Source organism: Priestia sp. D3YE.R1 (assembly GCF_049199565.1).
Lineage (GTDB): Bacteria > Bacillota > Bacilli > Bacillales > Bacillaceae_H > Priestia > Priestia aryabhattai.
Map to the genome: position 1 here is coordinate 400,992 of NZ_JBLTHW010000003.1, position 230,686 is coordinate 631,677.

Sequence of the window (230,686 nt, forward strand, 5' to 3'; positions counted from 1 at the left end):
CTCGTCTTCCGCTTATTTTCAAAAGCAGTTTGCATGTGCAAACTGCTTTTTTTGTTGTAGAAATAAAGATTTTTACGATGCTGTTTTTAATCAGAAATAGTTTATTAAAGCAGTGCTGTTTATACGCATTGTTTTCATGAATATACACATATTATTGGGGTTACATTAAAAGCTAATGAACGATACGTGAAGACATCTAATATGGTTTTTAAGATAGGGGAGAGTCCTATGGAATCTAGTTGGTTTTCAATTATACCGTTTTTAATTGTTATTCCAATAGCTATTTTCACCAAACAAGTGTTGCCAGGGTTGTTTTTAGGCTTATTAGTAGGTGCTTATTTGATTGATCATTCGATTGTCGGAGGTGTTGAAAAGCTACTTCACTACGTTGTACAAGCTCTTAGAAATAAAAGTAATATAGAAATCGTCGTCTTTTTATACGCGTTTTCAGGGCTTATCGGAATGATTAAGATTGCTGGAGGAGTTAAAGGTTTTGTGGAAACAGCTGCAGAAAGAATTGATACAAGAAAAAAAGCACTTATTTTAACCTATGTTTCAACTATTGGAACATTTAGTGCTCCCACATTTCGTTTTGTGACGATTGCGCCCATCATGAGAGCGCTGCTGAAAAAAGTGAAAATGACGACAGCAGAGCTAGGGTTTGTTATTGAAACAACTGCTACCCCTGTTATCGTCTTAATTCCCGTGGCAACGGCATTTGTAGGATATATGGTATCAATCATTCAAATGGCAATTGATCATCAAGGCATAAAACAAGACGCTTATTCTTTATTCATTCAAAGCATTCCTTATAATTTCTTTTCGATTGTGATTATTTTAGTAGGGATTTATTTCAGCTTTTTTCATCATTCAACATCTACCGCTCCTATGAAGCTCGAGGAAGAAGACGAAAAAGATTGGCATGATTGTCATCCTTGCGTGTCGAAGGATTTGCCTTCTAAGCCTTGGAATTTGTTAGTACCTTTACTTGTTGTGATTTCACTTACCTTACTTTTAACATGGTGGAGTGGACATCATAAGAGCCACAGCTTTTTTGAAGCATTTATTAAAGCAGACGTGTTAGAAGCGATGGTAGTAGCTTTAATTATCACTACGTTAATTACCCTCATTTTTTTCTTGTTTCAGCGCTTTACATTACAGAATTTGCTTAATGGTTTTATCACAGGAGGTAATGACTTAATGTCCGTTATTCTGCTGTTATCGGTAGTATGGGGATTATCCGCTGTTACAGAAGACTTAGGTTTTTCAAATTTTGTGACGGCACATTCTAAGTGGATTCCTCAAATGTTTGTCACTCCTTTTATGTTTATCTTTGGAGCTGCTATTTCTTACTTTATCGGATCTGCTTGGGGAACGTGGGGAATTTTAATGCCGCTTGGCGTATCGCTTGCAAGTTCTGCAGATCTTTCTTTGCCATTAATTATCGGTGCGGTGTTTGCAAGCGGTTCCTTTGGAGCATTTTCTTCACCTTTGAGCGACGATACGAATACCATCGCCAAAATATTAGATTTATCTGTTATTGAATATGCCAAATATAAATTAAAGCCAGCTTTAATTGCAGCGGGAATAACAGTTGCTTTCTATCTTGTTGTATCTTTCTTGTTTTAAATGAGGGAGTAGCTATCTATTCTTCACTTTTCATTTTTTTTAGCTTAACGTATGCATACAGCCCTAGTGATAGGCACACTAGCATGATACAAGTAAGCGGAAATAAGATGGTATTAACAAAATGATCATAAAACCATATATACACGAACATCACCTCGATAATTTTAACGCTATTTTTTCTATTTATTAGAGATATACTATCTGTGCTGCTTCTTCCTATTTTTTCAAAAAGGCGATAATCAGAAGCAGTATAGGTACGATAGAAAATAGCGGCATATGTAAAAGAAATCTCGCTACGTGCAGCCCTTCATAAAGGTGTTCTTGAAAATTACTAGCGATTGTAATCGACAAAAATAACACAATGATACCTAAAGGATACGCTAGACGTGAAGGCGATTTAATTTTAAATAAAGTAGCTGTACCTATTAATAAAGGTAAGGTTCTCAGAAAGCAAATTCTTAAAAGAAGACTCTGCTTGTTCACTGCTTGTTTGATTTGCCTGAGAGCGAAGATTATTTGTAGATTTTTGATTTTTAAAGAACGAAGGCATAAATGAAAGCACCCTTACTGTATTTTTTATTAATTTGACCAAAAACCGTATAATTATGTAATTTTTAACAAATCATCTTTTGCATGACGGTAAATGAAAATGACGAACCTATGAGGTAAGTAACGATTAGGTGAGGAGTGAAAGGAATGAAAATTATTGGAGTTAGCCTGCTGCTATTTGGATCTGTGATCGCTCTTTCTGTAGGAATTGATCTTTTTCAAGGAACGAACGTACTGCAGGCACTATACAATGCATTAAGCCCGTTTCGTGTAATGGAAGTGGCCGAATTATTTGTCCTTTTTTCTCTTTTATTTTTCTTTTTCGCAGAGTCCCTTTATCTTCTTTTAAAGAAGCGGCAACAAAAACAACAGTAACTTGGTGCAAAGAGGTGTTTATCTCTTTACTATCGAAACAAACGTATAGAAAGATAGCTTTGAGATAGGGGAGATCGACATGAATATTGAGACTAACAGATTACTAATACGCAAATTTAACTATGAAGATTGGCAAGATGTCTACGCATATACATCTGATGTTCATGTCATGAAGTACATACCAGAAGGTGTTTTTAGTAAGGATGATGCGAAGAAATTTGTAAATGAAAATATGGAAGAAAATATTAAAAATTTTCCAGTTGTATTAAAAAACGAAAAAATCCTAATTGGTCATATCGTCTTTTTCAACTATTTTGGGGACCATACTTATGAAATTGGCTGGGTATTTAATTCTCTCTATCATCAGAAAGGATATGCGTCAGAAGCGGCAAAAGCAATCGTGGACTACGCCTTTAATACAATGAACCTCCATCGGATTATTGCTACTTGTCAACCTGAGAATACGTCTTCTTATCGTGTTATGGAAAAGATCGGGATGAGAAGAGAAGGGTATTTTAAAAAATGTATTCCAACTGAAAAAGGATGGTGGGATGAATATTATTACGCGGTTTTAAAGGAAGAGTGGAAATGAGCTTTACTTTTACGAAATTGCATTTTCCGAGTTGTAAAGACGAAAACAAGCCCAATTTTTAAAAAATGAGCAAAAAAGCAAACCAAAACGTCTAGGCAGACATACAATAAGCTATCCATGAGAAACACCCCATGTTTGAACCTTCTTTGTTTTAGCAACAGAAAATCACGTTGAAAGGGAGTGCTTATATGTCTAATGCTGGATGTGGATTTGGTTCTGGTTTCGCTTTATTAGTTGTATTATTTATTCTATTAGTAATTATCGGATGTAGTTGTTATAGCGGTGGTTACGGTGGCTACTACGGCTGCTAATTATATCACTGAATAGCCTAAAGGATACCCTTTAGGCTTTTTTGTGTTCGTTATAAAAAGCTGGAAGAGATGATTAATCAGCAGGCTCAGTATCAACATGCGATTCAATTTTTTTCTCTTTCGGCAATTGATCAATAGAAGCCCAAGGCACGCGGCGAGGCTTATATTCAATCGCATCAGTAGAGTAAACGGCCACGCTTACGACTCCCCCGTGTACCTGCGCTCGAATCAACAAAGGATCACTGTACGTATTTTTAAAATGAAAGTCAGGTCCATACCAGCTGACGGTAGCGTCTCGCCCAGGAGGTACGTAGGAAACACTGCGGCTGTGTGAGTAGCGCTGCGTAATTGTGACACCAGCGTTATCGACGGCGTTAAATAAGGTAGAAGAAACTTGGCAAATTCCTCCTCCAACTCCTTCAGAATACTCTCCTTTTACAATGATTGGCGCACGCATATACCCTTTTGATGCCGTTCTTTTTCCAACGGTTTGATTAAAAGAGAAAACTTCCCCAGGAAATATGACGCTGCTGTCTAGTGATTCAGCCGCGAGAGAAATATTGTGAGAACGATTTTTATTATGAGGATTAAATACCGTATGATAATGACCGATTTGCTTAATGCGAATTGTTGCAAGCAGCTCCTTATCCACGCGAGGCGGAACAGGAAGCGTCGGGATTTCTAGTGTTGACGTACCGCCGTTAAAAAAATAAGTATAAAATTTCTCCGCAAAATCTTTATGATATAGTTTGACACCCGCTTGCTCAGGAACAATTTGTCCGCTTTTATCAATGCGGGCATTTAGGGGCTCTCTATATGTTTTTTTATCCAATTCTTTTAGAAGAAGATTGTATCGATCATGATCAACCATAGGTACAGGAAGAAGAGGTACTGCCACTTTGTCCCGTTCAATCCGTTCAATTGGTTTACCGTCATGAGTAATAGATAGGTGGTCTTGTGTAGAAAGAGGTTGAATGAGCATTAAAAGTCCAACCATCCAAGTGAAATTCATATCATATACCTCGCTTTCACCTGTTAGTATGAATAAAATGAACCGTTTAATGTATAGGATTCACAAGCTCTTTTTTTGTATTATTTTCCATGAGCCGAGCGTGTAAAAATTTCTATTTATAATTGTATGTGTACTTTCGCATATTACATAGAGAAACTACAAGGTAACGAGGGTAGACAATGACAAAATTAATGATTTTAGTCTTTATGCTTATTAGTTTTTTTGTGCATCCCCAAAAGATGAAAGCAGAAGAAAACCTTACGTACTTTCCAGTAAGTGACACAGGAAAAGTATTAAAGTGGAAACGTGTAGAAAGCTTACTGCCGAAGGGGAAAAAATTTAAAGTGATCGATGTAGAAACCGGTTTTTACTTTTATGTGCAGCGAAGAGCAGGCTCGCACCACGCAGATGTTCAGCCGCTTACACGTCAAGATACGAAAGTAATGAAGCACTTATATAATGGAAAATGGAGCTGGAACCGAAGAGCTGTTCTTATTCCGTTTAAAGGCCAAATGCTTGCAGCTTCCATGAATGGAATGCCTCACGGAGCCGGCGCGCTCGACAATGGGTTCCCCGGTCATTTTTGCATTCATTTTGCGGGGAGTACGACTCACAAGTCTCAAAATGTGGATCCAGGTCATCAGTTAATGGTATTAAAAGCAGGAGGAAAGCTTGATGAATATGCATTAAAAGCTGAGCCGGCAGAAGTCGTCAATATGTTTTTAACCGGATTAAAGCAAGATGACGATGCCTTAATGCAGCCGGTTTTGCGCGTAAAGCAAGAGCATAAGCTATGGGCAAAACTGCATAGTATCTCCACTATTTATTATAAAACGGACTTATTTCATGCAAAAAAGTATAAAACAAAAGAGAAAATCGCCGTAGATTGTCTTATTTATTACGAAGATAAAGGGGCACAAAAGACAACGATGGTTTTTACTTTAAAAAGAAATCCATTAACAAACGGATGGGAAATTTCTTCTCTTACATTGTAATGACCGATTATTTCTTAAAAACACATCTGACAGAAAACAGATGTGTTTTTAAGCATTTGTTTAGCTCTCTAGCCGTTCGCAATGTTATAGTGGAAAAACGTGCTTACATACGATAGAAAAGAATAAAAAAGGGTATAAGTAATAATATTACTCTTTCTGCAAAGAACTCTACAGCACGAAAGGAGAGGGTGTTTATTTTCTCATATTGGTTTAGCCGCTTAGTCGCTGCAGATCCTGGACGAAAAAGGCTCAAAACGGCTTCTAAAGCTACGATCAGCGTAATTACAGCGGTCGTTATTATGCTGATCGTATTAAAAGCAGCGGGAAGCTCACAAATTACCGCTGCTATTTTATCGGGCGTAATCGGCCTGATGGGTATATTGGTTGTGAATGATGAAACAACAAAAGCAAAAAAAGTGACCACAGGCTTAGTAGCACTTTCTAGCGCCGTTTCTCTCGGCATTGGCTCGTTTCTATCACAATATGGACAAGCAGAAAATGTTTTTCTCGTTCTGCTAGTGTTTTTGTCTTTTTATTTACAGAAATTTGGTATTCGCTATTTCTCTCTGTCGATGGTAGCATTTATGTCGTTTTATTTTGCTTCTATTTTACACGTTACATTTTCTCAGCTGCCGTGGCTGTTAGCTGGCGTTATAGTAGGAGCCTGCTGTGCATTTATCTATAATTTTGTCATCTTTAAAGACCGACCTGCCAACGTGCTGAGATCTTCAATGAAATCGTTTCATATTCAAGTGAATTTGGTGCTTGATTTAATTATTGAGTTAATTCAAAAGAAACAAATTGAACCTGCTCAAATTAAACAATACAACCGCAATATTAAAAAACTAGCGGAGTATGCCCGTGTGGCATCAGAAGAGCTTGGCAATACAGATCCTCACGACATATGGCCTGGCGTCACAGCTGAACAAATGCGCCTTTATGTATTTGATATAGTTATGCTGCTTCAGACATATTCCCCGGCAATTCGAAAACTCAGTGAATTAAAGGCATTTAATCATTTTGATATTCAGCAGCTGCTGTTAAAGCTAGTGGAATCGATTCGCGAAGCAGAGGTGTTAAATGGAAATTCTACTCATTCACTAGCAGATGCAGCTCAGCATCTGCAAGAGCTGCGCCAAAAATTAAGTGAACTCGAACCTCAAGACAAAAGGTATAAAGACTGGCTTTACTTAATCCGCCGTATCGAAACGATATCAAATCACGTGATTGATGAAGCCTATGAGCTGCAGCAAGCAATTGTGAAGCAAGAAAAACAGCCTCAAAAAGAAGCGGAAGAAAAAGAAGACGATGAGAGTAAAGAAGAAGAAACAGGATTAAAACCGTCTACGAAAAAGTCTATTCAAGCGGTCATCACTGCTGTTGCGACCTTAATATTTGGCTCTTTTCTGTCTCCATCGCACCAATATTGGGCGCTCTTAGCAGGCTATTTAGTGCTTCTTGGTACAGAAACGATAGGAAGTACGTTTGTAAAAGCTGTACAGCGAAGTGTAGGCACGCTTTTAGGAGCAGCTGTGGGCTTTGTTGTCGCAAGCTTTGTCTCACCGGGAATACTTGAAATAACGCTGCTTTTTATCTGCGTGTTTATGGCTTTTTATTTCTTTCCCATTACGTACTCGTTTATGAGCTTTTGGATTACAATGATGCTGGCCTTTATGTATGACATGCTTCTTGGGGGAATTTCAGAGAGTTTATTGCTGGCTCGCGTATTAGACACAGTCGTAGGAGTTGGAATTGGCTTAGCCGTATCTGCTCTTGTGTTTCCTAAAAGAACAAGAGATAAAATAACCGACACGTCAGTAGAATACGTAGCGGCTTTAAAAGAATTTGTTCACACTTATTTGCATCGTTTTACGAATCAGTATGCGTTTGCCAATTTAGCTGATAAAGGAATGGAATTAGAAAAAAAGCTAAAACAGCTTCATGTTGACTCAGATCCTATTATCAAAGGTTTCGTTGGCCGTTCACGCCTTCAGCAATTTTTGACCGTCTTTACCGCTATTAATTATTACGCCAAGCATTTGGTGGCATCTTCTACTAGAAACGAAGCTTTTTATAAGGAAGCAGAATTTCATGGTGTAGTCAAGGAAGTGGAAGAGAAAGTGGCAAGCAATTTTTCTCAGCTTGAAAAAGCGCTGCGAGGAGAAAGAGGAACGTATGTATATACGCTTGAAGATGTCAGACAAAAAATTGAACAATCTTTAGATTATTTTGATACGTCCGTTCAATCAAGAAACTTACAGCATCTGCAGCTGCTGCATAACATTTATTACGTATGGAAAATCAATCAATCGGTTGTTCACTTAGCCAAAGAGCTAGGAGCAGAAGAAATAAGTAATGAAAACTAAAAACCAGCGAATATGTCGCTGGTTTTTAATCTGATGAATAAGGGGACGTATCTTTTCTAATTGTTCTCCACGTTGTTTTAAGACCGGCATAGCTGCCAATTGCGGCGTATCCATAAAAATATCCCATAAACAATCCGGCAATAATATGATGAGGGTGACTGATAAATACTGAAAACAGCACGCCGACAGCTAAAGCAATAGTCGGAACATACTGCTTTTTAGGATGAAAAAGCCATTTGATCAGCTGCGTCACGATTAATACGACAGGAACACCAATGACTGCGTCCCAAAAATTTGTATGAATTGTAGGGAAATCCATGTTCAAGCACCTCGTTAAATGTGTTGGATGTAAGATTATTTATGCTGCTTACCTAAGAACACTTCAATTAGAGTTATGAGGGGCTCCAGGTGGATAATAATAAGGAGGAATTTTGAGCCATCCTTTTTGCTGCATTAGAATTTTCACTTTTGATCCTAATATGACTTTTTCAGTGTGGAATTTCAACCACATTAATCCAATATCGGTTCTAATAGATTGTCCCATATTCGTGCTGCACATGACGATATTAGAGGCAATTTTTACAGATATTAAGTTAGCGATTTCAGAATCCGTGGCTTTTGCTCCTAATGGAATACTGTTAGGATCAGATTTCGGTTTGGTAGCCGGTATTTCAGGAAGGGGAATTCCTTCTTTAATCATTAATTTTTTGAGTGTATCAATCTGAGATTCAGCCAGGTTTTTTGAGTCTTGAACAAGCTTAAGCAGTTCACTGTTAGTTGTTGTATTAAGGCAAGTTTCTAAAGCAGGTATTTCTTCCGCTAAAGCAGTGAAATACAGCCAACACCCCATAGTCTCACCGATATGTGGGCGAGGAGGCGTATCATCTGTAGAAGAGTTCTTTATGTAATCAAGTAGTGTCTCAATGACGTTAATCATAACTTTTCACCCTTTATATAGTTTATGCATTTTCATTATTGCCTTCAGCAGAAAAGGATAAACACAGCTAGGAAATGTTACATATGAAATTGGTTATCATGAGTGGAAGGAAAAGCATCCTACTCAGCAATTTATAATGGTGATGGTACATTTACTGTAACCGCATCTAAAGGTATAAAAATTGTTGAAATGCTTGATAAATAGGTTGGTGCTAGAAGATAAAGTTAATAGAAAAAATCTCCTTGCTCATTAAGGAGATTTTTTTACCAGATGTATTATATCGTTTTTCTTCGATGCTCTCTCCATAACGAAGTTAGTTCTTCTGACCAATATTTATAATCAAATACCGTTATATTTTTGCTAGGCATAAAAACATTTAACAGCCAATTAACCCTTAATTTGTCTCTGGCGCCTATCGTTTTATCATTTCTACAGCAGCCTTCATCACAAGGTTTATCGTGTATCTTGTAAGGAATATTTTTAACGACTAATCCATTTTTCACACGTTTTGTGTACTCAATTCCTATAATCAAATATATCACTCCTCGCAGTAACTCTTATCTTCATAATCATATGTAGGGATGACTTCTTTAATTATATCCATTTCATTTTTTAATCGCTCATCAACGAATTAAAACAGCATATAAAAAAGGCAGCCAATAAAAATTGACTAGCCATCTCTTTAATATAAATGAGAACAGGCAAAGTGTTCTTTAAGGAAAGAGGAAGAAGGGTAGAAAACAAAAATAAAAAAGCCCTGCTGTAGGGCTTTTAAATCAAGCAACTTTTGATGCCACGACGATTACTTTACCGTGATCTAATTCTTCTTCATAGCGTTCAGCTTCCGGCTGTGATAATCCTAATGAACGCATTTTGGCACGAAGCTCGTCTCCTCGAGAACGAAACACATTCGCAATCGCATCAAAAACACCTTGTTCAGAAAGACCGATATTGTTTGTATTTGTTGCAGCTGTTAAATCCTCGGAGCGATCTTGATGGTGTGCAAGTAAATAAACTTCGTCCTTTGTAAATCCTTCACGCAAAAATTGTTCGATTGTATCTTTTGCCTGTACGCCATTTTCAACTACTTTTACATTTACCATTTCAAACAACCTCCTTGTATGATAGACAACTTTCTAGAATATATTTAGTAATGAAGAGAAGTTTAAGTAACTTATCTCCTTGCTTTGTGTATACACGTTATTAGAAGTGATAAAACCTATTTCCAGAAATTGAGTTAAAAAATCTAACATAGAAAAAGAGGGAAAAGCGCTGTTATTTTTAAGGAGAATCTGGGAAAGGATCAGCAGGAAGAGGCTTTAGCAAGCCTAGCATTTCGCTTGCATAATTATTTTTACTTGTACGCCAAATACTACTTTTTCGGTATGAAGTTTAAGCCACAGACGTACGCACATTTTAAAAAAAATCCTTCAACCTAGGACAGGCACCCGTGCACATTCCTTTCTTTTTCATATACTGATAGGGACAAAGAAAGAAGGAGATGATAGTAGAATGGGATGTTGCAAAAAGAGATTCCACAACTGTGAGGACCATCATCACAGCAGATGCTCTCGTAAGAAAAGATGTCACAAGCATGACGACTATGGTCACAGCAGATGCTCTTGCAAGAAAAGATGCCACAAGCATGACGACTACGACTATGGCCACAGCAAATGCTCTTGCGAGAAAAAATGCCATAAGCATGACGGGTATGAGAAAAAACATCATTGTGAAGACCACTGCGACAATGATTACCGCTTAATTGTTTTTTAATATAAAAGTGAAAATGTAGGACAAATTCCAAAAAGCCTGTATCTTAAGTAAGGAATTAAGATACAGGCTTTTTTCATACATAAAAAATAAAAGCTTAAGATGAAAGACGTTCTTTTTGTTTTTCATACACGGAAGTGGATTCATTCCACGTATAACGACCGTCTTGCAACTGAATGGTCGCGCTGAATGGACAGTCTATTGACGTTTCTGCGTCATCTAAACTGCTTTCAAGCAATCTTTTTTTGAATCGCATCAAATCTTCTTTTGACGCAATTCGAAAAACCATTTCTAACGTAAGATCATCGTCCATTGCATTGTGTAATTGACTGATGCTTTTGCGGAATTCTTTATTATATTGAAGCATAATTTTAATGTCTGCTACGCAAGCAACACCAAACACATCTTTTACAACAGACTCAACCGTTAACTGTGTTGTCGAAGCGTACGTTGAAATATCACGCTGAGGATTTTCTAAATAATAAATCGTTTCTACAGGATGTCTCGTCATAAGCACCTCTTTCTTACTACTTATTATACAGGAAAAAAGGGGGAAATGGGGAAAAGAATTTTAGGAAGGGGTTACATAAGAAATAAAAAAAGCCCTCTTATTAAATAAGAGGGAAATAAATGTGATAGGAATTAATAAAAATCTTTTTCAGAAAAACGCGACGAGATTTTTGCGACTGTGAGAGCGGCATTGATGGTAGTAGTTGTACCAGCTGTTGTTGCTGTAACCGTTACCGTATCGCCTCTTCTTAAATGACGCAGGAGTGATATTGTGGCTGTACCAGAAGAAGAAGTAACAGTTTGGGTAAAGCCTCCGGCATTAATTGTATACGTAACAGTCGAAGTAGCTGGAGTAGAAGTGGAGAATGCTGTAAATGAAATAAAATACTCTCCGCTTTCTAAAACTTCTATTCCATTAGAAACAACTCGTACATTCTTACTTGGAGACAGAAGGTTAGTAAATGTTAATGGAGTATTTACAGCCGCACCTGTTATTGTTGTTGTACCTGTTACTGTGCCAAACGCAGGTCTATCATCAAAATCTGGTCTCTCACAATCATCGTCGCAGTGTCTTTTGCAGTGATGTTTATGCCAATCATTATCACAGTGGTGTCTATATTCGTCGTCAGAACTACCTTTTAAATATTTTTTGTAATAATATGACATGCTTTCACCTCACCTTGGGTTTGAAGGTTTTCACCTTCTAGTATAGTAAATGCAGGAAGTGAGAGGTTTGCAATGGACAAGGGTTTAATAATATAAAATGTGTTTTCCAATATAGAGTCAATGACAATTTAAATAGGTTAAATATACTTTATCTCAAAATATTTAAACTTTAAATTGATAATCTAGGTATTCTATTTAAAGGTTTTTCTATTTGTACAATCTTATTTGTTTGTAAAAAAATACCCCTGCTAAAAAGCGGGGGTAAAATAGTTAGATATTATTTTATAGCTGGGATTAACAAGAACTTTTAAAATAAATCCCGATCTCTTTTTTATTCACAGTCTAGTTCTAAAGCTGTGAATGTGTGGCTTATTACATTGTCAGGAGTCAGAGTCACATCAGATGTGCCAACTGGAATACCTACAGGAGTTGCAGGAGTAGAAAGATCAAGGAATATAGTACCCTCTGGGAAAGGACCTAAATTAATGGTTAAAAAGTACTCGTTTTCTCCACAATCCGGATCAGTATCTACTGCATGAATAGAAGTAGTAATAGGGCTAAACGCAATGCCAAGGAAACCGCTACCTAAAATTTGTAAACCAAAAATTCCACTTGTATCGAATTTTTCAGAAATTAATACAGGTCTCGATGATTTGTCGCTTTTTCTCCAAATTCTAAAAGTTGCTGGTATAGCTAAAGCAAGGAAGATTCCAGTTCCTGTTAAAAGTCCTAGGATAGCTATGATTAAGGTAGCGATAGCAGCTACTATGGCTGTTACAGTAGCACCTAAATCAAAGGGATCAGGCTGCCAATTCACTGTTGCGTCTAATACCACTTGATCACAATCATCATCGACACAAACTTTTGTCGTTGCGATTGTGCTAGCTAATAAATTAGGGCGAGCAGTTGTAGTAACTGGTACCGACGGAGCTTGATCTACATCAAGTTCGCATTCTTTTTCATGATGTTCGTCCTTATACTCATCAAACTTGCAGTGCTCTTTGTGTTCCTCTTTACAATCCTCTTTACAATCATATTTTTTAGGATCGCCTTTAATATACTTTTTGTCATAATATGACATAAACTTTCACCTCCGAGTTATTTAAGAGGTTTTTTAAGCCTCTTGATATATATAATGCTAAAGCTTACTAAGGTGGACTAGGTTACCGTCTAAAATTATAAAAAAGGGCGTTTGGCTAGTCCTTAGAACTAATAGCGTAGCGGTCTCATAGTGATTGGGGGTGTTTTTTATCTGATTTTCCTAATAAAACGAGCTTGAATCAAAAAAGCTTAGAGGATTGAATACATACGTGATGTGGGAGAAATAAGTTTAATTTACAACTGCACTTTAATAAAATTCACAGAAGAAAGTGCAATAAATACACTTCGATTTTCTCTCTCATACCCTATTACGGTTTCTTCTAATTCAATCAAACCATTTTCAAAATTTATTAAAACTCCTTCAAAAAGCGCACTGTCAGTAGCAATTTCTAAAGTTAGTCCAATAGATTGTTGAAGCTGAGCTTCTAACGTGAATAAAAAATTCATTGTAAATCACCATCTTCGTTTAGAAGAATTACTGCATTAATACTAGCTAATGGAACATACACAAAATTGCCTTCTGACTGTTTTAATACAACGTAATTAAGAGGAATTTTAAAAAATGCCCCGGTTTGTACCACTTTTCCTGTCACAGAACCAAAAGCTGTAATGATTTCTACGCTTGAATTTACGGCTTCGGTAAGCAATGCCCTAAATTCAGAACCTTCTTGTGCTGATAAAATTTGTGCCATTCTAAATCATTCCTTTCATTTTTAATCATACATTTCAATATATTCAAAAATTTTTCTAATGACAGGGACAAACTTCCTATACTTAAAAAAAGGGCAGGGTTTTAAGCACATCATAAAAGATTCATAATTACTTGTCTCACCTTTCATTTCCCGTTGCATATAGTAAGATGAGGTGAATGTAAAATGTTATATGAACGGACTTTAGGACTAATTAGCGTAGTAATAACCTGTCATAATATCTCATCTTTCATTAAAGAATGTTTAGATGGTTTATTAAAGCAAACGTATAAGAATATAGAAGTTATTTTAGTGAATGATGCATCTTCAGATGACACAAGTAATGTTATAAAAGAATGGATAGCAGAGAATGATCCGCCTTTTCCTGTAGAAGTCATTGATTTGTCCCGCAACGTTGGATTTTCAGGTGCATCAACAATCGGCTATTTTTTAAGCAAAGGAGAATATATTGCAGTTCATGACGGTGATGATATTTCTCATCCTGAACGATTAGAAAAGCAGCTCTTATATCTGCAAGCACACCCTGAAATTGATGTACTGGGATCGAGCTATGCATATTTTTCAGATGGAGACTTTCAAGGGGCAAAAAAAGAGAATTGGCTCCGATACGGAAAAAGCATTCGCGAATTATATGCAAAAGGCGGACACTGCGTGTGCCATGGGACACTTTTGTTTCGAGGTGAAGTGTTTGACAAAATAGGAGGTCCGACGCGCAGAATTAAAGGCGCTGAAGACTATGAGTTTATTGCAAAATGCTTAAATGCAAAGCTGAATGTGGAAAACTTACCCGACGTTTTATACTATTATCGTTTTCACTCAAAACAGCGTTCTCAACAATTTTATAGAAAGGAAGCCACAAAAGATGAGTAATGAATCTCTGCGTATACTAATGGTTTTAGACAGTATTGAAGTAGGCGGAACGGAAACGCACGTATTTAGTTTAGCTAAAGAGATGCTTAGAAAAGGCATCCATATAGTCATTGCTGGGAATAAAGGCAGAATGATAGATAAATTTTATGACTTAGGCTGCCCCATTTATGAAGTTGATTTTCCTTATACATTAAATATAGAAGAAGAAAAAAGAAATGAGCTAATCAGCCAAGTTGAGCAAATTATTGAAAAAGAAGATATTTCTCTTGTTCATGCTCACCAAACTCCTTCAGCATACCTAACTTTTTCGGTTGCAAAACAAAGAAGAATTCCCACTATTTTCACGGTCCACGGCACATATTACCCTAAAAGTGAATTACTCAAAGTAGTAGCACTTGCTTCAGCCACCATATGCGTTAGTCCCCCGGTATACGAATATGTTCAAGAAGAAACATCAGTCGAGCCGATTTTAATTGCCAATGGAGTTGATACAAAAGAATACAGTGAAAGGGATGTAACGGAGTTAAAAGCTCAATTGAACATTCCTGAAGAAGCATTTGTTTTGTTATACAGCAGCCGCATTAATTGGACAAAGGCAAATATTTGTATGATGCTGCTTCGGGCGTGCAAAGATGTAAAGCTGTCGAAAGCTCCTCACCTTCATGTTGTGGTAGTAGGAGACGGCCCTCGCTTTAAAGATCTTGAAAATTTAACTGACTTAATTCATCGCACGTGTAAAGATTCATTTATTCATCTTGTAGGTGAAAAACAAGATATGCAACACTATTATCCCATAGCAGATTGTGTTGTAGGAACAGGGCGAGTAGCGCTTGAAGCAATGGCTTGTACAAAGCCTGTGCTAGCCGTTGGCAATCACGGTTATTTTGGATTGGTAGATAAAAATGAGTATGACAATGCGTGGAACTATTATTTCGGAGATCATAACTCTCGCCACGCCTGCAGTCGATTTACGTTAGCTCGTGATTTAGGTACTATTATTGCTTCTTCCCAACAGCTTAAAAATATTGGACTTCAGTCAAGAGAGTGGATTTTAAACAAATTCGAGGTCACAAAAGTAACGGAAGAATTGATAGAGTTATATCTTGATAAACTAAAGGATGAGACAACATGAAAAAAGTGCTGTATATAGGCTGGATTGGGTTTGGGAATTTAGGAGACGAACTGCTTTGGCATGTGTTTAAAGAGCTGAGCGAACAGTATTACAGTGAAGATGAAATTGAAGTCACTCCGTCTTTTCCAGGAGTTGATTTTAAAAACGTAGAGCCTTACGATACGGTAGTTTTAGGAGGAGGGTCGCTATTACTGCCTGGTTATCTTCAAGTCTTGCAAAAAGCAGCTGATTTAGGAAAAGATATTTTAATTTGGGGAAGCGGAATGGACTGGGTTGAAAAAGAACAGCTGGATAAAATGCTGGCAGGAGAAAGTATTTCTTTACGTAAGCTTTTTACTGAAAAAGATGGAGAACTAATGAAAGATGTTTTTAACCGCGCGTCTTTTGCAGGAATAAGAGGACCGCTTGCTAAAAAAGCATTAGAAGCAATAGGAGTCGATTCTGAAAAAATACGTATTATCGGAGATCCTGGCTTGTTGTTAAGTGCTAATAGGGTAGGAGATAAAAAAGAAAAAATTATTGGTGTGAACTGGGGAACTACGTATAACCGTTTATATGGAGGAAATGAGCTGGCAGTCGAAGATGCCCTAGCAAGAGCTTGTAAAAAACTGATTCAACAAGGCTACAAAATAGCTATCTACCTCGTGTGGGGAAGTGATAAAGCTTCGTGCCAAAGACTGTTTGATAAAATTAACGATCCAGAACATGTAGTGTTTGATGAAAAGCTGTATAAAGAACAAGAGCTGATGACTATTTTATCCCGTTACACTATGACCATTAATTTTAAGCTTCATGCGAATATTTTATCTTTAGCAGCAGGTGTTCCGTGTGTGGCGCTAGGGTATCGCTTTAAAGTGTTTGACTTAGCGTATTCTCTTGGTTTAGAAAAATGTGTGGTGTCGCCCGATTCTCTAACTTTAGAAAAAGATGTTCTTAGTCGAATAGCATATATTGAAACCAATTACGATGATATATTGAGTCAGTATAAAGAAAGTGAAAATTTATATAAGCCGTATTTAATAGAACCTTTTCGAAAAAAAATATTCTAAACCGTAAAAAGCAAGTGTCTTTGTAAGGTACTTGCTTTTTGCATTACATATATTTCTTCATGAAGTTATGCTAGAAATAACACAGCAGCTAATTTTTTGTTAGAATAGGAAGAGCAGTTGTAATGTTTATCCTCGATTAATAATCCCTCAACTACTATTTCTACTTATTTTAAAGGAGGACGCAATTTTGCAGTTTGAACAAGCTTTAACACATTTACAGTCCTATTTTGGCTATGATTCATTTCGAAAAGGACAGGAAGAGTCGATTCGTTATGTTTTAGAAGGGCACAATACCGCTTGTATTATGCCAACAGGAGGAGGGAAATCGCTTTGTTATCAGATTCCTTCATTGCTATTAGAAGGTACGACACTGGTTATTTCTCCGTTGATTTCTTTGATGAAAGACCAAGTGGATACGCTGAACGCAGCTGGTATTCCGGCCACGTATATTAACAGCTCGCTGACGCACACAGAGGTACAGCAGCGCTTGGAAGAAGTAGCGCTTGGTGAATATAAGTTACTTTATGTAGCGCCGGAACGACTGGAGTCTCCGCAGTTTTTAGAGCAGCTTCAAATGCTTCCCATTCCGCTTGTAGCGGTAGATGAAGCGCACTGTATTTCACAGTGGGGCCATGATTTCAGACCGAGTTATTTGCGTATCAGCGACCTAATCAGCAAGCTGTCTAACGCGCCGATTGTAATGGGGCTGACGGCTACTGCGACGCCTCAAGTGCGTGAAGATATTTGCCGAGCTCTTCATATTAATGAAGAATACACAGTGATGACTGGCTTTGAACGTGAAAATTTATCGTTCGCTGTTGTGAAAGGTCAGGATCGAATCAGCTATATTGATCAGTATATCCGTAAAAATGACCAAGAAGCAGGCATCATTTATGCCGCTACGCGTAAAGATGTTGAAGAGCTTCACGCTAGATTGCAAAAGTCAGGAGTTAACGTATCAAAATACCATGCTGGTATGAACGCAAGCAGCCGTGATGAAGAGCAAAATCGCTTTCTTCAAGATGATGTTCAGGTAATGATAGCCACGTCTGCCTTCGGAATGGGGATTGATAAATCAAATATTCGCTTTGTTCTTCACTATCAGCTTCCGAAAAATATGGAAAGTTATTATCAAGAAGCAGGACGTGCTGGTCGTGACGGACTTCCAAGTGAGTGTATCGTGCTTTATTCACCTCAAGATATTCGCGTGCAGCGCTTTTTGATTGAACAGTCAACGTCGAATCCTAAAAAGCAGATTCAAGATCTTGAAAAGCTGCAAAGTATGGTGAACTACTGTCATACAGAAGGCTGTTTACAGGCGTATATTCTTCATTATTTTGGAGAAAGTGAAGCGCATGAGTGCGGACGCTGCAGCAACTGTACGGATGATCGCGTGGAAATAGACGTAACGGTTGATACGCAAAAAGTGTTATCTTGTATGATTCGTATGGGTGAACGTTTCGGTAAAATGATGATTGCTCAAGTGTTAACGGGTTCTCGAAATAAAAAAGTAATTGATTTTGGTTTTGATAAACTGAAAACGTACGGCGTCATGAGCGACCGGTCCGCTAAAGAAGTGAGCGATTTTATCGAGTATTTGATTTCAGAGCAGTTTATTTTAGTAGGACAAGGGTCATTTCCTACTTTATCCGTAGCGGCCAAAGGAAAAGGTGTGCTTCTCGGGACGGAAAAAGTGATGAGAAAAGAACAAATGGAAGTGAAGCAAATTGTCCAAGACGACGAGCTGTTTGCTCATTTGCGTTCCGTTCGAAAGCAGCTCGCAGACGAAGCCGGCGTACCTCCTTTTGTCATTTTCTCAGACGATACTCTTCATGATATGTGTACAAAACTTCCGGTGACGCTCCAGCAGTTCGCCACTGTAAAAGGAGTCGGAGAACAAAAACAAGAGCGATACGGAGAACGATTTACGACTGAAATCAAACATTTTTGTGAGAAACATCCGGACCGAAAGCGAGAAGTGTCAGCGCCTGCTCCGAAAAAAGCAAGAGCTTCATCAAAAGAAGGGTCTCATTTAGTAACATATGAGCTATTTCAGCAAGGAAAATCGTTAGATGAAATTGCTGAAGAACGTGAATTGAGCCGCATTACCATTGAAAATCATTTGTTTAAATGCGCAGAAGAAGAAAAAGAAATTGACTGGTCACCTTTTCTTTCAGAGGAGGACGAACAGCTTATTTTAGAAGCTGCTTCCTCAGTAGGCGATGAAAAGTTAAAGCCAATCAAAGAAGAATTACCTGAAAATCTCACTTATTTCATGATAAAAGTAGCGCTGTTTAAACAAAAAATGAAGCAGATATCTTGAACAAAAAGCTCCTATTAAAGGAGCTTTTTGTGTTGAGTAAGCGAATTTACTGATAAAATAAAAGATAGAAATATTAGAAAAATCAGATTACATAAAAAGGAGGACTGAATGGGAATGATTGAACGAGAGCTTGAAGCAATTTTGCATGCTTCTCACGACAATATCGTGATCACCGATGAAAAAGGACTTGTTTTACGAGCAAGTCAAAACTGCCGTGATATATACGGGTATGACGTGTCAGAGTTAGTGGGACAAACCGTATACGAACTGCAAAAACGCGGGATATTTTCACCTTCCGTTACGATTGAAGTGCTAAAGAAAAAGAAAGAAGTACAGCTGATGCAAAAAACAGAAACGGGAAAAGTTGTAATGGCAACCGGTATTCCCGTGTATGATGAACATCAGTGTATGAAAAGAGTCATTAGCTTTTCGCATGATTTAACAGAGCTTCAGCGCTTAAAAGAAGATTATCAGCAGCTCGAAGTGAAAATGAAAACATATCAGCTCGAAGTGGAAGAGCTTCGGGAACAGCAGTCAAATGAGATGGTCATACGAAGTGAATCGATGAAAAAGGTATGGTCGGTTATTAATCGCGTGGCAGACAGCGATGCAACGGTTGTGTTACTAGGTGAATCGGGTGTTGGTAAAACGGCTTTTGCCCGTGCTTTACACTATGGAAGTGAACGAAAAGAAGAGCCGTTTATTGAAATTAACTGCGGAGCCATTCCAGCTAGTTTGTTCGAATCTGAAATGTTTGGATACGAAGCAGGATCTTTTACAGGTGCAAGTACAAAAGGGAAAATAGGGAAATTTGAATTAGCTCATAACGGCACGCTTTTTTTAGATGAAATAGGGGAACTTCCTCTTGATATGCAAGTAAAGCTGTTAAAAGTGCTACAAGAAAAAACAGTCACCAAAATCGGCAGTGAACGAGCCAAACACGTAAACTTCAGGCTGATTGTAGCAACCAATCAGCCGCTTAAAGAAATGGTCAGAAAAGGAACGTTTCGCGAAGATTTATTTTATCGTTTACACGTTATTCCAATTACTATTCCTCCGCTTCGTGAGAGAAAAGAAGACATCGCGGCACTGCTTTATCATGTTTTACATAAACAAAATGAAAAATATAACATGAAGAAATTTTTTTATGCAGAAGCATTAAATATATTAGTTGAATATCCGTGGCCTGGAAATGTGCGCGAGCTTGAAAATACAATTGAACGCCTTGTGTTAACAACGGATGAAAACAGCATCTTGCCTCAAGACCTCCCGTTTTACTCAGAAAATAGCAGCAGTGAAAAAGAAGAATGGGAGTCTCTGGACACGTTAACCTCTGAGGGAATGACGCTTCAGCAAGCACTTGCAGAAGTGGAGAAAAACTGGCTAATTCGTGCTTATCGTCAGTGTCAAACAACGTATGAAATGGCAAATGCATTAGGAATCAGCCAGCCTACGGTCGTAAGACGTTTACGAAAGTACAATATTAAATAATGAAGTTTTAATTCAAAATGAATTAACTGATTCAATACTGAATCAGTTTTTTTGTTTTGATTCTATTATGAATTAAAAATCGTCCATAATTGCGCGGAATAAGATGATAAAAATTGGCATGCATTTTGCATTAATAAAAAGTATCTAAATAAAAAGCGTCAGTATCTAAAATAATGATGCCGCGCTAATGAATGAAACCTATTAGGAGGAATAAATCATGCCAAAATATCAGCCGAAAAATTCATTTGAATCTCCGCGTTTTTGCGGACCTCGAACGTTTATGAGACTTCCGTATGTAGAACAAGTAAATGCAGATATGGATTTTATTGTGACGGGTATTCCATTTGATTCAGGTCAATCTTTTCGAACAGGAGCACGTTTTGGGCCGGAAGCTATTCGAGATTTCTCCATTTTGCTTCGCCCGTATAATCCAGAACAAAAGATTAATATTTTTGATTACATCTCGGGCGTGGACTACGGCGATTTATCAGTAGTTCCCGGATATATTTTAGAAACATATAAGAAAATTGAAGAAGGGCTAGCGCCGGTTGTGAATGAAGGAATTATTCCTATTTCACTAGGAGGCGATCATTCAATGACGCTTGGTGAACTTCGTGCGATTGCGAAAAAGCACGGACCGGTAGCGCTTATCCAGTTTGATGCTCATTCTGATACGTGGGATAGTTATTTCGAACAAAAATACAATCACGGTACGGTATTCAGACGAGCAATTGAAGAAGGGTTAATAGACGTATCGCGTTCGATTCAAATCGGCATGCGAGGCGGTCTGTACGGCATTGAAGATTTAGAAGATGCAAAGAACTTAGGTTTGGCTCTGTATACGACAAATGAATATAAAAAAATCGGCGTTGAAAGAATGCTAGATATTATTCATGAGCGTGTAGGAGAAGGACCTGTGTTTTTATCGTTTGACATTGACTTTTTAGATCCAGTTTACGCGCCGGGAACAGGAACACCTGAAGTCTCAGGTGCCAGTATTGACGATGCGCTTCAATTTGTTCGAGGCTTAACAAATATTGATTTTGTCGGTTTTGATTTAGTGGAAGTACTGCCAGCTTATGATCATGGTCAAATTACAGCAGCGGCGGCCGCTAACATTGTCTATGAATTTATCACGCTTATTGCGCTAAGAAAAAAAGCAAAAGAAGAAGAAGCGCTGTTAGTGAAAGCACGCGACTAAATATAAAAAAGACGGTAAAAGTGGGAAGGTACTAGTATCTTTCCACTTTTATATACGAGTTCTCTATAGGGAGTGTTTGGGTATGAACGGGCAAGCAAATGTAAAAATAGATAAGAAACAGGAAAAAACATTAAAAAGAGAAATTATCAATCCAGCGACTAATAAGATCATAGCGGAAGTGTTTGATTCGTCGCTTCAACAAGTAGAGGAAGCGGTAGGTAAAGCAAAGCAGGCTTTTGAGCAGAGTGAATGGAAGAAAAATAAGTCACTGCGTGTAGAGGTGCTTAAAAAACTAGCAAATTTATTAGAAAATGAAGCGAGTGTATTTGCCGAAACAGAAACGTTAAATACAGGAAAACCAATAAAAGAATCACAGTTAGATATTGAAGATACGATTAATTGTTTAAGATATTACGCAAATTTAATAGAAGAAAATCAGCCGTGGACAAAGAACATGTTCGACGGCACAAACAGTAAAATCATTCAAGAACCTATTGGGGTATGCGCGCTAATCGTTCCTTGGAATTTTCCTTTGCTGCTTGGCATGTGGAAGCTGGCTCCTGCATTAGCAGCTGGGAATACGGTGGTGTTTAAGCCGTCAGAATTAACGCCGCTTTCTTTTTTAAAGTTAGCTTCACTATGTAAAAAAGCTGGTATACCAGAAGGCGTGTTTAATTTACTTACGGGAGACGGTAAAGTGGGAAGTGCGCTTGTTGAACACACTGACGTAGCCAAAGTCTCTTTTACAGGAGGATCAGAAACAGGCAAACGTATTTATCAGCAGTGCGCAAAAGAGATGAAAAGAGTTTCGCTTGAACTGGGAGGGAAATCTCCGCTTCTTATTTTTGAAGACAGTGAAATTGATATTGCAGTAGATTGGACAATGTTTGGCTCATTTTTTAACCAAGGTCAAGTGTGTGTAGCTTCATCGCGTATACTCGTACATGAATCTATCTATAAGCCGTTTCTTTCTGCTCTTACGGAGGCTGTTGCTGCTATAAAAATTGGTAATCCGTTAAGAGAAGAAACGGAGATGGGTCCGGTTATTAGCAAGGAGCATCTGAACAAAATACGGAATTTTATCAAGCTAGGTCAAGAAGAAGGCGCGAATTTATTAACAGGAGGAACGTTAATTGACTGCGAAGGTGGCAACTATATAAAGCCGGCTGTGCTTGTTGATGTGGAGCAGCATATGAAAGTCGTCCAAGAAGAAATATTTGGTCCGGTTATTACCGTTCAATCTTTTTCAAGTGAAGAAGAAGCCATAGCCCTTGCTAACGGCACAAAATTTGGTTTAGCTGCAGGAATTTTAACGAATGATTTAATGAAAGCAGAGCGAGTTGCTGAACAGCTTCAAGCGGGAACGATTTGGATCAACGGCTACCATACGCCTCATATTGAAACGGCGTGGGGCGGTTTTAAAGAAAGTGGCATTGGCCGGGAGCTAGGTCCATATGGCTTAGCTGCTTTTACTGAAATAAAACATGTGAATACAAATTCCAAGCTAGCTCGATCCAATTGGTATCAATAAAAGTGAAAGGTGGAAAGAAAATGACAACAAAAAGTGGTCTTGCCCATGATGATGTGCAGCCGATTGCAGTCAATAAAAGAAGTATGGGCTTCTTCTCTACATTTTCCATGTGGATAGGAGCCAATGTGGTAGTAACGACCGTTTTTACGGGAATGCTGTTTGTACCCGATATGACATTTTTAAAGGCATTATTTATTATCGTGCTTGGCTCTTTAGTAGGTGCTATACCGCTCGTGCTGATGGGAAATATCGGAACTCGAACCGGTCTTCCAACCATGGTTTTAATGAGACCTGCTTTTGGACAAAGAGGAGCTATGCTTCCTGCTGCTGTTAATCTTATTACATTAATCGGCTGGGCCTGGATTCAAGCCTACATGGCAGGGCTAAGTTTAAATCATGCCATTACTTTTTTGACCGGTTACAGCAATATCAATCTATTTACAATTCTTACTCAAGTGTTGGTAGTAGCGATTTCTATATACGGACACAAAGGAATTGAAGCAACGGAAAAATTAGTAGCTACGCTTATGGTCATTTTAGCAACCGTTGTGTTTAGCTATTTGTTTATCGAATTCGATGCAGCCAAATTAATTCAAATGAAAGCGAACGAAAATCCTGGCATTACAGGGATGTTAGCTTTTGATATTGTAGTAGCTACAGCTTTTACGTGGATTCCCATTGTTTGCGATTATAACCGAAACTGTAAATCTGAAAAAACGGGAATTGCGGGAACGTATTTAGGGTATAACGTGGCGACTTTAATTGCGATGGGTTTAGGGGCAACGGTTTCCGGTTTTTCGATTCTCGGAAATATGACGCAAACGTATGACCCAGTAAATTTAATTGGCGCATATAGTCCGCTATTAGGATTAGTAGCAGCGATCGTGATTTTTTTATCGGTGCTGTCTACGAATGTAATGGTACTGTATAGCGCGACAATGTCTTATTTATCTATTTTTCCAAAGCAACGCTTTTGGGTACCGGCACTAACGATGGGAGTTGTCACAGTCCTAGGTTCTTTACTAAAAGAGTGGTTAATGACAAATTTTCAAAGCTTTTTGCTTATGATCGGTGTCTTATTTATTCCCATTATTGCGATTGTTCTTGTGGATTATTATATCATTCGCCAAAAACACTATGATATTTCAGCTATTTTAGAAAAACAAAATAAACTGTACTGGTATACAAAAGGATTTAACCTTCATGTGTATGTATCTTACATAGTGGGTGCTGTATTTGCCTACTATTTCACGTACGTTCACCCGATAGCCACAGGTGCAACGATCTTGGCCTTTTTATTTACAGGTGTTTTACATGTATCGTTAACCAAGCTTTCACAGCTCTCAATCCCTTATTCAAAGGGAATTGACAGAAATACTTGATAGATATTTAAAGTAGACTGAATTATCTGAAAAAATGTCAAAAAGCTTCTATTCAAAGGAGCTTTTTGTGTTGAAGAGAAGATAAAAAGGCAAGTAGATAAAATAGCTGAGAAATAAGTAAAAGCAGAAAGAAGAGAGTTTATTAATCCAGCCTCAAATAAAGTAATAACAATGTATTTGATTCTATAAGGGGTCTTTTCTATAATAAATGTAGGAAAACTTTCCAAAGGAGAATTTTATGCTCGAATTAGAGGCTATTCAAGGCAGGGCCATTGAAAAAACTAAACATACATTATTACAGGATATAAAAAGCGTACTAGGTGAACAAGACGAATGTCTGGATTTAGAGGCGTATTTAACAGACAGGCATTCTTTTATTAAGAAAGCCTGGGGGACTGCGTGGAGAAAAATAGCTGTTTCTTCTGTATCTAAGAAAAACAGAAAAGCGTATTTAACAGAAAGAGGCTTTGAGATAAGAGGGTATAAACCTCAAGCTATAGATAAGTTATTTGCTAAAGAAACGAGAAAAGGTCTGGAGTTTGATGCTTTTTCTTGGTTAAAAGAGCAATACGGAAATGGCAATAAAGCAGAGTGGCTATGTCTATACGGAGAAGCAAGAGCTGAATTTGCCAAAAAAGAAGAAGAAAGAAAAGAGAAAGAAAGACAGCAAAGTATTAATGATCGAAAAGCCAGGTATCAATTACAGTTAAATTTAGAAGCGGCTCCTATTTTGGAAGTAAATAAAGAGCTGTATTACCTACATATAAGAGAAAAGCTTTCACAACAGCTATCAAAAGACATTGAAACAAACTCAAAGTATATTGAAAACTATGCGCCGCATACTGAGCTTGAAGATGAATTAATAGAAAACGGTGATTTAACACGTCATGATTATGAAACGGTTCATGACTTTTTTCAAGAGCTCACGGGCAGCGTAAGCTCAGAATTAGACAGATATTCAACGATTATCTTGTTTGAAACGTATGAGGATGTATACGAGGTATTTATCACCGATAAGATTTATGAAATCATTCCAACTATGATTATGGATGACCTTCCTGCTTTATTTAAAGAAGAGTATAAATCTTATACAAATGCTTCGGTAACACGAATGGATATTATAAAAGCACTCAGAAGTAATTTATCGGATTTGGTCTATGAATATAAAAAAATGCTCGTAGAAGAAAAGCTTTCCGATGTACTAGAAGTTTCAGAGGACAACTTAACGATTGAAGAGCATAAAGAGCGATATGCACAACAGCTGGAAGAAAGACGATTACAACAAGAACGTGAACGTGAAGAAAAGAAAAAGCTGATTGAAGAAGAACAGCGACAGTTAAATTATATTTTTGGTGCAGAATACGAAATGGATCCAAGAAAAGAAACGGAATACATTCTTCATCTCGGTGATACAAACACAGGAAAAACATATACAGCATTAAAGTCATTAAAAAAAGCTGCTTCGGGTAGTTACTTAGCGCCGCTTCGCCTGTTAGCTTTAGAAGTTTTTGAAAAGCTGAACAAAGATGGAGTTGCTTGTTCGTTAAAAACAGGTGAAGAAGAAAAGATTGTTGAAGACGCTCAGCATATGGCCGGTACCGTAGAGATGTTTAGCGAATTAGAACATGGCGATGTAACCGTAATTGATGAAGCACAGATGATTCAAGACAGAGACCGAGGGTTTTCATGGTATAAAGCCATCACCCGAGCCAATGCCAAACAAGTTCATGTGATCGGAAGTTTAAGCATTCGAAGTATGTTAGAAGAGATGTTAGACGGTGTGATCTCAGAAATTTATGAGTATGAAAGAGATATACCTTTAAAAGTAGATCTTCGAAAGTTCAAAATTGAACAAGTGAAACCCGCAGATGCTTTAATTGTTTTCTCGCGTAAAAAAGTGCTCCAGACAGCGGCTAAGCTAGAAAAAGATGGTCACAAAGTGAGCGTGATTTATGGAAGTATGCCGCCTGAAACGAGAAGAAAACAAATTGAGCAGTTCATTAATAGAGAAACAACTGTCATTGTGTCTACGGATGCGATTGGAATGGGATTAAATCTTCCAATTAGACGAATTGTGCTTTTAGAAAACATGAAATTTGATGGGCAAAAACGGAGATTACTGACTTCCCAGGAGTTAAAGCAGATTGCAGGTCGTGCTGGAAGGAAGGGGCTCTACAATGTTGGAGAAGTTGCATTCGCTAAAGATGCAAAGCAAATGAGAGAACTGTTATTTTCAACAGACGAGCAAATCAGTAAATTTTCAATTGCGCCTACTTCAGATATGCTCAGAAGATTTAAAGAATATCATCATGACCTCGGAACGTTTTTTGACATGTGGGCTAAATTTAAAAATCCAAAAGGGACACAAAAATCAAATCTGGCACAAGAACGTGAGCTTTATGAGGAAGTGAAAGACACGCTGATTGAAGCGAAAATGCCCATTGTTGATTTATACGGTTACTTGCAGCTGCCGTTTTCAGCCAAAGAAAGCTCTTTGAAAAAACAGTGGGTGGCTAGCATGAATGCGATTGTTAACAGAGAAGAGTTACCTGAACCAAGGATAATAGAAGGTTCACTGGAAAAATTAGAGCTGTCTTATAAGGCGATTGGCCTGCATCTTTTGTTTTTATATCGAATGGACAGAAGGCCAGAAGCTATTTACTGGGAGCGTGTTCGAGAAGAGCTTACAGATAAAATCCATAACGTATTAAGAAAAGATATGAAAAAATTTAAAAGAACGTGCAGTGCGTGTTCTAAAGACCTTCCTTGGAATCATGATCATGCGATATGCGATTCGTGTTTTCATAAAAGATTTCGCAGAAGACATGAGGACGACTACGATTTTAATTAATAAGATATAGAGATAAAAAAGGGGCTTGTACAAAATTATGTTAGTTGAAGAAAGATCCGAACGATAAATCGCTCGGATCTTTTCATTGTGATAGTGAACGTAGGTTTCATGTATGTAGGGGCTTCTAGCTGTTGATTGGAGAGCAAGGCGAAGACTCCTGCTGGAAAAGAGGAACAGGTGAGACCCCGCAGGAGCGTATGCGACGAGGAGGCTCAGCGGCCGTCCGCGGAAAGCGAAGTCTTGCACGGAAATCAGCTGCGGGGTCACAAGCTGTTCAGCTCGCGTATCCCATTTGTGCTTCTTTAGATTGATGTAGTTATGTCTCAATCTGATTTTTCATACAGGCTTTTAATCTTTTTCCTATGAATTTCTGCGTCAAAGCAGATTTTTGTAGAAAAAAGCCGGAAATGTATAAGCGGTCATCTTGTAAAAAGAGCGATAAATTATTATGATATAGAGTGGAACTTATATTTTAAAGAGTTCCGTGATTTTTTTGTTGGGCGGACGTGTATTGTCTTAGAGTAAGTTTGCTATCATTCGTTATGTTAAAAGCAGCACTTTTAAATAGAGATACGGTTCGTAATAGAAGGGAAGAGGATGATGACAAGTCATAACAGAGAAAACAAAGCTGCAGTCGAGCAGTATAGCAAAGGGAAGATTTTGTGGCAATTAACCCGTCCTCATACGCTAACAGCATCGTTTGTGCCCGTTTTGATTGGAACAGTTCTAGCCATGTTTTATGGCCATGTGAACGTTTGGATGTTTCTTGCGATGCTTTTTTCATGTTTGTGGATTCAAATTGCGACAAACTTATTTAACGAGTACTATGATTTTAAACGCGGGTTAGACACAGAAGACTCCGTAGGTATCGGAGGAGCTATCGTCAGACACGGAATGAAACCGAAAACGGTATTAAATTTAGCACTGATTTCTTATGGAATTGCTCTTATTTTAGGCGTATATATATGTGCAAACAGCAGCTGGTGGCTTGCTTTAGTTGGGTTAGTAGGTATGGCGATTGGTTATTTGTATACGGGCGGACCGCTTCCGATTGCGTATACGCCGTTTGGAGAATTATTTTCAGGTCTTTGCATGGGTGCCATGTTCGTTTTAATTTCATTTTTTATTCAAACAAATACCGTAACGTCTGAAAGCATCTTTGTATCACTTCCGATTGCGATTTTAGTAGGGGCGATTAATTTGTCTAACAACATTCGCGATATAGAAGAAGACACAAAAGGCGGACGACGTACGCTAGCTATTTTATTAGGTTCTAAAAATGCGATTAGATTTTTAGCTGCTTTGTTCGGCATTGCGTATATTTGGACCGTTGCATTAGTGGTATTCTTCGATATTAGCCCTTGGATTTTCTTAGTGTTTCTTAGTGCACCTAAGCCAATTCAAGCCGTACAAGCATTTGTACGCGGAGAGCTTATTGCGATGAAAGCAACTGCTCAAACAAATACGTTTTTTGGATTTACTTTATCAATTGGGTTATTAATTGGCTATTTAGTAAGCTGATTATGTGGAAAAAGCCTGTCTTTAAAAAGACAGGCTTTTTGTTATGCATGAGTTATTTTTTCTTTTACTGCGCTAATAAAGGCGTTCATATTTTCAGAAGATGAAAAGCTGGCTTGGGCTTGTTTTGGTCCGCCCCCGCCTTTTCCATCGTAAAGAGGAAGAAGCTCTTTATAAAGCTCTCCGCATTTTACCTCACTGCCGCTGTGGGCAAGTAAGACCTTTTGATCACTTGAAAAAGCAAAAAGAAGCGTTGTATCAGGCGTTTGAAGCAGCTGCTTTGTCAAAGCTTGCACATCTTTTAATGTACGGTTTTCAAAGTGATGGTACAGAAATGATCCTTCTTTTTTGGCTTCTAATTCACTTGCTAAATAAGCTGCATTTTCATTTTTTAATTCTTCTAGTTGTTTTTGCAGTTCTTTTTGTTCAGTCTCCAATTTTTTAATTCGTTCTACAACTAACTCACGGCTTGTACTGAATTTATTGCTAAGTTCCGCTACGATTTCTTGAGACTGCTGATAATCAGCTAATGCACGCATACCGCATTTAAAAAAGAGGCGTGTATTGCCGCGCTGCTTTTCTGTTTTTGTAAGTTTAATAAGGCCCAGTTCTCCAATTTGGTTCACATGAGTGCCGCAGCAGGCAGAAACATCAATACCTTCAATTTCTACGATGCGTACAATTTCGTCTTCTAGCTCGGGCACTTTGCGAAGCGCAAGAGTATGCAAATCTTCTTTTTTCACTTCGTACGTTTTAATGTGGCGGTTGCTGTAAATAGCGTCGTTTACAACTTTTCAATGTGTAATAGCTGCTCATGAAATAACTGAGGCACATTTAAATCAATAGAGACAGCTTCGCTTCCTAAATGAAAGCTAACGGTATGAATATCATATGTATCAATTAATAGAGCTGAAAGTAAGTGCTGTCCGCTATGCTGCTGCATATGATCAAAGCGGCGATTCCAGTCAATTTCACACGTGACGTTCGTTTGTGCAGGGAGCGTATCAACGAGATGATAGACTTCTCCATTTTCTTCATAAACATCTTTTACCTCAATTCCGGCAATAGTACCGTAATCAGAAGGCTGTCCGCCGCCTTCTGGATAAAAAGCAGTTTGTTTTAACGTTAAGGCGTAGCCATTTGAAAGAGCGCGCGTCTCTGTCACTTCTGTTTCCCACGTTTTTGTGTAGGGATTGCTATAATAAAGTCTTTCTGTCATGTTCATCATCCTTTCTACTAAAACCATATCTAACTTTTTCTATAGTATCAGAAATATGTTTCTTCGAACATGGATAAGCTAACTTGTAACAATAAAACTGGGTGGGACATATGAAAAATACTGTTTATATTTATACGCGCGATTTAAAAAGAATTTTCACCAATTGGGCGATGATTATCATTGTGCTGACGCTGATGATTCTGCCGTCTTTTTATGCATGGTTTAATATAAAAGCATCATGGGACCCTTACGGACGGACTGAAGGTATTGCCATTGCAGTAACAAGCGAAGACGAAGGTTCTACGATAAGAGGGCAGCACGTGAACGTGGGAAAAGATATTATTGCAACATTAAAGAAAAATAAAACGCTTGGATGGACGTTTGTTTCAAAAGAAAAAGCTAATCACGGAGTAAAGCACGGAGACTATTATGCAAGTATTGTTATTCCAAAAGATTTTTCACAAAAGCTTGGTACCGTTCTTCAAGATCGTTTGGAAAAGCCGGTCATTATTTACAAAGTAAACGAAAAAATAAACGCCGTGGCGCCTAAAATTACAAGCAAAGGAGCCAGCAGCTTAACACAACAGATTAGTGAAAAATTCGTCAAAACAGCGAATGGAGCCATTTTTTCTGTGTTTAACGAACTAGGTATTACCCTGCAGCGGGATTTGCCGACCATTCAACAAGTTGAACAACGAATTTTTGAGCTTGAAAATCGTCTTCCTGAAATCAAAAAAGTAATTAATGAAGCGAATGATACCACTCAAAAAGCTGGAGCTATTGTCTCAAAAGCTCAGGCCGCTCTTCCTGAAGTAGAGAGACTAACAGCTGACGGCGCACAGATGACTCAGCAGCTAAATACTTTTTTAACTAAAAGCGATCAAGTGTTAAAAACAGCAGAACCGACGATCAACGAAACGCTGCATCGTGTTCAACAGCGAGCTCTCGGAGTTCAAGAATTGAAGAATCAGCTGATGGAAAAAGACATCGCACCGGCTGAAGTCAGCGCAGCAGCGGAACAGCTAAAAGTGCAGTTAACAAAACAAATTGCTGACACAGGAGAGGTTCTTACGCTTCTTACAGATTTAAATGCGTTATCTCAACAAGAAGTTCTTTCACCTGTTATTAATGACGTAAAAGATGTAAACACGCTTTTACAGCAGCAGCTGTCGGATGTAAACAGTCTGCAGCAACAAACACAAAATGGAGATGCTCCAAATCAAAGCGTGCTTGATAGATTCAGCTCACGCACCGACCAAGCGGTTTCAAGATTAAATACGTTAACGAATTCGTATTCTTCTACGATTGTGCCCGCTGTTGAACAAGCAATCAAAGAGGCAAAAGATAAAACGGCAAGCGCAAACTCACTGCTTGAGGAAGCCAATAAAAGCATGCCGGATGTTTCGAATGTGCTGTCTAAAACAGCGAGTGGCATCTTGCTCGGGCAGCAGGAGCTTGCGAAAATAACAAAAGACTTTCCGCGAATCGAGCAAAATGTACATAATATAGCGGATAAGATACGAGAATTTCAGCGAAAAGAAAACATTGAAGATATTATTAATTTGCTAAAAAACGATGTGCAAAAAGAAAGTGATTTTTTTGCTAAACCGGTTCTTTTAAAAGAAGAAAGGCTTTATCCCATTCCGAACTACGGCTCGGCTATGTCGCCGTTTTACACAACGCTTTGCTTGTGGGTCGGGGCTTTGCTGTTAGTTTCGATTTTAAGTGTAGAAGTAGCGGATGAAGAGGGGTTTAAAAGCTATGAAGTCTATCTTGGAAGACTTTTAACGTTTTTGTCCATTGCTCTTGTGCAAGCTTTTATTGTGACGCTAGGCGATTTATTTTTAATCAAAACGTACGTCGTAGATAAAGTGCCTTTTATCTTTTTAGGCTTGCTGTGCAGCTTCGTGTTTATGACGATTGTCTATACGCTTGTTGCGATATTTGGCAATGCAGGAAAAGCGATGGCGATTGTTTTGCTTGTACTTCAGCTTTCCGCTGCAGGCGGTACATTTCCGATTCAAGTTGTGCCTGCTTTTTTTCAAGCAATCAACCCGTTTTTACCATTTACCTATGCAATAAGCATGATGAGAGAAGTTGTAGGAGGCATGTTAGCGGATATTGTAAGAAAAGACGTTACGGTTCTTCTTTGCATTTGGCTTGGCGTGCTGCTCGTTGGCATTTTTCTTCATAAGCCTCTTAGTAAAACGAGTGCGAAATTAACCAAAAAAGCGCGTGAAAGTAAATTAATTCATTAAAAAAACGTTTTAGGTTTCCAGACAGAACAAAATGCGGTAGTGTAGATAGAAAGGAGTGATAAGCATGGGTATATTAGATGGACTATTAGGAAATGCATCAGAAGCAGATATAAGAGGAACTGAAAAAGATTTACAAAACATTTTAATTGCCAACGAGCGAGTGGAACAAGCGTATAAAGTCATTCGCGATTTAATGGTGTTTACGACGAAACGCTTAATTATCGTTGATAAGCAAGGAGTGACGGGAAAGAAAACAGATTATCATTCCATTCCTTATAAGACGATTACCCATTTTAGCGTAGAAACGGCTGGAACGTTCGATTTAGATGCGGAATTAAATATTTGGGTATCAGGTTCTAGCGCGCCAATCTCAAAAGAATTTCGTAAAGATAAAAGCGTTTACGACGTGCAAAAAGTATTAGCATCTTATGTATTAGATTAAAAAAGTTGAGCCATGAAAAATTGGCTCGACTTTTTTTATGCTTTTGTGAAACGGGAGAGGATAACATCTTCATTCTCGCATGCAGCTGTTTGAAAATAATTAGGCTGTTGTCAGTTCCTATTGTCATTTTACTCATTACTGAAATGCATGAAAACGATTTACATAATGAATTATACAGAATAAAAAAACCGTGATATGCTTTTTTTAGAGAAAAAAGGAAGTGACCAACTGTGAGTTATACCGTAATTGGAACATCAGCTTTTCGCAAAACAAATGTTGCGCTTTTTGCAGCAGGATTCAACACATTTTCGATTTTATATTGTACACAGGCCATTTTACCCGAATTTTCTAGAGAATTTGGGATAACCCCGGCGTTTGCGAGTTTATCTCTTTCGTTAACAACCATCACGCTTGCTGTTAGTATGCTTTTTTTAGGTTCTTTATCGGAAGTGTGGGGACGAAAGAAACTGATGGGCCTATCGTTGATTTTTGCGTCATTGCTATGCATCATGACAGCATTTAGCTCTACCTTTGAAACGCTGTTAGTTTTTCGCGTTATTCAAGGAATCGTGTTAGCAGGGCTGCCTTCTGTGGCCATGGCTTACTTAGGAGAAGAAATTGAACCCGGGAGTTTAGGAAAAGCGATGGGGATTTATATAAGCGGAAACGCCTTTGGAGGCGTAGCGGGAAGGCTTATGACAGGAGTGCTCACGGAGTATTTTAACTGGTCGGTAGCTCTTGACGTTGTAAGCGCAATCAGCTTGTTGGCCACATTTGTTTTTTTTATGAATTTGCCTGATTCACAGAACTTTACTTCCCGGTCATTTGAACTTAGGCAGCTTACCGGCTCTCTTCGCAGTCATCTTCAAGATAAAGGGATGCTGTGTCTTTTTGCTATTGGTTTTGCGCTGCTTGGAAGTAACGTAGCTTTATACAATTATATTGGATACGCTTTATCCGCTCCTCCGTATTCTTGGAATCATACGCTTGTAAGTTTTATTTTTGTTATTTTCTTTGTTGGAGTATTCAGCTCGGTCTGGATGGGGACGCTGGCGGATCGATATGGTCGGAAGAAAGTGCTGTTATGTACGATTGCTGTTACGCTTATAGGTTCAATCGTTACGCTGCATCCGGTTTTATGGATAAAAATTACCGGGCTTTTGCTGCTGACCTTTGGCTTTTTTGGAAGTCATTCCATTGCAAGCAGCTGGGTAGGAAGAAGAGCCACTCATGACAAAGCTCAGGCTTCGTCTTTGTATTTGTTTTTTTACTATGCAGGATCAAGTGTTGGCGGGACGGTGGCTGGATTATGCTGGAGTGCGTACGGCTGGAAAGGTGTGATTGCTCTAATTGGTGTATTTCTTACAACAGCCTTTTTCCTAGCTGTTCGTTTGTCAAAAATGCCGGCTCAGCAGACTCATGTCCACTAAGAAAGAATGAAAAGACATGTATGGCTATTATCTTAAAAAGAGGCTAGAGCAAGAGCATCTTAGGTAAAGGAAGATCCGAACGCGTTTGATTCTTGATTAAGAATCAAACGCGTTCGGATTTTTTTGATTTTGATAGTGAGCGCTAGTTTTATGTACGTAGTTGCTTCTAGTTGTTGATTGGAGGGCAAGACGGAGACTCCTGCGGGAAAGCGAAGTCTTGCACGGAAATCAACTGCGGTGTCGCAAGTGATTTATACTAGCTACTTTAGTCTTTAGATTGAAGTAATTTACTTATGTCGGAATTTCTTTTCTTAGTTTAAAAGCTGAATAAAAAGCTCCGCTACTTTTTTATGAGCGCTGTTAGCAGGATAGATATAAGAAAAACGGCGCTTAAAAGGAGCGGTGTTAACGTTGAGAATCGATAGGTGCCTTTGTTCTACATCTTCTTTAATAGCACAAAGCGAAAGCACAGACATTCCTAAATTATGAACGATGGCTTCTTTAATGCCTTGATTGCTGCTGATCGTTAGCATGCTTTTCATTTTTAAACCGTTGGACATTAGAACGTGATCTAAATATTCTCTTGTTCCCGAGCCTTTTTCACGCGCTACCCACCGCTGATTTTGTAAATCATCGATTTCTACTTTTTTAAGCTGAGCTAAAGGGTGATCCACTGACGCAACGATGGCAAGTTCATCGCCCATAAAGGACTGAATATGTAAGTCGGACTCTTCCGTGTGACCTTCAATAAGTCCTACATCTACTTTGAAATGACGAACAAGCTGAGCAATTTCCTTTGTATTACCGATAGTCACTTCTACATCAATATCAGGATATTGTTCACGAAGCTTTGCTAAAAAGGAAGGAAGAATATATTCGCCAATCGTAAAACTGGCGCCAATCGTTAGCATTCCTTTGACACGATGATGGTGTTCATAAATATCTCGTTTCGTATGCTCGTATATCTGGATCATTTGTTTGGCACGGTCGTATAAAATTTCGCCGCTGGGTGTGATTTTTAACATCTTAGGTGAACGCAAAAATAGAGACGTTTGAAATTCTTTCTCGAGATTTTTGATGTGTACGCTTACGCTTGGCTGTGAAATCATTAATTTTTCCGCAGCTTTTGTAAAGCTTTGCTCTTCTACCACAGAAACAAACGTCTTTAACGCATCATAGTACATAAAATATGGCTCCTTTTGTATTAAAAAAATTAATTATAAACATTATAAAACATTGCTATTGTAATAACTAGAGGCACTTGGTTAAAAAAGTAAAATAAGATGTCGACTTAGAGGTTTATAACAAAAGCAGTACACGCTATTTTTAGAAGTAAAACTAATTATTTACATTTATTCTATAATGCTATTAAACACTTTTTTGTCATCTGTTTGTAACAAAAGTAAAAAAAGTACTTGTTTTTTCCAAAAAACATATTATAATATTAACTGTAATACGATAAGTAATACAGTTAATACACCTAGTACACACATCATGATTTTGGGTAAATGAAGGGAGGCAGACTATGTTCGATTTAGATATTCGTAGTCGCAAGCCGATATACGAGCAATTAGTAGATAAATTGAAAGAGCTTATTATTCATGAAGTCTTTAAGGCTGATCAAAAGCTTCCATCTGTTCGGCTGTTAGCAAAAGAATTAACGATTAATCCAAATACAATTCAAAAAGCGTATCGTGAACTAGAACATCAGAATTATATTTATTCAGTTCCAGGCAAAGGAAGTTTTGTAACGCCTCAAGTTGATACACTAAATAACGAGAAGGTGAAAAAGATGAAAGAAGAATTAGTAAAACTGTTGGCAGAAGCTATGTATTTAGGGATGGATAAAGATGAAATTCTATCACTTATTTCACAGGCTGAAAAAGCAGTAAAAGGGGGAAGCGATAGTGATTGAACTGAAGGCGATAAAAAAAGAGTTTGAAGAAATGGAAGCTCTAAGAGACGTCACGCTTTCTATAAAAAAAGGATCTATTTACGGACTGCTTGGCTCCAACGGGGCAGGAAAAACAACGCTATTAAAAATCATAGCAGGTATTTACAAGCAGGATCAAGGAAAGATTGCCATAGACGGCGAGGAAGTATTCGAAAACGTTGGGTTAAAAGAACGTCTTATTTTTATGCCAGATTCTCTTTATTTTTTCCCTCAAACAACGATTAAGCAATTAGCGTCTTTTTATAGAAGCGTCTATCCGACTTGGAACGAAGAGAGGTTCCAAAAATTAAAAGAAGCTTTCCCAATTCAATTACATAAAAAGGTACATAGAATGTCCAAGGGAATGCAGCGTCAAGTAGGTTTTTGGTTAGCGCTGTCTGCTATGCCTGATGTACTTATCTTAGATGAGCCGCTCGACGGTTTAGATGCGGTAATGCGTCAAAAAATTAAAAACCTTCTTGTTCAAGACGTGGCAGAACGGGAAATGACGATTTTAATTTCGTCACATAACCTGCGAGAAGTGGAAGATCTGTGTGATCATGTAGGCATCTTGCATCACGGTCAATTATTAATTGAAAAAGAGCTGGATGATTTAAAGTCTGATGTGCACAAAGTTCAAGTTGCATTTGAAGGAGATGTGCCGCTAGCGCTTTATGAAACGCTAGACATTTTATATCAAGAAAAACGAGGAAGCGTCTTACTTTGTATTGTTCGTGGAAAAGAAAATCACTTAGTCAACAAAGTTCGATCGTATAAGCCTTTAATTTTTGACATCTTGCCACTTACGCTGGAAGAAATCTTTATTTATGAAATGGGGGATGTGGGTTATGCAATCGAAAACATCATCGTTTAACCGCGGCATGTGGATTCAATCCATGAGAAACGTGGGATGGATTGGGCTTGTATACTTGCTAGTACTGCTATTCGCTTTACCTTTACAACTGATTTTTACTTTCACAGGCAAGGTAGAGCCTTATATAGAGAAACCAGATACGTTATTTAACGTATTGGATGGGCTGGAATTTGTGTTTATGTTTGTTGTACCAGTATTACTTGGTATTTTCCTATTTAGATATATACAAACGAAGATTGCGGCTGACTATATTCATAGTTTACCAATTAAGCGTTCTACGCTGTTTCATCAAAATATGCTTCTGGGCGCGTTGGTTTTAGTTGTTCCTATTTTAATTACGGGAGTCGTTACTTTTGCTGTTAAAGGAGTGTTAACCGTTGAGGATGTTTATACCACAGGAGATGTTCTAAGCTGGGTCGGTTACAGTATTTTAATTAACTTATTTGTGCTGACTGGAACTGTTTTAGCGGGAATGTTCACCGGCATGTCTGTCCTCCAGGGAATTTTTTTATACGTTCTATTTCTTCTACCCGGCGGAATCTCTTATTTAGCTATATCCAATGTAAAGTTTTACTGGTACGGCTATGCGTATGACTATTATGTGAACAAAAATGTTGACAGCCTTGTTCCGTTTTCACACGTAGCGCAAATGGTAGCTCATAAAAGCTTTTCTACTAGTGCACTTGTTTATATTGGACTCATTGTCTTATTTTACATCATTGCTTTAATTACCTACCAAAAAAGAAAAGTAGAAGCTGCTACGCAAACCATTTCAGTTAGCTGGTTAAAACCGGTATTCGTATACGGAGTAACTGCTTGTTCACTCATGTTAGGCGGATTTTACTTTATTAGCATGAAAGGTGAATTTTCATGGATGGTCGTGGGCTATATTATTGGTTCATTAATAGGCTATACAGTTGCTCAAATCATTTTAAATAAAACGTGGCGTATCTTTACGAAATGGAAAGGATATCTAGGGTTTGTTATAGCTGCAGCTATTGTGGGCTTTATCATTCATCTAGATGTGTTCGGCTATTCTACTAAAGTACCAGCAGCTTCAGAGATTGAAAGTGTATATTTCGATGAAGATATATATCCATTGACTGATAAACCTGAAAACTATGCAAATGGAATGAATGGCTATTATGAAGCTCCATATTACTATACAAGTAAAGAAACGATTCAGAGTGTTCGTCAGCTGCAAAAACAAATGACAGCATCTAAAAATAAGAAGCTGGATCCTGATAAACAAAGTGAAATAGAAAGCAGAAACGGGAAAATGGCTGTATTTGCTTATAAATTAAAAAATGGAAAACAAATGGTCCGAGAATACTTTATTCCATTTTCAGACTATAAAGCTTTTTATAAAGAAATTGCAGAAACAAAAGAATACAAAGAAAATTTCCATCCGCTTTTACGAACAAAAAACACGGATAAAATTAAAAGCGTGAGTTTTTCTGTTCAAGGAAAGTCAAATTCAATCAACATTACAAATCCAGATAAAGTACAAGAACTTATACACGTAGTCAAACAGTCGATGATGAACGAAACGTTTGATGAAATGTACAGCACAAAAGAAAGCTGGGCTTCAATTGAGTTTATGGATGGAAAAGGACAGTACGTACAAACTGCATCTTGGGATAAGTCTTATAGCGAAGTAGAAGCATGGCTGAAAAAAGAGGGTTTATATGAACGTGCCCGTCTCATGCCAAAGGACGTAGAAAAAATCGAAGTGTTTAAAAATTCTTCTCATCTTAAAAACGATTATCGTCTTCAAGAAGAGTTTACATCTCTAACGAAGGATGAGAAAGCAATTAAAGTAAAAAACAATCAGCAGGTAGAAACACTTCTTCAACATGCGAACTTACGAGACACGGGAGATTATCTTGTTGCTTTTTATTACAAAGATCAAGTAGATACTCCTCAGGTTTATATGTTGAATGAAAATGAACTGCCAATCGAACTAAAAGAAAAACTAAAATAACAAGGGAGAACTTATTATGTGCGGCGAGGAATTACAAGATTATTTAAATCAGGTGCTGGCTTATTTATTAAAAAATGGTGTGAATAGACAAGACGCCGAAGATATTACGCAAGAAGTAGCATTAAAATATTTAGAAAAACAAGAAATGGTCGATCCTGAAAAAATAAAAGCTTGGATGTTTCGCGTCGCATTAAATAAACGCTGTGATTTAGGAAGGCGTAAAATAGTGAAAGACCGCTATACGTCTTCTTACAAAGAAGAACCCGTTATGTATACGCCTATTCAGCAGGTCCTCAGAAATGAAGAAGCGGCTGAATGTCAGGCGATTTTAAATCAATTGAATCCTAAGTATCGCAATTTGCTTCTATTAAAATATGGATTAGGATTTAAATATGAAGAAATTGCCGAGTTATTAAATATGCAGATGACTACGTTAAAATCAGCTCTTTACCGCGCGCGCAAATACTTTGTGAAGGGATATAATGAAGTCATTTAATATAAATGAAACAGCAGCAGTTTGTGAAAAAGAACTTTTTTACACAAACTACTGCTGTTTTTTTCGTATTTTTCTTCTTTGAACGGCATAGATAATCAAACTGATCGCACAAAAAGCTAAAGTGATCTCAATCACATCAGTATAAGAAGATGTCGTATTAAAAAAGGAACCGAAAATAAATAAAGCGAGCGTCCAAATGAAACCAAAAGAAAATGAGACTTTAATGTAATGACGATGCTTCATTCCGCTTGCCCCGAGAAAAAAAGGCATCACATGTCGCATTCCTGGTAAAAAGTAGCTTGCGATGATGGCGTGAGATCCATATTCTTGAATCGTTCGCTCAACTTTCATGACATTCTTTTCCCATCGCGGGCGTTTTAATAGCGCAAGCGCCTGAGCTGAAAACAGGCTGGCTATCAAAAACTTGAGGTATAAGCTAAGCATCATGCCGCTGTAGGTAAGTATAAAAGCTGGAATATACTGAACGGATGGAGACGTAGCCTGGCTGCCTGCAAGCATAATATATACTGGGTCAGGAATAGGGGTAAGGTTGGCTCCGACTAAAATGATAAAAAAGAAATATCCGTAGCCTAATTGGTTAATGGCTCCGATAAGCTGATCAATCACGTTTTCTTCCTCCTTTCTTCATTAGAATACGAGAGAGTGACACACAGTGTTCGCTCAAAATAAAAATAAAGTATAGGTACGCACAACTTAGGAAAAAAGAGTTATAATAAATAAGAATGTACGTTCTTCTTTCGGGGATTAATTATACAGAAAGAGGTGATAGTATGAAAATGATGTACCCTAAAAACGGCAAAGTTATTCTTCATATTGATGCTAATGCTTTTTATGCATCTGTTGAAACCGCACATGATCATACGCTCAAAGATAAGCCTCTTGCTATTGCTGGCAATCCAAAAGAACGAAGAGGAATTGTTGTAACCTGTAACTATATTGCTCGTAAACGCGGAGTGTATGCGCCTATGCCTCTTTGGGAAGCGAAAAGAAAATGCCCCGAGCTGGTTGTTATAAAGCCTAATTTTCCATTATATCGCCAAGTGTCCAAAAACATGTTTGATTATTTAGTAACCATTTCACCTCTTTTAGAGCCCGCTTCAATTGATGAAGGCTATTTGGATATTACAAACTGTGCTGAATTAGGCTCTCCTCTTGACATAGCAAAGTCCATTCAGCAGCATTTAATACAGACGCTGCAAATTCCTGTTTCAATTGGAATCGCACCGAATAAATTTTTAGCCAAAACGGCAAGCGATATGCAAAAACCTTTAGGAATTACCGTCCTTCGAAAAAGAGATGTCCAAACAGTTCTTTGGCCAAAAGCCGTAGAGGAAATGCACGGAATCGGTAAGAAGACAGCTGAAAAGCTAAATGCGATTAAGATCGTGACGATCGGTGATCTAGCAAACGCCGCTCCCGGTCTTCTTAAACAAACTCTCGGAGTAAAAGGAGAAGTGATGAGAGACCGAGCGTGGGGCCAAGATGATCGACAGGTGAACCCAGATCGCCAATCACAGTTTAAATCAATTGGAAACTCTACGACGCTATCTCAAAATGCAGTAGATGAACATGAAGTTCTGCCTATTTTAAATAAACTATCGCATTCAGTAAGTTCTCGTATGAAAGCGAAAAAAGTTGTAAGCAAAACGATTCAGTTAACGATACGATATAGTGATTTTAAAACCATTACTCGAAGCCAAACTATTTCTAAAACAATTAGCGAGCCAAACGATCTTTTTCATTACAGTGCGGTATTATTTCAAAAGCATTGGAACGGAGAACCGATTCGTTTATTGGGCGTAGCTGCTCTTCAAGTGAGTCACCAGCTCCAAGAAGAAGAACAGTTGGATTTGTTTACATACGGAGAACAAGCAAAAAAAGAGCCTTTATACAAAGCGGTCGAAAGTTTGCGTGAAAAATATGGAGATAACATTATTCAAAGCGGTTTAAAAAAACAAAGAGGAAAAGAAGAGAGGTAACTCTCTTTTTTTGTATAAAATAATAGGTTTACACTCATTATAGAAGGGGAAGTACATTACTATCACGGTAATCAAAGTGATTACAAAATGAATTTGATTGCGACTTTTTTAATTGTCTGCAATGAAATTACATAAAATAATCTATGAGGTGATCTTATGTCAGACGCACTATTTACATCTAAAGCAACAGCGGTTGGAGGCCGAGATGGTCGAGTTAAATCAGATGATGGTATTATTGATTTAACCCTTGTAAATCCTTCTCCAAATAACAAAAAAGAAGGAACAAATCCCGAGCAGCTGTTTGCAGCAGGATATTCTGCTTGTTTTGACGGCGCTTTAAATTTAATCGCTAAAAAACAAAAAAAAGACATTGATTCGTCTATTACTGCAGAAGTAAGTCTACTAAAAGACCACACTGATGATGGCTTCAAAATTGGCGTGGTGTTAAACGCTCATATTAAAGGCGTTTCACAAGAAGTAGCTGAGAAGCTAGTAGAAGATGCACATCAATTCTGCCCGTATTCTAAAGCAACGCGCGGAAATGTTAACGTAACGTTAAATACAACGGTTGAGTAAATAAAAAAACGCTTGGATTTTTCTTACATCCAGGCGTTTTTTTTATGTGCAATTTTATATGGTCTATTTTTGATTGTACGTATGCAGTGATTGCAGTAACTCCTGCAGCGTTTCTTTCAGCTTTTCTAATTCTCCCTGTGACTTATTTGTCATGCTAAAAACTTCTTCTGGAATATGACAAGCTTTATCACGTAATTTTTTTCCTTTTTCGGTTAAACTAATAAAAACAACGCGTTCATCTTCATGAGAACGCTCACGAATCACTAATTCTTGATCCTGCATTCTTTTTAGCATAGGAGTAAGGGTGCCTGAATCCAAATACAGAAGTTCGCCCATTTTTTTCACGCTGAGTGTTTCATGTTCCCATAAAACAAGAAGGGCTAAATACTGCGGATAGGTTACTCCTAATTTATCGAGCAGCGGCTTGTACACCTTTGTAATTTCTCGAGACGTGGCGTAAATTGAGAAACAAAGCTGATTTTCTAGCTGCAGCTGCTTATAAAGTTGTTCCATTCATGTTGCCTCCAGTCTATTGCTTTTTATTTAATTATACACAATTAAATAGGGGTGTCCAATAACGCTGGATGAAAAAGTGATCAAGCTGTAAATAAAAAATGGGAATTTTACATATACTAAGAAAAAAAGGGAGCTGTGCACATGTATTTTGCAAAAAAAGCCGTAGAAGAAGAAGTAGATCAAATGATGGATACGACTGTATATGCGTGTCAATCTGAATCATGTAATGGGTGGATGAGAGAAGATTTTGTTACGGTTGATTATAACTGTCCGATGTGCGGAACAGGAATGTCGCAGGAAGTACGCGAGCTGCCGAAAATTAAGTACGACCACCAATTTTATAATAAATAAAAAAGAAGCAGCTGCTTCTTTTTTATTTTTCACTAAAATTTCATTAAGCTGAGCTAGACTAAGAACCAACATATGATGAAGGTGAGGAATATCAGAATGAATCAAGGGAACTTTTTGAAAGGTTTATTTTGGGGAACCTTATTTAGTATTCCTATTTGGATTTCATTGTTTGGCTGGTTCCGCATTTTATCACATCTTGCATAGTTTCGTTTTATAAATCGTCATACGCGCCCTGATCTTTCTATTTCCGCTATAATAAAGGTGATAGAAAAAATAAGGAGCTGTTCTCTATGATTCAATACAAAACGGAGCAAATGACGGTTTTTGAAAGCGCGCTATTTCAAACAACATCTGCAGTGATTGAAACAAAAGACTGTGTGATTGTTGTTGATCCAACATGGCTTCCTCACGAAATTAATGAAATTAAACAGCATGTTCAAGAGATCTTAAATCATCGCAAGCTGTATGTATTTTTTACTCACGGAGATTTTGATCATGTCATTGGGTATGGCGCTTTCTTAGAATTAAATGCCACCTTTATCGGCAGCAAATTTTTAAAAAATCATCCGGACAAAGAAGAAAAAGTTCAAATGATTAAGCAGTTTGATCATGACTATTATATAAAAAGATCTCATGATATTATATTCCCGGAGCTGGATATTGTGGTAACCGAAAATGAACAGCACATTACCTTAGGTGAAACATCTATTACCTGTTATTTTGCAAAAGGTCATACAAACGATGGACTATTTATGATTGTCGATAATTCAATATGGATCGCAGGGGATTATTTATCGGACTTTGAATATCCGTACATATATGAAAGTGTAAACGATTACCGCGACACTCTTGCTACTGCGCGACACATTTTAGCTAAGCACCAAAATCTGACGCTAGTTCCCGGACACGGAAAAACGACACATCACCGAGCTGAAATTCAAAGACGAGTGGAGATGGCCAGCTCTTATTTAGATGAACTGCAAGCTGCAGTGAAAGAAGACAGTAAAGAAGCGCTCGATAAGCTAAACGATAAATTGGCATTTCCATCTGATTTCACGGCACAATGTCATCAGAAAAACGTTGAAATTATGAAAAGAGAATTGCTGTTATAGAAATCGAGTGTACAGTCATCCTGTCGATATTAAAAGTAAGAAACCGCATCTTCTGTTGGAGATGCGGTTTCTTACTTCCCTTTATTTATCAATTTAATGAAACTTTTTCCTTTTATATCCGTTTATATAAATAAGAAGTTATTTTATTTATAAAGGAGTATGACAATGGGGAAAAACGGTTGTGTAAAATGCGGACATACAGAAGCAAAAACAAAAGAAATTGCTACAACGGGAACGGGGCTGTCTAGATACTTAGATGTTCAGCACAATCACTTTACGGTGGTATATTGCACGAGCTGCGGGTATTCAGAGCTATATAATAAATCATCTTCAAGAGGCAGCAATATTATTGACTTATTTTTTGGAGGATGAAAATGTGTATCGACCTTATTGAAATTGATAAAGACCGGCGCACTTCCTATTTGAACCTGCTATTAATAGGGGATGAAGACGAAAAAGTAGTGAAGTCGTATATAAATGAAGGTTCCTTATTTACCATTGTGTATGAAAAGAAGGAGATAGGAGTTGTGCAGTGCCTCCCCGATGAAGAGGAACGGGCAGTAGAAGTAAAGAATATCGGTTTAAAAGAAGCATATAGAGGAAAAGGAATCGGCAGCAAAGTCATTAAAAAGTTAGAAGTACTGTATGAACGTAACCAATATTCTAAAATGATTGTAGGAACAGCGGACTCCAGCCTTGAAAACATAGCATTTTATAAAAAGGCAGGCTTTTATCAAAGGGGTGTCAAAAAGAATTTCTTTTTGCAGTACGTTCCACCGATTTACGAGAATGGCCTGCAAGCTATCGATATGATTATGTTTGAAAAAAAATTAAAAAGCAGAAGCGACTAACATGCTTCTGCTTTTAGTGATTAATCTAAAATTTGAAGTTTTACCGTTTTGCGTCCCCAATTTAAAGCTGAGCTTTGAGATGCCATAAATAAATCAACGCGAGTGCCTTTAATCGCACCGCCAGTATCTCCAGCAATTGCTTCTCCGTAACCTTCTACGTATACGCGAGAACCTAATGGAATCACGCGAGGATCAACTGCAATTACTTTTCGATTAGGATTTGACCTTAGGTCGATGCCTGTAGCAGTGATTCCGCTGCAGCCCGCACAGTAAGCAGTATAAGCTGTTGCTTCAACTGTAATCTCTTTCGAAACCGACTTACTTTCTTGCGCTGGAGCAGGTGCCGGCGTTGAAGTCGACGGTGTCGAAGGAGCAGTAGTCGCTGGCGTTGATGGTTTTGCTTGAACTGCAGCTTGTCCGCCTACTTGTAGCACTTGATTAATGTAAATCGTATTAGACGATAAGTTATTCCACTGTTTTAATTGAGAAATTGAAATGCCGTGTCGCTGTGCTACGCTCCACATTGTATCTCCAGGCTGAACTTTGTAACTTTTACTGTTGCTAGGAGCCGGGGATGCCTGCGTTTCGTTTGTTTTTTCTTGTACAGGTGCTGAAGGTGATGATGAAACTGTTCCTGTTCCGCTTATTTTTAATACTTGATTCACATAAATTAAATGACTAGATAAGTTATTCCAATCTTTTAGCTGCTGTACAGAAGTACCGTTGTTTTTAGCGATACGGTAAAGCGTGTCACCTGATTTTACTGTATATGTATGATTTGAAGATGTTGTAGTTGGAGTTGAACTAGATGAAGAGTCAGTAGATGTAGATCCAATTTGTAATGTTTGGTTTGCATAAATTAATGTGGAAGAAAGATCATTCCACTTTTTTAAGTCTTCAACTGTTACATTATGCTGCTGTGAGATGCTAAATAACGTTTCTCCAGCTTTTACTTTATGCGTGTCTGTGTCAGCCGATGCTACGTCTGCAATTCCAATTGATACTAAAGCTGTGGCCCCTAATGTAAAAATGTGTTTTTTCATCTAATAATTCTCCTTTATTTCCAATAGTTGTCTCTTATTCTATCAGCAATATGTAACAAACTCATGACAAAATGGTAGGTTTTATATTACAAGTTTGTAACAATACGTCTAAAGTTATAGAAAAAACGCGGTTTTTTTACAATTATGATGAAAAAAGTCTTAATTTGTCTGGAGAGATAGAATAGTAAAAAAGGTGTTCTGCTTTTATAAAAATGAAGAAGAAAGAAGCTATGCTATATTCAAATGACATGATAGAATAGACAAGTTAGAAATGAACGGATGAAAAGGGAGTTAGACATCTATGGAAAAACGCTCTATCTCTTCATATTTAAAAGCATGGGTGCACGCACTTTCAATTGAGATTAATTATATGAAGAAACACGGCGGAGAAAAGTATACGGTAGGAAAAGGAGAGTACTTAGGGCAGCAGGGAGATGCGTATCTTTACCGGTTTGAACGCACAGCCGATTTATACCTTTTTGATGGAGCTCAGGTACGCCTTGTTCACCAGCATAAAGAAAGTAAAGGAGAAGTTATCGGAACAGAAGGGTTTGATTTGTACCTTAAAATAGATGCGTTTATTGGACAAGAAGTAGACGAACTTGATATATATAACGAACCATGGGAATTATTGCAGGCTCTTATTGATAGACTCACGGAAGCGAAAGATTACAAGCAAAAAATAGTGAGAATCAAACGTCTTATGAGAGGCGATAGTCCTGTTCGTCATAAGGAGTATACGTCTAAGAACGCTCTTCATGAAGTGTTGCTGCGAGCGCGTTATAATCGTACTACTTATATTTGGGGGCCTCCTGGAACGGGAAAAACATATACGCTGTCCAAAATCGCGGCAAGCTATTACCGGAAATCAAAGCGGATCCTTTTATTATCTCATAGTAATGCAGCGGTGGACGGTTTGCTGCAAGAAACTGCACGTCAGTTAAAAAAGAAAGAAGCTTGGAAAAAAGGAAAACTCATTCGATACGGAGCAACAAAAAGCAGCGGCTTAGAAAATATAAAAGTAGAAGAAGTCATTGAAGAAGATGATCCGGATTTAGCTCATGAGATGCGGGAGCTACAAGAAGAACGAGTTTACTTAAGCAGGTATCCTAATAGAGCTCACCAGCTTCAGCAAGTGAACAAAAAGCTAAACGCCCTTCGTAACAAGTGGATTGAAGCGGAGAAAAATGTTTTTGATCAAGCGTATATTGTAGGCACTACTTTATCAAAAGCGGCTATTGACCGATTACTTTATCAAAGTGAATTTGATATGGTTGTGGTAGACGAAATTAGCATGGCATATGCACCGCAAATTGCTTTTGCAGCTGCGTTAGGAAAACGAATTGTCGTATGCGGCGATTTTAAACAGCTTCCCCCGGTATCTCAATCTTCTCATGCTGAAGTGAAGAAGTGGCTGCAGCGAGATTTATTTGAGCAGACGGGTCTTGTCGAGCAAGTAGAAAGCGGTGAAATACACCCGCATCTTTTTATGTTGACGAAGCAAAGAAGAATGCATAAAGATATCTCAGCTTTTACAAATCGCTATATTTACAGCAATCGAGTAGGGGATCATCCATCTGTCACAACAAGTCGAGAAGCAGTAGCAAGCAGCCGGCCGTTTGCTCATGAAGCAGCGCTTATGCTTAACATTGGTCATTTGCATTCTTCCGCTATGCGAGATGTTGTTTCCGGCTCACGCTATAATGTGATAACGGCTGTTTTGGCGGTAAGTTTGATGCTGCGGGCACGCAAAGCTTCTTCGGCTACTATTGGGTATGTGACTCCTTATAAGTCTCAAGCTAAATTGGTCAATGCATTTCTTCAAGATATTGAACCAGCTAGCGGTATAATTGCAGCAACCGTACACAAATTTCAAGGCGCGGAACGAGATATCATGATTTTTGATACGGTCGATACAAAGCCGCAGTCAAAACCAGGTTTACTTTTAATAAATGAAAATAGCGACCGATTAGTAAATGTAGCGGTGACCCGTTCAAAAGGAAAATTCCTTATGCTTTCAGACGAGTCGTTTGTCCAGCAGCGTGTACCAAAAGAGCGAGCGTTATGGAAGTTGGTCAACCACTTTAACGAAAATCAAAAAGTATCCCAACCTCAGCAATTTTTAAAAGAAGTCATTCAGCATCCTAAATTGATTTGGTACCATCCATCGAACAGCAGTCAGTTAAAAAAAGACTTATATCAAGCTCAGCAGCAGATTTTATTGTGTATTCCTTATGCTTCCCTTGTCTCTCAAGAAATACGGGATATGTTACACTCGTTTAAAGGAGAAGTGACCGTTCTTACTCGTGAACCAAAAGAAGTTCGAATTGACGGTGCTCATATCATTTCATCTCCTGTTCCGATGTCACTGCTTATCATCGATGAATCCACTATATGGATCAATATGCCTTATGGCGGAAAGAATGAAGCGTTTATGGCAGCTAGAATTGAGTCAAAGCTAGGTGCTAAACAGCTTCTTCGGTCAATTGACTTTACGGAAGATAAAATAAGAAATCAAGAAACAAAAATGTATATAGAAACAAATAAACCACAATATTCTTTGAGCGATTACCTTCGCAGCTGGGATCGCTGTGAGTCCTGTCAGCATATGCGAGAAGTGGAGATAACAAAAAAAGGAAAAGTGAGGTTTATTTGTTATTATTGCGGGAAAACAAGTGGGGCAACACGTTTATTAGTGAAAAAATATTTAAACTATGTACATGCTGTATGTAGAGCATGCAAGCAGCCGCTAAACGTAGATTACGATGAAAATAAAGGCGTCTACGCATGTTGTCCATCTTGCAAAAAGCAAGTTTTGCCTAGAGACTTATTGTAACTTTAAGAAAAGGGCGTGATCTTATCGTTTACTCTCGTAATGCAGCGGCTTTAGCTGATTGTTTGCTAGAAGGAGACGTTCAAAAAAGCTGGCTGCTCATTGCTATATATATAGAAGAAGGCCATTCTTCAACCGACGTATATACGTTTCTGACAGAAGCGATGTATGAGATAGGGAAAAGGTGGCAAGAAAATAAAATTTCAGTCGCGGACGAGCATTTGGCTACTGCAGCCTGTGACTATGTGTTAACTCGCTTTCAGCTTTCACAGCAGCAATTGCTTCAGCGTAATCGGGCCCTTCTTTTTTGCATTGAAGGAGAAGAGCATTACTTAGGCATTAAAATGATTGCAGGACTTATGAGAGAATATGGATGGGAAGTTAAAAACTTAGGAGCCAATTTGCCGCTGCCGTTCGCTTTAAAAAGTATCGAGAAGTGGGACCCTGATGTAGTATGTTTGTCCGTCTCACAAGTGCATTTGTTGCCGGATTTACAGAAATACATTGCTGAGATTGAAAATATGCCGCAAAGTCCTCTTGTATTAGTGGGCAGCAGGCTTCTCAATAAGCACGATTTGTCGGCTTCAGGATCTTCAAAAACCATATTCATTACTCATATTCAAGCTTTTAAAGACTGGCTTCTAATCAATAATAAAGAAAGTTCGCTGCAAGATAAAATGTTAGCAATGGGGGAAGAAATATGATCAGTTTGCCGATTCAACACATTCCGGTTCCAATGTTTTTACTTAATAAAGACAACGAAATAATTGAATTTACACCAAGCGTCACAAAAAATTTCCCGCCTGTTCAGAACTTTTTAGACCTAATTGATGAAGACAGTCAAGAAAAAGTAAAAAGAGCACTCCAGGGAAAGGAAGAAGTGCAAATCGAAGTAAATATGCGCACGTTTTCTAACCCGGTTGCTCTTTTTGATTTTCATTTTAAGCCTGAAGCCTATCATTCACTGCACGCAGTTTTCTGCTATCCTATTCACGAGCATATGACGAGTGTTCAATCAACTCTTCAACAGTTTCGCTCTATGCTTATGCAAGACTCATCACAAGTAAACCAAGATTTTTCAGTCAGGGAAACAGATGTAGAAACGGCGAAACAAATGCAGCTAGTTGATCTTCAGCGTCATTTTCGAGAAATGAAAACAAATGTGCTAACCATTCAAGACCTTCTGAGTATTATCCGCTCCGACGTAATTGAAGCAGGAAAAGGAGAATATATTGAATTGGTTTCTACACATTTGTTTGACATTCAAGATTTAATTAATCAGGAGCTTGACTGTTTAAGACAGAAGAACAAAGTACATTAAGAAAGCGGCAATCGAATTTCTACCGTTGTTCCTTTTCCTTCTTCACTATCATACGAAATGCTTCCTTTGTGATTACTAATGATTTTGTGACTCACCATCAATCCTAATCCAGTTCCTTTTTCTTTTGTTGTATAGAAAGGCTCGCTAATTCGCGTTAATCGATCTTTCGGCATGCCTTTTCCTTCATCTATCACTTGGATGACTATTTGATTTGTATCTGGATCAAATTTAGATACCACTAGAATAGACCCGGGGTCATCCATCGCTTCAATAGAATTTTTCACCATGTTGATAAATACTTGTTTCATATCTTTTTCAATACAATGAACAACAGGTAATTTTTCTTCAAAATCTGTTGAAATAGTAATATTTTTAAGAATGGCCTGTGTATGCAGTAGTGTACATACGTCTTGAAGAATTAAATTTATCTGCTTATTTTCATATTTTACGACTTCGGGTTTGGCTAGAATGAGCAGTTCGCTAATAATCAGTTCTAAGCGGTTAAACTCGGACATCATGACATCCATATATTCTTTTTTATACGTTTCTTCTTGCATCATAAGCTGCAAAAAGCCCTTTAATGATGTAAGAGGATTTCGTATTTCATGGGCAATGCCGGCAGCCAGCTGTCCAAGTGCTGACAGCATCTCTGAATTTTTGAGCATCATTTCCGACTGTTTGCGCTGTGAAATGTCTTCGCTTAACCCAATGTAATGGATAATTTCGTCCTGATCATTTTTAACAGGCATTAAGGCTAACTGTTCCCAAACGGTTTCTCCGTCTTCTTGAACGTAGGAAATTTCTCCGTTCCATTTTTCTCCTCTATATACTTCATTCCAAATCTTAGGGAATCTTTTAACGCCTAGCTTTTTTGTATATAAGTCATAGAGGTGCAGTCCAAATACTTCCTGCGGCGCATGCTTTTGCTCCATGAATTTTTGATTAATGTACTTAATTTTACCTTGATGATCGGTAATAAAGATGCCTGTAGGACTGTGAGCTACTGCAAATGATGTAATAGCCAATTCTTCATTTGATCGTTTAATTTCTGTAATGTTAATAAACGTAATAACTACACCATTAATTAAATTCTCGTTCGTACGATAAGGCATCATTTTCATGCTATACCATTGGTTATCGTAGCTTTGAATTTCTTTTTGAAGGGTATTATTTGTTCTTAAAACGTGCATTGCGTCCTCGATTAGATGGTCATATCTAAAATTATGCGAAATATGAAAGAAAGGTCTTCCGATATCTTGATGAAGAACGTTGATCACTGTTTTCGTTTCCGGCGTAAATAATTTAATATTCAGCTGCTCGTCTAAAAAGATGGTAGCAATGGTTGTACTGATTAATAAATTATCAATATCGTTGTTTAAGTCCGTTAATTCTTCAATCTTTCGCTCGTACTGGTTATTAACACTAATTAACTCTTCATTAACAGACTGCAATTCTTCATTTGTGGACTGCAGCTCTTCGTTGGAAGCAATCAGTTCTTCGTTCGTGGACTTTAGCTCCTCATTTGCTGTTTCTAGCTCTTCAATCGTCGTTTGCAAATGCTGCTGCGTGTAATGAAGCTCTTGCTCTAAATCTACTACAAGCTCACTAATAGAGCTTGTTTGATTAAGAAACATGGGCTCTTCCTTATCAATAATGGCACTATCTGTCTGTTCATCAAACATAAGTAAGTAAAGAGAGTGATTTGTTGGAAGAGCAGATATCGTAATATTAAAACGGCGCTGCACGTTGTTTATGACAAACTCAATGTGCTGACAGCACACGCTCATACCTTGCTCTTTTACGCGTTTAATAGCTGCTCCAATAGCTAAAGAGACGTGAACGGGAACCATTTTGAAAATTGTATAATTAATTTTCCCCACAGGAACGTTAATAAGCTGAGTCGCTTCTTTTGAACAAAAGATCACTTCGTTGTATTCATTTAATACAAGACAAGGGCTCATAAAGTGATCAATCATTGACTGATACATCTCATCTAGTTTGAGTGAAGGAAGCGGCTTATAAAGTTGACTTGGCAGCGGTACGCTAGAAAAATCACCTTCATGCAAGTTGGATTTTGAAAGATTAAAAGCTCCCGTAATTTGTCGGCTGGGCTGTCCGGAACGCTTAAATATTTTCCACTTGCTGTTAATAGGGCGGAACAAATCAGACAAATTTCCTGTTGTTTCACTAGGACCTAGAAAAAGTACGCCTTCTTCTGTCAAAGAAAAATGAAAAAGAGACAAAATGCGCTGCTGCAGTTCAGCTTGGAAGTAAATCATCATATTTCGGCAGCTAATTAAATCAACGTTTACAAAAGGCGAGTCTTTTCCTATATTATGCGGGGCAAAAACAATCATTTTGCGGATTGTTTTTTTAACTTGATAACCACCGTGTTTTGTTTGCTCAAAATATTCATTAATCTGAGCTGCTGAGAAGGAATGAACTTCCGCTTCTTCATAAATGCCTTGACTCGCTCTTTTGATTGCATGACGATCGATGTCCGTAGCAAAGATTCGGACATCGAAATAACGGTTGATTGTTGATAAATAGTCATGAAGCAAAATAGCTAACGTGTATGCTTCTTGACCAGTAGAACAACCTGCTACCCAGATGCGGATTTCATCTTCTTGGCTATGAATCTTTCTTTCAACTAATTGAGGGATGACCTGTTCTTCAATAATAGAGAATGCTTCTTTATCTCTAAGAAATTGCGTCACTCCAATCAGCAAGTCCCGCTGCAGTTCGACGATTTCTTCGGCTTCTTTACATAAATAGTCCCGGTACTCTTCCATCGTTTGAGAGGGAGGATCGAGTAAAGCCATTCTCTTTTCAAGTCGTCGCAGCACCGTATTTTTTTTGTACATAGAGAAGTCGATGCCTGTTTTCTTCTTTATTAATGAATAAATGTATTGCAGCGTTTCTTCATTATATGTAAATTCAGTTTGGCTGACATGCGTTTGCACAAGGTCAGGCATATCAGCAGGAGAAAGAATATAATCAGCAAGGTGTGCATCAATAGCGCTTAGAGGCATATCTCTGTACTTTGCTGTGCTTTCATCTTGTACAAGTACAGTTCCGCCATATTCTCGTATCGTTTTTGCTCCTCCTGTTCCATCATTTCCTTTTCCTGATAAAATAATGGCTGTGCACCGGTGTTTTTTTGCAGCAGCCAGAGAATGAAAAAAGGCGTCAATCGGATACTTCACCTGATCATTTTCTTCATAAGGACGAAGGCGAAGAGTATGATCCACAACGGTCACATAATGATGGGGAGGATTTAAATAAATTGTGTCTTCTTGTAAAGTCATCCCGTCTTGTGTCAGTTTGATATTCATTCCTGTTTTTTTTGCTAAAAGTTCTGGCATAAAACTTTTATATTTAGAGGAAAGGTGCTGCACAATAATAAACGCCATTCCATTTGGTGAAGGCATATTAGCGAAAAACTGCTCAATAGCTTCTAACCCTCCGGCAGAAGCGCCAATTCCCACAACGTGTAAATCCTGTTTCTCTATTCCTTCTGAAGACGATGGAACGGTAGAAAACGAGTTGTTCTTCATAATAGAACCTCCAATAATGTTTCGATACTTCCTAGATTGTATGTCGTTTTGTTTATTTTAATGTCGACAGCACGGTGTGGTTTACATCAAAAAGTAAATTTTTTTTAAAAAACCAAGATGCTGGTACATAGGTTCATTTTAGCAAACCTATTATATTGTTCAAATAACGTTTTCAAAATTCCTCTATTTTTCGCAAAAAAATTTTAAAGTCCAAACTACATAGTATGCCCCGATTTTCTTTATATAAACGTATTTTTATAAAAAAAATCGTTTTTTTTTGCAGAAAAAAATATTTAAAAAAGTTTTGTTTGCGCTTACATGCGCATAAGGTTATACGCTCAAGGAGGAAAAAAACGGTTAAATTCAACTTGACACTCTTTTTCAGCATGTTACTATAGGAACCGTTGAAAGAAACGAGAACAAAAATACGAACAAATGACAGGGGAGATTTGATGGATCAAAAACAAAAAGTTGCTTTTTTAGGTGCTGGATCAATGGCAGAAGCGATGATTTCTGGTATGGTCAATGCAAAGAAATTATCCGCTGAAAATATTATCGTAACGAATCGAAGCAATGATGCGCGACTGCAGGAACTTGAAAATAGATATGGTATCAAAGCAGTAAAGCGCAGCGAGCTGAAAACAGATGACATTGACGTTTTTATTCTAGCGATGAAGCCAAAAGGCGCTGAAGAGGCATTAAACGAATTAAAGCCTCAAATCAACAAAGACCAGCTTGTCCTATCTGTTCTTGCAGGGATTTCGTCTTCTTACATGGAAGAGTTGTTGCATGATGAACAGCAGGTCATTCGAGTTATGCCGAATACATCAAGTATGATTCAGCAATCAGCAACGGCTATATCACCAGGTCAATATGCTGCAATGGATGCTGTGTTAACAGCAAAAGAGCTGCTCTCTGCAATCGGAAAAGTGTACGTGATTGATGAGCCTCAAATGGACATTTTCACAGGAATTGCCGGAAGTGGCCCCGCTTATTTTTATTTCCTTATGGAGCATATCGAAAAAGCAGCTAAAGAAGAAGGTCTCGATCCTGAGCTAGCACGTGAAATTGGCGCCCAAACCATTTACGGTGCAGCAAGAATGATGATGGAAAGAGATGAAACGCCGACGGAGCTTCGTGAAAATGTGACGTCTCCAAACGGTACAACAGCAGCTGGTTTAGACGCCTTAGCTAAACACGGCGGCGGAGAAGCAATGATGCAAGCAGTCAAAGGAGCATCAAAGCGTTCAAAAGAAATGAGTGCTCAACTACAAAAAGTGGCAAGTACTAATTAATTCGTCACTTATCTTCTTCGTGAATTCCTCACCACAAAAAAATAATCATAAACAAGAAAACATACAGAACACACTAGGAGTGATTTGATGAGTCCCGACAATAAGAAGCGGGTTGTAATTAAAATTGGAAGTAGTTCATTAACAAGTTCACACGGTGAAATCAGCAGACGGAAGCTTGAGCGTCTTGTGGATCAAGTCGTAGACTTAAAAGATAGCGGCCATGAAGTACTATTGGTTTCATCAGGAGCTGTAGCTGCAGGATACCGCAAGCTTGGCTGCTTAGAGCGACCTAGCTCTTTACCTGAAAAACAAGCAGCTGCCTCAATCGGTCAAGGACTGTTAATGGAGGCTTATTCAGAACTGTTTCTATCACATGGATACGTTGCTTCTCAAATCTTAATTACGAGAGACGATTTTTCAGACGAAAATCGTTACAACAATGCACGAAATACAATTAACGTGCTGTTAGAACGCGGCATTGTGCCAATTGTCAATGAAAACGACACGGTAACCATCAATCGATTAAAATTTGGCGATAATGATACACTTTCAGCTAAAGTTGCTGGACTAGTGGATTCCGACCTGCTTATTATTTTATCGGATATCGATGGCTTATACAGCGCGGACCCTCGCCAGGATCCAAATGCAAAATTAGTTCCTCACGTAGGGGAAATCACGCAAGACATCGAAGAATCTGCAGGAGATTCAGGAAGTTCAGTTGGAACAGGCGGTATGCGCTCGAAAATTGACGCGTTCAAAATCGCTATGGCGTCAGGAATTCCAGCATTTTTAGGAAGAGCTGGCGTGCCAAACATTTTAACACAAGCGGTTGACGGCGATGCAACAGGAACGTATTTTGAATCTGAAGATGATTCTGCGAACCTTAATCAGAAAAAGCAGTGGATTGCGTTTAACTCTGGTCCTGAAGGGGAAATAGTAGTCGAAGATGCCGCGAAGCGTGCAATTATTGAAGATAAAGAGCCTTTACTTCGCGAGCACGTTAAATATATTAAAGGCCACTTTAGTGAACGAGCAGTTGTACGTATTCTAGACAAAGACGAAAATGAGCTGGCTCTTGGCGTGACAAATTATTCATCTGATGAACTTGCCTTAAACGAGCCAATTGATCAACCGATTGTAGACAGCGAAGGTCTAGTGTGTCACTTAGAAATTCCAGTACCGGTTGGTTTGTAAGCAAGCATGCTGTAAAGAAAAGGAGCCCTTCCTTTTCTTTGCATGATTGCATTTACCTCTTATGCCTCACACTTTAAAATCAAACAAAACTAAAACGAATCCAGGAGTGATTTGGTGTTACAAACAAATGAAAAGTATTCAGTAGAAGAACAAGCTATTTCAGCAAAAAAAGCAGCTAAGCAATTAAGTTTACTAACAACAGAGCAAAAAAACGATGCGCTGTTAACCATTGCTTCTACACTTGAAAACAACACGGAGTATATTTTAAAAGCAAATGAAGTAGACTTAAAAAACGGGAAAGAAAAAGGTTTTGACGAAGCGCTTATGGACCGCCTTGCTCTTTCAGCGGAACGTGTAAAAGAGTTTGCAAACGGCCTTCGTGAAGTTGCTGAGCTAGATGATCCAACAGGCGATATTTTATCAAGCTGGACATTGGATAACGGTCTAGATGTAAAACAAGTACGTGTGCCCCTTGGCGTTATCGGAATGATTTATGAAGCACGTCCAAACGTAACGGTAGATGCAACAGGGCTAGCGTTGAAATCTGGAAACGCCATTGTGTTAAAAGGCGGCTCTTCAGCTATTTCATCTAACCAAGCTATCGTGGACATTATTCATAAAGCTCTTGATGAAACGCCAATTCCTAAAGAAGCGGTACAGTTTATTTCAAGTACAGATCGTGCGGCTACCCAAGAATTATTTACAATGAAAGAGCATATTGACGTGCTGATTCCGCGCGGAGGGGCTTCATTGATCCAAGCAGTCGTCAATAACGCAACGGTTCCCGTGTTAGAAACGGGAGTCGGAAACTGCCATATCTATATCGATGAAAAAGCTGATGTTAAAAAGGCCATTCCAATTTTGATTAACGCTAAAACAGATCGACCAGCCGTGTGTAACGCAGCAGAAACGGTTCTTGTGCACAAAAACTGGCTTGCTTCTCATAAAGATGAATTAATTCAAGCATTCAACGATCATAATATTGAAGTATATGGTGACAAAGCGACAGTAGCTGAAATTCCTGGAGCAAAACCAGCGGCTGAAAAAGACTGGGCTGAAGAGTATTTGCGCTTAGCGATCGCGATGAAAGTAGTAGAGAGTGTAGATGAAGCGATTGACCACATCGAAACATATGGCACAAAACACTCTGAAGCCATCATTTCAGAAGATGAACAAGCCGTTTCACGCTTTATGTCTTTAGTGGATGCAGCTGCACTGTATCATAATGCATCTACGCGTTTTACTGACGGAGGGGCTTTAGGATTTGGAGCTGAAATTGGGATTTCGACTCAAAAGCTTCATGCACGCGGTCCAATGGGACTTCCTGCACTTACGACAATTAAATATATTATGAGTGGAAACGGACAAACTCGATAAGAAATCAAAAGCGAGCAGAATTATGTGCTCGCTTTTTTCTTTTTATGAAAAGAAAAACAAGTAAATGGGAGCTGATTTGTAAAAAATTATAAACTCTGTTATAATAGTAAAATATATAATTTTTGTGATCTTCATTTTTGTTCTTTTCAGACTATCCCGTTGTTTTAAGAAAAGCAACTGCTATCTGCTTTGTTATAACTTCATTTTTATTTTAGTCTTTCAAGACGCCGTATGTATTCCTCAAAGATTGATTTACGGATGTATAGTATCACTTTATCTTGCACCATTTACCGCATTTACACGCTAAGTTAATCTTCATTTATTATCCACTTAAAAAGTACTGTTTAAAGGAGACGATGTGTATGTATAATCGTAAAAATTTAGAGCCGGCTGTTATTGAAGAAACAAAAGTTTGGGAATGTACATCAGATACGTGTAATTGTTGGGTTCGAGATAACTTTAAAAGCGGAGATCAGCCAACTTGTCCAATTTGCAAAAGCGAAATGAAGCAAGCTGTAAAAGAACTCCAGGTTATTCATAATCCTAGAGTCATTGATTAATAACTTTTAGGAAGACGTTTTTTGAAAGGAGTTTGTGGATGTTTCTGGGAATTGATCATGTTCAGCTTCTTGGTCCAGAAGGATGCGAGCAAGAAGCAAGAAATTTTTATGAAAATCTTTTAGGGATGAAAACTGTTCTTAAGCCGGAAAATTTAAGGCACAGAGGCGGCATATGGTTTCAATGTGGGACTCAAGAAGTTCATATCAGTATTCAAGATGACTACATACCTGCTAAAAAAGCGCATCCTGCTTTTGTCGTGGAAGATATCAAGACGCTTAGACATAAGTTGGCACATTGGGGATGCGTTCTTTCTGAAGAAGAGCCTATTGCAGGGAGAGAGCGTTTTTTTGTCCACGACCCGTTCGGAAATCGATTAGAAATTTTACAATATGACAAATAAAAGACCTCCAAGCGGAGGTCTTTTATTTTAGGGCGTTATCTAAATACGTATATACCGTTTCTTTGCTAATTAATACTTCATTTTCTCTGTCTTTATCTTTTTGCCATTTTTCTCGTGCTTTTGCTAAAACTTCTTCGGCTTCATCCTTAGGAATGACAATGACTCCACCGTCGTCACCTGCAATAAAATCGCCAGGGTGAATCTTCACGCCCCCGCATGAAATGGTTTCATTTACTGTTCCTTTTTCTTTTTTGCTGCTTGCTGCGATCGTAGAGCCCTTACAAAATACGGGGAAATCGAGTTTTTCAATGTCTTCTTGATCTCGTATAACACCATCTAGTACAATACCGTTTATTCCAACAAGCTTCGCCATGGCTACTACGAAATCTCCTGCTAAGGCACGGTTACAGTAGCTTTTTCCATCGATAACGAGCACACTTCCGGGCTCCGCTAGTCGAATCGCTTCAAGCACCGAGTAATTATTGCCAGCAGGCGTATCTACGGTAAGAGCCGGCCCAAATAGTTTGTAATGACGCTGCAATGGCTTAATGGAAAAGTCCAAGTGGTTGGCACCTTCCATTGCATCTGATAAATTTGCTGTTGATAATGGGAGCTGTTCATTCAACATCGTATCTCTCCTTTTTAACTTTAGTCTATCTATACATATTCATATAAGAGAAAGCTCTTATTTATGAGAAGGCAAGTAGATAACGTGAAGCATTGACCACCAATTAATTAACTGCAAACGTACAGCACTAGAATCTTTCAGAGCCAATTTTTAATGCATTGTATTATATCTTTGAGGCGCTGTTTCTCGTATGGTATTCGTCATATAAGCACATATATCCTTTAATTAGTAACAAAGGAGAAGATAGCCTATAAAAACATTATGAAAGAAGGGGAGAAACCAAAGAACTCTGCAAAAGTGGCTTTAGATAATATTTTCCACAAAGTGTAAAATAAGCTGTATTTAATGAGGATGAAGGAAGAACCTTTGTTAGTTTTGTGAATGTCTTTGATTTACACTTAAATAGTCTTATATACACACGAAATACGTGCAAATGTTTAATCCTGTGAACATTTGATGGAGCTTGATGCATTTTTATATAAAAAAGTGAAACCTTTTGGTATGATGAAACGTAGGAACATATATGGAAATCATATATGAAAAAACATATGTGACGTTAGTCATTTAGTGGAGGGAAAGCAATGGTAAAAAAATTATTGGCCGCATTTATCGCATTAGCGGTTGTGTTTTCACCAGTAGGTGGATCACTTATTCATGACGGTTCAAACGTAGCAAGTGCAAAAGGGTATAAATCAGGAAAGCGCTCTTTTGACAGTGGAAGCAATAACCAATCAAGCTTATTTAAAAACAATAACAGTAATTCAGTTAAGCAAAACAATACGTCTAAAAACTCATCATCTAAAAGTACAGCGGCTGGCTCAAAGCGCGGCGGCTTGATGAAAGGTCTTTTAATGGGAGGAATTGCTGGCTTATTATTTGGAAGCTTACTATCTAGCTTAGGACCATTAGGCCCAATTTTAGGCTTTATGGTAAACATGCTTGTAATTGTAGCTTTAATTCTTCTTGTAGTAAAGTTATTCCAAAGCGTACGTAGCAACAAGCGTAAAAATGAGGAAGTGAAATCTTGGAGACAATAAAAATTTCTGAACAAGATATTATCAATGCGATGTGTTTGTATATCGCAGAAAAAAAACAAGTTCAGCCTCAAGAAGTAGAGATTGAGCTAATGTATGATGATGACTACGGCTTTTCAGCAGAGTCATATGTGCATGATCGTAAACAGGTTCATATTACTTTGAACATTATTGAAGCGCTGCGCTTTTGGCTGGATACGGAAATGAACGTAGACCCATACGCAGCAGGACTAGAACTGGAATTAGACGATGAAGAAGGTATTATCGCTTTTGCTAAATTAAGTCGATAAAGAAATCTTCAATGCAAAACCCGCTCAAGTGAGCGGGTTTTTTTATTATGATTTTACCTGTTCGTTGGAACTAGACTTATCGCGTTTTTTAGTAAAAAACCACCAGTTGGCATCTCCAAGCAATTTCATAAGAGAAGGGACAAGAAGCATTCTGACAATCGTTGCATCGATAAATATAGCTAAAGCAATTCCTACCCCCATTTGTTTAACAGGCGTTACGTCTGTAAAAGCAAAGGCTCCTGTAATCACAATCATAATTAAAGCAGCGCTCGTAATGATTTTACTAGTGGAAGCTAAGCCTTCTACCGTTGCCACATTGTTATCACGGGTTTGATGATACACTTCGTGAATGCGCGAAATCAAAAAGACTTCGTAGTCCATGCTAAGCCCAAATACGAGGCCGAAAACAAAGACTGGCAGCACTAAAGCAATATTGGATTGGGTAAGACCTAAATGTCCATTTTGAAACAGCCATACAAGTAAACCAAACGTAGCCGTTAAGCTTAAAATATTCATAATGATAGCCTTTAAAGGAATGAGTACAGAACGAAAAGCAATCATTAAAATGACATACGTTGAAAATAAAACAAGAGCCAAGCCATACGGAGCTTTTTCATAAATTTCATCGAATATTTCTTGTTCAAATTTTGGATAGCCGCCAATATGAACGGTGAAAGGTGAACGTTTCTCTTTCCATTTTCGAACAAAATCTTTCGCTTGATCTGAGTTTTGGTCTGTATCTAGCGTAGCTTTTATGAGCATATAATGTCCGTTAATGAACGAATCTACAGCTGGCTTTGTTTGCGCACTTATCTGCGGGTTTTCCAGCATAGCTTGAAGCTGATCACTTGATTTTACGCTTAAAGCGGTAGAAATAGAATCGACTTGCTTAACTAACGAATCTTCTTTTAATTGTTTTATAAAAGTAAAGGCATTTTTTAAAGACTTCTCATTCAGCATATCTTGCTTAGCTTCTAACACAAAATAAACGTCGGCCGTGTTTTTATTTGTAAACGTATCGTTATACGTGTCAAAAGCTTGACGGGACTCGTATTTTGTTGGCAGCGCTTCAGAAGAAGGTATTTCTAGATGCATGTCTCGAACGGGAATAAGTGCTACTAATAGAATGATAAGAGAAACAATCGTCATAGTTACAGGCTTTTTCATGACAAATGTAGCGAATGAACGCCACCTAGACTGACCGCCTTGTTCACTGACTTTTAAGATGCGTAAACGGTTAATGCGTGTACCTAATATAGCAAGTATGGAAGGAAGCAGTGTAAGAGCTGAAAATACAGCAATAAAAACAACAGCCATTCCTCCAAGAGCGACGTTTTGAAAAATATCAACTTGAATAAACAGCATTCCCGCTAATCCAATAAATACGCATAATCCTGAGAAGATGACTGAGCGTCCCGCTGTTTGAATGGTGATTTTGATTGCTTGTTCTACCGACTTTGCTTGAATTTCTTCTTTAAAGCGATTAATAAATAAAAGGGCAAAGTCAATACTAAGAGCTAATCCAATCATTGGAATCACGTTTAAAATGAAGATGGACAGCTCTGTGTACGGATGAAAGAAATAGACAACGCCCATGGTGGTAACGACGGTTACAATTCCTATCATAAGAGGAATTGCAGCGGCTATCACGCCGCCAAAAGCTAGAAGAAGCACAACTAAAGCAACAGGAAGGCCGATTGCTTCCGCTTTTGCTAAATCAGCTTGGCTTGCTGTATTCATATCTTTTTCAATAATAGGACGACCGGTTAATTTTACACTAACTTCTTTTTCTTCAGATGAAAGAGTTCTGATCTTTTCTACTCGTTTATCCATTGTTCCATCATCGTGATTAAAATGGATAATTCCGTACGCTGTGTTTCCTTTTATCATCTTGTTAGAAGCCGTTGGGATGTCGACTTTCGACGCGTTTGATTTGTCCTTTGCTTTTTGCATATACTGAGCGATCGTTTGCTGGAATTTGGAGTCAGAAACTCCGTCTTTTTTTTCAAACAAAACGATGATCTGAGCTTCGCTAACATCAAATTTATTAACTAAAAGCTGCTCTGTATCTTTGTACATTCCTTTCATTTCAAATCCGTTTCCTCCCAGCACGGAAGGAAGCTTAGCCGCATAAAAGCCAAATCCGACAATTAGGATGATCCACAGTAGTAATAAAATTTTTCTGCCCGCATATAATGCGTTCGATACTTTATTCATATTAACCTCCAATTTTCTGTACAGTTACTAGACTATTTTATACTAACAGTTATTGTAATTAGAAGAAGTATTGTGTTTTTTTGTTTTTCTTGCTTGAAAAAGCTTTTTTATATAGGGGCGCAGGGTTGTTTCCTTAGCAAAATCGTGTTTATGTTTCAGGCGATTTAGGGAACACTGTACATAAATGCACGAAGGGGGATATAAAAAGATGCAAATGAAACAGCCAGCTAAAATGACGAATCGTTATGGGTGTAAAAATGAGTATGATACATTAAAACGTGTGATTGTTTGCCCGCCTACATATATGAAAATTGAAGAAATTATTAATGAAACACAAAAGCATTATGCGGACGAAAATATTGATGAGAGCTTGGCTTCAAAGCAGCACCGTCAATTTGTCGAATGCCTTCAAAAAGAAGGAGTGGAAGTCATCGGGCTATCTGCACAAGAGCCATTCCCAGAACAAGTATTTACGCGGGATATTGGCTATACGCTCGGAGATACCATTATTGTCACGAAAATGGGCAGCGAAATTCGAAGCGGAGAAGAGCAAGTGCTAGCAGACTGGCTGCAGCACCAAGGTATTCCCTTTCATCAGGTACCGGACCATCCTATTGAAGGGGGAGACGTGCTGATTGATGGACAAGCTATTTTTATTGCACTCAGCGACCGTACAAGTAAAGAAGGCGTGGAGCATATCCAAGAGCTGCTTCCAGCGTATGAGGTTGTTCCGATTCCTATTGATCGGTCTTATCTTCACCTTGATTGTGTGTTAAATATTTTATCACCTACAGAAGCACTCGTATTTTCACCAGCTTTACATGAAAAAGAATTAAATTTACTTCGCATGAAATATGACTTAATTGAAGTAACAAAAAAAGAGCAGTTTACGATGGGAACCAATGTATTATCAATCGGTAATCAACGGGTGATCAGTCTTCCAATGAATACAGAAGTGAATGAAGAGTTAAGGAAACGAGGCTATAAAGTAATTGAAGTTGATATATCTGAAATTATTAAATCCGGCGGTTCTTTCCGCTGCTGTACAATGCCTCTTGAACGAGTATAAAAAAGCTTAAAAAGAAAAAAAGATCTCGGCGATAGCCAGGGATCTTTTTTTGAAGGATGTTGTATAAAATTTCAAGTGAAAGGAACATTAACCTATATAAGCTGTTGAAGGAAAGGAGTGATAAACATGGCAAATCGTAATCCTATTTTAGTTCAAGGTGCTGAACAGCTTCTTGATCAGTTAAAAACGGAAATCGCGGGAAGACTTAACGTTCAGCTTGGCGCGGAACAAACGGCTCGCGCAAATGGTTCTGTTGGTGGAGAAATGACGAAGCATCTTGTTGCAATGGCGCAGCAGCAATTAAGCGGTGCACAGGGACACATTCGCTAGTCTGCTCTACATAAACACTTTGATGAAAAGTTCTGGCTCTTTTGAGCCGGAACTTTTTTTGTGTAGGAAACATCATTCTACTTTCTCTTGGTCGCTTAATTTGAGATTTTGCCTGAAATTCTCCACTTTCAAGGTTGAAAAGTGCATAAAATGGGAAAAGAACAAAAAAAGAGAAAGTAGAGGTTTATCATGAAAAAGCTATTATCATTTGGAAAAAGTCTTGGTAAAGAAATTCAAGAAGACCAAGCAACGGGACTAGCGGCTGAGCAAGCCTATTATTATATGCTATCATTATTCCCTATGCTTATTTTACTGATATCGATTGTTCCGTATCTATCTATTAAACCGGAAGAGGCAATCGATCTTCTTCAAAGCGTTATGCCGGGAGAAACGGCTGCAATCTTTAAAGATAACGTAGCTCAATTTGTGAGCCAACCAAACGGCGGGTTACTGACTGTAGGGATTTTAGGAACCATTTGGTCCGCTTCAAACGGTATGAACGCCTTTATCCGTGCAATGAACCAAGCCTACGACGTGAAAGAACAGCGCTCGTTTATTAAAGTAAGAGGCTTGTCCATTCTTTTAACAATTGGATTGATTGTAACAATTGTTGTATCGCTTCTTTTACCAGTGTTCGGAGGGGTTTTGTTAAATTGGATAAGCGAATGGTTTTCTCTTCCTTCAGGTACAACAGTGATTTTAAATATTCTGCGCTGGATTATCGGTGTCGGCATTATGGTACTTGTTTTATCCGTGTTATACAGATTAGCTCCAAACAAAACGTTTCCTTTTGCCCACGTATGGCCCGGAGCGCTCGCTGCTACGCTGCTATGGCAGCTGACATCTTTAGGGTTCTCATTTTACGTAAGCAACTTTGGTAATTATTCTGCTACTTATGGAAGCTTAGGAGGCGTGATTGTTCTGATGCTTTGGCTATTTTTAACGGGGTTAATTCTCGTTATTGGAGGAGAGATTAACGCTATTTATCACCGAAACAAAACGGCTGCGCCTCCTAAAGATACGTCTCAGGCGATGTAATAAAAAAGGAAACCTTTATAGAGGTTTCCTTTTTTAACGTTTAAAGCTATTAACAAGCTGTTTAAATGAGTTGGCTGTATATTTGACCGAATCTTTTTTGTACTGTACATCGGTTTTAATCGCTGCTTGCGTTACCTTTAAATGATTTGTTTTTTCTTTGATATGATCAGTTTCGTTTTGAAGATGTTGAGAAGTGGCATTTACAGAGTTCACAGTTGGCTTAATTTTTTTATTAAATGCTACGCCTGCGTAAATAAGATACGCAAGTGATGCCAAAACAACAGCTAAGCTTATATACACAATAATCATCGTTGTGCCTCCTTTGTACGTATTTATATTTATATAGGTGAGAATAAAATATATACGAATATCATCCTCTTTATTTAATTGTTATACCCATTTTTAATCAAAACAAACAAAAGCCTGCTGAGAAGACAATATATTGGATTTTTTCTGAAATTTCATTCATCATTACATATAGAGTTACCTTGAAAGGAGAGAGAAGAAGAATGCCGTTAGATCCGCATATTCAAATATTTCTAAATCAATATAATGAAATGCCCCGTCCTTCTTTAGAGGACGTTACACCCCCGCAGCTGAGAGAAATGGAAAAGATGTCTTTAACTCCTTCCAAAGAAGCAGTTAAAAAAGTATATAATAAAGAAATCCAATTAAATGAACGTACGCTCACTATACGAGTGTATGAACCTGAAGGAACAGGGGCATTTCCCGCGCTTGTTTATTATCACGGAGGTGGCTGGGTATTAGGAAGCTTAGATACTCATGACTCCATATGCAGATCGTATGCAAATGAAACAAACTGTATTGTAGTGTCTGTTGATTACCGCCTTGCTCCTGAAGATAAATTTCCCGCTGCGGTGAACGATGCCTATGACGCCTTGGACTGGATTGCAGCTCATGCGTCTCAATTAAATATCGATTCAAACAAAATTGCCGTCGGGGGCGACAGTGCCGGTGGCAACCTTGCTGCGGTTGTAAGCATTTTAGCAAAACAAAGACAAGGTCCATCCATTGTTCATCAGCTGCTTATTTATCCATCTGTAGGATTTAAAAATCAGCACCCTGCATCTATGAAGGAAAATTCCGAAGGATATCTTCTTTCAAAAGATCTTATGGATTGGTTTCGCCTTCAGTACTTAAATAATAAAGAAGAAGAACAGCATCCCTATAACGCTCCGGTATTACTGGACGACCTATCAAGTCTACCGAGCGCTACCATTCTTACAGCACAGTACGACCCTCTAAGAGATAGCGGAAAAGACTACGCGGACGCATTAAAAAATCACGGTGTTCCCGTCACCTACGAAAATTATGAAACAATGATTCACGGGTTTTTAGGGTTTCATGAATTTGTCCCGCTTGCTCAGCAGGCGATCAATAAAAGCGCAGCTCAACTGCGTCAAGTATTTGATTCTATTTAAGGATATATATATAGTGTCATAAAGCATAGTAACTTGAAAAAAACAGCACATTGATGTGCTGTTTTTTCTGTATTTGGAGGGAGAAAAGGTTAAAAAGAGTGTCAAAAAAATAGCCTATTATTTCTTTTAAAGTTATTTCAATGTTATAAATAAAGACAATGTTATAGAAGTTATTGAAAATGATGCTTCACAATAAAAGAAAAGATTTCATATCTTAATGAAGGTTTTTACAAGTTGAAACAAAGTAGGTGATTAAATGTTCTATTCTAATTTTTATACTCCTTTTAACTATGCTTTCTACCCTTATTTCATGCCTTCTTTTGGACGTCCTACTGGATATGTACTGAATTCTAGTGGTGAAGTTGACAGTTGGTGGGGAAATTATCCGTTAGGGTATCCTGCGAAAGCTCCAAAATTTTTGGGTGGGGGGCAGACGCCTATTTCAGGACCTGCAATACCATTCAGTTTCAGGGGTTATTATTGAACTGATTACAAGAGTTACTGCCGTAAAAGGTAAGAAAGATACCTACAAAATTAAAGCAGTATTTAAAGCGACTGAAAGGGATGATATTTAATTCAGTGGAGAAAGTCAATCATAGGGTCGACTTTTTATTTTAGGTAATTAACAAGTTTGATTTGGTTAATGAAGGGAAAATGATAAGTAACTAAAAGGAGATGGAGTTATGGATTATGAACAAAAAGATTATTATATCAGTGTAAAAGAAAATGAGTATTATAAAGTAATAAATGTAGTAGATCATATGTTAGAGGAAGCACAAAGTAATAATAAATATCCAGTATGGGGCGAAAAACTAAGAACTGAGTTAAAAGAAAGGGCTGGTAATAACCTTACTCCATGGCATTTTAATATGATAATATCCACACTCCTAGATTATGTACCTGAAGAAGTAAAGAATAAATCTAATGCTAAGTCACTCTGAAGAGTGGCTTTTTATTATATCTATAGTATGCAAATTAAAATATGTGCTAAATAATAAAGGGTAAAAAAGGTGGCTAAACAACATGCCTAAAAAGCCATCTAAGATATGTAACACAGAGGAATGTTGTCAATTAGCTTATGATACATATTGTGACAAGTGCAAAAAAGATAATCATTAAGAGTACAAGGAACAGAGAGTAGATAAGGAAGGGAAAGCCTTTTAATCTAGTAACCCATATAGAATTAAATAAGAAATCTGAATCTATACAAATTCAAGATGAACAGAAAGATTTACGTGCGTACGCTACAAAAGTTGAAGAAGAAAGGAAGGCTAAAGAATTAGCAGAACAAAAAGCAAAAGAGGAAGCGGAAGCTAAACAACAAATAGAAATAGCCGAACAACAAAGACAACAAAAGATTGCCGAAGAACAACGTGTATCAGCTCAACAAGCAGAGCAAAAGAAGGAAGCGGAATCTCCAGTTAGTCAAGAAACAATCGATAATTATGAAGCAAATCAAGCTGAAACATGGGCTGAAGAGGCTGAGATTGAGGAGGAACTGAATAAGGAAGAAGAAGAAAGATGATTAGCTAAAGAACAGGCAGAACAAGAAGCATATGAAGCTCAAATCATTGCTGAACAAGATGCTAATTTCTCCGATGAAGCAAAGGAACAGATTCAAAAAGAAATTGATGAAGAAGGATATAGTCAAACATCATACTATTGCGATCAAGTTATGACTGCTGTACAAAGAGGGGATATGACTAAAGAAGAAGCTGGAGGTTGTTTGAAATAATTTAATTATAATTTCAAGAATTTCCTTTGGAATTATTTTCTTATTTCTATTGATAAAAAAACCACCTAAATGGTACAATAGACTTATAAAAACGTAATGGAACGTTGTTTTCACAGAGTTTATTGACGACATTAAGTAAGGTGATTTTTTGAATGATAAAAAACAAGTAGGTCAGCTGATTCAAGATCTGCGAAAGATTGCGGAAATGACAACTGTCGAGTTATCAGAAGGAATTTGTACAGAAGAAGAGCTACATCGATTTGAACAAGGTGAAATTCATGCAAGCAGTGAAGTTCTCTATCATTTATCGAAACGCTTAGGGGTTCCGATGAATTATTTCTTTGAAGCAGGAGAGCTAACGCCCAACGATTATTCAAAAGAAATTAAATCGACCATTAGGCATTATATACGAAAACGCGATTATGAAACCGTGTTACATATGGTGAACAAAGAAAAAGATAATCCTATGTTTCAAGATCCTTTTCACGCACAATTTTTCCTATGGCACGAAGCCATATGTGATTATTATATTGGAAATAAATTTGAACAAGCGCTTCGTAAATTGGAAAAAGCCATTGCGTTCACGCGTACGAGCGAACAGTTTTATTCAGAAAAAGAGATTGCTATTTTAAATAGTATTGCCATTATTTATGAAGAAGAAGGTCATTTAAAAAAAGCGTTCAGTACGTTTATGGAAGGATTGCAGCATATTGCTTTGCTTCCTAAGTTAAAAGATCCTCTTGTCAAAATTCGAATTTTATATGGATTATCGCGTGCGCTTTTGCAAATGGAACGTTATGAAAAGTCGGTTAAGTATGCACAAGCAGGACTAGAGCTGTGTATTCAGCATGAGACGCTTTATTTATTGGGAGAACTGCACTATCAAATTGGAGAGGCACTCTGTCAGCTTGGTGAGCTTAAAGAAGGAATAGCCTACCTCGAAAAAGCTATTACCGTTTTTGAAATTGAGCAAAATGAAGCGTTTGTCACTATTATTAAAGAAGAGATGTCTAAATATCAAGAAACAAAAAAGAAGAGCTGATCGCTCTTCTTTTTTTATCTCCAATACACTGGGTGTGGGTAAAACGGACGAGGACGAGGATAAGGGTAAGGATAAAATGGACGAGGGCGAGGATATGGATAATAACCATAAGGGAATCTTTCGTCAGCTTCATGGGGATTCGAATAATAATCATAGCCATATTGATACTCTTCTAAAGGTTGTTCTGGGTAATATTGATAATTCACTCTTTTCACCGCCTAAGTTTTTATGCTTTTTACTGTATTCATTATAGAAAGAATTGGAGTATGTACCCATCAAATTTCCCTTTTGAAAATTTGACAGGAGATAAGGAGTGTTTTAACAAAAAAGAAATTAGTTGTCCTTTTTATTTTTTTGTAAGGTATCTGATGCATGAGGCAAAGTAGGCAGTTCGAAGCTTTTAATAAAGGAAGCGTAAGCAATCGTGTCTTTAATAGGATTTACATAAGATAATGGTTGGCCTCGGTAGCTGAAATTAAATGTAATCCAAGCAAAATCTTTATTGTTGTTGGAAATCAGTTTTGCATTATGTATAAAAGCAGATGCGGCAATCATCGCATCTGGGCCTTTAATTTTTTTATTGGATTCTATTTTAGCTTTTCTGCGAATTTGAGCTGCTAGCTGTGCAATTTCACTTGTAACGTCTACAATTTTATCTGTCATATCGTAAATATAATGATTTTTTACTGCTTTGACTTGAGGGTTTGTTTCTACTTCCCAATGCGACAGAAGTTCCATTTCTACAACGGTAGGCATTAAAAATTCTGCATTATTTGAAATAAGTTCATTAATATACTCCACAACTTCTGGATAATTAAGCGCATGTGAAGCCCAAATGTTTGTATCAATAATTACTTTTTCATCCAACACAAATCGTTCACTCCTCTCTACTAGCCATTCGTACGAGCTCTTCTAACCCAAAAGGTGAGTAAAGAGCCGCAGATTCTGAAAGCTGATTGCTTAATAGAAGCTTTTCATATTTAGTTAATCTAGTTTTTGCAGATTTTATGAGCTTTTCTTGTGTGCCGTTTACCACTTGATCTTTTTTATCATACGTGCGTAGAACTTTATTTTGAGGTTTATATTTAAGGTTTTTTTTATTCACAGGGGGTGAGGAAGGTGATTGCGGCAAGGGTTGTGTGTAAATTTTTCCATTTATTTTTATTTTGAAGTGCTTTTGAACTTCCTTGCTGTACGTTCCTTTTTGGTCATCTACCAAGCGCTGTGCTTTCATGATATCCCTGCCTTTTATATAAATTTATATAGTATATGTGATGAAGTTTTTTCTTACTATTCCTTTTATATAAAAAGATTAAAAAAGTTAGCTGCCGGGAGTTATTGAATTAATTGATGTTTGCCTGGTGGGTGATGATCTCAGCGAATACCGGACAAAGGGTTAAAAACATGATAGCGTGTGAGAGAAATGAATCAGTATAGGTTAAAGAAGGAAATAGGCAACAATACGGTAATTGCTTCAGGTGCCGTTGTGACAAAAGATGTTCCTGATAACGTGATAGTCGGAGGCAATCCTGCAGTTACAATTAAACGTATTGAAGATTAAAGAATAAACAAAGAGCTTTTGAATTGTAAAAACTCTTTGTTTATACGATGCTTTATTGCTGATTTGGTCCGTCTTCATTTATGAGATTTTGATAAAATGTAAAAACCTACATATTTCCTTCCGAGATCATCCATACTTTATTGACAAAGGAAAATTAATCATGGTATATTATCTTTAATTAAAGATATTTAAATTAAAGATAAATAATAAATGATAAACTAGACGATTTATCCGGAGGAATGTAGAATGAACCACTTAAAAGGAATACACCACGTAACGGCTATTACAAGCAGTGCAGAAAAGAATTATGAATTTTTCACCTATGTGTTAGGTATGCGCTTAGTTAAAAAAACGGTCAATCAAGATGATATTCAAACGTATCATTTGTTTTTTGCAGATGATAAAGGAAGCGCCGGAACGGACATGACTTTTTTTGATTTTCCAGGCATTCCAAAAGGTTTTCACGGAACAAATGAAATTTCAAAAACATCTTTCCGCGTTCCAAATGATGAGGCTTTAGACTATTGGGTAAAGCGCTTTGATCGCTTAGAAGTAAAGCATACGGGAATTCAAGAGCTATTTGGGAAAAAGACGCTTTCGTTTGTTGATTTTGATGATCAGCAGTATCAGTTAATTTCCGATGAAGGAAATCAAGGAGTTGAATCAGGCACTCCTTGGCAAAAAGGCCCTGTACCTCTTCAATACGCTATTACGGGACTCGGTCCTATCTTTATTCGTATTGCCGAGTTTAATTACTTTAAAGAAATGATGGAAAAAGTCCTTTTATTTAAAGAGATTGCTCAAGAAGGAGATCTCCACCTATTTGAAGTAGGAGAAGGAGGAAACGGTGCGCAAGTAGTAGTCGAACACAATGAAAAACTTCCGCAGGCTCAGCAAGGTTTTGGAACTGTTCATCACGTTGCTTTTCGCGTGGAAAATCGACAGGCTCTTGAAGAATGGATTAACCGAATGCCAAGCTTCGGTTTCCATACGTCTGGTTATGTGAATCGTCACTTCTTTGAATCGTTGTATGCAAGAGTGGCTCCGCAAATTTTATTTGAATTTGCGACAGATGGACCAGGATTTATGGGAGATGAACCTTACGAAACGCTCGGAGAAAAATTATCACTGCCTCCATTTTTGGAGCCAAAACGTGCAGAAATTGAGAAGCTCGTGCGTCCGATTGATACAGTAAGAAGTACAAAAGAGTTTGTGAAAGAATAGTACACAAAAAACACTCAAATAGTTATTTGAGTGTTTTTTGATGTTTTCTGCTTTTACATATATCTGTCGCGAATGTTTACGTAAAAAATGTCAATGTTTTACAAGGAAGGAGTAGGAGTCGGTTGTGCATAGCCTTCTTTGTATTTTTCATCAATGTCTTTGCGAATATCTTTTATTGATTTGCCTCGGTTATAGTCGAGCATAGCTTTAGCTGCAATTTCTATACACAATCCGCATTTTGTTCCATGATCATCCCAGACAACTGCTCCATTTCTTTTGTTTTTAAAAATAAAGCAGTCATAGCTATTTTTGTGATTCGCTTCCATGCCACATCCGCAGTAGCAAGGGATTTTTTCAAGTAGTTCACGATTTTTAGCAACGGACAGATAAACTAGTTTCATGTCTTTAGGCTGGTTCTTCAAAAACTGTGGTAAAACATCTGCTCCTGGAGTCTCTTCGCGAATATCAGCAACTGCAGCTTTATGATGTTCATGACCTGAATGTGCAGAAGAATTTGTAGCAGAAGAAGTTGTTGTATTGTTTGAGCAAGCGGATAATCCAATACTTGTAGCGAGAATTCCCAACAAAATAATTGATTTTTTCAATACAATTAACATCCTTTCATGTAAAAATAAATGATAGTTGCATCATACACGGCAGTTTATCTATGTAGATAATCAAATACTTGCTTGTTTATATCTAATTCTCTATAAGTATGCAGAGCGGTTATCGTGTATGATAGAGGTGGGCGAGGAAAAAATATGAAGCATGAATTTAACATAAGGTGCGTTTTGTAAGTAATTGGACAGAAGGAGAAAGTGAACGGAGGTTAAACAGTAGTGAGTGAACAAAATCAACGTCTTTTTGAATATATTTTAGAGAATTCAGCCTCTATCAGTGAAGAATGGCTGCGCCAAAGAAGTAATATTAAAGGATCAATTTACTCAAAGGACGCAGATGCTTCAGTTGAGAAAAAGCTGCGCGAGCAGCATCTTTATACGATCGAAACAATTGCGAGCGGCTTTCTTGAAGATCAAGAGATTTTCAAACAACGTATGATGAAATGGACGACGGAAGTAGTAAACAGCAGAATTAAATTTGATACGCCGATTTACGAGGTAGTAGAAGCACTAAGCAAAACAAGAAAAATTATTTGGACGTATGTCAAAGCATATAGCCTGATACATTCATCTATTACAAAAGAAGATATACTGTCTTGGAGTGAAGTTTATCACACAACATTTGATAAACTCATTAATGAATTTTCCGAACAGTATTATAAAATCACAAGGCAAAAAATAAGTCTTCAGCAAGAGCTAATCGACGAAACGAGTTTTCCTGTTATTCCAATTGTAGACCACATCGCGGTCTTGCCTTTGGTAGGGCTTATTGATGAAATCAAAGGTGATTCTATTATCGAGGTTGTTCCAAAAAGATGTGCAGAAAAACATATAAGGCACCTAGTCATTGACTTATCAGGTGTAAATTATGTAGATACGTATGTCGCTCACAAATTTTTTGATTTGATTAACATTTTGCAGCTGTTAGGCATCCATGCGATTATGTCAGGATTGAGCCCTGACATGGCTCAGACGGCTGTTAATGTAGGAATTAGTTTTAATAAAATTGAAACGTTTGGACATTTAAAACAAGCTCTCTCTTCGCTTGGTGTAAAGAAAAAAGAGAAAGAATAAAGTATAGAAATGCTAGATCGAAACGGAACTGTTTGAGCCCTTTACTTTCAGTTCCGTTTTTTTGTTTGTCTATATTCTGTATATGAAAATATGAAATAATATTCTGCTGCATTCAAAAGTTTGTAATCATGTCTTACAAACTCCTTTTCACCTGGGGAGAAATGGAAGATACTAAGGAGCAAACAAACGGAGGTTTTCTATGCCAAACGTCTCGTTTAGCTCAAGAATGGAGGTGTAAAGAGAAGAATAAGAGAAGTACATAATGAAATAGTTAAAGTCCTAGATAAGTACCGATAAGCCGTGTGATTAAGGAGGAGTTCTATGAAAATAATTTATCTTCTTTGCCTGCTTCCGTTTGTAGGAATATTAGGTTTATTGCCACTTGTTAACAAAGTGACGCCGTTTATTTTAGGAATGCCTTTTTTTCTTTTTTGGATTGTTATGTGGGTAATCCTTACGTCTTTTATTATGGGCATTGTGTACAAGCTCGATCCTGCTGTTAAAGGAGGAGATAAATAATGAATACCGCTCTGATTATTATTTTTGGTTTTTTACTTTTAGCTATTTATCTTGGAATTCGAGCTACGCGGGGCAAAAAAATGGATTTAGAACAGTGGAGCGTAGGCGGCAGAGGTTTTGGAACTATTTTTGTCTTCTTTTTGATGGCGGGTGAAATCTATACTACTTTTACGTTTCTAGGAGGAAGCGCTTGGGCATATGGAAAAGGAGGGCCAGCATTTTATATTTTAGCCTATATTTCTTTAGCGTACGTGTTAGGGTATTGGATTGGTCCGCAAATATGGCGATATGCGAAGCAACATAAGCTCATGTCTCAGCCCGATTTTTTTGTTTCAAAATACAACAGCCCGTTTCTAGGCATCGTTGTTTCTTGCGCAGGGGTGCTGGCAATTGTTCCTTATATTATTTTACAATTTAAAGGCTTAGGTATTATTGTATCTGAAGCTTCTTATGGCTCTATCTCTTCAACCGCATCCATTTGGATTGGCGCCATATCATTAACGGTTTACTTAATGATATCAGGCATACACGGTTCTGCGTGGACGGCTATTGTCAAAGACATTATGATTTTTATTGTCGTATTATTTTTAGGAATATATATGCCGTTTCATTACTACGGAGGCTTACAGCCAATGTTTGAGGCTGTGCATCAAGCAAATCCAACGTTTCTCACTCTTCCCAAGACAGGGCTGAGTATTTCGTGGTTTATTTCTACAGTCATGCTCACCGTATTAGGATTTTACATGTGGCCGCATACGTTTAATGCAACATATTCAGCTGAAAACGAGAATGTATTTCGAAAGAATTCTATTATAAGTCCTATTTATACGTTAATGCTGCTTTTTGTCTTTTTTGTAGGGTTTACTGCTCTTATGCAGGTACCTGGACTACAAGGTGCAGAAGCGGACTTGTCACTGCTTCGTCTTTCCATTCAAACATTTGATCCGTGGATTGTCGGCTTTATTGGCGCGGCTGGTTTATTAACAGCACTTGTGCCTGGATCGATGCTTTTGATGGCAGCTTCTACGTCACTATCTAAAAACGTTTATGCCGTTCTTGTTCCCTCAGCGACGGGCAAACAAATTTCGATGCTGGCTAAATGCTTCATACCGGTTATTGCACTTGTTTCAGTTTATTTTACGCTTTATGGAGGAAATACGATTGTAACGCTTTTACTGATGGGCTATAGCATTGTGACGCAGCTGTTTCCTGCTTTCATTTTTAGTTTAATGAAAAACAATATCGTGACTAAATACGGGGCGTGTGCAGGTATTGTTGCCGGCATTGCGTCTGTGATGTATATCACGATTACTGAAACAACGCTTGGCACATTGTTTCCTGCGTTGCCACAAATCATTAAAGATACAAATGTCGGCGTTATTTCTTTATTTGTTAATTTAGTTGTATTAATGGTGGTCAGTTTAGCAACGAAAAAAATTGCAGCACAGCCGCATTTTGAAAGCGGGGCAGTAGATGGAAAACAAATTTTGTGAAAATCTTTTTCCAATTGCGTTTTAAGAACATCATGACGGGTATAAAAATAGTGCATCACCAAAATATTCAATATGGCTGCAAGACATACAAAGAGCAGCCTTCTCGATAAAATGTAACGATTGCGTTGTTTTTAAACATAGGTAACGAGTGTGAAAAGCAGCAAGACGTATGCCACAAGCGGTGTACGTCTTTTCTATGAAAGATATTCACCTAAAAAAGGAGATGATAACATGACATCTGAAAAAGCATTTGAGCAAAAGAAAGATCTTTTAATGAATCAAATTATTGAATCGGGTTACTTTAAAGCAGAAGACGGGAGACATTTGTACGAATTGAATTTAAGTGAACTAGAACAAACGCATCACAATCTTCAAAGCCAAAAGGTAAGAGAAGTATAATTAAAATCTCCCAGATTATTAGAAATTCAGCTGATTTCGTATATGTGTGCAAACACCAGCTGTTCAGTTTGTTCCTCCGCGGCTTTTTTGTTTGAAAGCAGGCACTTTTCTTTTTCTTCCGGTGCGTTTACAACCTCGCTATTTCCAAGCGTATTCCTCAAACTTATAACTCAACACTTAAGAAATAAGCGAATAAAAAACAACAAAAAAAGCGCAGAAGCTGCGCTTTTTTTGTTGAGTTAAAAACGAGTGGAAGCCGCTGTTTTTTTAGGTTTGCTCATTGCTTTTTTTAGTACTTCAGAAAAATAAGGCTCTCCGCTAGGATTTTGCTGTCTTAGCAAGTCAATGGTTCCTTTCACGTCATCCATAGCTCTGTGAGCGTGCTCTCTCTCAATATTATGATGGTCAAGAAGCGTTGTTAGTTTTTTATTAGGAAAGCCGTACTCTTTCCATTTGACAGCACGCATAGAGCAGTGCCATTTTTGGTTAAATAAAGATGGATACCGTTTTAAAAGAAAACTGCGATCGAAAGAAGCATTATGAGCGATGATAGCCGAAACGCTAGTTAACAGCGATTCCACTTTTTTATCGTCTAATGTTTTATTTTTGACCATTTCATTTGTAATTCCCGTTAAGTTTGTAATGTAAGGGAAAATGGGAGTTGAAGGCATATTAAATTCTTCATACTCTTCTACAATGTCGATTATTTCTCCGGTAGAAGAATCATAAGAAACAACAGCAATTGCCAGTTCGATAATATCGCATGTTTGAGCACTTAATCCCGTTGTTTCAACATCTAAAACGGCTGCTAATTTCACTTGTTCAGTTGACAACTCGTCGCCCTCCCTTTCTATTTATTATTCTATTAGCTTATCATTTTTTAACAGAAAACGTTAGTAAAAAAGATGAGCAAGCACGTACACGGGTTTATTTTATACGCCCACGTGGAAAAGGAATTTACTTTTTTAAAGGAAATGACAATAGCAAAGGAGAATAGTAATATTTACTCATCTAAATTAAGTCTTCATTGAAAATAAGGAAATGAAGGAAGAAGGGGATCGTTATCATGCAATTGCTGTATATGGTACTTTTTCTTGTCTTAATTTTTTGGGGAATTACATCTTTTATTCATTACAGGAATCAAACTATTAAAGTTCGTTTGAACAAACATTATACGAATGCAGTAGAATGGATTGAAGCTGTGAAACAAGAGCTAGAAAAGCAAGGGAAATCCGTGAGTTATGAAGGGGATTTCTTGTTTAAAATTGATGAAAAGCCTTATGAAATCGCAGCGCGTAATATGTCTATTTGGAGCACGTCGCTCTATCATATCTTGCTGCAGCGTCAAAAAGAACATTCTTAAATTTACTTGCATACAGAGATTATCACTTCTCCTCTATCGAGAAGTGATTTTTTTCTTTCTGTATCCATAATAGGGAATTTTTTGTTTTTATATAATAGTAATACGAAAAAGGTGGTTCTAATTTCCTAAAAAAATACGTTTCATATAGTTTTAGTTTTGGTTATCGATTTAGCATGGAATTTGTATATGTAAGAAGGGTTTATCAGACATTTTAATTGTCAGGCAAAGAAAACTAGTTACATACTATAAAACTATTTTACATTATCTGCTAGAATCGAAAAATTTTAATAATATAGTAAAATGTAGTTGACCTTCCTAGTTTTAGAATATAAAATAAATCTTGCTAATAGTTTGAAAATTCTAAAATGGAGGGGTTTACTTGAAAAGCTGGAAAAAGATTTTGGGGACATCTTTTCTTGCCACAACTGTTACATTAAGCGGAGTGGGGCCAGTACTTATGAATGGAAGTACTGCTTCAGCTAAAACCGCACAATCGGAGGAACTTCCAAGTTCACCAATTGATATGAATACAGTGCCGGAAGAGAGATTGGCTAACGCACTGAAAAACCAAGGAGTTATTTCTCAAAGTGCAACACCGCAAGAAGTGAAGAAAGCCGTTACTTCTTACATAAACAAAAAAGATGCACATAAAGAGAGCATGAAGGGACATAAAGCTAGCAAAATTGATTTGAAAGCGAAAGAAATGCAAACAAAACAAAAAGAAAAGTTTCAACGAGGCGAATTTGCTAATATTAAGTCTCAAGGAAACAATTCGGGGAACGGGGTAAACGTTAAACCTGCAGCTCAGGCAAAATATAACGGACAAGTGAGAAAAGATAAAGTTCTTGTTCTTTTAGTCGAATACGCAGACTTTAAGCACAACAATGTCATTCAAGAACCTGGTTACATGTATGCAAAAGATTTTAATCGAAATCACTATCAGCAATTAATGTTTGGAAAGAAAGACTTTACGCTATTCAACGGAAAGAAAATTAAAACGTTTAAACAATATTATGAAGAACAGTCTGGAGGTAGTTACACAGTAGATGGAACGGTTTCTGACTGGTTAACCGTACCTGGAAACGCAAAAGAATACGGAGCAGACAATCCAGCGGGAGGAAACGATAATGCACCTGGATCTAAAGGACCTCGTAATCTTGTAAAAGAAGCGCTTGCAGCAGCAGCAAAAAGCGGCATTGACCTTTCAGATTATGATCAGTTCGATCAATATGATATCGATGGAGATGGCAACCGCAATGAGCCTGACGGCATAGTGGACCACTTAATGGTCATTCATGCTGGAACTGGGCAAGAAGCAGGTGGAGGTAAACTAGGAAACGATGCTATCTGGTCTCACCGCTCTACTTTGGGACAAGTGTATAAAGTTCCTGGAACAAACATGGCTGCTTATGATTATACAATCGAACCAGAAGACGGAGCTGTTGGGGTTTTTGCTCATGAATTTGGTCATGATTTAGGTTTGCCGGATGAGTATGATACACAGTATACGGGTCAAGGTGAGCCGGTAGGCGTTTGGTCAATTATGAGCGGAGGGAGCTGGGCTGGTGAAGTAGCTGGAACAGAACCGACAAGTTTCTCCCCGCAAAATAAAGAGTTTTTCCAAGCAAATATGGGTGGAAACTGGGCAAATATTCAACAAATCGACAGCAAAAACATTACAAAATCGGGCTCTGTGAGTGTGGTCGATCAAAGCGTGACAAAGTCCAAACGACCGGGTATCGTAAAGATTAATTTACCTAAAAAAGCTGTTCAAGGAATTAAGCCTGAGTTTGGAAGTAATTATTACTACAGTAAACGCGGAGACGATCTTCATACGACGATGACGACGCCAGAGTTTGATTTAACAACGGCTAAAACAGCGAGATTCAATTATAAAGCGTTCTATGAAGTAGAGGCAGAATATGATTATTTATATGTAAATGCGATTCTTCCTGACGGTTCAAAAGTTCTGTTAGATACAATTGGTGATAAAGCGAATAATGCAGACGGTTCTGCTGAAACTTCCGGTGGAAAATGGGAAGATAAAAGTTACGATTTAACGAAGGTTCTAGGGAAAAAAATCAAGCTTCAATTTGAATACGTCACGGACGGTGGACTTGCTCTTCAAGGCTTTGCTCTTGATAATGCTAGTTTAGTAGTAGATGGAAAAACGGTATTTACGGACGATGCTGAAGGAACTCCAAAAGTAACGTTAGATGGATTTGAAAAGACAAACGGCATCAGCTATAAAGATAACTATTATTACCTTGAGTGGAGAAACTATGCAGGCAGTGATAAAGCACTTCAATTCGCGCGCGGTGCAAAATATAATACAGGCATGCTGCTTTGGTACGCAGATGAAAGCTATCTTGATAACTGGGTAGGACAACATCCGGGTGAAGGATTCCTTGGTGTAGTTGATTCACATGCTCATAAAGTTCTTTACTTTAATGTGAATGGTATTAGCACTACAGCAAATTCAAGCCGATATCAAATTGCAGACGCGGCGTTCTCATTTGATAAATCACCTGCTTGGTCATATTCTCATAAGACGTGGGGAACGATTTCATCTAAAGAATCAAATGGCGTTACAAGCTTTAACGATAAAAAATCGTATTTAGATGAAAGAATTAAAGATGCAGGCCGCTTACTTCCTCAAAACGGATTAAAATTAGACGTAATTGGTGAAGCAAAAGACAATTCAGCTGGTGCTGTATGGATTCACAAGTAAAATTGGACGTATTAAAAAGATCTGAAGAATTAATTCTTCGGATCTTTTTTTGTATCATAAAATTAAAATAAACTATGAGCTAAATGATCAAAGGCGCTCAGCCCGTTTAAAAAATAGAAAAAAGGGAATTTTCAACAGTGAATAATTGTTATTATGTCATGAAATTCATCCATATAATCAATACTAATAGGTAAAGAAAATATTGAAAAGGAGTTCTAACTATGAGCTATCGTATCGAAAGAGATTCAATTGGAGAAATCAAAGTTGCAGAAGATAAACTATGGGGAGCGCAAACGCAAAGAAGTAAAGAAAACTTTCCAATAGGGATTGAAAAAATGCCGATTGAAGTAATACGCGCTTTTGCGGTTTTGAAGAAAAGTGCGGCCATTAGCAATCATAAACTAGGCAAATTATCAGCAGGGAAATCGGAAGCCATCGTGCAAGCTGCTAACGAAATTATTGAAGGAAAATGGAATGGACATTTCCCTTTAGTCGTATGGCAGACAGGAAGCGGAACGCAATCAAACATGAATGTAAATGAAGTGATTTCCCACCGAGGAAACCAGCTAATAAACGGCGACGAAACGCTCCATCCAAATGATGATGTCAATATGTCACAAAGCTCTAACGATACTTTTCCTACGGCTCTTCATATTGCAGCTGTACTAGAAGTCGAAGATCGATTATTGCCTGCTCTAAAAACATTAAAAGAAACGTTTGCTACAAAGCAAGAGCAGTTTAAAGATATTATTAAAATAGGAAGAACCCACTTACAAGATGCTACACCGCTAACACTAGGACAAGAAATTAGCGGATGGCATCATATGCTCGAAAAGAATGAAGAAATGATTAAACAAAGCGTAGAGTATATGAAGGAGCTAGCTATTGGCGGTACAGCTGTTGGGACGGGGATAAATGCACATCCTGACTTCGGCGATGAAGTAGCGAAAGAAATCAGCAGCACACTTGGAAAAACATTTATCTCAGCACCTAATAAATTTCATGCATTAACAAGTCACGACCAAGTGGTTTATGCCCACGGTGCACTCAAAGCCTTAGCAGCTGACTTAATGAAGATCGCCAATGACGTACGCTGGCTGGCAAGCGGTCCTCGGAGCGGATTAGGTGAAATTACGATTCCTGCTAACGAACCTGGAAGTTCTATTATGCCTGGAAAAGTAAATCCAACTCAAAGTGAAGCTCTAACAATGGTTTCTGCACAAGTGTTAGGAAATGACGTGACGATTGGCATTGCGGCTAGCCAAGGAAACTTTGAATTAAATGTATTTAAGCCGGTTATTATTTATAATTTTTTACAATCAGTCAGATTGCTGACAGATTCTATGCAGGCTTTTAACGATAAATGCGCAGTAGGAATTGAACCCAACAAAGAAAAGATTCAGCATAATCTAGAAAATTCTCTTATGCTTGTAACAGCATTAAATCCGCACATAGGTTATGAAAATGCGGCTAAAATCGCCAAGCTGGCTCATCAAGAAGGTACGACATTAAAAGAAGCAGCGGTCAAAACAGGCCTTCTGACTGAAGAACAATTTGAGCAATGGGTAAATCCTGCTAACATGATTCATCCATCAAAATGAAAAAAGAAGCCAAGCAGCTTAGAATGCTTGGCTTCTTTTTTAATAAAATAAACATTGTTCTAAATAAACATATAAAAAGAAAATGCGGATTAAAAGAAATTTTACCCTACTCTTATGTACTAGATTCAAGTACATAAAAGTAGGGTATTTACATGTTTATAAAGGAGGGATTCAAGTGACGTACGAAGTAAAGTTTTATTTTGGAAATGACAAATCAATCAGTACATTGGTTGAATCAGAAAATGTAAAAGAGCTTGAGGAATCTATTATTCATACGCAAGGATGGTATCGTTATTATGACAAAAAACACGAAGCTTATTTAGCTATTCAAATGAGCAACGTTTTACACATCGTTATAAAAGAATATCAGAATCCGGAAAAACAGGGGTTTTAAAGTATTCGTCGTATACATAAAGAAGCTAGCAAATGAGGTGAAAACTATGCAAAGGCGACATTCAAATAATCCTATTATTCTCGACGTTTCTCATCATCAAGGAATCATTAATTGGAAAGAAATAAAAAACACCTCAGTAAAAGGGGTGTATATAAAATTAACAGAAGGCGGAACTTTTGTAGACCCCAAATGCTATGAAAATTATATAGGTGCTAAAAATGCGGGCTTGAGAGTAGGATTTTATCATTATGCTCACTGTACAAATAGTCCGGAAAAAGAAGCTGCTTTTTTTATTACTCAGCTTGGGCAAATGAAACTAGACCTTCCCCCATGTTTGGATCTAGAAGAAGATAAGAAAAAGTCCAAAGAGTTTGTTTCTCGCTTTGCCGTAAGCTGGCTCGAGCATGTTCACCAAAAAACAGGGATTAAGCCTATCGTATATACGAACTATCATTTTGCTAAAACTTTTTTCACAAACGAAATAGGTAAGTATCCTTTGTGGGTAGCAAGATATAGCGCAAACAATAGACAAGGCGGTATGCAACACCCTGGTGAGCTAAGTCAATGGCAGCGATGGGCAATGTTTCAGTATACGGATTCTGGAAGAGTAAAAGGTATTTCTACAAATGTGGATATAAACGAAATGGACTACTCATTTTTTAAAGAAGTTACGACGAATCTCTCTGTGACGAATAATGCAAAAGGACCCTTCGTGTATTCTAAAGGTGATAAAGGGTTAGGAGTCAAACAAATTCAGCAAAATTTACTTTCACTAGGTTTTTCTCTTCCAAAGTTTGGAGCAGACGGTTTTTACGGAGATGAATTAATCGCTGCAGTGGAAACATTCCAGAATCAATATGGCATTTTTTCGGATGGAATAGCAGGAGCAGACACGCTTCAGCGTCTTGTTAAAGAAGTGAATAATCTGAATAATCGGGTTTGAGAGAGTACCTGAGAGGGAAAAGTTATTGTAAGATTCAAAAAGGTATAAGGAAGGAGCTATTATGAGAAAACGAAAACAAAAAGCATTGATATCAGGTATTACGCTATCAACGGTAGGAGTTGGCATTACATCTTATATATTAAGTGATGCTGCGAAACGTCGAAAAGTAAAAGGGCTTGTTCGAAGTGCTAAAGTCAAACTTTCAAGTTTATCTAAAAAACAGCAGGTAAATGCTAGCCTAAATAAAGATGCTCATTCAGATCCTACGTACGTTTCTGAAAGTAATATGATTTCAGAAGGACCTATGTATCAAGATCAACATAGATAATAAAAAAACTAGTCTTGCCTCGGGTGAGACTAGTTTTTTTATTATTTTAGAAAGAGTTGCGTCTATTCATGTTACACTCTCTATATAAGGGAATTTTGAAATGACTATGTACAAGTAAAGGAGGAATAAAAGGCTTGATTAGTAGCGGATTATTTGTTAACTTATGTATTTTCTCATTTTTGGTCAGCATTATGATTGCCATACGGATATTTTTGCTGCAGCGTCTAGCCCACAAATATAAATTGGTTAGCGGTATTTATGCAAGTGTCGTTTCTGCTATTCTTATGATTTATAGCGTTACCTATCAAGAGGTTACATATGATTTGCGATTTCTGCCCCTTATTTTGACCGTTCTATATTTTGGTTATAGAGCCGGTGCAATTGCGGGTATTAGTATGGCTATGTGCAGTATCTATTTAGAAAGTCATTGGATACTGACTATTTTTATTTTAATGTTCACCTTTTTGCTTTCCCTTCCTCTTATCCGATATAGAAAGCAGCTTTCTGTATTAAAACAATCTTTTCTCTATTTCTTTATTCATTTTATCGTTCATGTCTTACTGACAAATTACTTCTGGAATACACCTATTCGGTCGCCGTTTTATAGCGAATTAGAATATTTCTTTTTTGGGATTCTTGGACTAGGTGTGGGCGTAGCCACGATAGAATTTTATCGTAAGTTTTACGCTGTAGCAGAAGAAGCTGCCTATGCTGCATCAGATGCATGTCAGGAGAGAGAAGATTCTATTTTTGTCAGAATAATGAAAAAAGAATTAGAGTATACAAAAGAACAGCTGGAGTCTTTTATTAATCATCACATGGATGCGGTGATCATAACTGATTTAGAAGGGCGGATCTTGCGAGTTAATGAAGCCTATGAAAAAGTATATGGTTGGAAAGCCCACGAAGTAGTTGGAAAAAAATATTACGAAATAGCAGGGGCTTTTAGTGAGGATGTACATGAGAATATAAAAAAGACGATTGCTGAAAAAGAGGCAATCAATCGAGTAGAAGTAGTAAGAGCTCGTAAAGATGGAAGTTTAGTAGACCTTCGCATCACTATTTCGCCAATTTTTAATGGCAAAGATGAGTTAATAGGTCTGTCTGGAGTTTGTGTGGATATATCTGAAGCTAAAAAAGCTAGAAAAGAGCTTGACTTGCTGCATCGTAAGCTTAAAGAAAGTGAGTTAAAGTACCGCACGTTATTTGAATATGCAAACGACGCAATTTATTTACTTGAAATAGGTTCAAATCATTTTCCTTCTCGTTTTATTGAAGTAAATGAAGCTGGCTGTAAGCGCTTTGGGTATACGAGAGAAGAGCTTTTATCCATGCCATGCAAAGATATTATACCTAGAGATTCTGACATTGTTCGAAAAACGGTTGAAGAAATTCGCCAAGGAAATCTTTCTTTCACGCTGCAATCACAGTTTACATTTAAGTCTGGAGAAGTAAAAAAACTAGAATATAGTGGGAAATTGTTCAATATAGAAAACAAAAAAGTTCTTCTTATTGTTTCGAGAGACAGGACAGAATACCTAGAAACAGAAGAGCTGCTGCAGAAATCTGAAAAATTAGCAGCGGTTGGTCAGCTTGCTACAGCTATTGCTCATGAAATTAGAAATCCTTTAACGGCCATCAAAGGCTTTATGCAGCTATTAACTGAAAAAGCGAGTAAGGAAGAGTTAACCTATATGAACATTATATCCTCTGAAATTGAGCGTATTGAAATGATTACAGATGAATTCATGTCAGTGGCAAAACCACAGGCCATAACATTTCAGTCGATTGATTTGCAGCTGTTAATTCAACAGGTGATTTTATTGCTGCAGCCTCAAGCAACCATGAAAAACATCTTTATTGAACTTAACCCATACGGAGAAATGCCTCTTGTATATTGTGAAAGCAATCAAATGAAACAGGTGTTTATAAATATTCTTAAGAATGCGATTGAAGCAATGCCTTCCGGAGGAGAAATTAAAGTTGAGCTGAGACAAAAAGATAGCAATCACCTTCATATTCAAATTATTGATGAAGGTGTAGGAATTTCAAAAGATCGCATCAAACATTTAGGTGAACCATTTTACAGTATTAAAGAAGACGGCATTGGATTAGGGTTAATGATATGCTTCAATATTATCCAGCAGCATAAAGGAACTCTTAGTATTGAAAGTGAAGTAAACAAAGGGACGAATGTGGAAATTTGTTTACCGGTAGAATAAAAGGTAATCAGTTAAAGGCAGAAGAAATTTTGCAACAAGTTGTTTAGTAAAGTTATAATATTCTATGTTGGAGTAAAATAAGCAAAGGAGTGGTTACGATTAAACAGAAAAAGTGGATTAACATATTTCGTATTCTGTATATTGTTTTTGCTATTATTGCGATTGGAGCATCTTTTGGAGACTATTCTTTCGGGCTTAATAATCCCCGCATAGTCAGTTTAACGGCTCTCGTTTTGGCGGTTATTTGTATTGTTCCGTATTACATACTTCGCTTTAAAGAACAAGCTTCTAAAAGTAAATAAGTTAATATTTGTTCTCTTAAAAGAGGCTGTGACAAAAGCAGTTTAGTTGAAGGAAGATCCGAACGATGAATCGTTCGGATTTTTTCGTTGGTAGGGTGAACGTAGGTTTCATTTATTAGTTACTTCCAGCTATTGATTAGATGGCAAGGTAAAGACTCCTGTGGAATAGGTGAGACCCCGCAGGGCAGAGACAAGAGGCTCACCTGCCGCCCGTAGAAAGCGAAGCTTTGCACGGAAATCAACAGCGTGTAACAAGCGATCTATATTAGCTCCTGTATCCAATTTGTTCGTTCTTAGAGTGGAGTGATTTTTATGTCTCAATCTCTTTTTTATCGTCATAAAAGGGCGATAAATGGGCGAGCATTTTTTCTAGCCTGTACATATGCTATAGAGTAAACAGGCTACGGAGGTGAAGTAAAATGGGATTTTACAACTGGGGTTACGGCGGTGGTTATGGTTACGGCGGCTACGGTAGTTACGGTGGCGGTTTTGCATTAATCGTTGTACTATTTGTTTTATTAGTTATCGTTGGTTGTACATGCTTGAAATAAACAGAAAAAGCACGGATTTACAAAGAGTTTAGTAGATTCGTGCTTTTTTATGTTCATAAGAAGTACAGTACTATAATAAAATAATGTTGTGAATGTACATAAAAAACATATAAAAAATTTAATTAATAGATTAAAAAAATAAAAAAATGAAGAGGAAGAGTAGATTTAAGCGGCAAAAATGGTCTGAAATTTATAATTTTCCTTATAAGTAATTTTTGTAAAACGCTTCATGGAACTGATAGCAAGACCGAATAACACTACCTAGCCCGCTAGTTTTTATCAGCTGACTAAAAGAATTATTTTATTTGTATGAAAATCAGCATAAATGATTTTCATATAGTTTAAATAGGTAAAAAAGACTTATTGCAGAGTTTTTATTTTTAATTTTCATAATAATAGGAATATTAAAATAATATATAGACGTAGTAATTTTTAGTTGCTATAATGTTGCTAATTATCACAATTAACAGAAAAATTGAGATAATTAAATTTACTAGGGATAGGGAGAAAAAACTATGAAAAAGAAAAAACAGGCTTTAAAGGTATTATTATCAGTTGGTATTCTTTCTTCATCATTTGCTTTTGCACATACGAGCAGCGCTGCGCCAAATAATGTACTTTCAACTGAAAAGTATAACAAAGAAATTAAATCTCCTGAGTTTATTTCCGGAAAGCTCTCAGGCCCGTCATCACAGAAGGCTCAAGACGTCGTATTTCACTATATGAATACAAATAAAGACAAATATAAATTAGGAAACGAAAATGCTCAAAACTCATTTAAAGTGACAGAAGTGGTGAAAGATCCTGTGGAACAAGCAACCGTGGTACGCTTGCAGCAAGTATATAATAATGTTCCTGTTTGGGGATCTACTCAATTAGCACACGTAGCGAAAGATGGAACCTTAAAAGTTGTATCAGGTACAGTAGCTCCTGATTTAGATAAAAAGGAAAAATTAAAAGGACAGAAGCAAGTTGACAGCAAAAAGGCGATTCAAGCAGCTGAAAAAGACTTAGGTTTTAAACCGACGTATGAAAAATCTCCTTCATCTGAACTGTATGTTTATCAAAATGGTTCAGATACCACATATGCTTATGTAGTAAATTTAAATTTCTTAAGCCCTGAACCAGGCAACTATTATTACTTTGTTGATGCTACTAACGGTAAAGTGCTAGATAAGTACAATACAATTGATTCCGTAGCTGGTCCAAAAGCTGACGTGAAGCAAGCGGCAAAACCGGCAGCGAAACCTGTAACAGGCACAAATGCTATCGGTTCAGGTAAAGGAGTGCTTGGAGATACTAAATCCTTAAAGACAACGTTATCTAGTTCTACTTACTACTTACAAGATAATACAAGAGGCGCTACAATCTATACGTACGATGCAAAAAATCGTACATCTCTTCCGGGTACGCTATGGGCAGATACCGATAATACGTACAATGCAACCCGCGATGCAGCTGCAGTAGATGCTCACTATTATGCAGGCGTGACATATGATTATTATAAAAGCAAATTTAACCGCAACTCCTATGACAATGCAGGAGCTCCGCTAAAATCGACTGTTCATTATAGCAGCGGCTACAACAATGCATTTTGGAATGGCTCTCAGATGGTATACGGAGATGGAGATGGAACTACTTTTGTTCCGCTATCAGGAGGATTAGATGTTATCGGACATGAATTGACGCATGCGGTCACAGAAAGAAGCTCTAATTTAATTTACCAATATGAATCAGGTGCATTAAACGAAGCGATTTCCGATATTTTCGGAACATTGGTAGAATACTATGACAACCGAAATCCAGATTGGGAAATTGGAGAAGATATTTATACGCCTGGAACAAGCGGCGATGCGCTTCGTTCAATGAGCAACCCAGCGAAATATGGAGATCCGGATCATTATTCAAAGCGCTATACAGGTTCTAGTGACAACGGCGGAGTTCATACAAACAGCGGTATTATCAACAAAGCTGCCTACTTGCTAGCTAACGGAGGAACGCATTACGGCGTTACTGTAACAGGAATCGGCGGAGATAAGCTAGGAAAAATTTATTACCGTGCCAATACGCTATACTTCACTCAGTCTACAACGTTCAGCCAAGCGCGCGCAGGTTTAGTACAAGCTGCTGCTGATCTATACGGTTCAGGCTCTCAAGAAGTAATTTCAGTAGGCAAGTCATTTGACGCAGTTGGTGTTCAGTAAGCTATAAAACATAAGTCGCAAGATAAATGAGGTATCTGGCGACTCTCTATACTACCTCACTACCAATAAAGGAGTACTCGTATAAATATATTACAGTACTCCTTTATTTTATGTTAATAAATAAGGTAGATTTCTTCTAGATCCATAAAAATCCACTTCTTATTCCTCCCTTTTATATCCATTCGAATTATCCCGTTGTTTGTTAAATGAAGAGGACCCGTTTTAGTAAACGGTCTTATTATAAAATGTTATAATAAAGAAAAGGCTTGAATACATACATATGAAAAAGGAGTGGAGGAATCGATGGACAAAATTGCTGTTATTTCAGATATCCACGGAAATCTCCCTGCATTAGAAGCAGTTTTAGCTGACATACAACAACGAGATATCCATCGCATCATTTGTCTAGGTGATTTAGTAGGAAAAGGACCGGATTCAAGTAAAGCGATTGATATCATAAAAGAAAAGTGCGAAGCAACAGTAATGGGTAACTGGGATGATTTCATTACAAAGCCTGCGGAAGTTGAAGCATTAAAATGGCATCAGAAGAAGTTAAGTTCCAACCAAGAAGCATACTTAAAGGAACTTCCTTTTTCTGTTGAGTTTATGATGAGCGGGAAATTAATTAGAATGTTTCACGCTTCCCCTAGAAGTCTTTATGACCGCATTCAACCTTGGGATTCACTTGAAAAGCGTCTTAGTCTATTTGCTAATACGGAATATACGGAAAATATAAAAGGATCAAGAGAGCCGGATGTCATCTGTTACGGAGATGTACATAATGCATTTATTCAACATATTAAAGTGAAAACGCTATGTAATGTAGGAAGTGTAGGAAACCCGCTTGATTTACCACAAGCTTCCTATCTTATCTTAGAAGGAAAGGCTCAAGGCGAAAGTCCTTCAGCATTTTCTATACAATTTGTGCGTATTCCATACGATATTGAAAAGGCAATCGAATTGGCGAGAGCTGTAGAGATGCCGGACTTTGAACCCTACGTTCAAGAATTAAAAACAGCTCGCTATAGAGGACTAAAAAAGTAAGAGTGGAATGTATCTTAACCTTCAGCATAAATGCTGGAGGTTTTTTAGTTGAGTATATGAGAGGTTTTTCAACATCATTAGTATGATACATGAAAATAGAAGTTATTCCGATGAGTTTAAAGGAGGGAAAACTTGGAGAAAAACATACAGCATTTGAAAGGAAATAAATTTTATTTTATGAAGACAATATGAAGAGGGCAATTCCATTTGAACATAAAGTCATGCAAAAATGCCCCTGAAAAGCTGCTTTTAACATAACGAGTGGAGGAGTACATGATGAAATTTTTTATTGATACAGCTAACCTGGAAGATATTAAAAAAGCATATAAAATTGGGGTATTATCAGGTGTTACCACAAACCCTTCGCTAGTAGCTAAAGAAGGTGTAAAGTTTGAAGATCGCATCGAAGAAATTTTAAAAACCGTCCCGGAAGTAGAATCCGTTTCAGCAGAAGTGACGCCCGACACAGTAACAGCAGATGACATGATTGCTCAAGCAGAAGAGCTTATCAAAATTAACGGAGGAGACAAAAATATAACAATTAAACTTCCTATGACCATTGCTGGATTGGAAGCAACCCGTTATCTAGCTAAAAAAGGCGTAAAAACAAACGTCACGTTGATTTTCACAGTGAATCAAGCGCTTCTAGCAGCCCGTGCCGGTGCCACATACGTATCGCCATTTTTAGGACGCTTAGATGATATTTCAGAAGACGGTGTTTATCTCGTATCTCGAATTGCCGAGCTATTTCGAATTCAACATATTGACTCACAAATTATAGCAGCGTCAGTCAGACACCCAGATCACGTCACACGAGTAGCTCTTGCTGGGGCTCATATTGCGACCATTCCGTATGCCGTAATTGAACAACTAGTAAAACACCCGTTAACAGAACAAGGAATAGAAAAATTCGCATCAGACTGGGAAAAAGCTGTAAAAAGTTAAATTCACTTAAGGAGAAGACATCATTTTAGTGTCTTCTCTGCTTAAAAGGTATACGAAGATTCTTTTTTTCTATTTTGCAGCAAACAACTTATCATTAATAGGCGAACATCCTATACATATACGCAGAGCTGACATACGTTAATAGAAACGAAAGAGGTGTTAAAATGGGCTGTATTATTAACATTGAAAATATCGTGACTAACGGGTTAAAAGACAATTCGAACGTAAGCGTAGGCTGTGTTGTACAGAATAGTCACACGGCAAATACAAAATCGGTAGGAGCTTGTTTTTCGTTTGGCAATGGCTCTCCTGCCATTGCCTCTATGACAAACAGTAATATCGACTTTTGCAAAGGTGAAGAAAATAAAGAGCAGCAGTCTTAAAAACAATTCCAGAAAGAGTATTTCTGGAATTGTTTTTTGGTAAGTGATAGAGTTTTGTTAATGAGATGTTTAATGGTTCGAAAGGAAAGTATTTGTGAGGAGGCGAACTGCGCTATGAGCATTATTTCTATAATTTCTTATACATGGATAGAAAGAAAGATGAAACGAACACAAAAAGTGACGATTCAGCATTCAAAAGACATGTGCTTATATACTGATAATATTCAAACAGAGAAGGATTGCTTTCACATTAACAGCGTATTTGACATCTCTTACAAGTGCGTTTCAAAAGAAAGCGGCTTTTTATACTTACATACAAATCAAGGAATGTTCGCTTATACCATACATACCGATCCTGCTGATTTTATAGCGGCATATAAAGATATAAAAAAGAAGGGGTAACATTGCTGTCAGCCCTTCTTTTTTTTGTTATTATTTTATCCACTGTACAACTTGATCCATACTTCTTCTTGTCTTGCCGCGCTTAGGTTCATGAATTCGGTAGCCGAACGCAACCATAACAGAAACATCAAACTTGCCGTCTTCTAGTAATCCTTCTTCTTTTAGAATTTCATGTACTTGGTCATAGTTAAATCCTTCAATTGGGCAAGAATCAATGCCAATTTGAGCAGCTGATGTCATCATATTAGCTAGTGCAATATAAGATTGTTTGCTGGCCCAATCAAATAGCGCTCGCTTGCTCTCGAACAGGTGAAAATCATTTTCTTGGAAATCTTTATAACGAGGCATTAACGTCTCTAATACATCATCCGGCATTTCTTTTACGTTTTTCTGAAGATTTAACACATATTCAGAGTCATATCTTGCGTCTGTGCGAGAAAGAATAATAACAAAATGACTTGCTGTAGGAATTTGGCCTTGTGCTCCCCAAGAAACAGCTTTTAATTTTTCTTTTAAATCTTTATTTTCAACGACTAAAAATTTCCACGGCTCGTAACCTACTGAGCTTGGAGATAGGCGCCCCGTGTCTAAAATGAATTGGAAATCTTCATCGGAAATTTTCTTCTTTGGATCAAACTCTTTTGTAGCGTGACGAAAGTTAAATGCGTCTAAAATTTCTTGCTTTTTATCTGTATTGTTCATGTGTAAACAACCTTTCTATAAAAATATTTAGTAATGAACTGTTTAGAGTATCCTATACCCTGTATAGCTTACAACTAACAGCTAGTTAACATACAATTTGCTATAAAATCCGTTTGCAGATTTATCATAAATCATATAATTCATCCTAACAAGTACGCACATTTTTGTTGTATAGTATACTTTTTTATACTATTGATATAACTTTATAAGAGGCAGAAAGAAGTAAACGACCTGTGGAGTGTATTTGGGAAAAGCAGTTAAGAGGGGGAAAAGGAGAAGAGTACTCTTCTCCTTTTTAATTAAATTTTTGTATTTGATTTTTTCGCTTTGTTTTCAAGTTCACTTTTCGGTTCTGTTGAAAATTCAACATCTTTTCCGTGTCCTTGAGGATTAACACCAGGAGCTACTTGACCTCGATTAGCAGATTTTTTTGTACCCATTTTCGTCACCTCCGTTTGGTTAGTATGTGCAAAAAGTGAAACAAAAATCAGGAAATAAAGTGTGAAAGTATAAGTGGGGTTTGAATACGACTATCTTGAAGGAATTTCATTACATAAACAAGATAGCCATTTAAGAGTCCATAAAAAAGCACCCCTAAAAGGGTGCTTTTCTGTTTACGAATCTGAGCTTGTTGCTCTTTCTGCATATGGATAGATAGGATCTTTTAATTGAAATTCGTAAGTCACTCCATCTACAAGTCCTACCGTTTTATTGCTATCATAAAGGTCCAGCATAAAAGCAGCCATTTCTTTTGACGTATGAAACTTAGGTACTCGTCCTTCGTATTCAAAATCACTCATATCCATCGAACGCTGTGCAAATTCTGTTTCAGTAGCTGCCGGAGCTAGAACTTTAGCCTGCATTTTTGATCCTCTTCCTCTTAATTCTTGAGAAAGACCTTCTGTAAATGCACTTACGTAGAATTTTGTTGCGCAATAAGTGACTGCATCAGCAACAATGGTGTAGCCGCCTCCAGAAGAGACGTTAATAAGCTGTGTACCTTCAACGTTTTCATAATCTCTTACAAATAGAGATGAAAGAATGGTTAAGGCTTCGATATTTAAATGGAGCATTGTTTCAATTTTAGTTAATTTTTGTTCACCAACAGAAGCAAAATTTCCGAATCCAGCATTGTTAATCCATGTTTCTAACTCATATTCTTTAAGCGACTCATAAAACGTGTGAGCATTTTCTGCTACGGATAAATCAACCGACTGGATAATAACATTTACATCTTGGTTTAGTTCTTCAATCTTTCCTTTTAACTCATCCAGCTTGTCCTCTCTACGTGCAGCTAGTATAAGGTTTTTTCCGCGCGCTGCGAAAGCTAAAGCTGTTTCATATCCAATTCCTGAACTTGCGCCGGTGATTACTGTATATTTCATGTTGATTCCTCCATTTTCGATGTTTTCGAATTGATTATAATTGTTAAAGTATACTTTAAGTCAAGCGTTTATTGAATTTGTTTTTCCCTTTATAAGTCTGATGATAAACATTTGAAGTTTGGTGCTAAACTTTCTTTTTTTATGCTAAACTTAAAACAAAAGGCGGTATTTTATTTCATTATTAATTCCTTAAAAGGAGGAATGTATGCGTTCTCTTTACGTGAATAGAAGACCTAGTTTACTTGCCCAAATCACATTACTCATCACGGTAGTTATTCTTGTTAGTACCGTCCTTGTATGCATTTTATTTTCTGCAATGGTAGATGAAATTGTCGAAAAATATGTAGGCAATCAAGCTATGACAGTAGCAAAATTAGCTTCTGAAGATAAAATTATTGTAAAAGCTTTTAAGAAGAAAAATCCTCCTGAGCACATCCAACCTGTTGCTGAAAAAATAAGAAAAACCACAGGGGCAGATTACGTTACCATCGCTAATGATAAAGGAATACGCTATTCTCATCCCAATAGGAGTTACATTGGAAAACATACTAAAACAAGCAATGAAGCTTCTTTAAAAAAGCATCAATCCATTATTTATAAAGGAAAAGGAATTTCAGGATTTGCAATTAAAGCCAAAACCCCCATATGGGATAACCAAGGAAACGTAATAGGTGTTTCTTCGGTAGGGTTTCTTGTAAGCAATATAGAAAAACAGATTAATGACTATAGAATAAAAATCATTAAATTGTCCTGTATTCCTTTTCTTATTGGAGTATTTGGAGCTTTCTTCATTGCAAGGCGGGTAAAAAGACTAATATTCGGGCTGGAACCAGAGGAAATTTCTTTTCTTTTTAAAGAAAAAGAGGCTACCCTTGAATCCATTCGAGATGCTACTGTTACTGTAAATGTCGAAAAATATGTAACGTCGATGAATAGAAGGGCTAGAGAGCTCTTTGATAACCTTCATTTAGCAATAGGAGGAGAGATAAAGAACGCCCGTTTAGGACAGCTAATTGATCAAGCAATAGAAGAGCAGTGCGTGTATTCTAACCAATCTCTTCTACTAGATGGCCAGCAGTATATTTTAGATTTATCTCCTATTGTAAGAAAAAAAGAAGTGCAAGGTATCGTTCTTACCATAAGAACTTTATCACAAATTGAAGAATTGACTGAAGAGATTTCTAAAATTAAAATGTTTTCTGATAATTTACGCGCTCAAAATCACGAATTTTTAAATAAGCTGAACGTGATTTACGGGTTATTAAGGTTAAAGAAATATGAGCATGTCATGCAAATGATTTCATCAGAGGTAAAGGAACGCCAAGATATTATTTCTTTTTTAATGTCTTCTGTGAAGGATCCTTTGATTGCTGCCTGCTTACTTGGGAAAATCAATCGCTCGAAAGAATTGGACGTCACTTTAGAAATTGATCAAGATAGTAACTTAACAAGTACTTTAGATATCGAAGATGCAAAAAACGTTGTTTCCATCTTGGGGAATTTAATTGATAATGCGCTCGAGGCTGTACGAGAACATAAAGGTCACGTATTGGTATCTTTTACAGATGTAGGAAACGACCTGATTTTTGAAGTTGAAGACGATGGACAAGGGATATCAAAAGAAGTAGAAAATATGATTTTTATAGATGGTTATACAACGAAAAAAGGTGAAAATCACGGGATTGGATTGACCATTGTTAAAAGATCTGTAGAGTTGCTTAAAGGCGAACTGTACATAAGCAAAAGCATGTTACAAGGGGCAAGGTTCACATTAGTTATCCCAAAGCTATTAAATAACGAAAAGGAAGAATCGATATGACTGAAAATCAAATTAATGTCATGATTATAGAAGATGATTCTACAGCTGCACAAATTTATGAGCAGTTTACTAAAAAATTAGAACATTTCACTATTGTTGCGACAGCAGGATCTGGAGAACAGGCTTTAGAGTTACTAACAATATTTACGCCGCAATTAATTTTATTAGATGTCTTTTTACCGGATATCAACGGAGTGGAACTGCTATGGGAAATTAGAAAGAACTATCGAGGGATCGACATTATTTTAATAACGGCGGCCAATGATGTTGAAACAGTAGGAGAAGCAATAAGAGGCGGAGCATTTGGTTATTTGGTGAAACCTGTAATTATTGATAAATTTTTATCTACTTTAAAACATTATCAGTCTACGAGAATAGAATTAACTGAAAATAAAATGATTAATCAAGACAAAATAGACCATTTATTTAGAACACATCATAATCGACGCAATCAATCAGCGGCTGCAGTAACAGAATTTCCTAAAGGCATTGATAAACATACTCTTCGTTTAGTCAGAGATAAAGTTTGCAAAGTTCAGGAAAGCTTGAATGTAGATGAGTTTGCTCAATTAGTGGGTATCAGTTATTCAACAATGAGAAGGTATTTAGAGTATTTAGTATCGTGTAAGGAAATGCAGGTGGAAATAGTATATGGAAGTGTAGGGAGGCCTGAACGGAAATATCGAGTAACTAATCTTACATAACATAAAAACGAGATAGCGGTTTTTTATCCGCTATCTCGTTTTTATGTAGAAATGACGCATGAAAAAAATGAAAAAAATTACTTTTATAAAAGATATCAAACTTATGTTGGTTATCTATGAACCTGCTTCAACAAGTGATACCTTTTTAGTAACGTGTAGCAAGTAAAAAAATGAAAACGTTATCAAAAAGGAGGAAAAATATCTATGCTTTCTTTATTAGGATTTTTAATGGTTGCAGTGTTCATGTATTTAATCATGTCAAAGCGACTTACCCCAATGGTTGCTCTTATAATTATTCCCATCATATTTGGTCTAATAGGCGGTTTTGCTAGTGGAATGGGACCTATGATGCTAGAGGGTGTAAAAGACATTGCTCCTACAGCTATTATGATTTTATTTGCTATTTTATATTTTGGGTTGATGATTGATTCAGGATTGTTCGACCCTCTTGTTTCATTCATTTTAAAGGTTGTAAAAGGAGATCCTCTAAAAATCGTTGTAGGGACCGCTGTGCTTTCAATGATGGTTGCTTTAGATGGGGATGGAACTACTACATATATGATAACGGTTTCTTCTTTGCTTCCGCTATATAAGCGCTTAGAAATGAATCCGCTTATCCTTGCAGGAGTTGCGATGCTATCTATGGGAGTTATGAATATGACTCCCTGGGGAGGTGCTTCTGCTATGGCTATGAGTTCATTAAATTTAGATTCGTCTCAGTTGTTTTTGCCTTTGATACCTGTAATGGGTTTTGGACTTCTATGGGTACTGATTGTTTCTTTTGTCCTTGGAAGAAGGGAAAGAAAAAGGTTAGGAGTTATCAATATTAAACATTCTGCAAATGAAATTGCACACGCACATGAATTAGAGGGAACAGCGCAGCATCCAGACTATCGACGTCCTAAGTTAGTATGGTTTAATTTTCTCCTTACGGTTAGTCTTATGGTGTGCTTAATTATGGACTTCATGTCGCTGATGCTTTTGTTCATGGTAGCGTTTGCTATTGCATTACTAATAAATTATCCAAACATCAAAGATCAACAGCAGCGAATTTCATCTCATGCAAATAATGCGGTAGCCGTCGTTTCAATTGTTATTGCAGCAGGTATTTTTACAGGAATCATGTCTGGAACAAAGATGATTGATGCTATGGCAAATACGCTTGTAGGAATAATTCCAGATGCAATGGGCCCTTTTTTGCCAGTTGTAGTAGCGTTTTTAAGTGCCCCTTTTACATTTTTCATGTCCAATAATGCTTTTTATTTTGGTGTACTGCCGATTATTGCTCAAGCTGCCGAAAGTTATGGGATTAGCGCAGCTGAAATTGGAAGAGCTGCTATTTTAGGCCAACCTGTTCACGTGATAAGCCCCTTGGTAGCAGCAGCTCACTTATTAATTGGAATGGTAGGAATTGAATTTAGTGATTTGCAACGATTTTTAATTAAGTGGGCGCTAGGAACTACGGCAGTGATGACACTAGCTGCATTAATTTTAGGCGTTATTTCCATTTAATAAAAAAAGACCCCTCGGGGTCTTTTTTTATACTCTTAAGTTGAACTAGACTGTTCGCTGCAGCTGCTTTTTTTAAAATAAAACTTATAAATTAAAAATCCGCATACAGCCACTACCGCTGCAATTAGAATATAAGTTTGTGCATCTGAGATAAAAGATTGAATGGACTTAAAGTTTCCGATTTGTCCTAGCCAAAGCATGGCAATATTCAAAGGAAAGATACCAAGAAATGTGAGCAGAGCAAACGGCATAGGTTTCACTTTAGATAGCCCTGAAAGGTAGGAAATGTAGTTGCCGAGCCCTAAAGGACGAGCAATAGCAATACTCCATAATCCGCATTTTTTAAACCATTTTTGTGATTTCTCAAACGCTTTTTTTTTCTTTGATAATTTTTTCTTTACCTTATCTTCTAATTTATAGCCTATCCCATACGGTATAAAGCTAAAAGCTGTATAAACAGCGCTTCCTGCAAGAGCGATTAATAATAATTTCACTATGTGCATGTTTAATAAGTATCCGTAGGTAAGGGTGAGAAGAGAACCAGGAAACGGCAGGGAGGAAGCCTCAATGGCCAGTCCGCTTAAAAGTCCCCAAATTCCAAATTGTTTCAGTAAGTCTGTTATGAAGTGTAGCATAAGATCGCCTCTTTTTCTGTGTCATAACATTCAAATACCCATCTATATGTTCGGAAAAACTTATAAGAGAAAAGAAAATAAAGGAAGAGAGCAGGATGTGAAAGAAAAAAATTAGCTTGTACAAGAAAAAAGAAAAGAAGTGTATTTTATAGTTTCTACTCAGAATTAAATTATAGGGGGAAAATAATCGAGTGCGAATTTTTAAATAAACTACGACTTTTATTCATAGTTTTGATTCCTTTTATTCATTTTACTTATAAAACTAACGGGTGTAAACTTGTTTTGTTGTGAAATAATCCATTATGTATATGTACTAAAAGGAAAGGAGGTTACCGTGTGGTTATTATTGTAGGATTGTTATTGTTGATGTTTTTTGCTTATCTAGGATGGTCTATTATCTGGGTAGCACCTGTTGTAGCTACGTTTGTTGCTTATTTTAGCGGTTTAAAAGTACTGCCTACTTATACAGATGTGTATATGGGAGGCTTTGTAGATTTCGCTGCAAAATGGTTCCCCATCTTTTTATTAGGAGCCGTCTTTGGAAAGCTAATGGAAGATACAGGCGCAGCTAAGTCGTTGGCGCAGCGCATTGCTAAATTGTTTGGAAGTAAAAGAGCCATTTTAGGAGTGCTGATTGCTTCAGCTATTTTGACATACGGCGGAGTGAGTCTATTCGTTGTTGTCTTTGCGATTTATCCCTTAGCAATCGCGCTATTTCGAGAAGCTAACGTATCGCGAAATTTACTGCCAGCAACCATTGCACTCGGAGCATTTACATTTACAATGACAGCGATTCCAGGTACGCCTCAAATTCAAAATCTGATTCCGACTGCTGCATTTAAAACCAATGCAATGTCCGGTTCGATTATTGGAATTGTCTCAGGCCTTATTATGGCAGTGGGAGGCTATTTATGGTTAGCTTATCGCGATAAAAAATTAAAAGCTAAAAATCAAGGATTTACCGAGCCTAATGAATCATCGGTTGCCGCAAGTGAAGAGCAGGACTCGATGAATGTGATATTAGCTATTTTACCGCTGATTATCGTTGTCATGACATTAAACGTTTTAAAATGGGAGCCTATCGTATCATTATTAATTGGTATTTTTTCTATTTTACTTATTAATTTCAAACACTATAAGACGTTTATTTCTTCTATAAATGAAGGAACAAAAGGATCCGTAATGGCTGTTATTAACACGAGTGCAGCAGTTGGTTTCGGCTCGGTTATTACAGCAGTTCCAGAGTTTAAAGATGTCACGCACGTGCTGCTAAACGTCTCGAGTAATCCGCTCGTTTCAGAAGCGTTAAGCGTTCAAGTGCTAGCGATGATCACGGGTTCAGCATCCGGTGGTATGGGTATTGCGCTTCAAGCATTAGGAGATACGTGGTATCACTTGTCTCAAACGACGAATTTAAGCGCCGATGCTCTTCACCGCATTGCAAGCGTTGCGTCAGGTGCATCTATTTTACCGCATAACGGTGCGCTGTTAACGCTATTAGCCGTAACTGGTCTTCGGCATAAAGAAACGTATAAAGACGTATTTGTTGTTGCATTTATCATTCCGACAATCGCTTTATTTGCAGGAGTCGCATTAGCGGCAGCCGGTATTATTTAAAAACAGGAGGAGAATACACATGGTTGAAAATCAAGTAATTGTAATCACAGGAGCAGCAAGAGGAATTGGATTTGAAATAGGTAAACGATTCGCAGAAAACGGCGGAAAAATTGTGTTATCCGACATTGATCAAGCTGCTGTAGAAGCTGCAGCACAAAATCTTCGTGAAGCTGGATTCGAAGCGCTTGGTGTCAAAGCCGATGTAACAAAAGAAGAAGAAATCAAACATTTAATTGAAACAGCAAACGCACATTTTGGAGCGGTTCATACGTTCATTAACAACGCTGGCTTACAGCATGTTTCTCCAATCGAAGAGTTTCCAACTGAAAAATATGAGTTAATGATTAAAATTATGCTAACAGCTCCATTTATGGCGATTAAGCACGCGTTTCCAATCATGAAAAAACAAGGATTCGGACGTATTATTAACGTTTCTTCTATCAACGGTTTAATCGGTTTTGCGGGCAAAGCAGCTTATAACAGTGCCAAACACGGTGTGATCGGCTTAACAAAAGTAGCTGCTCTTGAAGGTGCAGCACATGGTATTACGGTTAATGCACTTTGTCCTGGCTATGTGGATACACCACTAGTAAGAGGTCAGTTAGATGGTTTAGCTAAAACAAGAAACGTACCATTAGAAAGCGTTCTTGAAGAAGTTATTTATCCTTTAGTCCCTCAAAAAAGATTACTAGACGTTAGCGAAATTGCTGACTATGCTATCTTCTTGGCGAGTGATAAAGCAAAAGGTGTAACTGGTCAAGCGGTAGTAATGGACGGCGGATATACAGCTCAATAAAAAATAGAATAAATCATTAAAAGCATAAATGAGTCCAACGGGCTCATTTATGCTTTTTTAGGTTATATCTATTCTATTGAGTTAATCAACGTTAAAATATAATTAGGCTATACATAAAAAAGCCTCATATGCTATTTCTACTGTAAAGATAAATAGTATGATAAAAGAGTGTACAGATTAGAAAGGATGATACATATGGTGCAAACAGTAAATGAATTAATTAAACATCCGGTTTTTTATTTCTTTAACGAAATCTCAGCTATTCCTAGAGGATCTGGAAATGAAAAAGAAATTAGTAACTATTTAGTTTCTTTTGCAAAAGAAAGAAGCCTTGAGGTTATACAAGACGAGGCTTTAAATGTAATCATTAAAAAGCCGGCAGCTAAAGGATATGAAAATGCTCCAACCATCATTTTGCAAGGACATATGGACATGGTATGCGAGTTAAATAAAGGAACTGTCCATGATTTTGAAAAAGATCCGCTTCAACTGCGAGTTGTGGAAGATATGCTTTATGCAGATGGTACTACGTTAGGAGCTGACAACGGTATTGCCGTTGCATATGCACTGGCTTTACTAGATGCTCAAAATATAGCACATCCTTCTCTTGAAGTAGTCATTACTACTGAAGAAGAAACAACTATGGGGGGAGCTATTGCTGTAAATCCGGCTCATTTTGAAGGGGAAATCTTTATTAATCTTGATACAGAAGAAGACGGAAAGCTGCTTGTCAGCAGCGCAGGCGGGGTAAAAGGTGTACTTCGTATCCCGCTAAGCTGGGAGACGCCTTCCGATAAGTCAGAGACATACAGCTTAAGCATCGGTGGATTGCGCGGTGGACATTCCGGAATGGAAATTGACAAAGAGAGAGGAAATGCTAATAAACTGCTAGGGAGAGTTTTATATGATTTACAGCAAGAACTTTCCTATTCTTTAAGCAGCATTAGCGGAGGATTAAAATCAAATGCGATTCCCCGTGAATCAGAAGCAATTCTAACGCTGGAGCCTTCTGAGGTAGGAAAGTTTGAAAATAAGGTTCGTGAGTGGAACGAAATAGTAAAGAACGAATTACAAGCGGCTGATCCGGGCGTCTATTTGAAAATGAACAAATCTTCTTGCGTTAAGAAATGTTTTACAAAAGAAACAACAGAACGAATTGTACAAGCCATTATGCTAACACCAAACGGCGTTCAAAGCATGAGTATGAATATTGAAGGATTAGTAGAATCTTCTACCAACTTAGGCGTAATCACTACTAGCGAATCTGAGGTTGTTCTTCAAAATGAAATTCGCAGCTCAGTAAAAAGCTTAAAAGAAAAAATAGTAAGCCAAGTGCGAATCCTTGCTCAATTAGTCGGAGGAACAGTTGAAACAAAAGGTAATTATCCTGAATGGGCGTACAATGGAGATTCAAAAATTCGTGAATTATGTAAAAAGGTTTACAAAGAAAAGTATGGAGAAGAGGCAGAGATCATCGCTATCCATGCTGGAATTGAATGCGGTATTTTCCTAGAAAAAATCCCTGGATTAGATGCCATTTCGCTTGGACCCGATATGTACGACGTTCATACGCCTGATGAGCACCTGAGCATTTCGTCTACTATTAAGACATGGGAATATTTATTAGCAGTATTAACAGAAGCAAATAAGATATAAAGTTATCAGGATCCCTATAATTTTTTAAAAAGAGCTTCTGCAAAGGAGCTCTTTTTCATTCGTCATTTATCATATAATAAACAGGGTGCCCTCAATGCAACAGGCAATTGAGAACATTTATGTAAGCGCTTTACAAATAAAGGTTTTAAAATGGCCCTAAAAGAGGTAAACAATTACTAAAACGATAGACAAATAAATTCAAAACAAGCTCTGCAACTAATAAATTAGTAGGGAGAGAATGTATATGAATGATAATAGTCTTATCAAAGATCCCTTTTTGGAAAAAGGAGAAATTGAATTTTTAGAATTAAAGAAAGAAGAAATACGTTATCTAAAGTTCGATCGGTTTTTAAAAGTCATTAAAGCACTTAATCAACGCAGTGATAAAGGCTATCAAAGTCTTATGCTTTCCGTTGATGGCTTTAAAAGTAATTCAAGAGAATTATATGAGATAGAGGAGTTTCGCAGATACGTAAATCTGTTAATTAATCAAGTTCCTCAAATGTTATTTTATATTCATGATAAAAATAAAATGACTAATCAAATTTTGAAGAGTTTATCAAACAATAGCAGTCAACAGGCGTCTATAGATCCTAAAAAAGCACGTTTAATGATTGACGCCATACAGGAGCAAATAGAGAAAACAGAGGATAAAGAAATAAAGGAGGATCTTTCTGATTTCGTATGTAAAATACAGAGCTTTGTGAATCCGTATTAACAGCTTCCAATAGAAAAAGTAGAATCTACGGGATAAAAAGTACGAGAGCTTAAAGCTTCTCGTGCTTTTTTGTTGGAAAAACTGTAGAAAAAGAAAAGGATTATCAACATATATTGATAAATAATAAAGGGAAAACTTCATATTCGGACGTGAAATAATCAGGAGGAATGAACATTGGATCATATTGAAATAAGAAGACCAAAAATAGAAGACAGCGCAGAAATCCACGAACTTTTTAGCGCAGTGATTACAGATACTTTTCATAAAGAAGGCTTATCTGACATGGTGAACGATATACAAATAGAAATTGAAAGTAAAAGAAGATATTTAAAATGCGACCTTAATAGCAATGGAAAACATCGATTCTTTTGGCTTGCGATAGATACGTGTACCAATAAAATTATTGGCTGTATTGAATATGGTCCTGTTAGTGAATTAATTACGGCGTGTACAAAAGGGGAGCTGCAGGGATGGATTGAAATCGGCACAGTTTTTGTTCATCCAAAGTACCAAAGAAACGGGGTAGGAACACTGCTTGTACATATTATGCTGCTTACGCTTCAAAGCAGAGAAATTAAAAAAATCTGTTTGGACAGCGGATACAAGAATGCTCAGAACGTATGGAAAAAAACATTTGGAGAACCACATTATCTAGTAAAAGATTACTGGAGCAAAGGGTATCATCACATGATTTGGAAAATAGAAACAGAACGTACACCGATAGTATTTAAATTCAGTCATAACGGATAATAAGATGTCTTCTAAAAAATAGCCGGTAGAAACGTACCGGCTATTTTTTACGGATTGAGCTGCTTGCATATATGAGCAATTATAAATCAGATTAGTTTATTAAATATAATACCTTGACTGTCATAGTAATATGATTTAAATTATACATAAAGAGGTGATACTTTGGTATATGCAAAAATGTCTTCAGATTTACTTCGGGGACATACAGATACAATGATTCTAAAATTACTTCTCAGCGGCGATAAGTATGGTTATGAAATTAGTAAGCTTATTTATACCCACTCTAAAGAGCAGTATGAATTAAAAGAAGCCACAATGTATTCAAGCTTGAAGCGTCTAGAAAAGGATGAACATATTCTTTCTTACTGGGGAGATGCCGTACAAGGCGGTCGCAGAAAATACTATAAAATTACAGAACAAGGAAAAAGCATATATAAACAAAACAAAGAAAACTGGGAGCAAGCGAAAAAAATTATTGATTTGTTGCTGTAAGAAAGGATGTTATAAATGAACGAAAGAATAAAAAATCATGTGCATAACATTTTTGCTCCTTATCAGGATGTAAAAAACGTTCAAGATTTAGAAGAAGAACTATCACAGAATTTGCAGGAAAAGTTTACAGACTACAAAAAAGACGGACACAGTGAGGAACAGGCTTATCATATGACAATCAATTCTATTGGTGATCTCACTGAACTGATTGAATCAATGAATGTAGCCACAAAGGAATTGAAGCAAACCGTTCCTATGGATTTTTCAAAGACCGAGCTTGCAAAATCTGATTTTCGTTCTGTATCGGTGTATAAAGGGAAATTTAATGCAAGTAATTTGAACGAATCTGATTTTAGCTACGCAGACCTTACAGACAGCATGTTTAAAAGCAGTAATTTAACGAAAGCGATATTTCATCACGTTAATCTGACAGGCGTACAGTTTAAATGGGCAAATTTTAAACAGGCTAGTTTTAAAGATTGTATCTATGACAATACGTACTTTAAGCAATGTAATTTAACAGAGATTGTGTTTGACGAAGAAACATTTAACGGAACAATCTTTGAAGGAACATCATTAAAAAAATCCTCATTTCGCAACGCAACTTTGCTAAATGTACAGTTTCGAGGATCAGATTTAAAGAAATCCGATTTTGAAGGTGCAAAAATGGATAAATTGACATATAACTTTTTAAAAAGCGCCAAGATAGATCTTAGTAAAGTTACGATTATTTAAAGATAAAAAAGACCTCTCTGAAGGTCTTTTTTATGGACACATAACAATTCTTTTTAAGAGCGAGCAGGATAGTTTAGTAGAGAGCTAGAACACATTCATAATACGAACGATTACGGCAACAAGCTGGATATGAGAAAAACATATTCGTATCTTTTAAATAATAATAAAGCTTTTATGACTTATGTAGAGGAGTATGGAAATGTCTATATATGAAATTTGGAATGAAGTGGATCTTTATATGAATAATAAGCTTATACAACCTGACCCCATTCTTGAGGAGGTATTGAAGGCAAATCAAGAGGCTGGACTACCTGCTATCGACGTCTCGCCTAGTCAAGGAAAGTTTCTGCATTTGTTAGCTTCATTAAAAGGAGCTAAACGCATTTTGGAAATTGGCACTCTTGGAGGTTACAGCACCATTTGGCTAGCCAGAGCTCTTCCGAAAGACGGGCAGCTTATTACGCTGGAATTAAACTCTCAGCATGCAGAAGTAGCAAGAGCTAATTTAAAAAGAGCGGGAGTAAGTCACTTAGTAGAAGTCATTGTCGGCCCCGGGCTTGATACATTAGCTGTATTAAAGGATAGGAGAACAGAGCCGTTCGATCTTATCTTTATTGATGCTGACAAGCCGAATAACCCCAATTACTTAAAGTGGGCCTTGAAATTATCGAAAAAAGGAAGTCTGATTATTTGTGATAATGTTGTTCGTCAAGGGCATGTGGTGAATGCAGAAAGTGAAGATGAAAATGTAAAGGGAATTCGCCAATTTATGAATGCTCTGGCTCAAGAAAAACGAATCAGTGCCACGGCTATACAAACCGTTGGAAGCAAAGGCTATGATGGCTTTATTTTAGGAATTGTTGAATGATAGAACTCGTGTTACATATAAAGAGGCTGGGACAAAAGTAGTTTTGTTGAAGGAAAATCCGCACGATGAATTCAAATTCTTGATGGAGAATCTCGATTCATCGTGCGGATTTTCTCATGGTGATAGTAAACGTAGATTTCATGCATGTATTTGCTTTTAGCTGTTCAGATCATGTATCCGATCCGTTTGTCTTTAGAGTGGATTGATGCCGTTATCTCCCAGCCTCTATTTAATTTGCGTCCAACTTATTTGTCATTTGTTTTTCGGTTAAAAAACTAATTAATTCTCGTACAGCAAATGAACTGTAGCGTTCTTTTAACAGAATAATTCCAAGTTCCCACATCATTTCTGGATCTGCAATAGGTATCGTAATAATGTTCGGGTCCTTCACCTTGGCATAAAGCGATTCGGGCAAAATAGCAATACCAAGTTCTGCCGCTGTTAATTCAATAATTAAATCCCATTGAGAGCTTTTATACGCGATAGAAGGCACAAAGCCTGATTTTAAAGCATCTTGAATTAACCGGTCGTGCAGCGTAAATTCTTCACTGAACATAATAAATTTTTCATCTTCCAATTCTTTCATCCAGACGGAAGAACGTTTCGCTAAAGGATGGTTTTTATGGGCGTATAACAGAAACCTTTCCTTAACGAAGGGGTATACGTGAAAATAATCATCATGACCGCTTGTGAGAGGAAGCATAACAATCCCCATATCTACACCAGCCTCTTCCACAAGCGCTTCAATTTTTTTTGCTCCAAATTCAATAAGCTCTAGAGATACTTTAGGGTATTGTTTATTAAATGATTTTGCAATCTTCGGGAAAAACAAGGTCCCGATGAGCGGAGGGACTCCCATCTTGATTTGCCCGGTTTGCAAATTCATCAAATCTCCCAACAAGTGAGGCATGTCTTTTAACACCGACAGAGCTTTAGTTGCCTGGTGATACACAACTTCTCCTGCATCAGTCAGCTTTAATTCTCTTGTCGAACGATCAAGAAGCTCAAATCCTAGTTCATTTTCTACTTTTTTGACGGCTTTACTTAAAGCCGTTTGTGACAAATGAACTTGCAGCGCTGCCTTTGTAAAATTTTTATGATTCGCTACCTCTATAAAGTATTCTAAGTCTCTGATTTCCATGTGAAACTCCATTTCTGCAAACTGCTTATCCTTTTTCTTTACTCTTTATTTTACCTATTAAATTATTTACTGTAAATGCGCTGATTAAAAAGGGAGAATCTATTCAATGAATAAAAACAGGGAAAAAATAAACTAAAGTTTCTGTCGAAGTTGATTTATAAAACAAATAATCTTTTTATAGAGAAACCTAGATTTTGCTATTAGCTGATGGGGAATATAAAGATTTTTGCATCTACGTTCGGGCAAAAATGCAAGACTTATCAAAATAACTGAAAGTCCAAAGGCTGCGGCTGTAATCTCTAGCCAAGAAAACATCATATCATTCCTCCTTTTACAAACCTATTAATAGAATATGTAAAAGTTTGAAAGGAGGTTGTACGATAGACCTATAACGAGCGGCGCTATGAAGCTCCTTCTAAAAATAAAATGACGTTAAAGAACGCAGAGCCTGTGCCACACGTTCTTTAACGTCATTTTATTTGCGCTCTTCAGCCTGATGCTCTTGTTTGTTTTGCTCAGTGAGACGTTTTTGATGAGCTTTTGTTTCTGCACTTACGTGATTCGCATCATTCGGTTGATTCTTCTTTGAACCTCCTGCAGCGTTACTCATTAGACGACACCTCCAGTCCGGTTATGCAACATACCTATAGAATGTGCGTATTTACAGACTTTATACATCGCTATCGATATTACTGCACACGAAAAAAGCAAAGGAAGAGTCACTAAGACTGTTCCTTTGCTTTTTTACTAGGCGACTTTATCGGTGGTGATAATTTTGTTAATCCAGTCTTTTCCTTCTGTAAACCTTGTAACAAGCATCGCTGTTACTGTATTTCCCGTACTGTTTAAAAGCGTAGCAGGGGCGTCAATAATCGTTGAAATGACCGCAATAATAGGCAGGACTTCTGGAGAAAATCCATAAATTGTAATAATTAACATTTCGCCAATCATACCGCCTCCAGGAATCGCTCCCATTACGGCTCCAACTAAAAAGGCTACGCCTAAAATACTCAAAATACTCGTAGCAGACGTCATATCTTTGCCAAACAAACTGAATAAGAAAACAATTTTTAGAATACCGCCGATAACAGAACCATCTTTATGGGTGTTTGCTCCTAATGGAATAACTGTTTCAGCAATATCCAGCGGCACACCCATTTTCTTTGTTGCATCTAAATTAACTGGAATAGATGCAGCAGAAGAACAGGTAGCAATAGCGGTGATAGAAGGAGCGGCTGCATTTTTCCAGAACAGCTTAATTCCTGCTTTACCGCCAGCAATCCATGCGTATAGCGTAAAGAAGCCAAAATAGTAAACGATTGCAATTAATAAGTAAAGAATAAATGCTCTAGCGTACCCTTGTAAGATCTTTGGTCCAAGTTCTCCTACTACAGTAGCAAAATAGCATCCTAAACCAATTGGAGCATAGTACATCACAATTTTAACAACCTTCATCGATACTTCTTGACCAGAAGTCAGAAATTTCGCCATAGGCTGTCCTTTTTCACCAGCCATCGTTGTAGCAATACCGAAAATAACGGCAAAGACAATTAATTGTAAAATATGCTCTTTCGAAAATAACTGAACAAAATCAGGTACAGTAAATGTACTAACAAGCTGAGTTAAAAGGGCCATTTTTTCAGCTGTATTTTCACTGTCACCCATTAATTCTTTAATGGCAGAAGTATCTACGTTGTGCAGGGGATTGTAAAGTGAGGCGCCTAAAAAGCCTAGAACGGCTGAAACAGCAGCAGTGGCGACAAACACAACGGCAATACCCAGCATAATTTTACCAAGACGTTTCATTTCGTTCATGTTTGCGATCGCCGAAGCAACACTAAAAAAGACAAGGGGAACGATAATCATGAACATTAAATTAAGAAACAAATCACCAAAGGGCTTTACGACTGCCACATCGGGCCCGATAGCATATCCTGCTATCCCGCCAATTAAAATAGCGAGAAGCAGAATAAGCGATGATCTGTACGTTTTAAATACACTTAAAACCATAGTTAGATTTCCTCCAAACAACAATAGCTTCTTTACTACGCAAGAACAGCTATCATTTGCTCATTGCATAGGTAGTAACGACTGGCTTTACATCTTTACGCACCAAATCTTCGTATGTTTCTCGCTCTACAGCAAGACGAGCTTCTCCATTTTTCACAAATACAACAGCAGGGCGCGGAATACGGTTGTAATTGCTAGCCATTGAATAGTTGTAGGCACCTGTAGAGGATACTGCTAGTAAATCTCCTTGATTAACGCGCGGTAAATCGATATCCCAAATAAGCATATCTCCTGATTCACAGCATTTCCCCGCAATTGATACCGTTTCATCTTTTTTATCCGTCACTCTATTAGCCAAGACAGCTTCATGTTTTGCATCATAAAGGGCAGGACGGATATTGTCAGTCATACCGCCGTCAATTCCTACGTATTTGCGTACACCTGGAATCTCCTTAGTTGAGCCAATTGTGTAAAGCGTTGTACCTGCTTCTCCTACAATGCTTCTTCCAGGCTCAATCCAAACTTCTGGAAGGGTATAATTTTGTTCAGTTAACGTGCGGCTTAGCTTTTCTGTCAGTGCATCTACATAATACTCAACTGGAAGAGGAGAGTCGCTTTCGGTATAACGAATACCAAAACCACCACCTACGTTTAAAACTTTTACTTCAAACTCCATTTTATCACGAATACTGAATAAGAAATCAGTTAAAATATCAATGGCGCGAGAAAAACCATCTACTTCAAAAATTTGCGAACCAATATGACAATGAATGCCTAAAAGATCGTAGTAAGGCTTTTCTAAGGCAGAACTTACCGCTTTCATAGCTTGGTCATTGGAAAGACCAAATCCAAACTTGGAGTCTTCCTGTCCGGTCATAATATACTCATGTGTGTGGGCTTCAATCCCTGGAGTAACACGCAGAAGAATAGATGCTTTCTGTTTGCGCTCAGCTGCTAACGCATGCAAAACTTCAAGTTCGGTGAAGTTATCCACAACAAAACAGCCAATATTCGCATCAAGAGCCATTTCCATTTCTTCAATCGTTTTGTTATTTCCGTGAAAATGAATGCGTTCAGCTGGATATCCAGCTTCAAGAGCTGTAAATAATTCTCCTCCTGAGACCACATCTAGTGACATATCAAGCTTCGTTAAAAGGCTAGCCATTTCCATGCAAAGAAACGCTTTCCCTGCATAGGCGATTTGATATGAAAATCCGCTTCTTTGAAAGGCTGAATGGAAGGCCTTGCATTTTGTCTCAATTAATTCTTGATCGTAGATGTATAGGGGAGTGCCGTATTGTTTTTTCAGTTCAACCGTATCGCACTTCCCAATTTCTAAATGATTGCTGCTGTTAATTTTACTCGTTCCATGTAAGTACATAATCCGTATCCCTCCATTTAAATCATTCAACTATAACTTTGATGGTCAGTAGAAAAACACAAAAAAGACCCGTGAAGTGATGTTCACGCGTCTTGGTTTCATAATAATAAAGTATTATTACATTCTAGGCATCAACATCTCTTCAATAGCTCTCCACAAACCAAATGGTTTGTGACAGCTCAGCATTTATTCAATACTGAACCAGTATATGAACACAATGGATGTTTATATACTTCGGCACGAAATCCCTTTTACTTATCTTCACAGACTCCATTAGTCTCCAATAAGTGACTCTTGATTTCATGCACCTCTATTCTCAGAGAGGAAAATTATATTTAAATGTAACTCCTATTATATTTCCTTTTCCTCTGTCTAGTCAATGAAAAGTTAAGGCATAGGAATATCAAAGAAGATAAATAAAAAAGCTATGAAGCTTCCAGAGAGTATCCAAGCAGCCAGCGCTGTCTTCTGATGAATCACTAAAAGTGAGAACGTGACAATATTGAAGAGAAAAGAACACAGCAGCGACCATCCATAATGATGAGTGATACTGTGATTAACATAAGCAATGAACTCAATCACAGTAAATAAAAGCGCCCACAAAAGAATCCACCACAGCCGGCCGCTTACATGCAGCGGCAGCCTTCCTAAAAATACCGGTATGACAAACGGATAAATAATTAAGGTTATTCCAAGGGAGACCATTAGGTGATCGGGTAGAAAAAGGTGGTCAATACCAACAGGATGAAATACCCATACCCGGTGATGAAACAGCAGCACTTCATAAAGCAAATTCCCCGTGACCCAAAACAGCAAAGTAGGATAGTATTCTTGATATCTTCGCCACTTGCCAAATAGTAAACCAAGAATGATAAAAAATAATACAAATGAAGATTGCATACGCTCTCCTTAAAATAATGGTTATTTCTTTTTATTTACATATTATAGCGGTTTTATTCTTTTATCTTTTTATTCAGAACCTATAATAGAAAAGCGGTAAGCAACAGCGTTAAAGATGTACGATCACTATTTATGATTTTCTCCACCCTGCTATACTCTCGGTAAAAGAACTTCTAACGCTTTTGTTTACGATGAAGGGAGCTATATGTCAAAATCAGCACGCGCCAAAAACAAGTTAAAAATAGCTTCGCCTAGTATGTGGCTTCTTTTTTTGCTATGCTAAAATTACATACATATAGCATGAGAATACTAGAAGAAAGAAAAGGGTGTTTTGGTATGAAAACATACATCGTAGTTGGAGCAGGGATACTTGGAGCTTCTACAGCATATCATTTAGCAAAAGCAGGAGCAGATGTGACATTAATAGATCGCAAGGATGCTGGTCAAGCTACTGATGCAGCAGCAGGAATTGTTTGTCCATGGCTTTCACAGCGTCGAAATAAAGCATGGTACCGCTTAGCAAAAGGCGGCGCCAAGTACTATCAAACATTAATTCAGCAATTAGAAGAAGATGGAGAAACGGATACGGGATATAAGCGAGTAGGAGCAATTAGCTTACATACTGATGACCAAAAGCTTAAAAAAATGGAAGAACGAGCATATAAGCGTCGGGAAGAAGCTCCTGAAATAGGCGAGATTACACGTTTATCAGCTAAAGAAACACAGGCTTTGTTTCCGGTTCTTTCCGAAGAATACAGTTCAGTTCATATTAGCGGAGCCGCTCGCGTTAACGGAAGAGCTCTTCGAAATGCACTTGTGAATGCAGCGAAGAAAAACGGTGCAAAAACAATAGAAGGAAACGCAGAACTTCTTTATGAAAATAATCGAGTAACGGGCGTTTCCGTAAATGGACAAACCCTTCTAGCAAGTACAACAATCTTGACAGCAGGAGCGTGGGCAAATCAATTACTAGAGCCTCTTGGAGTGGAATTTTTAGCAAGCTTTCAAAAAGCGCAAATTGTCCACTTGCATCTTCCAGATTTAGATACCAAAGACTGGCCCGTTGTGATGCCTCCAAGCGACCAATATATTCTTTCGTTTGAACAAGGTCAAATTGTCATAGGAGCAACACATGAAAACGATACGGGTTATGACTTGAGAGTAACGGCTGGGGGGCTTCATGAAATTTTTTCAAAGGCCTTATCCATTGCTCCCGGCTTAACAGAAAGCACAGTCTTAGAAACAAGGGTAGGATTTCGACCATTTACTCCGGGCTTCTTGCCAGTCATTGGAGCTCTTCCGGCTTACGAAGGAATACTAGTAGCAAATGGTCTTGGAGCTTCTGGCTTAACGTCGGGCCCTTATCTTGGTTCAGAACTTGCTAAATTAGCACTTGAAATGGAAATGGAAATTGATCTTAGCGATTATGATGTAAGAGGAGCTATTGAGTCCTAAGCAAATAGAATGAATGAAAACAAATAGAAGTTCGCAAACTATAACTACTACATGATGAAAGGAAGTAGATTGTTTGCGAAAGGTTATAATAAGTGCAGCAGCAGCTTTTTTATTTATGAGCGCGACGCCTGTATTAGCGGAAAACAATCCTCAGCCAGAAACAAAAGACGTGAAGCTGACGTCTCAGCAAAAGCAGTAATTATCCGTGCTGTACAAAGAAATGTTCGAAAAAAAGAAAGAAATACTTTCAAAATATGTGGAGTACGGCGTGCTAAGCAAAACGGAGAGTCAAAACATTTCTTCACATATGGAAAATCGCTATCAGCATATAGAGAAAAATGGTTTTGTGCCGAAGCGGCACTGTCATAACATGCATCATTCAAAGTAATTCCTATTCACATAAAAAAAGCGCCGGTATAGGCGCTTTTTTTATGTGAATGAATGGAAAATATCCGCTTCTTTATCTAGTAAATTCTAAACGCCTCATGTAAAATTAAGAGAATGAGACCGATTAGGAAAGATGCTAGTGAGGGGTAGGTAAATATGAACGATGAACGAAAATAAAAAAATAGTCCGATTACATGCAGAAAATCATTCAGCTGAGGCTCTAGGAATCATATTTGCTTACAAACAAAAAGGCGACCATCTTGTTTACAGTATGTATCAAGGAGAAAGCGTTTCTGAGCAAAAAATACCTCTAGAAGAATGGGTCTCGTATGAGCATTTTTTCGAAGCGCTAAATAAAAAGAAAAAGCTTATGTACGAGCTTCAAATAAATGATAAACGCTATGTAGTAAACTTAACCCCTTTATCTTACACAGAAAAGCCTGAAATTATGGGACATTGCGTGAATATAACTAGTTATCAGGAGAAAAAAGAACAGATTCAGCCTTTTATTTATCATAACGCAGATGCTGTTGCTATCGTTGACTTAGAGGGTAAAACGCTTCAAGTGAACCCTGCGTTTGAGAATACATTTGGCTGGACGTTTGAAGAAATTTATCAAAAGCCTCTTCCGATTATACCTTTGTTTTTAAAGGAGCCAGTGTGCGAACTTCATAAGACTATTCAATCAGGTGAATCGAAAACGGAATTTGAGACGGTCAGACAGCATAAAGACGGTCATTTAATTAATGTAAGCGTCACACTATTCCGCGTTGAAAATATGAATGATTGGCCGTTATGCATTGCTTTTGTCTATCGAGATATAACATCGCGCAAGCAGGATGAGACGGCTTTAAAAGAAAGCGAACAGCGCTACCGAAGTTTGATTGAGTTATCCCCGGAAGCGATTATCGTTCATAGTGAAGGGAAAATTGATTATATCAACCCTGCAGGAGCCAAAGCGCTAGGGTACAAGAATCCTCATGACGTATTAGGAGCTTGTGTTTATCAGTTTGTTCACCCTGATTACTATGATGTTGTAAAACAGCGAATTTATCGAATGAAAACAGAAAATAAATCTGTAGACCTACAGGAAGAAAAATTTATTCATAAAGACGGTCATACGATTGATGCCGAAACCATTGCCTTTCCTATTCCCTATATGGGAAAGCAGGCCATTCAAGTTTTGTTTCGTGATATTACAGAACGTAAAAAAACTGAAAAATTGCTGCGTGAATCCGCGCAGCTTTCCTTAGTCGGACAGTTAGCAGCGGGTATCGCTCACGAAATTCGAAATCCTCTGACGGCGGTAAAAGGATTTATGCAGTTATTAAAAGAAACGAGCGGTCAGCCTTACTATGTAGAAATGATAAATCATGAGTTAGATAGAATTGAATTGATTGCCGATGAGTTCTTGAGCCTTGCAAAGCCTCAGGCGAAAACCTACAAAGACAAACACGTCCAAGATATTTTAGAGAATACGTTAAAGCTAGCTGAGGTGCAGGGGATTACAGAGAAAATTCACGTAAAAAAAGAGATTGATCTTCATCTTCCTCTCGTATTATGCGAAGAAAACCAGTTAAAACAGGTGTTTAGCAATATATTTAAAAATGCAGTCGAATCTATGCCGAGTGGAGGAACTGTAACGATTCAACTAAAAAGATTTAATCAGGAGAACCTTGTTGTCCGGTTTAGCGACGAGGGGCCAGGCATCACGCAGGAACGAATGCAGCATTTAGGAAAACCTTTTTATAGTACCAAAGAGAAAGGAACGGGGCTTGGACTGATGGTGTGCTATAAGATCATTCGAGAACATAGAGGAGAAATTAACTTTGTAAGTGAACTTGGAAAAGGAACTACCGTAGACATTCTTTTGCCTTTTAAAAAGTAGATTCTACTTTTGTAAGCATGAAACCTTTTCTAAAGGGGAATACATGTTAGTGAACAAATAATGAGGTTAAAATAGGAGGGAATAAGATGGAACGCATTGAAACGGGAGAGATTTTTACAGTTTTAGATGAAAATGATCAAGAGCAAGATATTGAAGTGCTTGGAAAAATGACGATTGAAGGGCACGATTATATTGCCGTTGCATTTGTGGAAGAAGTTTTAATTGAAACAGAAGAAGAAATTGATGTTTTCTTTTTAAAAATTGAAGATAATGGTGAATGGTCTTCAATTGAAGATGATGATGAGTTCGAAAAGGTATCAGCCGTATTTGAGGAAATGACATCCGCGTAAAAAGAGAGGTTTTAACCTCTCTTTTTTTAATTCTAAATAATATAATAATTAGAATTTTTCTAAAAATATCTTGCTGAATTATTTTCCTTCATTTATGATGAATATGTAACATACCAACCGGTTAGTAAGTAAATGAAAGCGAGGGACTACCGTGTATTTTTCTTACTCTGACAAAGTAGTGAAGCTGCAAAAAGAATTGAACTCTTTTATAGAAGAGCATATTTACCCAAATGAACGGCTATACGAACAACAGCTGAATGAACAGCCATCTAGATGGTCAGCTGTTCCTCCAATCATGGAAGAGTTAAAAGAAAAAGCAAAGCAAGCTGGGTTATGGAACTTATTTTTGCCAGAAAGCGAATACGGAGCAGGCCTAACAAATGTAGAATACGCTCCTCTTTGCGAAATTATGGGCCGTTCTATTATTGGGCCAGAAGCTTTTAACTGCGGAGCTCCTGACACCGGCAATATGGAAGTGCTGGTTCGATACGGAACGCCTGAACAGAAAGAAAAATGGTTAAAGCCTCTGTTAAATGGAGACATTCGCTCCTGCTTTTCTATGACAGAACCGGATGTAGGTTCTTCTGATGCCACAAACATTCAGTGCAGTATTGTAAGAGAAGGCGATGAATATATAATCAACGGAAGAAAATGGTGGTCTTCAGGTGCGGGAGATCCTCGCTGCAAAATTGCTATTGTGATGGGAAAAAGTGATTTTAACGCATCTAAATATGAGCAGCAGTCTATGATTCTAGTTCCATTAAATACTCCGGGAGTTAAAATTGAACGGATGCTTCCAGTCTTTGGATACGATCACGCTCCTCATGGACACGCTGAAATTCATTATGACAATGTGCGTGTGCCAGCATCTAATATGCTTTTAGGAGAAGGAAAAGGGTTTGCTATTGCTCAAGGCAGATTAGGGCCTGGACGTATTCATCACTGCATGCGTCTAATAGGAGCAGCTGAAAGAGCGCTTGAAGAATTATGTAAGCGTATTCAAAGTCGTTCTACATTTAATAAGTTGCTTTCCCAGCAAGGGGTTATTCAAGAATGGGTGGCAGAATCGCGTATTGAAATTGAGCAAGCTCGCTTATTAACATTAAAAGCTGCGTATATGATGGACACAGTTGGGAACAAAAAAGCGCGGAAAGAAATTGCCATGATTAAAGTAATAGCTCCTGCTATGGCTTTAAAAGTCATTGATCGCGCCATTCAAGCATTTGGAGGAGCAGGTGTTTCAGAAGACACGCCGCTTGCGGCACTTTGGGCAAATGCTCGAACTTTGCGCCTTGCTGATGGTCCAGACGAAGTGCACAAAGCGCAGCTTGCAAGACTTGAGCTAAAATCCTATCAAGAACAGGAGGCAACCTATGCACATAAAGGATTTGTTTGATTTAACTGGAAAAACAGCTATTATTACCGGAGGAGGCAGAGGATTAGGAGAACAAATGGCAGAAGGGCTTGCAGAGGCAGGGGCAAATATTGTTCTATGTTCAAGAAAAAAAGAAGCGTGTCAGCAAGTGGCTGATCGATTGGCCACCATGGGCGTAAAAACTCTCGCCTTAACTTGCGACATCAGTCAGCCTGAAGATATTAAAAATGTCGTGCACCAAACGATTGAAACATTTGGACGCATCGATATTTTAATTAACAACAGCGGAGCTACATGGGGAGCTCCGGCTGAAGAAATGCCTCTTGAAGCATGGCAAAAAGTGATGAATATTAATGTGACGGGCACGTTTTTAATGTCCCAAGAAGCTGGAAAAGAAATGATTAAACAAAAAGCTGGCAAGATTATTAACATTGCTTCAATTGCGGGTCTTGGAGGAACGGATCCTCAGTATATGGATACAATCGGGTACAACACGAGTAAAGGGGCAGTCATTACGTTCACGAAAGATTTAGCTGTCAAATGGGGACAGCATAATATTCAAGTTAATGCGATTGCGCCGGGATTTTTTCCTACTAAAATGTCAGGTGCGATTATGGAACAAGGAAAAGATTATTTTCTAAGTCAAACCCCTTTAAAACGCTTTGGCGCCGAAGCTGATTTAAAAGGAGCGGCTGTTTTTCTTGCTTCTGCAGCATCTAATTATATTACGGGCGATATTCTGACGGTAGACGGTGGAGTTCATGCTATGTGAATAAGAAAGGAGTAACTTGATGGAAGACGTTAAAAAATGGTTTACACCTTATCCAGAAGCCTACACTCATGAGATTCACATCGAAGATATTTCACTATTTGATATGCTGAAAGAAACAGCCGAACGTTATCCTGCTCACACGGCCACGCGCATGTATCAGCATACGTTAACGTACCAGGAGCTGTACCACTCAGTTCGCGTATTTGCAGGAGCACTGCAGAAAAAAGGAATTAAAAAAGGAGATCGTGTAGCAATTATGCTACCAAACTGTCCGCAATATATAATAAGCTATTTCAGCATCGTAGCAGCGGGCGGCATTGTTACTCAGGTCAACCCTATGCTTGTCGAACAAGAGCTAGAGCATATTTTAAACGATTCCGGGGCAAAAAAAATAATTATACTCGATGATTTTTATACGAGACTTCAAGAGATAAGAAACCGCGTTGATATAGAAGAAGCGATAACTGTCAGCTTGCAAAAACCTTTTGTTCCTACATCACCAGACCTTTCCTTCCTAGATTTTTTAACCATAAAACATGAATTTAATCAGCCGGTTATCCATCCATCACACGATATTGCTGTTCTTCAGTATACGGGAGGAACGACCGGACCATCTAAAGGTGCGATGCTTACACATACAAACATTTACACAAACGCAGTTCAATCATACGAAATATTTAAGCATGATATTGAATTAGGAAAAGAAAAATGCTTAACCGTTATTCCATTGTTTCACGTATTTGGCATGACTTCCTGCATGCATTTATCAATTCTTTGTGGAAATGAAATATTGCTATTGCCGCGTTTTGATTTAGAAGAAGTACTAAATACAATAAAAAAAGAGCAGCCTAGTATTTTTCCTGGCGTGCCCACTATGTATGTCGCGATTACCAATCATCCGCGGGCAGAAGAATACAACATCGAAAGTATTCGCATCTGCAACAGCGGTAGTGCGCCGATGCCTGTTGAGCTGATGAAAGAGTTCGAACGAAAAACGAGCGCTAAAGTGTTAGAAGGGTACGGCTTATCAGAAGCATCCCCCGTGACCCATTGCAACCTGCCGTTTTGTGAACGAAAGCCAGGTACAGTCGGACTTGGCGTGCCGCAAACCGCTTATAAAATTGTAGACGTGGCTACCGGAACAAAAGAACTGCCAAGAGGAGAGCTTGGAGAAATAGTGATTAAAGGCCCTCAAGTTATGAAGGGCTATTGGAATCAGCCTGAAGAAACAGCTCACGCGCTTAGAAACGGCTGGCTGTACACAGGAGATATTGGACAGATAGATGAAGATGGGTATTTATCCATTGTTGATCGCAAAAAAGATATGATTATTGCAAGTGGTTTTAATGTGTATCCTCGAGATATTGAAGAAGTTTTATATGAACACAGCCATATTAAAGAAGCCGTCGTAATTGGCGTGCCGCATCCTTACAGAGGAGAAACAATTAAAGCGATTTTGGTAGTAAAAGAAGGGAAATCTCTTTCCGAAGAAGAGCTTACTTCTTATTGTCGACATCATCTTGCAGCATACAAAATTCCGCGAATCTTTGAGTTTCGCGCTGAGCTTCCTAAGACCAATGTAGGAAAAATTTTGCGACGGGCACTGCGAGAAGAAGTGGTGAAAGAAACGATGTAAATAAGCTGAACATAAACAAACTTTTTCAAAAGCTCCCTCTAAGCCATGGTATAATTTGTGAAAATGAGAAAAGACAGAGAGGGTTTGACGATGAAAGATTTGATGATGGAACGAAGCATTCAGCTTTTTGCTCAAAAAGGTTTCAAAGAAACGTCTATTCAAGATATTGTAAATGAATTAAACGTCACAAAAGGAACGTTTTATTATTATTTTAAAAGCAAACAAGAGCTTTTAATGGATATTCACCTTCAATATATTGAAAGGTTAATAGAAAACCAAGAGACGATTCTTGCAGATAAGACGACATCTTATCCAGAAAAGCTGCACAGCATTATTTTTAAACTTGTTCATGATATTGAAAAAGAAGGGCTTCGAGCTAAAGTGTTTTTTCGAGAGATGCGTCATTTGAGTGAAGAACACTTAGAACAAATCATTCCAAAGCGCGATCGTTTTAAAGAAAACGTACAGGAAATTATTGAAAAAGGAATGGAAGCAGGGCAGTTCCGTTCAGATTTGCCTTCAGATATCGTGACGCTAGGCATATTAGGAATGACAAATTGGAGCTATTTCTGGTTTCAGCCGGATGGTGAAAAGTCAGATCGAGAAGTTGCGGCTATTTTTTATAAGATGTTGATGAAAGGTATTCAGTCACAGTAGCTGCTAGGTTAGACAGTGCTCGTAAAAGGCGGGAAAGTATAAGCTCTTTCTCTCCTTTTATATTAAAAGGAGGCTATAACATGAATAGTAAAGATATACAGCGTATTGCTGTTATTGGAGCAGGACAAATGGGACATCAAATCGGTATGCTTTGTGCACTTGGAGGATATGAAACAATTATTCAAGATATGAATGAACAATCACTCATTGAGGCGAAAAATAAGCTGGAAGCAATTATAGGCAAATGGGTTCATAAAGGCAAAATCTCTTCTGATGCTAAAGAAGCCGCATTTCGAAGGTTGTCTTTTACAAATACATTAAAAGAAGCGGTTTCAAATGCTGATTTTGTGATTGAAGCCGTTGTAGAAAAGTTAGATGTAAAACAAAGCGTTTTTAAAGAAATAGATGAGTACGCACCAAGTCACGCCATTTTAGCATCGAATAGTTCAACAATTGTTAATTCGCTTATTGCAAGTGCAACAAACCGTCCAGAGCAAATCGTTAACATGCATTTCTTTTTTCCTCCTCTTGTAATGGACTGCGTAGAAGTTGTGATGAGTGAAAAGACAAGTGAAAAAACAGCTCAAACGACCATGGAAGTTTGTAAGCAAATTAATCGCACAGCAGTCCTTCTGAAAAAAGAAATCTCAGGTTTTATCGCCAATCGAATTTTAGGAGCGTTGCAAAAAGAAGCCGTTTTCCTTTACGAAAATGGATACGCAGATTTTGAAGACATTGATACGATTTGCAAAAAAGCGCTCAATCACCCGATCGGTCCTTTTGAATTGATGGATCTCTCGGGAATTGACGTCGGATATTTTGTGATGCAGCAGCGCTATAGTGAAACGGGGGATCCAGAGGACAAGCCAGCTGCGTGCATTGAAGAAAAAGTTCAAAAAGGCGAGCTTGGACGTAAAACAGGAAAAGGTTTTTACACATACCACACACAGGGAGTGAAGCAATGATGAAAAAATTTGTACGTATTGAAAAAGAAGAAAAAATGGCTATTGTAACCATTGATAACCCTCCTTTAAATGTAATGAGTCAGGCTGTTGTGCAGCAGCTTGAAGAAACGTATGAAGAGCTTAGTAAAGATCCTGATGTCATTACAATTATTTTAACAGGAGCGGGCGACCGGGCGTTTATGGCTGGAGCTGATATTAAAGAATTTCCTCAGTTAATGGGACAAAGCGGCATTAAAGAAGAGTTTATGAAAACCCATCGCGTTTTGCAAAAGCTTGAAAATGTTGAGAAACCAACAATTGTCGTGTTAAACGGTTTAACGTTTGGGGGGGGATGCGAACTTGCGCTAACTGCTGATATACGCATTGCCGAAGAACATGCTCAAATCGGTCTTCCGGAAGTGAAGCTCGGATTGTTTCCTGGAGGAGGCGGAACTCAGCGCCTTCCACGCGTAATCGGCGTATCTAAAGCTAAAGAATGGATGTTTGCCGGAAGTCCTGTTTCTGCAGAAGAAGCGCTTCATGCAAGATTTGCCAATCATGTCACGCCTAAAGGAAAAGGGCTCGAAAAAGCAAAAGAGCTGGCTAAGAAATTTAACCGTCACTCTCTTCCGTCACTTTCTCGAATTAAGACAGCGGTAAACGAAGGAATGAATCGTACATTATCTGAAGGTCTTGAACTTGAGGCAGAGCTGTTTGAAGAAATCTTTCAAACAGAAGATATTAAAGAAGGAGTATCAGCATTTATTGAAAAGCGTCCCGCTGTTTTTTCACATAAGTAAAGGAGGAGAAGATCATGTATGAAACACAGGTCAAAGTGCGCTTTTGCGAAACAGACGCACTGGGTCACATTAACAATACGAGCTATTTCATTTATTTAGAAGAGGCCCGGATTGCTTTTTTTGAAGAAATGGGAGCATCTATGCATACAAAAAAGTGGGAGTATATTTTAGCCTCTACTAAATGTGATTTTGTTGCGCAAGGATATTTTAATCAAGTGCTAATGATTAAAACCTTTGTATCTAATGTCGGCAATAAAAGCTTTACAATTGGCCATGAAATTACCGACAGCAAGACGGGATCGCTGATTGCTAAAGGAGAAGCTGTCATCGTGTACTTTGATTTTGATGCACAAAAAAGCATTTCTATTCCAGCGGATATTAAGCAGTTTTTGATGAATTATAAAGTAGCTGTTTAACTACAAAAAAGCAGGTGGTAAAAGAATGGCACAAATCATTCCTGTACGAAAAGGAGAGGAATTAAACACGGAAAAACTGCATCAGTTTCTCCGTGTTTCGATTCCTGATTTACCTAAAGAGCCTCTTTTAATCAAGCAATTTGGATCTGGTGCGTCCAATTTAACCTACGCTCTTTCAGTCGGAGAGTGGGAGGCTGTGTTGAGACGTCCTCCCTTTGGGCCAGTTGCCCCAAAAGCGCATGACATGCAAAGAGAATACAAGATTTTATCTGTTTTATCGAAGTCGTTCCCTCTCGCTCCTAGGCCGTATGTGTTTTGTGAAGATGAGACGGTGGTCGGAAAATCCTTTTTTTTAATGGAACGAAAGCACGGTGTTCTCATCGACACAGCGTTTCCAAAAGAAGTGAAAGAAACGAGCGAACTTTGCCGTCGTATTTCAGAACAAATGGTGGATGTCCTTGTTCAACTTCATGATGTTCCTTATAAAGGCACGCTCCTTGAAGAAATCAGCAAGCCTGAAGGTTTTTTAGAACGTCAAGTACACGGCTGGATTCATCGTTATGAAAAATCAAAAACAAGTCACATACCGGAAGTAGAAGCACTAAAGAAATGGTTGACCACACACTTCCCAACTTCACAGCATTCAACCATTATTCACTATGATTATAAGCTTAACAATACGTTATTTTCACCGGATGGAAAGAAAATTGTAGGATTATTCGACTGGGAAATGACAACCGTTGGAGACCCGCTTGCTGATTTGGGAGTTGCGGTGAGCTATTGGATGGAAGACGGCGACCCTGAACTTTTAAAAAGAGGATTGGGGAACCCCCCTGTTACTGTGCAAAAAAGCTTTTATTCCCGTCGAGATTTTGTAGAAGCGTATGCTAAAAAAAGCGGACGAGATGTTTCACACATTGACTTTTACCTGAAGTTTGCGTACTTCAAACTTGCTGTCATTTGTCAGCAAATTTATTACCGTTATCAAAAAGGCCAAACAAATGATGAACGGTTTTCACAATTTGGAGATTACGTAAAAACACTGATTATTCATGCTCTGCATACAGAACGCGGGCATATATGAAAAGAAAAGTTCACGTAATACTCAAAAAAGAAGAGCTTCTTGCCAAAAAGCTAGAAGGAAAAACGGTCGTTATATTTGACGTCTTATTGGCTACGTCAACAATTGCGGCTGCTTTACAGCAAGGAGCAACGGAAGTTATCCCGGTAAGAAATGAAGAAGAAGCGCGTAATAAAGCAAAAACGTATAAACCTGACGAAATTGCGCTTGTAGGCGAATATAGAGGGAAAACGATTGAAGGCTTTTTTGATCCAAACCCCAGCACATTAAAGCATATTCAACATAAAACAGTTATTTTATCCACCACTAATGGGACGGTGGCCATTCATAACGCTGAAAAAGCAAAACATGTCTATGCAGCTTCACTGTTAAACGGAGAAGCGGTTGCCGGTGCTGTTTGTCAACCAAGTCAAGATGAAACTGTTTTATTGGTTTGTTCAGGTTCATCCGATCGCTTCTGTCTAGAAGATTTATATGGAGCGGGGTACTTTATAAGCTGTCTTCTGCAACTAAAAACATTTTATTTAACGGATGCTGCAAAAGCTGCACTGCTTTTGTATGAGGCTTATGAGCATTCACCTGTTGAAATATTGAAACACTCAGCCGTAGGAGAAATGCTCACTCAGTATGGTTTTCTAGACGAAATTGGCTTTGTAACCCGGAAAAACGTCTATTCCGTAGTTCCTAAGGTAGTGAAAAAAAAGCTAGTAAACGGGGAGGAAACGATATGTCTGAAATGAAAACCGAAGCAAAAGGCGGATCATTTTTACTAAAAAAAACATCTACGCATCACGTTTATACACCCGAAGACTTGACGGATGAGCATCGTATGATCGCTCAGACAGCAAAGCAGTTTATTGAAAAAGAAGTCGACCCTTACCACAGTGACATTGAGCAGCAAGATTTTAATAAAGTAGTAGAATTAATGCATAAAGCAGGCGAGCTTGGACTTCTTGCTCACAGTATTCCAGAAGCATATGGAGGATTAGGTCTTGATAAAGTAAGCAAAGGACTCGTCGGTGAAATCATTGGCCGGACAAGCGGATATGGGGTGGCCCATTCTAACCATACATGTATTGCGACACTTCCTATTACGTATTTTGGCACCAAAAAGCAAAAAGAAAAATACTTGCCTAAATTGGCAAGCGGTGAATATATTGGCGCCTACTGTTTGACAGAGCCAGAAGCAGGTTCTGATGCTCTTGCAGCCCAAACAAAAGCCCTATTAAATCCTGAAAAAACGCATTATGTATTAAATGGAACGAAGCAGTATATTACCAATGCTGCTTTTTCAGATACATTTATTACGTATGCAAAAGTAGACGGTGAACATTTTACCGCTTTTATCGTAGAAAAAGGTTTTGAAGGGCTGTCTCTCGGGCCAGAAGAAAAGAAAATGGGGATTAAAGGGTCGTCTACTCGCCCGGTTATTTATGAAGATTGTTTAGTACCCGTAGAAAACGTACTTGGAGAAGTAGGAAAAGGTCACTTGATTGCCTTGAACGTCTTAAATCTCGGGCGTTTTAACTTAGGTTCTGCGTGTATGGGCGCAGCGAAATATGCGTTTGAACTTGCTTTGACTTATACAAAAGAACGCAAGCAGTTTAAAACAGCTATTGCAGAATTTAATGCTTCAAAAGAAAAAATAGCTAAAATGGCAGCGCGTATTTTTGCCTCTGAATCTATGCAATACCGGACAGCTGGTTTACTAGAAGAAGCGCTTGGTGGTTTATATGAAAGTGAAAATCATAAGTTAGTAGCTAAACAGCTGGCTGAATTTGCAATGGAATGTTCAGTATGTAAAGTGTATGGATCGGAAACTCTTGATTTAATTGCCGATGAATCGCTGCAGCTTCATGGCGGCGCAGGGTTTATTCAAGAATATAAAATAGAGCAAGTATATCGTGACTCACGCATCAATCGTATTTTTGAAGGTACAAATGAAATCAACCGCCTTTTGCTTCCAACTCAGCTTCTAAAAAAAGCGGGCAAAGGTGAAATAGAGCTGAGCAAACAAGTAGAGCATGCCCTCAGTGAATTGATGAGCGGTCAGTGGGAAACACCTTCAAATGAACTTCTAGCACGAGAAAAGCAGGCTGTTATTACCACAAGACATTTGTTTCTTGCTTTGTTAGGAACAGCATTCCAAACGTTTCAAGCCAATCTAGCGCAAGAACAAGAAACGCTGATGAAACTAGCAGAAATTGCTGTTGGGCTATTTGCTATGGAGTCATCTGTGCTACGCGTGGAAAAAGCCGTAACCAGAAATGGAGAAGAAAAAGAAACGTTAAAAAGCAAGCTCACAGCAACAGTTGTTAGTGAAACGCTCTTTGAAATTGAAAAGCAGGCTCGACAATTAATAAACGGGATGTTAACGGGTGAAAAACACCGACAGTACCGTACAATTCTTGGAAAATGGATGAATGATTTGCAAAGTGAAGGAGAGTTCACGCGCAATCGAGACATCGCCCGGGAATTTATCGACAGCGGGCGATATGTTGTATAAGGAGGGGTAATATGCGTTTTGAAGGGCAAATAGCTGTTATTACAGGAGCTGGAAGCGGCATTGGAGAAGCGACTGCTCAGAAAATGGCACAAGAAGGCGCTCGCGTCATTCTTGTCGGGCGAACGAAAGAAAAACTAGTACAGGCTGCATCCGCTATTGACACACGGTGTGAACGAAAATGCACGGATATTTTCCCCGCTGATGTAACGAAAGAAAGAGACGTCAAAGAGCTGGCTGAATTTATAAAAGAAAAGTACGGACAATTTCATTTATTAATTAATAACGCAGGCGGATCTGTGAATTCAACCATCAAAGAAACAACTCTTGGACAGTGGAAACACGTGCAGGACGTCAATTTAACAAGCGTATTTCTTGTAACAAAACATTTGATTCCTTTGTTAACTGAAGAGGTAGGAGGAAATCGATCTATTGTTAACATCGCTTCTCTTTCAGGACATAAAGCAGGTGCACAAATTCCCCACTACAGCGCTGCTAAAGCTGCTTTAATTAACTTTACAAAAGCAATGGCATTTGAATTAGCACCTCACGGAGTCAGAGTAAACTCTGTGTCTCCTGGATTCGTAGAAACACCTTTAACACAGCCTGGACTTGAAAATGAGCGCTTCACTAAGGCAATCGAAAAAAATACGGCTTTAAAGCGTATTGGTAAACCAGAAGAAATTGCAAACGTTATTGCTTTTGCAGCGTCTAAAGAGGCATCGTATATGACTGGAAGTGATTTGTTAGTAGACGGCGGGTGGCTTATCGTTTAATACAAAGTAAAGAGGAGGGAATTCGAATTATGAGTGATTTAGTAGTAGAAAAGCAGGGGACTATTTTATCTTTAACGTTAAATCGGCCGGATCGCTTAAATGCATTCAGTGAGGAAATGATTGAAAAGTTAACAGCTGAAATAAAACAGGCACAAAGCGATGAGTCTATTAAAGTGGTTATATTAAATGGAGCAGGGCGTTCGTTTTCTGCCGGAGGCGATGTGAAAACAATGGGCCAAGCATCCGGAGTGGATGTTTATGAACATATCGGCCGTTTAAATGAATGTATCCTAACGATGCAAAATTTAGAGAAGCCAATTATTTCAGCAGTTCATGGATTTGCAGCAGGAGCAGCTTTTAATTTAGCTCTCGCTTCTGACTTTATCATTGCGTCAGAAGAAAGTCGGTTCGTATTAAGCTTTGCTCAAGTTGGCTTGATTTCAGACGGAGGAGGTCTTTACTTTCTTACAAAGGTCGTCGGCCCTCACAGAGCTAAGGAACTGTTATTTTTAGGAGAGCCTATGGATGCCGACACAGCTTACAAAGCTGGTTTTTTAAACCGTGTAGTGCCGTTAAATCAGCTGAAAGATGAGGTTACATCCTTTGCAAGCCGCTTATCACAAGGACCGACTAAAGCGTATGGGAAAATGAAAAAAATTGTGAATGATTCATTCCATTTAACGTTAGAACAAGTTCTCGAACAGGAAAGGCTAACGCAAGTTCTTATGGTAGAAACGAGGGATCACCAGGAAGGAATATCTGCGTTTAAAGAAAAAAGAAAGCCACTATTTCAAGGGAAATAAAAGGGGGATCTATGATGAAAGCCATTCAATTTACGCAGTACGGAGGACCTGATGTTCTGCAAGTTATCGATATTGCACGCCCTGTACCGAAAAAGAAAGATGTGCTCATTAAAGTTGCGGCAATTGGCGTTAATTACGCCGACGCTGCGCGGCGTGAAGGAGCATATGTAGTCGAAACGCCGCTGCCTTTTATTCCAGGCTCTGAAGTTGCGGGAGAAGTGGTCGAAGTAGGTGAAGATGTAAAAGGAATAAAAGTAGGGACAAAAGTGGTGACGCTGCTAGGATCTAATCGTGCAACAGGCTACGCTGAGTACACGCTGGCAGATTCAAGAGGCCTCATTCCTTTGCCGGACGATGTGGATTTAACACAAGCGGTTGCTTTGCCTCTTCAAGGACTAACGGCTTATCATATTTTAAAAACAATGGGTCGCCTTGAAAAAGGAGAAACCGTCATCGTTCATGCGGCAGCAGGCGGTGTCGGAACCTTAGCTGTTCAGCTTGCGAAAATTTTTGGAGCTGGAAAAGTTATTGCTACAGCGAGCTCTAAAGAAAAGCTTGAGCTTGCAAAAAATCTTGGAGCCGACGAAGTGATTAACTATACAGAAACAGGCTGGGAAAAACGGATTTTAGAAGTAACAGAAGGAAAAGGAGCCGATATTATTTTAGAAATGGTAGGAGGGCATATATTCTATGAATCTCTTCAATGTCTTGCACCATTTGGGCGCCTCGTTTTTTACGGAATGGCTAGCGGAAAATCTGTAAAGTTTAACCCTGCTCGCCTTATGGAAAAAAATCAGGCAGTTCTCGGCTTTTTCTTACCTCAAATGATGGCAAAACCAGCACTTTATCAGCAAAGCCTGCATGAGCTATTAAACTACGTGAATTCCGGTCAGTTAAAATTAATGCTGGGCGGTACATTTTCACTTGAAGAAGCAGCAGATGTACATCGTCTGCTTCAAGGAAGAAAAACGACCGGAAAATTAGTGTTAGTTCCTTAACAAAACAGCTTCCGTCTCTAATAGGGATGGAAGCTGTTTTAGTTTAAAAAATTGGCTTTCGCCTGCCAAATTTTTAAAAACCGCTTAATAATTTGGCATAAAAATTAGTGCTTTTCACTAATTTCTTCTATATTTTAACACTGGCATGGAAGTTGCATAATAAGTGTTTGAACATATAAAGGAGGAATTGAATATGGTGAGAAATGGAACGGACCGCGTGAAGCGGGGAATGGCGGAAATGCAAAAAGGCGGCGTTATCATGGACGTGATCAATGCAGAACAGGCAAAAATTGCAGAAGCAGCAGGCGCTGTTGCCGTTATGGCGTTAGAGCGTGTTCCAGCTGATATTCGTGCAGCAGGCGGCGTGTCTCGTATGGCAGACCCAACAATTGTTGAAGAAGTGATGGACGCTGTATCCATTCCAGTTATGGCAAAAGCTCGTATCGGCCATATTGTTGAAGCACGCGTGCTAGAAGCAATGGGTGTAGACTACATTGACGAAAGTGAAGTGCTGACTCCAGCTGATGAGGAATATCACCTTAACAAAAGTACATTTATGGTTCCATTTGTATGCGGATGCCGTGATTTAGGAGAAGCAGCAAGACGAATTGGTGAAGGTGCTTCCATGCTTCGTACAAAAGGCGAACCAGGAACAGGAAATATCGTGGAAGCCGTGCGTCATATGCGCCAAGTTAACGCTCAAGTACGTAAAGTGGTAGGCATGGATGAAGACGAGTTAATGACAGAAGCCAAACTATTAGGTGCCCCTTATGAGCTATTACTGCAAATTAAACGTGAAGGGCGCTTACCGGTTGTAAACTTTGCAGCAGGCGGCGTAGCAACACCAGCGGACGCAGCGTTAATGATGCAGCTCGGAGCAGACGGTGTGTTCGTTGGTTCAGGAATCTTCAAATCAGATAACCCTGAAAAATTTGCGCGTGCAATCGTCGAAGCAACAACACATTATCAAGACTATGAACTGATTGCAAGCTTGTCAAAAGGATTAGGAAGTGCAATGAAAGGAATTGAAATTTCATCATTATTACCAGAAAATCGCATGCAAGAGCGCGGCTGGTAATGAGTAATAACTTTTAAATTTAGTCAGGAGAATGATAATGGGGAAATATACGATAGTCGATAAAGAAACGTGTATTGCGTGCGGTGCATGCGGAGCTGCGGCACCTGATATTTATGATTATGATGATGAAGGAATTGCGTTTGTTATACTTGACGATAATCAAGGCACGGTTGAAGTGCCCCAAGAGTTAGAAGACGATTTAATAGATGCGTTTGAAGGCTGTCCAACAGAGTCCATCCGTATAGCAGATGAAAAGTTTAACGGAGACTCGAATAAATTTCAATGAAGAAGAATAAATAAAAAAATAGAAAGTTTTTTTAAAAGAAAAGAAGGATTTTGTCTAGAAAAGGCGAAATGTTAGTTGTGTAAGAACATATCTTTTTAAAAATGAAAGCACTTACATAACTAAAAGCATATGAGATGATCTCATTTGATCTTTCAGAATTATTACTGTAAAAGTGCGAAGTAATCAAATAGTTTTTAAAAGGAGATTAAGGGGCATGCAAATACTGAATACAGTCATTGTGACAGGATATGCAAAAGCTCCACAGGGAACTTCCATGTATGAAATGTATAAGCATGCGGGAATTGTACTAGAAGTGGATCTGACAGAGCATAAAATTGTAAATGCTGAGTTTACGTTTATTACGGAGCTGACGCAAAATTTTTTCCGGAAGCTGCTTATTGGTTACTGCCTTGCAGATGGAATTGAACCTCTTATTGAACGTATTCAAAATTATTATTTTGCTCCATCTCAACAGGCGATTATCGTAGCGCTTCAGGCTGCAATCCAACGTTACTGGGATAATGTAAATCAAAAAATTACATAGCGTTTGGTTAGAATAAAGTGAGAAGACAACCTCTTTTCATGGTCTTATTAAAACCAAGCAGACACACACGCTTTGCAAAGAGTGGGGACATCCCTGTTTCTTTGGGGAGTCATTGTGTCCTGCTTGGTTTTTTTCGTGTAAAGCGCTGTGAAATATAAAAAGAAAAGGAGGAAATAAAATGAACAAAATCATCACGCGCGAAGAAGCAGTGGGAAAAATAACAGATGGCGCACGCATTATGGTAGGTGGATTTGGTCTTGTTGGAAGCCCGCTTAGTCTGATTGAAGCGATTGCCAAATCAAACCTTAAAGATTTAGAGATTATTAGTAATAACCTCGGTGAACCTGGAAAAGGATTAGGTGTATTGGTTCAAAAAAAACAAGTAAAAAAAGCCATAGGGTCTTATTTTACTTCTAATCCTGAAGTTGTACACGCTTATCAAAAACGAGAACTTCAAGTGGAGCTCATCCCGCAAGGAACAATGTCCGAGGCTATTAGAGCAGGAGGAGCAGGCATAGGCGGGTTTTACACGCCTGTGAGCGTAGGGACTCAGCTCGCTGAAGGAAAAGAAGAACGAGTGTTAAAAGGAAAAAAATATGTTTTGCAAGAATCGCTGCACGCAGATGTAGCTCTTATAAAAGCTAAAAAAGCAGATCGACTCGGAAATCTTATTTACAGCAAATCAGCAAGAAACTTTAATCCAATGATGGCAACGGCCGCTGATATCGTGATTGCGGAAGTAGAAGAAGTGGTTGAAGTTGGACAAATTTCTCCTGAAGAAATTGTAACTCCTCATTTATACGTTACTTATATCGTAGTGAAAGGAGAAAAATAAGATGAACGTCAAAGAATATATTGCTGCGCGTGCTGCAAAAGAGCTTTGTCACGGAGATGTAGTGAACTTAGGAATAGGGATTCCTACTCTGGTTGCTAATTATATTGCACCCGATGTTCACGTGTTTTTACATTCAGAAAACGGGATTCTCGGCGTTGGCCCTACTCCTGAAGAAGATTATATAGATCCAGAACTTGTGAATGCTGGAAAGCTGCCCGTCACGGTTTTGGAAGGTTCCTCGTTTTTTAACAGCGCCGATTCTTTTGCCATGATACGCGGAGGCCATGTGAATGTATCGATTCTTGGAGTGCTTCAAGTAGATGAAGCAGGCCGAATTGCGAACTGGGCTGTTCCTGGTAAAAGTGTTCTTGGTGTAGGGGGAGCCATGGATTTATTAGAAGGCTCAAAAAAAGTGATTGTTACGACTCTTCATACGAATAGTCAAGGAGAGTCAAAGCTAGTTGGGAAGTTAACCTACCCGCTTACTTCAGAGCGACGAGTCGATATGATTATTACGGAATTAGCCGTCTTTTCGGTAACGGATTTTGGTCTTGAACTTCTTGAAACAGCTCCAGGTGTTTCTTTAGAGGAAGTAAAACAAAAAACACAGGCTTCTTTTCACATTTCTAAATTGTTTAGTAAAGACAATGAGGTGACGGCATAATGGCAGTGATTGTAAATGCATTTCGAACTCCTATTGGAAAGTTTGGCGGTTCGCTTGCAGATACGCTTCCGGAAGAACTAGTCTCTCTTGTGATGAAAAACAATTTGTCTTCAGCCGGATACACGTCAGAGGTTGTTGATGAAATTATCGTCGGACAAACGAAACAAAGCGCTCATGCTCCTAATATAGCAAGAGTAGCTGGGCTGAAAGCTCAATTCTCTGAACGTATTCCAGCTTATACGGTGCATCGCCAGTGCGGCTCAGGCATGCAGGCTGTAATGAATGGAGCCATGTCCATTTTATCGGGTCAAGCCGAAGCGGTATTAGCCGGAGGAGTGGAAAGCATGTCTCAAGCACCGCACTATACGGTAGGCACTCGTTTCGGTTTTCACGTTGGTGATTTAACACTCTATGACTCTAATACAGAAAGTCAGCCAAAATCACAGCCTGAAACGTTATACGGAACTTTTACGATGGGACAGACAGCCGAGTGGCTCGCTGAAAAGTATAGTATTAGCCGCGCGGAACAAGATGAGTTTGCTTTTTATAGTCAGGAAAAAGCTAGGCGGGCTATAGAACTTGGTTTGTTTGAAGAAGAAATTATCCCTGTGCCTGTAAAAGAAGGAAAAAAAGGAATGGGGCACTTTGCAACAGATGAATTTCCTCGTCTTACTAGCAAAGAAAAGCTTGGTGCGCTTAATGCAGTTTTTCAAAGGAATGGAACGGTGACGGCTGGAAATTCATCCGGCAGAAACGATGGGGCTTCGATGCTGCTGCTGATGTCGGAAGAAAAAGCTGAGCACCTCGGATTAACACCTATGGCAAAGATTGTGTCGTTTGCCGCAGCTGGCGTCTCACCAAAGGAAATGGGGATTGGCCCCGTTTCGGCTACACAAATTGCTTTAAATAAAGCCGGTTTAAGCTTAGATGATATGGACTTAATTGAATTAAACGAAGCTTTTGCCGCCCAAAGTATTGCTTGCTTAAGAGAATGGAACATCACATCAGAGAAAGTGAATGTAAACGGAGGAGCAATTGCGCTTGGACATCCTTTAGGCTGCTCCGGGGCAAGAATCATCACAACTCTGTGTCATGAGCTCCAAAAGCAAAAAAGACGATACGGCCTCGCAACTATTTGCGTTGCAGGAGGCTTAGGAATGGCGATGGTGGTGGAAAGATGGACAAAATAAAAAGAGATTATGTGTTTCATAGAGATTTAACAAAAAAGTATCCAATGATCACGTACGGTGAAGGAAGCTACTTAATAGATGAGCAAGGAAAAAAGTATTTAGACGGCTGCTCCGGGGCCGTGGCGGCAAATTTAGGGCACGGCATTGGACAAATAGCCGAGGCGATGGCTGAGCAGGCAAAAAACGCGGCGTTTGTTCATACATTGCGTTTTGAAACGGATGTTTTGCATAAACTTGCAGGTGTCATTGGTAAAATGGCGCCCCCTCATTTAAACAAAGTCTATTTTACATCAGGAGGATCAGAAGCAAATGAAAGTGCATTAAAATTAGCAAGGCAATATCACAGAGATGCCGGAAAGACGCAAAAACACATCGTAATCGGAAGGTGGCAGTCTTATCACGGAAATACGATAGGCGCACTATCAGCTGGAGGAGACGTAAAAAGACGATATCCGTATACACCTAATCTTTTACATTTTGCGCACGTTTATTCTCCTTATTGTCATCGCTGTCCGTATAATCGCAATCAAGAAGACTGCGTGGCAAATCAAAACTGGAGCTGCGTCACCGATATTGAACGAACCATTTTAGAGCTCGGTCCAGAAAATATTTCAGCTTTTATCGCAGAACCCATTGTAGGAAGTCAGCAAGGAGCTGTTGTACCTCCGCTTGACTATTTCAAAAAAGTACGTGAGCTCTGCAGCCGCTATGACATTCTTTTAATTATTGATGAAGTTATGACAGGCTTTGGGAGAACAGGAACTGATTTTGCAGTGGAACAATTCGCAATCGAACCGGATATTCTAACTTTTGGTAAAGGAGTTTCAGCAGGGTACGCTCCTTTAGGAGGAATGATTGTCCATGACCGTCTGATTCAAGGGCTGTTAGAAAATAGCAGCGGGAAATTCCTCCACGGCTATACGTACAGTGGACATCCTGTTTCGATAGCGGCAGGACTTGCTGCTTTGGATATATATGAAGAAATGAATATTCTTCAAAACGTAGAAACTCAAGGCGCGTATTTAATGGAATGTTTAGTAGCTCTGCAACGCAAGCATCCTTATATTTCAGATATTCGAGGCCGCGGGCTTTTAATCGGATTAGAACTAATGAAAGATGCTAGTCAACAAGTATTTTTCAATCCAAGTGAAGCAGCCAGCGAAAAGCTCAATGAAATTTGTATGGAGCTTGGAGGTGTGTTTTATCCAGGATCTGGATCTATAGATGGACATAAAGGAGAACATATGATTATCAGTCCTCCTTTAAATATAACGAAAGCAGAAGTTGATGAAATAGTGAGATTGCTAGATCATGCATTTTCTATTTTTCATCAGCACATAAGAAAGGATGAGTCATATGAAAGTGCAAAATAAAACAGAAGAGCTTCAAATCAAAGGAAAAAAACATTTATCACCGGTGATGACAAGAGTAACAGAGCTTGTTATTGAAAAAGCTCACGGTGCTAAATTCTGGACAGCTGATGGAACGGAATATATTGATTTTGTATCAGGAGTAGCCGTTAATGCAGTGGGCCATACACATGAAAAGATGGTAGAAGCGATTAAAAAACAAGCAGATCAGCTGCTTCACCTCGGCTTAAATTACGGATACTACGAAACAGCTGTGAATTTGGCAGAAAAACTTGCGCAAATTACGCCAGGAAACTTAGATACGGTTTTCTTTTCAAACTCAGGCGCAGAAGCCATTGATGGAGCACTTAAGTTAGCAAAAGCGGCCACTGGCAGACCAGCGATTATTGCTTTCGAAGGTTCTTTTCATGGCCGTACATTAGGAGCTACAGCTATTACGGCTTCAAGCTCCAAGTACCGAAGCTACTACGAGCCGATTTTAGGAGAAGTGTATCACGCGCCTTATCCGTATCCAAGTCAGCTTCCTAATATTGACGAGGAAGAAGCGGAAGCATATTGCTTAAATCAACTGCAAAAGCTGTTTGAACTGCGAGTGGATCCTTCACGCGTAGCGGCGATTGTAATTGAGCCAGTCATGGGCGAAGGAGGCTATTACCCTGCTCCTTCTAGCTTTTTACGCGCACTGAGAGACATAGCGAATGATTATGGCATTCTGCTTATCTTTGATGAAGTGCAAACAGGATTTGGGCGCACTGGAAAAATGTTTGCCGCGGAACATGCTGGAGTCACACCAGATATTTTAGTTTTAGCAAAAGCTCTTTCCGGTGGTATGCCACTAGGAGCAATTGTAGCAAGCCGAGAACTGCATGAGAAATGGCCAACAGCTGGACATGGTTCTACTTTTGGTGGAAATCCAGTATCGTGCGCAGCTGCTTTAGCTAATATTTCAATCATCGAAGAAGAAAAGCTTGTAGAGCGCAGTGAAAAAGTAGGTGCCGATATTGTTAAACGTCTTCAGCATTCTATCGGACATTTACCGGCTATTAAAGAGGTTAGAGGAATTGGTATGATGATTGGCATTGAATTTCATGTTGAAACAGCGGCTGCTTATGTCCCTGTTATTAAATCAAAAGCGCTGGAAAGAAGACTGCTTATCATGAACTGTGGAGTCAAAGGGCAAACCATTCGCTTAATGCTGCCCCTAAATATTGATAAAGACGTGCTGGATCAAGGGCTGTCTTTATTAGAAGAAGTCATCACAGAAGCAGTTTCAATCAACTAGCTTTTTAAATGAAAAGGAGGATAACAATATGAGTCAAACTAAAACCGAACTGCTGCAAGGAAATTTATACATTAACGGCGAGTGGGTAAGTGAAGAGAAGCAAACCTATTTTGAAAGTATAAACCCTGCAACACAAGAGCTCGTCGGAACGTGCGCAGCCGCTACGGCTAGTCAAGTCGATGCTGCGGTAAACGCGGCTAGTACAGCTTACAGCCACTGGAAAAATACATCTATTCCTGAACGTGCAGCATTTTTAACAAAAGCAGCTTCGCTTTTTGAAGACAGAAAAGAAGAGCTAGCTCAAGTGATGACAAAAGAAATGGGAAAACCACTGACAGAATCCATAGGAGAAGTTGGTGTCGTCATTGCAACAGCTCAGTATATGGCGGGAGAAGGAAGACGTTTGTTTGGCGAAATAGTGCCCGCTGGCTTTCCTGACCGAGATATAAAAATGGTTCGCGAACCGCTTGGAGTTGTGGCATGTATTACACCTTGGAACTTTCCTGTTTCTCTCGCTTCTTATAAAATGTTTGCTGCTTTAATCGCTGGCAATACGGTTGTTTGGAAGCCGGCTTCAGAAGTGGCGCTCTCAGCGAAGATTTTTATGGAAGTATTGCACGCTGCGGGGCTTCCAAAAGGAACAATTAACTTGCTTACAGGATCGGGCAGAATCGTTGGACAAAGACTTGCTATACACTCTGAAGTGAAAATCATCTCATTTACAGGTTCTACGGAAGTTGGTCAGCAATTAGCAGAAATGAGCAGCAAAACCTTAAAGCGTATTTCTTTAGAGCTAGGAGGAAAAAACGCGGTTATCGTATTAAAAGATGCCGATCTGGATAAAGCAGCAGAAGGAATTGTTAAATCAGCATTTACGACAACGGGGCAGCGCTGTACCGCAGCTAGCAGAGTCATCGTGGATCGTTCAGTAAAAGAAGAGCTGTTGAAAAAAGTAATAGCTCTTACAGAAGAAATGAAGATTGGAAATGGTCTTGAACAAGGAGTTGTGATAGGACCGCTTGTCAATGAACAGCAGTGTCGTTTAGTAGAAGGTTACGTACAAAAAGCGGTAGAAGAAGGCGGGAATATTGCGCTTGGAGGTCGTGCTTTATCAGAATTAGGGGCTTGTTATTACATGCCTACCATCATCGATAACGTCCATTCGAATCACACAATTGCTCAAGAAGAGATTTTTGGCCCCGTGCTTGCTTTTATTGAAGTAAATGGCTATGAAGAAGCAATGAGCGTCAATAATGGAACGATGTACGGACTTTCCACTTCTATTTATACAAGCAGCTTACATTATGCCAGCCGAGCGGCGAAAGACGCTGTTAGCGGATTAGTCTATATCAATAACGGAACATCTAATGCTGAAATGGGAGTAGCATTCGGAGGAATGAAAATGTCTGGCAACGGCCACAGAGAAGTTTCTCATCATGCATTTGATGTAATGACAGAATGGAAGTCTGTCTACACCAACTATTAATCTCGCACCTTAGCGAAAAGGAGGAGCACATGTCTTCATATCGCATTGGCATTGCCTTTTTTTATCATGAATCTCACAGCTTTAGTCCATTAAAAACAGAAATAGAACAGTTTGTACAAGAAGGGTATTTTGTTGGAACGGAAATATATAAAGCATACTCAGGAACCAAAACAGAAGTAGGGGGATTTTTGGATGTATTAAAGCAAGAAGAACAAGTAGAAATCGTTCCCCTTGTTTGTGCAGCTGCAGTTCCGTCTGGGGTTGTATCTTCGGCGGCTTATTACACAATTGAAAAGCAAATGCTGCATGCGCTTACTCACGCCGGCCCGCTAGATGGCTTGCTAATCGCTTTGCACGGCGCAATGGTAGTAGAGCATCATTTCGATCCTGAAGCTCATTTGTTAGGTCAAATAAGAAGTTGTATAGGAAATAACGTTCCTATTGCTACTACGCTCGATATGCATGCAAATGTCAGTGAAGATATGCTTACGTACACGCCGCTTCACTTTGGTTTTAAAACATATCCTCATGTTGATATGTACGAACAAGGAGTCAACGCTGCGCGAGCGCTTTTAACCCAAATAAAAGAAAGCGCTATCTATTATGCATCTTTAAAAAAATTGCCTATGCTGTTGCCCTCAATTAATATGCGAACAGCAAAAGGCCCTATGAAAAAAATGATTGACCTTGCTAAGCAAGTTGAGCAAGAAGAAGACGTATATAGTGTTTCCGTTTTTGGAGGCTTTCCATATTCCGATATTCCAATCGCCGGAGCAAGCGTGCTCGTAGTTGCTTTGAATCCTGAAAAAGCAGAAAAAACAGCAAATACACTAGCTTCTCAGTTTTGGAGTATAAAAGAAGAATTTATAGTCGATTTGCCTACCGTTAAAGAAGGTCTGCAAACAGCGTTAAAACTATCCAACACAAAGCCGATAGTGCTCGCTGATATAGCAGATAATCCTTTAAGCTGCGGAAGCGGCGATACAACAGAGCTTTTGGAATACATGATGAAGCTAAATATGACGGGAACTTTGTTTGGAGGTCTTTATGACCCTGACTCTATCAAACACTGCGTGCAGGCGGGAATAGGAAATTACGTCTCTCTTTCTTTAGGAGGAAAAGTTTCTCCTGAGTTCGGAAAGCCCGTTGAAGTTGAGGCCAAGGTCGTTGCTTTGTCGGAAGGTGAGTTTTACAATTCAGGACCGTTTAATCAGCATTTAAAAGTAAATGTAAAAGGTGCAGCTCACATTCAAGTAGGAGAATTGGACATTTTGCTGATTGGAAGGCCGGTATCAGCAAATGATCCTGAACTTTTTCGCCATATTGGCATTGAGCCAGCGACGAAAAAAATCATTGGTTTAAAAGCTAAAAATCATTTCAGAGCCGCTTTTGAACCGCTTGTAGGATCTATCATCTATGTTGATGGTCCAGGCGTAGCGTCAAATCGCTTAACGACCTTTAATTATCAGCACCTTCCAAGTCCAATATGGCCGCTGCAAGATGCAAAATATGAAAGTGAAAAAAGGAGGAAAGAAAAATGGATGCATTAAAAGAGCAGTATTATATCGAAATCCCACAGTCGTTAAGTCCCGCGCAGCAAAAAATGATGATTGAACTTGAAAAAGATGCGTTTCCGGGCATGGGAGCCGTTGATGAACAGACGCTTGTGCCTTTAGCGCGCTACGGCAAGCTCATTCAATATTTCCAGGAAAATGACGCAAGGCCAATTGCCATTTGCGAGCTGCTTCGAGATTACAAAGATGTCACAAAAGCTTATATCTTTGGGTTCTACGTCCGCTCTGATAAACAAGGAAGCGGAATTGGACAGCTGTTCTTAGAAGAAATATTTTCGATTCTACAAAAAGATAGTTTTGAAAGCGTTTGTTTGACTGTGAATGTAAAAAATGAAGGCGCTGTTAAGCTGTATAAAAAAATGGGCTTTACGATTAAAGAAACGCGAGCAGGAGAGTTTGGCGAAGGAGAAGACCGCTATTACATGGTGCGGTCAATTTCTTAGTAGAACATCTATTCAAAAAATGAACTTTGGAGGGAATATAAAATGAAAAATACATTATATAAAGCAAGCAGACACTGGAAAGAAATCGAGCTTTGGAAAGATGTAACGGACGAGCAGTGGAACGACTGGGTATGGCAGCTGACAAACACGATTAAAACATTGGAAGATTTAAAGAAAATCATAAATTTAACACCTCAAGAAGAAGAAGGTGTTAAAATTGCAACCAAAACGATTCCGTTAAACATTACTCCTTATTACGCATGGTTAATGGATGTGAACGATCCGAAATGTCCAATCAGAATGCAGTCCGTTCCTATTTCAGAAGAACTGCATAAAACAAGATATGATTTAGAAGATCCGCTTCACGAAGATGAAGATTCACCGGTTCCTGGCTTAACGCACCGTTATCCCGACCGCGTGCTGTTTTTAGTTACAAATCAATGCTCTATGTACTGCCGCTACTGTACAAGAAGACGTTTTTCAGGACAAATCGGCATGGGCGTTCCAAAAAAACAGCTGGATACAGCTATTAATTACATTGCAGCCAACCCTCAAATTCGTGATGTATTAATTTCCGGAGGAGACGGCCTATTAATCAATGACAATATTTTAGAATATATTTTGAAAAATTTGCGCGATATTCCGCACGTAGAAATTATTCGTATCGGTACAAGAGCGCCGGTGGTGTTCCCTCAGCGCATTACAGAAAATCTGTGCAACATCTTAAAGAAATATCATCCGGTTTGGCTAAATACGCACTTTAACACATCAATTGAAATTACAGAAGAATCCAAACGTGCTTGTGAAATGCTTTCGAACGCAGGAGTTCCAGTTGGAAACCAAGCGGTTATTTTAGCTGGAATTAACGACAGCGTGCCAATCATGAAGAAGCTTATGCATGATTTAGTAAAGATCCGCGTGCGTCCTTATTATATTTATCAATGTGATTTATCAGAAGGAATCGGCCATTTCCGTGCGCCAATCAGCAAAGGGCTAGAAATTATGGAAGGACTTCGCGGTCATACGTCCGGCTATGCAGTTCCTACGTTTATCGTGGATGCTCCTGGAGGAGGCGGTAAAATTCCGCTGCAGCCAAACTACATTATTTCTCAAAGCTCAAATAAAGTGGTGCTTCGAAACTTTGAAGGTGTTATTACGTCTTATCCGGAGCCGCAAAATTATCAAAGTGGCAGCGCAGAAGAATTTTATAAAAAAGTATATCCTGAAGTGTTTGAAAAATTTGAAAGCAACGGTGTTCTTTCAATTATTGATGATACAAAGTTCAACTTAACGCCGGAAGGTCTAAACCGTCTTGACCGCCGAAAAACGTATGACCAAAATCCAGAGCATAGCTCTTTGAAAGACAAGCGTGAAAAGCGCGATCAATTAAAAGAGAAAAAATTTGAAACACAAATGAAAAAATACGAAACGGCGGGAGCGAAGGAGGAATAATATTGAAGTGCCAATGGTGCGAATCATATGAAGCGAAAGAGACGGATGCAACGGTTTATTGGGAGCTTCCTGACGGTACAAAAGCCATAGAAATTAAAGAGACGCCTTCCATTACATGTTCAGAATGCGGGATTACGTATCAAACAGATGAAACGGTTGGGCACATTGAAGATCAACTGTTTTTAATCAACACCTCTGCCTTAGAAAAAAGTGTAACGTACGAACAGCTTATGGGCTTGCCTCGTCTATTAAAACGAAACTATTTTGATTTTTCAAAGTAAGCAATGAAGGATCCATCTCCTGCTTTTTATAGGAGATGGATATTCTTATACGCTTTACGTTAAACATGTTCGCATAGTTCATTTATAAAGGTGGGATAAGTATGGAAGCGGTCGATATAAATCGTAATGAAGAAGAAAAAAAGCAGGACGATAAGCATGTAAAACGCCATTTAAAAGCGCGTCATATGACCATGATTGCCATTGGAGGTTCAATAGGAACTGGTTTATTTCTAGCCACGGGATCTTCCATCCAAACTGCTGGACCGGGAGGAGCGCTGATTGCTTACGGGGCCATTGGAATTATGGTTTATTTTCTCATGACTAGTCTTGGAGAAATGGCCACGTTTATGCCGGTATCAGGTTCTTTTTCAACGTACGCCAGTCACTATGTAGACCCAGCTCTAGGCTTTGCGCTCGGTTGGAACTACTGGTTTAACTGGGCTGTTACACTTGCCGTAGAAATAGCTGCTTCTGCTATTATTATGAAATTTTGGTTCCCTGATGTGCCGAGTATTATCTGGAGCGCTTTGTTTTTAGGCTTAATTTTTTTACTTAATTTCCTATCTGTAAAAAGCTATGGAGAATCTGAATATTGGTTTGCTCTCGTAAAAGTAGTAACCATTATTGTATTTATCGGTGTGGGTCTTCTGACGATCTTTGGTATTTTCGGCGGTGAATATATCGGCTTTAAAAACTTTACATTAGAAGAAGCGCCGGTTAACGGCGGATTTATGTCCGTACTAAGCATTTTCTTTATCGCAGGATTTTCTTTTCAAGGCACAGAGCTAGTCGGTATTGCTGCAGGGGAAAGTGAAAACCCTCAAAAAAACATACCAAAAGCCATTCGCCAAGTCTTTTGGCGCATTCTTCTATTTTATATTGCAGCCATTGCTGTGATTGGACTTATCATTCCTTACACAAGTCCATTTCTTTTAGGAGGAGACGTGGATAACATTGCTGTTAGTCCATTTACGCTTGTTTTTGAAAAAGCAGGAATCGCTGCAGCTGCTTCAGTGATGAATGCTGTTATTCTTACCTCGGTTTTATCAGCCGGAACTTCTGGCTTATATGCTTCTACGCGAATGTTATGGTCAATGGCCAATGAAGGACAAGCGCCTAAAGCGCTTCGAAAAATTAATCGTCGAGGAATTCCAGTAAACGCGCTTGTTTTAACTACGATCATTGGCGGTCTTGCCTTTTTAACATCAATTTTTGGCGATCAAATGTATATGTGGCTTTTAAACGCTTCAGGAATGAGCGGATTTATTGCGTGGATTGGTATTGCCGTCAGCCACTATCGTTTCCGAAAAGCATATGTTGCTTCAGGAAGAGAGATAGATGAACTGGCGTATAAAGCAAAATGGTTTCCTTTAGGCCCTGTTCTTGCATTTGGAATGTGCCTCATCGTTATTTTAGGACAGAATTATCAAGCGGTACTTTCTGACAAAATTGATTGGTACGGCTTGACAGTCTCATATATCGGTCTGCCTCTCTTTTTAGCGACGTGGTGGGGGTATAAAATAGCAAAGAAAACTAAGGTTGTACCTTTGCATGAGTGTATCCAAAGAGAAGATAAGAAATAAAAAAGCTATAGCGGCTAGCGATAAGTAAAAAAGGTGAACCTTGTTGTCCAAGGTTCACCTTTTCATTTATAAAAATCTATCATCGTAAGCTTTATTTTATAGATATCATAGCATGAAATGTGATTTTTTTCCAGTCTGGTTTTTATTTTGTTTATTGATAAAATTCAAGAATAGCACTGTAAGCTACGCAATTACAGAAGGTTAAAGTTTTTGTAATTTTAATAAGAAAAGGGGTTTGTGATGAGAATTTCAGAAGGTGTTGAAATGCTACAGTTGACTGCCAGAGCTTTTGACCAAGATATAATATTAAATCCTACGCTAGTTTGGAATAACGATGAAGCTATTCTAATTGACACAGGAATGCCTGGACAAATCGATCAACTTAAAAAAGTGTTAAACGAATTAAATATGTCTATCGAAGACCTAAAAGCAATTTTTTTAACACATCAAGACCTAGATCATATAGGGAGTGCTGCTGATATACGAAAAAAATCAAATGAAAATATCATCGTATATGCTCATGAATTTGATAAGCCGTATATTGAAGGGAAACTTCCGCTTATCAAAACGAATGCGAGTCAAATGAGTAACGAAGAACTAGCAGCTATACCTGATGACATAAAATATTTGTATAAAAACCTTCCAAAAGTTGACGTGGATAGAGTATTAAAAGGAAGTCAACTGCTTCCATACTGCGGAGGTATTGAAGTTATTTTCACTCCCGGACATACGCTTGGGCACGTTAGTTTTTATTTAAAAAAATCAAAAACGCTGGTTGCCGGAGATGCTTTAGTATTAGCGAATGGACAACTAATGGGGCCTGTTAAACAAACGACCTTAAATATGGACGAAGCAGTTCAATCACTCGAAAACTTCTTACACTACGACATTGAGCATGTTATTTGTTATCACGGAGGCTATTTTCAAGGCTGTCCGAAAGAAGCGATTTTAAGGATAAAAGAACACGTTGCAGAGAGACAAAGTTAAGATTAATAGAAACCAAAGGGGATGGATAAAATGTTTACACCAACTATTAGCGTTCAAAAAATAAATGATAGCCTCATTATAAAATGGCAGCTTGCACACTTTACGATTCCGTTAGAAGACATTCTTGAAGTAACGGAAGATGACACGTACGGAGGCAAAGAAGCAAACGCCATTCGAATCGGCCCTCCGTACGGAACGACTGACCGCATCTTTATAAAAACGAACAGTAAAAACTATTTGTTATTCACCTCAAACGCACCCGCTATATTAAACGAAATACATTCATAACGACCATTACTAAATACGAGATATATAGGAGAGAAAAAATTGAAGATTAGCCGTACTTTCGATGCTGATACAATTGCCAAGCTTAATCAGTCTGTTCATCAACTGCATGTAGAATTATACCCCGAGCGCTTTCAAACATATGATTTTCAGAAGATACATGAATTTTTTAAGAAAGTGATGGAAAACGATAGGTTTATCTTTCTTTTAGCAGAAGATGAAGGACAGCATGTAGGATTCGCTTGGGTTGAAATAAAGCAGTATTCAGAAACAGTGTTTAAAAAGACTTACAAGTCAATTTACGTTCATCAACTAAATATCGCAGAACTCCACAAAAACAAAGGGTTTGGTTCAAGTTTGATGAAAGAAATTTATAGCATTGCTCGTGCAAAAGACATAAATACAATTGAGTTAGACTATTGGAGTGACAATACAATTGCAGAGAGTTTTTATGAAAAAGAAGGCTTTGTTACGTATCGAAAAATGGTTTACAAAGAACTTTAAAGAGAGCATAGAGGTGCTCTCTTTTCTATGTCTCAGAACTTATTTTCTATATTTTAATCAGTCAATAAAATAAAGTGCGCGATTTGAGTACTTAACTCTTGAAAAAATTTTATTTTACGATTATACTTACATTCTTGTTCGCGAAATGCGACAACTTAATTTACATTCAACTAGGAGGTATACAGATAGTATGGAAAATTTCATTTATCATAATCCCACAAAATTAATCTTCGGAAAAGATCAGCTTCAAGCGTTATCAGAAGAACTCCCGAAATACGGAAAAAATATTTTGCTTGTTTACGGCGGCGGAAGCATTAAGAAAAACGGTTTATACGATCAAGTTCTTACGCTGTTAAACGAGTTAAACGTAAATATACATGAGTTAGCGGGAGTAGAGCCTAATCCTCGACTCTCTACAGTGCGAAAAGGAATTGAAATTTGCCGAAATGAAAACATTGACTTCATGTTAGCAGTTGGCGGAGGAAGCGTTATTGATTGCACAAAAGCAATCGCTGCCGGAGCTGAGTATGAAGGTGACGTCTGGGATATTATTAACAAAAAAGTAACGGCTACAAAAGCACTGCCGTTTGGAACGGTATTAACATTGGCAGCAACAGGTTCTGAAATGAATCCGGATTCGGTTATTACGAATTGGGAAACAAATGAAAAATACGTTTGGGGCAGCTCTGTTACACACCCTGTATTTTCTATACTAGATCCTGTGAACACGATGTCTGTTCCTAGAGATCAAACTATCTACGGCATGGTAGACATGATGAGCCACGTGTTTGAACAATATTTCCATAACGTAAAAAACACGCCTTTACAAGATCGCATGTGCTATTCCGTATTACAAACAGTAATTGAAACAGCACCGAAGTTACTAGAAGATCTGCAAAGCTACGAACACCGCGAAACAATTTTATATTCCGGAACAATCGCATTAAACGGAACACTTCAAATGGGCTACTTTGGCGATTGGGCTTCACATACAATTGAACACGCAGTATCAGCGGTATACGATATCCCTCATGCGGGAGGTTTAGCAATCCTATTCCCAAATTGGATGCGACACGTTGTAGATCAAGACGTAACGCGTATGAAGCGTGTCATGACAAGCATGTTCAATATTGAAACTGCAGGCAAAAGCGACAAAGAAATTGCGTTAGAAGGAATTGATAAGCTAAGCGCTTTTTGGTCAAGTCTTGGTGCACCTTCTCGCTTAGCTGATTACGATATCGGAGAAGAGCGACTAGACGAAATTGCTGGAATTGCTGCTCGTGAAATGGAGCACGGAGGTTTCGGTAACTTTAAAAAACTAAATAAAGATGATATCTTAGCTATTTTAAAAGCGTCACTATAAAGTGAAAAACAAAAAAGAAGGAGACATACGTCTTCTTCTTTTTTGTTTTATCTTATAAATGACTAGAAATTAAGTAGAGTAGAAAGAAAAGTGTTTTTCTCAAATTTCAGTTAACAACCAAAGAAAAATCTTTATAATTAAGTACAGAAAGAAAGCTTTAGAGAATGTAAGGGAGTGGGAAGATGAAAAAGTTTGCGTTAGCTTCATATGCGCTTTATTTGTTGGGCGGATTAGTCATTACAGCCGTAGGGTCCGTCTTACCGCAATTGTTAACACATTATCATGTGTCATATACAGTTGGCGGACAGCTTGTATTATTAGGTTCTTTAGGATTTTTGATAGGAGTTCCCCTATCTTCTTTTTTATTAGGACGTTTCAGAGAAATGAATTTACTTACAATTGCCGCACTAATAATAGCGCTATCACAAATAGGTATGCTTTTATTGCCTCCATTTGAGTGGATTATTGCATTCAATTTTTTAAACGGTATTGGCGTAGCCGCATTGGAAGTAGTTGTAGCTACTTTAATGATGGAAGTATTTATCGGTAGAAGAGCTATTGTTATGAGCTATTTAGAAGTATCATTTGGTCTAGGTGCGCTGTTGATGCCGTTAGTAGCTAGCTTATTGATTTCGCAGAACAGCTGGAGGTTTTCATTTTTTATAACGAGTGTACTAGCTTTACTAATGGTTGTAGTGTGTAAAATGATTCCTTTTAAAAAAGAGACTGTTTCAACTTCAGAAAGCGATGCTTCAGACGCCAGCTCAGAACCTGCGCCTGTGCTTGCTAAAAATCAAAGATGGAAAATACTTGCTCTTTTTAGTGTGATGATTTTTATGTACGCCGGAGTAGAAAGCAGCATGAATAATTTTCTTTCGTCCATTTTTATCGCGTATCTAGACGTAATTCCGTCACAGGCTACTTTGAGCATAAGCGTTTTTTGGGTGGCTATGCTAATAGGACGAGTGGCTACTGGATGGATTATTCGAATCGTTACATACGAACGTTATCTTTTTGGCAGCATTGGAGGAACAATTGTGAGTTTAGTGCTGTTTATCGTATTAAAAGAAGCTGTCGCAGGCTATATTTTATTAGGTTTTTTAGGGCTTGCAATGTCAGGTATCTATTCGATAACGATGGTATATGCTAACCATACGTTTACCGGATCTGCTCGTATTGTCACCAGTTTAATTACTGGTTTTTCAGGGCTTGGAGGCGCTATTTTCCCTGCACTTATTGGCTTTACCATGGACGCAAGCGGAATTGCCTCAGCACTTTGGTACATAACAGCTTTTGCATGTTTATATCTACTGGCGCTTTGCATTATTTTTTCAGTGCAGCGTAATGCAAAACAAAAATCTAACGACTCTGTACAGGCTATGAAATAAATGTTACGTCGAAAAGAGACTGGAGCAAAAATAGTTTAGTTGAAGGAAGACCTGAACGATGAATTGAGATTCTTGATGGAGAATCAAATGCGTCCAGGTTTTTTTTTAGCAGGGTGAAGGTAGATTTCATGCATGTAGGTGCTTCTAGCGGTTGATTGGAGGGCAAGGCGAAAAAGCGCAAGCGACGAGGAGGCTCATCGTCCGCCCGCGGAAAGCGAAGTATTGCACGGAAATCAACCGTGGTATCAAGTGATCCATATTAGATTATTCATCCAATTTGTTCATCTAATGCTTTATTTATGTCTCAATCTCTTTTTTATAAAAATTCTCATTAAATTTTTTCTAACAATATCTTTATAATCAAATAGCAAAATTCCTGCTTTTAATTTCGCTTTAGTATTAACCCTATAAACCATTCTTTTCTTTACTTTTTACTAATATATCAAATATTCTATATATTCCTAATATTATATAAAATTAAATTGACAAATATATGAAGCGGTCATTAGAATTTAGTCATTGAATAGTGAAGAGCTGTTTAAAAGTAGGGGGGAAGTAAATGCCGTTACAAAATAAGCATCTAGCAGTTGTGTTACAAAATACATATTTACCGTTTATTTTTGAAGAAGCAGAAGCTCTCGGAATTAAAGTGACGTTTTTTTATAACCAAGAAGAAGTAGAACCTAAGCATCTTAAAAACGTGCAACATTTCATACCCATTGATTTATTTCACACCCCAGACAAAGCTCTTGAGATGATTAAAGCAGAGCATCACAAAAATCCTTTTGACGGCATTATGACATTATATGAGCCTGCATTAGAGTTTGTATCTCAGTTGACAGAAGAGTTAAACTTACCGGGCTTATCACCGTTTGTGATTAGTAACTGTCGCAACAAGCAGAAGATGAGAGAGGTTTTAAAAGATAATGATCTTAACACTCCGTATTTTAAAGAGGTTGAAAATACGGAGGAATTAACGAATCTTTCAATGCCTTATCCTGTCGTAGTAAAACCTTCTAACGGATTTTCCAGTCAAGGTGTATCACGAGCGAATAATAAAAAGGAACTGATTGACAGCATAGAAAAAGTAAGACTCGTAAATGAAGAAGACCTAAGTAAATTCACAAAAAATAAAACGAGCATGGTAATTGAACAATTTATAGACGGCCCAGAGTTTGCTATTGAGACGTTTTCTGTAGAAGGAGAAGTTTATGTACTTTCTATAGGTTATAAAGGAAATTCCAAAGGACCTTTCTTTGAAGAAGGTGTTTATATAGCTCCAGCTCAGCTAGAAGAAAACGTTTGGCAATCTATTGCACGAGAAGCAGCTAGAGCAGCAAATGCTTTAGGGATTGAGGATGGACCGGCTCATATTGAATTACGCCTGGATCCAGCGGGAAAACCTTATGTAATTGAAATAGGAGCGCGCATTGGAGGATCTGGGATTTCTCACTATATCGTAAAGGAAAGTACAGGTATTAACTATATGGAGCTAGTTTTTTACTATGTATTAGGATTAAAACCGCCTGCATTAAAAAATGAAAGAAAACGAAAGAAAGTGGTGGGCAACTACATTATCCCTGTGCAAGGCCATGGGATTTTCAAAGAAATTCGAGGCTTAGAAGACGTGCGTAGAGATACTGAAGTAAAAAGAGTTATTCAATTTATAACTAAAGATACAGACATTTTACCATATCCGCACTTTTCAGGCTACCCTGGATTTATTTTAACCACGCATGATTCGTATTCCGACTGTGAGCAGTATTACAGCTATTTAGACAACAAAGTAAAAATCGTTTATAAAAATAAAGTAAACGTATAGGGAGGTATCAAAGGCTATGATAGTTGCAGAGTCGTCTAGTAAGAAAAATAAGCAGCTTCAAAAAATTAGCATTATCCATACCTTAGGTCCTGAAGGAACAAATTGTGAAAAAGCAGGCTATCTTTGGTTTGAACGTCAAGGCATACAAGGTCAGGTCTTTTTGCACCAAACTTTGGAAGAAGCTTTAGTTCATGTAAAAGAAACGGAGAGTTCTGCTCTTTTAGGCTGCGCGGTATATCCTTACTTACATGATATTGTGTTTAAAAATTTAACTAGTTTAGAGCTAGTAGATAGCTTCATTATGCCAACGTATAACATGGTGCTTGCCTCAAAAGAAGAGGTGGTAGCGAACAACAGTTTATTAATCGCTTCACATCCTGCCCCTGTAGATTTAGCTCATTCCATCAGTACCAATGTTCAGTTAGTAAATAGTAATGCTCAAGCGGCGATTGATTGCTTAGAAAGGAAAGTAGACGCTTGTATCACAACAAGTAAAGCTGCTAACGAGCAGGGGTTAACAGTTGTAAAAGATTTTGGAGAAGTGCCGATGTGTTTTACGCTCCACGGAAGAAAATAGGTTCAACTTTAAAAAAGAAATAAGGTGAAACAGTGATTTCTAAATTAAACCGTATTCATGTACATCTTTTGTTTTGTCTATTAGCCGTCATTGGGGGAACGACATGGGCTTTTCAAAAGACTGGATTAAAAGATAGCTTGCCTCTATGGTCAGCAGGTATGAGGTTTTTAATTGCTAGTTTAATAATCGCCCTTTACCTCTTATTCACAAAAAAAATAGCGGTTTCAAAAGAAGTAATAATCATTTCGGCATTAAACGGAATTTTGTATTTTGCACTACCGTTTGGTTCTGTTTATTGGGCATCTGTCTATTTACCAAGCGGGCTTGTCTCCGTTTTAGCTGCCAGCATTTCAGTGTTTGCCCTTTTATTTAATCGCTTGTTTAAAGGAACACCAGCTACAAAAGGACAAAAGATAGGTGTAGTCATGTGCTTAATTGGTATGAGTGTTGTATTTGGAAATCAGCTGCTTATACAGGGAAATGGTATTCAAATAGTAGCAATGATCGTCATTTTAACTGCTATGCTAGGTTCTGCTTTTATAACTGTTCAAGTACAATCTCGGATAAAATCCTTGCCTATTATGACCTTTAATTCTTTTTCGATGCTAAGTGGAGGCGCTTGTTTACTGATTGTTAGTTTGTTTGTAGAGAATGGAAACCGCACTTTCTCTGGGGTTAGTCTTATCTCGTTATTATATTTGGCTATTATAGGGTCGGTCTTGGGGTTTTCTATTAATATTTATTTATTAAAAAAATGGCATATATCAAAAGCAACGGCGCATTTATTTATTTCACCGGTTATTGCCTTATATGTAGGATTTGTCTTTTTAGGTGAAACATTAAACAAACAGGTCTATATAGGTACAGCGTTTGTCATAGCGGGGGTTATATTTATTAACTTGAAAAAGCAAATAGAGAAAAACACACATAACTCTACTCTTACATCATCTGAAAATATTTCTGCTAAATAGCTGTTCTAAAAAAGGAGGGTTTTAATCATGTTAACAAAAAATCATACTCAAAGTTTAGTCGAGTTATTAAACGATAAAATAGTACCTGCTCTATATGAGATAAGAAAATATCAGGGCCCAAATGGAGAGGTCAAACGAAATTATGAAAAAGCTAGAGAACTCTTATTAAAAGTAGTTGCTGAAGCCGAAACAGTATATAACTCTTTAAATTTACCTGCAGTGTGGAATGCGTTAAAAAATGACGTATATGATTGGATTGAAAGAGGACTCGATCAGGTTCCTTATTTTGATCAAACATTAATTGCTTATAGCCCACCTGCAAACGGGGAAGCGACGTTCTTTTTAGGACCGACTGTAACGCCAAATGGCCCTACAAAAAGAGGGTTTTATTTAGAAGCCTTTATCGCCGTTCGCGATGAGCCTGAAATTATGAAATCCATTGAAGCGGACCTTCCTCATCCTAAAAATGGATGTCAATCGTTAAAGCTGTTGGCTGGTACTCAAGGATTTATGGAAGGGAAGTGTATTGTATTTTTCCCTGAGAATGTAAAAACAAAAGAAAAGATAACAAGTCAAAACTTCGCAATATTTTTCTTCAATAAATTTCACAGCATATACAATGATGATACATTAAAAAGAGCGTATTCTATCTTTCCTGATTTTAACTTTAAATCTCGCGCTATGAATAGAGAAGATACTTATCAGGCAAGGGTAATCTGGGGATATCTACACGACTATTATCATCACTGCGGAAATAAACCTTTTGATCAACATATACAGGCGAAAATGAATTTTTTTGCAGGCATACTGGAAGAAGTTAAAGTAGACTGCCAGACGGTGCTGACTCTTCATAAAAGAAAATATTCTTTTTGGGAAGAGATAACGGAATTTGTTCTCTTTGAACGCCTGTTAAGATACCCTAGTCAGCACAATGCACCTCGAAACTTTGATTCTGGAACGGGATTTTTTCTTTTTAGCTGGCTCGTTGCAAATGGTCGTTCAATTTCCCGAAAAGGAGAACATGCTTGTTTAGATTTAGATATGTGTTTGAAAGAACTAGACCTTTTAGTAAAAGAAATTGAAGAACTTGAAACGATTCAAAGTGACTCTGGCTATAAAGAAAAAGCTGAACGCTATGTTCGAAAATACTTACTGCCTAGTGAGAACGGTGATAAATTTGTTATCCCGGACAATTACTTTATTAATCAGCAAAATAAAAAGATTGAAGTTCCATACTTACTATTCAATGACCATAATCTTTAAGGAGAAGGTGCACTAGTGACTGCTTTGCATTTAAGTAAAATAGGAAACAAAATGACTAATAAAGTAGGCGTTCGCGCGATTATGCATGACATCCAAGAAGTGCTCAATTCTGATCTCAATCAATATGTGAATTTAAGCGCTGGCAACCCTGCCATACTCCCTCAAGTTTATGAAATGTGGGAAGAAGCTTTAAAAGATATTGTGAACGATAAACAACTAAAGAATTTGATTAGCCAATATGGTTCTAGTTACGGTACGCATGAATTAATTGATTGCATAAGAGAATACTTCTTGACGAAGTATCGTATTAAACTGGACAGAGAACAAGTCTTGATCACGTCGGGAAGTCAAAATCTCTTTTTTTTAGCTTTAAATTCGTTTTGCGGTACAAGTAAAGAAGGAAGAGTTAAAAAAGCTTTAATACCTATGCTGCCAGATTACGCTGGGTACAGCGGAGTGGCACTAGAGGAAGGTGTAATAGAAGGAATTCCTCCGATCGTCTCAAAGCTTGATCATCATACGTTTCGTTATGAATTTAACAAACAGGCATTCAAAGATAAAATAGCCCATGACCCAGATATCGGAGCTATCGTATTATCAAGACCTAATAATCCAAGCGGCAATATTCTTTCAAAAGAAGCCGTACACTTTATATCCAAAGTATGCAAGGACTATCACATTCCATTGCTAATTGATTCAGCGTACGCACCTCCTTTTCCGGCTATGAACTTTGTTGAAATGAATCCAATTATACATGACAACATCATTCACTGCATGAGTCTTTCTAAAGCCGGCTTGCCTGGGGAGAGAATAGGAATTGCTATAGGAAAAAGTGATTTTATAAAAGTAATGGAAGCTTTTCAATCAAATATTTTGATTCACTCTTCTAGGCTAGGTCAACGAATGGTGGTTAACACCTTGAAGAGCGGAAAGTTAGCTGGAATTTCAGCTAACTATATAAGAACTCATTATAAACAAAAACATGACTATTTAAAAAACCTTTTAACTACATGTATGCCGGATGATATTCCTTGGTATCTGCACAAAGCGGAAGGTTCGTTATTTGGTTGGCTTTGGTTGGAAGCTTTGCCTTTCAGTGACAACGATCTATACAATAAATTAAAAGCAGAAAACTTGATTGTAGTACCAGGCGGATCATTCTTTCACGGCAGCCAATCTTCTCCTCACAACCGGGAGTGCATTCGTATAAGTCTTACCGCTACAGATGAGGAGTTAAAGAAAGGAATCCACATTCTTTCATCAGTAGTTAAGAAAATATACAGTTCAAATTCCATATTTGAAACAGAGAAAATATAATTTCTTAGATATTTAAAGATGACAAGAGCCGCCCTGTTCACCAGAAGCGGCTTTTCGTGTTTAGATTAAGTAACAGGTGAATCAGAGAGAACAAACAGACATTTTTAATGATGTTTCTCTGTTCGTTGTTTAATCTTACGAGGGCTATGTTCTCGCTGTTGTAAATTAAAGTTTTTTAGATACTTTGATGACGGTTTCTTTTTCTTTTGAGATACCTTTCACAGTACCTTCTGTTCGCTGAAAACCGTCTTCGCAAAAAGTATGGCTTATTTTTCCCAAAAAAGGCTGATCCTTCTTTAATGAGTTAATAAGCTCTCGTGCATCCTGAGGTTTCACATCTTTATACCAAATACCGTCTGGATAGGAAATGACGACGCATTTATCGTGGCATCTGCCATTACACCGAGTGCGAGTAGTGTGTATGTATGGATCTAATTCTTGATTGGCTATCTCACTTCGAATCGCTTGGGTAACTTCTTCGGCTCCAACCCGATTGCAGCTGCTTCCATTGCAAATGAGAACGTGATGTTTCGTTGTATCTAAGTTCCATGTAGCCATATTAATTCCTCCTAATAAAAGTAATGATTACGATTTACAGGGCGTGTTCATTCTTTTTTCAGCCAAAAAGGCTGCCTTTACTTAATTAGAAATTTACCAGCTTGATTTTTTCACTCCAGGAAGCTGTCCCTTGTGAGCTAACTCTCTAAAAGCAATTCGAGAAAGTTTAAACTTACGCAAATATCCGCGAGGCCTTCCCGTTACCTCACAGCGGTTATGCAGGCGAGTAGGCGAAGAATCTCTCGGGAGTTTTTGTAGTTCATCATAATTTCCTTGTTCCTTTAATTGTTTTCTTAACTCAGCGTATTTTTTGACAACTGCTTGTCGTTTCTTTTCTTTTGCTATTTTTGATTTTTTAGCCAAATCATCCATCCTTTCTTAAAACACTCTCCTAAATCGTAGTCATTACTATTTGTATTTTTACATCATAAACCACTAATGAAGTAAATGCAACTAATACTTATAATCCAGACCGTCGTTTTATACTGTTAAAAACAGCTGAAGAAGAACAGCAACATCCAGTTTCTTTTGGAATTGGATAATTTTTTGCAATGAAAGACCCCTATATTTTTGCTAGCATATGAACCACGTAAAGAAATAGCAAGGAGGCTTTTATTTTTATGATGAAGAAATTAGTGATTGCTATCGCAATGCTTATCCCAAGTTTTGGTGCAGGTTACTCAGCATTTGCTGCAGCGCCCGCACATGAACAGCACATTCAAGTAAATAAAAATGATAAAGAATTATTAGCTCGTCTTGTATCAGCTGAAGCCAAAGGAGAGCCGTACGCAGGTAAAGTAGCCGTGGCAACAGTTGTATTAAATAGAGTCGACAGCAGCAAATTCCCGGATACTGTAAAAGGCGTTATTTATCAAAAAGGTCAGTACAGCCCGGTCAGCAACGGTGAAATTAATAAACCTGCAGACAAAGGTTCAAAAAAAGCTGTAGAAGAAGCAATTAACTTCCAAGGTCAAGGAAAAGGTTCATTATTCTTCTTTAATCCTGATAAAACGGGAGATCAATGGCTGCGCCAAAAACAAGAAACAATTAAAATAGGAAATCATGTATTTGCAAAATAATGAAAAAGCTAATGGCTAGCTACGCGCTGTCATTAGCTTTTTTAGTTATGTACATAAAATAAGCAGTAGAACAACCTTTAGAATTAGAATTTTATGGTAAAATAAAAGAAGTCATTCATAATTAAAAATATAAGGTGATAACTTGAAAGAGAATATGATGTTTGCTTGGATAACTTCATGGTTAGCTCTTGTTGTTCAGCTCGTTTTTTTATGGGAGTAGCGCTACATGGTGTGGAGTTTTGTGATAAGCATAATTGTATAATTGTACGTATATCTAGTATAATTGTTACCTATAAACGAACTCAGCAGCTAAAAGCATACAAAAAATAAGGAATATCGTATTGAAACGAGTTATGAAAGACTTAGAGAAATCCTCCAAGTCTTTTTTTGTTTGGGTATAAAAAGACATGAACCGTACTCCGTTCTTCTAAAAAAAGTCCTTTTTACGTAGTTTATCAATACAGAAAATTTGATAAACACGTGGAGGAGTAAACATGAAGGAGCAGCCTAATTTTTTGTTAATTATGGTGGACGAAGAACGATTTCCACCCGTATATGAAAGTAAAGAAGTAAAAAAGTGGCGAAAAAAACATTTAAAAGCACGTGAATTTTTAAAACAGCACGGGATGTCATTCACTCGTCACTACGTCGGTTCTACAGCCTGTTCACCGAGTCGAGCTACATTGTTTACAGGGCAGTACCCTTCCGTGCACGGAGTTACGCAAACGCAAGGTATCGCAAAGAAGTCACAAGATCCTGATATGTTTTGGCTGCAGCCTAATACCGTCCCAACGATGGGAGATTATTTTAAGCAGGCTGGGTATCAAACCTTTTATAAAGGAAAATGGCATATTTCTGATGAGAACATCTTAATTCCAGGAACGCATAACGTTTTTTCTAGCTACCAGATGCAAACAGGAATACCGGATCCAGAAAAAGAGTTCCTCTATCAACGGGCTAATAAGCTTGAAAAGTTTGGTTTTTCAGGGTGGATTGGTCCAGAGCCAGAGGGGAGAAACCCGCACAATTCTGGTTCATCTGCGGCCATTGGAGTGAGCGGACGAGACGAAATATATGCAGAGGAAATCATAGAGCTTATTCAACGATTAGAATATCAAAAGACTTCGCAGCCTTGGCTCATGGTAGCTTCGTTTGTGAACCCGCATGACATTGCGCTGTTCGGAGCGATTACCAAATACCTCCCCATGTTTCAGTTTTCTATTGACGAAACAATTCCGAACATCGAGCCGCCACCTACCATTCGAGAATCTTTACAAACAAAGCCCAGCGCTCAAAGCAGCTATAAATACATCTATCCAAAAGCGCTGCAGCCGACGCCAAATTCTAGTTTCTACCGGCGCTTATATTACCAGCTTCAAAAAAATGTTGATAAACAAATTTTGAAAGTTCTTCGGACTATAGAACAATCTTCGTTCTATGAAAATACAATTATTATTTTTACGTCGGATCACGGTGATTTGCTTGGAGCTCACGGAGGGCTGCATCAAAAATGGTACAACATGTATGAAGAGTCTATTCACGTGCCCCTTCTCATTCACAACAAGCATTTGTTTCCGAGTTATCAACGTACAGACCTGCTGACTAGTCACGTTGACTTGATCCCGACAATGCTTAGTTTGGCTAATATCGATGCTTCCGCTGTTCAAAAGCAATTGCAAAAAAGTCATACGGAAGTACATCCATTTGTTGGGAGAGACCTCTCAGGAACGTTGCGAGGAGAAACATCGCTTCATGAAGAAAAAATACCGATTTTCTTTATGACGGATGATGACCCGACAAAAGGACTTCACCAAACAAATTTTTTAGGAGAAAGCTACCCATCAGTTGTTCAGCCTAATCACATTCAAGCGGTCATTGTAGAGTTTCCGTCAGCTGCAGGAAAGGAAATTTGGAAATACGCTCGCTACCATGATAATCCGCAATTTCGGTCAGCATCTGACGAACCAGATGAAGTCATTCACCGAGGGCAATATGAAGGTTACCTAGTAAGTCTTACTACCCCAAAAACAACAGGGGTTCCCGATCAAATTGAAACGTACAACTTGACCAAGGATCCGTTAGAAACAGTAAATCTGGCTCATCCGTATTTTTCGACAAATGAAACAAGGAAAATTCAGCGGCAGCTTGATGTTATTCTTAAAGAACAAATCAGGAAAAAACGGATTTTTCCGCAAAGTGGAAGCATGAATGATGAGCTTTCGGATAAAGATAGATAAAAAATAGTTTCGACGGATTCAAGCCAAATATTTTCGCAAGTAGAAAAAGGTATATTTAATATTTTAGTATACAAATAAAAAACCTCATGATACTTGTGCTATGTTACTTATTCTGTTTTGGGTAGTACTGGATTTCACCTCGTTAATAATACTTAGGTAAAACAAATACGTGCTTGTACTATCTTTCTTTTCCGCCTTTGTTTTCACACAATAAAGGAAAAAACAAGAATAAAATGTAGCCGTTAATATTATAATAAAAAACTTTCTAAGCCCGTGTATTCCTAAGTAACTTTTCGGTAATTCAAGCATAAAGTAATTCTATACCATTAAAAAATAAAAAATTACTTCTTGACTTTTGTTAAATTTATACACTATAATCGCTTTTAACAACTAACAAACATTATTTGGCAATGAAAAGGACACGAATTAGATGCTGTTTTCTTCGCAGAGAATAGGGCCACTGGCTGAGAGCCCTTAAGAAATCATCTAGTTTACCACCTTAGAGCTATTGCAGGGAACGTGCATAACTAACTGAAACTGCAATCGGTAAAACCGTTATCTTTTTTGAGCGTAAAATGCGTATAGGTATTTTACGGAATTAGGGTGGTACCACGGCCGCATTCGTCCCTTCACTAGGGATGAGTGCGGTTTTTTATGTGGAAAAAAAGAATATACAAGCAATGAAAAGGACATGAATCATTTTTAAATTTTCTTTACAGAGAGTAGGGTCACTGGCTGAGAACCCTTAGAAAACGAAATGAATTTACCACCTTGAAGCTGCGGCGGGGAATGTGTATACACTGAAACCGCAACCGGTAAAACCGTTATCTTTTTAAGCGTAAAATCCATATGGATATTTTACGGAATTAGGGTGGTACCACGGCCGCATTCGTCCCTTTACTAGGGATGAGTGCGGTTTTTTTGTTGAATAAAAACATATTGGAGGAATGAACATGTCAAAACAAATGGAAGCTGAAAAACGAAATCATCAAAAATTAGGTCAAGAACTGGAGCTGTTTATGTCGATGGAAGAAGCTCCTGGTATGCCGTTTTTCTTACCTAACGGAATGATTGTTCGAAATGAGTTAGAAAACTACTGGAAACAAAAGCATTACAAAGCAGGCTATCAAGAAATAAAAACACCTATCATGATGAAACAGGAGCTCTGGGAACAATCAGGGCACTGGGAGCACTATCATGAGAATATGTATTTTTCAAATGTTGACAAACAAAACTATGCGATTAAACCGATGAATTGTCCGGGAGCCATTTTATTGTTTAACAGCAAGCGAAGAAGCTACCGAGAACTTCCGACTCGATACGCAGAGCTTGGATTAGTTCACCGCCACGAGCTTTCTGGGTCTTTAAACGGATTGCTAAGAGTCCGTTCATTCACACAGGACGATGCTCATTTATTCGTAGAACTCAGTCAGATCAAAGCTGAGATTAGCCGCATTCTAGCATTTATCCATGACTTTTATTCACATTTTGGCTTTGATTACAAAGTGGAGCTATCCACACGTCCTGAAAAATTTATGGGAGATATTGAAACATGGAATCAAGCAGAAAAATCGCTTCAATCGGTGTTAATTGAAAAAGGCTTAGACTATCAGGTAAATGAAGGAGACGGAGCTTTTTACGGGCCGAAAATTGATTTTCATATTTTAGATTCCCTAGGCCGCAGCTGGCAGTGCGGAACAGTTCAGCTTGATTTCTTAATGCCAGAGAAGTTTGACTGCATGTATATTGGAGAGGACAATAAACCGCACCGTCCCGTAATGATTCACCGGGCTATATACGGTTCCGTTGAACGATTTATGGCCATCTTGATTGAACATTATGAAGGTCAATTTCCTCTTTGGCTGGCTCCTGTTCAATTTAAGCTTTTGCCTATTGCACCGCCGCATGTGGAATATGCATACAAGGTGAAACACGAGCTGGAGTCACAAGGATATCGTGTTGAAGTAGATGATCGTATTGAAAAAATAGGTCTAAAAATTAGAGAAGCAGAAATGCTCAAAGTTCCTTATATGGCCGTAATAGGAGATAAAGAAGTAGAAAATGAATCGCTTGCTATGCGAAAGCACGGGAAGAAAAATATTGGAACAGTAAGTGTGAAAGAGGCAGCTGTACACTTGAATGAAGAAATGAATTCAAACAGAGTTGATTGAAGCCATTTACCTTGCTAAATAGAAAAATCCGATTTTTTTAGTCGGATAGTGATTCCCTTCATCTTGTCTTACATCAAAATGAAGGGAATATTGAACTAGAAGGGTATAAGATAATATATATCATCAGTATAACTTTTGCCTTAGACAAACGCCGGTATTTATAAAAAAATTATCTTGTTCCATTCGAATCGTTTGTACGGGGTGAAGCTGAATCTTCATTTGACAATTTGTTCATAGGTTGCTGACCTCGCTTCTTTTTAGAAGGAGAATAAAAAAGAAATTTAAACATAAAGTACACTCCTAATGCTAGTAAAATACAGCCAATAAGTAAGTTAAGCATCTCTCTCCGCCCTTCATACACTGCAGTTTTCATCATTATAACACCTGTTAAGGTAAAACATTCATCGTTCTATAAATAATCCCTATGTCAGGAATTTATACTTGAAGATAGGTAGCGAAAAAACTATCTGAAAATGAATCATTTTATTTTTTAGAATATTAATTTTATTCAAACTTATTATACATAATCACAATGATGATTTCTTTATTTAGTTGATAAATCCAAAACAGAGAGAGATTAAGAAATCGCTTACAAAAACTCTTGAAATATATATAATGATATTAGTATACTAATAGACAAGTTAGTAATTATTTCTATATAATTACTTCTGTATCTGAAGTAAAAACGCGCAGTCAAATAGGAAAAGACGTCATTTTTAAGTTTTTTAATGGATGAGTGGCAACAGAGAGGAGAGAGTGCAATGGGAAAGCTATTTAAAAAGAAGTCAATCGAGCAATTATTAGAACAAAGTCAAAACAAATCTCTAGTCAAAACATTAGGGGCATTCGATTTGACTCTTCTTGGTATTGGAGCCGTAATAGGAACGGGGGTTTTAGTGTTAACAGGATTAGTAGCTGCTAACGATGCGGGGCCAGCCGTTATTTTTTCTTTTATACTGGCTTCTATTGTATGCGGTTTTGCAGCGCTGTGCTATGCGGAGTTTGCTTCAACTATACCTGTATCTGGGAGCGTTTACACCTATACATATGCAACCATCGGCGAAGTGGTAGCACACTTAATGGGATGGACATTGCTTTCCGTCTATTTATTAACGATGTCAGCAGTAGCAAATGGATGGTCTTCTTATTTTAATAATTTTTTAGAAGGCTTTGGTTTTTCACTGCCAAAAGAATTGATTACCATCCCTGCAAATGGAGGCCTGGTGAACCTTCCTGCTATTTGTATTACACTTCTTATTACATGGCTGCTTTCAAGGGGAACTAAAGAAAGTAAAAAAGTGAATAATTTTATGGTGCTTGTTAAATTATTTATTATCCTTCTCTTTATTATTGTAGGGGCTTTTTATGTGAAGCCATCTAATTGGACTCCTTTTATGCCTTATGGAATTGAAGGTGTTGTGACAGGGGGAGCGGCCGTATTTTTTGCTTTCTTAGGTTTTGATGCCTTATCTACATCAGCAGAAGAAGTAAAGAACCCGCAGCGCAATTTGCCAATTGGAATTATTAGTTCACTTGTGATCTGCACGATTATTTATGTAGCAGTATGCCTTGTTATGACAGGAGTTGTTTCTTATAAGGAACTGAATGTTCCAGAAGCAATGGCCTATGTTCTTCATTCAGTAGGACAAAATGCAGTGGCAGGAATTATTGCTGCAGGAGCTGTCATTGGAATTATGGCTGTTATTTTCGCTTACATTTATGCAGCAACACGCATTTTATTCTCAATGAGCCGCGACGGCTTGCTGCCAAAAGCATTTGCTAAAACAAATGAGAAAACGGGAGTTCCGACTCTTTCCACTTGGCTAGTAGGAATTATTGGAGCGTTAATTTCAGGGTTTATTGATCTAAAAGAACTTGCGAATTTAGCAAATATCGGAGCTCTTTTAACTTTCGGCATGGTGGGCGTCAGCATTATCATCTTACGCAAAACGCACCCAACTTTAAAACGTGGATTTACAATGCCGTTTGTCCCGGTTTTACCAATTTTATCTGTATTATCTTGTTTATTTTTAATGATTAATCTTCCTAAAACAACATGGCTGTATTTTAGCATATGGATTGTGCTTGGTATATTTGTGTATATAGGTTACTCTCGTAAACACAGTCGATTAACAAGTAAAGAAATGAAAAAAGCGAGCTAGAAGCAAAAAAGAGCCTTTCATCAAAGAAAGGCTCTTTTTTTGCTTTTTGTTCAGTTGTTAGACAGTTAGGACGATTGTTCACTATGTTTTTTGCGTGTTTCCACAATAAAAAGACAAGTGCTAATAACAAAAGCCGTTCCTACAAAAATGGCGCCAACCCAAGGAAGTGAAGTAAGTCCCATATGGTTAATAATTACGCCTCCGAAAAAGGCGCCAAAAGCATTTCCTAAGTTAGCAAATGAGTGATTCGAAGTAGAAGCTAAAGCAGGTGCTTCCTGTGCTAAGTTCATAATTTTCACTTGAATACCAGGCATTACAGCAAACGCTGCTGCTCCCCAGAAAAACAGCGTGATAATAGCTGCTGTTGGGCTTTTAACAGTAAACGTAAAAATAGTCAGCACAATACAAAGAAAAGCAAATATCCCTACAACCGAAGGCATTAGCTTCCAGTCTGCAAGCTTGCCCCCAACAACGTTTCCAAGCGTAACGCCGCATCCGTATAATACAAGTATCCACGTAACGCTGTGTTCACTTACTCCTGTAACGTCTTCAAGAAGCGGTGTAATATACGTAAAAACAGTAAATAAACTACCGCATCCTATTGCGCTTAAAAGAAGCATCACAAGAAGTTTTGGTTGGGTAAAAGCAGCAAACTGCTGTTTTAGACCCGTTAATTTGTCTTGACCAAGTTTTGGGATAAACAGAATAATACCGATAAATGCAATAATCCCCATAATCGTAATAGCCCCAAACGAAGCTCTCCAGCCTAAGTGTTGGCCAATGAATGTTCCCACAGGAACGCCAATGATATTTGCAATAGTTAAACCTGCCATCATCGTTGCGACAGCACTTGCACGTTTATGAGGTTGTACAAGCCGTGAAGCAATAACAGCGCCTACTCCAAAGAACGTACCGTGACATAATGCCGTAACTAAACGAGCTCCCATTAAAATTCCATAGCTAGGTGCAATAATAGCAATCGCATTTCCGAGAATAAATAAAAGCATAAGTAAACAAAGCAGAAGCTTTTGAGGAAGTCGATGAGTAAAAATAGTTAAAATTGGCGCGCCGATTGCTACTCCTAAAGCATAGCTTGTAATTAACTGACCAGCAGTCGAAATGCTAACGTGAAGGTCTTCTGCAACGTTAGGCAGTATCCCCATAATAACAAATTCCGTCATTCCAATAGCAAAAGCTCCAAGAGTTAACGAGATGAGAGCAATTGGAAAGGAATCTTTCTTACTGACCTGCTCATTAGCATGCATTGTATTCATGTGTGATCACCCTTTCTGTGTATAAAATTTATATCTCCTTGAAAAGAAGTCAATTACTAATAATACTTAAGTGATTGAGCTTTGACAACCAAAAAAGCTGATGTAAGCGGTATCTTTCAGATTTCTATTTATCTTTATCATATATGAAGACAGTCAGACATAAATTTATTGACAGAATAAAGTTTAGTCCTATAAACTATTTTTAAAGTTAAATAGTTTACATCTATAAACTAAATAATCAAAGGAGGGAAATAAGTGACGAAAAGCAAGTTATATCAAGCGGTAGAACTTTTTGAAGAAGTGCTGTTTGTAGGAACAGAAGTCATTCACAGAGAGATAAGCCATAACCTCTTTGAACATGTATCAAGACAGCAGTTTGATTTGTTAAATAGTTTAATGATTAAAGGTCCATCTTCACCTGGCAGTCTTGCTGTCTTGCAAGGTGTTCATAAAAGTGCCATTTCGAATCGAATCAAAAAACTGCTCGAAAAAGGGCTCGTGGAGTGGGACACGAACGAACTAGAAAGTGATAAACGTTCTAAGCTTATAAAGATTACGGCTGAAGGAGAAAAGGTAATAAATGACGGAAATGCTGCCTGTTTTAGCATTATTGAGAATTTGTTTGATGATGTAGAAGAAGAAAAAATAGATACATTTATTGAAATTCTTACAATGGCAAAAGAAAAGTTAAATACAAAAGGGGAAAGCAAAGAATGAAATTTATCGTGAAATTTAAGTGGGTGATTGCCGCCTTTATTTTAGCTTTAACGGTTATATTGATGCTAATGGCACCGAATTTAACAAAGCTCGCAAGTGAAAAAGGGCAGTCTCAGCTTCCCGACGATGCTGTTTCATCTAGAGCCAGCCAAATTTTAAAAGACGCCGGGGAAGACAGCAACACCATCAGCATGGTTATCAAGTTAGATAACGCATTAGATAAAGATAGTGAGAAACAAATACAGAAAATCATTGATAAGACAGAGAAAATTAAAGGTGTAAAAGACGTCACAACTCCTTTGACAGATGATCAAGATGTTCGCAATCAATTAATGTCTAAAGACAAAAAAACGGTTTTAGTTCCGGTTACTGTCAGAGGATCGGATGAAAAAGTTGAAAAAATAGCGGATCAAATTTATGACAACGTGCCAAAAGACGTTACCGCCTATGTAACAGGTGCATCTCTTATTAATCAGGATTTTGCACACAGTTCAGAAGAAGGGTTAAAGAAAACCGAGTTTATTACCATCTTTTTGATTTTAGGTTTGCTTTTACTCGTTTTCCGTTCAGTCGTGACGCCGTTCATTCCTATTTTAATTGTGGGAATCACATACTTAATCAGTCAATCGTTATTAGGTATTTTAGTTAAAAATGTCGATTTTCCAATTTCAACGTTTACCCAAACGTTCTTAGTAGCTATTTTGTTTGGGATTGGGACGGATTACTGCATTCTTTTACTTAATCGTTTCCGTGAAGAATTGGCAAATGGACATGATAAAGTAGAAGCCACTATCACAGCTTACCGTACAGCAGGAAGAACGTTATTCATCAGCGGAATTGCCGTATTTATTGGTTTTGCAGCCATTGGATTTGCTAAGTTTGCTATTTTCCAATCGGCTGTTGGCGTAGCAGTGGGAGTCGGTGTGCTGCTAGTGATTTTATTTACCTTGCTGCCACTTTTTATGGTTACGCTTGGAGAAAAATTATTTTGGCCGTCTAAAAAAGTGGCTTCTCATAGCGACAATAAGCTGTGGGGTTTTTTAGGAAGAAAGGCAGTGGCGAGACCGTTCGTATTTTTAGTTATTACAGCGATTATTACCGTGCCTTTTATTGTAACGTATGACTCTAAAGTGTCGTTTGATTCTACTGCTGAGATCAGCAGTGATTATAAATCTATAAAAGGACTAAACGCTATCAGCGACGCACTGGGAGAAGGAAAAGCGTTTCCTGTCAATGTTATTATTAAAGGAGATAAAGAGTTAACAAAGGCAGATGTTATTCCTTATTTAGGAAATATAAGCAAAGCAATTGAAAAAGTGGAGCACGTGGATTCTGTCATGACGATTACACAGCCTACCGGAGAAAAGATTGATGATTTATATGTTAATTCACAGCTGGGCTCTGTATCAGACGGAATCAAAGATGCTGTTAAAGGAATCGGAGATGTACAAAAAGGATTAAATGATATTGAAAAAGGGCTAAATCAAATAGCTGACAAAACCGGTTCTGCTTCTAAAGAATCTGGCGGATCACTTGCACCTGCTGCAGACGGATTAGCTCAAATTAATCAACAGCTGAAGCTTATCAGCACTCAGCTCTCTACAACAGGAAATGTGGAGCAAGCGGTTCCTCAGCTTGCAGCAATCAGCAAACAGCTTACTGCCATTCAAACCGGTCTTCAACAAGCAAATGAGAATCTTTCAGTTCAGCAAAGTCAAGTAGGAACGCTATCAGACAGTATCAATCAGTTAGCAAAAGGTGTTAACAGCGCGAATGATGGACTGACGAAAATCTCAGATGGCTTAACAAAAGCAACGGATATGCTTGATAATATGAGTGACAGCTCAACAGTTAGCGATACGGGGATTTATCTTCCAGAAGAAGTGATGAAAGATAAAGGGTTTAAACAATCCATCGATAACTATTCCTTTGCAGATGGAAAAGGAGTTAAGCTAAGTGTAGTGCTTGATCAAAATCCATATTCTGAAGAAGCCATTTCAACCGTAAAAAATATTGAAAAAGCGGTGGCAAATGAAGTTGTCAATACGCCGTTTGACCATACAGAAATTGTGTACGGAGGCGTATCGAGCTCAAATGCGGATTTAAAAGATTTATCCACAACGGATCTTTCACGCACAATGGTCATTATGATGATTGGACTGTTTATTGTTTTGACCATTTTATTTCGTTCAATGATCATGCCTGTATATATGATTGCTTCACTGCTGCTTACGTATTATACGGCAATGGGAATCTCAGAGCTTCTATTCGTGGATATAATGGGGAATGACGGAATCAGCTGGGCAGTGCCGTTCTTTAGTTTTGTTATTTTGGTTGCCCTGGGAATTGACTATTCTATTTTCTTGTTAGACCGTTTTAACGAAGAAGTGAAAAGCGGCGTAGCAGAAGGAATGGTTACGTCCATGAGTAAGATGGGGTCGGTTATTATCACTGCTGCTATTATCCTAGCTGGAACGTTTGGGGCTATGATCCCATCAGGTGTATTAACACTTGTACATGTAGCAACGGTTGTCATTATCGGTCTTTTACTTTATGGCCTTGTTATTCTTCCGCTTCTTATGCCAGCGATTGTCGTGACGCTTGGAGAAGGAAACTGGTGGCCGTTTCTTCGAAAAAAAGAAAAATACAAAGTAGAAGAATAACTTGATAGCTGTATCAAAAATCAGCTATTTGTAGGAAATAGTGATAGACGCTTGGATAGCGTTAAACACTATATACGATAAAATGAAGGATAGATGAGCGTCATAAGACTGCTCTATCTATCCTTTTTGTATTATTGGAAAACTCGATTATAGTTTAAAAACACAATCAAGCAGGTGCTTTTATAAATACATCTAGGCGAATAAAAGGCCGCCTCTCTGGAAAACCTATAGTCAAAAACATGAGGGAGGTTTTTTATGAAATTTGTAAATTTTTTCGCTAGTCAGCGAGACAAACGACGGGAACAAATCCGCGAAGCAGGAACATGTCCAGATTGCTTAGGGAAACGATTTCACCATATTGGGCTTTATTTTGTGCACGTTTATGAGTGTCCGAGCTGTCAAGGCAAAGAAGATATGTAATAAAATCTTCAGAAGTAAGGCAAAGGCAGTCTCTATGCAGATCATGATGTGAAACCTTCTTATTTTAGAGAAGGTTTTTATTTTTTTGGAGGAAATAAGAAAAAAGAGATTTGTAACTTGCCGTACTGTATTTCTACAAATATAGATAAAAAGTTAAATATTCTGATAAATATATTGACTAGTTAACGTTTACAGTTTAATATAACAATATATAACATTACATAATGTTGTATATCATATTTTATTTGAGGAGTGGGGAAAATGAGCAAAACAGTAGTGCATGTAAAAAGTGATGTGCAAGCCGTATTAAACGAATTAAAAAGCAAGCAAATTCGTAATGTGTTTTTCGTCGCATGTGGAGGATCTTCTGCGATCATGTATCCAGCTAAGTATGTACTAGATCGAGAAGCTCAACATATTACATCCGATTTGTATAGCTCGAACGAATTTATCCACCGCAATCCGCAGCAACTAGGAAAAAACTCCTTGGTTATTTTATGTTCCATGTCAGGAACAACTCCTGAGACTACAGAAGCAGCTAAGTTCGCTAAAAGCAAAGGCGCTTATGCTGTAGCCTTAACAAATGAACCTACTTCACCTTTAGCACACAGCGCAGATATTTTTATTAAGTATGAGTGGGGGAATGATATCGATGCTTTTGAAACAAACTTAGGCGTTTTATATCAGCTTGTATTTGGTCTTTTATACGTAGCAGAAAATAACGACAAATTTGGAAAGTTAGTTACTAGCTTAGAAAATTTACAGTCTGTTTATGAAAAAGCTCTCGAATACGAAGCGAGCAATGCGAGAAAATTCGCCGAATCACATAAGTCTGAACCGGTTATTTATACAATGGCCAGCGGTTCAAACTATGGAGCAGCATATTCATTCAGCATCTGTATCTTGATGGAAATGCAGTGGATTCATTCTCACGCTATTCACGCCGGAGAGTATTTCCACGGTCCATTTGAAATTATTGATGAAAACGTACCTTTTATCATCCTAGCTGGACTAGATGAAACAAGACCTTTAGAAGAACGTGCTTTATCATTCTCTAAACGATACGGCAAGAAGTTAACTGTTCTAGATGCAAAAGCATATGACTTCAAAGGAATTGATAAAGACGTGCAAGGGTATATTGCTCCTCTTGTATTAAACCGTGTACTGCGTCAATATGCCGAAGAATTAGCTGAAGCACGCAATCATCCTTTAAGTAAAAGACGCTATATGTGGAAAGTAGAATATTAATAATCACCTAATAAAGATAGAAATCTGTATATTTTCCTTACGAGTTATACTATAATGTTATAAAACATTATAGTATAACTTGAATATGAAAGCACTTACAATAAGGGGGTTTCTATATGAAAAAGACAAATTTAATCTTAGCCTCACTTTTAAGTTGTTCTTTAATGCTCGGGGGGTGTGCTGGAAAACAAACGTCTTCAGACTCAGACACAGGAAAGACAACATTAACATTCTTTCACAGATGGCCAAAAGAACCTGAAAAAAGCTACTTTGAAGAAGTTGTAAAAGAATTTGAGAAAAAGCACCCTGATATTGATATCAAAACAGAAGCGGTCTTAAACGATTCGTATAAAGACAAAATTAAAGTTATGACAGGCACCAATACCCCTCCTGATGTTTACTTTTCTTGGAGCGATGAGTTTGCTAGACAATTTGTCAGAGGAAACAAAGCCTTAGATTTAACCTCTTATTATAAGAAGGATTCAGCGTGGTCTTCCACTCTTGTTCAATCACAAATTAAACCATATACCGTTAATAATAAAATTTATGGTGTTCCTGTTACAATGGATGGAAAAATGTTTTTTTACAACAAAGATATCTTCAATAAATTAGGATTAAAAGCACCTACAAATTGGAACGAGCTACTAAATGTTTTAAGCGTGTTAAAAAAGAAGCATTATACAGCTTTAGAGTTTGGAAGCCAGGATACGTGGACCATTTCTCACTACGTAGGAACCTTAAACCAGCGCATGGTAAAGCATGACGTTCTTTTAAAAGACTATAACTCAAAAACTGGGACATTCACGGATAAAGGTTATGTAAAATCTCTAGAAAAATTAGAAGAATTAGTTCCTTACTTTAATAAAAACACAAATTCGATTGATCATGAATATGCAAGACAACAATTTTCAAATGGAAAAGCAGCTATGTTTTATGCTGAAACCGCTGAAATTAAGCTTTTTGGTCCAACGAAATTTAAGATTGGCATGTTTAATTTTCCTAAAGTGGAGGACGGAAAAGGAAACGCTACTAATTTAACTGGATCACCTGAAGGGTTTATGATTTCTTCTAAAACAAAGCATCCAAAAGAAGCGATGGAATTTCTTGAATTTTTAACATCAAAACAAATGGGTGAAAAGCTAGTAAAAGAAGTAGGGAAATACAGTGCAGTAAATGATACGGCTAACAGCATTAATTCAACCCCGGAGCAATTAGAAGCAGTAGATAATATTTTACAAGCCAAAGAGATGGCTCCATGGTTTGATATGGCAATCGATGCTCGAATTGCAGATGCTTATTTAACAGGCGCTCAGCTTATGCTAAATGGTGATAAAACACCTAAAGAAGTAATGAAAGATGTACAAAAAGCGGCAGCGAGTGTTCGTGCTGAATCTAAAAAGTAAGGAAGTGAAAAAGCAATGTTAAAACGCAATAAGCTAACCCCTTATTTATATCTTCTTCCTGCATTTGCTTTTTTGCTACTTGTGTACCTCCCTATTTTTCAGAATATTTGGGATAGTCTTTATGAGTGGAGTACATTTTCACCAGACAAGGTTTTTGTAGGAATAGATAATTATGTTCACTTATTTAAAGACCCTGTCTTTTATCAAGCACTGAAAAATAATATTCTTTATGCGGTCATTTCAATTATTTTTCAAGTGGGTGGAGGTCTGATTGTGGCTGCCGTTTTAGAAGATAAACTTATTCGAAAGTTTTCTCCTTTTTTTCGAACGGTTTATTTTTTACCAGTAGTCGTTTCGATGACCGTTATCGCTTTGTTGTTTACTTTTTTTTACAACCCTGAAGTAGGGCTTTTAAATCAAGTACTCAAAATGATTGGATTAGATTCGTTGGCAAAACCTTGGCTAGGAGACAGTGATACGGCTATTTATGCAGTAATTGCTGTATCTCAGTGGCAGTCTATCGGCTATATTGCCATGCTATATATTGTAGCGATACAAAAAATCTCACCTGAACTGTATGAAGCAGCTGAAATAGACGGCGCTAATAAGTTTAAAATGTTCTTTCATATTACTGTACCGCAAACAAAAGAAATGACATTTGTAGCTGTTATTTTAACACTCACTGGTGCTTTTACAGTATTTAATGAACCTTATATTTTAACTGGAGGCGGACCGGGTACATCATCTGAAGTCCTAAGTACGTATTTATACAAAACAGCCTTTTCGAAAGATATGATGGGCTACGCTTCTTCAATTGCTACTGTCATTTTAATTATTACGCTGTTGATTTCTCTTGTTCAAATGAAAGCATTTAAAACAGGAAAGGAAGACGCTTGATGCAGATGCCTAAAACAAATGTCACCTTACCTAACGTTGTCAATACAGCCGCTGAAGAAAGAAAAAAGAAGAGGTACACAGGTGTAACGATAGTATATGTCGGACTGATCGTCTATTTTATCGTCATTGCGTATCCTTTGCTTTGGATGATTATAAGTTCTTTTAAAAGCACGGATGAAATCTTTACTCACAGCTGGTCTATGCCGCATACTTGGCTAATTGAAAATTACGTGACCGCGTGGAAAAGCGGAATATCTTCTTACTTTTTAAACAGTGTGATCGTCACGGGCGCGTCTTGTTTTTTGACGGTTCTGGTCAGTGCCTTAGGAGCTTATGGACTATCACGCTTTGAGTTTCAAGGAAAAGCTATTGTCCTTATTATATGTCTGGGAGGGCTTATGCTTTCTCCTCAGGTAAGTTTAATTCCTTTGTATAGCATTATTCAAAAACTTGGAATCTATAATACACACTTGGCGCTGATTCTGCCTTATGTTGCTTATCGAATTCCTTTAACCATTTTGTTAATTCGAGCTTATTTTCTTTCGATTCCAAAAGAACTGGAGGAAGCAGCTCGGTTAGATGGATGTACAAGCTTGGGGATTTTATTTCGGATTTTTATTCCAATGAGCACGCCCATTTTATTAACAACGACAATTTTGACAGCTTACTACACATGGAATGAATTTATGTTTGCCATTATCTTTATTGACGACGACAGTTTGCGTACAATCCCAGCAGGATTAATGCAATTTAGAGACGCTTTGCAAACAGATTGGGGGGTATTACTAGCTGGACTGACCATTTCAGCAGCACCGATTGTTATGTTGTTTTTATTTATGCAAAAATATTTTATCCGTGGCATTGCTAACGGAAGTGTTAAATAATAGGAGGATAAGCAGATGAAACTAATTGGAGTAGGGGATAATGTAGTAGATTACTATAAAGATCAAGGAAAGATCTATCCAGGCGGCAACGCGCTAAATGTGGCCGTATTTTATAATAGATTGAGCAATCATCAGTCTTCCTATATGGGAATCGTGGGGAATGACGAATCGGCAGAGCATGTAGTAAATACTCTGCAGCAAGAAAAGATGGATATTAGCAGAGTAAGAAGAGCTGTAGGCGAGAATGGAATGGCGGTTGTAACACTTGACGAACAAGGTGATCGAATTTTTGTAGGATCAAATAAAGGGGGCGTTCAATCTAGATTAAAACTAATGCTGAACGAATCGGATTTAGCCTATATTCGTCAGCACGATCTTCTTCATACGAGCGTTTTTAGTCATTTAGAATCTGACCTTCCGTTGCTACATAAAATCATTGATATTTCCTTTGATTTTTCTACGAGATACGATGAGGAATATTTACAGCAAGTATGTCCATATATCAGCTATGCATTCTTCTCAGGAAGCAGCCTGCCAGAAGAAGAGTGTATGAATTTAATAAAGCGAGTACACTTGTTAGGAACCAGTGTCGTATGCGTGACAAGAGGAGAAGAGGGAGCTTTATTATCAGTCGGAAATCAGTTATTTAAACAGCCTATAATTCCTACAAATGTAGTGGATACGCTTGGGGCTGGAGATTCTTTTATAGCTGGTTTTCTTTCTTCTTATCTACCAGAAAAAAATATAGCCAAAGCCCTCCATAATGGATCATTGGTGGCATCACAAACTTGTCAAAATTACGGAGCATTTGGATATGGAAAAGAATATCATACAGACTGTGAAATGGTTTTAAAGTGAATAAAATAGCGCCTTTGCTTCTAAAGCAAGGCGCTATTTTATTAAGCATTAGAACTGTCTATAGTGAACGTAACGCGATTCGCAGGGTAGTGTAGAAAGGATGAATGAATCGGTCTTTTTTGTGAATCATACGCTACTTTTTCCACTTTAAACAGAGGCTCTCCGACTTCACACTCTAAATGTTTTGCTTCATCCACATTTGCAAATACCATGTTCAATAATTTTTTATTATGAACCGGAGCAATATTGTACTTATTTTTTATAATATCGTACATTGAAACTGAATTATGGACGTGCTGATCTAAATGTGGTAACAATTCTAAGGAGTAGTGAGAAATTTCTAAGGTAAGAGGCTGGTCGTCATAATACAGGATGCGCTGCAGTTCAAGGACTTCACTTTCTGGAGGGATTGATAACATCTTTGCCACAGGAGCTTTTACAGGTTTTATACCAAAAGACAAAATTTTAGTCTGCGGTACTTTCCCTAATTCCGACATATACTCTGTATGCCCATTAACGGCAAACAGCTCTCTCTTAGCTTTTGGATATTGAACAAAGGTTCCTTTTCCTTGCTGACGTATCAGAAGGCCTTCTTCTACTAAATCTAATACGGCTTTTCTTACCGTAATTCGACTTACTCCGTATATATCGCACAAATCCGTTTCAATTGGAAGTTTTTCACCCGGAGTATAAACTCCTTTATTAATATCTTCTGTAATAGCCTGTTTTAACTGCATATATAAAGGCGTAGAGCTATGAGTATTTAACTTCATCTTTTTCCTCCTCTTTCCTAAAGACTTTTTTTTGAATATAATTATATTATAACGTAATGTGATGTTATATTACAATTTGCTTTTCTCCCTTTTTATCATGTATGTTTGATACAAAAGAAAGAAAGGTTGGCGAATTCAAAGTTCTATAGCATTCACCTTTCTTTTTCATTAATTGAAAACATGGGTAATGGTTAGACAAGCAATAGAAAATATGCAACAATTTTTATTACCAGCTTCTTCAATATAAGATAAAATATAAAGAAGGTAAGAACTTTATAAAAAGGAGATTCCGCCATGGGTGAAAAAAAGAATATTGATATAGGTGGTCTTAGTTTTGCTTGGGATTTAGAAAAAGGACAATTTAGCTTTGAAGGAGAAGATGCGATCCTTTTTTGGATTTCTTCTGCGATGAAAACATTGTTTGATACAATCGAAGAAATATCTGGAGAAGAGGCAGCTTCGGTAGTACTGGAAACCACTGGTTTCCGACAAGGATTAGTAGTAGGAGAGTACTTTCAAAATATGAAAGGCGTAACGGTTTTTGAAGCGGCTGAGTTAATTACCAATACATACGCTTCGGCTGGATGGGGAAAAACAACCATCAAATATTTAAATCCTGAAAGTAAAACTCTATCTGCTGAATTAAAAGACAGTTGGGAACATAAAATTAACGTGGCGCAAAAGAAAACAAAGGGAGGAAATTTTCTTCCGGCCCATTATGCAGGGATTTTTACAGGACTATTCGGAACAAATATTTGGTACAAGGTGATTCAACATCAAATAGAAGGGCATGAATGCACCACAGTAGAATACTTCCCTTCCAACATTGATATCACTCAAAATATTCATCAATTAGCCAGAAGAAAAGAAGCGCAGAAAATAGAACATTTGGAAAACATTGTAGCAGAAAAAACAGCAGAGTTAAAAGATCTTATTAAAAAGCTGTCTTCTCCTATTATTCCGGTTTTGGAAGGCATAGTCGTCGTTCCTTTGATTGGCAAATACGACGAGGATCGAACGGAAGATTTGATTGTTAATACACTAAATAACCTCCCAAAACATCAGGCTAATTATCTTGTGCTGGATTTAACCGGATTGGATAAAGAACTTACTGAATATACGGCAAGCCTTATCGAAAAATTAGGTGCAGCAGCGTCCCTGATTGGTACAAAAACCATTTTAGTAGGAATTTCTGCTGACTTAGGCTTAGTTATATCAGAGACTCATATTGATTTATCAAAATATGATTGTTTTCAAACACTGCAGCATGGCATTCATTATGCATTGGCACAAAGCGGACGAAGCATCGTTTAAAAGATATATTTTAAATATAACAAAATGCACTCATTCAACATCATAACAAAGTTCTTTATCAAAGAACGGAGATATATTGAAGGATTTCATTTTTTAAAAGAGGAATTGACATGAAACCAAAAGGTGTTATATTGTTTATATATAAAACCTTTTGGTGTTATTTTTTAAAAAAGGAGAATGAAGATAACGATGAATGATAAAAGTGTATTAGAAGATGTAAAACAAACGATAATGTTTAACGCGCCAATTCAAAAAGTTTGGGATAAAGTCGCAACGGCAGAAGGGCTCCAACAATGGTTCATGCCTAATGATTTCCAGCCTCAGGTAGGATATGAATTTCATTTACAATCGCCTTTTGGGCCATCTCCGTGTAAAGTATTAGAAATAGATGCACCAAACTACCTTTCTTTCTCTTGGGATACGGATGGATGGATCGTTTCGTTTACCTTAAAAGAAATGGGTAATCAAACTGAATTTACGCTTGTTCATAGCGGATGGAAAGAAGCTGAAACACTTCTTGAAAAAGCAAACGAAAAGAGTTCAGTGGTACGAAATAGAATGAGTTACGGGTGGATTAGTCTCGTGAATGAAAAACTTCGAAAGGTTGTTGAAAACTAAATGACTTCACCAGCTGCCAAGCATGATATCTTTCAAGCCATTGCTGATCCTACTCGAAGAAAAGTACTTGAGCTGCTTTCTGAAAAAGAATTGCCTATTTCAGAAATAACGTCTCATTTTTCAATAAGCCGTACCGCTATTGTCAAGCATCTTCATATACTTTCAGAAGCAGACTTAGTTCATGGACAGAAAAAAGGAAGAGAAAAAGTGTATCATCTTCAGCCAGAGCCTTTGAAAGAAATAAAAGATTGGCTTTCTTATTACGAACAATTTTGGACAAACAAATTATCTATTCTTCAGCATATTGTTGAAAGAGATGAAGAAAGAAAGCAATAGAAAACGCACAAAAAAATGCTTTTATAGTGATTACCGCAAAGCCAGTCGTTAAAAAGACTGGCTGTTTTATATAAAAGCTCATTTTACGCTAAAACGACAAATAAAAAATAGTTAATAAAAGAACAGAAAAACATAGGGCATGTCTTTGATTACAGAGATAGACCTTGAGGGGGAAACAGAATATGAACAAGCTTTTATTTTACGGGACGAGCGATGCTCAAGGGGTGCCTCGATTATTATGTGACTGTAAAGTATGCACGGAAAAAGATCCATTAAATCAACGCACAAGACCTAGCGCACAGTTTACACTGGACGGTAACGTGTTTTTGATTGATGTATCACCTGATTTTAAATATCAATTTCATTTATATAATAACAAAAAAATCCCTTCTACCGTCTTGATTACTCACCCTCACAACGACCATGTTTCTGGGTTAGGAGATTTAGCCGACTTATGCTACTGGAATAATGTAAATACAGAAGTCGTAGGAGCGCCTGAAGTCATCAATGAGTTAATCGAAAGATTTCCTTATCTCGCAAAAAGAAAAGGGCTTACCTTTAATGGCACGTTAAAATGGGAAAGAGGAGAAACGATCATTACGTTTCATAAAGTAAATCACGGATTTAACGGTTATTCCTACGGCATTGTAGTCCATCAAAAACAAGGCGAACGCTGGGCGTATGTATCCGATTCTTTTAATGTGACAAATGAACAGTGGAAGCCTTTTTACCACTTAGATTTACTGATATTCGGTACATCTTTCTGGAAAGAATATCTTCAAAAAGAAAAAAGATCCGTATATGATGTGACAGAGGCAATGGAGATTAAAGCGAAGCTGCAGGCAAAAAACGTGGTGTTTACTCATTTATCACATGATATCGATATCAGAAAGCACGCTGAGATGCTTTTAGATAAAAACGTAAGCTTTGCCTATGACGGACGCGAGGTTTTCTTACCTTAAGCATAGTGATACATAAACGCATAGAAGGTTTCATTTAAAGAAGCAGCGGAGGTAAAGCGCTGCTTCTTTAAATTTGTAAATTAGATATGCTCGATAAAATCACTTACAACTTTGTTAAATCGGTCGCCTTCTTCTAGAAAAGGGCAGTGGCAGCTGTTTTCAAATACTTCAAGTACAGAACCTGAAATCAGCTTTTGAATATGTCTTCCAGCCGCTACAGGAATGAGCTTTTCTTCTTTTCCAAAGCACAGTAAAGTAGGAGTTGTAATAAACGGGAGAAACTCTCGATAGTCCACAATGGATTGATCAAACAAAATAGCACTGGCTATCGACTCGGGCATTTTCGTTACTTCTTTCATGATCCAATGTTTATTTTCTTCGGTTAACTCATCCTTAAACATAAGCGGAATAAAACTTTCTAACGTACTTGTTCGATTAAGTTGAATACCTTGCATGAGCGAAATAAGCGCAGGTAAATCAAATGCACCGATTGGGAAGTCCGGCCACTTAAAGTCTGAAGCCATTTCATCTACAATAACATTACCTTTTACATTTTCTTCACCAAATTGTTTTAAATATTCCCACACAACAAAAGCACCCATCGACCAGCCTACTAATATGACGTCTTTTAATCGATGAGAGTTTATAAACTCATGCACATCACGAGCATAAGTAGAAATTGTGTGACCGTATGGAGTATGACTTGAATTTCCGTGTCCTCTTAAATCCAACAGAACAGTCTGATACTGTTTCGAAAAAAAAGAAAGCTGGCTATGAAAAAAACGACTGCTCATCCATACTCCGTGAATGAAAATAACAGGTGTTCCTTCTCCTTGTTGTTCATAGTACAAAGTTGCACCGTCTTTTAATGTGTAAAAAGGCATCATTTTCGCCCCCGATCTCAAAGATTCATATCTCATCATGTATGCACGAGAACATTCATATAGAACGTATCACGGCAGTAAAACTTTATTAAAAAACAAATCCTAGAAGTGAGAGCTTTGATATGTTATACTATTACAGGCTTAAATACTGTATGTTTTTGAAACAATCATTCACTATACTACTTTTTAGATAGAAGCATCCTTATAGAAAGGATGTTGTTTTTGTCGTAATGTACCTTTAAGTAATGAATTGTTACCATTAATTCGGTTCGCAATAACCGACCTACATGCATTATATCTTGCAAATATAAACAGATAGGTGGAAGAAGCAACATGACTGAAAGAAAACCATATCAAGTACTACTATATTATTTGTACACTCCAATTGAAAATCCTGAAGAGTTTACAGCTCAGCACTTGGCATTTTGTAACGAGCTTGAATTAAAAGGACGCATTTTAATTGCGGCTGAAGGGATCAATGGAACGGTATCAGGAACAGTTGAACAAACAGATAAATACATGGAAACGATGAAAAATGATCCTCGTTTTGAAGGTATTGTATTTAAAATAGACGAAGCAGATGAACATGCGTTCAAAAAAATGCACGTACGTCACCGCAAAGAATTAGTCACTCTTCGTTTAGAAGAAGATGTGAATCCTCTTCGTGTAACGGGTAATTACTTAAGCCCAAAAGAATTTTATCAAGCAATGCAAGATGAGAATACGGTCGTAATTGATGCACGAAACGATTATGAATACGATCTAGGTCACTTCCGAGGAGCTGTTCGTCCGGATATTCGAAACTTCCGTGAGCTTCCTGAATGGATTCGCGACAACAAAGATCAGTTTGAAGATAAAAAAATCTTAACGTACTGCACAGGCGGTATTCGCTGTGAAAAATTCTCTGGATGGCTTCTTGAAGAAGGTTTTGAGGATGTAAGCCAGCTTCACGGAGGTATCGTAACATACGGAAAAGATCCGGAAGTACAAGGTGAACTATGGGACGGCCAGTGCTATGTATTTGATGAGCGCATCAGCGTACCAGTTAATCAAAAAGAACATGTGATTGTCGGGAAGGATCATTTTACCGGCGAGCCTTGTGAACGCTATGTTAACTGTGCAAACCCAGAATGCAATAAGAAAATCTTAGCTTCTGAAGAAAACGAACACAAATATTTACGCGCTTGCTCACATGAATGCCGAGTAAGTCCTCGTAACCGCTATGTAAAAGAACATGGTTTAACAGAAGAAGAATTTGCAGCACGTGTTAAAGAGTTAGAAAAAGAACACGTAACTTTATAATAAAAAAACAGCACGCTATACACAGCGTGCTGTTTTTTTATGAAAAGATTCTCTTGGAACCTAGTGTTTAGAGAAGATCATATAACGGGTAATTATAAAAAAAGGGAAGATATTCCTGTTTTTTATTTACTTAAAGAAGTATTTTTTAAAAAAGCGATTATAAAAAACGGTTGTACATAAAAACGACAAAGGAGCTTGAAAATGGAAGCGAAAATTGAAAAAAAGTACGATGGACGTTTGCTTGAAGGACCCCTATGGGATGAAGAAAATCAAAAATTAGTACTAGTAGACATCTTAGATAAAAAGCTTCTTACGTACGATCCAAAAACGACAACCTTAGAAGATATTGCTCTTCCTTCAGTCGTTACAAGCGTTTCTAAAACCAATCACTCAAAATTGATTGTCTCCACTCGTAATCAGCTGCTTTTAGTTGATAAAAACAAAAAGAATCATGAAGAGTATATACGTTTAGATACTCTGGAACAAACCATGCGTTTTAATGATGGGAAATGTGATCCGTATAATCGCTTTTGGGTTGGAACGATGAGTGAAGAAGATGAAGAAGGAAAAGCCCAGCTGTACGTAGTAGATGAAAAAGGTGTAATTAAGAGCGCTAAAGAAGGATTAAGCGTGTCAAACGGGTTAGCTTGGAATCGGGCAGGAGACAAATTCTTTCTGGTTGATTCACTGAAAAATAAAATTATGTCTTATTCATTTTCTAAAGAAACAACAAGGCTTGAAAATGAAAAAGTGGTGATTGATCTTTCAGATATGGACGGGTTTCCTGATGGAATGACAATTGATGAGCACGACCGATTATGGGTAGCGCTTTGGGGAGGTTCGAAAGTTATTTGTGTAGATCCAGATAAAGGAGAAATTATAGAATCTATTTATCTTCCTGTTTCCAATGTAACCTGCTGTACATTTGGAGGAGACGATTTACAAACCTTATTTATCACCACAGCTAAAGAAGAAGAAAAATATGAAGAAGCTGCCGGGTCTCTTTTTTCATGTCGAGTAGGAGTAAAAGGCGTGCCGGCTTATACTTACGTGTATTAGAGAAGCGCTTATCTAATGTCGTCATGCTTAAAGTCCGTTAACGATAGATATTAAATGCAGTTTCTACAACTCCTTTGCACTGCGTTCATTCCCTTTACATTTTATTCTTTATGATGAAGAGGAATAAAACATGACGATAACGAATTTCCATAAAGAAGCCTTTTAAAGAATATGAATACTTGTATTGGGTAATAATGGGTAAAGGTACAAAAGGAGGAATTGTTTTGGAACAAACATTGTATGAAAAAGTGGGCGGACAAGAAGCGATTGAAAAAGTAGTAGATTATTTTTATTCTGAGCTTGTATTAAAAGACGAAACAGTCAGTCACTTTTTTGAGCACACGGATATGGATAAACAACGTCGACATCAAGCTAAGTTTATAAGCTTTGCCTTAGGTGGACCGAATCAATATTCAGGAAAGTCGATGACCAAAGCACATGCAAATATGAATATTCAACCCGAACATTTTAATGCAATTGCTAAGCATCTTCACGATGCACTTGCTCACTTTAATGTTGAAGAGTCTGATATTGACCAAGCATTAAGTAAAGTTGAATCCCTAAGAAATGATATTCAATATAAATAAATCCTAAAAAAAAGAAGGTTACCGTAACCTTCTTTTTTTATGCTCAAAGCTGTGATGTATGAAAGAAACATGGAAAAGACATCGTAATATGATAAAAATGCAATAGTTGAAAATATTTATTGAAAGTCTGGGAGTGGGAGTATGTCAGCAATTAATGGGAAGCAATACGTAGAAAGAATTAATCAATTAAAAGCAAATATATGGGTTGATGGCAAGCTCGTAACAGGCAATATATCAGAACATCCGGCTTTTAAAGGAGCCATTAACAGTCAAGCTAAGCTTTATGATCTTCAGCATGATAAAAAAATCAAAGATATCATGACATACCAATCTCCGGCTTCTAAGGAATTTGTCGGTACATCTTATTTACAGCCTAAAACAAAAGAAGAGTTAAAAAAAAGACGAGAGATGACTCAGCAATGGGCGCAATTAACCCATGGTATGATAGGAAGAAGTCCAGATTATATGAATACCGTATTGATGGCTTTTGCATCCTCTGCAGAACTCCTGAGAGGAACAGAAAATTGCTTTCCTGAAAACATCGTTTCTTATTATGAATATGTGAGAGAGCACGACTTATCGCTCACTCATACATTCATCGATCCTCAAGTCAATCGAATCCAATTTTATTACGAGCAAAACGACGAACCGATAGCAGCAAAAATAGTTGATAAAAACAATGAGGGAATCGTTATCCAAGGAGCGAAACTGCTTGCTACCCAGGGTGGAATGACGGATGAGCTACTCGTACTGTCTTCAGCGGGCATTCAAGGAAAAGAAAAAGGGTTTGCTTTTTCGATTCCAAGTAATACAAAAGGAATTAAATTTATTTGTAGAGAATCATTTGCAGGAAAAGATTCGACGTTTGATTATCCATTAAGTTCTAGATTTGAAGAAATGGATACAATTGTTGTCTTTGACCATGTATTAGTACCGTGGAACCGCGTGTTTTTCTATGAGAATGTTGACGTATCAAATACATTCCTTGCTTCTAGTTCCTTCTCAGCCTTTGCTCTTCATCAAGTAACTTCAAGGAGAATTGTCAAAACAGAATTTGTATTAGGAATTGTACAATCTCTGATTGAAACCATTAACATTACGGACTATCCGCATGTGCGAGAAAAAGCCACGGACCTTATTATTGCGTTAGAAACGATGAAAGCTCTCGTGATGAAAGCAGAAGAAGAAGCGGAAATTGATCCATGGGGCTACATGCGTCCGAATGAAACTACACTTCGTATTGCCGCACATTTATTTTCAAAAACATACCCTACCTTTACAGAGATTATCCAGCTTTTAGGTGCCAGCGGATTAATGGCAATACCGACAGAAAATACGTGCCGCTCATTGGTTAAAGAAGATATTACGCGTTATTTGCAAGCTAAATCGAGAGGAGCAGAAGATCGAATCCAGCTTTTTCGACTAGCGTGGGATTTAACGATGAGTCCGTTTGGCACTAGAGAAACACTGTATGAACGTTTTTTCTTTGGGGAGCCTGTACAATTAACTAGTTATCTGTACTTATCTTACGATAAAGAGCCCTATGTACAGAGAGTCACCGATTTTTTGAAAAGTTAACGGAGAAAACTGATCTCCGCTGGATCTGATAGTTTAGTTACAAAAACAGCGGAGATGCTTATTGAATAAATTTGAAAAATCTGCAATAATTTTCAGGGAATCATTTCTGTGAAAACACGAAGGAATACTATAAAGATAGGATGTTACAATGAAGCAATTAATCTATTTTGGTTTAGAACAAGCAAAATCTTGTGTTTTTCCTGTTATTATTTTTCTTACATTGGCTATGACAAAAATAATTGAAGTACCGTTTATTTCTCGATATGACCTTATTTTATTAGTCTGCCTAGGAACTCAAGTTTTAATGGTGATGTTTAAACGAGAAACGCTTGATGAAGTAAAAGTCATCGCAGTATTTCATTTAATTGGACTAGCGTTAGAACTCTACAAAGTTCATATGGGCTCATGGAGCTACCCGGAAAAAGCTTTCACTAAAGTCTGGGGAGTTCCGCTGTACAGCGGATTTATGTATGCTAGTGTAGCCAGCTACATGTGCCAAGTGTGGAGAAGGCTTGAATTAAAGCTTACGAATTGGCCTGCTACATGGATGGTCAGTATACTAAGTGCGGCTATTTACCTTAACTTTTTCACGCATCATTTCATTTACGACTTCCGCTGGTTTTTAAAACTTTTTACTTTATTTATTTTTTATCGAACTTTTGTGTATTTTACGGTTAATAAACGTACATATCGCATGCCTTTAGTATTGTCTTTTGTACTGATTGGCTTTTTCATTTGGATCGCTGAAAATATCGCAACATTTTTCGGAGCATGGCAGTATCCAGATCAACAGCAGCAGTGGACAATGGTTCATATAAGTAAAATTAGCTCTTGGCTTCTTCTTGTGATTGTTAGTTTCTTGATTGTTGCTTTACTAAAGCATTTAAAAGAAAATCAAAGCCAATTCAAACAAAGGAAGAAATCAAGAGAAACAAATGAAATATATGAAAGATAGAAACATAACTATGTACACGCTGTTAATATAAGGTACAGAATTTTTGGAGGCTTATATGCAAGAATATATTTTTTATCTTCCCTATTTTAAATCAGCAGGGAAGACCGTAGCAGTTACAAATGAAAATGGAGAAAAAGTCGGACAACTTAAGAGAACGCATAAAAATATGTGGACTAAAAGTATTGATTTTTTAACTCGTGATGGACTTCCAGTTTTAGATTCTATTTCTTGGTTTCCTATCTTCTCCTGCGGCTTAAAGGTACATTTACAAGTTCAATGGGAAGGAAGAACGGTGCTTATTGATCACGTGGAAAAACACCGGTGGGTGATAAAAGAAAATGGAAAAACAGTGGGGTATCTATTAGGTAAAGGAATAACTAAAAACGAAGGGAAACAAGAAATTAGATGGGGAAATAACGTCTACATGTTAAGCAGTCATGAAGCCATAGAGGAAGCGTGTATTTTTAATCAAAAAAGAGAAAAAGTCGCAGAGTTTAAATCAGACCTTTTTTATTTTAAAGAAGGCAAACACTCAATAAGAGTAATAGAAGAACTGCCGGTACCCATTTTTATCGCTTCTTACTATATAACTAATTTTATTATGTCATACATATAATCAGGCGCAGAATGATTCTGCGCCTGATTTTTATATCATGATTTTACAAATATCATTTGTGAATTCAACGGGATCACTAATAGATAAGCCTTCAATTAAAAGAGCTTGGTTATATAATAGATTTGTATAAAGGTCTAATTTCGCTTTATCCTTTTCAAATGCATCTTTTAAAGAGGCGAATACATCATGATTTACGTTAATTTCTAACACTTTTTCTGCTTTCACATGCTGATTGTCAGGCATAGCACTTAAAATTTTCTCCATTTCAATCGTTACTTCACCATCAGCTGATAAGCAAACGGGATGTGTTTTTAAACGCTTAGACGCGCGCACATCTCCTACTTTTTCCGCCAAAGCTTTTTTCATATAGTCAAATAGCTCTTTGTTTTCTCTTTCCTCAGACTCATTGAGCTGTTCTTCCTCTGCTTCAATACCTAAGTCACTGCTTGCAACAGATTTAAATTCTTTTTCTTCGTACGTCATTAACATTTTAATCGCAAATTCATCGATATCTTCTGTAAAATACAGAATTTCGTACCCTTTATCTGCAACCAATTCTGCTTGAGGAAGCTTTTCAATTCGTTCGTACGATTCGCCTGATGCATAATAAATATACTTTTGATCCTCAGGCATGCGCGATACATACTCATCTAGTGTTACGAGCTTTTTCTCTGTAGAAGAATAGAATAAAAGCAGGTCTTTTAACACGTCTTTGTTGCTGCCAAAGTCACTGTAAACGCCGTACTTCAGCTGGCGGCCAAATGATTCATAAAACTTCTCGTACTTTTCACGTTCGTTTTTAAGCAAGCTTTTTAATTCATTTTTGATTTTCTTGCCGATGTTTTTGGCAATCAGCTGAAGCTGGCGGTCTTGCTGCAAAATTTCACGTGAAATATTAAGAGATAAATCTTCAGAATCTACCATACCTTTTACAAAGCTAAAGTAATCTGGAAGAAGATCTGCACATTTATTCATAATTAAGACGCCGTTTGAATACAATTCAAGTCCTTTTTCAAATTCTTTTGAGTAGTAGTCAAACGGACTATTTTCTGGAATAAATAAAATGGCATTGTAGCGAATCGTTCCATCCACATTAATATGAAGGTGAGTGAGCGGTTTATCAAATCCGTAGCGCTTTTCTGAATAAAACTGCTCATAGTCTTCTGAAGTCAATTCATTTCTGTTTTTCTTCCAGATCGGTATCATACTGTTGATAACTTGTTCTTCTGTATAATCTTCTAGCTCGTTATCAGAACCTTCTTTAGGGCGTTTTTCCGTTATGTCCATTTTAATCGGGTAGCGGATAAAGTCTGAATACTTTTTAATGATCTCTTTTAAACGATATTCTTCTAGATACTCATCATATGTTTCATCTTCTGTATTTTCTTTAATTTTTAAAATGATTTGAGTTCCAACCGTTTCTTTTTCGCACGGCTCGATTGTATAACCATCAGCACCAGTAGATTCCCATTTATAGGCTTTATCGCTGCCTAAAGCTTTACTAATCACCGTTACGACATCTGCTACCATGAACGCAGCATAAAACCCAACGCCGAATTGGCCGATAATCGTGTGTCCGTCCTTTGTTTCATTTTCGTTTTTAAACGCAAGAGAACCGCTTCTTGCAATTGTGCCCAAGCTGCTTTCAAGCTCCTCTTGCGTCATACCAATTCCAGTATCCGTAATGGTTAAGGTACGGTTAGTTTTATCTGGTGTTACTTTTATGTAGTAGCTTTCTTTGTTAAAATGCAAGGAGTCGTCTGTTAAAGCTTTGTAATAAATTTTATCGATTGCATCACTTGAATTTGATAGAAGTTCTCTCAAAAATACTTCTTTTTGAGAATAGATGGAATTAATCATCATCTCTAATAATCGCTTTGATTCGGCTTTGAATTCTTTTTTTGACATAAGAAGTTCTCCTTTCCAAATAGGGCTTATAAAATAATTAGCACTTGAGTTGATAGAGTGCTAATCACTCTTCTTATTTAACATGTATTGGGGTATTTGTCAATATATTAGGAGATTCACCAAAGAGATTAAAAATTAGACTGAAAAAAGCAAACTTTTAAAAAAAAGGTTGAACGTTCTGAAAGAGTTTGCTAGAATATACTTAATTTCAAAGACTATATGTGACTGGCGAAACGCGGATAACCGTGAGGAAGCATATAGTGACGTAGCCGTTCGCCTGGGCAGAGGTAAGGGATTAATACATATCTCTTACCTCTTTCTGTTTAGGGGGAGAGGATATAGAAGTTATCAGACATGTAGGCTAAAAAACCAGACTTTTAAAAAAATTAAAAATGAAGTTCCTTTATCCAAAGGTAAAAACGTGTAAAACTACGATGATAATCAGAGGAGAGTACAAAATGAGCACATTAACATTGGAAAAAGTACAAACAATCAAAACATTAAACAACATTGCACAAAAAGGTCTAAATGTTTTTAATCAAGAAGGTTATCAAATTGACAACGACAGCGAAAATCCAGATGCTATTGTCGTGCGTAGCTTTAACATGCACAGCATGGCATTTGACCAAAATTTAAAAGCTATTGCACGAGCTGGAGCGGGGGTTAATAATATACCGGTGGACGCTTGCACGGAGCAAGGTATCGTTGTATTTAATACGCCAGGAGCTAATGCAAACGCAGTAAAAGAAATGGTTTTAACTACAATTATGGCTTCTTCTCGTAACTTATTTGCTGGAGTTGAATGGACAAAAGGATTAGATGGCCAAGGTGATCAAATTCCTAAGTTAGTTGAAGCAGGTAAAAAACAGTTTGTTGGAAAAGAAATCAAAGGCAAAACATTAGGCGTTATTGGTTTAGGTGCAATTGGTGCTCTTGTAGCAAACGACGCGCTTGATTTAGATATGGACGTAATTGGTTTTGATCCATTCATTTCTGTTAATACAGCTTGGAATTTGTCTCGCAACGTACAGCGTGCAATGTCTCTAGAAGAACTATTTGCAGCATCTGACTATATTACGGTTCATGTTCCATTAACGGAAGATACAAAAGGTGTTTTCAATAAAGAAACGTTTAGCATCATGAAACCAGATGTTCATATTTTGAACTTCTCACGGGGTGAGCTTGTAAACGAAGAAGATATGAAAGCTGCTCTTGAAAGTGGAAAAGTTGGACGATACATTACAGATTTCCCAAATCAAAATATCTTGAACATGAAAAATGTTGTGCCAATTCCTCACTTAGGGGCATCAACTCAAGAATCAGAAGAAAACTGTGCGGTAATGGCAGCACGTCAAGTGAAAAATTTCTTAGAAACAGGAAACGTTAAAAATTCAGTGAACTTCCCGAATGCATCTCTTCCTTACACTGGGAAAAAACGCGTAGCTGCTTTCCATCACAACGTGCCGAATATGGTAGGACAACTTACACAAGTATTCTCAAACTACAATTTAAACATCGCAGATATGGTGAACAGAAGCCGCGGTGAATATGCGTATACAATGATTGATATTGACAATCAAGTAAGCGACGAGATTGTGCCTGAGCTAGAAGAAAAAATTGGTCAAATTGAAGGAATTATTACAAGTCGTATTATCTAATTTCGTTACCATCATATTTTCAGTGTTACAGCCCTAACTTAGAAAAGTTAGGGCTGTTTTTACATGGTGTTTACCTCATATCATTTCCTTCATTCTCATATCATATAGAAATACCTTTAAAGAGGTGAACGTTTTGTCAGGAGAAATGATAGGAATTTTGATAGGGTCGCTCATCGCGCTGGCAGGAACATTTATTACTTCTGTCGTAGCTATAACGATGTCGAAAGAGCAATACAAACAAGAGCTTCGCAAAGCATTTATCCAAAAGAAAGTTGATGCCTATACCCATGTGTGTCAAGTTATTCTAGCTATAAAAAACGATTTACTTACAAAAACTGTTTCTTCAGCCGGCTTAAACTGGACGGCTCAATCTATTAACAAACTAGCAGATGTGTGTATTACGGAAGGGCTATGGATCGATGAAGAAGACAGCAAAAAGCTGGAGATTCTGCAGAAGCAGCTTTCAAAATTTGTATTTGATGAAATAGAACTGTCTAGACATGATATTCTCACAACCTGTTATGAAATTGTTGAATATTGCGAAAAAAGGGCAAGGATTCTTCATTCTATGACTACAAAAGAATAGGTGATTACTACTTTAAGAAGTGATAGTAGAAGTATTAAAAAAGCGTCGGAATATAAAGTCAAAAAGCAATCCGTTTATACACCAGCAGTCGACGAGGGCATTAAGCGATAGGAAAAGATAGGCTCAGTACCGGGTCTATCTTTTTGAGTTTATATAAAGATTAAATATATTTCTATATGAATATGTCCAAGCATTTATAGAAAACCCTCATAAAATAATATATTACAGAAAGGAGATGATTGTATGTCGAATTACGAGTCGAGCAAACCGTATATTAAAGCCGTTAATATACCTAATCCTTTATATCAATCTTTAAAAGGAGACTATTTTGTTGGACAAACTGAGCCTATTCGTTTTGGTGGAAATAGAAATGCTTGGGGCGGGTTAGTTAACCCTTCCGGCTCCGGAGTAGATTTATTTGTGAATGCTTTTACTATCACTAACTATTCCAACGAACCTTTTACTGCTGAAATTTGGTTTAACTCCATCCCGCCTGGAAAAGGAACAACTTCGGATAATGTGAGTCCAGCGAATACTACAATACGTTCAAAGCCAAAAGGGAAAATTAAATTTGCAGAAATGGTAAAAGGCTTTCCTACCAAAGGGGTAAACGTATTTAACCGTGTTGTTCCGCCGAAAAGTACATTAGTAAGTGATGAAGATGGTAAATTTATCTTTCCAAACAACGGTTCATACGTTATTTTCCTAGTTTCTCCGGGAAATAAAGAAATTAAAGCTGAAATTGCATATGGATGGTTTGAAAAAAAACGTAAGAAGAATTGTTAACTGAATAGGTCTTAGCGATTGTATGAGAAGTGTATGAGCTATTTCATATTTAATACAGTCCTTAACAAACAGTAAGTGTTTATAAAAAGAACTTTGCAGCAGCATACAAAGTTCTTTTTTATAGCTTGCGTTTTTTCGTTTGATTATGGATATCACCAAAGAAAAACAAAGCAAGCAAAAGGATAATTCTAACTACACAAGCGGTTTGAATAGTATTTAAGGATGTTGATGACTCAAGGATTAAAGCGAGAATACATAAAACTAAGCTACCTAGTACAATAGCAAAACGAATAACAAAGACGACTGTTATAGAACGAATGCCAAATACAGCTGATATACTAATCACCTCTTTGTAGAATGAAGTAACCTTTTCGTCCAGGGTATAAGCGTGCTTAACATCTCACGTTAATGTCTACATTCACATTATCTTAAGTTTCAATTCATACTGGCTTCATATAAATTAGTCATACTGAATGTATTAATGAAAGATATGAGGTGGAACAATGTTAAACAAGCTTTTTAAACTATTTACAACAGAAACCGAGATATCCAAAGATAAAGAAGTAGATCTCCACGAAGAGAACGATTTTAACGAAGTTTGTGATGATCATTTCATTATAGATGAGTATTAGAAGCCCTATAAAACGCTGCAAAAATGAGAGGGTTGATTGTATCTATATAACCATTAATCGTACAAGGGTCGTAAAGGTATACTTTTACGGCCGATTAATATTGATGAATTGCTTTTTACATGAAACAATGTGAAAAAAATGGGCATCCTAGAAGCAAAAGGAGGGGATAGAATGGGCAAAGAACCAAATGATGAAACAAGTGAAGGGCTGAATCAGCTTTTTGAAATCATCAATGCAAAAGGCGACGAGGGCGAACTTAGAGAAATTGTCAGTAGGAGCAGTGAAAAGAATAATCATAAAAATCATGAGGATCAATCGTAAAAAGAAAATAAAAAACCTCTTCATGGAAATCATGAAGAGGTCAGATGAAATAGTATTGCAACCATTCCATCCTGCAGAGTTTTAAAGTGTTTTAAACTCTTGATACGGCTGTTTTTATGGAACTGATGGGATTCGAACCCACGACCCCTTGTCTGCCAGACAAGTATTCTCCCACTGAACTACAGTCCCGATTATGTAGAGCCTTTATTGCGTGTTGACTCTACTATATTTTAATACGTATGCCGCGCGTTCGCAATAGTTATTTTCAGTGTTTTCTAATTTCTTCATAGGAATATTAACTTCTAAAAAAATCATTTACTTCTTGTTTATACGTATAAAAAAAACTTGGAATTTGGCTTGGTTCCAATCCTTGTGCAGCGTATTTGCTGATGGATTCGTAGTACCATTTCTGCTTTTCGAATCCTCTTTTAAAGCTATTCCAAATCGTATCTCCTTGCTGATCGTAGCTTTCTTTTAAAGACCGTAAATTGTCTAATTTATCTGCTACAATTAAAGATTTCACTTCAAGAGAACCAGTTTTCACAATTTGAATTGTATGCTGTTTACGTTCTTCCCAGCTTTTTGATTTGTTTTCTGTATGAGCTTCAACAATCCCCGCTACATCTAAACCAAATCTTTGTACAATTTCTTCGAGTGTTACACTTGTATCTTCTACAGCATCATGCAGATAAGCTGCTGCAATTACTTCTTCACTAAAACCTGCTTTTTCTAAAATATTACCTACGTTAATAGGATGAACAATATAAGGTGTATCGGACAGCTTGCGCATTTGGCCGCTATGAGCGTGTTCTGCATATCTACGTGCTTCTTTTATTAAAGACATCATATTCCTCCACTTTTTATACAGTATATCTTCATATTATTAGTATAAACGAATATAGCTTTCCTCACTTTATAAAATTGCACAAATTCATTTCTTATAATAAAGGAAGGCTACCAAAATCCCTTCTTATTGTAGAACCTAATATCTATTTAATAGGCCTGTATCAGTTGCCATTTCCTTTTTTATTCATAGTTTGTATGAAGGAGTGATAGCAATGCAAAACCGTAATAATCAAAATATTAAGGTCATTGATGTTTCTCATCACAATGGAACAATTGATTGGGCAAAAGTGGCGTCGGATGGTGTAAAAGGCGCGTATATTAAATTAACAGAAGGTACAACCTTCTTAGATAAAAAATCATATGATAATTATATAGGTGCAAAAAATGCAGGTCTACGTGTAGGCTTTTATCACTTTGCTCATGTTGATAATGATCCCATTGCAGAAGTTAATTTCTTTTTAAATAAATTAGGCAGCATGAAGGTTGATTTGCCTCATTGCTTAGATTTGGAAGAAAATAAAGGAAAAACAAAAGCGCAGGTCACAGCCTTTGCAGTTAGATGGATGGAGTATATTGAAAGGAAAACAAGCATCACGCCTATTCTTTACACGGGTTATAGTTTTATTAAATCCAATTTTACAAGCGCTGTGGCAAGATATCCGCTATGGATAGCTCGTTACAGTGGAAGTAACCGTTCTAAGGGATTTGCTAACCCAGGTGATACGGCGATTTGGGATAGATGGTCTATGTTTCAATATACAGATCAAGGAAAAGTAAACGGGATTAAAGGCAATGTTGATATCAATGAAATGGATCTGGATTTCTTTAATAGTATTAATACAGGCGTGACGGTGGTGGAAAATAATAAGCCATCAGCACAATTGCAGCAAGGTGATAGCGGACTAGCTGTAAAAGAACTGCAGCAAAACTTAATTAAATTAGGATTTGAGCTTTCCCAGCAAGGAACTGATGGTCAATATGGCAGTGAAACTGTTGCAGCTGTTAAAGCTCTTCAAGAAAAATATGGATTAACGTCAACCGGAAAAGCTGATGAGAAAACATTAGCTAAAATGATGGAACTCCTTAAGGGTGTAAGGAATCCTATAGAAGAATCGTTACCAAAGGTTACTTCACTTGGAGATAAATATTCTTTTCAAGTAAAAGCGAAGAAGGATATTGGAGTCTACAAATATGCGAATGTAACAGAGAATTTCAGAACGATAAAAAAAGGCACGGTATTTAGCGTATATGGCTATACGAATGCAGCATGGGCTGTTCCAGGCGGATTCGTGCAGATGAAAGACGTAGAACCTATCCCAGTTACAATTAAAACAGGCGGATTAAGTAAAGACATGGAAACAGAGTTTCGTGCTTTCTTAAAAAATGAAGGAATTGACAGTGAATTAAACGTACATGCAATAGGTAATCCATCAGCTGAACTCACAGCAGCTGGACTGGATTTGGTAAAAGTTAAGCAGTTTTTAGATAAAAAAGGCTGGTACTACAAGCAATAAAATCCTGCTCCGAAGAGCGGGGTTTTGGTTTGGGATTTTATAAAATAAGAATAACAAAGTATGTAATAACAAAAAAGGTTCTATGTATAGTTCACCTCTAACAGTCATATTTTTAGTCAACAGCTCATGGAGGGTAAATGAATATGAAAAATACGCAGATTCGAATTGAAACACTATCCTATCACTATGAAAACATTATGGTGAATGACGAAGTAGAGCGTGCGATAAAAAGTATTGAAGTGACGTATCGAGCATATAAACATAACCACGTTTTAAACGGACATGTAGTACTTTCAGGAGAAGAGATTTACGATCTTCAGCAGCTGACTCACGCAGTGGCTGGGAAAATAAAAGCAGAATTAGAAACTTCGTAAAAAAACGCCTTTCTTTAAATCTCAAACCAAGATTAAAGAAAGGCGTTTTTTATTAATTATTAATCAAACTGCAAAAAGAAGAAATTAAAGTATGTTCTAAATAAAATATATAAATAAAAAGCATATCATCTAAGAGAATTCCTCAAACCATACACATTATCTTTGTATTGTGAACCTTGGCTTTTTTACTACTGCTACTCGTCTTTTACTATGTGTAAGCAACACGCCGCTTAACGTAATGATGCTTCCAACAATGGAAGCTGCGCTCGGGATATCTTTTAAAAGCAGCCACGCTAAAAAAAAGGACAGCGCAGGAGTTAAGTAAAGAGAAATGGCAGCCTCAGCAGAACCTATACGCGATGTTAAATAAGCGAGTATCATATACGGAATAACGGTTGGGAATAATCCTAAATATATCACGCTTATCGCTGATCTGACAGAGATATGCGCAAGCTCTATTTCTAACCCTGGTAAAAAAACAAGCATAGAAATGGCAGCTCCCCAGATACTGTACGTTACAAAAGAAAGAAAACCATACTTTTTTAATAAATTTTTTTGACATACCATATAGATGCTTTCTGCAAGGGCAGCTAGTAGAATCAGTAAGATTCCATTAACCGAGTGTACAAAATTCTCTTTGCTAAAAGTTAAAAGTGCAATACCTGCAAAGCTTACTGCAGATCCAATCCATTTTCTTTTTCCGAACGCTTCATGAAAAAAGAAAATAGCTAAAAACGCGGAAAAAATAGGAGTCGTCGAGACCAGTAAACTCGCAATACCCGCACTTACCGTTTTTTCTCCAATGTTTAATGCCGTGTGATAGACGGTAAAACCTAAAAAACCGAGCGCTAAAAGAAGTGGAATATCTTTTATATCAGGCAATCGCATGCGTTTGGCTATTGCAATAACTAACAGCACTACAGAAGCAATACTTAATCGAACAAAAGCGAGGTGCTGAGGAGAAAACGATTCCAATCCTATTTGAATAACTGGAAATGCTGAAGCCCATAAGCTAATCATCAGTATATGTAAAAATACAAGACTAAACGTTAATTTCATGCTTATTCATCTCCATTTTTTATTTTGAACCCAACCAGTTTCCATCGTTGTTCCCATATTAATAAACATTTGATAAAATGTCTTCAACCAGTTTAAAAGCAATTAACCCAACCACTTTAAAAATAGGAGTAGACATATGAATCAAGACAACAGTTCTATTTATCCAAAATACAAGCAAATTATTGATTTTATGAAAGGGAAAATTGCCCGTGGAGAATGGCCGATTGGAAGTAAAATTCCCAGCCAGCGAAAGCTTGCAGCTTTGTTCGACGTTAATCGAAGTACGGTCATTACGGCATTAGAGGAATTAACAGCGGACGGTTTAATTGAAGGTAAGATAGGAAAAGGAACAATCGTTGTAAATAATACGTGGACACTTTTGGCTACGAATCCGCCCAATTGGAATGTTCATGTGAAATCAGGTATGCATCGGCCGAGTCAAGCCATGGTACAAGATATTAATGAATCCGAATTTAACTCAAACCTTATTCAATTAAGCAAAGGAGAGCTTTCACCTGACATATTTCCTAAAAACAAAATGAAATACGCCGTAGAAAAAGTAGCAGAAAATATGGAGGTTCTGGGATACGAAGAACCTAAGGGTTATTTTCCTTTACGAAAAGAGTTAAGTACGTATATGAAAACAATAGGGATTGAATCTTCTCCAGATTCTATTTTAATTGTTTCCGGCGCTCTTCAAGCTCTTCAGCTTATTTCAATTGGACTGCTGCAAAACAACTCTTCCGTTTTGTTAGAAAAACCTTCTTATCTATACTCCTTACATGTATTTCAATCAGCCGGAATGAAACTCAAAGGTCTTGCTATGGATGAGGAAGGAATAAAAGTAACAGCTATAAAACGCGCCGATCCTCAAGAAGGGCAAGCTATTTTATATACAAATCCGTGTTTCCATAACCCAACGGGAACATTAATGTCACAAAATAGGCGTCACGATTTGTTGAAAGAGTGTGAGGAACATCAGCTTCCTATTATTGAAGATGATTTATATCGTGAATTATGGCTAAATGAACCTCCTCCGTTGCCATTAAAGGCTTTAGATAAAAATGGACACGTGTTATATGTTAGCAGTCTTTCTAAAACATTAAGCCCGGGATTACGTATCGGATGGATAGTCGGCCCAGAACCAGTCATTGAGCGTTTGGCGGATATTAAAATGCAAACAGATTATGGATCGAGCTCATTATCTCAAAGAGTAGCAGCAGAATGGTTTGAAAATGGCTTATATCAACAGCATATGGAAACTGTACGAACCAACTTGCGAACGAGAAGAAAAGTGATGCTGAATGCTTTGGAAACATACGCAGGAGATGTAGCAACATGGACGAATCCTGAAGGAGGCTTTTTTATATGGGTGCATATTCAACCTTCTATTTCAATGAAATCTTTATACTCTCGTGCTTTAAAAAGAGGGATATTGCTTAATTCTGGAAGTATCTATGCACAAGAAACCGGCAGTTACCTTCGGCTTTCTTACGCCTATGCCTCTTTACCAGATATCGATAGATGCATTAAAATTCTATCTGAACTGATTCAGGAATTGCAAGTATAGTAAAAAAAGGAGTAGTGGATTACCCACTATTCCCTTTTATTTGTATCAAACTCTTCTTCTTATAAAAAACTCCAAGTAACAACTGAGTATATATTACCGTCTATAAATACGTGTTATTTTCTATGGCAAAAATAAGTTAAGAAGACTTTTAATTTACTTTCTGTACGTTTTACATGTAAGTCGTGAATGGTTTTAACTACGTAATCATTATCAAACATTTCCAACACCTCAATTATTGTTAAGTTTCCTGTTTTTTATAGTTTATGAAATAATCAGACGCATATCATCCGCCATCAGCTGTAACTTTACAGTTCATCTTTTACAACTAAAGGCTGAAACGTACGCTCATGATTGAACGCACGAATAACAGGATATGCAAAAAAATGAAAAGTGTGCACGCTTTGTTTAAAAAAAGGCTATATCTCTAAAAAAAAGAAAATTGTCACACACATTTATGAATATGTATCTACTAAGTAAGAAGACTTTTTTAGTTGGTGGGATTGAAGGTGAAAAAGATGGATGAATTATTTAAAGATCTTGATGTGTACAGAACGCAAGAAGAAATGAAGCAGTATTTTGAACACACGCAGCAAATGATTCATCAAAACAAAGAGTATATAAAATTAGCCCGGCTTAAAAAAGGGCGTTTCAAAAAGTTTTTTGAAGAGTTTTATCCGCTTTATTGCTTCAGCCAATCTTCTTATTGTCCGAGAAATTCAAAATTGAAGCTTATTATTGGAAGTCAAGGATACGACGGATTAATTCTTCAGCCGGATGGTACCGAAAAACGAATTGAAATTACTTCTTACAAAGATGGGAAACTGGAATTTGAAGATGCACAGAGGGTCAATTCAGGAAATTTTGCTCTACCCCGTACCCAGACGGAAGGTTCTGTGGAAGAGTATATAGAAAAAGTGCTAGAAAACATCCAAAAAAAGAGCAAAAAAGATTACAGTGGCGCATCCATTTTATTTGTTGTACACACGTTTCATTATTTTGAAGCCTACGGAAAAAGTTCATCTGCTTTTATTCGTACCTTAAAAAAAGAAATGAAGAATACTGATTTTCGAGCGGATGAAATTTATTTATTGGAATTAAATCAGCCTGAAAGTGTAAGTTTTAAGCAAAACATTCATTTCATTAAATAAGAAGACACGCTGTAGATGTTGAGGCGTGTCTTTTTTTCTGATCATAGAACTCTCTTAATACAGATGGATAATTTTGAAAATTACAACAATTAAGTGCTATAATTCAAGTATGAATATGCATTCAGAGGAGGAAAACCAATGGATTTAGCTTATAGAGAGAAAGCGTACGAATATGCCAAAAGATTCGAATCTAGCTATGACGATTATGATGAACGCTATAAGGTGCACAATAATCCGACGGTGTGGCGATTTATGCCGCTGTCTGATTTTCAAGATTTACTAGAAACCAATGCACTTTTTTTCGCAAAACCTGATGCATTTTCGGACCCCCTTGAAGGATGCTCTTCAATGTGGAACATAGAAGAGTTAAGAAAAAAAGGCGAACGTCATAACCGTACCTCTAGAACCTATATAAGAAAAATCCATGAATTTTCTGCTGTTTCATCCTGGCATATCAATGATTATGAAGCCGCTGGAATGTGGGACCTATATTTAAAGGGGAATGATGGCGTAGCTATTAAAACCACCTATGAAAATTTATTGTGCAGTATTAAAGATTTACGCTATAAAATCTTCTCTGGCAAAGTGCAGTACATAGACTTCCAAAAAGAAATGATCAGTCACTCTGTATATGACACATTATTTTACAAGCGCAAATCCTATCAGCATGAAAATGAATTGAGGCTTATTATTGTAGCAAGTCGTATACACGCTTGGAAGCTGCAAAAGCTATTCGAAATTCAAGGTATTTCCGCAAATCAATGGCAAAAACGAATGGATATCCTCGAAAAAAGATCGTATGAGTTTTCTCACGAGCATGGCAACCTCCTTACATGTAATTTACATCAGCTTATCAATGAAATTTACGTATCACCAAGAAGCGCTCAAAGCTGTGTAGATGAAGTAAAAGCCCTTGCTAAAAAACACGGGCTCGCTTATAAAAAGGTCACTCAGTCCGACTTGTATAGGGACTATATTTATTAAATGTTTATGCTATTTGAAAACAGGTAAATCAGTAGTAAAAGATGTTTTAAGGAGGAATACGATCATGCCTTACAATTCATTAAAAGAACTGCCGGATGGAGTAAGAGATAATCTGCCTCATCACGCTCAGGAAATTTATAAAGAAGCATTTAATTCAGCAAGTGATGAATACAAAGAAGAAGCTACCGCTCACAAAGTTGCTTGGAACGCAGTGAAAACAAAGTACAAAAAAGATGATAATGACCACTGGGTAAAAAAAGAGTGATAAAAGAGCCTAACTATAAAGGGTTTGTTATTATTTTTTAAAAAATCTCCCAATTAGGTTTCAACTATTTTTTCGGGGGGTATACATTCTATGTAAGGCCAATACAGGAAAGGAGAGACTGTACACATGCATTGTTTTACAGCGACTTCAAGAAACGTATTGAGCACCTTAGAAGGAAGATTTGTTTTGATTACAAAAGGCACATTGGTAAACAATCGTTATACTAAGTGCTAGGCTGTCTAATTAAGACAGAATACTCGACTATTCAAACATAACATTCAGTATAAAAAAGAAGATGCGCTTAGCACGCATCTTCTTTTTTGTTGACTCTATTTTCCCTTCCTTTTTGTATTTCGTCTTATTTTTACGCATAAAGTAATAAAAAGGAGGGGGTTATGCTGTTTGATTATGAACAGGAGTTAACGATTCACCGAAAAGATGCTACTCAAAAGACTGCGGCGACTAATGCTGAGACTTATAAAAGCATAGACTGGGAACAAGTGAAATCAGAACAAAATCTTGCGGATTACCAAGCCCTTGTACGCGTACCTTTTCCTCTGATTTTCAAAAAAAATCAGCTGTATCCTGTATGGGATTTAAGAAAGTATGCTTTTTTATTTCAACAATCTACACCTGCTACCGTTCACCCTAAACTGTGGGAACAAGGAAAATTAAATGTACAAGCTGGCTTATATCAAGTAACTGAAAACATCTTTCAAGTAAGAGGCTTTGATATGGCTAATATTACGTTTGTTAAAGGAAAAACGGGATGGATTGTTATTGATTGCTTGACGTCAAAAGAAACGGCAGAAGAAGCGCTTAAACTAGTAAATCAGCACTGCGGGAAGCGTCCTGTTAGAGCCGTTATCTTCTCACATTCACATATAGACCATTACGGTGGAGTTCTAGGGATATTACCTGACTCAACACAAAATAAAACTAGTAAAGTTTATGCTCCTGCTGGGTTTATGGACGCGGTTATCGATGAAAACGTCACGGCGGCAACAGCAATGACACGAAGAAGTCAATACATGTACGGTATTCGACTGCGACGAGATGAAAAAGGCTTAGTTGACAACGGCATCGGAAAAGAAATTTCATTTGGAACAATCACGCTTATTAAAGGAATAGAAGAAATTTGTCCTTCCGAACATCATCCTTACGTAAGTAAGAGAATTGACGGCGTCTCATTTCAGTTTCAGCTTACGCCAGGGACGGAGGCGCCTGCTGAAATGAACATCTATATTCCTAGTGAAAAGTCTCTGTGTATTGCAGAAAACTGTACGGCCACTCAGCACAACCTCTATACGCTCAGAGGAGCGAAAGTAAGAGACGCAGCAGCATGGGCAAGATACTTGCAGCAAGCAATCGATTTATTTGGCCAAGAACTAACAACTGTATTTGGGGTACATAATTGGCCAAGGTTCGGAAACGAGTCGTGTATTACCTATATCGAAAATCAACGAGATGTTTATCAATATATTCATGATCAAACATTAAGACTGATGAATCAAGGTTATACCATCGACCACGTCGGCCGAATGATGAAGCTACCGGAAACTCTATCTCACGAGTGGTATACAAGCGGCTTTTATGGAACGGTTAACCATAATGCAAAAGCGGTTTATCAGCGCTATATGGGCTGGTATAACAGCAATCCTGTAGATTTAAATAAATTGTTTCCTGAAGAGTCAGCTAAGAAATATGTAGAGTATATGGGCGGAGCGGACAACGTTGTCAAAAAAGCACGGCGCTGTTTTCAACAAGGCGACTATCAATGGGTAGCTGAAGTGACCAAACAAGTTATTTACGCTGATCCTCACCATGTGAAGGCAAAACTTTTATGTGCAGACGCGCTTGAACAATTAGGGTATATAGCTGAATCTGGTCCATGGCGAAATGAGTATTTAACAGGAGCAAAAGAACTTCGTTTAGGTAATATACCGCTGCCGGCCAACATTATTACAAAAGAAGTATGGGATACACTTCCTTTAAAAAATATTTTAGAACTATTTAGCATTCGCGTAGATGGATTAAAGGCAGGTGCATGCAACTATCGTATATTGTTTGTGATACCAGATCGTAATGAAGTAGCTCTCACAGAACTTAAGTATGGAATTTTTAGGTATCTTGGAGATACGCGAAAGAAAGCTGAAGTGACGGTAACGATGTGGCAAGATACCTTATATCGACTCACAACTACAAATGATCACTCTTATAGCTCGGTCATATTTGTTCAAGGAGATAAATCAAAATGGGATTTCTTTTTGTCTAGTCAGGATTCTATCGATCCAAACTTTAATATTGTAACACCTGTTTCTAAAAAATAGAGTACCTGATTACAGCTCAGAAAGCACATCGTTGACTTTTTGTTCAAAGCAGCTGTCGCATGTGAAGATTTCTTTTTCTTGAAAAGATGTTAGCCTTTCTCCGCAAATGGAACAGCATTCTATACAGTGATTGCTTCGTTCTTGTTCTTTTCTTTCATGTAACATAGCACTTTCCTCCTTTGCAGTATAAATAGTTTGTCTTATTTCTTTAAGTATATACTAATATCAGCCTATGCAGGGAATATAAGGCTTGCTAATGCAGATTATTTATAATATAAAAGCGTTGGAAAACAGCGGAAATTGGCACAGGAATTGCATGTTAAATCGTTGAGAAAATTCAATGATTAAATATGGGGTGAACAGAATGTCCATTACAAAAACAGCTAGTGAATTAAAAAAAGAACAGCAGCAAGAACAGGAATCACTTAATTTATTTTTATCTACTCAAACGGTTATTCAAGAAGCGCTTCAAAAGCTGGGCTATGGTGAAGAAGTATACCATTTATTGAAAGAACCGCTGCGCATGATGACGGTTCGCATTCCGGTTAAAATGGATAACGGATCGGTAAAAGTCTTCACCGGCTACCGCTCTCAGCATAATGATGCTGTCGGGCCTACTAAAGGAGGCGTACGCTTTCATCCTGAAGTAAATGAAGAAGAAGTGAAGGCATTATCCATTTGGATGAGTTTAAAATGCGGGATTGTCGACCTTCCGTACGGCGGCGGTAAAGGCGGAATTGTATGTGACCCAAGAAACATGTCTTTTGGTGAGCTAGAACGACTCAGCCGCGGCTATGTAAGAGCCATCAGTCAAATAGTTGGGCCTACTAAAGATATTCCTGCACCGGATGTCTATACAAATTCTCAAATCATGGCGTGGATGATGGATGAATATAGCCGACTGCGTGAGTTCGATTCTCCTGGTTTTATTACCGGAAAACCTATCGTACTCGGAGGATCTCAAGGACGCGAAACTGCAACGGCTAAAGGAGTAACCATTTGTATAGAAGAAGCTGTTAAAAAGAAAAACCTTAACTTGCAAGAAGCTCGGATTATTATTCAAGGCTTCGGAAATGCCGGCAGTTTTCTTGCTAAGTTCATGCATGATGCAGGAGCAAAAGTAATTGGCATTTCAGATGCATACGGAGCTCTTTATGATCCGCTTGGTCTTGATATTGATTATCTGCTTGATCGACGCGATAGTTTTGGTACTGTAACGAATTTATTTACCAATGTGATCACAAACGAGGAACTATTAGAAAAAGAATGTGATATTTTAGTACCCGCAGCCATTTCGAATCAAATTACGGTTCGTAACGCTCATCGCATTAAGGCTTCTATTGTAGTAGAAGCAGCGAACGGACCGACTACACTTGAAGCCACCCGCATTTTAGATGAAAAAGGCGTGCTTTTAGTGCCAGATATTTTAGCAAGTGCTGGAGGCGTAACGGTTTCATACTTCGAATGGGTGCAAAATAATCAAGGCTACTACTGGTCTGAAGAAGAAGTAGCTTGCAAATTACGCAAGGTAATGGTGGATTCATTTGAAACGGTCTATCAAATCTCTCAAGAAAATGACGTAGATATGAGACTAGCCGCTTACATGGCAGGAATCAAAAAATCGGCTGAAGCTTCTCGTTTCCGCGGCTGGGTATAAGATAAAAAAACGATTTGGAATATAGAGTCCAAATCGTTTTTTATTTGCCTGAACTGCCAAATAATTAAAAGAAAACCTGCTAAAAAAACAAACACGCTTAAAAAATTGGCATATTTATTTATCGCAACTCGGATGATAGCAAAATATTTGACAGTGAGAATGATTTTCAATTATTCTATATATAAGATATATACATACCTATACTAATAAATTGAATGTAGAAAAGGAGAAAGAAAGCATGAGCGTATTAGATATTATTAAAGCCAGAAGAACGATTGGGGCTATGCAAGACAAAGACGTATCAGAAGATGCTATTAACCTTATGTTAGAAGCCGGCACGTGGGCTCCTAACCATAAAAAGACAGAGCCTTGGAAGTTCCGAGTGTTTACAGGGGATTCACGCGCTCGTTTAGGAGACGAAATGGAACGTATTATGAAACAAAAAACGGCTCACTTAAGTGAAGAAGAAGCGTTGAAAAAAACAACAAAAGCTAAAAAAGGCCCGCTTCGTGCTCCTGTCATTATTGCTGTAGCAGTCAGTCCTTCAGGAAAAGTGCCTGAAATTGAAGAAATCTCTGCCGTAGCGGCAGGCATACAAAATATGCTATTAGTAGCGGAAGAACAAAGTTTGGCTACAATTTGGAGAACCGGTGAAATTGTCTATCAGACAGAACTGAATGACTTTTTATCTCTAGAAGACGGCGATAAGCTCTTAGGATTAATTTACGTAGGGCATCCTAATAAAGAAGCTTCATCAAAACGTATTCCATATCAAGATAAAACGATTTGGTATCGTTAAAAGGTTATTTCTGTGTTTCTCTAAATAAGAGGCAGCAGCTTATAAGTTGAGCTTCTGCCTCTTATTGTTTTTAAGAAGTGGCAGAAGGAAACTTAAAGTGAATATCAAATGATTATTTTACAATAAAATCCATACGTATGATTCAAATTGAATAGTAGAAAAGATAATGCTTATGAACCGATAAAGCAGCTCGTAACATCTTATTCTCCCGAGTGACTAGCCTGTATCTCTGTCGTCGTAATTTAAACATAGCCTCTGCTTTTTTTCTTCAACATTATAGTATAACTCCTTAATATATGGAACGGAATCATAGTTCAATTCTATCTCAATGTGTGCAGGTGAATAACCTCTCTCTAGAAATGAACTTACCGTCCTTCTCCTAACTTTTTTCACCTTCTTAAAATCCTTCTAGATAACCTTCACGCCTAGCTGTATAATGTGTTTGCTTGATCCTGTATAAACCTGCCCTTTACTGGCTGTATGCTTTGCGTTGACTGCTTTTTCAAATATAATGTATAGTAAAAATATACTATATACTCCAAGGTGATTCCAATGAGATTTTTGATTGAGTATAAGGATTTTAAGACGAAAGAAGAAACTAACTTTTCTTTGCAATTATTAGATACTTTTTTAAATGAACATTTAATAGGAGAGTTTCATGGAAGCACATTTGAGTGCATGTTGATCCGTTTTATAAATAATCCTAGCTCTAAGAAGAAGTACAAATTACGTGTTCTCTATGAAGATATAGCCGAAATTGAGTTGCCGGGAAATTTTATCAATAACAAAACTCTTAATGTAGAGGATTTCTTAACAGGTCTACATAGAGTTGAAGAGGCTATTATGTTGGTTAAAACTATAGAACTAAAGTCAGAACTTGACTTTAGTGAAGACAAACTTCTATTAAAGTTTCAACAGTCGATAAAAAATGCACCACGTACACTCGAAGAACTAAAGGCATACTTCAAGAAGCAAAAGCAAACAGTTCAAAGTAACTGGGCAAAACTAGCTGACCTTTCAATGAAAAGATCTTTGTCTAATCCAAAACCGCTAACAAAGCCATTAATAACAATTAGTATTTCTGCTCCTATCGAAGAAACAGAACCAAACCACTCTTTTATCTACACCGAAGTTTTCAGCAACCTGCTAAGGAAAGCAGAAGTAATGCTGCCGGGTTATAGTCACATCTTTATACATTTAGCGGACACACTAGTGGAAGCAAAACAAGAATTTGCTCCAAATCACCGGATAAAAGATGCATTTTCGATAATAGATACTAAAAAATATATGGCGAGTGACAACGAAACTAAATCAAATATGATGTTTAGTAGTATAGTTTCAGCATTAAGAAGCATTACGAAGTTTGATCACTTAGAAGAGCATAAAATAGAATCTGTTATTAGAAAAATAAAAGAAGAAGGAACCGACATTGAGCTCACATACTTCTCGAAACAAAATGATAAGTATTTAGCCGAGGTCATTTATACAGCGCCCAAATCTCATCTTACAAATGCTCCATTTAAACTGCGTGTTACGGACCTTAATTCCAACGTTGTTAAAACTATAAAAATAGATGATATTAATTTATTTTGGTGCCCGTATAGCTTCGGAAGCATAAATATAAAAAAAGATTCAGTTGTTATTAAAGGGAGAAAGAGCCAGAGAGCAGAGATTTCAAGGAGAGCTGACAAATTACCGGATGAATACATTTTTAAGATTAAAGATATATTTATTTAGCTTTTTATAAGGGTAATGAAAATTAGTAATTACGAACAGTCAGCTAAAGAAGCGGATAAAATGTTTTATCAGCGTTGGGGAATTTTTATCTTAGTTATAGCTACATTAGTTGTATCAACAATGGTAGGAGTGTTTAACTCTTTAGTAAATAATATTTACTCTAAACGAAAAGAATTTGCGGTTTTACGTGCAATGGGCGTTACTCCAAAAAGTCTTCGTAAAGTCATACTTTCTCAAGTGAATTTGTATATTATTATCGGATTAATCATTGGTACACTAATGGGCTTATTAACAACCTTTATATTACTGCTAGTTGATCCTGGAAAGTTTGTAATAGATTATAAAGTAATTATTACTGTATCGCTTTCAATGTTAGTAGGCAGTGTGTTTATATTCTGGTTTGTTGGTAACAAAATTTCGTCTCAGAAACTTTCAGTTGAGCTTACCAACGATAATAAATAATTTAAACATTAATTAAGTACAATTTCCTTTAAAAAGAGTCAGTAACATAACAAGTTACTGACTCTTTTTTTATGGGTAGAAAGCAAAATAAGGATTTTTAAATTGTAGGAGTAGATCGATATAGCAAAATACTTATACAAACTAGGAAACTGGTCTTTTAAACACCGAAAAAAAGTGTTTTTTAGCACTCTAGGAAAGGGAGTGGTTTTATATTTTTAAAGATAAAACTCATTTCTTATGAACTAGAGACCTTCAACAATTACACAAATTACATTTTCTGATAAAATGTTTGTAAGTTATTTATAATTTTGGGTTTTTATACATATAGGCACAAGAGAAGAAAGTTGATGGCAGCGGTTTAATTGTAGTGGGAATCATTGCTACTTATATTTTGGTTGCGTAGCAAAGGGAGATATGAAAGGATAGGGAACAAAATTATTATTTTTAAAATGAATGGGGTTTTTTTATGTCCATAAACAAGAGTTACAATCACTTAAGTGAGTTATGTTTCAAGTATCAACAAGATAAATTTTATGTAGAAAAGATTCCTCATACTATATTATCCAAATCACAAAAGCGATTTAAAATATCTCCAGATGAGAAAGTTATAGCTTACCTAGATACTACAATACTGGGAGTTGGAAAAAACGGAATTTATTTTACTAACTACGGAATTAGGTGGCGCAATTTAGGAGGAAAAGCGGAAAAGTTAGCATGGGAAGATTTAGATGAAGTGAACAGTATAACTATACAGAAAAATGTAGAAGTTTATTTTGATCATAAAAAGACGTTTCTGTTAGGTGGCGGTACTAACTACCCCGCTACGCTATTTATAGAGTTATTAGTCTCTATACGAGATTATTTAAAAAACTATTCCGTTGAATTACTTTTTGAAGAACATTTACTTCCTTTTTACACAGAGACAAATGAAATAAAAAACACTTGTGTCCTATTTGAAAAGTACGAAGAAGCATTCGAAATTAATAATGGTTTAGTGGTAAAAGAACATATTCCGAAGAATACAGACGAAAAACTACGGGAGCATTATCATTTATCGTCCCAGGATAATATTATTGCCTTCTTATCTACACTTCCTTTTAAAAAACAAAATGGAATAGTTGTTATGGAGGACGGAATTTACTTTAAAGAGCCTTTTGTCTCCTTGTATTATCCTTGGTATGCATTTAGAGATTTGACTATTATGCTGGCCGAAGACGAATTAATTATTGGGAAGAATAATGTTTTTCATTTACTTCACTGTAATATGGATAACTCTGAAGTAATGCTCTTTTTAAGAAACTTACAGCAAGTTATCAATATATTGCACGACGATTACGTTAGTTGTTATAAAAGCTTGTAATAGCAACGAAAAAATAGATATGCAAAAATTATATAATTGTGTAATAGAATTATCTTAACATGTCAACAGGACTCATAATAGCTTTAGCAAACATTTTTAATTCTGGATTCCAAGGGAGTATCCGCTGGGTTATGGTTGGGTGTGGTTTGTTGATTTTTATGTACAATTTAAAAGTAACTTTTAATCAAAAACAAAATGAAGCGGCTAATCAAAATACTGTAGGAATTGTATCTAGAAAAAGGCGTTAATTGTTTTAAGGTTCTGGAGTAAAAATTCTATAAGTAAGAAAGAGGAAAGTAATGGACGTTCAAAAGGTAGCAAACTTATTTTTAATTTTTGTTTTAATTGCAGCATGTATTTCATTGGTAATTGGCTTTGTGGTTGCTGTGAAAAGTACAAACTATAAGAAGGGATATATAAGTACTTTTATATCCAGTGGGGTCTTTTTAATACTTATTGTGAGCTGGTATGATAAAGCATCTTCAAACGTTTTTATGGGGACAATACCTTGGATTTTAAATGTTATTGCCGTCATTATTGTGTTACCACTGTACTTGTTAGTTGCTAGCTTTATATTTAAAAAGGTTACAAAAGGACAAAAAGGAACAAATGAAAAGATTAGCGGTTAACTTACTTTTTTTATCGTTTTTTCTAATCTTCACGATTTTAACTAAATGAAGATACACAAAAAAATTTTTTATCAATATCCTGTTAGAGAAAGTGATTGATATCATTTTCTGTAAAGGAGAGAACGTCTATGATTAAAGTTAACCAACAAATTGTGAAAATAAGTGATCTAAATAATAGTTCGTTAACGAAAGAAAAAGCAGACATTTTAAAACAGATGGATGCCTATAGGGAAGTGTATGAGTATGCTACATTTGACCAGCTTGATTTTGATGTATCTGTTAAATTACAAATTATTGAATCGTCTGTATTGCTGCGCAAAAGCGGCGCTAAGTTTGCTACATTTGCACGTTCTAGGTGTAACGAAAAGTATTGGAAACGAACCGATAACGGAGGGTTTCAGCTACTGCCTACCGTTTCTCCTCATCAGGCCATCGATGATATTTTTTACAACGGACACGAATACGCGTTTGAGTGCGCGACGGCTGTTATCATCATCTTTTACAAAGCTGTATTAAATAATATTGGAAAAGCAAACTTTAACAGGCTTTTTGCTGATCTTTACTTACACGATTGGCAATACGATGAAGATCTGGAGCTCCATGGTTATAAAGGATCTGACTACTTGCCCGGAGACTGTGCGTATTTTAAAAACCCTGATTATAACACTGATACTCCCCAGTGGAAAGGTGAAAACACCATTGTATTAGATGAAACTCTATATTTTGGTCATGGAATTGGAATCACGACGCGAGAAAGAATTATTGAAGTGTTAAATTTAAAGAGAAAAGACGATGCAAAGCAATCAGCTTATCTGTCAGATGAAATTGTGAGGCTGCACACGGCTCACCTCAGTTATTTTGCAGTTAGATACGAACCTGTTGTTTGGTACGATAGAAACAGCGCTATTATTTCCACTATTGGGTCGATTACGTATGTAGCTTGATTGATCAAAGTTTTGATACTTTGGTCTTTTTATGTAAAAAGGAAAGAATTACATGAAGGTAAATTTGAGAATTCAAAAGGATTTTATGTATAAAAGAAGAATCCATTTAATACACAGGTCTTAAAACTAAAGAGAAAGGAGGAGATTCCCATTAAAAATCGTGATAAAAGACGCAAGAGAAAACGCGGCGCATTAAAAGATTATCTGAAAAATAAGCTTGGTCAGCTAAAACCGAAGCCAAACAAAGGACCTGTCTCAAATTTGAAGTCTTCTGCTTAAAACATCCCCCTAGTTTTTATATAGGGGGATGTTTCTTTTGAATTTTCTTTTATTTTAAGGTTTAAATGTTATGAGTGGCATTTAAGGATTAATTTGTGCACAATAGACATTGAATAGTTTATCTAATACGACAACGTAAGGAGAGATTAGACGATGGAAAACATGATTTTAAAACATATGGACGTTGTAAGAGGCATTACAACTAGTATCCTCGAAAAAACAACAGAAGAGGCAGCGGACATCACACCAAAAGGATTCAATAACAATATCCGCTGGAATCTTGGACACATTGCCTTTATTCAAGAAAAGCTTGTGTTTGGCTTAGCTGGTGAACCGATGCAAACGCCAGAGAGTTATGAAAGCTTTTTTGGGGCAGGAACAAAACCTGCCGATTGGACGGAGGATGCTCCTTCTCTTGAAGAAATTGCGAATGTGTTGAAAGACCAAGCACAGCGTATTAAAGAGTTCATGCCGGGGCAGTTTGATAAGCAGTTAATCACACCTTTTACAAATAAAGCGGGCATCAACTTTACAACAGTTGGCGAAACGTTTTTATTCAGCTTCTACCACGAAGCGATGCATGTAGAAACGATTAAGCAAATTGGGAAAGCTGCAGCAGCAGAATAAGGAAATAAAAAAGAATAAATCACATATTCTTCATAACTATTTTACATAGCGCCTATGCATATACTTAGCCATACAGCGCATAAGATGTAACATGAGCTGCTTTTCCTAATGCAGTTCGCAAGGAGGTGACAACGTGAAATTTCTTTCAGGTTTAACGACTCTTCTTGTGATTTTAGGCGGTTTAAATTGGTTAGCTGTAGCATTAGGCGTGAATGTAGTAGAAGAGCTATTTGGCTCTTGGGATTGGTTAGTAACAACGATTTATTGGTTGGTTGGCCTGTCTGCTCTTTATCAAATTTTTGATAAGTTTTTCGGAACGGGAGCGGGTGTCAAAAGTAAAGCGCTATAATAAATATTATTTTTTATTATCTCTTTAGGGAGTTTGAATGTATATTCAAACTCCCTTTTTCATGAACAAAAGACGTGACATCTTTACAAAATACGGTAAAATAAGGTAATAGCTAAAAAGCAGGAGGAATGGGATGGAGATTTGGGGTGTAGTACCTATCTTAGTGTTTGGACTTCTTTATATAGGAGCTATTGCTGGCATTATAGCTGTCGTGGTTATAGTGTTAAAGCGAATGAAAGAGAGAAATCAATATTTACGTGACATACGGGACGAACTGAGAAATCAAAACAAAGCAACTATATCAGAAAATAAAGAATAGAAGGGGTACTAGATGAAGAGAAGTGTACTTCCTATCTTTTTTATCGTGAATCTTTTTTTATTTACTGTTTATTATTTAATCAAGGCTACATCTTTCAGCTAAAGAACCTTCCTTACATATGGGCGATTTATTTACTTCTTGGCACCTTTTTAGCTTTTTATTATATGCTGCGATACAAACAAAAAAGATACGGACAGGTGCTGCTTTCAATCGGTATTTTAACTACAAGCATTAGTTCACTTGGCTGTTTAGGTTTCTTTTATTTCTTTTATCGTGCGATGGGTGGATAAGAAAGAGCACAAAAAGCAGAGACTTCAGTGAAAGTCTCTGCTTTTTATATGGAGATCTATTGTATAATAGAACAAAAGAAATGGATGCAGGAGGGGAAATATGCGAATTGTTTCGCTTTGTCCAAGCAATACAGAATTAATAGCGTATTTAAAATGTGAACATTTGCTCGTAGCAATTGATGATTATTCCGATTGGCCGCAGTCTATTGGAGATCTGCCGCGTTTAGGTCCCGATTTATCTATTAATATGGATGCCGTGGAAGCAGCTAAGCCAGATTTAGTCCTAGCTTCACTAAGCGTTCCTGGAATGGAACGAAATATTGAAGAACTTAAAAAACGAAAGCTTCCTTATATCGTATATAATCCTAATTCATTAGAAGATATTCGTCAAAATCTACAGGACTTAGGCCAGCGATTAGACATCGAAACAAAAGCAGCTGAACTGTTAGAGCGTTATGATCAGTTTCTTTCTACATATAAAGGTACTGCACGTCAAATTGACGAAAAAGCCACTGTATACTGGGAATGGTGGCCAAAGCCTGTCTTTACTCCTGGCAAAGCAAACTGGCTGACTGAAATTAGTGAGTTAGCGGGAGGAGAAAATATATTTGCTGATCACAAAGAAGCAAATGTACAGAGTGATTGGGAAGAAGTGCTCAAACGAAATCCACATCATGTGTGTCTGGCTTGGGTAGGTGTACAGACAAACAAAGTGAATCCAACGATTTTACACAAGAGACCGAACTGGTCTGACATGTCTGCCATAAAAGAACATCGTGTATACGTACTAGAAGAATGGCTGTATTGCCGTCCTTCACCTCGATTGCTGTTAGGATTAAAAAAACTTGCGCCGCTTCTTCATCCAGATATGTTTCCTGCATTTGACGGTAAGGACCCCTTATTACCCTTATTATAAGAAAAAGGAGCGATACATATGAAAGATATTGAACAAATAAAACATACCATTCAACACCGCTATCCTTTTTTACTTGTTGATCGCATCTTAGAACAAGAAGAAGGAAAGCTTGCGGTAGGAATCAAACAAGTAACAGCAAATGAACCTTTTTTTCAAGGTCACTTCCCGGACTATGCGGTAATGCCAGGAGTACTTATTGTCGAAGCTCTTGCTCAGCTCGGTGGATTTGCCATGGCTCCTAATGATCAACAAAAAGGAAGACTTGCTTTTTTAGCAGGGATAGACGAATGTCGTTTTAAGCGTCAAGTAAGGCCAGGAGATACACTGCGCTTAGAATTTGAGGTTCTCAAGCAGCGCGGAAAGATTGTAAGAGGAAAAGGAAAAGCATTTGTAGACAGCGAGTTAGCTTGTGAAGCGGTCATTACCTTTGCTCTTGATGTATAGTACGAAAAAGCAGCTGATGTTAGTTAGAAGATGAAAACGATCAATGTAAAAAAAAGCAAATAATTCAGGATAAAGCGTATCGAGAAAACCGCCTTATATCGTAAGGGCGGTTTTTTATGAATACCTTTTTACCTTTTGATAAAAGAAGAAAAGGGGTATAGAAGAAAAAAAAGGGAGAGGGGAGAATGCAGTGAGAACATTAACGGAAGTTGTTGTATTACTCACACTTTTAGGTACGTATATAGGCATCTCACTACTTGTCTACAAACGGAAAAGAACAAATCCGTTTTTCTACAGCATTTACTTTTATTTAGCTACCAGCGTCATTTTGATTTGCTTGGTTATCTTTTGGCTTCAGCTTCGTTTTGGACTCACTGATAAGCAAGTAGGAGGATTGCTTATCAGTGTGGTGGCATTCTTTTTACTTATTTATGGTTTGTTAAAAACAAGACAAAAAGACAGGTAGCCGATGCTATCTGTTTTTATTTATATTTTTATCAATTGTAGTGTCAATTCGATACATCTCTTCATATAATAAAGATAACAGCTTTCTTTTGCAGGTTAGTTGACATCGCAGCTTATAACTCGCTATTCTTTTGATAATTCATTTTGTGAAAGGAAGTGGACGTATGGATGCATCCCGCATTATAGCTAAGTTAGAAAATCGGATGCCGACAATCCTCGGGATGGAGCAATTCTCCCGCTTCGGCATTCTTGTTCCGCTTATTGAAAAACAAGGGGAACTACATGTTTTATTTGAAGTAAGAGCGCTCGATTTACGTAGACAGCCCGGAGAAATTTGTTTTCCAGGAGGGCGTGTTGAAAAGACGGATGCAGATGAAAAAGAAACAGCTATCCGCGAAACCTCTGAAGAGTTAGGGATTACGCCCCAATCTATTCAGCAAGTACAAGCTTTAGATTATATTGTTTCTCAATTCGGAACAATCATTTATCCTTATGTAGGTTTCATTGATGAGTCGCTTGAACTTCGACCGAATCCTTCGGAAGTAGCAGAAGTATTTACCGTGCCTCTTTCTTTTTTTCAGCGTACCGAACCTGATATACACAATATTCATTTCAGAGTAGAACCCGAACATAATTTTCCTTATGACGCGATTATTGGTGGTGAAAATTATAATTGGCAAACAAGAGAGATGGAAGAACATTTTTATTACTATGAAGATCGAGTCATATGGGGACTGACAGCAAAAGTGATTTATCATTTGGTACATGTATTAAATGACAAATAAAAAGCAGCGAATACGCATTCGCTGCTTTTTTTATATTAAATAGATTGAATAGCTTCTGTGATAGGCGTATCACCTGAAACTAAATCAAAAGAACGTCCGAATGTATGATCTTCGCTTAACGTTTCCACTACAACACGCGCTACATCTTCACGAGGAATTGATCCGCGCTCTTTGTTCTCCCCAGCATCTACACGTCCTGTTCCTGGTTCGTTTAACAATCCGCCTGGGCGAACAATTGTATATGTTAATCCGCTTGCTTCTAAGATTTTATCTGCATAATGTTTGGCTACGTAGTAAGGGATTAGTGATGTATTCCAGTTTTCACGGTGATGTGCTTGAAGGGCGCTTACCATTACAAATCGTTTAATGCCTAAATCTTCTGCAGCTTCCATCGCTTTTACTGCACCATCTAAATCAATTAAAAGTGTCTTATCATGACCTGTGCTTCCGCCTGATCCTGCGCTAAAGATAACGGCGTCACAGCCTTTCATGACTTCCTTAATTTCATGCACAGTGCCTTCCAAGCTTGCAAAAGCTGTTTCGATCCCTCTTGCTTCAAGCTCTTTTGCTTGTTCTTCTTTACGAACCATCGCACGTACAGTGTGCACATCACTTTCATTCAAAATGTTTACAATATGTTGGCCTACTTGACCATTCGCACCAATTACAAGAACTTTCATGTCTAAATTTGCTCCTTTCAAATCCAAATGCTTATATATTATTGTTTCATATTCACTGTTTTCATTCAATAAATGAGCTCAAAATCAGGTCAATAAGGGGAAATTAAGAAAATATATTAAAAAAATGAAAAACAAGAAATAAAAACTAATTTACAAACAAAAAAAGGAAAAAAATAGTTCGTTAAACCCAGTGTCTGAACTATTTAAATTTTGTAAAATTTTCTCAAACCCTTGGTAATACAACACTTCTTAAAAACAGCATCTCTTTTAACATTTCCCGATACAACCTATGTAAACACATTTTGATAATTTTAAACTTTTACTTCGGAAAATTTTTTTGTTATTATGTTTTAGTCATTAAAATATTCATGAACGAAATATTTAGTCCGAGCGGACAAAGGAGAGGATAAAATGAACACATTACAATACTTAGTCGCAGAACGTGCAGAGATTTCTCCTCAACATGAAGCACTAGTTGAACATAATGAACGTTATACATTTAATGAATTTCATGAAAAAGTAAATCAATTGTCTCATTACTTCTTAGAGAAAGGCATTCAAAAAGGAGATCGTATTGGCATTTTAGCTCATACAAGCATTGCTTACCCAGTCGTTACAATGGGGATTTTGCAAGTAGGAGCAGTCGTTGTTCCATTAAGTAAGAGTATGACACCTTATGAGCTTGATAGCATTATTACGAGCGGACAGTTAAAAGCGATTATCCACCACAATGAATTTACGTCTGTATTAGAAAAAGCGGAACAAACGGATGGACTTAGCTTTACGTTAAAAATTGAGGATGCAAAAGAATTTACAACTCAATTCTCAGCGTACAATACAACTACACCAGAAGCCCTTCCTGAAGTACTTCCTGAAGATCTAGCATTAATGATGTTCACATCAGGTACAACAGGCAAATCAAAAGGATGTATGATTGCACACGGATCGGTAAGTGCCTTTTTAAACTCTGGCGGACAGGAAGAACGTGCAAATATTGATAAAAGCATGCGCTATTTATTTGTTCATCCATTCTTCCACATGAGTTCGATGAGCATTTTATTTATGTGCATTAACACAGGAAACACAATGGTATGTTCTGAAGAAACAGATCCAGCTAAAGTAATTGAGGTAATTGAAAAAGAAAACATTAAAATGCTGTTTGCACTACCACCGGCATTAAAATACATCGTAGAAGAGCTTGAAAAAGGAGATCACTATGATTTCCCTCTAAAACTTGCTGTGTCAGGGGGAACAAAAGTATCAGAGTCTTTAATTGAACAATATGATCGTAACGGCATGATTTTAGCTCAAGGGTACGGAAGTACAGAAGCATGGATTATCAGTTCATGGCATCCTCAAATGGGATGGAAGAAAGTAAGCTCAGCTGGAAAACCTGCTCCGCATGTAGAAGTTAAGATTGTGGACCCAGAGACACGTCAAGAAGTACCAACTGGAGAAAAAGGTGAAGTGCTTGTAAGAAGCCCTTATCTGTTTAAAGGCTACTGGCAAAATGAAGAAGCAACAAACGCTGTCTTGCAAGATGGCTGGTTAGCGATGGGGGATGCAGGTCGACTAGATGAAGACGGATTTCTTTATATCGAAGGACGCTATAAAGACGTTATTGTATATGGAGGAGACAATATCTACCCAGATCAAGTAGAAGAAGTTGTCTTAGCAGCAGATTGTGTGTTAGAAGCAACGGTTGTCGGCATGCCTGATGACGTGTACGGTGAAGTTCCATATGCATTTGTTGTTAAACAAGAAGCATCAACTTTAACGGAAGAAGATGTAGTGAACTTCTGTAAAGAACGATTAGCGCCATATAAAGTGCCAACGGTTGTATTTGTTTCTTCACTTCCTAAAAACAGCGTAGGAAAAGTGTTGAAAAACGAAGTGAAAAAACAAGCGTTAGCACATGCGTAATAAAAAAGCGGCTTATATAGCCGCTTTTTTATGTTTCTTGCTGTAATTTTTGAGATATTTTTTTCATAATGTGAAAGTATTGATCTCTTTCTTCTTCTGATAAGTGTGAAAGTAAATCTGACCAAAAATCGACACGAGTAGCTTGCAATATTTCGACAACTTTTTCGCCTTTTTCTGTCAACTCTACCCACACGCTTCGGCGGTTTTGCTTTTTATAAATACGATTCACAAGCTCATCATCTTCTAATTGATTTAATACAATGGTGATAGCACCGGGTGAGAGCCCAAGTACTTTTGTGATATCGCTAACAATACAGCTTTTTTTATCGTGAATAGTCTTTAAGATTGCCTCTTTTGTTGAAGTTAAATGGTAGGGAAGCAAATCATATTTCTCACCAATTACGGTGTTTTTATATTTTAAAAGAGCTTCTTTTACATGATCTATACTTTCTAGCTGATGACTAATCTCTTCTTTGCTATAACGTTCAGTCAAGCGTAAATCCTCCTCATAAAACAAATTCCATTTTTACCATTATACCATGTATAATGCCCATAGAAAAATGAACAACACCGCGAAAATTGTCAGAAAAATTTAAAAATAATTACCATAATTCGTTAAAAAATCCTTGTTTTCGTGCTATTATATATAAGAATAGTAATATTAGGAAACGTATACAACATATGTTTTCTGGAAAATGGGGTCTATGAACATCAATCCGCTTTATCTCATGTGTTGAACAAAGAAAAAAATATAAAAAATGGTGATTATTCACTTTGACGTATCGTCTTTTAGACGGTGTTTGTATAAAATGAATGTATACATATTTTTATAGAAAAAACATATTGAGGTAAAGCCGAGATATGGGGGGATTCAATTACATGAAGAAAGTCTTAGGGGCGCTTTTGCTTGGCGCGACAATTGTTAGTGCGTTTATTGCGTACGGCATGTATACAAATCATTCTGCAAAGCAAACAGCTGCGATAGAACAAAAACAAGCGGCTAAAAAACCAGAAAAAAAGGCTGAGAAAAAGAAAAAGCCAGTCCTTAAAGTCGAAGAACTGACGTATCAGTTAAAAGATTCCCGTACAGGAGAAGTAATGAAAGAATTCAAGCCAGTTCATTACAAGGATAAAGGTGTATATGATCAAGAAATTAAACAGTTAGCGTCTGAGCTGGCAAAAGGGATCGACACACCTATGCAAAACATAAAAATAGATGAAAATGGATCGTTGACTGGTGGGTCCAAGCAAATCATCTTAAAAGAAGCAGAACTTGTTAAAAATCTGCAGGACTTAAATACGAAACAACTGGATGTAAAGGTTCCGATTTACGAAACCGCTCCAAATGTAACGGCAGCATCTGCTCAGGGAATCGCTGATGTATCGCTAGCTTCGTATTCTACACGTTTTCGTCCAAGTGATACAAGCAGAAACAGAAATGTTCAGCTATCAGCAGAAGCAATTAATAACGTTGTATTAGGACCAGGAGATTCATTTTCTTATAATCAAACAGTTGGGGAGCGCACAGCAGAAAGAGGCTATCAGCCTGCCCCTGAAATTATCAATAAACAGCTGGTGATGGGAATTGGCGGAGGTATTTGTCAAACATCTTCTACGTTATTTAATGCTATTGACGGCGCTGGTCTTCAAGTGACAGCTAGGTCTCACCATTCAAAACATGTAGGGTATGTACCTGCAGGAAGAGATGCAACCGTATCGTGGGGAGGACCTGATTTTAAGTTCACAAACAACAAAGATTATCCTGTCATCATTAAAGCATACGCAAATGTAAATACCGGTGTTTTAACGGTAGATGTTCGTACTTCACAGCGTTCCATCTAATAAAAAAAGACGTATCCTAACAGATACGTCTTTTTTTCATTCATTATGCTTGTTGTTGCTCGCGTTCACGAAGTTCCACACGTCGAATTTTACCTGAATTAGTTTTTGGCAATTCATCAATAAATTCAATTACGCGAGGATACTTATAAGGTGCAGTTAGAGTTTTCACGTGATTTTGTAGCTCTTTAATAAACCCTGCATCTGTTGTTTTTAAATGATCAACAAGAACCACATACGCTTTTACTACATGGCCGCGATCAGCATCTGGGCTAGCTACAACGGCACATTCTTTAACTGCTGGATGCTTAATTAATGCATCTTCAACTTCAAACGGCCCAATTGTATAGCCGGAACTGATAATGATATCATCTCCGCGTCCTTGGAACCAGTAATAGTTCTCTTCATCTTTAGAAGCGCGGTCACCTGTTAAATAGTATTTTCCTTTATACGTTTTCTCAGTGCGCTCCATATCTTTGTAGTAGTGCTTGAAAAGAGAAGGGAGGTCTCTACGAACGGCAATGTCTCCAACTTCTCCAGGCTCACAAGGTTCGCCGTCTTCATTAATGATTTCTACAAATCCTTCAAGCATCGGTTTACCCATTGAACCAATCTTCGTTTTTACACCTTTTAAGGTACCAATCAAAAGGGTATTTTCCGTTTGACCGTACCCATCACGTACTTGGATATTAAAATATTTTTTAAACACATTAATCACTTCTTCGTTTAGCGGCTCTCCGGCAGATACAGCGCTATGAAGGTGAGACAGGTCAAAACGTTCAAGCTCATCAATTTTAGCCATAAAGCGATACTCTGTTGGCGTGCAGCACAATACATTTACTTTTTCATCTTGTAAAATTTCTAAAAACTTTTTAGGTTCAAAACGTCCGTTATAGATAATGCCCGTTGCACCTTGTCCAAGTACAGATAAAAACGGAGTCCAAATCCATTTCTGCCAACCAGGACCTGCTGTTGCCCAGACTGTATCGCCTTTTTTAATATTTAACCATTCAGCAGCAGCGATACGAAGGTGAGCATAAGCCCATCCATGAGTATGAACAACGCCTTTTGGCTGTCCTGTTGTACCAGATGTATAAGGAAGAAATGCCGTATCATCTTTCGTTGTTTTAGCTGCTTGGAACTGTTCTGATGCATTCTCAGTCAGTGATTCTAAACGAGTCCATGACGTCTCATCAGCGCCAAACGTAATTTTATGTTGTAGAGAAGTAGGGAAGTTTTCAATCTTATCGATCTCATTGCAGAAAGGATGGTAAGAAATAATCGCTTTTGCTTCAGCGTGATGTAAACGATATTGGATATCTTTTGCGCGTAATAGTTCTGAAGAAGGAATTACAATAATACCTGCTTTTAAACATGCTAAGTAAATAGCATACGATTCAATAAGGCGAGGTGCAATAACCAACACGTGATCGCCTTTTGTTAAGCCTAGCTCCGTTAACCCGTTTGCTACTTTGTTTGCTTTTGCTAACAGCTGGTTATATGTAATTTCCTCACGCACACCGTCAGCGTCCTGCCACTTTAGCGCAAGCTGATCGGATGCATGTTTTTCAATTTCCTCTGTTAAATTGTAATGTTCACTTGGAACTAAGTCTTTTAGTTGAATCATAAAAACGACTCCTTATATTATAGATATCAATGATTTTTTATCATTACTATTATTATATTACTAACTATTAGTACTTGCTACTAATTTGTTTTGGGTTTTAGTAAAAAAGCAAAAAAAGACCCGCTTGTCTTATTACGACAGCGGGTATAACGTATGTTATTTAAATAAGCTCCATTTTGTATGAATAGGTACTAGCTCTTCTTCAGACTCGTCCTCTTCGTATAAACCACGTTCTTTTAAATACTCCACAAAATATAAGTCTGCTTCCTTACGTTCATCATAAGGCTTAATCGATAAAACAAACCCTACTTTATGCTGATCTTCATTTTCAACGCCTGAGAGATACGCTTTTACATTATGCTGCAAGAATAGCTCTTTAGCGGGAATAATTAAGTCTTTGACGAACTTTGACAGTAATTCTAACTCAAAGTCGAAGGTGAACTTAGCAATTTTTTCTAGATCTGCAAATACCACGCCGATAAAACTCGTATTATGTATTTCGTAGTCTTTCGTTTTTTCATCCCATTCAATATGTCCGATTTCCTTTAAGTAATTAATAAAATACCCAATGCCTTCATCGCGGCCAAAAGGTTGCTTAGAAAGAACCAAACCGATCTTTTTGTACTTAGGCAGATACACGCATGAGATAGCGGCTTCAACTTTATGCTGTTGAAATAAGTGCGTTGCCCCTTGAAGTAAGGCATCTAAAACATAATGGGTAATTTTCATTTGCTTACGAGGAAAATGATATTCGTTGCGTGCTAATTCATCTGTATCAGCAAACGTTGCTCCAATAAAGCCTGTATTGGATAGGGTAGGAGGGAGCTTCTTTCTTTTTCTTTTTCGTACCGTCATTCAAAAACACTCCTTGTGATCATCAATACGATAAAAAATAAAACGAACATACGTTCTTATCTAATGATACAAAAAATGTGTCGAAAAGTAAAGAGAAGTTAACGGAGAATTTTTAATTTTGTAATAAAAGTAACTAAGAATTATAAAACGCAGCGGTCGTTAGATATTGGAGAGGAGAGGGGGAACAAAAAAATAAAAGGCTGCAGATGAAAAGCATCCACAGCCTTTTATATATTCATTAACGAGCTTCTGTTAAAGCTACCATATCTTCATCATCTAAATCGATATCTACGTGACAATCCATTGTGTGAATTGTTTTATCTTCATGATTTCCATAATAAATTGTAATGTTCATGAGTATCGCTCCTTTAAAACTGGATAATGACATCCAATTTATACCGTCATCTATTTGTTTAATATTATACCCGATGAAAAAGGAAACTACAACTAAAATCACTAAAAAGCTGATAGGAAAGGGGTTTGTTGTGATTTTAATAAAGAATCTGATAGAATAAAAATACTAATAAGTGTATTTTATTACAGAAAATACGAGGTTTTAACTTTCGTGAATGAATAAAAATCCATTTAATGCAAACATATGTACTAAATGAAAAATATACGTTCAGTAGCAAATAAATCCTGAAGATATTAAACACAAACAGATTTCATCGTTTTGCAAAGGATTCATTGAGAATACGATGAGAAAAATGAATGAGTGTAAAATTTAATTTCTATAAGTAAACTCATTCATTTTCCAAAATCTCTAACTATAATCTAAACATAAACCGAACTGATCAATCCTAAAAATAAACTGGTGAAATTCATATGTATTTCTATAAAATCATATCTACAATTGTTCAATTAGAACAAATATTATGGATAATTAGTTTAGCGAGTCGAGTGAGATAAACATAAACCCTATCTCATTTTTGAATTCTGTCTCACTAACATAAGTATACTTTTAAATTGAGACGGAATTTATGTTTTACCTATTGGTTCCTAGAATATATATTATGTAAACTAGAAAAATTAAAAAGAAAAGGTAGCTTTATTCACCTTCCCTCTAATTTTTAAGAACGAGTTCTATTTGAGCTCATCCATTTGGAATGTTTTTTGGGGGTCATAAACAAATAGTTCGTACTCGACGCCAGTTCAGCGGCCTTCTTCATATAGAAATTTGTTAATAGTTTGTTCAATAACCGCCGATAGCTGAAATCGGACTACATACCAATAAGTTTTACTCTGCATGCATGTGGTCAACAATTATCTCACTTGTGATTCTTTATATAGTACCGCTTATGATGTACATAAGTGAAATCAAATTTATCAAGCATATTATGGTAGCTTGTGGGATATATCAAAAAATGTTCATTTAAGAACTTTAGGAGTTGAAGATTTTAAACGCTTGGAGGATATTAGTGTATTACCTGATTGCTGTTGGTTGGAGGAACTGACGCTTGCAGGCGGTGTAGTGTCTAATACGCTAAAATTGAGCACTTTAAGCCCGCTAAGTCGTTTGGTTAATCTTAAGACGTTAGAATTAAATAATATCCGTATTAAAGATGAATCATTATCCCCTCTTCAACATTTACAGGATTTAAGAGAGTTGCATATTTCCAATCAATTTCCAACAGAAGAGTATGCAAAGCTTTCGGTTCACTTACCTAGTACTACATGTAATTTATTTCAGCCTTATACAAAATTACTGCAGCATATTGACGGAAAAGATGTAATGGTTACTGGGAAACGAAAGCCTTTCTTGAACTCAGTATCTGATGCATCAAGATTAGAGAAATATGAAAAACAGTTTAGGCAGTTTCAGGATAAATATCGTGCCGAACTATATTCGTAAAAGATACAAACAAATTAAATGTTATAGTTATAAAGTTGGAGGAAAGATAAATAGACGAGGCTGTTAACAGTCCCGTCAAAATAAATGTACAATACATATGTAATTAACGTGTATAGCATCACTGTGTTTAGAAATCGCTATACTCGACTAAATCTTTATCTTCAATAAACCCAGTAACAGCTGACAAATCTGATATTTTCCCTTCACCTGTAGACAAATTTAAATTTACATCACCTTCCCTATTTGGTACCTGCAATGGGTGAGCCTGCGCTTGGAGCATTCCTTTAATTACGTCTAGCTCTTTACTTATGTGTTCAAACATTTTATGGTTATTTTCTTTTGTAGAAGAATTGTGTTCAGGTGATGTTTGTTCCAAATCGCGCAAAATTAATGTGGAAATATAATCACCGAGTTTTCGTGATTTTGCATATTTTTCAAGGTTTTCGTAAACAACATCACAAAGTTGATTAGTCTTGATTGTAAATGCATTTTGACGTTCTGACATGCTTTTCACCTACTTTTTAAATATAGCTTTTACGAAGAGCGCCTAAGCTACGAATCTCTAAACCAAATAAATTTAAATAGCGACTGTTTTCAGGAAACTTATGGTACCTCTCTGTTCGTTCTTGACCAATTTTTTCATTTATGACGTTATTTATAGTTTGTTTTAATACAGCTGAAGCTCCACCGGTATAAATGTACTTCCTCATTTTATTCACTGGTGGAGGAAATGTGTAATTTAGGGTGTCTAAAAGAATGTTAACGTATTCTTTCAACGATGCTTGGATTTGATCTGAATAATCTGTTGACATACCTGTATACTCATTTTTTAGCTCGAATTTTTGGTTCTTGTGATTTTCAAAAATAAACTGATCAAATTCCCTCAAGTATTCAAAAACTCTGGGGAAATTTTCTTCTCTTAATTTGTTAAGGTGATTTAAATAAGAAAGGTTTTCTATACAACGAAAGGCGTTTCTGTTGTTCATAGTGGTCAACCCTTTATCCAACATAATTGCGTTAATAGAGGTTCCACCGATGTCTATTAAGACTGTCTCGCATTCGTCATATTCACTTGCACTTGAAAGGTTTTGTAATAAAAAGTCCTTTTTTAAAGCGAGTTTTGAGATCTCTCCTTCCTTTAAACAGACGCTTCTTTTAACTAGAACAGTGAAATTTTTTTTGTAGCCAGGTGTATAAATAGAGAATTTGTGTTCCCCTTCAAAACGTTTTGCCATTTTTGTTTGAGCTACTTTAAATGTAATTTCTCTTCTTAAAAGCCAAATAGGTAAAGCGGTAGAAAAGTAATCAATTTCTATGTGATTATCAAATTCCGGGGTTAGTTTAAGGGAATGATAATATGTAATAGCTGCTAAAAAAGTAATATATGGAATGTCGCTTGAAGTTTTATTTTGAATTACATTAGGGGTATAATTTATTTGAGAATAACTATCCGAGTCACTTATTAAAAAGTATCTTTCTTCTTCGTGTTGATTTAAAAAAGTTGACAAGACAATATTGTTTTTAAGACTAGTCGAATCACTAAAATTATTTTTAAAATAAGAGACGGCCTCGTCCTTATTTATCTCGATTACATTAGAAGGAATGCTAAAAAGATATCCATCAATAATGTTTTTGTTAGAAAAACTTCCAGAATCTTTGTTATAACGCGTAATCTTCATTGTAAAACCCCTTTTAAGTTGAACATAAGTTGAACTAATTATATAATGATGAAACTCACAAAATCAACACTTTTATTTTGGTGATGAGTGTATGTAAGGTGTTATTTAACATATCTATTCTTATAGTTTAGTAGTATTAAAAAAGCCTCCTAAAATAATTTAAGACTTTAAAATTCTATAGATTTACCTAGTCGTCCACCTTTATTAGTAACTGTTTAAAACCAAATATATAGTAGTGTCGAATTTCATACTTCATCAAAGCCCTCACTCGCTAAGGTATGTTTCCCAATCGTAGTCATGAATTTTATCAAATTGCCCAAACTCATTTCTTTCATAAGCACATAGAGGTGATTCATTTATAAAAGCTAAAATTGAGTCATCAACATTTAAAACAACTCCTAGAGCTACAATTTGAAAATTATCTGGATTACTAGTAAATTCATCTTCTTCGTATCCGCTAAAGATAACCCATCCTGAATCATTCGGTTCATTTGGTTTATCCTTTAACAGAAAATTAAACTCGTTTCTTTCTAAAACATCATTGCTAACTGTTACGAGGGCATTAAAGTAATAGTCCATCTTTGCAGCGTCATCGTCTTCATATTCAGTATCACAAATATGTTTAGTGCCAAAATGCAGGATTTGACCAAGTTTTAAGCTCTTTAAATGATAAGGTTTATTATCAAGCTTTCCAACAAAGTTCTCTTTGTTTCTATCCGTAATTTCCACCCACATTCTTTCTCCTTTGTAACCATCTGTATCTGAATCACTAAAGAAAACTAACTTCACCAGGTCTCCCGCTTTTAATTTATCCGTCACCGCTTTGCTTGGCTTGTAAAATGTATAAGGAGATTCTTTGTTTCTTTTGTAAATATTATCTAATTGCCAAGGTGTATTATCCTCAATTTTTTTATTGTTAGAATGTTTTTTGAACCAATTTTTCATACAATACATTACCTCTTTGATTTATATAATTTAAATTTCTTTAATTGGATACTGAATTAAAATGGATTCTAACCCTTGAATAAACGCATCTATGTAAGTTAAATCTGTTTCAAATTCAAACTTTAGCTCTGTTCCCCAGCCAGCGGGATACTGTATAAACCCATCTACACTAACATTTTTTCTTCCATTCATAGTCAATGTAAAACCAAAATAGGGTTCAGTGGGTTCAAAAAGTACTTTCTTCTGCTTTAAAGCTGAGAATTTCTTTAACTCGTTAAGATAGTACTTTATTGTACGCCCTTCTAAAATAACCTCGTCAATTTCAGCTTTAAATGCAGGAATATTAAATGTAAGATAATTTTTATGCCAATCTGCATCATGTACGTTATCCGCTTCAGGGTATGCGTATGCATAAGTACATATCTTAAGATAAGACAGTCCATCTTGTGAAGACAACTCTGCAAATGGATATTTGGAAAAGTAACTTTGTTTCACACAAGTTCCTTCTTTCTATATAAAGATATATCACTGTGTACGTTAATAACGTTATGTAAAAATCATTATTTGCCTGCTCTCTATTCTATCTTTACAAACAAAAAAGATAAACTAATTAATATTTATTTAGGCTCCTTATATCCAATGAACGTAGATCACAAAAGAAAAGGTCTAGAGAGTTCTCTAAGCCTTTTCTTTTGAAAAAACTAAGTTTAACACAACTTAAAAATTATGGAACAAAAAAAGAGCAATCATGCGAATAATGACTGCTCTTTCCTTACTAAAACTTTAATGTTTCACAACAGTTACATACGTAACTTTACTTACATTATTCGAAGCATCTTTAGCAAAAAGAAGGAGCCCTTCAATAAAGGACTCCTTCTTCTGGAGAATACTTTCATTCTAAGTCCAACTGATCAACCATAGTACCATCAATAGGGTCTACAGTATACCAAGCTACTGTTGCAGTATGCCCTTCTCCAGTTTCTTCATCATCAATAACCACATTATAGGCATGAATAACATATTGTCCGTCCGAACCAATCCCATCTAATTCAACAATAGTATCTGAACTTTCCGGTATTCCTAATTTTTCGCGGACGAGTTGAACAGCTTGTTCTTCAGATACACTTTGCTCCGCTAAACCTTGCTCTGCAATTGCTTGTGAATCTTCCGCTTGAGTGTCTGACTCCAATATTTCTTGCTCTGCTTGGGTGTCATCATCCGCTTCTTCTTCCTCATCAGCTTTTGCCTGAGCTTCCTCTTCCTCCTGCTGTTTCTTCTCTTCTTCTGCTAAACGTTCTTCCTCCGCTTTACGATCTGCTTCTGCCTGCGCTTCAGCTTCTGCATCAGCCTTTGCCTGCGCTTCTTCTTCTTTTTGTCGGTCTTCTTCTAGTTGCGCATAGTAATCATCTAATTCCTTTTCCATTTGCTGCTGTTCAAGGTCTGATAATTGCTTTTGTTGTTCTTGTATTTGGTTTTGAAGCAAAGCAATTTGTTCTTCTGAAGCATTATCAACAAAATTGATGTTTTCTACATAATCACCACTCGCGTCAAAATTAACTTCCATCATACAAAAAACATTTTGCTCTTGATTAATGCCATAGTAAATATACTGATTGTCACCTACTTGGATATATTGATAACCATTCATTACGTTTAATAAGTAATCGCGATCAGCTTCTTTAGAATTAACTGCTTTTTTAATTGTTGATGCTTTTGTTTGCAATGTATTCGGCGATGATTCTTTTACAGCCGTTTTGTTGCTATTTTCTTTCGTATGAACCGCTGTTGATTTCTCTGTAGGCTCTTCTTTTTGCGATACAGTTTCACTGGACTCATCGCTACAGGCTGCTAGCAATATAGCTAATAATGGAATACCAAAAGCAACTTTCAACATTTTCATAGACTATTATCCCCTTTTTTTATCTTTTTTTAGGTTTTATATAATTCTAAAGAACCATAAAACCTTAGGGGTTATTATACCAAAATTAAGAAAATATAAGAATATTTTCTTGTTTTATTTATGGTATTTTTTGAAAATTTTTCTTTTTACGTATAAAATAAGAAAACACAAAGCCATGTACCTTTTTCAGAACGCGGCTTTGTGTTTTCTTAGCAAATGTTAATGATGAAATCCATTGTCGTATTTCGTATCTTTAAGAACAGGTCTATCCAACGAGTTAAGAAATTCAACAGCTTGTTTAAAATTAACCATAAATAAATGAGCAAGGTCTCTTGAAAATCCATTTCTAACGACAATACGCATGATTGTTATTTCTTCCATATCTGCTGGGAGTGGATAAGCAGGCGCTTGCCATCCATACGTGCGCAATTGTCTAGACAAGTCATAAAGAGTCCAGTTTGGCGTGTATCCTTCTTTTAGTTTCCAAGCAAGAACGGGGATATCTGAACCATCGGCGATAATTTCGAATACTTCCATTTCTCCAATTTCTTTGCTGAGAAACAGCGCGTTTTCTTGTGAAGTTTTTTGCACGGCATAATAGCCGTCTTTCCCTAAACGCAAGAAATTGTAGTACTGTAAAAGAACTTGTGCTCCTGGTCTAGAGAAGTTGAGCGCAAAAGTTGGCATGTTGCCTCCTAAATAAGAAACGCGGAAAATAAGATCTTCAGGCAAGTCTTCTTTTTCTCTCCAAATCACCCATCCTAGACCAGGGTAAACTAAACCATACTTGTGTCCTGACACGTTAATGGACTTTACTCGCGGCAAGCGGAAATCCCAGATAAGGTCCGGTTGAAGAAATGGAGCGATAAAACCTCCAGAGGCAGCATCTACATGGATAGGAATATCTAACCCTGTTTTTTCCTGTAACTCATCTAATGCTTTTGCGATAGCAGCAATTGGTTCGTAAACTCCCGTATACGTCACTCCAAGAATCGGTACGACACCAATTGTATTTTCGTCAACCGCATTAATGACGCCTTCTGGATCTAAATAAGGATGATCTGCATTAATGTTCACATAACGAGGCTCTACGTCCCAATAGTTTGCGAACTTCTCCCACACCACTTGAACGGATGAACTAAATACAATGTTCGGCCGGTCTGTTGATAGCCCTTTACTTTTACGCAGTTTCTGCCAGCGTCTTTTTAACGCTAGTCCGCCAAGCATACAAGCTTCAGATGAACCTGTAGTAGAAACGCCCATCGTTGTATCAGGATTAGGTGAATTCCAAAGGTCCGCTAAAATACGTACGCATCTCTCTTCAATAGCTGCTGTTTGCGGATACTCGTCTTTGTCAATCATATTCTTATCAAAAGATTCGCCGTACAAACGCTTTGCATCAGGCTCCATCCACGTAGTGACAAACGTAGCTAAATTCAAGCGAGCATTTCCGTCTAAAGCAATTTCGTCATGAATGATTTGATAAGCTGTTTCTGGAAGCATACCTTGATCACTAATACGCAGCCTTGGAATCGTCACTTCTCCTTGTCGAGAAAAAAGCGGATTAACAGGAAATTCATCAGGTAAATTTTTTTGTTCACGATGCGGGTGCCATTGAGGCATAAAGTATCATCTCCTTATGTATAGTGCACTTTGTCTAACAAATTGCTTTACGTTCATCTGGTGTTATAACAACAGGTCTCCTTTACACATTATGAGCTTTGAAACCTATTTTCATTCTTTTCATTATCCTCATAACATAAGGGTGACCTTTATTTAGTGATACTCATAAAAATATGCTTGGCACGACTCAAAGGGTAAAAAATATGGTAATATATTCTAAAGGAGGTTTTAAGATGGAGAAACAAGGGATTATCTTGCAAGACAAGTTTTTCGAATTAGGTGAATCTCCTATTTATAATGAATCACAAGACGTCGTTGGAAATGTCGCATATAAGTTATCAATTGCTAATAAATTTGAGATTTTAAAGGACGAAGAGATCGTATTTACAGGTAAATCTAAAATGTTTGCCCTTATGCCAAAGCTGATCATTTCAGATCGCCACGGAAATGAAGTTGGCATGATCCAGCGGAAATTCACTTTTTTTAAAAAGAAGTACCTTTATATCAGAAACGATGGCAATACATATGAAATTACGGGGAATATAACAGATCGTAAATTTGACGTTTTGCATTCCGGTGTTCCTGTCATTCAAGTCCGCACACTCTCTTCTTTTCTGTCATTACGTCCCCACACGTTTGCTTTAGAATTTCTTGAACCTGATCTTGATAAGTGGGAAGGAATTGCGGTTGTACAAGGCGTAAGGATGATGGTGAAAGACGAAAACAGCAGTACATCTGCTGCTCCGGCTCAATAGCAATTATATGATATAAAAAAACGAACAAACTTTATATTGAAGTTTGTTCGTTTTTTAAAATTAAGGACCAAATATTAGCGTACCGATGACGTGATAGCCAATTGGTACAAGAAACAAGATGATATTTAAAATAATCGCCCATAGACAGAGCTTGTCTTTTTTTATAAAAAAACCAATAATTGCAGGAACAATCATGAGCGGAACTAAAAAGATAGGTGCGATAATAGGCAGTCCTTGAAGCTTTTCGGCCGCAATAAGCCCTGTGAAAAAGTTAAGGATCAATAAAGTATTAATAATGACATATAAAAGTGAAATTCCTCCAAGAACCCCGCCTATTATCCCGCTTTTAGTTGTTTTAACAGTAGCATCCACGTTTCTATCACCTCTTTTTTTAGAAATATAAGTAAACTATACTATAATGTGGATTTTATTGTAAAGGTATGATCATAGTATATTAGTCGTAATGCTCAACTTTGGAAATAACTCAGTAATCACCTACGTATTGGTCGCAGATGTCAGGGATATACGATGATGGAAAAACAACGCTAATATAGTGAATTTTTCATTGTATCTCAATAAAAAAAGAGAAAAATAAAAACAGACAGAAAAATTTCAATCTGTCCGTAACTTTTTCACTGAAAATTTTTTACTGTTTTGCTAATACTTCTTTAAGTTCACGTAATGTTTTAGGATCATGTGCATACATAACGTCAGCTATATTACTATCTTCCATTGCTAACGGAATAAGAGCTCTTATTTTATATTCTCCCTCATAGTCCTGTACAAGAACTAATAAATCTGCTGAGACTTTTTGAAATATTTTCTCATTATCTTCTACTAATACTTCTTCAGGGACAGTATCTTTATTATTAGTTACACTAATAGGCACGAATTGGTTCCCGTACTGGTTAAGCAAATTATCTCTAGCTTCTGAGTTATCCGGAGAATCTTCAAAGTCAATTATTCTAAAACTATAATCATTTTTCAGATAACCCACTGCTCCAAACATGTGTATACCTTCTTGAATTTCACTACTAGGCAGTTCGGTGTAATGAGACATGTCTTCGGTAAAAGCTGTGAGGTTTCCATCTTCAGCATCTTTGAGGGTTTTCTTTACTACATCAATAGCTTCCTGTTGTTCACTAGTAAGTTTCTGATTTTGCTCTTTATTGTCATTACTATTATTGCCTTCTTCAGATTCAGCATTTTTTTCTGTAGTAGAATTACCAGCATACATTTGTTTATTGATATCGTCTTGTATAATATCAGCTGCCTTAAATCCCTTCATCATATATTGATTATCGTATTTATCCATTATCAGTACGATATCCATTCCTTCTTTATCTTCTTGAGATAGCGTATTATCTTTGGTTGTTACTGATACTAAAATGGAATCTCCACCGTAATCTTCACCAATTTCTATTTGTGTTGCATCAGATAATTTATCCCAATCGATTACTTTTAGATTAAAATCAGCGTAATTAAGAGCAGCGAAATTAGCCATTATGTCCTTATACTCACTATCCGCTGGTTCAGATTGTGTAGTCTCAAGAGAAAATTTGCTGTGCAATTTCAAGTCATTTTTAAATGCATTAAAATTTTCATTTTTAGCATGAGTAAACATAAGTAGAGCGCCATCCAATGCTTGCTGTTCTTTATCTGGAAGATTTCCTATTGTTTTAGTTTCCTTACTTTCATCAGACGTATCTTTTTTATGTACCGCGGCACTTGTTGCAGCAGAAGTAGTTTCTTCTGAATCATTCTTACTTTCTTCTTTTTCGGAGTCAGATCCACAGGCCGATAGTGCTAATGAAGCAGATAATAATACTGTTACTAACTTGTTACTTTCCATAAATCACCTACCTATTCTATATATTTGAAATAACTATATCTATTTTACCATGTCAAAAGACTATATATGTGTGAAAAATAAGAAAAAACAAATAATTACTCCTGTGGTGTAATATTAAACAATTAATTTATTTTAATTGTTAGCATTTGTTAACGATGTTATAATTTATAGTTATTATGTATGATGGAAAATGCCTCAATTTCTCGCTACTGAGTTACTTTAAACTGAGTAGCCTTTTTATATCCAAAATTAAAAGCTGAAATTAACGTTTGACTAATATAATTTAAAAGGTTTTATTTAATGTTAAACCGAACACTCATTTTACTATTCCTCGTTTTATCAAAAAAGAGCAGCCATCCCCGGTTGTTCTTTTTTTAATGAAGTATCTCAATAAATGCCTACTAATTCTAACCACTAGTTTTCTAGAAAAATAATTATTTAATCTAGGACACTACTAATGTCAAACGGAGTGACATTTGGTAAAAAAATCTATTTTTATGGGTTTATTTTACATAAAAGGAATGTTAGTATTGTAAACGGAGGGTAATAGTTGTAAAATTCAGGAGGTAACAAGGTTGGATAACAAAGTATTTTCTATTTTTAAGAGAGTTTTAGTGGTTGCTAGTTTATCATTAGTTTTTACATCTGTTTTTAACTTTAAAACTATTGGTACACAAGCAGCGGAGAACGTAGATAGTGAAAGTCAGAACCTAACAGATGAAGAGTTGGATCAAGAACTTGCACTAATAGATGAAGAAGCTTCAAATGGCGAGCTTGAATTTCTAGATGAAGACGAGATGGACAAAAGCGAGGTTTATACAGAAGATGAGCTTGCTACTATGGAAGAAGGTTTTTCTTTAATTGAAAGTGTTCCCGATGAACTAGTAACAGAAGATAAAACTGTCGAAAGATTAGATTGGATGATTGAACACACACAAGATTCAGAGTTGGTGGCTGCATTAGAATCAGAAAAACAAAAGCTTACTAACGAAGAACCGGTTTTTACTACTTTCTCAGCTTGGGGTTGTGCTAAAGGAATAGGTTATGCTATAGCACAGAATGCTGTTCCAATTGCTAAAGTATTAAAAATTAAAAAAGCGATCAAAGTTGCAGGTGGTACAGCTAAATTCGCTAACAAGCTTGTTAAGTCTTACGATTACTATTCAAGAATTAAAAAACCTGGTAGCAGAGTTGCTAAGTATTCTAAAACAACAGCTATGAAACTAGCGTTAAAAAAGACAGCTAGAGCTACACCAGATGCTTTTGACGCATTATACGCACTCCTAGGAATAGATACATTTATTAAGAATTGCTTCTAAATAAATCTTTAACATACCCTTGGAGTAGCTTATCAGAAAAGGGGTTTGTTTTATATGTTTAGTAAAAAAAGAACATATCAAATATTAATAGCTATTATTGGAATTGCATATATCATTTATAACTACACATTAAAATCTAGTGTAAGTGAAACAACAGATTCCTATATTGTTTTCCCTATTAGTATTGCATTACTTTTATTATTTGCTTTTATGTATATCAGATTAGATAAAAAAAATGACTAAAAACGATTTTTGTTTTCCCTCCTTAAACCCTAGATATTTAAATTATCTAGGGTGTTTTATTATGAAAAAAGTTGGCTTCTCCTCTTCTATCATGCATAATAAATATTTAATAAATAATTACATGAGGTTTAACATGGCTGCAGTATCATTAAAAAACAGAGCAAAATAAATTTTGTTATAATAAATGTAATGAAGTTTTCAACGAGGGGAATTAACAAAATTGGACTTTTTAAAGATGTAACTGACATTAGAGATATTGTAGCTTCAGATATAAAGATTCCTGAAAAAATATTGGACGAAATGCCTAAGTACGCTACGAGTATAGAAGATCGATTTAAAAGATTTAAAGACACTCCACCGTCTTTAGACGATCTTTTTCGAGAAGAGGATATGTATGGAGGACTTAAAGAACTCCATTTAAAAAATGCTTATAATCAAGCTGGCATGTATGCTTTTGTATCATGGAGATGGGTAAATCCATTCGCGGAATGGTTAGGTGATAGAAAAGTTCTTGAAGTTATGGCTGGCCGTGGATGGTGGACATACGCCCTACGACAAAAAAGTGTAAATGTTATTGCTACTGATGACTTCTCTTGGATGAATCGAAGCTGGATAGATACACTAACAGGAGTTGAAGAAATGGACGCAATTGAAGCTGTAGAACGTTACGGCAAAGAAGTTGACGTTGTGACAATGGGTTGGCCATATATGGACGATACAGCTTACCGGGTAATCAAACGGCTACACGAAGTTAATCCTAATGCATTGGTTGTATATATTGGCGAACGTGGCGGTTGTACAGCTGATGACAATTTCCATGAACACTTTGAAATCATGTTTAATGATCCTGAATTCAATAAAGTCACAACTAGATACCAAAGCTGGGAACACATTCATGATGATATTTTATTAGGAAGATACAGTGAATAAAATATAATTTTTTCGTTTATACTTGTATGTGACAGATTAACACAAGGATTTTTATTTATTACTTGTCGCTCATCACACATGGCAGAGCCCCTGTACAGAAAAGAAGTCTGTATAGGGGCTCTTTTTAGTTGTGTCCGTATCCTGTTACTCGATAATCATCACCGTAATCTACTGTGACAGACATTTCTACTTTCTTATCATTTTCTTCAGAATATCCATGAACCATAACTGTACTTA

Annotated in this window: 230 protein-coding genes, 2 tRNA genes, 2 pseudogenes, 2 riboswitches and 1 other annotated feature (2 of these 237 only partly in view); of the genes and pseudogenes, 176 read left to right on the forward strand and 58 right to left on the reverse strand. The window is 37.4% G+C overall.

Annotated elements, in window-relative coordinates:
- From ACOZIR_RS20375 to ACOZIR_RS20395, 5 genes are all read left to right on the forward strand, one after another.
- A tRNA-Gly gene (locus ACOZIR_RS20375) sits at positions 1-13 on the forward strand (it extends 59 nt beyond the left edge of the window).
- A 215-nt stretch (positions 14-228) separates the two neighbouring features.
- Entirely contained in the window at positions 229-1,629 is a 1,401-nt protein-coding gene (locus ACOZIR_RS20380) for a Na+/H+ antiporter NhaC family protein (RefSeq protein ID WP_045290363.1), read from the forward strand.
- Between the two features lie 696 nt (positions 1,630-2,325).
- On the forward strand, positions 2,326-2,553 hold the full coding sequence (locus ACOZIR_RS20385) for a hypothetical protein (RefSeq protein ID WP_045290361.1): 228 nt from the start codon (positions 2,326-2,328) through the stop codon (positions 2,551-2,553).
- A gap of 79 nt (positions 2,554-2,632) precedes the next feature.
- Positions 2,633-3,145, forward strand: coding sequence for a GNAT family N-acetyltransferase (locus tag ACOZIR_RS20390; protein WP_045290359.1), 513 nt, complete (start codon positions 2,633-2,635; stop codon positions 3,143-3,145).
- Between the two features lie 188 nt (positions 3,146-3,333).
- Entirely contained in the window at positions 3,334-3,456 is a 123-nt protein-coding gene (locus ACOZIR_RS20395) for a YjcZ family sporulation protein (protein ID WP_013083059.1), read from the forward strand.
- Between the two features lie 73 nt (positions 3,457-3,529).
- Here ACOZIR_RS20395 and ACOZIR_RS20400 read toward each other — a convergent pair whose 3' ends face one another.
- Positions 3,530-4,468 carry a VanW family protein gene (locus ACOZIR_RS20400; protein WP_045290357.1) on the reverse strand — a complete coding sequence of 313 codons (939 nt, stop codon included), beginning with the start codon at positions 4,466-4,468 and terminating at the stop codon, positions 3,530-3,532.
- Positions 4,469-4,647: 179 nt separating this feature from the next.
- Here ACOZIR_RS20400 and ACOZIR_RS20405 point away from each other — a divergent pair, with 179 nt between their 5' ends.
- Positions 4,648-5,463: a hypothetical protein gene (locus ACOZIR_RS20405; protein WP_045290355.1), complete on the forward strand. Its 816-nt coding sequence runs from the start codon at positions 4,648-4,650 to the stop codon at positions 5,461-5,463.
- 188 nt (positions 5,464-5,651) lie between these two features.
- The gene (locus ACOZIR_RS20410; RefSeq protein ID WP_045290353.1) at positions 5,652-7,829 is read left to right on the forward strand and encodes an FUSC family protein; all 2,178 of its coding nucleotides are present in this window, start codon (positions 5,652-5,654) and stop codon (positions 7,827-7,829) included.
- A 25-nt stretch (positions 7,830-7,854) separates the two neighbouring features.
- On the opposite strand, the gene ACOZIR_RS20415 is transcribed toward ACOZIR_RS20410, so the two are convergent.
- From ACOZIR_RS20415 to ACOZIR_RS20430, 4 genes are all read right to left on the reverse strand, one after another.
- Complete coding sequence (locus ACOZIR_RS20415) at positions 7,855-8,148, reverse strand: hypothetical protein (protein ID WP_025752303.1); 294 nt, start codon at positions 8,146-8,148, stop codon at positions 7,855-7,857.
- A gap of 63 nt (positions 8,149-8,211) precedes the next feature.
- Positions 8,212-8,766 (reverse strand): DUF3231 family protein, encoded by a 555-nt coding sequence (locus ACOZIR_RS20420; protein WP_045290350.1) that lies wholly within the window; start codon positions 8,764-8,766, stop codon positions 8,212-8,214.
- Between the two features lie 275 nt (positions 8,767-9,041).
- Positions 9,042-9,299 (reverse strand): hypothetical protein, encoded by a 258-nt coding sequence (locus ACOZIR_RS20425; RefSeq protein ID WP_045290347.1) that lies wholly within the window; start codon positions 9,297-9,299, stop codon positions 9,042-9,044.
- Positions 9,300-9,542: 243 nt separating this feature from the next.
- Entirely contained in the window at positions 9,543-9,869 is a 327-nt protein-coding gene (locus tag ACOZIR_RS20430; protein ID WP_013056955.1) for a general stress protein, read from the reverse strand.
- A 398-nt stretch (positions 9,870-10,267) separates the two neighbouring features.
- Here ACOZIR_RS20430 and ACOZIR_RS20435 point away from each other — a divergent pair, with 398 nt between their 5' ends.
- Positions 10,268-10,528 carry a hypothetical protein gene (locus ACOZIR_RS20435; RefSeq protein WP_045290346.1) on the forward strand — a complete coding sequence of 87 codons (261 nt, stop codon included), beginning with the start codon at positions 10,268-10,270 and terminating at the stop codon, positions 10,526-10,528.
- A gap of 105 nt (positions 10,529-10,633) precedes the next feature.
- Here the strand turns inward: ACOZIR_RS20435 and ACOZIR_RS20440 are convergent, their stop codons facing one another.
- The 5 genes from ACOZIR_RS20440 to ACOZIR_RS20460 all read right to left on the reverse strand — a co-directional run bounded on the left by ACOZIR_RS20440 (position 10,634) and on the right by ACOZIR_RS20460 (position 13,505).
- Positions 10,634-11,047 carry a hypothetical protein gene (locus tag ACOZIR_RS20440; protein ID WP_237758379.1) on the reverse strand — a complete coding sequence of 138 codons (414 nt, stop codon included), beginning with the start codon at positions 11,045-11,047 and terminating at the stop codon, positions 10,634-10,636.
- A gap of 131 nt (positions 11,048-11,178) precedes the next feature.
- Positions 11,179-11,712: a hypothetical protein gene (locus ACOZIR_RS20445; protein WP_421535774.1), complete on the reverse strand. Its 534-nt coding sequence runs from the start codon at positions 11,710-11,712 to the stop codon at positions 11,179-11,181.
- 331 nt (positions 11,713-12,043) lie between these two features.
- Positions 12,044-12,793, reverse strand: a complete 750-nt coding sequence (locus tag ACOZIR_RS20450) for a hypothetical protein (RefSeq protein ID WP_421535775.1) — start codon at positions 12,791-12,793, stop codon at positions 12,044-12,046.
- A gap of 254 nt (positions 12,794-13,047) precedes the next feature.
- On the reverse strand, positions 13,048-13,260 hold the full coding sequence (locus ACOZIR_RS20455; protein ID WP_421535776.1) for a hypothetical protein: 213 nt from the start codon (positions 13,258-13,260) through the stop codon (positions 13,048-13,050).
- Positions 13,257-13,505: a hypothetical protein gene (locus ACOZIR_RS20460; RefSeq protein WP_421535777.1), complete on the reverse strand. Its 249-nt coding sequence runs from the start codon at positions 13,503-13,505 to the stop codon at positions 13,257-13,259. Before ACOZIR_RS20460 ends, ACOZIR_RS20455 begins: the two co-directional genes overlap by 4 nt.
- A 183-nt stretch (positions 13,506-13,688) precedes the next feature.
- On the opposite strand from ACOZIR_RS20460, the gene ACOZIR_RS20465 reads away from it, so the two are divergent.
- From ACOZIR_RS20465 to ACOZIR_RS20515, 11 genes are all read left to right on the forward strand, one after another.
- Positions 13,689-14,393, forward strand: coding sequence for a glycosyltransferase family 2 protein (locus tag ACOZIR_RS20465; protein ID WP_421535778.1), 705 nt, complete (start codon positions 13,689-13,691; stop codon positions 14,391-14,393).
- Positions 14,386-15,525 carry a glycosyltransferase gene (locus ACOZIR_RS20470; protein ID WP_045290336.1) on the forward strand — a complete coding sequence of 380 codons (1,140 nt, stop codon included), beginning with the start codon at positions 14,386-14,388 and terminating at the stop codon, positions 15,523-15,525. Before ACOZIR_RS20465 ends, ACOZIR_RS20470 begins: the two co-directional genes overlap by 8 nt.
- The gene (locus ACOZIR_RS20475) at positions 15,522-16,574 is read left to right on the forward strand and encodes a polysaccharide pyruvyl transferase family protein (protein ID WP_421535779.1); all 1,053 of its coding nucleotides are present in this window, start codon (positions 15,522-15,524) and stop codon (positions 16,572-16,574) included. Before ACOZIR_RS20470 ends, ACOZIR_RS20475 begins: the two co-directional genes overlap by 4 nt.
- Positions 16,575-16,761: 187 nt before the next feature.
- Positions 16,762-18,897, forward strand: coding sequence for a DNA helicase RecQ (gene recQ / locus ACOZIR_RS20480; protein ID WP_421535780.1), 2,136 nt, complete (start codon positions 16,762-16,764; stop codon positions 18,895-18,897).
- Positions 18,898-19,005: 108 nt separating this feature from the next.
- Positions 19,006-20,388 (forward strand): sigma-54 interaction domain-containing protein, encoded by a 1,383-nt coding sequence (locus tag ACOZIR_RS20485; RefSeq protein WP_045290330.1) that lies wholly within the window; start codon positions 19,006-19,008, stop codon positions 20,386-20,388.
- A gap of 217 nt (positions 20,389-20,605) precedes the next feature.
- Entirely contained in the window at positions 20,606-21,589 is a 984-nt protein-coding gene (gene speB, locus ACOZIR_RS20490; protein ID WP_045290329.1) for an agmatinase, read from the forward strand.
- An 82-nt stretch (positions 21,590-21,671) separates the two neighbouring features.
- A complete protein-coding gene (locus tag ACOZIR_RS20495) occupies positions 21,672-23,120 on the forward strand; it encodes an aldehyde dehydrogenase family protein (protein ID WP_045290328.1) in 1,449 nt (482 codons plus the stop codon).
- 20 nt (positions 23,121-23,140) lie between these two features.
- Positions 23,141-24,502 (forward strand): purine-cytosine permease family protein, encoded by a 1,362-nt coding sequence (locus tag ACOZIR_RS20500; protein WP_045290326.1) that lies wholly within the window; start codon positions 23,141-23,143, stop codon positions 24,500-24,502.
- A gap of 238 nt (positions 24,503-24,740) precedes the next feature.
- Positions 24,741-27,353 carry a helicase-related protein gene (locus ACOZIR_RS20505; protein ID WP_421535781.1) on the forward strand — a complete coding sequence of 871 codons (2,613 nt, stop codon included), beginning with the start codon at positions 24,741-24,743 and terminating at the stop codon, positions 27,351-27,353.
- Positions 27,354-27,484: 131 nt separating this feature from the next.
- Entirely contained in the window at positions 27,485-27,664 is a 180-nt protein-coding gene (locus tag ACOZIR_RS20510) for a hypothetical protein (protein WP_411304901.1), read from the forward strand.
- A 286-nt stretch (positions 27,665-27,950) separates the two neighbouring features.
- A complete protein-coding gene (locus ACOZIR_RS20515; RefSeq protein WP_045290322.1) occupies positions 27,951-28,874 on the forward strand; it encodes a 1,4-dihydroxy-2-naphthoate polyprenyltransferase in 924 nt (307 codons plus the stop codon).
- A 41-nt stretch (positions 28,875-28,915) separates the two neighbouring features.
- Here the strand turns inward: ACOZIR_RS20515 and ACOZIR_RS20520 are convergent, their stop codons facing one another.
- Both ACOZIR_RS20520 and ACOZIR_RS20525 read right to left on the reverse strand, forming a co-directional pair.
- Complete coding sequence (locus tag ACOZIR_RS20520) at positions 28,916-29,614, reverse strand: DHHA1 domain-containing protein (protein ID WP_421535782.1); 699 nt, start codon at positions 29,612-29,614, stop codon at positions 28,916-28,918.
- A 41-nt stretch (positions 29,615-29,655) separates the two neighbouring features.
- On the reverse strand, positions 29,656-30,090 hold the full coding sequence (locus ACOZIR_RS20525; protein WP_421535783.1) for an alanine--tRNA ligase-related protein: 435 nt from the start codon (positions 30,088-30,090) through the stop codon (positions 29,656-29,658).
- A gap of 110 nt (positions 30,091-30,200) precedes the next feature.
- Between ACOZIR_RS20525 and ACOZIR_RS20530 the strand changes: the two genes are divergently transcribed.
- From ACOZIR_RS20530 to ACOZIR_RS20540, 3 genes are all read left to right on the forward strand, one after another.
- Entirely contained in the window at positions 30,201-32,348 is a 2,148-nt protein-coding gene (locus ACOZIR_RS20530; RefSeq protein WP_421535784.1) for a YhgE/Pip family protein, read from the forward strand.
- 64 nt (positions 32,349-32,412) lie between these two features.
- The gene (locus tag ACOZIR_RS20535) at positions 32,413-32,790 is read left to right on the forward strand and encodes a PH domain-containing protein (RefSeq protein WP_045290315.1); all 378 of its coding nucleotides are present in this window, start codon (positions 32,413-32,415) and stop codon (positions 32,788-32,790) included.
- A 230-nt stretch (positions 32,791-33,020) separates the two neighbouring features.
- Complete coding sequence (locus ACOZIR_RS20540; protein ID WP_421535785.1) at positions 33,021-34,220, forward strand: MFS transporter; 1,200 nt, start codon at positions 33,021-33,023, stop codon at positions 34,218-34,220.
- A 311-nt stretch (positions 34,221-34,531) separates the two neighbouring features.
- Here the strand turns inward: ACOZIR_RS20540 and ACOZIR_RS20545 are convergent, their stop codons facing one another.
- Positions 34,532-35,404: a selenium metabolism-associated LysR family transcriptional regulator gene (locus ACOZIR_RS20545; protein ID WP_045290313.1), complete on the reverse strand. Its 873-nt coding sequence runs from the start codon at positions 35,402-35,404 to the stop codon at positions 34,532-34,534.
- A gap of 341 nt (positions 35,405-35,745) precedes the next feature.
- Between ACOZIR_RS20545 and ACOZIR_RS20550 the strand changes: the two genes are divergently transcribed.
- From ACOZIR_RS20550 to ACOZIR_RS20565, 4 genes are read left to right on the forward strand one after another with little or no spacing between them, the layout of a single operon-like run.
- Positions 35,746-36,135 carry a GntR family transcriptional regulator gene (locus ACOZIR_RS20550; protein ID WP_013083081.1) on the forward strand — a complete coding sequence of 130 codons (390 nt, stop codon included), beginning with the start codon at positions 35,746-35,748 and terminating at the stop codon, positions 36,133-36,135.
- Positions 36,128-37,027 (forward strand): ABC transporter ATP-binding protein, encoded by a 900-nt coding sequence (locus ACOZIR_RS20555; RefSeq protein WP_421535786.1) that lies wholly within the window; start codon positions 36,128-36,130, stop codon positions 37,025-37,027. The genes ACOZIR_RS20550 and ACOZIR_RS20555 overlap by 8 nt, the downstream gene beginning before the upstream one ends.
- The gene (locus tag ACOZIR_RS20560) at positions 37,002-39,011 is read left to right on the forward strand and encodes a DUF6449 domain-containing protein (RefSeq protein WP_421535787.1); all 2,010 of its coding nucleotides are present in this window, start codon (positions 37,002-37,004) and stop codon (positions 39,009-39,011) included. The genes ACOZIR_RS20555 and ACOZIR_RS20560 overlap by 26 nt, the downstream gene beginning before the upstream one ends.
- A gap of 16 nt (positions 39,012-39,027) precedes the next feature.
- Entirely contained in the window at positions 39,028-39,507 is a 480-nt protein-coding gene (locus ACOZIR_RS20565) for an RNA polymerase sigma factor (protein WP_028413409.1), read from the forward strand.
- Between the two features lie 48 nt (positions 39,508-39,555).
- Here the strand turns inward: ACOZIR_RS20565 and ACOZIR_RS20570 are convergent, their stop codons facing one another.
- Positions 39,556-40,134: a DedA family protein gene (locus tag ACOZIR_RS20570; protein WP_014460178.1), complete on the reverse strand. Its 579-nt coding sequence runs from the start codon at positions 40,132-40,134 to the stop codon at positions 39,556-39,558.
- Positions 40,135-40,298: 164 nt separating this feature from the next.
- Between ACOZIR_RS20570 and ACOZIR_RS20575 the strand changes: the two genes are divergently transcribed.
- Both ACOZIR_RS20575 and ACOZIR_RS20580 read left to right on the forward strand, forming a co-directional pair.
- Positions 40,299-41,507: a DNA polymerase IV gene (locus ACOZIR_RS20575; RefSeq protein ID WP_421535788.1), complete on the forward strand. Its 1,209-nt coding sequence runs from the start codon at positions 40,299-40,301 to the stop codon at positions 41,505-41,507.
- A gap of 156 nt (positions 41,508-41,663) precedes the next feature.
- Positions 41,664-42,083, forward strand: coding sequence for an organic hydroperoxide resistance protein (locus ACOZIR_RS20580; RefSeq protein ID WP_016764045.1), 420 nt, complete (start codon positions 41,664-41,666; stop codon positions 42,081-42,083).
- Between the two features lie 63 nt (positions 42,084-42,146).
- On the opposite strand, the gene ACOZIR_RS20585 is transcribed toward ACOZIR_RS20580, so the two are convergent.
- Positions 42,147-42,596: a MarR family winged helix-turn-helix transcriptional regulator gene (locus ACOZIR_RS20585; RefSeq protein WP_014460175.1), complete on the reverse strand. Its 450-nt coding sequence runs from the start codon at positions 42,594-42,596 to the stop codon at positions 42,147-42,149.
- Between the two features lie 144 nt (positions 42,597-42,740).
- Between ACOZIR_RS20585 and ACOZIR_RS20590 the strand changes: the two genes are divergently transcribed.
- The 4 genes from ACOZIR_RS20590 to ACOZIR_RS20605 all read left to right on the forward strand — a co-directional run bounded on the left by ACOZIR_RS20590 (position 42,741) and on the right by ACOZIR_RS20605 (position 44,913).
- Positions 42,741-42,950, forward strand: a complete 210-nt coding sequence (locus ACOZIR_RS20590; RefSeq protein WP_014460174.1) for a cold-inducible protein YdjO-related protein — start codon at positions 42,741-42,743, stop codon at positions 42,948-42,950.
- Positions 42,951-43,240: 290 nt separating this feature from the next.
- Complete coding sequence (locus tag ACOZIR_RS20595; protein WP_028413406.1) at positions 43,241-44,062, forward strand: MBL fold metallo-hydrolase; 822 nt, start codon at positions 43,241-43,243, stop codon at positions 44,060-44,062.
- A gap of 165 nt (positions 44,063-44,227) precedes the next feature.
- On the forward strand, positions 44,228-44,434 hold the full coding sequence (locus ACOZIR_RS20600; RefSeq protein ID WP_045290305.1) for a zinc ribbon domain-containing protein: 207 nt from the start codon (positions 44,228-44,230) through the stop codon (positions 44,432-44,434).
- A 2-nt stretch (positions 44,435-44,436) separates the two neighbouring features.
- A complete protein-coding gene (locus tag ACOZIR_RS20605) occupies positions 44,437-44,913 on the forward strand; it encodes a GNAT family N-acetyltransferase (protein WP_421535789.1) in 477 nt (158 codons plus the stop codon).
- 20 nt (positions 44,914-44,933) lie between these two features.
- Here ACOZIR_RS20605 and ACOZIR_RS20610 read toward each other — a convergent pair whose 3' ends face one another.
- Entirely contained in the window at positions 44,934-45,956 is a 1,023-nt protein-coding gene (locus tag ACOZIR_RS20610) for a LysM peptidoglycan-binding domain-containing protein (RefSeq protein ID WP_421535790.1), read from the reverse strand.
- 301 nt (positions 45,957-46,257) lie between these two features.
- Here ACOZIR_RS20610 and ACOZIR_RS20615 point away from each other — a divergent pair, with 301 nt between their 5' ends.
- Genes ACOZIR_RS20615 through ACOZIR_RS20625 form a run of 3 tightly spaced genes read left to right on the forward strand, consistent with a single transcriptional unit; the run spans position 46,258 to position 50,110 of the window.
- On the forward strand, positions 46,258-48,792 hold the full coding sequence (locus ACOZIR_RS20615; protein ID WP_421535791.1) for an AAA domain-containing protein: 2,535 nt from the start codon (positions 46,258-46,260) through the stop codon (positions 48,790-48,792).
- Between the two features lie 23 nt (positions 48,793-48,815).
- On the forward strand, positions 48,816-49,493 hold the full coding sequence (locus tag ACOZIR_RS20620; RefSeq protein WP_421535815.1) for a cobalamin B12-binding domain-containing protein: 678 nt from the start codon (positions 48,816-48,818) through the stop codon (positions 49,491-49,493).
- Positions 49,490-50,110, forward strand: a complete 621-nt coding sequence (locus tag ACOZIR_RS20625; protein WP_045290298.1) for a hypothetical protein — start codon at positions 49,490-49,492, stop codon at positions 50,108-50,110. Before ACOZIR_RS20620 ends, ACOZIR_RS20625 begins: the two co-directional genes overlap by 4 nt.
- Here ACOZIR_RS20625 and ACOZIR_RS20630 read toward each other — a convergent pair.
- Positions 50,107-53,667 (reverse strand): CheR family methyltransferase, encoded by a 3,561-nt coding sequence (locus tag ACOZIR_RS20630; protein ID WP_045290296.1) that lies wholly within the window; start codon positions 53,665-53,667, stop codon positions 50,107-50,109. The two genes, ACOZIR_RS20625 and ACOZIR_RS20630, sit on opposite strands and share 4 nt — an antisense overlap.
- A 452-nt stretch (positions 53,668-54,119) precedes the next feature.
- On the opposite strand from ACOZIR_RS20630, the gene proC reads away from it, so the two are divergent.
- The 5 genes from proC to ACOZIR_RS20655 all read left to right on the forward strand — a co-directional run bounded on the left by proC (position 54,120) and on the right by ACOZIR_RS20655 (position 58,494).
- Positions 54,120-54,962 (forward strand): pyrroline-5-carboxylate reductase, encoded by an 843-nt coding sequence (gene proC, locus ACOZIR_RS20635; protein WP_421535792.1) that lies wholly within the window; start codon positions 54,120-54,122, stop codon positions 54,960-54,962.
- 87 nt (positions 54,963-55,049) lie between these two features.
- Entirely contained in the window at positions 55,050-56,156 is a 1,107-nt protein-coding gene (proB, locus tag ACOZIR_RS20640; protein ID WP_029714760.1) for a glutamate 5-kinase, read from the forward strand.
- Between the two features lie 114 nt (positions 56,157-56,270).
- Entirely contained in the window at positions 56,271-57,533 is a 1,263-nt protein-coding gene (locus ACOZIR_RS20645) for a glutamate-5-semialdehyde dehydrogenase (RefSeq protein ID WP_045290291.1), read from the forward strand.
- Between the two features lie 362 nt (positions 57,534-57,895).
- Entirely contained in the window at positions 57,896-58,093 is a 198-nt protein-coding gene (locus ACOZIR_RS20650) for a cold-shock protein (protein WP_013056990.1), read from the forward strand.
- Between the two features lie 38 nt (positions 58,094-58,131).
- Positions 58,132-58,494 (forward strand): VOC family protein, encoded by a 363-nt coding sequence (locus ACOZIR_RS20655; RefSeq protein WP_045290289.1) that lies wholly within the window; start codon positions 58,132-58,134, stop codon positions 58,492-58,494.
- 22 nt (positions 58,495-58,516) lie between these two features.
- Here the strand turns inward: ACOZIR_RS20655 and ACOZIR_RS20660 are convergent, their stop codons facing one another.
- Positions 58,517-59,122, reverse strand: a complete 606-nt coding sequence (locus tag ACOZIR_RS20660) for an RraA family protein (protein WP_045290287.1) — start codon at positions 59,120-59,122, stop codon at positions 58,517-58,519.
- Between the two features lie 581 nt (positions 59,123-59,703).
- Between ACOZIR_RS20660 and ACOZIR_RS20665 the strand changes: the two genes are divergently transcribed.
- A complete protein-coding gene (locus ACOZIR_RS20665) occupies positions 59,704-60,159 on the forward strand; it encodes a hypothetical protein (protein WP_033578944.1) in 456 nt (151 codons plus the stop codon).
- A complete protein-coding gene (locus ACOZIR_RS20670) occupies positions 60,147-60,446 on the forward strand; it encodes a YxcD family protein (protein WP_013056994.1) in 300 nt (99 codons plus the stop codon). The genes ACOZIR_RS20665 and ACOZIR_RS20670 overlap by 13 nt, the downstream gene beginning before the upstream one ends.
- A gap of 45 nt (positions 60,447-60,491) precedes the next feature.
- On the opposite strand, the gene ACOZIR_RS20675 is transcribed toward ACOZIR_RS20670, so the two are convergent.
- On the reverse strand, positions 60,492-62,663 hold the full coding sequence (locus ACOZIR_RS20675; protein ID WP_421535793.1) for an MMPL family transporter: 2,172 nt from the start codon (positions 62,661-62,663) through the stop codon (positions 60,492-60,494).
- Between the two features lie 208 nt (positions 62,664-62,871).
- Between ACOZIR_RS20675 and ACOZIR_RS20680 the strand changes: the two genes are divergently transcribed.
- The 3 genes from ACOZIR_RS20680 (at position 62,872) to ACOZIR_RS20690 (ending at position 65,100) form a co-directional block, all read left to right on the forward strand.
- Complete coding sequence (locus ACOZIR_RS20680; protein ID WP_045290283.1) at positions 62,872-63,732, forward strand: dimethylarginine dimethylaminohydrolase family protein; 861 nt, start codon at positions 62,872-62,874, stop codon at positions 63,730-63,732.
- A gap of 126 nt (positions 63,733-63,858) precedes the next feature.
- On the forward strand, positions 63,859-64,062 hold the full coding sequence (locus ACOZIR_RS20685; RefSeq protein WP_013056997.1) for an alpha/beta-type small acid-soluble spore protein: 204 nt from the start codon (positions 63,859-63,861) through the stop codon (positions 64,060-64,062).
- A 189-nt stretch (positions 64,063-64,251) separates the two neighbouring features.
- Positions 64,252-65,100: a YihY/virulence factor BrkB family protein gene (locus tag ACOZIR_RS20690; RefSeq protein WP_045290281.1), complete on the forward strand. Its 849-nt coding sequence runs from the start codon at positions 64,252-64,254 to the stop codon at positions 65,098-65,100.
- A 33-nt stretch (positions 65,101-65,133) separates the two neighbouring features.
- Here the strand turns inward: ACOZIR_RS20690 and ACOZIR_RS20695 are convergent, their stop codons facing one another.
- The gene (locus tag ACOZIR_RS20695; RefSeq protein ID WP_045290279.1) at positions 65,134-65,409 is read right to left on the reverse strand and encodes a hypothetical protein; all 276 of its coding nucleotides are present in this window, start codon (positions 65,407-65,409) and stop codon (positions 65,134-65,136) included.
- Between the two features lie 200 nt (positions 65,410-65,609).
- On the opposite strand from ACOZIR_RS20695, the gene ACOZIR_RS20700 reads away from it, so the two are divergent.
- The 3 genes from ACOZIR_RS20700 to ACOZIR_RS20710 all read left to right on the forward strand — a co-directional run bounded on the left by ACOZIR_RS20700 (position 65,610) and on the right by ACOZIR_RS20710 (position 69,319).
- Positions 65,610-66,542, forward strand: coding sequence for an alpha/beta hydrolase (locus tag ACOZIR_RS20700; RefSeq protein WP_310878749.1), 933 nt, complete (start codon positions 65,610-65,612; stop codon positions 66,540-66,542).
- 683 nt (positions 66,543-67,225) lie between these two features.
- A complete protein-coding gene (locus ACOZIR_RS20705) occupies positions 67,226-67,483 on the forward strand; it encodes a hypothetical protein (RefSeq protein ID WP_045290277.1) in 258 nt (85 codons plus the stop codon).
- A 942-nt stretch (positions 67,484-68,425) separates the two neighbouring features.
- Entirely contained in the window at positions 68,426-69,319 is an 894-nt protein-coding gene (locus ACOZIR_RS20710; RefSeq protein WP_045290275.1) for a helix-turn-helix domain-containing protein, read from the forward strand.
- A gap of 14 nt (positions 69,320-69,333) precedes the next feature.
- Here the strand turns inward: ACOZIR_RS20710 and ACOZIR_RS20715 are convergent, their stop codons facing one another.
- From ACOZIR_RS20715 to ACOZIR_RS20725, 3 genes are all read right to left on the reverse strand, one after another.
- On the reverse strand, positions 69,334-69,525 hold the full coding sequence (locus ACOZIR_RS20715; protein WP_421535794.1) for a hypothetical protein: 192 nt from the start codon (positions 69,523-69,525) through the stop codon (positions 69,334-69,336).
- A gap of 127 nt (positions 69,526-69,652) precedes the next feature.
- Positions 69,653-70,189: a PIN domain-containing protein gene (locus tag ACOZIR_RS20720; protein WP_045290273.1), complete on the reverse strand. Its 537-nt coding sequence runs from the start codon at positions 70,187-70,189 to the stop codon at positions 69,653-69,655.
- 7 nt (positions 70,190-70,196) lie between these two features.
- Positions 70,197-70,553: a hypothetical protein gene (locus ACOZIR_RS20725; protein WP_310878751.1), complete on the reverse strand. Its 357-nt coding sequence runs from the start codon at positions 70,551-70,553 to the stop codon at positions 70,197-70,199.
- A gap of 216 nt (positions 70,554-70,769) precedes the next feature.
- Between ACOZIR_RS20725 and ACOZIR_RS20730 the strand changes: the two are divergent.
- Positions 70,770-70,880 (forward strand): annotated as a pseudogene (locus ACOZIR_RS20730) (acetyltransferase); the annotation flags it as partial.
- Positions 70,881-71,126: 246 nt separating this feature from the next.
- Positions 71,127-72,104 carry a ring-cleaving dioxygenase gene (locus tag ACOZIR_RS20735; protein ID WP_013057008.1) on the forward strand — a complete coding sequence of 326 codons (978 nt, stop codon included), beginning with the start codon at positions 71,127-71,129 and terminating at the stop codon, positions 72,102-72,104.
- Between the two features lie 98 nt (positions 72,105-72,202).
- Here ACOZIR_RS20735 and ACOZIR_RS20740 read toward each other — a convergent pair whose 3' ends face one another.
- Positions 72,203-72,709, reverse strand: coding sequence for a PCYCGC motif-containing (lipo)protein (locus tag ACOZIR_RS20740; protein ID WP_013083117.1), 507 nt, complete (start codon positions 72,707-72,709; stop codon positions 72,203-72,205).
- Between the two features lie 234 nt (positions 72,710-72,943).
- On the opposite strand from ACOZIR_RS20740, the gene ACOZIR_RS20745 reads away from it, so the two are divergent.
- The 4 genes from ACOZIR_RS20745 to ACOZIR_RS20760 all read left to right on the forward strand — a co-directional run bounded on the left by ACOZIR_RS20745 (position 72,944) and on the right by ACOZIR_RS20760 (position 76,209).
- Positions 72,944-73,798 (forward strand): STAS domain-containing protein, encoded by an 855-nt coding sequence (locus ACOZIR_RS20745; RefSeq protein ID WP_045290268.1) that lies wholly within the window; start codon positions 72,944-72,946, stop codon positions 73,796-73,798.
- Between the two features lie 321 nt (positions 73,799-74,119).
- Positions 74,120-74,317, forward strand: coding sequence for a DUF3311 domain-containing protein (locus ACOZIR_RS20750; protein WP_045290266.1), 198 nt, complete (start codon positions 74,120-74,122; stop codon positions 74,315-74,317).
- A complete protein-coding gene (locus ACOZIR_RS20755; RefSeq protein ID WP_045290264.1) occupies positions 74,317-75,810 on the forward strand; it encodes a sodium:solute symporter family protein in 1,494 nt (497 codons plus the stop codon). The genes ACOZIR_RS20750 and ACOZIR_RS20755 overlap by 1 nt, the downstream gene beginning before the upstream one ends.
- A 231-nt stretch (positions 75,811-76,041) precedes the next feature.
- Complete coding sequence (locus ACOZIR_RS20760) at positions 76,042-76,209, forward strand: Fur-regulated basic protein FbpA (protein ID WP_328121272.1); 168 nt, start codon at positions 76,042-76,044, stop codon at positions 76,207-76,209.
- A 239-nt stretch (positions 76,210-76,448) separates the two neighbouring features.
- On the opposite strand, the gene ACOZIR_RS20765 is transcribed toward ACOZIR_RS20760, so the two are convergent.
- The gene (locus ACOZIR_RS20765; RefSeq protein WP_013057015.1) at positions 76,449-77,042 is read right to left on the reverse strand and encodes an exonuclease domain-containing protein; all 594 of its coding nucleotides are present in this window, start codon (positions 77,040-77,042) and stop codon (positions 76,449-76,451) included.
- A 233-nt stretch (positions 77,043-77,275) separates the two neighbouring features.
- Here ACOZIR_RS20765 and ACOZIR_RS20770 point away from each other — a divergent pair, with 233 nt between their 5' ends.
- The 14 genes and pseudogenes from ACOZIR_RS20770 to ACOZIR_RS20835 all read left to right on the forward strand — a co-directional run bounded on the left by ACOZIR_RS20770 (position 77,276) and on the right by ACOZIR_RS20835 (position 91,622).
- Positions 77,276-77,572 carry a hypothetical protein gene (locus tag ACOZIR_RS20770; protein WP_045295646.1) on the forward strand — a complete coding sequence of 99 codons (297 nt, stop codon included), beginning with the start codon at positions 77,276-77,278 and terminating at the stop codon, positions 77,570-77,572.
- A gap of 379 nt (positions 77,573-77,951) precedes the next feature.
- Positions 77,952-80,303 carry an immune inhibitor A domain-containing protein gene (locus ACOZIR_RS20775; RefSeq protein ID WP_310878754.1) on the forward strand — a complete coding sequence of 784 codons (2,352 nt, stop codon included), beginning with the start codon at positions 77,952-77,954 and terminating at the stop codon, positions 80,301-80,303.
- 221 nt (positions 80,304-80,524) lie between these two features.
- Complete coding sequence (gene fumC, locus ACOZIR_RS20780) at positions 80,525-81,904, forward strand: class II fumarate hydratase (RefSeq protein WP_328121271.1); 1,380 nt, start codon at positions 80,525-80,527, stop codon at positions 81,902-81,904.
- A gap of 175 nt (positions 81,905-82,079) precedes the next feature.
- Positions 82,080-82,298 (forward strand): hypothetical protein, encoded by a 219-nt coding sequence (locus tag ACOZIR_RS20785; protein ID WP_310878755.1) that lies wholly within the window; start codon positions 82,080-82,082, stop codon positions 82,296-82,298.
- Between the two features lie 46 nt (positions 82,299-82,344).
- Entirely contained in the window at positions 82,345-83,241 is an 897-nt protein-coding gene (locus ACOZIR_RS20790; RefSeq protein WP_328121270.1) for a GH25 family lysozyme, read from the forward strand.
- 61 nt (positions 83,242-83,302) lie between these two features.
- Positions 83,303-83,569: a hypothetical protein gene (locus tag ACOZIR_RS20795; protein WP_014460133.1), complete on the forward strand. Its 267-nt coding sequence runs from the start codon at positions 83,303-83,305 to the stop codon at positions 83,567-83,569.
- Between the two features lie 134 nt (positions 83,570-83,703).
- A complete protein-coding gene (locus tag ACOZIR_RS20800; RefSeq protein ID WP_328121268.1) occupies positions 83,704-85,791 on the forward strand; it encodes a PAS domain S-box protein in 2,088 nt (695 codons plus the stop codon).
- Positions 85,792-85,880: 89 nt separating this feature from the next.
- Positions 85,881-86,093, forward strand: coding sequence for a hypothetical protein (locus ACOZIR_RS20805; RefSeq protein ID WP_045295337.1), 213 nt, complete (start codon positions 85,881-85,883; stop codon positions 86,091-86,093).
- 419 nt (positions 86,094-86,512) lie between these two features.
- Positions 86,513-86,644, forward strand: a complete 132-nt coding sequence (locus ACOZIR_RS20810; protein ID WP_016764087.1) for a YjcZ family sporulation protein — start codon at positions 86,513-86,515, stop codon at positions 86,642-86,644.
- Positions 86,645-87,249: 605 nt separating this feature from the next.
- Positions 87,250-88,848, forward strand: a pseudogene (locus ACOZIR_RS20815) (M4 family metallopeptidase); the annotation flags it as partial.
- Between the two features lie 303 nt (positions 88,849-89,151).
- Positions 89,152-89,892: a metallophosphoesterase family protein gene (locus tag ACOZIR_RS20820; RefSeq protein ID WP_421535795.1), complete on the forward strand. Its 741-nt coding sequence runs from the start codon at positions 89,152-89,154 to the stop codon at positions 89,890-89,892.
- A 276-nt stretch (positions 89,893-90,168) separates the two neighbouring features.
- Positions 90,169-90,837 (forward strand): fructose-6-phosphate aldolase, encoded by a 669-nt coding sequence (gene fsa / locus ACOZIR_RS20825; protein ID WP_013057026.1) that lies wholly within the window; start codon positions 90,169-90,171, stop codon positions 90,835-90,837.
- A gap of 164 nt (positions 90,838-91,001) precedes the next feature.
- A complete protein-coding gene (locus tag ACOZIR_RS20830; RefSeq protein ID WP_025752385.1) occupies positions 91,002-91,220 on the forward strand; it encodes a spore germination protein in 219 nt (72 codons plus the stop codon).
- A 114-nt stretch (positions 91,221-91,334) separates the two neighbouring features.
- Positions 91,335-91,622 (forward strand): 3-isopropylmalate dehydratase, encoded by a 288-nt coding sequence (locus ACOZIR_RS20835; protein WP_114895276.1) that lies wholly within the window; start codon positions 91,335-91,337, stop codon positions 91,620-91,622.
- 30 nt (positions 91,623-91,652) lie between these two features.
- Here the strand turns inward: ACOZIR_RS20835 and ACOZIR_RS20840 are convergent, their stop codons facing one another.
- The 3 genes from ACOZIR_RS20840 to ACOZIR_RS20850 all read right to left on the reverse strand — a co-directional run bounded on the left by ACOZIR_RS20840 (position 91,653) and on the right by ACOZIR_RS20850 (position 93,709).
- Positions 91,653-92,324: an NAD(P)H-dependent oxidoreductase gene (locus tag ACOZIR_RS20840; RefSeq protein ID WP_421535796.1), complete on the reverse strand. Its 672-nt coding sequence runs from the start codon at positions 92,322-92,324 to the stop codon at positions 91,653-91,655.
- A 299-nt stretch (positions 92,325-92,623) separates the two neighbouring features.
- Entirely contained in the window at positions 92,624-92,764 is a 141-nt protein-coding gene (gene sspL, locus ACOZIR_RS20845) for a small, acid-soluble spore protein L (protein WP_013057030.1), read from the reverse strand.
- A gap of 174 nt (positions 92,765-92,938) precedes the next feature.
- Positions 92,939-93,709 carry an SDR family NAD(P)-dependent oxidoreductase gene (locus ACOZIR_RS20850; RefSeq protein WP_045295329.1) on the reverse strand — a complete coding sequence of 257 codons (771 nt, stop codon included), beginning with the start codon at positions 93,707-93,709 and terminating at the stop codon, positions 92,939-92,941.
- Between the two features lie 205 nt (positions 93,710-93,914).
- Here ACOZIR_RS20850 and ACOZIR_RS20855 point away from each other — a divergent pair, with 205 nt between their 5' ends.
- The 3 genes from ACOZIR_RS20855 (at position 93,915) to ACOZIR_RS20865 (ending at position 97,744) form a co-directional block, all read left to right on the forward strand.
- Complete coding sequence (locus ACOZIR_RS20855) at positions 93,915-95,528, forward strand: sensor histidine kinase (protein ID WP_310878759.1); 1,614 nt, start codon at positions 93,915-93,917, stop codon at positions 95,526-95,528.
- A complete protein-coding gene (locus ACOZIR_RS20860; RefSeq protein ID WP_221777561.1) occupies positions 95,525-96,232 on the forward strand; it encodes a response regulator in 708 nt (235 codons plus the stop codon). The genes ACOZIR_RS20855 and ACOZIR_RS20860 overlap by 4 nt, the downstream gene beginning before the upstream one ends.
- A 204-nt stretch (positions 96,233-96,436) precedes the next feature.
- Positions 96,437-97,744 (forward strand): citrate:proton symporter, encoded by a 1,308-nt coding sequence (locus ACOZIR_RS20865; protein WP_310878761.1) that lies wholly within the window; start codon positions 96,437-96,439, stop codon positions 97,742-97,744.
- Between the two features lie 35 nt (positions 97,745-97,779).
- Here the strand turns inward: ACOZIR_RS20865 and ACOZIR_RS20870 are convergent, their stop codons facing one another.
- Positions 97,780-98,379 (reverse strand): DedA family protein, encoded by a 600-nt coding sequence (locus ACOZIR_RS20870; protein WP_014460120.1) that lies wholly within the window; start codon positions 98,377-98,379, stop codon positions 97,780-97,782.
- A 336-nt stretch (positions 98,380-98,715) separates the two neighbouring features.
- On the opposite strand from ACOZIR_RS20870, the gene ACOZIR_RS20875 reads away from it, so the two are divergent.
- From ACOZIR_RS20875 to ACOZIR_RS20910, 8 genes are all read left to right on the forward strand, one after another.
- Complete coding sequence (locus ACOZIR_RS20875; protein WP_415383184.1) at positions 98,716-99,996, forward strand: GntP family permease; 1,281 nt, start codon at positions 98,716-98,718, stop codon at positions 99,994-99,996.
- A gap of 19 nt (positions 99,997-100,015) precedes the next feature.
- Positions 100,016-100,792 (forward strand): 3-hydroxybutyrate dehydrogenase, encoded by a 777-nt coding sequence (locus ACOZIR_RS20880; protein WP_013057034.1) that lies wholly within the window; start codon positions 100,016-100,018, stop codon positions 100,790-100,792.
- 195 nt (positions 100,793-100,987) lie between these two features.
- Positions 100,988-102,448, forward strand: a complete 1,461-nt coding sequence (locus ACOZIR_RS20885) for an aminoacyl-histidine dipeptidase (RefSeq protein WP_421535797.1) — start codon at positions 100,988-100,990, stop codon at positions 102,446-102,448.
- 244 nt (positions 102,449-102,692) lie between these two features.
- The gene (locus ACOZIR_RS20890; RefSeq protein WP_029714707.1) at positions 102,693-103,166 is read left to right on the forward strand and encodes a hypothetical protein; all 474 of its coding nucleotides are present in this window, start codon (positions 102,693-102,695) and stop codon (positions 103,164-103,166) included.
- A gap of 174 nt (positions 103,167-103,340) precedes the next feature.
- Positions 103,341-103,916, forward strand: coding sequence for a GNAT family N-acetyltransferase (locus ACOZIR_RS20895; RefSeq protein WP_045295323.1), 576 nt, complete (start codon positions 103,341-103,343; stop codon positions 103,914-103,916).
- A 162-nt stretch (positions 103,917-104,078) separates the two neighbouring features.
- Positions 104,079-104,408, forward strand: coding sequence for a PadR family transcriptional regulator (locus ACOZIR_RS20900; protein ID WP_080890248.1), 330 nt, complete (start codon positions 104,079-104,081; stop codon positions 104,406-104,408).
- A gap of 15 nt (positions 104,409-104,423) precedes the next feature.
- The gene (locus ACOZIR_RS20905; protein WP_045295322.1) at positions 104,424-105,143 is read left to right on the forward strand and encodes a pentapeptide repeat-containing protein; all 720 of its coding nucleotides are present in this window, start codon (positions 104,424-104,426) and stop codon (positions 105,141-105,143) included.
- Positions 105,144-105,342: 199 nt separating this feature from the next.
- The gene (locus ACOZIR_RS20910) at positions 105,343-106,011 is read left to right on the forward strand and encodes an O-methyltransferase (RefSeq protein ID WP_045295321.1); all 669 of its coding nucleotides are present in this window, start codon (positions 105,343-105,345) and stop codon (positions 106,009-106,011) included.
- Positions 106,012-106,240: 229 nt separating this feature from the next.
- Here ACOZIR_RS20910 and ACOZIR_RS20915 read toward each other — a convergent pair whose 3' ends face one another.
- The 5 genes from ACOZIR_RS20915 to ACOZIR_RS20935 form a co-directional block, all read right to left on the reverse strand.
- Complete coding sequence (locus tag ACOZIR_RS20915) at positions 106,241-107,152, reverse strand: LysR family transcriptional regulator (RefSeq protein WP_421535798.1); 912 nt, start codon at positions 107,150-107,152, stop codon at positions 106,241-106,243.
- 475 nt (positions 107,153-107,627) lie between these two features.
- Positions 107,628-107,762, reverse strand: coding sequence for a hypothetical protein (locus tag ACOZIR_RS20920; protein WP_013057043.1), 135 nt, complete (start codon positions 107,760-107,762; stop codon positions 107,628-107,630).
- Between the two features lie 137 nt (positions 107,763-107,899).
- Complete coding sequence (locus tag ACOZIR_RS20925; RefSeq protein ID WP_045295318.1) at positions 107,900-109,162, reverse strand: dicarboxylate/amino acid:cation symporter; 1,263 nt, start codon at positions 109,160-109,162, stop codon at positions 107,900-107,902.
- A gap of 52 nt (positions 109,163-109,214) precedes the next feature.
- Positions 109,215-110,543: a diaminopimelate decarboxylase gene (gene lysA, locus ACOZIR_RS20930; protein ID WP_045295317.1), complete on the reverse strand. Its 1,329-nt coding sequence runs from the start codon at positions 110,541-110,543 to the stop codon at positions 109,215-109,217.
- Between the two features lie 138 nt (positions 110,544-110,681).
- Positions 110,682-110,864: riboswitch (Lysine riboswitch) on the reverse strand.
- Between the two features lie 66 nt (positions 110,865-110,930).
- Positions 110,931-111,443 carry a CBO0543 family protein gene (locus ACOZIR_RS20935; protein WP_025751926.1) on the reverse strand — a complete coding sequence of 171 codons (513 nt, stop codon included), beginning with the start codon at positions 111,441-111,443 and terminating at the stop codon, positions 110,931-110,933.
- Positions 111,444-111,779: 336 nt separating this feature from the next.
- On the opposite strand from ACOZIR_RS20935, the gene ACOZIR_RS20940 reads away from it, so the two are divergent.
- The 42 genes from ACOZIR_RS20940 to ACOZIR_RS21145 all read left to right on the forward strand — a co-directional run bounded on the left by ACOZIR_RS20940 (position 111,780) and on the right by ACOZIR_RS21145 (position 152,829).
- Complete coding sequence (locus ACOZIR_RS20940; RefSeq protein ID WP_045295316.1) at positions 111,780-112,898, forward strand: NAD(P)/FAD-dependent oxidoreductase; 1,119 nt, start codon at positions 111,780-111,782, stop codon at positions 112,896-112,898.
- Between the two features lie 73 nt (positions 112,899-112,971).
- Positions 112,972-113,097, forward strand: coding sequence for a hypothetical protein (locus ACOZIR_RS20945; RefSeq protein ID WP_421535799.1), 126 nt, complete (start codon positions 112,972-112,974; stop codon positions 113,095-113,097).
- 6 nt (positions 113,098-113,103) lie between these two features.
- Positions 113,104-113,286, forward strand: a complete 183-nt coding sequence (locus tag ACOZIR_RS20950; RefSeq protein ID WP_421535800.1) for a DUF2680 domain-containing protein — start codon at positions 113,104-113,106, stop codon at positions 113,284-113,286.
- A 162-nt stretch (positions 113,287-113,448) separates the two neighbouring features.
- Positions 113,449-115,173 (forward strand): PAS domain-containing sensor histidine kinase, encoded by a 1,725-nt coding sequence (locus tag ACOZIR_RS20955; RefSeq protein ID WP_045294200.1) that lies wholly within the window; start codon positions 113,449-113,451, stop codon positions 115,171-115,173.
- 86 nt (positions 115,174-115,259) lie between these two features.
- Positions 115,260-115,523 (forward strand): DUF1292 domain-containing protein, encoded by a 264-nt coding sequence (locus ACOZIR_RS20960; RefSeq protein WP_045294198.1) that lies wholly within the window; start codon positions 115,260-115,262, stop codon positions 115,521-115,523.
- A gap of 151 nt (positions 115,524-115,674) precedes the next feature.
- A complete protein-coding gene (locus ACOZIR_RS20965; protein ID WP_045294196.1) occupies positions 115,675-116,919 on the forward strand; it encodes an acyl-CoA dehydrogenase in 1,245 nt (414 codons plus the stop codon).
- Complete coding sequence (locus tag ACOZIR_RS20970; RefSeq protein ID WP_045294194.1) at positions 116,897-117,670, forward strand: SDR family oxidoreductase; 774 nt, start codon at positions 116,897-116,899, stop codon at positions 117,668-117,670. Before ACOZIR_RS20965 ends, ACOZIR_RS20970 begins: the two co-directional genes overlap by 23 nt.
- Before the next feature lie 19 nt (positions 117,671-117,689).
- Positions 117,690-119,306: a long-chain-fatty-acid--CoA ligase gene (locus ACOZIR_RS20975; protein WP_045294192.1), complete on the forward strand. Its 1,617-nt coding sequence runs from the start codon at positions 117,690-117,692 to the stop codon at positions 119,304-119,306.
- Positions 119,307-119,396: 90 nt separating this feature from the next.
- The gene (locus ACOZIR_RS20980; protein WP_045294190.1) at positions 119,397-119,963 is read left to right on the forward strand and encodes a TetR/AcrR family transcriptional regulator; all 567 of its coding nucleotides are present in this window, start codon (positions 119,397-119,399) and stop codon (positions 119,961-119,963) included.
- An 80-nt stretch (positions 119,964-120,043) separates the two neighbouring features.
- Positions 120,044-120,928 carry a 3-hydroxyacyl-CoA dehydrogenase family protein gene (locus tag ACOZIR_RS20985; protein WP_045294188.1) on the forward strand — a complete coding sequence of 295 codons (885 nt, stop codon included), beginning with the start codon at positions 120,044-120,046 and terminating at the stop codon, positions 120,926-120,928.
- Entirely contained in the window at positions 120,925-121,707 is a 783-nt protein-coding gene (locus ACOZIR_RS20990) for an enoyl-CoA hydratase (protein ID WP_045294186.1), read from the forward strand. The genes ACOZIR_RS20985 and ACOZIR_RS20990 overlap by 4 nt, the downstream gene beginning before the upstream one ends.
- Positions 121,708-121,721: 14 nt before the next feature.
- A complete protein-coding gene (locus ACOZIR_RS20995; RefSeq protein WP_045294185.1) occupies positions 121,722-122,123 on the forward strand; it encodes an acyl-CoA thioesterase in 402 nt (133 codons plus the stop codon).
- A 25-nt stretch (positions 122,124-122,148) separates the two neighbouring features.
- Entirely contained in the window at positions 122,149-123,207 is a 1,059-nt protein-coding gene (locus tag ACOZIR_RS21000) for a phosphotransferase family protein (RefSeq protein WP_045294183.1), read from the forward strand.
- Positions 123,204-123,944, forward strand: coding sequence for a 2-phosphosulfolactate phosphatase (locus tag ACOZIR_RS21005; protein ID WP_421535801.1), 741 nt, complete (start codon positions 123,204-123,206; stop codon positions 123,942-123,944). The genes ACOZIR_RS21000 and ACOZIR_RS21005 overlap by 4 nt, the downstream gene beginning before the upstream one ends.
- Positions 123,932-125,710: an acyl-CoA dehydrogenase family protein gene (locus ACOZIR_RS21010; RefSeq protein ID WP_045294181.1), complete on the forward strand. Its 1,779-nt coding sequence runs from the start codon at positions 123,932-123,934 to the stop codon at positions 125,708-125,710. The genes ACOZIR_RS21005 and ACOZIR_RS21010 overlap by 13 nt, the downstream gene beginning before the upstream one ends.
- An 11-nt stretch (positions 125,711-125,721) precedes the next feature.
- Positions 125,722-126,483, forward strand: coding sequence for an SDR family NAD(P)-dependent oxidoreductase (locus tag ACOZIR_RS21015; protein WP_045294180.1), 762 nt, complete (start codon positions 125,722-125,724; stop codon positions 126,481-126,483).
- A 29-nt stretch (positions 126,484-126,512) separates the two neighbouring features.
- On the forward strand, positions 126,513-127,286 hold the full coding sequence (locus ACOZIR_RS21020) for an enoyl-CoA hydratase/isomerase family protein (RefSeq protein ID WP_045294178.1): 774 nt from the start codon (positions 126,513-126,515) through the stop codon (positions 127,284-127,286).
- A gap of 14 nt (positions 127,287-127,300) precedes the next feature.
- The gene (locus tag ACOZIR_RS21025; RefSeq protein WP_045294176.1) at positions 127,301-128,284 is read left to right on the forward strand and encodes a quinone oxidoreductase family protein; all 984 of its coding nucleotides are present in this window, start codon (positions 127,301-127,303) and stop codon (positions 128,282-128,284) included.
- A gap of 193 nt (positions 128,285-128,477) precedes the next feature.
- Complete coding sequence (gene pdxS / locus ACOZIR_RS21030; RefSeq protein ID WP_169746694.1) at positions 128,478-129,362, forward strand: pyridoxal 5'-phosphate synthase lyase subunit PdxS; 885 nt, start codon at positions 128,478-128,480, stop codon at positions 129,360-129,362.
- A 37-nt stretch (positions 129,363-129,399) separates the two neighbouring features.
- The gene (locus tag ACOZIR_RS21035; protein ID WP_045294174.1) at positions 129,400-129,648 is read left to right on the forward strand and encodes a ferredoxin; all 249 of its coding nucleotides are present in this window, start codon (positions 129,400-129,402) and stop codon (positions 129,646-129,648) included.
- A gap of 214 nt (positions 129,649-129,862) precedes the next feature.
- On the forward strand, positions 129,863-130,192 hold the full coding sequence (locus ACOZIR_RS21040) for a DUF3870 domain-containing protein (protein ID WP_013057066.1): 330 nt from the start codon (positions 129,863-129,865) through the stop codon (positions 130,190-130,192).
- A gap of 178 nt (positions 130,193-130,370) precedes the next feature.
- Positions 130,371-131,027, forward strand: coding sequence for a CoA transferase subunit A (locus ACOZIR_RS21045; protein ID WP_045294172.1), 657 nt, complete (start codon positions 130,371-130,373; stop codon positions 131,025-131,027).
- A gap of 1 nt (position 131,028) precedes the next feature.
- On the forward strand, positions 131,029-131,691 hold the full coding sequence (locus ACOZIR_RS21050; RefSeq protein ID WP_045294170.1) for a 3-oxoacid CoA-transferase subunit B: 663 nt from the start codon (positions 131,029-131,031) through the stop codon (positions 131,689-131,691).
- A complete protein-coding gene (locus ACOZIR_RS21055) occupies positions 131,691-132,881 on the forward strand; it encodes a thiolase family protein (protein WP_045294168.1) in 1,191 nt (396 codons plus the stop codon). Before ACOZIR_RS21050 ends, ACOZIR_RS21055 begins: the two co-directional genes overlap by 1 nt.
- Entirely contained in the window at positions 132,869-134,254 is a 1,386-nt protein-coding gene (locus ACOZIR_RS21060; protein ID WP_045294166.1) for an aspartate aminotransferase family protein, read from the forward strand. The genes ACOZIR_RS21055 and ACOZIR_RS21060 overlap by 13 nt, the downstream gene beginning before the upstream one ends.
- Positions 134,238-135,533 carry an aminotransferase class III-fold pyridoxal phosphate-dependent enzyme gene (locus ACOZIR_RS21065; RefSeq protein WP_029714294.1) on the forward strand — a complete coding sequence of 432 codons (1,296 nt, stop codon included), beginning with the start codon at positions 134,238-134,240 and terminating at the stop codon, positions 135,531-135,533. Before ACOZIR_RS21060 ends, ACOZIR_RS21065 begins: the two co-directional genes overlap by 17 nt.
- Before the next feature lie 28 nt (positions 135,534-135,561).
- The gene (locus tag ACOZIR_RS21070) at positions 135,562-137,019 is read left to right on the forward strand and encodes an aldehyde dehydrogenase family protein (RefSeq protein WP_045294163.1); all 1,458 of its coding nucleotides are present in this window, start codon (positions 135,562-135,564) and stop codon (positions 137,017-137,019) included.
- Between the two features lie 29 nt (positions 137,020-137,048).
- Positions 137,049-138,569, forward strand: a complete 1,521-nt coding sequence (locus ACOZIR_RS21075; protein WP_045294161.1) for a M81 family metallopeptidase — start codon at positions 137,049-137,051, stop codon at positions 138,567-138,569.
- Positions 138,557-139,036: a GNAT family N-acetyltransferase gene (locus ACOZIR_RS21080; RefSeq protein WP_045294159.1), complete on the forward strand. Its 480-nt coding sequence runs from the start codon at positions 138,557-138,559 to the stop codon at positions 139,034-139,036. Before ACOZIR_RS21075 ends, ACOZIR_RS21080 begins: the two co-directional genes overlap by 13 nt.
- Positions 139,037-139,078: 42 nt before the next feature.
- Positions 139,079-140,488: a lysine 2,3-aminomutase gene (gene ablA / locus ACOZIR_RS21085; RefSeq protein ID WP_421535802.1), complete on the forward strand. Its 1,410-nt coding sequence runs from the start codon at positions 139,079-139,081 to the stop codon at positions 140,486-140,488.
- A gap of 2 nt (positions 140,489-140,490) precedes the next feature.
- Positions 140,491-140,769: a YokU family protein gene (locus ACOZIR_RS21090; protein ID WP_045294155.1), complete on the forward strand. Its 279-nt coding sequence runs from the start codon at positions 140,491-140,493 to the stop codon at positions 140,767-140,769.
- A gap of 101 nt (positions 140,770-140,870) precedes the next feature.
- Positions 140,871-142,352: an amino acid permease gene (locus ACOZIR_RS21095; protein WP_045294153.1), complete on the forward strand. Its 1,482-nt coding sequence runs from the start codon at positions 140,871-140,873 to the stop codon at positions 142,350-142,352.
- Positions 142,353-142,592: 240 nt separating this feature from the next.
- Complete coding sequence (locus ACOZIR_RS21100) at positions 142,593-143,339, forward strand: MBL fold metallo-hydrolase (protein ID WP_045294151.1); 747 nt, start codon at positions 142,593-142,595, stop codon at positions 143,337-143,339.
- 30 nt (positions 143,340-143,369) lie between these two features.
- Positions 143,370-143,627: a hypothetical protein gene (locus ACOZIR_RS21105; protein WP_045294150.1), complete on the forward strand. Its 258-nt coding sequence runs from the start codon at positions 143,370-143,372 to the stop codon at positions 143,625-143,627.
- A gap of 39 nt (positions 143,628-143,666) precedes the next feature.
- A complete protein-coding gene (locus ACOZIR_RS21110) occupies positions 143,667-144,128 on the forward strand; it encodes a GNAT family N-acetyltransferase (protein ID WP_045294148.1) in 462 nt (153 codons plus the stop codon).
- 190 nt (positions 144,129-144,318) lie between these two features.
- On the forward strand, positions 144,319-145,491 hold the full coding sequence (locus tag ACOZIR_RS21115; protein WP_045294146.1) for an iron-containing alcohol dehydrogenase: 1,173 nt from the start codon (positions 144,319-144,321) through the stop codon (positions 145,489-145,491).
- A gap of 182 nt (positions 145,492-145,673) precedes the next feature.
- Positions 145,674-146,879, forward strand: coding sequence for an MFS transporter (locus tag ACOZIR_RS21120; protein ID WP_045294144.1), 1,206 nt, complete (start codon positions 145,674-145,676; stop codon positions 146,877-146,879).
- A 559-nt stretch (positions 146,880-147,438) separates the two neighbouring features.
- Positions 147,439-148,701 (forward strand): ATP-grasp domain-containing protein, encoded by a 1,263-nt coding sequence (locus ACOZIR_RS21125; protein WP_045294142.1) that lies wholly within the window; start codon positions 147,439-147,441, stop codon positions 148,699-148,701.
- Positions 148,702-148,717: 16 nt separating this feature from the next.
- Entirely contained in the window at positions 148,718-149,278 is a 561-nt protein-coding gene (locus ACOZIR_RS21130) for a hypothetical protein (protein ID WP_045294141.1), read from the forward strand.
- A 32-nt stretch (positions 149,279-149,310) separates the two neighbouring features.
- Positions 149,311-150,249, forward strand: coding sequence for a DMT family transporter (locus tag ACOZIR_RS21135; protein WP_045294139.1), 939 nt, complete (start codon positions 149,311-149,313; stop codon positions 150,247-150,249).
- Positions 150,250-150,276: 27 nt separating this feature from the next.
- Positions 150,277-151,512: a DUF6421 family protein gene (locus ACOZIR_RS21140; RefSeq protein ID WP_045294137.1), complete on the forward strand. Its 1,236-nt coding sequence runs from the start codon at positions 150,277-150,279 to the stop codon at positions 151,510-151,512.
- A 15-nt stretch (positions 151,513-151,527) separates the two neighbouring features.
- A complete protein-coding gene (locus ACOZIR_RS21145) occupies positions 151,528-152,829 on the forward strand; it encodes a valine--pyruvate transaminase (RefSeq protein ID WP_045294135.1) in 1,302 nt (433 codons plus the stop codon).
- 165 nt (positions 152,830-152,994) lie between these two features.
- On the opposite strand, the gene ACOZIR_RS21150 is transcribed toward ACOZIR_RS21145, so the two are convergent.
- Together ACOZIR_RS21150 and rpsN are read right to left on the reverse strand one after the other, a co-directional pair.
- Positions 152,995-153,387, reverse strand: a complete 393-nt coding sequence (locus tag ACOZIR_RS21150) for a (2Fe-2S) ferredoxin domain-containing protein (RefSeq protein WP_310878794.1) — start codon at positions 153,385-153,387, stop codon at positions 152,995-152,997.
- A gap of 93 nt (positions 153,388-153,480) precedes the next feature.
- Positions 153,481-153,750 carry a 30S ribosomal protein S14 gene (rpsN, locus tag ACOZIR_RS21155; RefSeq protein WP_045294201.1) on the reverse strand — a complete coding sequence of 90 codons (270 nt, stop codon included), beginning with the start codon at positions 153,748-153,750 and terminating at the stop codon, positions 153,481-153,483.
- A 257-nt stretch (positions 153,751-154,007) separates the two neighbouring features.
- Between rpsN and ACOZIR_RS21160 the strand changes: the two genes are divergently transcribed.
- The 3 genes from ACOZIR_RS21160 to thrS all read left to right on the forward strand — a co-directional run bounded on the left by ACOZIR_RS21160 (position 154,008) and on the right by thrS (position 158,874).
- Entirely contained in the window at positions 154,008-154,466 is a 459-nt protein-coding gene (locus tag ACOZIR_RS21160) for a cell wall hydrolase (RefSeq protein WP_045294131.1), read from the forward strand.
- A 494-nt stretch (positions 154,467-154,960) separates the two neighbouring features.
- On the forward strand, positions 154,961-156,703 hold the full coding sequence (locus ACOZIR_RS21165) for a sulfatase-like hydrolase/transferase (RefSeq protein ID WP_421535803.1): 1,743 nt from the start codon (positions 154,961-154,963) through the stop codon (positions 156,701-156,703).
- Between the two features lie 401 nt (positions 156,704-157,104).
- Positions 157,105-157,335: a binding site (T-box leader), on the forward strand.
- Positions 157,336-157,656: 321 nt separating this feature from the next.
- Complete coding sequence (thrS, locus tag ACOZIR_RS21170; RefSeq protein WP_045294127.1) at positions 157,657-158,874, forward strand: threonine--tRNA ligase; 1,218 nt, start codon at positions 157,657-157,659, stop codon at positions 158,872-158,874.
- A 169-nt stretch (positions 158,875-159,043) separates the two neighbouring features.
- Here the strand turns inward: thrS and ACOZIR_RS21175 are convergent, their stop codons facing one another.
- Positions 159,044-159,250 carry a hypothetical protein gene (locus ACOZIR_RS21175; RefSeq protein ID WP_045294125.1) on the reverse strand — a complete coding sequence of 69 codons (207 nt, stop codon included), beginning with the start codon at positions 159,248-159,250 and terminating at the stop codon, positions 159,044-159,046.
- A 385-nt stretch (positions 159,251-159,635) separates the two neighbouring features.
- Between ACOZIR_RS21175 and ACOZIR_RS21180 the strand changes: the two genes are divergently transcribed.
- A complete protein-coding gene (locus ACOZIR_RS21180) occupies positions 159,636-161,036 on the forward strand; it encodes an amino acid permease (RefSeq protein ID WP_045294123.1) in 1,401 nt (466 codons plus the stop codon).
- Positions 161,037-161,101: 65 nt separating this feature from the next.
- On the opposite strand, the gene ACOZIR_RS21185 is transcribed toward ACOZIR_RS21180, so the two are convergent.
- Positions 161,102-162,310 (reverse strand): MFS transporter, encoded by a 1,209-nt coding sequence (locus ACOZIR_RS21185; protein ID WP_013057095.1) that lies wholly within the window; start codon positions 162,308-162,310, stop codon positions 161,102-161,104.
- Between the two features lie 255 nt (positions 162,311-162,565).
- Here ACOZIR_RS21185 and ACOZIR_RS21190 point away from each other — a divergent pair, with 255 nt between their 5' ends.
- From ACOZIR_RS21190 to ACOZIR_RS21225, 8 genes are all read left to right on the forward strand, one after another.
- The gene (locus ACOZIR_RS21190; protein ID WP_114895325.1) at positions 162,566-163,027 is read left to right on the forward strand and encodes a MarR family winged helix-turn-helix transcriptional regulator; all 462 of its coding nucleotides are present in this window, start codon (positions 162,566-162,568) and stop codon (positions 163,025-163,027) included.
- On the forward strand, positions 163,024-165,690 hold the full coding sequence (locus tag ACOZIR_RS21195; protein ID WP_045294118.1) for an MMPL family transporter: 2,667 nt from the start codon (positions 163,024-163,026) through the stop codon (positions 165,688-165,690). The genes ACOZIR_RS21190 and ACOZIR_RS21195 overlap by 4 nt, the downstream gene beginning before the upstream one ends.
- A gap of 255 nt (positions 165,691-165,945) precedes the next feature.
- Positions 165,946-166,110: a hypothetical protein gene (locus ACOZIR_RS21200; protein WP_169746693.1), complete on the forward strand. Its 165-nt coding sequence runs from the start codon at positions 165,946-165,948 to the stop codon at positions 166,108-166,110.
- Between the two features lie 261 nt (positions 166,111-166,371).
- Positions 166,372-167,358, forward strand: coding sequence for an SIS domain-containing protein (locus ACOZIR_RS21205; RefSeq protein ID WP_045294116.1), 987 nt, complete (start codon positions 166,372-166,374; stop codon positions 167,356-167,358).
- 116 nt (positions 167,359-167,474) lie between these two features.
- Positions 167,475-168,761: an ABC transporter substrate-binding protein gene (locus ACOZIR_RS21210; RefSeq protein WP_045294114.1), complete on the forward strand. Its 1,287-nt coding sequence runs from the start codon at positions 167,475-167,477 to the stop codon at positions 168,759-168,761.
- 15 nt (positions 168,762-168,776) lie between these two features.
- Complete coding sequence (locus ACOZIR_RS21215; RefSeq protein WP_045294112.1) at positions 168,777-169,658, forward strand: carbohydrate ABC transporter permease; 882 nt, start codon at positions 168,777-168,779, stop codon at positions 169,656-169,658.
- Between the two features lie 5 nt (positions 169,659-169,663).
- Positions 169,664-170,542 (forward strand): carbohydrate ABC transporter permease, encoded by an 879-nt coding sequence (locus tag ACOZIR_RS21220; protein WP_375156324.1) that lies wholly within the window; start codon positions 169,664-169,666, stop codon positions 170,540-170,542.
- 15 nt (positions 170,543-170,557) lie between these two features.
- Entirely contained in the window at positions 170,558-171,400 is an 843-nt protein-coding gene (locus tag ACOZIR_RS21225; RefSeq protein ID WP_045294108.1) for a fructoselysine 6-kinase, read from the forward strand.
- A 41-nt stretch (positions 171,401-171,441) separates the two neighbouring features.
- On the opposite strand, the gene ACOZIR_RS21230 is transcribed toward ACOZIR_RS21225, so the two are convergent.
- The gene (locus ACOZIR_RS21230) at positions 171,442-172,173 is read right to left on the reverse strand and encodes a GntR family transcriptional regulator (RefSeq protein WP_045294106.1); all 732 of its coding nucleotides are present in this window, start codon (positions 172,171-172,173) and stop codon (positions 171,442-171,444) included.
- Positions 172,174-172,467: 294 nt separating this feature from the next.
- On the opposite strand from ACOZIR_RS21230, the gene ACOZIR_RS21235 reads away from it, so the two are divergent.
- The 4 genes from ACOZIR_RS21235 to ACOZIR_RS21250 all read left to right on the forward strand — a co-directional run bounded on the left by ACOZIR_RS21235 (position 172,468) and on the right by ACOZIR_RS21250 (position 175,403).
- On the forward strand, positions 172,468-173,487 hold the full coding sequence (locus ACOZIR_RS21235; RefSeq protein ID WP_045294104.1) for an STAS domain-containing protein: 1,020 nt from the start codon (positions 172,468-172,470) through the stop codon (positions 173,485-173,487).
- 189 nt (positions 173,488-173,676) lie between these two features.
- The gene (locus tag ACOZIR_RS21240) at positions 173,677-174,105 is read left to right on the forward strand and encodes an SRPBCC family protein (RefSeq protein ID WP_045294102.1); all 429 of its coding nucleotides are present in this window, start codon (positions 173,677-173,679) and stop codon (positions 174,103-174,105) included.
- Positions 174,106-174,441: an ArsR/SmtB family transcription factor gene (locus ACOZIR_RS21245; protein WP_045294101.1), complete on the forward strand. Its 336-nt coding sequence runs from the start codon at positions 174,106-174,108 to the stop codon at positions 174,439-174,441.
- 182 nt (positions 174,442-174,623) lie between these two features.
- On the forward strand, positions 174,624-175,403 hold the full coding sequence (locus tag ACOZIR_RS21250; RefSeq protein WP_045294099.1) for an MBL fold metallo-hydrolase: 780 nt from the start codon (positions 174,624-174,626) through the stop codon (positions 175,401-175,403).
- An 80-nt stretch (positions 175,404-175,483) separates the two neighbouring features.
- Here ACOZIR_RS21250 and ACOZIR_RS21255 read toward each other — a convergent pair whose 3' ends face one another.
- Entirely contained in the window at positions 175,484-176,287 is an 804-nt protein-coding gene (locus tag ACOZIR_RS21255; protein ID WP_193377164.1) for an alpha/beta fold hydrolase, read from the reverse strand.
- Between the two features lie 333 nt (positions 176,288-176,620).
- Here ACOZIR_RS21255 and ACOZIR_RS21260 point away from each other — a divergent pair, with 333 nt between their 5' ends.
- From ACOZIR_RS21260 to ACOZIR_RS21285, 6 genes are all read left to right on the forward strand, one after another.
- Entirely contained in the window at positions 176,621-177,589 is a 969-nt protein-coding gene (locus tag ACOZIR_RS21260) for a rhodanese-related sulfurtransferase (RefSeq protein WP_025751870.1), read from the forward strand.
- 201 nt (positions 177,590-177,790) lie between these two features.
- Positions 177,791-178,648 (forward strand): SMP-30/gluconolactonase/LRE family protein, encoded by an 858-nt coding sequence (locus ACOZIR_RS21265; protein ID WP_045295547.1) that lies wholly within the window; start codon positions 177,791-177,793, stop codon positions 178,646-178,648.
- A 224-nt stretch (positions 178,649-178,872) separates the two neighbouring features.
- Positions 178,873-179,235, forward strand: coding sequence for a group I truncated hemoglobin (locus ACOZIR_RS21270; RefSeq protein WP_080890256.1), 363 nt, complete (start codon positions 178,873-178,875; stop codon positions 179,233-179,235).
- A 141-nt stretch (positions 179,236-179,376) separates the two neighbouring features.
- A complete protein-coding gene (hpaB, locus tag ACOZIR_RS21275) occupies positions 179,377-180,813 on the forward strand; it encodes a 4-hydroxyphenylacetate 3-monooxygenase, oxygenase component (protein WP_045295551.1) in 1,437 nt (478 codons plus the stop codon).
- A 148-nt stretch (positions 180,814-180,961) separates the two neighbouring features.
- Positions 180,962-181,768, forward strand: a complete 807-nt coding sequence (locus ACOZIR_RS21280) for a DUF817 domain-containing protein (protein WP_310878797.1) — start codon at positions 180,962-180,964, stop codon at positions 181,766-181,768.
- A gap of 55 nt (positions 181,769-181,823) precedes the next feature.
- Positions 181,824-182,384 (forward strand): tubby C-terminal domain-like protein, encoded by a 561-nt coding sequence (locus ACOZIR_RS21285; protein ID WP_045295554.1) that lies wholly within the window; start codon positions 181,824-181,826, stop codon positions 182,382-182,384.
- Positions 182,385-182,414: 30 nt separating this feature from the next.
- Here the strand turns inward: ACOZIR_RS21285 and htpG are convergent, their stop codons facing one another.
- Entirely contained in the window at positions 182,415-184,292 is a 1,878-nt protein-coding gene (gene htpG / locus ACOZIR_RS21290) for a molecular chaperone HtpG (protein WP_310878798.1), read from the reverse strand.
- A 211-nt stretch (positions 184,293-184,503) separates the two neighbouring features.
- A riboswitch (ZMP/ZTP riboswitch) is annotated at positions 184,504-184,582 on the forward strand.
- Positions 184,583-184,750: 168 nt separating this feature from the next.
- Here htpG and ACOZIR_RS21295 point away from each other — a divergent pair.
- From ACOZIR_RS21295 to ACOZIR_RS21310, 4 genes are all read left to right on the forward strand, one after another.
- Positions 184,751-185,950 carry a phosphoglycerate dehydrogenase gene (locus ACOZIR_RS21295; RefSeq protein ID WP_045295556.1) on the forward strand — a complete coding sequence of 400 codons (1,200 nt, stop codon included), beginning with the start codon at positions 184,751-184,753 and terminating at the stop codon, positions 185,948-185,950.
- 124 nt (positions 185,951-186,074) lie between these two features.
- The gene (locus tag ACOZIR_RS21300) at positions 186,075-186,536 is read left to right on the forward strand and encodes a hypothetical protein (protein ID WP_237758606.1); all 462 of its coding nucleotides are present in this window, start codon (positions 186,075-186,077) and stop codon (positions 186,534-186,536) included.
- Between the two features lie 243 nt (positions 186,537-186,779).
- Positions 186,780-187,322 (forward strand): DUF6143 family protein, encoded by a 543-nt coding sequence (locus ACOZIR_RS21305; protein ID WP_045295559.1) that lies wholly within the window; start codon positions 186,780-186,782, stop codon positions 187,320-187,322.
- Positions 187,323-188,125: 803 nt separating this feature from the next.
- Entirely contained in the window at positions 188,126-188,275 is a 150-nt protein-coding gene (locus ACOZIR_RS21310; protein WP_013057122.1) for a hypothetical protein, read from the forward strand.
- A gap of 117 nt (positions 188,276-188,392) precedes the next feature.
- Here ACOZIR_RS21310 and ACOZIR_RS21315 read toward each other — a convergent pair.
- A tRNA-Ala gene (locus ACOZIR_RS21315) sits at positions 188,393-188,464 on the reverse strand.
- 106 nt (positions 188,465-188,570) lie between these two features.
- Positions 188,571-189,119: an HD domain-containing protein gene (locus ACOZIR_RS21320; protein ID WP_340142065.1), complete on the reverse strand. Its 549-nt coding sequence runs from the start codon at positions 189,117-189,119 to the stop codon at positions 188,571-188,573.
- A gap of 214 nt (positions 189,120-189,333) precedes the next feature.
- Between ACOZIR_RS21320 and ACOZIR_RS21325 the strand changes: the two genes are divergently transcribed.
- Positions 189,334-190,635, forward strand: a complete 1,302-nt coding sequence (locus ACOZIR_RS21325) for a GH25 family lysozyme (protein WP_045295561.1) — start codon at positions 189,334-189,336, stop codon at positions 190,633-190,635.
- 143 nt (positions 190,636-190,778) lie between these two features.
- Positions 190,779-191,009 (forward strand): hypothetical protein, encoded by a 231-nt coding sequence (locus ACOZIR_RS21330; RefSeq protein ID WP_237758608.1) that lies wholly within the window; start codon positions 190,779-190,781, stop codon positions 191,007-191,009.
- A gap of 156 nt (positions 191,010-191,165) precedes the next feature.
- Here ACOZIR_RS21330 and ACOZIR_RS21335 read toward each other — a convergent pair whose 3' ends face one another.
- Positions 191,166-192,068, reverse strand: a complete 903-nt coding sequence (locus tag ACOZIR_RS21335; protein WP_415383263.1) for a DMT family transporter — start codon at positions 192,066-192,068, stop codon at positions 191,166-191,168.
- 136 nt (positions 192,069-192,204) lie between these two features.
- On the opposite strand from ACOZIR_RS21335, the gene ACOZIR_RS21340 reads away from it, so the two are divergent.
- From ACOZIR_RS21340 to ACOZIR_RS21360, 5 genes are all read left to right on the forward strand, one after another.
- Positions 192,205-193,638 carry a PLP-dependent aminotransferase family protein gene (locus ACOZIR_RS21340; protein ID WP_421535804.1) on the forward strand — a complete coding sequence of 478 codons (1,434 nt, stop codon included), beginning with the start codon at positions 192,205-192,207 and terminating at the stop codon, positions 193,636-193,638.
- Positions 193,639-194,153: 515 nt separating this feature from the next.
- Positions 194,154-194,786, forward strand: a complete 633-nt coding sequence (locus tag ACOZIR_RS21345) for a hypothetical protein (protein ID WP_421535805.1) — start codon at positions 194,154-194,156, stop codon at positions 194,784-194,786.
- A 138-nt stretch (positions 194,787-194,924) separates the two neighbouring features.
- Complete coding sequence (locus ACOZIR_RS21350; RefSeq protein ID WP_071274368.1) at positions 194,925-195,770, forward strand: DUF2971 domain-containing protein; 846 nt, start codon at positions 194,925-194,927, stop codon at positions 195,768-195,770.
- Positions 195,771-195,834: 64 nt separating this feature from the next.
- Entirely contained in the window at positions 195,835-196,035 is a 201-nt protein-coding gene (locus ACOZIR_RS21355) for a ChaB family protein (RefSeq protein WP_071274365.1), read from the forward strand.
- 395 nt (positions 196,036-196,430) lie between these two features.
- Complete coding sequence (locus ACOZIR_RS21360) at positions 196,431-198,365, forward strand: alkyl sulfatase dimerization domain-containing protein (RefSeq protein ID WP_340142061.1); 1,935 nt, start codon at positions 196,431-196,433, stop codon at positions 198,363-198,365.
- A gap of 9 nt (positions 198,366-198,374) precedes the next feature.
- Here the strand turns inward: ACOZIR_RS21360 and ACOZIR_RS21365 are convergent, their stop codons facing one another.
- Entirely contained in the window at positions 198,375-198,530 is a 156-nt protein-coding gene (locus tag ACOZIR_RS21365) for a hypothetical protein (RefSeq protein ID WP_169746696.1), read from the reverse strand.
- Positions 198,531-198,729: 199 nt separating this feature from the next.
- Here ACOZIR_RS21365 and ACOZIR_RS21370 point away from each other — a divergent pair, with 199 nt between their 5' ends.
- The 15 genes from ACOZIR_RS21370 (at position 198,730) to ACOZIR_RS21440 (ending at position 210,427) form a co-directional block, all read left to right on the forward strand.
- Positions 198,730-200,022: a Glu/Leu/Phe/Val family dehydrogenase gene (locus tag ACOZIR_RS21370; protein ID WP_045294730.1), complete on the forward strand. Its 1,293-nt coding sequence runs from the start codon at positions 198,730-198,732 to the stop codon at positions 200,020-200,022.
- 238 nt (positions 200,023-200,260) lie between these two features.
- Positions 200,261-200,821, forward strand: coding sequence for a nitroreductase family protein (locus ACOZIR_RS21375; RefSeq protein WP_421535806.1), 561 nt, complete (start codon positions 200,261-200,263; stop codon positions 200,819-200,821).
- Positions 200,822-201,373: 552 nt separating this feature from the next.
- Positions 201,374-202,558, forward strand: coding sequence for a hypothetical protein (locus ACOZIR_RS21380; protein ID WP_045294734.1), 1,185 nt, complete (start codon positions 201,374-201,376; stop codon positions 202,556-202,558).
- A 15-nt stretch (positions 202,559-202,573) separates the two neighbouring features.
- Positions 202,574-203,020, forward strand: a complete 447-nt coding sequence (locus ACOZIR_RS21385; protein WP_045294735.1) for an FtsX-like permease family protein — start codon at positions 202,574-202,576, stop codon at positions 203,018-203,020.
- 466 nt (positions 203,021-203,486) lie between these two features.
- Positions 203,487-204,380 carry a hypothetical protein gene (locus ACOZIR_RS21390; RefSeq protein WP_045294737.1) on the forward strand — a complete coding sequence of 298 codons (894 nt, stop codon included), beginning with the start codon at positions 203,487-203,489 and terminating at the stop codon, positions 204,378-204,380.
- 59 nt (positions 204,381-204,439) lie between these two features.
- Positions 204,440-204,628: a hypothetical protein gene (locus ACOZIR_RS21395; RefSeq protein WP_141541139.1), complete on the forward strand. Its 189-nt coding sequence runs from the start codon at positions 204,440-204,442 to the stop codon at positions 204,626-204,628.
- Between the two features lie 51 nt (positions 204,629-204,679).
- On the forward strand, positions 204,680-205,009 hold the full coding sequence (locus ACOZIR_RS21400; RefSeq protein ID WP_045294739.1) for a hypothetical protein: 330 nt from the start codon (positions 204,680-204,682) through the stop codon (positions 205,007-205,009).
- A 128-nt stretch (positions 205,010-205,137) separates the two neighbouring features.
- Entirely contained in the window at positions 205,138-205,953 is an 816-nt protein-coding gene (locus ACOZIR_RS21405) for a protein-glutamine gamma-glutamyltransferase (protein WP_045294741.1), read from the forward strand.
- A 432-nt stretch (positions 205,954-206,385) separates the two neighbouring features.
- Positions 206,386-206,859, forward strand: a complete 474-nt coding sequence (locus ACOZIR_RS21410) for a DinB family protein (protein ID WP_045294744.1) — start codon at positions 206,386-206,388, stop codon at positions 206,857-206,859.
- Between the two features lie 133 nt (positions 206,860-206,992).
- Positions 206,993-207,208, forward strand: coding sequence for a DUF378 domain-containing protein (locus ACOZIR_RS21415; RefSeq protein WP_045294746.1), 216 nt, complete (start codon positions 206,993-206,995; stop codon positions 207,206-207,208).
- Between the two features lie 133 nt (positions 207,209-207,341).
- The gene (locus ACOZIR_RS21420) at positions 207,342-207,527 is read left to right on the forward strand and encodes a hypothetical protein (protein WP_045294748.1); all 186 of its coding nucleotides are present in this window, start codon (positions 207,342-207,344) and stop codon (positions 207,525-207,527) included.
- Between the two features lie 390 nt (positions 207,528-207,917).
- Positions 207,918-208,733, forward strand: a complete 816-nt coding sequence (locus ACOZIR_RS21425; protein WP_045294750.1) for a cobalamin-binding protein — start codon at positions 207,918-207,920, stop codon at positions 208,731-208,733.
- A gap of 18 nt (positions 208,734-208,751) precedes the next feature.
- The gene (gene fabZ, locus ACOZIR_RS21430; RefSeq protein ID WP_045294751.1) at positions 208,752-209,177 is read left to right on the forward strand and encodes a 3-hydroxyacyl-ACP dehydratase FabZ; all 426 of its coding nucleotides are present in this window, start codon (positions 208,752-208,754) and stop codon (positions 209,175-209,177) included.
- A 190-nt stretch (positions 209,178-209,367) separates the two neighbouring features.
- Positions 209,368-209,643: a hypothetical protein gene (locus tag ACOZIR_RS21435; protein WP_014459988.1), complete on the forward strand. Its 276-nt coding sequence runs from the start codon at positions 209,368-209,370 to the stop codon at positions 209,641-209,643.
- A 163-nt stretch (positions 209,644-209,806) separates the two neighbouring features.
- On the forward strand, positions 209,807-210,427 hold the full coding sequence (locus ACOZIR_RS21440) for an NUDIX hydrolase (protein ID WP_045294754.1): 621 nt from the start codon (positions 209,807-209,809) through the stop codon (positions 210,425-210,427).
- 35 nt (positions 210,428-210,462) lie between these two features.
- Here ACOZIR_RS21440 and ACOZIR_RS21445 read toward each other — a convergent pair whose 3' ends face one another.
- On the reverse strand, positions 210,463-211,107 hold the full coding sequence (locus tag ACOZIR_RS21445; RefSeq protein WP_045294756.1) for an SDR family oxidoreductase: 645 nt from the start codon (positions 211,105-211,107) through the stop codon (positions 210,463-210,465).
- Between the two features lie 411 nt (positions 211,108-211,518).
- Here ACOZIR_RS21445 and ACOZIR_RS21450 point away from each other — a divergent pair, with 411 nt between their 5' ends.
- The gene (locus ACOZIR_RS21450; RefSeq protein WP_045294758.1) at positions 211,519-213,030 is read left to right on the forward strand and encodes a class I adenylate-forming enzyme family protein; all 1,512 of its coding nucleotides are present in this window, start codon (positions 211,519-211,521) and stop codon (positions 213,028-213,030) included.
- 28 nt (positions 213,031-213,058) lie between these two features.
- On the opposite strand, the gene ACOZIR_RS21455 is transcribed toward ACOZIR_RS21450, so the two are convergent.
- Positions 213,059-213,523 (reverse strand): MarR family winged helix-turn-helix transcriptional regulator, encoded by a 465-nt coding sequence (locus ACOZIR_RS21455; RefSeq protein ID WP_045294759.1) that lies wholly within the window; start codon positions 213,521-213,523, stop codon positions 213,059-213,061.
- A 386-nt stretch (positions 213,524-213,909) separates the two neighbouring features.
- On the opposite strand from ACOZIR_RS21455, the gene ACOZIR_RS21460 reads away from it, so the two are divergent.
- On the forward strand, positions 213,910-214,872 hold the full coding sequence (locus ACOZIR_RS21460) for a VanW family protein (RefSeq protein WP_045294761.1): 963 nt from the start codon (positions 213,910-213,912) through the stop codon (positions 214,870-214,872).
- Between the two features lie 43 nt (positions 214,873-214,915).
- On the opposite strand, the gene mbcS is transcribed toward ACOZIR_RS21460, so the two are convergent.
- Positions 214,916-216,496, reverse strand: coding sequence for an acyl-CoA synthetase MbcS (gene mbcS / locus ACOZIR_RS21465; RefSeq protein ID WP_045294763.1), 1,581 nt, complete (start codon positions 216,494-216,496; stop codon positions 214,916-214,918).
- Between the two features lie 156 nt (positions 216,497-216,652).
- A complete protein-coding gene (locus ACOZIR_RS21470; RefSeq protein WP_045294764.1) occupies positions 216,653-217,351 on the reverse strand; it encodes a hypothetical protein in 699 nt (232 codons plus the stop codon).
- Positions 217,352-218,601: 1,250 nt separating this feature from the next.
- Here ACOZIR_RS21470 and ACOZIR_RS21475 point away from each other — a divergent pair.
- The gene (locus ACOZIR_RS21475) at positions 218,602-218,727 is read left to right on the forward strand and encodes a hypothetical protein (RefSeq protein ID WP_375156321.1); all 126 of its coding nucleotides are present in this window, start codon (positions 218,602-218,604) and stop codon (positions 218,725-218,727) included.
- Complete coding sequence (locus ACOZIR_RS21480) at positions 218,697-219,203, forward strand: leucine-rich repeat domain-containing protein (RefSeq protein ID WP_152640867.1); 507 nt, start codon at positions 218,697-218,699, stop codon at positions 219,201-219,203. Before ACOZIR_RS21475 ends, ACOZIR_RS21480 begins: the two co-directional genes overlap by 31 nt.
- A 127-nt stretch (positions 219,204-219,330) precedes the next feature.
- On the opposite strand, the gene ACOZIR_RS21485 is transcribed toward ACOZIR_RS21480, so the two are convergent.
- From ACOZIR_RS21485 to ACOZIR_RS21510, 6 genes are all read right to left on the reverse strand, one after another.
- A complete protein-coding gene (locus ACOZIR_RS21485) occupies positions 219,331-219,708 on the reverse strand; it encodes a hypothetical protein (RefSeq protein ID WP_045294765.1) in 378 nt (125 codons plus the stop codon).
- Between the two features lie 16 nt (positions 219,709-219,724).
- Positions 219,725-220,882 (reverse strand): membrane protein, encoded by a 1,158-nt coding sequence (locus ACOZIR_RS21490; protein WP_045294766.1) that lies wholly within the window; start codon positions 220,880-220,882, stop codon positions 219,725-219,727.
- A 264-nt stretch (positions 220,883-221,146) separates the two neighbouring features.
- Positions 221,147-221,827 carry an immunity protein Imm33 domain-containing protein gene (locus ACOZIR_RS21495; RefSeq protein WP_045294767.1) on the reverse strand — a complete coding sequence of 227 codons (681 nt, stop codon included), beginning with the start codon at positions 221,825-221,827 and terminating at the stop codon, positions 221,147-221,149.
- A gap of 30 nt (positions 221,828-221,857) precedes the next feature.
- Positions 221,858-222,322 (reverse strand): WapI family immunity protein, encoded by a 465-nt coding sequence (locus tag ACOZIR_RS21500; RefSeq protein WP_310878805.1) that lies wholly within the window; start codon positions 222,320-222,322, stop codon positions 221,858-221,860.
- Between the two features lie 397 nt (positions 222,323-222,719).
- Positions 222,720-223,727 carry a hypothetical protein gene (locus ACOZIR_RS21505; protein ID WP_045294771.1) on the reverse strand — a complete coding sequence of 336 codons (1,008 nt, stop codon included), beginning with the start codon at positions 223,725-223,727 and terminating at the stop codon, positions 222,720-222,722.
- Between the two features lie 219 nt (positions 223,728-223,946).
- Positions 223,947-225,350 (reverse strand): glutamate decarboxylase, encoded by a 1,404-nt coding sequence (locus ACOZIR_RS21510; RefSeq protein WP_415383280.1) that lies wholly within the window; start codon positions 225,348-225,350, stop codon positions 223,947-223,949.
- Positions 225,351-225,583: 233 nt separating this feature from the next.
- Between ACOZIR_RS21510 and ACOZIR_RS21515 the strand changes: the two genes are divergently transcribed.
- Positions 225,584-226,105, forward strand: a complete 522-nt coding sequence (locus ACOZIR_RS21515) for a hypothetical protein (RefSeq protein ID WP_045294773.1) — start codon at positions 225,584-225,586, stop codon at positions 226,103-226,105.
- A 60-nt stretch (positions 226,106-226,165) separates the two neighbouring features.
- Here ACOZIR_RS21515 and ACOZIR_RS21520 read toward each other — a convergent pair whose 3' ends face one another.
- Positions 226,166-226,477: a hypothetical protein gene (locus ACOZIR_RS21520; RefSeq protein ID WP_045294774.1), complete on the reverse strand. Its 312-nt coding sequence runs from the start codon at positions 226,475-226,477 to the stop codon at positions 226,166-226,168.
- A gap of 274 nt (positions 226,478-226,751) precedes the next feature.
- Positions 226,752-227,957 (reverse strand): hypothetical protein, encoded by a 1,206-nt coding sequence (locus ACOZIR_RS21525; RefSeq protein WP_045294776.1) that lies wholly within the window; start codon positions 227,955-227,957, stop codon positions 226,752-226,754.
- Between the two features lie 575 nt (positions 227,958-228,532).
- Between ACOZIR_RS21525 and ACOZIR_RS21530 the strand changes: the two genes are divergently transcribed.
- A complete protein-coding gene (locus ACOZIR_RS21530) occupies positions 228,533-229,276 on the forward strand; it encodes a hypothetical protein (RefSeq protein ID WP_310878809.1) in 744 nt (247 codons plus the stop codon).
- Between the two features lie 543 nt (positions 229,277-229,819).
- A complete protein-coding gene (locus ACOZIR_RS21535) occupies positions 229,820-230,449 on the forward strand; it encodes a hypothetical protein (RefSeq protein WP_310878810.1) in 630 nt (209 codons plus the stop codon).
- 124 nt (positions 230,450-230,573) lie between these two features.
- Here the strand turns inward: ACOZIR_RS21535 and ACOZIR_RS21540 are convergent, their stop codons facing one another.
- Positions 230,574-230,686: the end of a hypothetical protein gene (locus ACOZIR_RS21540; RefSeq protein ID WP_045294782.1), read on the reverse strand. 115 nt of this gene lie beyond the right edge of the window; the window shows 113 of its 228 coding nt (coding positions 116-228); the start codon falls outside the window, past its right edge; the stop codon is at positions 230,574-230,576.

What these genes read in the sequence shown, in the direction of transcription:
- ACOZIR_RS20380 (WP_045290363.1), top strand. Translation starts at nt 229, where the DNA reads ATGGAATCTAGTTGGTTTTCAATTATACCGTTTTTAATTGTTATTCCA.
- ACOZIR_RS20385 (WP_045290361.1), top strand. Translation starts at nt 2,326, where the DNA reads ATGAAAATTATTGGAGTTAGCCTGCTGCTATTTGGATCTGTGATCGCT.
- ACOZIR_RS20390 (WP_045290359.1), top strand. Translation starts at nt 2,633, where the DNA reads ATGAATATTGAGACTAACAGATTACTAATACGCAAATTTAACTATGAA.
- ACOZIR_RS20395 (WP_013083059.1), top strand. Translation starts at nt 3,334, where the DNA reads ATGTCTAATGCTGGATGTGGATTTGGTTCTGGTTTCGCTTTATTAGTT.
- ACOZIR_RS20400 (WP_045290357.1), bottom strand. Translation starts at nt 4,468, where the DNA reads ATGAATTTCACTTGGATGGTTGGACTTTTAATGCTCATTCAACCTCTT.
- ACOZIR_RS20405 (WP_045290355.1), top strand. Translation starts at nt 4,648, where the DNA reads ATGACAAAATTAATGATTTTAGTCTTTATGCTTATTAGTTTTTTTGTG.
- ACOZIR_RS20415 (WP_025752303.1), bottom strand. Translation starts at nt 8,148, where the DNA reads ATGGATTTCCCTACAATTCATACAAATTTTTGGGACGCAGTCATTGGT.
- ACOZIR_RS20420 (WP_045290350.1), bottom strand. Translation starts at nt 8,766, where the DNA reads ATGATTAACGTCATTGAGACACTACTTGATTACATAAAGAACTCTTCT.
- ACOZIR_RS20430 (WP_013056955.1), bottom strand. Translation starts at nt 9,869, where the DNA reads ATGGTAAATGTAAAAGTAGTTGAAAATGGCGTACAGGCAAAAGATACA.
- ACOZIR_RS20435 (WP_045290346.1), top strand. Translation starts at nt 10,268, where the DNA reads ATGATAGTAGAATGGGATGTTGCAAAAAGAGATTCCACAACTGTGAGG.
- ACOZIR_RS20440 (WP_237758379.1), bottom strand. Translation starts at nt 11,047, where the DNA reads ATGACGAGACATCCTGTAGAAACGATTTATTATTTAGAAAATCCTCAG.
- ACOZIR_RS20445 (WP_421535774.1), bottom strand. Translation starts at nt 11,712, where the DNA reads ATGTCATATTATTACAAAAAATATTTAAAAGGTAGTTCTGACGACGAA.
- ACOZIR_RS20450 (WP_421535775.1), bottom strand. Translation starts at nt 12,793, where the DNA reads ATGTCATATTATGACAAAAAGTATATTAAAGGCGATCCTAAAAAATAT.
- ACOZIR_RS20455 (WP_421535776.1), bottom strand. Translation starts at nt 13,260, where the DNA reads ATGAATTTTTTATTCACGTTAGAAGCTCAGCTTCAACAATCTATTGGA.
- ACOZIR_RS20460 (WP_421535777.1), bottom strand. Translation starts at nt 13,505, where the DNA reads ATGGCACAAATTTTATCAGCACAAGAAGGTTCTGAATTTAGGGCATTG.
- ACOZIR_RS20465 (WP_421535778.1), top strand. Translation starts at nt 13,689, where the DNA reads ATGTTATATGAACGGACTTTAGGACTAATTAGCGTAGTAATAACCTGT.
- ACOZIR_RS20470 (WP_045290336.1), top strand. Translation starts at nt 14,386, where the DNA reads ATGAGTAATGAATCTCTGCGTATACTAATGGTTTTAGACAGTATTGAA.
- ACOZIR_RS20475 (WP_421535779.1), top strand. Translation starts at nt 15,522, where the DNA reads ATGAAAAAAGTGCTGTATATAGGCTGGATTGGGTTTGGGAATTTAGGA.
- ACOZIR_RS20485 (WP_045290330.1), top strand. Translation starts at nt 19,006, where the DNA reads ATGGGAATGATTGAACGAGAGCTTGAAGCAATTTTGCATGCTTCTCAC.
- speB (WP_045290329.1), top strand. Translation starts at nt 20,606, where the DNA reads ATGCCAAAATATCAGCCGAAAAATTCATTTGAATCTCCGCGTTTTTGC.
- ACOZIR_RS20495 (WP_045290328.1), top strand. Translation starts at nt 21,672, where the DNA reads ATGAACGGGCAAGCAAATGTAAAAATAGATAAGAAACAGGAAAAAACA.
- ACOZIR_RS20500 (WP_045290326.1), top strand. Translation starts at nt 23,141, where the DNA reads ATGACAACAAAAAGTGGTCTTGCCCATGATGATGTGCAGCCGATTGCA.
- ACOZIR_RS20505 (WP_421535781.1), top strand. Translation starts at nt 24,741, where the DNA reads ATGCTCGAATTAGAGGCTATTCAAGGCAGGGCCATTGAAAAAACTAAA.
- ACOZIR_RS20515 (WP_045290322.1), top strand. Translation starts at nt 27,951, where the DNA reads ATGATGACAAGTCATAACAGAGAAAACAAAGCTGCAGTCGAGCAGTAT.
- ACOZIR_RS20525 (WP_421535783.1), bottom strand. Translation starts at nt 30,090, where the DNA reads ATGACAGAAAGACTTTATTATAGCAATCCCTACACAAAAACGTGGGAA.
- ACOZIR_RS20530 (WP_421535784.1), top strand. Translation starts at nt 30,201, where the DNA reads ATGAAAAATACTGTTTATATTTATACGCGCGATTTAAAAAGAATTTTC.
- ACOZIR_RS20535 (WP_045290315.1), top strand. Translation starts at nt 32,413, where the DNA reads ATGGGTATATTAGATGGACTATTAGGAAATGCATCAGAAGCAGATATA.
- ACOZIR_RS20545 (WP_045290313.1), bottom strand. Translation starts at nt 35,404, where the DNA reads ATGTACTATGATGCGTTAAAGACGTTTGTTTCTGTGGTAGAAGAGCAA.
- ACOZIR_RS20550 (WP_013083081.1), top strand. Translation starts at nt 35,746, where the DNA reads ATGTTCGATTTAGATATTCGTAGTCGCAAGCCGATATACGAGCAATTA.
- ACOZIR_RS20560 (WP_421535787.1), top strand. Translation starts at nt 37,002, where the DNA reads ATGCAATCGAAAACATCATCGTTTAACCGCGGCATGTGGATTCAATCC.
- ACOZIR_RS20565 (WP_028413409.1), top strand. Translation starts at nt 39,028, where the DNA reads ATGTGCGGCGAGGAATTACAAGATTATTTAAATCAGGTGCTGGCTTAT.
- ACOZIR_RS20575 (WP_421535788.1), top strand. Translation starts at nt 40,299, where the DNA reads ATGAAAATGATGTACCCTAAAAACGGCAAAGTTATTCTTCATATTGAT.
- ACOZIR_RS20580 (WP_016764045.1), top strand. Translation starts at nt 41,664, where the DNA reads ATGTCAGACGCACTATTTACATCTAAAGCAACAGCGGTTGGAGGCCGA.
- ACOZIR_RS20585 (WP_014460175.1), bottom strand. Translation starts at nt 42,596, where the DNA reads ATGGAACAACTTTATAAGCAGCTGCAGCTAGAAAATCAGCTTTGTTTC.
- ACOZIR_RS20590 (WP_014460174.1), top strand. Translation starts at nt 42,741, where the DNA reads ATGTATTTTGCAAAAAAAGCCGTAGAAGAAGAAGTAGATCAAATGATG.
- ACOZIR_RS20595 (WP_028413406.1), top strand. Translation starts at nt 43,241, where the DNA reads ATGATTCAATACAAAACGGAGCAAATGACGGTTTTTGAAAGCGCGCTA.
- ACOZIR_RS20600 (WP_045290305.1), top strand. Translation starts at nt 44,228, where the DNA reads ATGGGGAAAAACGGTTGTGTAAAATGCGGACATACAGAAGCAAAAACA.
- ACOZIR_RS20605 (WP_421535789.1), top strand. Translation starts at nt 44,437, where the DNA reads ATGTGTATCGACCTTATTGAAATTGATAAAGACCGGCGCACTTCCTAT.
- ACOZIR_RS20610 (WP_421535790.1), bottom strand. Translation starts at nt 45,956, where the DNA reads ATGAAAAAACACATTTTTACATTAGGGGCCACAGCTTTAGTATCAATT.
- ACOZIR_RS20615 (WP_421535791.1), top strand. Translation starts at nt 46,258, where the DNA reads ATGGAAAAACGCTCTATCTCTTCATATTTAAAAGCATGGGTGCACGCA.
- ACOZIR_RS20625 (WP_045290298.1), top strand. Translation starts at nt 49,490, where the DNA reads ATGATCAGTTTGCCGATTCAACACATTCCGGTTCCAATGTTTTTACTT.
- ACOZIR_RS20630 (WP_045290296.1), bottom strand. Translation starts at nt 53,667, where the DNA reads ATGAAGAACAACTCGTTTTCTACCGTTCCATCGTCTTCAGAAGGAATA.
- proC (WP_421535792.1), top strand. Translation starts at nt 54,120, where the DNA reads ATGGATCAAAAACAAAAAGTTGCTTTTTTAGGTGCTGGATCAATGGCA.
- proB (WP_029714760.1), top strand. Translation starts at nt 55,050, where the DNA reads ATGAGTCCCGACAATAAGAAGCGGGTTGTAATTAAAATTGGAAGTAGT.
- ACOZIR_RS20650 (WP_013056990.1), top strand. Translation starts at nt 57,896, where the DNA reads ATGTATAATCGTAAAAATTTAGAGCCGGCTGTTATTGAAGAAACAAAA.
- ACOZIR_RS20655 (WP_045290289.1), top strand. Translation starts at nt 58,132, where the DNA reads ATGTTTCTGGGAATTGATCATGTTCAGCTTCTTGGTCCAGAAGGATGC.
- ACOZIR_RS20660 (WP_045290287.1), bottom strand. Translation starts at nt 59,122, where the DNA reads ATGTTGAATGAACAGCTCCCATTATCAACAGCAAATTTATCAGATGCA.
- ACOZIR_RS20665 (WP_033578944.1), top strand. Translation starts at nt 59,704, where the DNA reads ATGGTAAAAAAATTATTGGCCGCATTTATCGCATTAGCGGTTGTGTTT.
- ACOZIR_RS20675 (WP_421535793.1), bottom strand. Translation starts at nt 62,663, where the DNA reads ATGAATAAAGTATCGAACGCATTATATGCGGGCAGAAAAATTTTATTA.
- ACOZIR_RS20680 (WP_045290283.1), top strand. Translation starts at nt 62,872, where the DNA reads ATGCAAATGAAACAGCCAGCTAAAATGACGAATCGTTATGGGTGTAAA.
- ACOZIR_RS20685 (WP_013056997.1), top strand. Translation starts at nt 63,859, where the DNA reads ATGGCAAATCGTAATCCTATTTTAGTTCAAGGTGCTGAACAGCTTCTT.
- ACOZIR_RS20690 (WP_045290281.1), top strand. Translation starts at nt 64,252, where the DNA reads ATGAAAAAGCTATTATCATTTGGAAAAAGTCTTGGTAAAGAAATTCAA.
- ACOZIR_RS20695 (WP_045290279.1), bottom strand. Translation starts at nt 65,409, where the DNA reads ATGATTATTGTGTATATAAGCTTAGCTGTTGTTTTGGCATCACTTGCG.
- ACOZIR_RS20700 (WP_310878749.1), top strand. Translation starts at nt 65,610, where the DNA reads ATGCCGTTAGATCCGCATATTCAAATATTTCTAAATCAATATAATGAA.
- ACOZIR_RS20705 (WP_045290277.1), top strand. Translation starts at nt 67,226, where the DNA reads ATGGATTATGAACAAAAAGATTATTATATCAGTGTAAAAGAAAATGAG.
- ACOZIR_RS20725 (WP_310878751.1), bottom strand. Translation starts at nt 70,553, where the DNA reads ATGAAAGCACAGCGCTTGGTAGATGACCAAAAAGGAACGTACAGCAAG.
- ACOZIR_RS20735 (WP_013057008.1), top strand. Translation starts at nt 71,127, where the DNA reads ATGAACCACTTAAAAGGAATACACCACGTAACGGCTATTACAAGCAGT.
- ACOZIR_RS20750 (WP_045290266.1), top strand. Translation starts at nt 74,120, where the DNA reads ATGAAAATAATTTATCTTCTTTGCCTGCTTCCGTTTGTAGGAATATTA.
- ACOZIR_RS20755 (WP_045290264.1), top strand. Translation starts at nt 74,317, where the DNA reads ATGAATACCGCTCTGATTATTATTTTTGGTTTTTTACTTTTAGCTATT.
- ACOZIR_RS20760 (WP_328121272.1), top strand. Translation starts at nt 76,042, where the DNA reads ATGACATCTGAAAAAGCATTTGAGCAAAAGAAAGATCTTTTAATGAAT.
- ACOZIR_RS20770 (WP_045295646.1), top strand. Translation starts at nt 77,276, where the DNA reads ATGCAATTGCTGTATATGGTACTTTTTCTTGTCTTAATTTTTTGGGGA.
- fumC (WP_328121271.1), top strand. Translation starts at nt 80,525, where the DNA reads ATGAGCTATCGTATCGAAAGAGATTCAATTGGAGAAATCAAAGTTGCA.
- ACOZIR_RS20790 (WP_328121270.1), top strand. Translation starts at nt 82,345, where the DNA reads ATGCAAAGGCGACATTCAAATAATCCTATTATTCTCGACGTTTCTCAT.
- ACOZIR_RS20795 (WP_014460133.1), top strand. Translation starts at nt 83,303, where the DNA reads ATGAGAAAACGAAAACAAAAAGCATTGATATCAGGTATTACGCTATCA.
- ACOZIR_RS20810 (WP_016764087.1), top strand. Translation starts at nt 86,513, where the DNA reads ATGGGATTTTACAACTGGGGTTACGGCGGTGGTTATGGTTACGGCGGC.
- ACOZIR_RS20820 (WP_421535795.1), top strand. Translation starts at nt 89,152, where the DNA reads ATGGACAAAATTGCTGTTATTTCAGATATCCACGGAAATCTCCCTGCA.
- fsa (WP_013057026.1), top strand. Translation starts at nt 90,169, where the DNA reads ATGAAATTTTTTATTGATACAGCTAACCTGGAAGATATTAAAAAAGCA.
- ACOZIR_RS20830 (WP_025752385.1), top strand. Translation starts at nt 91,002, where the DNA reads ATGGGCTGTATTATTAACATTGAAAATATCGTGACTAACGGGTTAAAA.
- ACOZIR_RS20835 (WP_114895276.1), top strand. Translation starts at nt 91,335, where the DNA reads ATGAGCATTATTTCTATAATTTCTTATACATGGATAGAAAGAAAGATG.
- ACOZIR_RS20840 (WP_421535796.1), bottom strand. Translation starts at nt 92,324, where the DNA reads ATGAACAATACAGATAAAAAGCAAGAAATTTTAGACGCATTTAACTTT.
- sspL (WP_013057030.1), bottom strand. Translation starts at nt 92,764, where the DNA reads ATGGGTACAAAAAAATCTGCTAATCGAGGTCAAGTAGCTCCTGGTGTT.
- ACOZIR_RS20850 (WP_045295329.1), bottom strand. Translation starts at nt 93,709, where the DNA reads ATGAAATATACAGTAATCACCGGCGCAAGTTCAGGAATTGGATATGAA.
- ACOZIR_RS20855 (WP_310878759.1), top strand. Translation starts at nt 93,915, where the DNA reads ATGCGTTCTCTTTACGTGAATAGAAGACCTAGTTTACTTGCCCAAATC.
- ACOZIR_RS20860 (WP_221777561.1), top strand. Translation starts at nt 95,525, where the DNA reads ATGACTGAAAATCAAATTAATGTCATGATTATAGAAGATGATTCTACA.
- ACOZIR_RS20865 (WP_310878761.1), top strand. Translation starts at nt 96,437, where the DNA reads ATGCTTTCTTTATTAGGATTTTTAATGGTTGCAGTGTTCATGTATTTA.
- ACOZIR_RS20870 (WP_014460120.1), bottom strand. Translation starts at nt 98,379, where the DNA reads ATGCTACACTTCATAACAGACTTACTGAAACAATTTGGAATTTGGGGA.
- ACOZIR_RS20880 (WP_013057034.1), top strand. Translation starts at nt 100,016, where the DNA reads ATGGTTGAAAATCAAGTAATTGTAATCACAGGAGCAGCAAGAGGAATT.
- ACOZIR_RS20885 (WP_421535797.1), top strand. Translation starts at nt 100,988, where the DNA reads ATGGTGCAAACAGTAAATGAATTAATTAAACATCCGGTTTTTTATTTC.
- ACOZIR_RS20890 (WP_029714707.1), top strand. Translation starts at nt 102,693, where the DNA reads ATGAATGATAATAGTCTTATCAAAGATCCCTTTTTGGAAAAAGGAGAA.
- ACOZIR_RS20905 (WP_045295322.1), top strand. Translation starts at nt 104,424, where the DNA reads ATGAACGAAAGAATAAAAAATCATGTGCATAACATTTTTGCTCCTTAT.
- ACOZIR_RS20910 (WP_045295321.1), top strand. Translation starts at nt 105,343, where the DNA reads ATGTCTATATATGAAATTTGGAATGAAGTGGATCTTTATATGAATAAT.
- ACOZIR_RS20915 (WP_421535798.1), bottom strand. Translation starts at nt 107,152, where the DNA reads ATGGAAATCAGAGACTTAGAATACTTTATAGAGGTAGCGAATCATAAA.
- ACOZIR_RS20920 (WP_013057043.1), bottom strand. Translation starts at nt 107,762, where the DNA reads ATGAGTAACGCTGCAGGAGGTTCAAAGAAGAATCAACCGAATGATGCG.
- ACOZIR_RS20925 (WP_045295318.1), bottom strand. Translation starts at nt 109,162, where the DNA reads ATGGTTTTAAGTGTATTTAAAACGTACAGATCATCGCTTATTCTGCTT.
- lysA (WP_045295317.1), bottom strand. Translation starts at nt 110,543, where the DNA reads ATGTACTTACATGGAACGAGTAAAATTAACAGCAGCAATCATTTAGAA.
- ACOZIR_RS20935 (WP_025751926.1), bottom strand. Translation starts at nt 111,443, where the DNA reads ATGCAATCTTCATTTGTATTATTTTTTATCATTCTTGGTTTACTATTT.
- ACOZIR_RS20940 (WP_045295316.1), top strand. Translation starts at nt 111,780, where the DNA reads ATGAAAACATACATCGTAGTTGGAGCAGGGATACTTGGAGCTTCTACA.
- ACOZIR_RS20955 (WP_045294200.1), top strand. Translation starts at nt 113,449, where the DNA reads ATGAACGAAAATAAAAAAATAGTCCGATTACATGCAGAAAATCATTCA.
- ACOZIR_RS20960 (WP_045294198.1), top strand. Translation starts at nt 115,260, where the DNA reads ATGGAACGCATTGAAACGGGAGAGATTTTTACAGTTTTAGATGAAAAT.
- ACOZIR_RS20970 (WP_045294194.1), top strand. Translation starts at nt 116,897, where the DNA reads ATGCACATAAAGGATTTGTTTGATTTAACTGGAAAAACAGCTATTATT.
- ACOZIR_RS20975 (WP_045294192.1), top strand. Translation starts at nt 117,690, where the DNA reads ATGGAAGACGTTAAAAAATGGTTTACACCTTATCCAGAAGCCTACACT.
- ACOZIR_RS20980 (WP_045294190.1), top strand. Translation starts at nt 119,397, where the DNA reads ATGAAAGATTTGATGATGGAACGAAGCATTCAGCTTTTTGCTCAAAAA.
- ACOZIR_RS20985 (WP_045294188.1), top strand. Translation starts at nt 120,044, where the DNA reads ATGAATAGTAAAGATATACAGCGTATTGCTGTTATTGGAGCAGGACAA.
- ACOZIR_RS20990 (WP_045294186.1), top strand. Translation starts at nt 120,925, where the DNA reads ATGATGAAAAAATTTGTACGTATTGAAAAAGAAGAAAAAATGGCTATT.
- ACOZIR_RS20995 (WP_045294185.1), top strand. Translation starts at nt 121,722, where the DNA reads ATGTATGAAACACAGGTCAAAGTGCGCTTTTGCGAAACAGACGCACTG.
- ACOZIR_RS21000 (WP_045294183.1), top strand. Translation starts at nt 122,149, where the DNA reads ATGGCACAAATCATTCCTGTACGAAAAGGAGAGGAATTAAACACGGAA.
- ACOZIR_RS21005 (WP_421535801.1), top strand. Translation starts at nt 123,204, where the DNA reads ATGAAAAGAAAAGTTCACGTAATACTCAAAAAAGAAGAGCTTCTTGCC.
- ACOZIR_RS21010 (WP_045294181.1), top strand. Translation starts at nt 123,932, where the DNA reads ATGTCTGAAATGAAAACCGAAGCAAAAGGCGGATCATTTTTACTAAAA.
- ACOZIR_RS21015 (WP_045294180.1), top strand. Translation starts at nt 125,722, where the DNA reads ATGCGTTTTGAAGGGCAAATAGCTGTTATTACAGGAGCTGGAAGCGGC.
- ACOZIR_RS21020 (WP_045294178.1), top strand. Translation starts at nt 126,513, where the DNA reads ATGAGTGATTTAGTAGTAGAAAAGCAGGGGACTATTTTATCTTTAACG.
- ACOZIR_RS21025 (WP_045294176.1), top strand. Translation starts at nt 127,301, where the DNA reads ATGAAAGCCATTCAATTTACGCAGTACGGAGGACCTGATGTTCTGCAA.
- pdxS (WP_169746694.1), top strand. Translation starts at nt 128,478, where the DNA reads ATGGTGAGAAATGGAACGGACCGCGTGAAGCGGGGAATGGCGGAAATG.
- ACOZIR_RS21035 (WP_045294174.1), top strand. Translation starts at nt 129,400, where the DNA reads ATGGGGAAATATACGATAGTCGATAAAGAAACGTGTATTGCGTGCGGT.
- ACOZIR_RS21040 (WP_013057066.1), top strand. Translation starts at nt 129,863, where the DNA reads ATGCAAATACTGAATACAGTCATTGTGACAGGATATGCAAAAGCTCCA.
- ACOZIR_RS21045 (WP_045294172.1), top strand. Translation starts at nt 130,371, where the DNA reads ATGAACAAAATCATCACGCGCGAAGAAGCAGTGGGAAAAATAACAGAT.
- ACOZIR_RS21050 (WP_045294170.1), top strand. Translation starts at nt 131,029, where the DNA reads ATGAACGTCAAAGAATATATTGCTGCGCGTGCTGCAAAAGAGCTTTGT.
- ACOZIR_RS21055 (WP_045294168.1), top strand. Translation starts at nt 131,691, where the DNA reads ATGGCAGTGATTGTAAATGCATTTCGAACTCCTATTGGAAAGTTTGGC.
- ACOZIR_RS21060 (WP_045294166.1), top strand. Translation starts at nt 132,869, where the DNA reads ATGGACAAAATAAAAAGAGATTATGTGTTTCATAGAGATTTAACAAAA.
- ACOZIR_RS21065 (WP_029714294.1), top strand. Translation starts at nt 134,238, where the DNA reads ATGAAAGTGCAAAATAAAACAGAAGAGCTTCAAATCAAAGGAAAAAAA.
- ACOZIR_RS21070 (WP_045294163.1), top strand. Translation starts at nt 135,562, where the DNA reads ATGAGTCAAACTAAAACCGAACTGCTGCAAGGAAATTTATACATTAAC.
- ACOZIR_RS21075 (WP_045294161.1), top strand. Translation starts at nt 137,049, where the DNA reads ATGTCTTCATATCGCATTGGCATTGCCTTTTTTTATCATGAATCTCAC.
- ACOZIR_RS21080 (WP_045294159.1), top strand. Translation starts at nt 138,557, where the DNA reads ATGGATGCATTAAAAGAGCAGTATTATATCGAAATCCCACAGTCGTTA.
- ablA (WP_421535802.1), top strand. Translation starts at nt 139,079, where the DNA reads ATGAAAAATACATTATATAAAGCAAGCAGACACTGGAAAGAAATCGAG.
- ACOZIR_RS21095 (WP_045294153.1), top strand. Translation starts at nt 140,871, where the DNA reads ATGGAAGCGGTCGATATAAATCGTAATGAAGAAGAAAAAAAGCAGGAC.
- ACOZIR_RS21100 (WP_045294151.1), top strand. Translation starts at nt 142,593, where the DNA reads ATGAGAATTTCAGAAGGTGTTGAAATGCTACAGTTGACTGCCAGAGCT.
- ACOZIR_RS21105 (WP_045294150.1), top strand. Translation starts at nt 143,370, where the DNA reads ATGTTTACACCAACTATTAGCGTTCAAAAAATAAATGATAGCCTCATT.
- ACOZIR_RS21115 (WP_045294146.1), top strand. Translation starts at nt 144,319, where the DNA reads ATGGAAAATTTCATTTATCATAATCCCACAAAATTAATCTTCGGAAAA.
- ACOZIR_RS21120 (WP_045294144.1), top strand. Translation starts at nt 145,674, where the DNA reads ATGAAAAAGTTTGCGTTAGCTTCATATGCGCTTTATTTGTTGGGCGGA.
- ACOZIR_RS21125 (WP_045294142.1), top strand. Translation starts at nt 147,439, where the DNA reads ATGCCGTTACAAAATAAGCATCTAGCAGTTGTGTTACAAAATACATAT.
- ACOZIR_RS21130 (WP_045294141.1), top strand. Translation starts at nt 148,718, where the DNA reads ATGATAGTTGCAGAGTCGTCTAGTAAGAAAAATAAGCAGCTTCAAAAA.
- ACOZIR_RS21140 (WP_045294137.1), top strand. Translation starts at nt 150,277, where the DNA reads ATGTTAACAAAAAATCATACTCAAAGTTTAGTCGAGTTATTAAACGAT.
- ACOZIR_RS21150 (WP_310878794.1), bottom strand. Translation starts at nt 153,387, where the DNA reads ATGGCTACATGGAACTTAGATACAACGAAACATCACGTTCTCATTTGC.
- ACOZIR_RS21160 (WP_045294131.1), top strand. Translation starts at nt 154,008, where the DNA reads ATGATGAAGAAATTAGTGATTGCTATCGCAATGCTTATCCCAAGTTTT.
- ACOZIR_RS21165 (WP_421535803.1), top strand. Translation starts at nt 154,961, where the DNA reads ATGAAGGAGCAGCCTAATTTTTTGTTAATTATGGTGGACGAAGAACGA.
- thrS (WP_045294127.1), top strand. Translation starts at nt 157,657, where the DNA reads ATGTCAAAACAAATGGAAGCTGAAAAACGAAATCATCAAAAATTAGGT.
- ACOZIR_RS21175 (WP_045294125.1), bottom strand. Translation starts at nt 159,250, where the DNA reads ATGATGAAAACTGCAGTGTATGAAGGGCGGAGAGAGATGCTTAACTTA.
- ACOZIR_RS21180 (WP_045294123.1), top strand. Translation starts at nt 159,636, where the DNA reads ATGGGAAAGCTATTTAAAAAGAAGTCAATCGAGCAATTATTAGAACAA.
- ACOZIR_RS21185 (WP_013057095.1), bottom strand. Translation starts at nt 162,310, where the DNA reads ATGAATACAATGCATGCTAATGAGCAGGTCAGTAAGAAAGATTCCTTT.
- ACOZIR_RS21195 (WP_045294118.1), top strand. Translation starts at nt 163,024, where the DNA reads ATGAAATTTATCGTGAAATTTAAGTGGGTGATTGCCGCCTTTATTTTA.
- ACOZIR_RS21200 (WP_169746693.1), top strand. Translation starts at nt 165,946, where the DNA reads ATGAAATTTGTAAATTTTTTCGCTAGTCAGCGAGACAAACGACGGGAA.
- ACOZIR_RS21205 (WP_045294116.1), top strand. Translation starts at nt 166,372, where the DNA reads ATGAGCAAAACAGTAGTGCATGTAAAAAGTGATGTGCAAGCCGTATTA.
- ACOZIR_RS21210 (WP_045294114.1), top strand. Translation starts at nt 167,475, where the DNA reads ATGAAAAAGACAAATTTAATCTTAGCCTCACTTTTAAGTTGTTCTTTA.
- ACOZIR_RS21215 (WP_045294112.1), top strand. Translation starts at nt 168,777, where the DNA reads ATGTTAAAACGCAATAAGCTAACCCCTTATTTATATCTTCTTCCTGCA.
- ACOZIR_RS21220 (WP_375156324.1), top strand. Translation starts at nt 169,664, where the DNA reads ATGCCTAAAACAAATGTCACCTTACCTAACGTTGTCAATACAGCCGCT.
- ACOZIR_RS21225 (WP_045294108.1), top strand. Translation starts at nt 170,558, where the DNA reads ATGAAACTAATTGGAGTAGGGGATAATGTAGTAGATTACTATAAAGAT.
- ACOZIR_RS21230 (WP_045294106.1), bottom strand. Translation starts at nt 172,173, where the DNA reads ATGAAGTTAAATACTCATAGCTCTACGCCTTTATATATGCAGTTAAAA.
- ACOZIR_RS21235 (WP_045294104.1), top strand. Translation starts at nt 172,468, where the DNA reads ATGGGTGAAAAAAAGAATATTGATATAGGTGGTCTTAGTTTTGCTTGG.
- ACOZIR_RS21240 (WP_045294102.1), top strand. Translation starts at nt 173,677, where the DNA reads ATGAATGATAAAAGTGTATTAGAAGATGTAAAACAAACGATAATGTTT.
- ACOZIR_RS21245 (WP_045294101.1), top strand. Translation starts at nt 174,106, where the DNA reads ATGACTTCACCAGCTGCCAAGCATGATATCTTTCAAGCCATTGCTGAT.
- ACOZIR_RS21250 (WP_045294099.1), top strand. Translation starts at nt 174,624, where the DNA reads ATGAACAAGCTTTTATTTTACGGGACGAGCGATGCTCAAGGGGTGCCT.
- ACOZIR_RS21255 (WP_193377164.1), bottom strand. Translation starts at nt 176,287, where the DNA reads ATGCCTTTTTACACATTAAAAGACGGTGCAACTTTGTACTATGAACAA.
- ACOZIR_RS21260 (WP_025751870.1), top strand. Translation starts at nt 176,621, where the DNA reads ATGACTGAAAGAAAACCATATCAAGTACTACTATATTATTTGTACACT.
- ACOZIR_RS21265 (WP_045295547.1), top strand. Translation starts at nt 177,791, where the DNA reads ATGGAAGCGAAAATTGAAAAAAAGTACGATGGACGTTTGCTTGAAGGA.
- hpaB (WP_045295551.1), top strand. Translation starts at nt 179,377, where the DNA reads ATGTCAGCAATTAATGGGAAGCAATACGTAGAAAGAATTAATCAATTA.
- ACOZIR_RS21280 (WP_310878797.1), top strand. Translation starts at nt 180,962, where the DNA reads ATGAAGCAATTAATCTATTTTGGTTTAGAACAAGCAAAATCTTGTGTT.
- ACOZIR_RS21285 (WP_045295554.1), top strand. Translation starts at nt 181,824, where the DNA reads ATGCAAGAATATATTTTTTATCTTCCCTATTTTAAATCAGCAGGGAAG.
- htpG (WP_310878798.1), bottom strand. Translation starts at nt 184,292, where the DNA reads ATGTCAAAAAAAGAATTCAAAGCCGAATCAAAGCGATTATTAGAGATG.
- ACOZIR_RS21295 (WP_045295556.1), top strand. Translation starts at nt 184,751, where the DNA reads ATGAGCACATTAACATTGGAAAAAGTACAAACAATCAAAACATTAAAC.
- ACOZIR_RS21305 (WP_045295559.1), top strand. Translation starts at nt 186,780, where the DNA reads ATGTCGAATTACGAGTCGAGCAAACCGTATATTAAAGCCGTTAATATA.
- ACOZIR_RS21310 (WP_013057122.1), top strand. Translation starts at nt 188,126, where the DNA reads ATGGGCAAAGAACCAAATGATGAAACAAGTGAAGGGCTGAATCAGCTT.
- ACOZIR_RS21320 (WP_340142065.1), bottom strand. Translation starts at nt 189,119, where the DNA reads ATGTCTTTAATAAAAGAAGCACGTAGATATGCAGAACACGCTCATAGC.
- ACOZIR_RS21325 (WP_045295561.1), top strand. Translation starts at nt 189,334, where the DNA reads ATGCAAAACCGTAATAATCAAAATATTAAGGTCATTGATGTTTCTCAT.
- ACOZIR_RS21330 (WP_237758608.1), top strand. Translation starts at nt 190,779, where the DNA reads ATGAAAAATACGCAGATTCGAATTGAAACACTATCCTATCACTATGAA.
- ACOZIR_RS21335 (WP_415383263.1), bottom strand. Translation starts at nt 192,068, where the DNA reads ATGAAATTAACGTTTAGTCTTGTATTTTTACATATACTGATGATTAGC.
- ACOZIR_RS21340 (WP_421535804.1), top strand. Translation starts at nt 192,205, where the DNA reads ATGAATCAAGACAACAGTTCTATTTATCCAAAATACAAGCAAATTATT.
- ACOZIR_RS21345 (WP_421535805.1), top strand. Translation starts at nt 194,154, where the DNA reads ATGGATGAATTATTTAAAGATCTTGATGTGTACAGAACGCAAGAAGAA.
- ACOZIR_RS21350 (WP_071274368.1), top strand. Translation starts at nt 194,925, where the DNA reads ATGGATTTAGCTTATAGAGAGAAAGCGTACGAATATGCCAAAAGATTC.
- ACOZIR_RS21355 (WP_071274365.1), top strand. Translation starts at nt 195,835, where the DNA reads ATGCCTTACAATTCATTAAAAGAACTGCCGGATGGAGTAAGAGATAAT.
- ACOZIR_RS21360 (WP_340142061.1), top strand. Translation starts at nt 196,431, where the DNA reads ATGCTGTTTGATTATGAACAGGAGTTAACGATTCACCGAAAAGATGCT.
- ACOZIR_RS21365 (WP_169746696.1), bottom strand. Translation starts at nt 198,530, where the DNA reads ATGTTACATGAAAGAAAAGAACAAGAACGAAGCAATCACTGTATAGAA.
- ACOZIR_RS21370 (WP_045294730.1), top strand. Translation starts at nt 198,730, where the DNA reads ATGTCCATTACAAAAACAGCTAGTGAATTAAAAAAAGAACAGCAGCAA.
- ACOZIR_RS21375 (WP_421535806.1), top strand. Translation starts at nt 200,261, where the DNA reads ATGAGCGTATTAGATATTATTAAAGCCAGAAGAACGATTGGGGCTATG.
- ACOZIR_RS21380 (WP_045294734.1), top strand. Translation starts at nt 201,374, where the DNA reads ATGAGATTTTTGATTGAGTATAAGGATTTTAAGACGAAAGAAGAAACT.
- ACOZIR_RS21385 (WP_045294735.1), top strand. Translation starts at nt 202,574, where the DNA reads ATGAAAATTAGTAATTACGAACAGTCAGCTAAAGAAGCGGATAAAATG.
- ACOZIR_RS21390 (WP_045294737.1), top strand. Translation starts at nt 203,487, where the DNA reads ATGTCCATAAACAAGAGTTACAATCACTTAAGTGAGTTATGTTTCAAG.
- ACOZIR_RS21395 (WP_141541139.1), top strand. Translation starts at nt 204,440, where the DNA reads ATGTCAACAGGACTCATAATAGCTTTAGCAAACATTTTTAATTCTGGA.
- ACOZIR_RS21400 (WP_045294739.1), top strand. Translation starts at nt 204,680, where the DNA reads ATGGACGTTCAAAAGGTAGCAAACTTATTTTTAATTTTTGTTTTAATT.
- ACOZIR_RS21405 (WP_045294741.1), top strand. Translation starts at nt 205,138, where the DNA reads ATGATTAAAGTTAACCAACAAATTGTGAAAATAAGTGATCTAAATAAT.
- ACOZIR_RS21410 (WP_045294744.1), top strand. Translation starts at nt 206,386, where the DNA reads ATGGAAAACATGATTTTAAAACATATGGACGTTGTAAGAGGCATTACA.
- ACOZIR_RS21420 (WP_045294748.1), top strand. Translation starts at nt 207,342, where the DNA reads ATGGAGATTTGGGGTGTAGTACCTATCTTAGTGTTTGGACTTCTTTAT.
- ACOZIR_RS21425 (WP_045294750.1), top strand. Translation starts at nt 207,918, where the DNA reads ATGCGAATTGTTTCGCTTTGTCCAAGCAATACAGAATTAATAGCGTAT.
- fabZ (WP_045294751.1), top strand. Translation starts at nt 208,752, where the DNA reads ATGAAAGATATTGAACAAATAAAACATACCATTCAACACCGCTATCCT.
- ACOZIR_RS21440 (WP_045294754.1), top strand. Translation starts at nt 209,807, where the DNA reads ATGGATGCATCCCGCATTATAGCTAAGTTAGAAAATCGGATGCCGACA.
- ACOZIR_RS21445 (WP_045294756.1), bottom strand. Translation starts at nt 211,107, where the DNA reads ATGAAAGTTCTTGTAATTGGTGCGAATGGTCAAGTAGGCCAACATATT.
- ACOZIR_RS21450 (WP_045294758.1), top strand. Translation starts at nt 211,519, where the DNA reads ATGAACACATTACAATACTTAGTCGCAGAACGTGCAGAGATTTCTCCT.
- ACOZIR_RS21460 (WP_045294761.1), top strand. Translation starts at nt 213,910, where the DNA reads ATGAAGAAAGTCTTAGGGGCGCTTTTGCTTGGCGCGACAATTGTTAGT.
- mbcS (WP_045294763.1), bottom strand. Translation starts at nt 216,496, where the DNA reads ATGATTCAACTAAAAGACTTAGTTCCAAGTGAACATTACAATTTAACA.
- ACOZIR_RS21470 (WP_045294764.1), bottom strand. Translation starts at nt 217,351, where the DNA reads ATGACGGTACGAAAAAGAAAAAGAAAGAAGCTCCCTCCTACCCTATCC.
- ACOZIR_RS21475 (WP_375156321.1), top strand. Translation starts at nt 218,602, where the DNA reads ATGTGGTCAACAATTATCTCACTTGTGATTCTTTATATAGTACCGCTT.
- ACOZIR_RS21485 (WP_045294765.1), bottom strand. Translation starts at nt 219,708, where the DNA reads ATGTCAGAACGTCAAAATGCATTTACAATCAAGACTAATCAACTTTGT.
- ACOZIR_RS21490 (WP_045294766.1), bottom strand. Translation starts at nt 220,882, where the DNA reads ATGAAGATTACGCGTTATAACAAAGATTCTGGAAGTTTTTCTAACAAA.
- ACOZIR_RS21495 (WP_045294767.1), bottom strand. Translation starts at nt 221,827, where the DNA reads ATGAAAAATTGGTTCAAAAAACATTCTAACAATAAAAAAATTGAGGAT.
- ACOZIR_RS21505 (WP_045294771.1), bottom strand. Translation starts at nt 223,727, where the DNA reads ATGAAAATGTTGAAAGTTGCTTTTGGTATTCCATTATTAGCTATATTG.
- ACOZIR_RS21510 (WP_415383280.1), bottom strand. Translation starts at nt 225,350, where the DNA reads ATGCCTCAATGGCACCCGCATCGTGAACAAAAAAATTTACCTGATGAA.
- ACOZIR_RS21515 (WP_045294773.1), top strand. Translation starts at nt 225,584, where the DNA reads ATGGAGAAACAAGGGATTATCTTGCAAGACAAGTTTTTCGAATTAGGT.
- ACOZIR_RS21525 (WP_045294776.1), bottom strand. Translation starts at nt 227,957, where the DNA reads ATGGAAAGTAACAAGTTAGTAACAGTATTATTATCTGCTTCATTAGCA.
- ACOZIR_RS21535 (WP_310878810.1), top strand. Translation starts at nt 229,820, where the DNA reads ATGCCTAAGTACGCTACGAGTATAGAAGATCGATTTAAAAGATTTAAA.